Raw genomic sequence first — 226,436 nt, 5'->3', positions numbered from 1 at the left:
GGTCATCGAGGCGCGGGTCATTCGGGCGATATAACCCATGCCATACAACGCAATGGTCAGTACCGGCAGGAAAAAGTTCTCGAAGGTCGGATTGTCCATCGCCTGCGTTGCAGTGCCTTTGAACCATTTCAGACCAACGGTGGATGAGGTGAAGATGGCAATGAAGATCACGCCCGACACATATTCTGGCGTCGCCGTCGTTATGATTGAGAATGTAGACAGAGACCGATCCAGCGCTGAGCCTTCGCGCATCCCGGCCAGTACGCCCACCAACAGGGCTGAGGGGACCATCAGGATCAAAACCCACATCATCAAGTAGCCGGTATTGCCCAATCGCTTGGCGACAATGGTACCGACCTCATCCTTGAAAACAGTGGAATAGCCCCAGTCCCCCTGAAGGATGCCGCAAAACCGGGGCGTGGTTTCCTCGGTCAATCCGGGTCGGGTGCAGGTGCCCACGAATGTGCCGTCATCCAGAGTTTTGGAAAACCCCGGTGCCACGCCCAGCCATTGGCCATATTTGACCAACGTAGGTTGCAGGTAGCCACGATTACCCAGCCAGGCCTCGACCTGTTCGTCGGACATCCGTTGGTTGCCCTGGGTTTTGGCCAGCTTTTCCAAGTTTGGGTATAGGTTGGTCAGAAAGAAGACCACGAACGTCAGGCACAATGCTGTCAACAGCATGACGCCAAACCGTCGGAGGATGAATAGTCCCATGATGGCCCCTGTTTTTCGGGTGTTCCGCAGATCTTTGGACCATTTTCTGGCCTCGGACTTCCGACTTGACGCCGGGTTGTCTGCGGCTGGAAAGGGGCGCCTGGATCAGGCGCCCCCGTTGATTGTCTGACAGGTTTTAGGCCGACCAGCCCCACTTGTAGTGGTGATGTTCGAAAGCGATATGCATATCGGTTCCGACCAGACCATCTTTCATATGGCGATACAGCGCGCGCCAGTAGGGTTGGATGGTCACGCCTTCTTCCTGAATCAGCGCCTCGCCTTTGGCGACCACTTCGCGCCGTTTGTCGGCGTCGGCAATGGCCAGGGCTTCGGTCAGGATGGCGTCGAATTCGGAGTTGGCCCAACCGAACTCGTTCCAAGCTTCACCGGATTTATACGCCAATGCCCAGATCTGTACGCCCAGAGGGCGGTGGTTCCAGTTGGTTGAACTGTAGGGGTATTTCGTCCAGTCGTTCCAGAAGGTGTTCCCCGGCAGAACCGTGCGTTTTACATTGATGCCCGCGTCCCGCAGCTGCGCGGCAACAGCGTCGGTTGTGTTACGGCGCCAGTCGTCGTCAATCGACAGCAGTTCGTGCTCGAAATCAGCCATGCCAGCGTCTTCCATGAGCTTTTTCGCCCCAGCCGGATCGACCGTTTGCTTGGGCAGTTCTGCATAGTCCGGATGGATAGGCCCGACATGGTGGTTTTCAGCCAGCGTGCCACGGCCGCCATAGCCCAATTCAAGCAGAACGCTGTTGTCCACCGCCATTTGCAGAGCTTTGCGCACGCGCTTGTCGGCATAAACCTGTTTGCCGTCAACTTCGGCCAGCTGATTGGGACGGATCACGAGGGTTCCCATGGTGATCACTTCGGATTTCTCATAGCCGAGGCCGTCCATCACATCGATGAATTCACCCACGGATTCGTGCAGCATATCGACTTCGTCCGATTCCAGAGCTGCCAGCCAGGCCGACGGATCGGTACCGTAGTCGATGTATTCGATACGATCCAATGTCGCGGGACCAAACACTTCTTCACCCCACCAGGTGTGGTCAGGTGCGCGCACCAATGTGCATTTGACCCCGACTTCCAGCTCTTCAAGGATGTAGGGACCGGTTCCGACGTTGTTGAGTAGGTCGTTTTCATTGAACGAACTATGCACGATGGCCGACGGATAGTCGGACATGCCGGCAATCAATGAAATATCCGAGCTTGGCAGGTTCAGTTTCACCGTCGTCGGATCAACAACTTCGATCGAGCCTTCGATAGCCTGGCCGGTGTCCGCGTCGATCAGTGTCGCAAAGCGACCTGCCATCGAATTGGTTTCCGAGCTTTTGTCACACCAACGCGCAATATTGCGTGCCACGTCATCTGCAGTGAAATCATCGCCGTTGGTCCACTTCACACCCGGGCGCAGTTTCAGTGTGTAGACAGTGGCGTCATCATTGATTTCCCAACCTTCCAGCAACATTCCGCGGAATGTACCGTCCGAGTTGTATTCGACCAGGTATTCCATTGTGCCGCGGGTTTGGTTGCCCATTTCCGACCAGTCATACGTGCGTGGGTCTTTCAGGGCACGAACGCTCATCTGGACGCGCAGGGTGCCGCCTTCTTGTCTGGTATCTTCGCCCTCGGCGCGGACAGGGGCTGCCAAGCCAATCATGCCGTAAGCACCTACAGCAGTAACACCCAGACCCGTGGCGCGGGTCAGAAACTCGCGCCGGCTTAATTTGCCGTCCCGATATTCCTGAGCATGCATCTCTGCCGCCCAGTGAATCGGTGCTCCGGTAAAGGTTTGCTTATTCATCGATGTCTCTCCCTGTGACATGTTCTTTTTATTGAAGAAGGTTGGAACCGTTCAGACCATATTGAGGCGAACAGCAGGTTCTCGGAATACTCGTTGGATTTTCATCATCCCCATGGGGCTATTCCGCCCTAGAATTCAAATGAGGTCAATGTTCGAAATCGACGTAGATAGCACAAAAACGACATGGCTGGGAGTGTTTGCTGTTGTCTCGGGCCCGCAGCGTCTTATTTCAAGCGATGTATACTGTCGTGAACCGAAACAATTGGCGTTTTTGGGAATCGGTGGAAAGGATTCTCGGAGATGAAGTTGGAACTACGGCTTGTATCGTTTTGAGAAATCTATCTGATTCCAATTCTTCATCCGTGCGCGAAACCAGGTGCGCTGGCGTTTGGCGAATCGGCGGGTGGCAATCGTTGCACGCTCTTTGGCGGCGTCCAGCGTAAGATGACCGTCAAGATAGGCCAGCAATTCAGGAACGCCGATGGCTTTGAAGGCGGGCAACGTCGGATCATAGAGGTCTCGCATCGCTTCGACCTCTTGCAGCGCGCCAGAGTCCAGCATCAGATCGAACCGCCGGGTGATGCGATCAAGAAGCCATTGTTTATCCACGTCAAAAACGATCGGAACCGTGTCAGTCAAATTCAGAACGGGCGGCGGTGTCTCAGCCTGCCAGTCGCTCAGGCTTCGTCCGGTAGCCCGCTGCACCTCCCAAGCTCGCTGAACACGGGCGCGGTTCTGCGTGTCGATCCGTTCCTGTGTCCGCGTATCGACACCAGCAATTAATGCGGTCAGGTCCAGTTGGTCTGCCTCGGCGCGGATTTCCAGCGGCGTGGCGGGGATGTCGGCCATCCCTTCGGTTAACGCCGAGAAATACAAGCCGGTGCCGCCCACGATGATCGGGCGCTGTCCCCCGGTCAGCAGTGGCGTTACCTCGCGCAGCCAATGACCCGTCGAATACTCCTGATCATACGCGATGTGGCCGTAAAGCAGATGCGGCGCGCGGGCCTCTTCTTCGATCGAAGGGCGGGCCGAAATTACACGCCAGCAGTCATAGACTTGGCTCGCATCCGCATTGACGATCACGCCGCCGAACGTCTCGGCAATCTGCAGGGCCAGGGCCGATTTGCCCGAGGCGGTCGGCCCCGCAATCAACACCGGTTTGTCGTCGGGGATGGGGGGCAGGCGGTCCCAAATCTGCGATCTGTCGTTATTGTCCATTCGGGCTGCCTCAATCGTCACCAATCGCATTGAACCTGCGGAGGTTTTGCTTCATTTTGCGCCGGAAAATAAACCCGTGCCAGCCCGGAGCGCAACATGAGCCTTTCCCCGACCCTCGAATCCACCGAGACCGCCAAAACCAAGTACAATCGCGTGATGCTGAAAATCTCGGGCGAGGCGTTGATGGGCGATCAGGGGTTTGGCTTGCATCCCCCCACCGTTCAGCGCATCGCGCAAGAGGTCAAGTCGGTGCATGATCTGGGGGTCGAGATTTGCATGGTCATCGGCGGTGGCAATATTTTCCGCGGCCTCAGCGGTTCAGCACAGGGGATGGAGCGCACAACAGCCGATTATATGGGCATGCTGGCCACGGTGATGAACGCGCTGGGGATGCAGTCGGCACTTGAGGAAATCGGTGTGTTCACTCGTGTCATCTCGGCCATTCGCATGGATGAGGTGTGCGAGCCCTATATCCGCCGTCGCGCCGTGCGCCACCTTGAGAAAAAGCGGGTTTGCATTTTTGCTGCGGGAACTGGCAACCCTTATTTTACCACCGACACCGCCGCGACTCTGCGTGCCAATGAAATGGCGTGTGAGGCGATTTTCATGGGCAAAAATGGTGTGGATGGGGTTTATGACAAAGACCCCAAAGAACACGCGGACGCAGTGCGCTATGACACGGTTACTTATGATGACGTGCTGGCCAAGCGGTTACGCGTCATGGATGCCTCGGCCATTGCACTGGCACGCGACAACAACCTGCCGCTGATCGTATTTGGCTTGGATGAGCCGGGCGGGTTCCGTGGAATTCTGGCGGGTGAGGGGACCTATACCAAGGTTCAGGGCTAAATCCTTCGACAGCTTTTTGTGTGCAGGCCGGGGCGATTGCCCGGCCTGTTTTCATTTACAGCGGCCGATTTTCGTCATGGCGGTCATATGAAGCAAGCCTGTCACTTTTACGCATTTTGTCGCTTTTAAGTAATAGGTGGTCTTCTCAGTTACGCCCTTGCCGATCCGGATATTGGATGTCCTGCGCATCGATAAGGGGAAGGAAAGATAATGTCCGACAATACGGAAACCGACTATGAAGTCGGTCAGGACAACGTTCAGATCATGGGTCTGGACGTCCACAATCCGGTCTTTGCCGTTTCGGGGCTAACCATCATTGCATTCGTGTTCTTCTCGCTGGTGTTCCGCGAGCAGGCGAGCGAGTTCTTTGGGTGGCTTCGACCGGCTTTGACCAGCAATTTCGACTGGGTGTTCATGATTGCGGCGAACATCTTTGTCGTGTTTTCACTACTGCTGATCGTCACGCCGTATGGTTCGATCCGTCTGGGCGGGGATGATGCCAAGCCGGATTACAGCTATGCCGGATGGTTCTCGATGCTGTTTGCCGCGGGTATGGGCATCGGTCTGGTGTTCTGGGGCGTGGCCGAGCCAATCTCGCATTACGGGTCGTCGCTGGGCGGGGTTGCCGCTGGCGAGGATGGTCTTCGCACCGACTGGGCACCGTTAGGTGCCGGTCTAGAGGACCCCGAAGCCTCGAAGAAGTTGGCGATGGCAGCCACCATTTTTCACTGGGGTATGCACCCTTGGGCCGTGTATGCGGTAGTGGCACTGGCGCTGGCGTTCTTCAGCTTTAACCGCGGTCTGCCGCTGACCATGCGGTCGGTGTTCTACCCGCTGTTTGGTGAGGCGACATGGGGTCCGTTGGGTCACATCATTGACGTTCTAGCCGTGTTCGCCACGATCTTCGGTTTGGCGACATCGCTGGGCTTGGGTGCAACGCAAGCGCTGGCTGGTCTGAATTATCTGTTCGATGTTCCGATCACGGACGGGATGAAAGTTCTGCTGATCGGTCTGATCACGGCATTCGCATTGATCTCAGTGGTTGCTGGCCTCGATAAGGGCGTAAAGCGGTTGTCCGAGGCCAACATGATCCTGGCCGCGGCCTTGTTGCTGCTGGTGCTGATCCTTGGGCCTACCGTGGCGATTCTGACCGGCTTCTTCGACAGCCTGATTGAATACGTCGTCGCATTGCCTGCACTGTCGAACTGGGTCGGTCGCGAAGACACCAACTTTATGCAGGGCTGGACCACCTTCTACTGGGCGTGGTGGATCTCCTGGTCACCATTCGTCGGCATGTTCATCGCCCGAATCTCGCGCGGCCGAACCGTGCGCGAATTCGTGACTTGCGTGATCCTGATTCCAACCGTCGTTGGCGCCTTGTGGATGAGCGTTTTTGGCGGTGCCGCGTTGGATCAGGTTATGTCCGGTTCGGGGCAGGCCCTGTCGGATGCTGCGCTAGAACTCAAGATGTTCTCCATGTTTGAACAATTCCCGATGACAGGTTTGCTGTCCTTCGTTGGCATCGTTCTGGTGGTTGTATTCTTCGTCACCAGCTCGGATTCCGGCTCGTTGGTGATTGATACGATCACGGCAGGTGGCAAAACCGATGCGCCGACGGCGCAGCGTGTGTTCTGGTGCATTCTGGAGGGCGCAATCGCGATCGTTCTATTGCTGGGTGGCGGCCTGGGTGCGCTGCAGGCTGCTGCGATTGCAACAGGCTTCCCGTTTGCGATCGTTCTGGTGCTGATGTGCGTGTCGATCTTCATCGGTCTTGCGAACGAAAAGCGACGCCGCTGAATCCAATTCAGCCCTTCGAAAGCCCCGGACAAGCGTCGGGGCTTTTTTGTTTCATGCCGGGTTGACCGAGCTCAGGGCCGCTGGCTATGTATCCGCGTCTTTTGATTGCCAGATCTGGTCCCGAAAGACTGCCCGTGCTTCTGTTTGTTTGACTGGGGCTGTGGCTGGGCTGGAAGACCTGCCGTGATTTCCGAGTTGTCCGAAATCATGCGCGGGCACGTCATCGGAACAAGCAGCATGAGCAAGGAGCGACGTGCCATGGGCACTCTTGATATCGATTTCGTTAGGGCGCAGTTCCCGGCTTTTTCCGAGCCCTGCCTGCAAGGTCAGGCGTTCTTTGAAAATGCAGGCGGGTCATACACTTGTAAGCCGGTGCTGGACCGGCTGACGCGCTACTATACTCAACGCAAAGTGCAGCCCTACGGCCCCTATGACGCCAGCCGTCTGGCAGGCGAAGAGATGGATGAAGCCCGCGCACGCATGGCTGCGATTCTGGGCGTGAACACAGATGAGCTGAGCTTTGGCCCCTCGACCACTCAGAACACCTATGTTTTGGCGCAGGCATTTCGCCAATGGATGCAGCCGGGCGATGCCATCGTTGTCACCAATCAGGATCACGAGGCCAACTCGGGACCGTGGCGGCGTCTGGTCGAGGACGGGTTTGAAATCCGCGAATGGCAGATCGACCCGGAAACCGGTTCGCTCAACCCGCAGGATCTTGAGAACTTGCTGGACGAGAAGGTGCGTCTGGTCTGTTTCCCGCATTGTTCCAACGTGATCGGAGAGATCAACCCGGTCACCGAAATCACCGCCATTGCCCATGCGGCGGGAGCGTTTGTCTGTGTAGATGGCGTTTCATACGCGCCACATGGGTTCCCAAATGTCGGCGATCTGGGGCCGGATATCTATCTGTTCTCGGCCTATAAAACCTACGGTCCTCATCAGGGTTGCATGGTGATCAGGCGTGCGCTTGGTGAGCTGCTGCCAAACCAGGCGCACTATTTTAATGCAGACGCGCTGTACAAGCGTTTCAACCCGGCGGGCCCGGATCACGCTCAGATCGCGGCCAGTGCAGGTATGGCGGATTACGTTGATCTGTTGTGCGACCACCATAATGGCCCCAAGGGTAACGCAACCGAACGTGGAGCCTTTGTGCATGACCTGATGCGCGGGCAGGAGGTTGCGCTGCTGCAGCCCGTATTGGACGCGGTCAAGGATCGAAATGCCGTACGCTTGATCGGTACCTCAGATGCTACACGTCGCGCTCCGACCGTAGCGTTATCGCTGAGCCGGAATGCCGAAGCCGTGGCCACCGATCTGGTTGAACACGGGATCATGGCAGGAGGCGGCGATTTTTACGCCGTGCGCCCGTTGCAGGCGATGGGTGTGGATTTGGATCAGGGCGTGCTGCGGGTCAGCTTTACGCACTATACCTCGCAACAGGAAATTGATCAGTTATTGGGCGCACTTGACGCCGTTTTGTGATCCGGTTTCTGCTCGGCTTCGTAATGCGAAGAAAACAGCCGGGCGGTCATGGAAAACAAACAATCACCGATCATCATGTGGTTCCGACGGGATTTACGCCTGTCGGACCATCCCGCGCTAAGTGCTGCGGCCCAAACGGGTCGTCCTATTCTGCCGGTTTTCATTCTGGATGATTTGGCTCAAGCGCTCGGTGCCGCGCCGAAATGGCGGCTTGGGCTGGGGCTTGAGGCCTTCGCGCAATCTCTGTCGCACATTGGCAGCCGATTAATCCTGCGGCGCGGGGACGCGCTGACTGTTTTGCAGAACCTTATCGCAGAAACCGGAGCCAGCGGCGTCTATTGGACGCGAGCGTATGATCCTGATGCTATCGACCGTGACACACGCATTAAGTCTGCTTTGGCAGAGCAGGGGGTAGAGGCCAAATCCTTTGCGGGTCACTTACTGTTTGAGCCCTGGACCGTAGCAACCAAAACAGGCCAGCCGTTTCGTGTGTTCACACCGATGTGGCGATCCGTTCAAGGCCGAGAAGTTGCCACGCCTGAAGACGTGTCGTCGATCAAAGCACCCTTGAATTGGCCGACTTCGGAAAACCTGACCGGTTGGAACCTGGGTGCGGCAATGAACCGGGGCGCAGCCGTGGTCGCACCTTTTGTCCGCCCCGGTGAGAATGCCGCCTTTGAGGCTTTGCACGAGTTTCTGGACCGAATCCAAGACTATTCGCAGGATCGGGACTGTTTGGATTTGGAGGGCACCTCGGATCTGTCCGAATACCTATCGCTTGGCGAAATCGGCCCCCGCAGTGTCTGGCATGCGGTTCAGCGGGCCGCGATGAACGGTACGCAAGGGACAGACGCCTATTTGCGCCAATTGGTTTGGCGTGAGTTTGCGTACCACTTGATGTATCACACACCGCGTTTGCTCAGCGGGAACTGGAAACCGGAATGGGATACGTTTCCGTGGAACACGGACGCCGATCATCCCTCAGTTGTTGCTTGGCGACAGGCCCGCACCGGTATTCCTGTTGTCGATGCGGGGTTGCGTCAAATGTATGTGACCGGTCGTATGCACAACCGGGCGCGCATGATCGTCGCAAGCTACTTGACCAAGCATCTGATGACGCACTGGAAAATCGGAATGAACTGGTTTGCCGACTGCCTGATAGACTGGGACCCGGCGGCGAATGCTATGGGTTGGCAGTGGGTTGCAGGCTCGGGTCCGGATGCATCACCGTTTTTTCGGATATTTAACCCGCTGACACAGCAGGAAAAATTTGATCCTGATGATATCTATCTAAAGCACTGGATCGCCGAAGGGCAGGCCAAGCCTTCGGCTACGGCGTTGGCTTATTTCCGGGCGGTACCGCATTCGTGGGCGCTTGATCCGGCGGAAAATTACCCTTCACCAATGGTTGATCTGGCCACTGGCCGAGCACGGGCCTTGGCGGCTTATGAAGGCCGAAAAACCGGGTAAGGAACTGAAAACTTGCCAGAAACACAAACTCGGCCTAGCTTTTAACTGCGGCCGCACAGGGGAGAGCGGATGATCCTGACGACAACTGAAGGGCAAAAAGACCTGCCCAGGTACTTTGCTCAAGTGTTCAAAATGTTGAACCGGATGGGTTCGGGGCGAATGGATATCGCTTTGCCCGATGGGCGCGTGTTCCGATCCGAAGGTGCCAAGCCGGGGCCAGTGGCGCGCGTGGACATTCACGATCCCGACGTATTTGCGCGTTTGATCCGAGAGGGTGAGCTGGGTTTTTCGGATTCTTACCTAGAGGGTGGGTGGAGCACGCCCGATCTGCGATCGTTCATGGATCTGGTGCATTTAGGGACCGAGACGGTGTATGACGATTTCACCGGAAGGTTCCTGGTGCAAGCCTATGAACGCCTTCGATTTTGGTTGCACAACAACAACCGTCGACAGGCCAAGAAAAACATCTCGTACCATTACGATTTGGGGAACGATTTCTACAGGCTGTGGCTGGATGAAACGATGACCTATTCCAGCGCGCTGTTCGAAACAGGGCAGGAAAGCCTGGAAAAAGCGCAGACTGCGAAATATGCCAGCCTAGTCGATGAAATGGGTGCCAAACCCGGTGACCACATCCTTGAGATCGGTTGCGGATGGGGCGGTTTCGCTCAATATGCCGCAAAAGAGCGTGGCCTTCGGGTCACAGGTTTGACGATCAGCCAGGAACAGTTAAACTTTGCCCGACAAAGAATTGAAAAAGCAGGACTTTCTGACCTTGTTGAGTTCAAATTGCAAGATTATCGCGACGAGCGTGGCCAGTATGACGGCATCGCCTCGATTGAGATGTTCGAAGCCGTCGGACAGAAATATTGGCCGGTTTACTTTGAGACTGTGCGTGATCGGCTAAAACCCGGTGCGCACGCGACCCTTCAAATCATAACCGTCGCTGATCACCGGTGGGACATTTACAAGAACGGCGTTGATTTTATTCAGAAATATATCTTTCCCGGCGGAATGCTTCCCGCGCCGACGATCCTGAAACAGCAGGTGGCAGAGGCAGGATTGAACGTCGTGAAATCGCGGGAATTCGGTAAAAGTTATGACCTGACATTGCGTCGTTGGTACGAGACGTTCAACGACAAATGGGACGAAATTTCCGAAATGGGCTTTGACGAGCGTTTCCGGCGCATGTGGAACTATTATTTAACCGCGTGTGGCGCGGCCTTTGACACTGGCAACTGCGATGTGACACAGATCACTATAGCAAAACCCAGTTAACAAAGGGAAATTCCGAATGCCCACTGCGCCGCGACTTGTTGCTTCACTATGCCTATTGGCAGTGGCCTTTATCGTGTCGAGCATGATTATCAGCAACGGCGAAGAGGGCAAGGACTATGGCTGGTTCACCTATGTCAACATGATTATTGCGGTGGCCTGTGGTTGGAAGGTGATGGGAAAGCGCGTTGGTCGCGGCTGGACCGCCGCGGTCAATAATGGCATCGCTGGGGTTGTATCCTTGGTATTCTGGGCCCTCTTTGTTCAGGGCTGCTACGAGATGTTCCGACTGGCCATGCGTCATCGCTATGACGGCCCGTTTGAGGCGCTCACGGCCATTTTCCAGATTGGTGTGGAGTACGGCAAACTGCTCATCGTTCCGGAAATTCTGTGGACTTTGGCTATCGGAGCTCTTATCGCAGGGCTTGCAACCGAAGAAGCCGGCCGTCGCTGGCGATAACTCACCAGAATTTAGACGAGCTTTACTCTAGTGTCCGATTTGTTTTTTTACGGCACGCTCAGGCATTTGCCGCTGCTGGAATGTGTGCTTGGCCACCCGCTGTCACAAATAAAAATATCTCAGGCCAGTTTGCCGGACCATGCTGTTTATGGCGTGGCAGGGCAGGCTTTCCCGATGATTGTTCCAGAAAAGGGCAGTCAGGCCAAGGGGTTGTTGGTTCGGGGTTTCAGCCCCGAAGACCTGAAACGATTGGCTTTTTACGAAGGTGGGTTCGACTATGACCTCAGCCCGCACGGTGTGGACGTTGCTGACGGCTCACGCGCCGAGGCTAGTGTGTTCTTTCCCGAACCCGAATTGTGGACACCAGACAAGCCGTGGTCGTTGCAGGCCTGGGTTGATGAATGGTCCGAAGTGACCTTGCTGGCTGCACAAGAAGAGCTGGCCTATTACGGCAAGGTCGACGCAACCACGATCGCTCGTAACTTTGCGCCGATCCGCACCCGGGCTTGGGCTAAGCTGGCTGCGCGAAAACGCCAGACGGGCGATCCGCGTGACGTCGCAAAAGATGTGATCGTGCAAAGCCATCGGCGGGCCTATGTCAGTTATTTCGGTGTGGAAGAATTGGATGTGCAGCACCGCCAGCATGACGGAACGATGGGTCCTGTGCTGCACCGGAGCGGATTGATGCAGGGGGCCGCCGTCGTTGTTCTGCCTTATGACCCGGTGCGCGACACTGTTCTTTTGGTTGAACAATTCCGCGCGCCGGTTTTTCTGATCGACGATCCCGAACCGTGGATGTGGGAGCCGGTAGCAGGCATGATCGACCCCGGTGAAACGCCGGATCAGGCCGCCCACCGCGAAGTGCAGGAAGAGGCGCACGTGTCGTTGAACGCCTTGGAATATGCGGGCGGTGCCTACTCCTCGAGCGGGTCATCGACCGAGTATGTCTACCTTTATGTTGGGTTGGCTGATTTGACCCGGACCATCGACAATGGTGGCGTTGCTACAGAAGGTGAGGATATTCGTACACAAATCCTGCCATATGACGCGTTCCTTAAAAAGGTCGACAACAACGAATTCAAGGATTTGCCCCTGTTGATGATGGCAAATTGGCTGGCCCGGCATCGCGATCGTTTGCGCGGTTAACTATCGCCGCTTGTGGTTGTCGCACGGCATCTGTAAATCTTCATTGATACGTAATGAAATGAGGGCGCCATGCGCATTGCACGAGACCTTGCCGACGCAGTCGGGAAAACACCTCTGATCCGGTTGAAGCGCATCAGTGAAGAGACCGGTTGCGAGATTCTCGGGAAGGCCGAGTTCATGAACCCGGGGCAATCGGTCAAGGATCGCGCAGCGCTCTACATCATCAAGGACGCAATTGCGCGAGGTGAGCTGAAGCCCGGCGGAACCATTGTCGAAGGCACGGCCGGTAACACCGGTATTGGCCTTGCATTGGTGGGCGCGTCGATGGGGTTCAAAACGGTGATCGTGATCCCGGAAACCCAATCCGAGGAAAAGAAAGACATGCTGCGTCTGGCGGGCGCGCAACTGGTTCAGGTTCCGGCCGCCCCTTACCGCAACCCCAACAACTTTGTGCATTATTCGCGTCGTCTGGCCGAGGAACTGGCGCAGACTGAACCCAATGGCGCCATCTGGGCCAACCAGTTCGACAACGTTGCCAACCGTCAGGCCCATGTGGAAACCACCGGCCCCGAAATTTGGGAGCAGACGGGCGGCAAAGTCGATGGCTTTGTCAGTGCAGTAGGCTCGGGTGGTACGCTGGCCGGCGTGGCCGACGCGTTGCAGCCCAAGGGCGTCAAGATCGCTCTGGTCGATCCGATGGGGGCAGGACTGTATTCGTACTACACCACTGGTGAGATCGCTATGGAGGGCAGCTCGATCGCCGAAGGTATCGGTCAAGTGCGCATTACCAAGAACCTTGAAGGGTTCAAGCCAGACTTCTCGTACCAGATGACCGATAACGAGGCGCTGCCATACATCTTTGATCTGCTGCGCGAGGAGGGTCTGGTTATGGGCGGGTCGACCGCGATCAACATGGCGGGCGCGGTGCGTCTGGCCAAGGATCTGGGGCCGGGCCACACCATTGTGACGATCCTGTGCGACTTTGGCACGCGCTATCAGTCCAAACTGTTCAATCCCGAATTCCTGCGTGAAAAGGAACTGCCGGTGCCAGATTGGATGACCGAAGCCCCACGCAGCATTCCTGGCGTATTCGAGGACGTATGATGCTGCGGCAGGTTCGCCTGTTTCTTGCGTTTCTTCTGGTTTGTTTTGCCATGCTGGGCAGCCCCGTTGCCGCCCAGTTGACTGATCGGCAAAGCGAATATTACCAGAACTGGCTTGAGACGGCGGATCGCGCCGAGAAGGATATCGAATCCGATCGCACGTCAAACGCGGCATTGGAAAACCTGCGGGCTGAAATCCACAACTATCGTGAGGATTTCAACAAGGCACGTGGCGCCAATACCGACCGTATCCAGACGCTGGACGCGCAGATCAAGGCGTTGGGGCCAGCCCCCGAAGGGGATGCGACCGAACCCGAAGAGATTGCCAAGCTTCGCGAGCATCTGGAAAACCAACTGACCAGCCTGCAGGTGCCGCAAATCATCTCGGAAGAAGCGTTCAGCCGCGCCAACGGCCTGATCAGCGAGATAGACAGCCTGTTGCGCGAGCGGCAGACAAAAGAGCTTTTAGAACGCGGTGTATCGCCACTTAACCCTGTCTATTGGGGCCCAGCCTGGGTCGATATTGTCGAGGCCGTGCGAGGCCTGATCAATGAATCTGCGCTGAACCTGAAAACCAACATCGTTCAAAAACACCTGAAAGAGCGCGGGCTGGGCATTTTCTTCCTGACCGTCGCGGCTGGGATTTTACTGTACTACGGACGTTACTGGTCCGAGGCTGCCGGTGAATATCTGCGGCAGTTGGGCGGCCGGGGCAGCGGCGTGTGGTCGTTTCTGGTTTCACTGCTGCGGATTCTGCTGCCATGGCTGGGTGTCTGGTTGCTGGTTCAGGCGATCATCATGACTGGCCTGCCGGGATTGCGCGGAACGCTATTAATCCAGAATGTTCCTTATTGGGCCGCGATTATATTTTATTACGACTGGATCGGACGTCAGGTTCACATCTCGCAGGCGGCACAGAACTTTAACCGCTTGTCCCGCAAAAGTGTCACGCAGTTGCGGGTATACTTGGATATTCTGGCGATCTTCCTGATCGTGTACGAATTCGGGCTGCTGTTTGATCAGATCGAAAACATTTCGGACGCGACCCGGGCCGTTATCAGCTTTCCTGTGGTAGTGGGAACCGCGCTGGTTCTTCTGCGTATCCGCCGGATTCAGACCTCAAAACCGGAAGCCGAAGATGGGCAATCTGGTGAAACGCCGCGAAGTGCCGGGCTGACCCAGCTGATGGACTTTCTGCGCAAGGCGATTTTTTTGCTGGGGATCGCGAGCCCGATTTTGGCGGCTATTGGATATACCAACGCAGCCGAGGGGATCGTTTTCCCGGCGGTGAAAACGCTGGTTCTGTTTGCGGCTTTGACGATCTTTCATCGCTTTATCACCTCGGTTTACGGCTGGCTCAGCGGGCAAGGTGAGTCGGCGCGGGACTCACTGTTTTCGGTGTTGGCCGGGTTTATAATCGCCATTCTGACCTTGCCGGTTCTGGCGCTGTATTGGGGCGCACGACAGACTGACTTGCTTGAAGTCTGGTCGCGTTTGCTGCTTGGTTTTGACATTGGCGGCGTTACGATTTCGCCCCGCAACTTCTTTACCTTCCTAATCGTGTTTGTCATCGGCTATGGCTTGACCCGGCTGTTGCAAAGCGGGCTGCGCAATTCGCTGCTGCCCAAGACCAGTATTGATCCGGGCGGTCAGAACGCGATTGCCGCGGGCACCGGCTATGTGGGGATATTCCTGGCCGCGCTGGTGGCCATCATGTTGGCGGGGTTTGATCTGTCTTCGCTGGCCATTGTCGCCGGCGCGCTGTCGGTTGGGATCGGCTTTGGACTACAGACCATCGTGTCGAATTTTGTGTCGGGGATCATCCTGCTGGTCGAGCGTCCAATCTCCAAGGGGGACTGGATCGATGTGAATGGGATGATGGGTTATGTGCGCGATATCTCGGTGCGGTCTACGCGGATTGAGACTTTTGATCGTACCGATGTGATCGTTCCCAACTCGGACCTGATCAGCGGGGTGGTGACGAACTACACGCGGGGCAACACGATCGGGCGCGTTATCGTGCCGGTGGGCGTGGCCTACGGCACGGATACCCGCGTGGTCGAGAAGATTTTAGGTGAGATTGCCAATTCCCATCCGATGGTTCTGGCGCATCCAGCGCCCAGCGTGGTGTTTCAGGGCTTTGGTGCGGATTCGCTGGATTTTGAAATTCGCGCCATCTTGCGCGACGTGAACTGGGTGCTTTCGGTGAAATCGGATATGAACCACGAAATCAACCGCCGGTTTGTCGAAGAAGGTATTGAAATCCCCTTCGCGCAGCGCGATGTCTGGCTGCGCAATCCTGAGACGCTGCGAGGGCAGGGGCCTGCGCAAGAAACCGAACCTGCAACGGAAAAAACACCTACCGAACCCCTGTCTTCCAAGCCTGCGGACATGACAGAGGCCGATCTGGCAGACGGTGATGGGGATGAGCTGTAACGGGGTCTGTGGCGGAACTGCGGAAGGTTGAATTTTCGCTTTAATCGCCCCTTGCAAATCCCTCGGCGATGGTCCAAATATCGCGCGCACGGAGAGGTGGCCGAGTGGTCGAAGGCGCACGCCTGGAAAGTGTGTAGGCGGGAAACCGTCTCCAGGGTTCGAATCCCTGTCTCTCCGCCATCCTTACCTGATTTCCGCATTTGAACTTTGACCTATTAATTGCGGGGAAGTTACTTCTCCTTACGGATCAGGATGTCGGCCAGACAAGAGCATGCGTCTTTTGTACATCGAATTTGATCGCGAGGCAGGTCAAGCGCGTCGCCGAGAGTCCCTATTCTGCCCCCAACGCCGCAAACGCCCCGGAAGATTTCGCCATTCCCCCGGACCCGAAGGGATTCAAGCCCTACGTTGCATTTATATCCACGCCAGCGGTTCATATCCCTAAGAAGGAAGTCATTGGGGCGGAGTATCTCAGTGTGGCCCGACCGCGTGGTTGCGCGCATCACTGATCGAGGTTCTTCACCAACCGGGGCCCTGTCCGAGGGCAAACCCACCGCGAGAACCTGCAACTGGTCGTCGGTGTAGTCGTACAGCTGCACTCCGAAATCTTTCCGCAACGGTTTCAAGGAAATCGAAGCGGTGGGCAGCGCCGCGCGTAATTCCCGCGCATCTTCAAGCGTCTGATCAAAACGATCTGGATGCATCGTCACGTTGATATGAACGGTGATACGGTCAGTCATCGTACCCGCCACTTGGATAAAATGGCTCAGCTCTGCAAATTCGGCATGATAGGTCAGGATAACGCTGTTCAGGCGGCTGTTGATCATCTCCCAAAACCGAAGTGTGCGCGACGCATTGCTGATCAGGCTGACCTTGAACCCTATATCGGACGCATGACCTAGCAGATCAATGATGCGAGGATGCATTGTGGGTTCGCCGCCTGTAAACTGCAGCCAGACAATCTTGCCTAATTCATCCACATAGTGTCGATTTAATTGACGGTACAGATTCAGAACGTCACCGGTTTTCTGCCACTCAAGCGAACCGTCGTGCAAAGCCTTTGGGCAATAACTGCACGCATAGCTGCACGAATTCCCGAGCGTCCAGTCCACCACGACCATGTTGCCACACGCAGGATCGGGGTGGTCAATCAGAGTAAATAGGTCCGGATGGTTCTGGATATCTTCCATTAAAATCCAAGCGTTTAGCTAAGTTCCTCCGACAGTGCGACCAGAGTGGTCCTGTGGCCCCCACCAATTTTCCACAGCCTATCTTGAAATAGGAATTGGAACAAAATTTTTTGGAACACTAGGCATCAATGGCGCTTTGGTGGACGGTTTCGGATACCTGAGAACCCATTTCACAAGGCCAATTGCCTATGTGACAGGGCGATTGCGGGTTCGGTCGACTTGTTTTCGAGTGGCCATCTTTTTATAGTTTGAACATAATCTTTTAGAATTTTCGGCGCTAAGGCGTAATCGGTTTGTCGAATTTACAATAAATTAGGGCCTGTTTCGGCGGCCAGTCGGGGGAATTTATGACAAAGGCTAACGGCCCAAGAACTCGACCTAAAGTTGCCAAGAAAACTGCCAATCAAACGGCGGATATTTATGATTTTGTGCAATCCCCCGAGTGGCAGAAGGTGCTTGAAAAAGCGCGGGTAGAACGAGAAAAAAACCTTTCGGCGCCTGCGCAGCAAAACAAAGAGGGTCAACAACCCAAACCGGTTCGCCGTAGGACCAACCAATCAACCACAAATGAGCGTGCCCAAAGCAAGCAAAAGCCATGGTCCGCTCAGGTCGAGGAAGCAAGACACAAAAGAAATGAAGTGCTTGCCCGTCGTGCAGCCGAGTCGAAAAAAGCAGACCCCAGTAGTCCTGAGGCTCGTCAGGGAGATCTGCAAGGCGGAGACAAAGCAACCTCTACACGGACACCCAGACAGAAAGACAAGCCGACCAATCGTGAACAGACTGATCGTGCAGCTGCTAAACCAGACCAAGCAACAGCCAAGAGCGTTCTGGAAGAAAAGGACGCAGGGAGGCCGGGCCCGTCTGATGACGCTCTGGTCAGCGAAGACGCGTCCTTAAGCGCGCTGACGAGGGCAGAGTTAAGTTTAATACTGTCTTCCGAGGAAGTTGATCATCGCCTGTCCAAAAAGCTCCTGCAACAGCTGAAAGATCACCAACGGACGCGGCGCAGGATCAGGTGGAGCTTGGTGGCCCTTGGATGCACCATCGGTGTGCTTGCTTCGTCTTCGATATTTCTGACTTTGTTCGGATTGGGTGTATCGAACCCGATTGAAAGCGCGGCTATTGGGTCTACTGATGGTGCAGCGGCAGACGATTTTGGTCAAACGGGACCATTGCAACCTGATGTACCAAGCGGAGCAGGGGGCGAAACTGTCATTTCCGCCGATTTGTTCGACGCGTCATCATTGCCGTTGTCATCTGGCGCAGAATTGGAAGAGACGCAGGATTTGAGCAATCTTGCCTCATCAGCGCCCCTTCAGTCCGAGTTGGCGGAAACGGCCGAGATCGTTGAGCCCGGCACTCCAAGTCTGGCCCCTAGCGTTCTGTCGTATGTTCCGACGCTTGAACCACCGTTACTACCGGTAGGCGGCGCTGGCTATTTGCCGAGACGAGAGGCTAATCCTAGTTTCCTGCCTTATGAGTTCGAACCAGAGTTTTTTACTACGTCGATCGCTTTGCTGGACGAAGTTTCGGCAGGCTTTGATCCAGTGGCGATTTCGATTGACCCGATCCCGCCCTCGCGGCGTACGACTACTGTTTCTTCTAGCACCGAGGTTGTTGAGCCCAGCGCCTCAAGCGTGCCGCCTAGCGTTTTGTCATTTGTTGCGGCGCTTGAACCACCGCTGTTGCCGGTGGGCGGGGCTGGTGTCCTACCAAAACAAGAGGCAAACCCGAGTTTTCTGCCTTATGAACTTGAACCAGAACTTTTCGCCACGCGGATTGCCTTGGTGGATGAGATTTCCACAGAAATTGATCCGTTGACGATTTCGATCGAGCAGATCATTCCCCCGCAGCGCGCGCCCAGCGTTTCTTCACAGCTTGTGTCGTTGCAATCTCCGGTGGCTTTGGAAGCCGCAGAAGATCACCAGTTGCCGTCAATTCGGATCCTGGAACCTCAGCCAGATCGTCCTTTGGCGGGTAATCCTGCTGAGCGTCCTTTGAAAGTCGTTTCATCTGATCCTTCGATCTTGCTGGAAGACGTGGCGCTTAGCCCGCCAATCCCACAGGCGCTTACTTTGAAACAGACACCAAACCCGCAGGATTCGGCCACACCCGCGGCATTGCCTACCGAGGATATTGCGGCCCTACCGAGCGAAGACGCCAAGCCATCGAATCCGAGTGCAAGTGGTGGCGGCGCGTCATTCAGGCTCTACGCGCCAAACAAGATTCCCAATGATGCTGTGGACTCATTTGTTGCTGAATTAACAACGACGGGGCATGAACTTAGCGGAACGGCGCGCGTTGGTTACAAAGTATCCCAATCCAATGTGCGGTTTTATCACAGACAGGATGCGGCCAAAGCTGCCGCCCTTGCTAAGGACGCAGGCGCCTTGTTGCGCGATTTCACGGGATCGAAATCCAAAACACCCACCGGGGTGATCGAATTGTATTTGGCCGGCGAAGGTCTTGGCCAAGCTCCGGTCAAACGGGTGGCCAAGAAAAGCCGCCGGACCACAACCCAAAGTAGCCCGGTTAACCGCCTTAAAAGTCAGGTTCTGAAAAAACTCAGGACAACGACAAACTAATGGCGCTATTATAGGGTAAGTGCGAAGGACTAAGTTGAATTGTGAAAAGTTAAAAAGTATCGACGGGTTTTTGTAAAATGACTGAAAGCAGACTTATTGGCATAGTAACCGCGCTACTATTTCTGACGACGGCGCAGGATGCGCGCGCTGAGATCACGCTTGAGCATCTCCTTGCCATCGATCAACTCTTGTCGGCCAATGACACCCAGGCGCTACGCTCGTATCTGGAAAGAAATCCCGGATTGCTGACCGGAACCGATGAACTGTCGGTCGAATTGCGCAGCTTTTACGAGGCCGCGTCCACGGGTACTTTGAACTTTGGCTATACCGCCGGACCGACAGCCGGTACCGCGGCTGCTGCGACCGACAACGAGCTGGCGCATTAAAGCTTATGTCGGCGCTTGAGGCCATCAATTGCTCAGTGCGTCCAAAGATCGCCTACATCATTGAACCGCGGTTTTCCGGTGGAACGTCAGCAGCGGTTGCGGCCGAACTGCGGGTGGCTGTGGACTTTGGAACGCTAGAGGTGCACGCGATAACTTCGCGAACTTTTGGTGAAAATCAATCTGTTGCGCCGGCACTGCGGCAGGTGTTGGACGAATTGCATATCCCGCTTATTTGGGACGCACCGCGTATTAGTGCGGATTACGTGATCCTGCATAATCCATCGTTTCTAAAGTTCAACGAGGCACTGAACACCAAAATTTTTGCCCGTGATCTGATCGTTGTGACGCATGAAAATTTCTTGCGTCCGGGCGGCGAGGAAGGGTTCGACGTTTCCGGCTGCCTGAACCAGATTGAGGCGTCATCTTTTGTGCTGAGGCGAACCCTGGCTCCGATTTCACCCCATAATCGCAAGACCGTGAACGATTGGTTGGACAGCTCGCGCGTGGCAAGGCAGTGGAGGGTTCGGGACACCGACTGGTTCAACATCTGCCATACGGATGTAAGTCCTCCGTGCGAAAAGCCACAGGACCGTCGGGGCAGGCATTCACGACCGGGGTTTGAAAAGTTCCCATCGCTTTCCGACCTCGACATGTGCTTTCCCGAGCATTCTCAAAGCAATGTCATTCTGGGTGCTGATGCCATGCTGAACGCGGGTGTTCTTCGGGCCCATTGGACCTTGCTGCCTTTTGACGCCATTAGTGTGGACGAGTTTTTTGGAATGATCGATTTCTACGTCTATTTTACAGCGCCGACCTGGCAAGAAAGCTTTGGTCGCGTCGTGACCGAAGCGCTGGCCGCTGGCAAAGTGGTTCTTACCAATCCGGAAACCGGGGCAAATTTCGGCGATGGTGTCCTTACGTGTCATCCGGGCGACGTGGACCGGGTCATATCTGATCTGGTCGCTGACCCGCAGCGATATCATGAACAGGTCTCACGGTCGCAAAAGGTGCTCGAGCGTTATTCGGCAGAGAGTTTCAGGGCAATGTTGTCAAATGTCCTGACTGCAGACAGCGGGGTTATGAAATGATTTTCATCGAGGCCGGCACGCGCTCGCTGCGGACCTTTGATGCGCAATTGATCTTTGCCGATCAACTGACCGCACGCGGTTTTAACGTGTGTATCGATGCCGAATACTTGCCGAAAGACGCAGGTCGCGGCCGGGTTTACGATGCTGCCAAGTTTCTGGTCGATCCGGGCGAGCATGAGGTCGAAAGGGTATTTGTGCTTGGCGCCGAGGAGATTGATGATCTTCTTCTTGCGTCCCTGCGGCAAAGGCAACTGCCGGCGGATGTTCCAGTGGTTGCCACGGGCCGTTTCGAAACGCAGCAAAGTTATATCGGTGCAAAGGCGCGTCTGGCATATGCCCTTGGGCGTGAAGCCACGGTGTTGGACCTTTCGGACTTCCAGCCGCGCTCGATGTTACCTTCGGTGGCCTGTCCCTTGGTCGCAGACATTCGGCCAACGGCTCGTTTGGCGGTCGAAAAGCCAAATGTTGCCGTGGTCTTGGGGTCCATGGAACTTGACGCGCCCGAGACGCTCTCTTGCTTGGCCCGGATGAGCAATCGCAGTGACTATACTCTGCAACTTATCGTCAACGGGGCGCAGAACAAGGTGATCAATGAGTCGCCCTTTCATGATCTGCCGACTATTTTGTATACCGATCTTTCCGCCCGTATTTTGGCAAAAACGACAGATGTCCTGGTGATGTTTGGTCATGGTGTCGCCGGGGTTCGCATGGCCGCACTTGCAGTCGAGCTGATCGCCACTGGTGGGGTCGCGATAGATTGCACGGATGATGAGGCCATTGTGTCCTCTGGCGCCCCGGCTTTGATCGGGCCCAAAACGCCGCTTGCGCTGGACGGGTACCTCACAGGGAAGATACTTGAAAACCTTGCCGGGGTGGCTGAACAGGCGACAAAATCCCAGTGGCTGCATTCGGTGGACATTTCCCGTTTGGAAAAGGCAGCAGACCTAAAGCCCCAAAAATGGGAACCTATTCGAACGGCACAGCGAACAGTGTTTTTTCCAACCAACGGGGTTGGATTGGGGCACGCTCAGCGATGCGCTATCATTGCCAAAGAATTGCCGGATGACGTGGCACCGATTTTTGCGGCCTTTCCCAGCTGCGTTCCACTTGTGCGCCGCGAAGGCATGGACAGTATCCCTCTGGTTCAGCGGACTGAAGTATCAGCCAACTTTAATGGCAACGATATCCTGACTTACCGCCGACTTGGCGCAGCTCTGCAGGAAAATGACAGGTTGGTGTTTGACGGCGGCTATGTCTTTGATTCCGTCTACCGAACGATCCTTGAGCGCAACTTGTCGGCGGTTTGGATACGGCGTGGGTTGTGGCCTGATGGGCGGTCCAGGCCAAGAATGCTCCAGCGTGAGGCCGTATTCGACAAGGTCATAGTGCCATCCGAAGCCTTTGAAGAGCTAAACGACACCTACAGTTACGGCGATCACGTTCGCAACGTTGGCCCGATCTTTCGCCGTGTGGTCCAGTCGGGTGATGAACGCCAAGGACTTAGGGGTCGGCTGGCTGAACGGTTCGGGCGTGAGTTTGATCATCTGGTTGTCAGCATGTTAGGCGGCGGCGTGGCGTCGGACCGGTCGGCGCAACTTCAGGCAATTTCCGGGATGCTTGAGGACCGGTCAGACTGTTTGCATCTTGTCGTAACCTGGCCGGGCAGCAAGGTTCAGCCGGCCACCTTCGGTTGGTCAAATACTCACGTTGTTCAGACCTTTGAGGCCACAACCCTTTGCCTGGCCGCGGATTTGGTCATTTCGGCGGCGGGATACAATTCTGTTCTCGAGATCCTGTACAACAAGATTCCGGCAATCCTGATCCCCCAATCAGCACCGTATCTGGACAATCAGGAACGACGCGCCCAGGCGTTGGCTGACCGCGATCTGTGCGCGATCATCACCGAGAAAGAGTTCATGAAACTCGAGCGAACGGTTTCAGACTGCCTGGATCAAGGTGATCTGGAGGTCTATCGGACCGCGTTGAATAAAATTGAATTGCCAGAACCGGGGGCGGCGAAAGCGGCCGAAATCATTGCAGAGGCCAAGTGCAGAAAATGACAGATATTTCATGGTACGATATCCTAAGCAGAACAACGCCTAAACGACCTGTTCAATTGGATGATCTGATCTCTGGCGATCAAGAACCCAAGCCGCACGGGAATGTTGTATTTCCTGAAATGGGCCTGATCCCTTCCGTTGCGCTTTGGGAGCGGGATGAGGGCGGGCCAACGCATATCGGTGTTCGGATCGTGAGCCCCATGAAATCAGTATACAATGTGGCAAGGTTTCTTGCCGCAGCCGCGTTGGAGCGCGAGGTGTATCCGGTCATTCTAAGCCGCATAGATTACAGCGGATTTGAGCAGTTCGGCTTCCGCGTTGAGCGCGTACCGGATGAACCGATGGCTGCGCAGTTCGCTGAAGAAGAGATCCGAAAATTCTGGGATCTGGCGATCATTATCGACGGCGACGATATCGGGCTTTGGGCCGGGCAAAAGGCTCAGTCCCAGAGCCCGGCGGATAACAGCAAATGACCGTACAGCGTTATGAGCCGGGGCAGGGCGGTCGCCGGTGTTACACCGACCGTGTCAGCCCACCGTCTACTCGGATGTTCTGGCCGGTGATATATGCTCCACCGTCCGACGCTAGAAAAGCTACGGTTGCTGCGATTTCGTCATAGGCCTTGCCATATCGTTCCATCGGGATGCGGGCCTTCCAGTCCGGGTTTTCCGGCAGGCTGTCAATGAAGCCCGGCAGCACGTTGTTCATGCGCACATTTTCAGTCGCATGTTTGTCCGCGAACAATTTGGTGTAGGCTGCCAGACCCGCCCGCATCACACCAGACGTTGGAAACACCGGGTCGGGTTCGAACGCCGCGAAGGTCGAGATGTTGATGATTGCTCCGGACTTTTGGTCGATCATGATCGGGGTGATGATCCGCGCGGCCCTTACCGCGTTGAGGAAATAGACCTCAAGCCCTTCGTGCCAGTCGTCATCACTGATCTCAAGAACCGGGGCGCGGGGGCCGTGACCAGCTGAATTCACCAACACATCAACGCGACCCCAGCGGTCCATGGTCATGTCCACCAACCTTTGCATGTCTGCGCTGGACCTGTTGGTGCCGGTCAAGCCGATGCCGCCCAATTCAGTCGCCAAAGCTTCGCCTTTACCCGATGATGACAGGATGGCGACGTTGAACCCATCAGCTTCCAAACGACGGGCGCTTTCCGCGCCCATGCCGCTGCCGCCGCCCATAATGATCGCGACTTTGTTGTCCGTCATGTTGCACCTCATTGTGTCTACTTAGGATGAAAAATGGCGTCAGCGATGACGTTTGACCAATCAGTAATTCTGCCTTAACCTTGTAGAAAATCTATCGGGTTGAATCCCTAACCATGCGTAATTTACCCCCCTTGAACGCATTAAAGGCGTTTGAAGCATCAGGGCGCCATCTGAACTTCAGCCGGGCCGCTGATGAGTTGGGCGTCACGCAAGGCGCTGTGGCCCAACAGGTGCGGGCGCTTGAGGAAGTATTGCAAATCAAGCTGTTCCACAGGCAGGCCAGAGGGCTGTCCCTGACTGATGAGGGCCGGGCCTATCTTGCACCGCTCCGTCGCGCTTTTGACTTGATGGCCGAGGCAACCGCAAACTTGTCACCGCAAGACGTTGTTGCCACGATCAGTTCAACCCCTTCTTTTGCTACACGGTGGCTGGTGCCGAGATTGGGGTATTTCGCACAGGATCATCCCGATATCCGGCTACGTCTGGATGCGTCGAACACGCTGGCGAATTTCCAGACGGACGGGGTCGATATTGCGATCCGGCAGGGTAAGCCACCGTTTGGTCCGGGATTGGTCTCCGTGCCTTTGTTTTCTGCAGAGTTGATCGCTGTCTGCCATCCTGATCTCGCGTCAGGGCATAGCCCCATTCAGTCGCCTGCAGACCTGATCAACCATGTTCTGCTCGAAGACACCCATGGCCAGTGGCCCCTGTTTCTGGAGGCCGCTTTGGGAGAGGTGCCTGTATCCGGGCTAAAGACCATGGCGTTCAGCCAGACTTCGCTGGCCATCGATGCTGCAATCGCCGGGCAGGGCATCGCGCTGGCCAACCGGGAATTTGTCGCTGGGGACCTTGAGGCCGGGCGCTTGTGCCAACCCGTTTCTTTTGCAACCCCGGTGCAAGAAGGGTACCACGTCGTCACCCAACGCACGCCCAGACAGGCAAAGGTCGCCGAGGCGGTTCGGAACTGGTTGATCAAACAGGTTCAGGAAGCGTCATCGCTAGTTCAGGCTGAAACAAAGGTGAATTGTCACGGAAATCAGAACGCCCTATGAAGGGCACTGATTTTAGCACTAAGTGCCCTTGCGGCGCACGTTTCTCATGATTGGGACCTGACAGACATGATTGACCTAAGCGGCCACACCCCGCTGCGCGAAAGCCGCAACTACAAGATTTTCCAACACCCTGAAATTGAATGCGCGTTGTTGAAAGTTCGGGTGGATGAACCTATTCGACATCATGCGATTCCGCGATATGCGGCCTGGCGCTATGGCAATCTGCGGCAGTGGAATCGAGAAGCGAACGAATATCTGGCCGCGTTGAATCGCGGCTGCCCGGAAATCGAACGCCTCGCGCGGTTCATGGGGTATGCGCCGACGTCGCAAGGCCCGGCATTGGTTGTTGAAAAACTGACTGGTTCAGATGGTGGGCTTGCGCCGACCCTGCAATCCGAAAAGCGTGCGGTTGCGTCGGACAGGGAGGCGCGCCAACGGCTGCATGATGAGTTCATGGAACTGATGGACGATCTCAAAAAAGGGCAGATCATTGTCGGTGACATGGGGTTTGAAAACATCGTCCGCGCGCAGGAACGCGGCGGAAAGCTGGTCATCATCGACGGGCTAGGTGAACGGGTGATGTTCCCGCTTGTTTTGTTCAGCAAGTTGGCGTTTCACAAGTCGATTGAACGTCGCCGGGAACGTATGTCCAAAGCGTTCAATCTCGGGACGAGTTAACTCAGCCTGCGTCGGTCACAGGCATCGTGGTCTCAACCTCTTTACGGATTTCCTGAATGAGAGCTATTGCAGCCGGGTTTCGGCGCTTTAGATGCGTGCGCGCGACAAAGGCGATACGGGGCGGAACAGGGAAAAGCTTGTCGATGATTTCCATGTCCGAAGTGATGTGCATTCCGTTCAACAATGCGACACCCAAACCCGACCGCACCGCCGATTGGATGCCCGCCGCACTCGGGCACTCCAGAACGTTATCGAACTGGTGCAGCTTTTGTCCCATGCCCCATTGTTTATAAAAACACTGGCTATCGAAGGATAGAAAAGGCACAGGCGAGGATAAATCCGGGTGAAATTCCGGCGACTTGACCCAGTGCAGCGTGTCTTCAAACAGGATCAAATCGTCAGGCAGAATGTCCTTACGAAAGATCTGCATCACCGCCACATCCAGCTCTCCGGCTTTCAACCAGGACTGCACGTTTAGGCTTTGACTGGTGCGGGTGCGGACACGAATGTCAGGGTACAACCGCGTGAAACGACCCACAATTCTGGCGATGTCGCTTGTGGCGGTGTCCTCGGTCATGCCCAGGCGGATGGTTCCGGTCAGAGGTTTCTTGCCCAAAGATGATAACGCTTCGTCATGCAAATCAGTGATCCGGCGTGCATAGTCGCACAGCCGTTGACCGGCTTCGGTAAACAAGGGGCCACCGGCGCGGCGGGCCAGCAAGTTACAATCCAACGCCTGCTCTAGCCGACGAATTTTGTGGCTGACCGCAGATTGAGACAACGCCAGATGTTCCGCCGCGCGGGTCACGCCACCATGTGCAGCAATGGCCAGCAAGGCGCGTAGGGCGTCAATTTCTAGGCGTTCGTTCATGTGCTGCCATATGACAAAATAAGATCACAGAATGACAATCATTCATTTGAGTCACATGATAACCTTGGTCTAGTCACAGGAAAAGACAAAACATCAAAGGCCCAAAATGACATTTTTTATCACTGAGCCCGCTCTGATAAACCGCATGACAGGACAGGGGTGAAGCATGGAAAAACTCGAAACCTCGCGTCGCAGTCTGACTACGGTGTTTGAAATCACCGGGTCCGTGTTGGCGATGGCCTATGCCTTGCTGATCGCCTCGAATATCGGGGCGGAGCTGATGGGTTTTACGCTTCTGCTATTGTCGTCGGGTCTGTTTGCAGCCTGGGCTGTGATCGATCGTCGCTGGACATTTCTGTTGCTACAGGGGTTTTACGCAACATCAGCCATCATCGGGTTGATCCGCTGGGCTTGAAACTTCGCTTAGGGCAGCGGTGGATTTCCTGCTAGGACAGGTCCATGCGGACTGAAAACAGAATCGAGATCGGCTTTTTGCTGTTTGATGGCTTTCCCATGGCTTGCCTGACCTCGGTGATCGAGCCACTGCGGGCGGCCAATGAAATCGCGGGGCAAGAAGCGTTCCTCTGGTCGCTGATTTCCGAGAATGGCCAAAAGGTCCAATCCAGCGCAGGTGTCGGATTCGAAGCCGAGCGATCTCTGGCAGCCTGCAAGGACATTGACATTATTTTCCTTCTCAGCAGTCCGACTTCGGTCTTCGACAACCCGAGTTTTGGAAACGGTGCCCTGCGCAGTCTAGGCCGCCACGGGACGGTTCTGGGCGGGATCAGCGCGGGTGTTTTTCCGTTGGTTCGGTCGGGTGTCATGCAGGGTCATCCGGTGTCGGTTCATTGGTGTTATGAGGCCGCGTTCGAAGCGGAATTCCCTGACATGGATGCCCGCAGTGAAGTGATCGTCAGAGATGCCAGTCGAACAACCGTTTCGGGCGCGGCGGCAGGGTTTGATCTGGCATTGCACCTTATTCAGGATAGGCTGGGTGGGGACGTCGCACATGAAGTCGCCTGTTGGTTCCAGCACCCGATGATGCGCGGCGCCGGTGTGCAACAGCAGGTGCCCAGAGCAACTGCGCCCGACACGGGCGATAACCTGCCGCCTCTGGTTTCCCGCTGTGTTGCGTTGTTCGCTGCGCATATGAGCGAGCCGATTTCCGTGGCAGAAGTGGCGCAGCAGATGGGGGTGACGCCCCGACAGATCGAACGGGCTTTCAAACAGGCAACCAGTCAAAGCCCCAGCCACTATTACCGCGCCATGCGTATGAAGGCTGCGCGGCAGATGGTGGTTTATACCAAAGACCCGATCCCCCAGATCGCCTCAGCCGTCGGGTACGGTTCGGTCGCGCCTCTGGTGACGCATTATCGGGCGGCCTTCGGGCTAAGCCCCAGCGAAGATCGCCGCAGAATCAACCGTTTTCGCGTTGAAGATAACGCGCCGCTCCCGTCGGTCTGATCCATGGATCAAAGTGCTGAGCGCATCGCCGTCAAAAGAGCATGATGCAGTGAACCGGCCGAGGATCGCGGACCGTAGAAACTGAAGCTCTCGGGTGTTCGGCACAGAACAAAACAACCGATATGATGGATCGAACAGCGTGCGGCGCTGCCTGGGTCAAGCTTGCGCAGATCAAGCTGGCACAGGAGTTCCAGAACCGCAGGAATGTGATCTCCGTTCAGGTCGAACCGGGTCCAGCCGTCCGTTTGCTCGGTGACCGAGGCGGCATCTCCCATGGCGGTTTTGACCTGTTCGGCAAGCGCTTCGTGGGTGTCAAAGGGGGCCTCAATCATCCATTGATCGGGGCCGGCCCAGAACGCGCTGATCGTTGTACCGGCCCAGCGACCAATATCAGGGGTGGGGGCATCGATCAACTTGGCCAGAGAAGTGGCGGCTTTGTCTTCCTGCCCCATCCGGGCCGCGACCGAAGCCAGCGCCACGCCGGGCACTTCGGTACATGCGACACCTCCGACGGTGTCCACGTGTGGGTCAGTCCCGCCCAGGGCGGTTATCGCAACAAGATCATGCACGTAGACGCTCTCCTTCAGGGTCGACGAAATGGGCCGAGACAAGTTCCACCTCGACAGTCAGGTCAGTCAGCGGCGAGACCAGACGCATTGTCTCGCCCAGCCGCTCGGCCCCGTTTTTCACAAGACCCAGACCGATATTGCTGTTGAGGATCGGCGAGTAGACAGCCGAGGTGACATACCCTTGATCATGGGCAGCATCGACCGGGCCATCGGCGTTCATCAGATGCCCGCCTGCGGTGACTTTATCCTCGGGTTGTACCGGCTTGATCCCGACAAGTCGCAGGACATCCGGTTCGACCAGAGCTTCGCGTTCGGACAGGACCGAGCCGATGCTGTCTTTCTTCTTTGACACCATTTTGCCCAAGCCAAGGTTCAGTGCGGTGGTGGTGCCGTTGAGTTCACTTCCTGCGGCATGGCCTTTTTCGACCCGCATCACGCCCAACGCTTCGGTGCCATAGGGGGTTACGTCGAATTCTTCACCCTCGGCCATCAGCCGCCGCATCAGCGCGTCGCCATAACGTGAGGGCACCGCGATTTCGTAGGCCAGCTCGCCTGAGAACGAGATTCGGAACAACCGCGCCCGTAGCCCACCGCAGACGGTGACGTTGCCACAGGCCATGAACGGGAAGGCGTCGTTTGAAAGATCGAACTCTGGGTCCACGATCTTTTGCAGCAGTTTGCGCGAATTGGGGCCGGCCACGGCGTACTGTGCCCAGGCTTCGGTGGTTGAAATCAACTGCACATCCATGTCCGGATACAGGCACTGGCGCGCAAATTCCATGTGGCGGTAGACACTTACAGCGTTCGCCGTGGTTGTGGTAACGACGAAGTGATCCTCGGCCATCCGCGCGGCGGTGCCGTCATCCATGACCATTCCGTCTTCGCGCAGCATCAGTCCGTACCGGGTTTTTCCTACGGCCAGCTTTGCGAAGCCATTGGCGTAGATGCGGTTCAGAAACTCGGCCGCATCGGTGCCCTGCACGTCGATCTTGCCCAGTGTCGTACAATCGCACACCCCGACCGAGGCGCGGGTTTGGCGTACCTCACGATCCACGGACTGCCGCCAATGGGTTTCACCGGGCAGGGGGAACCACTGCGCACGCAGCCAGTTGCCAACCTCGACAAACACGGCGCCGCGTTCCTTGGCCCAATAATGCGAGGGCGTCAGGCGGGTCGGGTGAAATTCCTGCCCCTTCATCCGGCCCGCGAAAGTGCCAATCGGCACGGGCGTGTAAGGCGGGCGGAATATGGTGGTTCCGACCTCGGGGATCGACTTGCCGGCCACCTCGGACATGATCGCAAGGCCGGTGATGTTCGAGGTCTTGCCCTGATCCGTTGCCATGCCCAGCGTGGTATAGCGTTTCAGGTGCTCGACTGATCGGAACCCTTCCTGATAGCTGAGCTTGACGTCCTTAACGGTTACGTCGTTCTGCTGATCCACCCAGGCGCGCTTGCATCCTTGCACATACCAGAATGGCGTTTGCGAGACAGGAGCATCCTCAGCTTCGGGCAAGTCGGGCAGGACACCTGTCATTTCCAGCGCGTTGGCCGCGCCTTCCGCACCGGATTGCAGGGCGCCATGTGTCGACATCACCCCGTTTGCAGCACCAGCAACCGACAGGCCGACGGGCAGGTTTTCTCCGGGCACAAAGGCGGCCAAAGCGTCATCCCAGATCGGGCGTCCGCGCTGGTGACATGTCATATGCACGTTCGGGTTCCAGCCGCCGGACACGCCCAGCGCCCCGCTTTCCAGAGTACGGGTTGAGCCGTCAGCCAAGGCGACCTCGACAAAGGTCAGCCCGTGGCGGCCTTTGGTATCAATAACTTGTGCGCCTTTCAGGACCTCATAATCATAGCAGGTAGGTGCGTCCTCGCGCACATCCGCGACGGCAGTGATTGTGACGCCCTTGGCATGCAGATCGGCTGCGGTGCGATGGCCGTCATCATTGTTGGTAAAGATCGCCACACGTTGCGACGCGGTGGCAGCGAACCGGTTGGCATAGGTTCGCAATGCGCTGGCCATCATGATGCCGGGCCGGTCGTTGTTTTCGAACGCGATGGGGCGCTCCGTGGCTCCGGCACAAAGCAGTGCTTTTTGAGTGTAAATACGCCATAGAATCTGACGGGGTTTGCCCACTGGTAGGGTGGCTAAATGATCCCCAGTCCGTTCCACTGCGCCATAGACGCCATGGTCAAACGCGCCGATGACTGTGGTGCGCGGCATAAGCCTGACGTTGGGCAAAGACGATAGCTCTGCAACCGCTTGAGCCGCCCAGTCCGGGGCGCTGTGGTCACCCAGCGCATAGGTCTCGCTGTTTAGACGTCCACCAAGGGTGAAATCCTCATCCGCCAGAATAACGTCTGCCCCGGCACGTCCTGCGGTCAGGGCAGCCATCAGGCCAGAGGGTCCAGCGCCGATGATCAGCAGATCGCAGTGACGGAACCCTTTGTCATATTCATCCGGGTCAGCCTCTTGCGACAGCGATCCCAAACCGGCGGCGCGGCGGATCATCGGTTCGTAGAGCTTTTCCCAGAACGCGGCAGGCCACATGAAGGTCTTGTAGTAAAACCCTGCCGACAGGAAGTTCGAGAACATATCGTTCACGGCCAGCGCGTCGAATTTCAGGCTGGGCCAGCGGTTCTGCGACTTCGCCTCAAGCCCGTCGAACATTTCAATTGTTGTGGCGCGGGTGTTGGGTTCCTTGCGGGCACCGGTGCGCAGTTCGACCATGCCGTTGGGTTCTTCGGACCCGGCGGTCAGCAGCCCGCGAGGGCGGTGGTATTTGAACGACCGCCCGATCAGCCGCACGTCATTGGCCAGCAAGGCCGAGGCCAGAGTATCGCCGGGATGCGCCGTATAGCTGCGCCCGTCAAATTTGAAGGACAAAGAGGTGTTGCGGTCGATCTGGCCGCCATTCAGCCGGTTTGTCTGCGTCATTTGGATCGCCCCCGTGCGCGGGCCACGTCACGGGCCAGTTCCACCTTTGAAATCTCATGCGTCAGCGTGTTGCGCGTTACGACCAGCCAGGATCGGTCTCCGGCCTCGTGATACCACAGTTCCTGATGCTCACCGGCCGGGTTGTCGCGGACATAGCCGTATTCATAGAACGCCTCAGCTGCGTTTTCAGACTGCCAGTCCGGGCGATCGATCAGTGAGGCATCACCCAGATATGTGAACTCCGAGGCATCGCGCGGACCCAAAAGGGGATGGTTGATAATCATTGTACAGTCCCCTCAGTGCAGATTGGGCTGGTTGCCCACGCCTTTTTCGTCGATCATCCGGCCCGTCTGGAACCGGTCGAGGCGGTAGGCGGTGGCTACCGGGTGCGGCTCGTCCTTCGCCAACAGATGCGCAAAGCAATGACCCGAGGCTGGGGTTGCCTTGAACCCGCCGTAACACCAACCGCCGTTGAAATAGAGCCCCTCGACCGGCGTACGGTCGATGATGGGCGAGCCATCCATCGACATGTCCATCACACCGCCCCACATCCGCAACAGACGGGCGCGGCCGATCATTGGCATCAAGGCCACGCCGCCTTCACAAACATCCTCGACCACGGGCAAGTTGCCGCGTTGGGCGTAGGTGTTATAGCCGTCGATATCACCGCCAAAGACCAGCCCTCCCTTATCGGATTGGCTGACATAGAAATGGCCCGCGCCAAAGGTGATGACACTGGGCAGAACCGGTTTCAGACCCTCGGAAACAAACGCCTGCAAAACGTGGCTCTCGATGGGCAATCGCATTCCGGCCATTCCCATCACGCGGCCGGAACTGCCCGCAACCGCGCAGCCTACTTTGTTCGCGCCGATGAAGCCCTTAGTCGTTTCAACGCCCAGGCATTTGCCATTCTCAATCCGCAGGCCTGTGACCTCGCAATTCTGGATGATGTCGACGCCGTGCAGGTCAGCCGATCGCGCAAACCCCCAGGCCACCGCGTCATGACGGGCAGTACCCGCGCGGCGCTGAACTAAGCCGCCCTTGATCGGAAAGCGGGCATCGTCGAAATTTAGATAGGGATGCTCTTTGCGGACCTGATCCGCATCTAGCAACTCGGCATCCGCGCCATTTAGGATCATCGCGTTGCCGCGCCTTGTATAGGCGTCTCGCTGACCGTCGGTGTGGAACAGATTGATGATCCCGCGCTGGCTCATCATGGCGTTGTAGTTCAGGTCTTGTTCAAGCCCTTCCCACAGCTTCATTGAGAACTCGTAGAACGGTTCATTCCCGTCCAGCATATAGTTCGAGCGCACAATCGTCGTGTTCCGCCCCACATTGCCGCCGCCGATCCAACCTTTTTCGACCACTGCCACATTGCGCTGACCATAGACCTTGGACAGGTAGTGCGCTGTTGCCAGCCCATGACCACCACCGCCGATGACGATGATGTCGTAATGCGCCTTGGGGTCGGGCTCACGCCAGACCGGTTTCCACCCTTTGTGGCCGGTGAGCGCCTCTTTGATGACTCGGAAGCCGGAATATCGCATGAATCGGACCTTTTTCGCCAGAATTCACTAAAATACGGCCTGTGGATATCCTCAGATGCGACATCCACTTGTTTGAATCAGACGTTAAATGCGACTTACCTCAGGCAGTGCGCCGGAAAACCATTCCAGAAATGCGTCTACCTCGGGCGAGCGGCGTTGGGCCGCCAGAAAATACCCTTCGGTTGCGGAGGCCGAGGCTTCGGTGGCACGTATGACCCGACCGGTGCGCAATGCGTGTTCCGCGACCAAAGCGTTGACCAAAGCCACCCCGTTTCCAGTGGTGGCGAGTTGTAGAGCGAGACCGTAAGAATCCACGTAGAAGGTGGGGCTTGGGATTTTGTACCCAGTTGCCTCGGACCAGGACGACCAATTGCCGGATGTGCCGACCGCCTCGATCAACGGCAGGTCCGGTAGGTCGCCGTCCAACTGGGGTGATTTAACGGCGATCAGGTCATTGGGCAACAGTTCGGTTGCGTCCCGACCCACCTGTTTCGCAGACCCGAACCGAATTTCGATATCCGCGCGAGAGGCCGAGTATTCATCCGGCCAGATCGTGCTGACAAAACGCACGGATGTGTCCGGGTTTCGCGACCGGAATTGCGGCAACGCAGGGGATATCACCCATTCCAGCACGCTGACCGACGCCGCAACGGTAAGGTGACGCGCGCGTTCCTCGGCCAGATACGGTGACGCCGCCGAGTGCAGCATCTCCAGCGCGGCTTCGACCTGTGGCAGCAGCTTGCGGCCCTCGTCGGTCAACGACAGGCCACGCGCGTGGCGGTGAAACAACACCACACCCAACCGCGTTTCCAGCGATCTGATCTGTTGGCTGACGGCGGATTGCGTCAGGCCGATCTCATCAGCGGCTGCGGTGGAACTGAGCCGTCGTGCGGCGGCTTCGAACGATCTGAACCACGTGAGCGGGGGCAGGGTTTTGGGCATTTGTAACCTACATATTAGAGTCACTAATACCTAAGACCAAAGTTCTTTCGTTTGTCAAAGCAGCCCCTGGCCGAGGATAGTTTGCCAATCAATCACAGGGGGCGTTTGTGCAGCCAAATATTCGAAAAATCGTGACCTACGACGAAGAGGTTCTGGTTGAAGGGTTTCGCAAGGCAGACCGCCCATGGCGGATGTTCGCGGTGGCGGCTGTGGTCACCAACCCGTGGGCCGGACGTTATGTCGAGGACCTGAGGCCTGAGATTCTGCGCTTTGCCCCTGTTTTAGGTGAGGAACTGACCGGACGAATGATTGCGTTGGCTGGCAGCGGCGATGCAATCGAAGCCTATGGTAAGGCCGCTGTTGTCGGGCTGGACGGAGAGGTCGAGCATGCCTCGGGCCTGATCCACACGCTGCATTTCGGTAATCATTTCCGGCAGGCGGTTGGGGCGAAATCCTACCTGTCTTTCACCAATACCCGAGGGCCAGCCAACGCACCGATCATGGTGCCGCTGATGGACAAGAACGATGCCGGTCGCCGGTCGCATTATCTGACGCTGCAATTCGCCATTCCCGACGCACCGCGCGCTGATGAGGTTGTAATTGTGCTGGGCGGGGCGACGACGGGGCGTCCGCACCACCGGATCGGGGATCGTTATCAGGACTTGAAGGATTTGGGTCATGACGTGGACAACCCGGCCTCGGTCTAAGTTCGATGATCTGGCCGCGATTGACGTGGGCGAGGGGCCTCTGGTCGTGCTGTTGCACGGCGTCGGTCTGCGGGCCGAAGCATGGGGCGGGCAGATCGAGCCTTTGGTTTCTGCTGGGTATCGCGTGGTTTGCCCGGACATGCTGGGTCACGGGGAAACGCCATTTACCGCGTCAAGTGGACTGAATAGCTTCGCCGCGCCGATTGCCGCGTTGTTGAACGAGCCTGCGGTGCTGATCGGGCATTCGATGGGTGCGCTGATTGCGACGCAAATAGCGGCCTCGGACAATCGAAATGTCAAGGGGGTTGCGGCCCTGAACGCCATCTACAAGCGCTCTGACGCGGCGCGACAAGCGGTTTTGTCGCGGGCTCATGCGCTTGATGCGCAGCAGCCGAACGACGCCTCGGTCACTCTGCGCCGGTGGTTTGCAGAGAGTGCATTAACGGAACGCGACGCCTGCGCGCGATGGCTGCAAGAGGTCGATCCACGCGCCTATAAGGCGGCCTATACGGTCTTTGCCGAAAGCGACGGCCCGACCGAAGCGCAGCTGGCAGCGGTTACATGTCCGGCCATGTTTGTGACCGGCGCGGATGAGCCGAACTCGACCCCCGTTATGTCGCTACAGATGGCCAGCCTTGCACCAAAGGGGCGGGCAGAGATCATCCCCGGTGCAGCACACATGATGCCGATGACCCATGCGGCGCAGATCAACGCCACGCTGTTGCCCTTTGTTCAGGAGTGCCTGACATGACTGCGTTGGACCCACGCGCCCTGCGCGATGCCTTTGGCAGTTTCATGACCGGCGTGACAGTGGTGACCACCCGCGATGAAAATGGCGTGCCGGTTGGGTTCACGGCAAACTCGTTTTCCTCGGTGTCTCTAGACCCGCCGTTGCTGCTGGTGTGCCCAGGCAAGTTCCTGTCCAGCTATGAAGTGTTCACCGATTGCCGTCATTTCGCCGTCAACATTCTGGCTGAAGGTCAGCAAGAGGTTTCGAACACTTTTGCAGGGTATAAAGGCGACCGGTTCGCGAAAGTTCCCCATCGTAACGGCGAGCATGACTTGCCGCTGATTGACGGAGCGGTGGCGCAGTTTTGTTGCGAAACCCATCAGGCCATTCCGGCAGGCGATCATACCATCCTGATGGGCCGTGTGCTTGAATTCTCACACGTTGCGGGCGACGGATTGGGCTATGTGGGCGGATCGTATTTCAGCCTGGGTCTTGAGGCCGAGATGGACGCCAAAGTCCCAACGGTTTGCGGTGCGATTATTACAGCTGGCGACCAAGTGCTTCTGGAACGCCATGGCGCTGCGTTTCGCCCGGTTCAAGTCTCGGGTGCCGAGACTGGTGGTCAACGGAACAGACTGGCGCAGGGGTTGTCGGAACGCGGTATCCATGCGCGGGTCGAACAGGTCTATTCGTCGTTCAATGACGCCGAGACCAAGCTGCAATATACGTTTTTCCTGGGGTCAGCAGATCAGCCCTGCGCTTCTGCGAATGCCCAGTGGGTACCGGTTGCGAACCTGCCCAACCTGACCTTCGCCACCCAAGGCATTCACCACATGATGACCCGCTTTGCACGCGAGGTTCAGACCGGGGATTTCGCCTTGTATCTGGGCGACGCCGAACGCGGCGACATTCACAGTTTTCGCTAAAGGAGCCGATTGATGGAGTTTTCGCTGTTTGCCCATATGGAACGCCTGACGCCGGATCAGCCGCATGACGTTCTGTATGACGAGTTCGTTAGTCTGGTGAAAATGGCCGATGAGGGCGGCATGCGCGCGGTTTGGACGGGCGAGCATCATGGCATGGAATTCACCATTGCGCCGAATCCGTTCCTGTCTCTGGTCGATCTGGCGCATCATACAAAGAATGTGCGCCTTGGCACGGGTACGGTGGTCGCGCCATTTTGGCATCCGATCAAGCTGGCCGGTGAGGCCGCAGCGGCAGATCAGATCACCAAGGGCCGGATCGAATTGGGCATTGCACGCGGGGCCTATTCCTTTGAATACGAGCGTCTGATGCCCGAGATGGACGCTTGGGAAGCCGGCCAAAGGATGCGAGAGTCTACGCCACTATTGCCGCAAATTTGGCGAGGGGACTGCGCGCATGATGGTGAGTTCTATACCTTCCCGGCCACGACTTCGGCCCCGAAACCGTTGCAGGATGGTGGCCCGCCTATATGGATCGCCGCTCGAGACCCGAACAGCCACGAGTTCGGCGTCCATAACGGATTTAACATTCAGGTCACGCCGCTGTGGCAGGGCATGGAGGAGATCGAAACGCTGATGGGCCGCTTCAACGATGCCTGCGACACCTATGCGGGGCCGCGTCCAAAGATCATGTTGCTGCATCACACCTATGTTGGAAAGGATGATGACGACGTGGCGCAGGGCATTCAGGATTTGCGGCGCTACTATAACTATTTCGGTGCGTGGTTCCTGAATAAACGACCAATCCAGCAGGGCTTGATCGAACCGATCACGCAGGCCGAAATGGACGCCAACCCGATGTATACCACCGAAAAGCTGGGCCGCGATCTGACCGTAGGAACCACGCAGCAGGTGATTGACCGGATCAAACGGTACGAGGATCTGGGATATGATGAGTTTTCGTTCTGGGTCGACAGCGGCATGACCAACGAACGTAAACGCGCCTCTCTGGCGCGGTTCATAGACGACGTTATGCCAGCTTTTCAGTGAGGACCACCATGGGAAATCTTCCGCATTTTCAATTGTTCATTGATGGCAAATGGTCCGAAGGGTCAAACGCACAGGTCATGACATCAGAAAACCCAGCGACGGGGCAGGGATGGGCCACGTTCGCTTGTGCCTCGGCCGCGGATGTCGATCGCGCAGTTGCGGCTGCCAAACGCGTTTTGGACGATCCGGCGTGGCGGGATATGACGCAGACTGCGCGAGGCAAGCTGTTGTACCGGCTGGCCGATCTGGTGGCCGAACATGCGACTAAGTTGGGTGAACTGGAGACGACCGATAGCGGCAAGCTGCTGGCGGAAACTTCGGCACAAACGGGTTATGTAGCGGACTACTACCGTTATTTCGCGGGTCTGGCGGATAAGGTCGAAGGAACGGTTCTGCCTATTGACAAGCCCGACATGCACGTCTTTACGACCCGCGAACCTATCGGAGTTGTTGCTGCCATCGTGCCATGGAACGCGCAGATGTTCCTGACGGCGACCAAATTGGGTCCGGCACTGGCGGCGGGGTGCTCGGTCGTTTTGAAGGCTTCAGAAATCGCGCCTGCGCCAATGCTGGAGTTTGCGCGGTTGATTGAACAGGCCGGGTTTCCACCCGGCGTCGTCTCGGTCATCACAGGTGACGCTGAAAACTGCGCCATTCCGCTGACCCGCCACCCGGATATTGACCGTATTGCCTTTACGGGTGGGCCAGAGACTGCGCGGCATGTGGTGCGCAACTCGGCCGAGAACTTTGCTGTCACCTCGTTGGAACTGGGGGGCAAATCCCCAATTCTGGTGTTTGAAGATGCCGATCTGGATGGCGCGGCCAATGGTCTGATCGCCGGGAACTTTGGCGCCTCGGGGCAGAGTTGCGTAGCAGGAACACGAGGTTTGGTGCATCGATCCATTCTGGAACCGCTGATCGAACGGATTGAGCAAAAGGCCAGCGGCATCCGGTTGGGCGACCCACTGCAGGCGGAAACGCATGTGGGGCCGCTCTGCACTGCAACACAGGTGCGACGAATCGAGGAAACGCTGGCCAAAGCGCGCGGGCAGGGCGCGACGGTCCGCTTTGGGGGCGAGATCGCGGATCGACCGGGGAATTACATGAAGCCAACACTGGTTCAGTGCGCCTCGGCTGATACAGAAACGCTGAAGGTCGAAATGTTCGGGCCAGTGATGTCTCTGTTGCCGTTTGATACCGAGGATGAAGCGATCGCGCTTGCGAACAGCACACCTTATGGGCTGGGGTCAGGCGTGTTCACGCAGAATCTCGCGCGGGCGCATCGGGTGTCGAAACGGATCAGAGCAGGGATTTGCTGGGTGAATACGTATCGTGCGATCTCACCGATTGCGCCCTTTGGCGGGTTCAACCAATCAGGCTATGGGCGCGAGGCCGGGGTTGAGGCAATATTGGATTACACCAGAACCAAAACAACCTGGATCAACACCGCGCAAGAGCCGATGGCGAACCCGTTCATTATGCGCTAAGCCTGTGCAAAAGCACGGGGAGAGCGTTGATGAAACTGGTAAACTCGAACTTCGCGGCACCAACGGATGCAGATGACCGCAAGGCCATCCAACCGGTCATTTGCTACCCGCCCGAGACGTTGACGCAACCGGACCTGACCGGGTTGGCCAAACTGCGGCAGGGCGCCAGCAAGACCGCCGAGGCCATCGCAGCGCCACGTGATGCGGCCTGTATCGACGTACCGGCAGGCGCGTTTGTTCGGGTGTTGTCGGTCGATGGGCCGCAGGTCGGCGACCTGAACATGTGGAACAAGCACGACCTGTCCGAGCGGTTCTATTCCGGCAAAACCCGCGCTTTGCACGGCACCCATCTGTCGACCGGGGATCGCATGTGGTCGAGCTTTCCCAACATGCGCCCTATGGCGACTGTCGTCGATGATACGCTGGATTGGTACGGGTTCGACGCGTTCGGCGGATCGGTCCATGACGTAATCGGCACGCGCTGCGATCCCTATACGGGGCGGTTGTTGTCCGGCGACGATTACCATTATTGCTGCCATTCCAACCTGACCCGTGCGCTGGCCAGCCATTGCAACCTGCCGCTGCACGAGGCCGAGATGCTGGTGCATGACGTCCTGAACGTGTTCATGTGTACCGGGTTCACCCGAGACACCGGGCAGTATTTCATGAAGGCAAGCCCGGTGCGCCCCGGCGACTATCTTGAGTTCTACGCCGAGATCGATTTGATCGTCGGTCTTTCGGCCTGTCCCGGAGGGGATTGTTCGTCGGAGCATTCCTCGGACGCTGCCGCCTGCTATCCGCTGGTGATGGAGGTCTATGATCCGGGCGAGGATGCGCGCGCCGCGCATGTGCAACCCGCGCGCTCGGCCTATAACCGCACACACGGAGCTGGTTAAGCGATCAGGCGGCGGCCCAGGCGGTTCAGCATTCGGCAGCACAGATCAAGCTGCTCGATCTCGACATACTCGTCCGCTTTGTGCGCTTGGGTGATCGAGCCCGGCCCGCAGACAATGGCATGTACGCCCAGTTGTTGGAACAGGCCGGCCTCGGTGGCGAAGGCGACGACGCCAGTGGCATTGGCGCCGGTCAGTTCGGCCACCAATTCGCGCGCGGCGTTTTCGTCCATGGGTTCAAGCCCTTCGACCTCGGCCACGGCTTCTTGCGTGATGCTCGCGTCGGGGTGGACGGCCTGCATTTCGGGCAACAAGCTGTGCTTGACGTAATCTGATAGGGTGCTTCTGACCAGTTCGGCGTCGCTGGATTGAACGGGGCGCATTTCCCACGCGACCTCGGCTTTGCTGGCGATGACATTATGGGCAACACCGCCCGAGATGCGCCCGACATTGACCGTGGTCCAGGGCGGTTCAAACGGGCTGCCCTTTGGCGCGCGCGATTTCAAGATATGACGCAGCTCCAGTAGTTTGCCGATATAGCGCGCCGCGTATTCAGCCGCATTGACGCCGTCATCAGGGGCCGAACTATGCCCTTCAAGCCCAACGAAACTGGTGGTGTATTCGAAGCAGCCCTTGTGCCCTTCGATCACGCGCATCTCGGTTGGTTCGCCGATGATGGCGATGTCCGGTACGATGCCGCGTTCGGATAGGTCACTGACAAGGTTCTGCGCGCCCAGACAGCCGGTTTCTTCGTCATAGGTAAAGGCGAAATGCAGCGGTTGGGTCAGTTTGCTTACGTCCAAGGTCTCGGCAAAGGCCAATGCGGCGGCGATAAACCCTTTCATGTCACAGGTGCCGCGACCGTAGAGTTTGCCGTCCCTTTCGGTCATCTCAAACGGGTTCGTTGTCCAGTCCTGATCGGCCACCGGAACCACATCCGTATGGCCTGACAGCAAAATGCCACCCGCCATTTCCGGCCCGAGCGTGGCAAAGACATTGGCCTTTTTGCCCGTTGCATCCCGCGTTTCGATACAGCGCGCGCCCAAAGCCTCAAGGCGGTCGGTCAGATAGCGGATGATCTCAAGGTTGCTGTCAGCGGATACCGTTTCAAAGGCGATCAGATCGGCAAGGATTTCCGTGGTTCTTAGCAGGGTCATGGCTTTACGAACAGTTTTCGGGGCCGGTTGCAAAAGCATTCCGCGGCTCCGGTTTCGGTGATCAGGATCGACTCTGTGATCTCAAGCCCCCAGTCGTCCATCCAAAGACCGGGCATGAAGTGGAAGGTCATGCCGGGTTCCAGAACGGTCTCATCCTCGGGGCGCAAAGAGATTGTGCGCTCGCCCCAATCCGGCGGATAGCTGAGGCCAACCGGATAGCCGCATCGCGCACCGCGTTCGATCCCGGCGCGCTCCAGCGGGGCGGCCAGGGCCAACGCGATGTCACGTGCCTGATTGCCCGCGCGGGCGGCGTCCAGCCCAGCCTCAAGCCCCTCGACCAGCGCCGCCTCGGCTCGCAACAGAAAATCGGGCGGTTGACCCAGAAAAACTGACCGGCAGAAAGGCGTGTGGTAGCGGCGGTAACAGCCAGAGAGTTCAAAGAACGTGCACTCGCCGGATTTGAAGGGCGCACCATCCCATGTCAGATGCGGTGCGGCAGCATCCTTGCCCGAAGGCAGCAAGGGCACGATGGCAGCGTAATCCCCCCAGTCTTCGCCCACACCCGAGATTGCATCGTGATAAATCTGCGCGACCAGTTCGTTCTTGCGCAATCCGGGTTCAATCCGGTCAATCACGCCGTCGGTGACATGTTCCGAGATGCGCGCGGCCTTGCGCATCAGGGTGATTTCCTCGTCTGATTTCACCGCGCGTTGCCAGTTCACCAACCCATTCGCGTCGACCAGTTCGGCCTGCGGCAGTTCGGCCATCAAGGTCAGATGCGCCTTGGCCGAATAATAGTAGTTGTCCAATTCGACACCGATCCGACCCGCTGCCAGTCCACAGTCCTGGATCAAAGCCGCAAGGTCCTGCATCGGGTGGCGGGCGGTCGATTGCACATAGTGATCCGCGTACCCGCGAATCCGATCGTCTTTCATCCAGACCGTGCGCCGGGCACCGTTGGCGTCCTGATTGCGGCCCCACCAAATCGGATCACGGTCATGCAGAACCAATACGCCCTGATGCACGTAGAATGACCAACCCTCATATCCCGTCAGCCATGTCATATTAGACGGGTCTTCAATGAACAGCGCATCCAGACCAGCTGCTGCCATGGCAGCACGCGTCTTTGCCAGCCGACGATCATACTCAGATGGGCTGAATGCCGGATTGGCATGGGCCATGGGACGCTCCTGTGGTGACCGAGTTTTGTTGACAGAACTTGACGAATCCGATCACGTCAATGGGCAACTCAGGAAAGACGCTCAATTGAAAATCACATCCAACCCTCATCGCGGCGGCCTGAAACTGATCGAGGCCGCGCCGTACCCTTCGACCAATGTCGCGCGCGCGTCAGAATTGATCGCACGCTGCCTGTCGGACAAAGAAACGCCTCTGACCGAAGTGAAGGGGTTGGCCGATGTCGCACACCTGTGGGCAAAGGATGAACGTGGTCGGATGGATCTGGGGTCGTTCAAAGCCTTGGGTGCGGCCTATGTCATCGCGCGCCATGCGGCGGATATCGCGGAAAACCCGGACGCCTCGACACTGGCGGGTCGGACCTATGTCACCGCCAGCGCAGGCAATCACGGCCTAAGCGTCGCGTCCGGTGCGAGCCGTTTCGGGGCCAATTCTGTCGTCTATATCGCAGACACCGTACCCGAAAGTTTTGCCGAACGCCTGCGCGCTCAGGGTGCTGATGTTGTGCGCGAGGGCGTGGACTATGCCGCCAGCATGGAGGCTGCAAGTAAAGCAGCGCGGGATAACGGATGGATATTGCTGTCGGACAGTTCGTGGGAGGGGTATTACGAACTGCCGCATACTCTGATGGAGGGGTACCTGCAGATGGCCGCCGAAGCTGTGCGCCAATGCCCGCAAGTGCCGACCCATATCATGTTGCAGGCCGGTGTTGGTGGTTTGGCCGGAGCGGCCGCAGCCTATATGAGGACGGCTTGGGGGCAAGAACCTCAGATCATCGTTGTCGAACCCGATGCAGCTCCGGCCTTGCAAGCCAGTATTGAGGCTGGCGCCTGCGTGTTCGCCGATGGTCCGGACAGCGTCATGGGGCGTCTCGATTGCAAGGAACCGTCTCTGATTGCCTTGAACGGATTGGCCAGGGATGCCGACAGTTTCCTGACCCTAACCGATGAGCAGGTGACTGAACATCTTCCCGCAATGGCCGATGCTGGCATCGCTACAACGGCTTCGGGCGGGGCGGGGGTTGCCGCCGTGATGAATGCAGATGCGCGGGCGGGTCTGGGCATCGAGCCAAATGCTCGTGTTCTGTGCATTATTTCAGAGATTGCCGAATGAGGGGCTTTGAAGCGTCCGAATTCCAGTCGCGGACCGAGCGTGCGCAACATCGGATGGCGCAAGTGGGGCTGTCGGCGCTGTTGCTGACCACAGAACCCGAGGTTCGCTATTTTACAGGATACCTGACCCGATTTTGGGAAAGCCCGACACGCCCGTGGTACCTGATCGTGCCCGCAACTGGCAAACCGATCGCTGTCATCCCCTCGATCGGGTCGGCATTGATGGCGACAACCTGGATCGAAGACATTCGCACCTGGAGTGCACCGGACGTGACCGACGATGGTGTTAGCCTGCTGGCCGACGCTTTGTTCGAAATCTGCCCTGCAGATGCGGTAATCGGTCTGCCGGATGGTCACGAAACCCATGTTCGCATGCCTTTGGCCGATCTTAACAGGTTGCAGGAAAGGTTGTGTTCCCGTCGTCTGGGCAGCGACGGAGGTATTCTCCGTGCGCTGCGGATGGTGAAATCCGAGGCAGAGATCGCCAAGATCGAAACCGCCTGCGCAATCGGGGGCAGGGCCTTTCAACGCGTGCCTGAGATCGCCGCTGAAGATGTTGCTTTGGACGAGGTGTTCCGCCGTTTTCAGATGCTGTGCCTTGAGGAAGGCGCGGATTGGGTGCCGTATCTGGCTGGCGGGGCCGAGCAGGGCGGGTATGCCGATGTGATTTCTCCAGCCCGTCCAACCGCATTGGTGCCGGGGGATGTTTTAATGCTGGACACGGGCTTGGTGTGGGACGGGTATTTTTGCGATTACGACCGCAATTGGTCGGTCGGGCAGGCGTCGGCGCAGGTGCGCGACGCTTATGCCACGTTGATCGAAGCATCAGATGCGGGGTTTGAAGCGGCACGCCCAGGCGCAACTGCAGCTGATCTGTTCCACGCAATGAACGCGATCTTGTCCCGAAACAGCGAAGACACCGGTGCAGGGAGGTTGGGACATGGCCTTGGCATGTCGTTGACGGAATGGCCTTCTCTGATCCCATCGGATCACACGGTATTGGAACCCGGGATGGTCCTGACATTAGAGCCAGGCATCGCCGTGGGCGATAAAATACTGGTCCACGAAGAAAATATCGTCATCACGCAAGGCGCACCGCGCTTTATCAGCCCAAGAGTCGGCCCGGAGTTGCCCCAGATATGAGCTATCTTCCCTATACGTTGGATGCGGATGATCCAGCTGCCTCACCAATGGGCCTGATCGTTTTGCAAACGGATGAGACCATTGAGCCAGAGTTCAATGCCTATTTCGCCGATCGAACCTATCCGATCTATGTCTCGCGTATTCCAAGTGGGACAGAGGTTACGACTGATACCTTGGCGCAAATGGAAAAGGCTTTGCCCGCAGCGGCGGATTTGCTGCCGAAAATTCGCCCCTACAAGGTGGTTGGATATGGATGCACATCCGCCAGTTCCGTCATCGGATCCGAACAGGTCGAGCGTATGGTGCAAGAGACCTGCAATACTGCTGTGGTCACCAACCCTTTGCGTGCCGCATCGGCCTGCGCGGCGCATTTGGGAGTCTCAAAATTCGCGCTGCTGTCGCCATATATACAAGATGTGAACGAACCATTACGTCGGGCATTCGCCGAAAATGGGGTTTCAATGGATGTTTTCGGCTCGTTCGGAGAGGCTGAAGAATCGAAAGTTGTGCGCATTTCGCGGCGCTCTGTGGTTGATGCAGCGCTCAAGCTTGGTGCTGATTCTTCGGTTGAAGCTATTTTTCTAAGCTGCACAAATCTAAGAACTTTTGATGCGATCCGTGAGATTCAGGAGCGGCTAGGAAAGCCGGTTTTGTCCAGCAATCAAAGCCTTGCGTGGCACATGCGGGAACTGAATTCGCATCATTGAAGGGGTGACCGTATCCAAAATTGTAGTGCTTCAAATATATTTTTGGTTGCGCGGCGCGCCCTGCATGTCCTTAAATGACCCCAATGGTCTTTGAGATCCGGATAAACCGGGCAACCAACAGACCGCACAGGGAGCCAAGTCGGTATATGTCCAATGACGCTGCGTTCGTCGAGTTTCAACGTGTCCAAAAGTCTTATGATGGTGAAATACTCGTTGTAAAAGATCTAAACCTCTCGTTACCAAAAGGTGAGTTTCTGACAATGTTGGGCCCGTCAGGGTCTGGCAAGACAACCTGCCTGATGATGTTGGCAGGGTTTGAAACCGCCACACATGGCGAGATCATGTTGGACGGGAAACCGATCAACAATATTCCCCCGCATAAACGTGGCATCGGGATGGTGTTCCAGAACTATGCCCTGTTTCCGCACATGACCGTGGCCGAAAACCTGTCCTTTCCTTTGGAAGTGCGGAAAATGGGCAAGGATCAGCGCGAGGAAAAGGTCAAGCGCGCGCTGGATATGGTTCAGATGGGGGCCTTTGGCAGCCGCCGTCCGGCGCAGCTTTCGGGTGGTCAGCAACAGCGTATCGCCTTGGCGCGGGCGCTGGTCTTCGAACCCGAACTGGTGCTGATGGACGAACCGCTGGGTGCGCTGGACAAACAGCTGCGTGAACATATGCAGTTTGAAATCACCCGACTGGCGCATGAGCTTGGGATCACCACGGTCTATGTGACACACGACCAGACCGAAGCGTTGACGATGTCGGACCGTGTCGCAGTGTTCGACGATGGGCGCATTCAGCAATTGGCCCCACCGGATCTTCTGTACGAAGAACCCGAAAATAGCTTCGTTGCGCAGTTTATTGGCGAAAACAATACGTTGGAAGGCGTTGTTAAATCTATCGACGGCGATTCGTGCGTGGTGGCTTTGGACGATGGGTCTGAGATTGACGCCAAACCGGTAAACGTCCACAACCCGGGAGATCGGACCAAGGTTTCCATCCGCCCCGAACGGGTCGAGTTCAACAAAGATCGTCTGCACGCCGATGCGCATACGCTGAAGGCAACGGTCAAAGAATTCATCTATATGGGTGACGTGTTCCGCTTCCGCCTGTCTGTTGCGGGGAACGACGATTTCATCATCAAAACCCGAAACGCGCCGGATGCGGTAAAACTGCAGCCAGGCCAAGAGGTTGAAATCGGCTGGCTGGCCCATGATTGCCGGGCGCTTGACGCCTGAGCAGGGAAATACCCGCGCGCTCTGCCCGGACGCGCGGGATATCAGATGATCAGGCACCCCGTGACCTGATCTGAAAAGCTAAAATTAACGGGAATAACAGGGAGTTAACAATGAAAGTTACCAAAACCACTCTATTGGCGAGTGCGGTTGCCGCAATTGCTGGTGGCGCTATGGCCGAAGAGATGACAATCGTCTCGTGGGGCGGCGCGTATTCCAAATCGCAGTTGAAAGCGTATCACGAGCCCTATTCGGAAAAGACTGGTGTCACCATTCTGAATGATGACAGCTCGCCCGAAGGTGTTGCCAAGCTGCGCGCTATGAACGAAGCGGGCAACGTCACGTGGGACGTTGTCGATCTTGAAGCCGCTGACAATATTCGAGCCTGCGACGAAGGCCTGATTATTGAAATCGACCCCGACGTGCATCTGGCCCCTGCGCCTGATGGGACACCTGCGTCTGAGGACTTTGGCGATCAGCTTGTCTCGCCTTGCTACATCCCGACGATCGTTTACTCGACAACCTTCGGTTATCGCACCGATATGGTGCCTGAAGGTGTAGATGCTCCGACCGGAGCATGTGACGTATTCGACCTTGAGAAGTATCCAGGCAAACGCGCACTTAACAAACGCCCGATCGCCAATATGGAATGGGCCCTGCTTTGTGATGGCGTAGCGTACGAAGACGTATACGACACGCTTGAAACTGAAGAGGGTGTTGAACGTGCGTTGGCCAAGCTGGACACGATAAAGGATCAGACGATCTGGTGGTCGGCCGCCGCCGAGCCGGTTCAGCTTTTGGCTGATGGCGAGATCTTTATGGGGTCCACCTATAATGGCCGTCTGTTCTCGATGATTGTCGAGCAGAATCAGCCTGTTGGCATGGCTTGGGACTGGCAGATGTTTGATCTGGACGGCTGGGCGATCCCGGCTGGTCTGAGCCCTGAGCGTGAGGCACGAGCCTTGGATTACATCCGGTTCTCGTCTGATACACAGCGTCTGGCGGATCAGGCAAAATACATCTCGTATGGTCCGGCACGTAAGTCCTCGGCGCCTCTGGTCGATAAGCATGCCGATCTGGGTATCGACATGGCACCGCACATGCCGACTGATCCGCGTAACGCGAAAAACACCTTTGTGAACAACTACGAATGGTGGGCTGACTACCGCGATGATCTGGACGCACGTTTCCAGGCCTGGCTGTCGCAGTAACCTTTCAAGTTCAAAAAACCAGTCAGGGGGCGGCACGCTGCCCCTTGACCCATAAAACCAAGGGGCACTGATGACTGACGCAAGCCAAAACGCAGGACCGATGCTGGCCGCGGACGGAACGCCGCTCAAGCAATCTCTGGCACGTTCATTAAGACGGCAAAAGCTGCGCGCTCTGTTATTGATTGCGCCCCTTCTTCTGTTCGTTCTGTTCTCGTTCATAATTCCGATTGCGTCGATGCTGTTCCGTTCGGTGGAAAACGGTATCGTGGAAAAAACGCTGCCTCTGACGGTCGTGGCGTTGGAAAATTGGGATGAAAAAAGCGGCGAACTGCCGGACGAGGCCGTCTATGACGCCTTTGTCAATGATATGATCGTTGCGGTTGCTGAAAAGAAACACACCCGGTTGGGATCACGGTTGAACTATGAAGAACCGGGCATCTCGTCCCTGTTCCGTAAATCCGGTCGAAAAATCCGGAAATGGGACCCTGAAGCGGATGCGCCGTTCAAAGAAAAGCTTATTGACGCGGACAAAGGATGGGGGGACGTCGAAAACTGGCGTGTGATCAAGACCCATTCCCGAAACGTGACCCCCGGTTATTTTCTTGCCGCCGTCGATTTAAGGCTGACGCCCGACGGAGTTTCTGCGCAGCCGGAAGACAAGCAGATACTTGTAAAGTTGTTTGGCCGTACGCTGTTCATGTCCCTGATCATTACTGGGTCCTGTATCCTGCTGGCCTATCCGGTTTCCTACCTGTTGGCGAATTTGCCGATGCGTGTTTCAAACATGCTAATGATCCTGGTGCTGTTGCCCTTCTGGACATCGCTTCTGGTGCGAACTTCGGCTTGGAAAGTGATGCTGCAACAACAAGGTGTCATTAACGAAACTCTGGTTTGGCTTGGGTTGGTCGCAGATGATGCGCGACTTGTGATCATCAACAACCAGATCGGCACGATCGTCGCGATGACGCATATCCTGCTGCCGTTCATGATCCTGCCGATGTATTCGGTGATGCAGACGATCCCGCCGTCTTATACCCGTGCGGCCAAGTCGATGGGGGCCACCAACTGGACTACTTTCTGGCGGATTTACTTCCCACAATCAATTCCGGGAATTGGGGCCGGTTCGATCCTCGTGTTCATTCTGGCCATTGGCTACTACATCACGCCCGAGATCGTGGGTGGCACCAAGGGTGTCTTCATCTCGAACCGGATTGCGTATCACATCTCGTCCTCGCTGAACTGGGGACTGGCTGCGGCGTTGGGGACGATCCTGCTGGCGGTCGTCATGCTTCTGTACTGGTGCTACGACAAGATCGTGGGCATCGATAACGTGAAATTGGGATAAAATATCATGGCAGCACTTACACCAATATCCCGCAAGCCGTTGTCGATGGTTCTGCCCACAGTCGCCGCCGCCGGAGGTTTCCTCGGCATGTTCGTCGGGGCCGGGCAGGGCAGTGCCCTGCTGGGCATCCTGATAGGTGCCGCGCTGATGGCGGCGCTGGCCTGGGTCTATATCACGGTTCTGGACAATGAACGTGTCGCACGCTGGATCACCATTCTTGGGATGGGGGTGATCGGTTTTCTGTTCGCCGGATTTACGGGGTTGATCGTCGGCTTGTTGGCCGGTTGGTTCTTTGCCTTCTTCATCTTCTGGCTGTACGAGGGGCGCTATCGGCAAAGGCTGCTGCCCTATTTGACGGGCCAGCAGGTGTTTGGACATTACCTGTTTCGGGTTATCTGCGGCGCGATCTTCGTGTTCCTGATCACGCCCATCCTTGTGGTTTTGCCGCTATCGTTCAACGCGCAGGACTTCTTTACCTTCACGCCTGAGATGCTGCGTTTGGACCCCGAAGGCTACTCGCTGAAGCATTACCGTGATTTCTTCACCAACAATGAATGGCAGCGCAGCTTCAAAAACTCGCTGATTATCGCGCCAATCGCGACCATCATTTCGGTTTCACTGGGGACGCTTGCTGCCATTGGTCTCAGCCAGTCGCACGTGCCCGGTCGTCGGGCGATCATGGGTATCCTGATCTCGCCCATGATTGTGCCGCTGATCATTTCGGCCACGGGTATGTTCTTTTTCTACAGCGACATCGGTCGTTTCATGGAGGGAACATTGGGCATGGACAAGAACTTTGTCGGATACATCAAAGTTGTTCTGGCTCATGCGGTTCTGGGTATTCCGTTCGTTATCATTACGGTGACGGCGACGTTGGTCGGGTTTGACCGATCCCTGACTCGGGCCGCGGCGAATATGGGGGCAGGGCCAGTACGGACCTTCTTCAAAATCCAGATGCCGCTGATCTTGCCGGGCGTAATCTCGGGTGGCTTGTTCGCCTTTATCACGTCGTTTGATGAGGTTGTTGTGGTTCTGTTCGTCGGTTCGGCCAGTCAGAAAACGTTGCCCTGGCAGATGTTCACTGGCCTGCGCGAGCAGATCAGCCCGACCATTCTGGCGGTTGCGACCATTCTTGTTGTGATCTCGATTGCGCTGCTGACCACGGTCGAACTGCTGCGGCGCCGGTCTGAACGCTTGCGAGGTCTCAGCCCGGCTTGACGCGACTCGAAAGCTGATTTAGCGATTTCACCATGCACCTCGGTCACGATGGCGTCGTGACGCGACGCGGGGTGCATGGCTCTCGGTTCCCGAGGCCGCTTGTCCTGAACGCCGGGACTTGTGGCCGGGCTTTGCCTGTCCGGCATTGAGGAGAGAGATGATGAAAGACCTGAACAATCGCCCCGAGTTCTTCACCAGCCACAATGGTGACAAGGCGCCGCTCCCGTTTAGCAAGGCAGAATATGACCGACGTCTGGCCAGCCTGCGTGCGACGATGGCGGCACGTGATATCCCGGCGGTGCTGCTGACGTCGATGCACAACATCGCCTACTACTCGGGCTTTTTGTATTGCGCGTTTGGACGCCCGTATGGCTGCGTTGTCACCCAAGAAAGCTGCACCACGGTTTCGGCGAATATTGACGCTGGCCAGCCTTGGAGGCGCTCGGTCGAAGAGAATGTGATCTATACCGATTGGCAACGGAACAACTATTGGCGTGCGGTGGCCAGCCTGATTGGGCCTGCGGGACGGATCGGCATCGAGGGCGATCACATGACACTGGCAATGCGCGATACGGCGTTGGACATGTTGGGCGGGCCGGAACTGGTGGATATCGCACCGGATACGATGGCTGCGCGCATGGTGAAATCCGCGGAAGAAATTGATCTGATCAAAGGTGGTGCGCGTACGGCTGATGTCGGTGGCGCGGCCATCCACGCCGCGATCCGCGAAGGCGCGACCGAGATTGAGATCGCCATGGCCGGTCGCGACGCGATGGAGGCTGAGATTGCGCGCGCCTATCCAGATGCAGAATATCGCGACACGTGGGTTTGGTTCCAGTCCGGTCTGAATACCGATGGGGCGCATAACCCGGTCACAAAACGGGCGCTGCAAAAGGGCGATATCCTGTCGCTGAACACGTTCCCGATGATCTCGGGCTATTACACTGCGCTGGAACGCACCTTGTTTCTGGGTGAACCCGACGCCGAAAGCCTGCGCATCTGGAAGGCGAATGTCGCTGCGCATGAGTTGGGCCTGAGCCTGATCAAACCCGGCGCGACCTGCTCTGGAATCTGTGAAGAGATCAACCGGTTCTTCGCTGACGAAGGTTTGCTGCAATACCGCTCGTTCGGCTATGGTCATTCCTTCGGCATTCTCAGCCACTATTACGGTCGCGAGGCTGGGCTTGAGCTGCGCGAAGACATCGACACTGTGCTGGAGCCCGGTATGGTCGTATCCATTGAACCGATGCTGTGGATCCCCGAAGGCCAGAAAGGCGCAGGCGGGTATCGCGAGCATGACATCCTTGCGGTCGAGGATTCTGGTGCCGAAAACATCACCGGCTTCCCCTATGGCCCCGAACATAACACGATCAGCACCTGATCGGATCGGCAGGAAGGGCGATCTGCCTTTCCTGCCTCACGTTGACGGCAAGGGTCAGCGTGGTCATGCCCTGGTGGGGTTGATTGTCCGGCTCAGCGGTGTGTATCTGACGACAGTGTTTGAAAGGATGCGCCGTGGGACATTACGAACTGCCATCGGGAGTTGCTGCCTATTTTATTAACCTGGATCGGGTGCCCGAGCGAGCCGAGTTCATGGAAGGTCAGTTCGCCGACACAGGATTGCGTGGCGCACAGCGGTTCAGCGCAGTGGACGGTCAGCAACCCGGCGCACTGGATGACAATTGCTACGTTCCCGGCACCGGTACCCGATGGGGGCTTACACAAAGCGAAATCGCCTGCTTTGAAAGCCACCGCGCCGTTTGGCGGGTTGCTGTGGATCAGAACCTGAGCAAGGTTGCGATTTTTGAGGATGACGTTGAAATGTCGGCTCAGGCCGGGGCCGTCATCGCGGCTTTGCTGGCGGATGATGCGGGTTTTGATCTGATCAAGCTGGATTATTCGCCACGTTCCATGCGGTTCGGGCCGCTTGAGTCGATTGCAGACGTTCCAGTTCGCCCAATGTTGGAAATGGCGCCCAGTTCTGCTGCCTACATTCTGACGCAAGCGGCTTGTCGCAAACTGCTGTCCTGGTCTGAGGAGTATTCGGACCATCTGGACGACTTTATCTCGCTCCCACGTCCCGACTGGCGCATGTGTCAGTGTTTTCCGGCGGTGGGGGTGCAGATGATGTGGTCCAAGCAGCAGGAACAGACTGCCGAACCCGTCAAGGTTAGCGAGCGGTCGCAGGATCAGAAAACCAACAGCGGGTTGGACAAGGGGCCATTGGGGTTCCGTTTACGCCGCGAGCTGCAAGCCGCGCGGCGCAAACTGTATTGGCGCGCAGGCGGGCAGGACAGGTTGTTGGCACAGGGTGGGTTTGCGGGCTTTATTCCCTGCGCCGAAGACCTGAACGTCTAACTAGTTACATAGGCCGCCCAAAGGGCGTTCGTGACCATTGATCTGGTAACCCTCGCATAAGCGTTAACAAAACTGTCAGTTTGATATAAGCTTTCAGTGTTTTTGTGGTTGAAGCTTGGGTGTGCGGTGTGAGTCAGACAATCTATGAAAGATACGGCGGATTCAAAACGATCAGTCGGATCGTTATGACGTTCTATGAAATGGCATTGGACTCCGATCAGATCGGTGGTCATTTCGAAGACATCGACATGCCGCGCCTGATCGATCACCAGACCAAGTTCGTGTCTTCTCTGGTTGGTGGTCCTGCTTCCTTTAGCGATGACAGGATTGAGGCGGTTCATCGACACCTGAATATCTCTCATGCGGATTTTGATGAGATGGCCGAACTATTTGCCGAGGCCCTTTCTATGCACGGTATGGAAGACGGTCACATCAAGATCGCCTTGAACGCCATTGAATCCAAACGCGCAATTATTGTAACCCGTGACGCCGCATGAGTATTTCAGCGATAAACGAACAGTTGCTGCGGGCGATCGGAGTTGGCGTGGCTGTTGTGCGTGCCTCAGACCTGAGTTTTGTGTTTCACAATGGGCCGTTTGCCGAATGGTTTGGGGTTCCGACCGAAGGACAGACGCTGCTGGATTTGCTCCCATCTTTGGATCAGCGTGAATTGGAGGACGTCAAGCAATCGGGGCTTCGATACACCGTTGAATTGCAGATCAAGCCGAAACGCAGAACGCTGATTTTTGCAACGGCTGTATCGCTGGCGAATGGCTTGTCTGAACAGGTTTTGGTTGTGGAATGCCAGAACATTACCCGCATACGCGAGCTGGAAAGCATGATCGATAGCTACTCGACAATGGTCGAACGCAACACGCGCGAATTGGAGCGTGAGAAAGAGCGTGTCGAGCGGTTGCTGCTGAACCTTATGCCGCGGGCGGTGTACGAAGAGTTCAAGACCTTCGGTGTCGTCACGCCGCAGCTATATGATCAGGTGTCGGTGGTGATGCTGGATTTCGTGGGCTTTACCGATTTCGCCGCCAAGACCGATCCAACCGTCACGTTAAGCGAGTTGAACGACATCTTCACTGCGTTCGACCGTATCGTCGAACAATTCGGATGCGAGCGGATCAAGACCATCGGTGACGCCTATCTGGCGGTGTCTGGTATGCCTGACGCGACACCGGATCATGCCACGGCCGTGGCACATTGCGCCGTTCGCTTCCTGCGGTATCTGGAGCGGCGAAACGAAAGTCACCCCCATAAATGGCAGGCCCGGATTGGCCTTGGCATGGGGGCTGCGGTGGGCTCTGTCGTTGGGATACAGAAATACGTCTATGACGTGTTCGGTCCGGCTGTGAACATTGCTTCGCGCCTGCAAGTCTTTGCAAACCCAATGCATATCGTCGCCCCGGAAGAGATGAAATTTGCCTTGATTGATGAGTTCCAGGTCGCGGATATCGGGCGCGTGGATATCAAAGGCATGGGGGAAATGGAGTTGATTAACGTCACCTCTGGCCTCAGCGCACCACAGCCGCTGAGCAGGTTCTGATTGTCAGTCGTCCTGCGGCACCAACCCCAAACCCCGCAAATAGATGCCGATGCCGGATTCCAGCAAGTCTTCGGGTGAAAAGGGGGAACTGGCGCCAGTGTTGCGGGCGTAAAGTTCAACAACGCCGTGGCTCATGGCCCAGATATGGGCGCTGAACATGGATGCGGGCGGGCGCTTTTCCGGTGGAATGTGTTGCGACAGATCAGCCGCCGCTTTCTCCAGTACTGCTTTGGCACGGTTTGCGGCCAAGGATAGTTCAGGCGTTCGATTGATCGAAATCCCGCTTTCGAACATCGCGATGTAGTGGCCAGGATGTTTGCGGGCAAATGCCAGATAGGCACGGCCTGTCGCCTCGAACGCGGCGAGCGCTGAGGGCTGGCCCTTGTCATAGGCGTATTGCATCAGATCCGAGAACATCTCGAACCCTTGCCGGGCGGCTTCGGCGATCAGGTCTTCGCGCCCGTGGAAATGCCGGTAAACCGCAGCGGGGGTGACGCCGGCGGTTTTCGCCGCTTCAGACAGGGTAAAGCCGGTCGGACCTTTTTCTTCGATCAGAGACAGGGCAGCCTCGATCAAAGCCTGTTTCAGGTTCCCGTGGTGATACCCGCGTTTTGTCATTCCTGCTTCAGGTGCCCTTTTTCAAGTTATAGAATTCATGACATAATTCGCGAAAAGACATTCGTCCACCACCTGTCACGCATCCCAAATCTCTGGCCCGCCACAGATATCGGGGTCATTCGCGCCTATGGCGTCTTCGTCTTTTTCGTCATAGTCCAGCGCGTGCAGAACCGTACGAATGGCCGCCAGCCGCGCGCGTTTCTTGTCGTCGGATCGCACGATGGTCCAGGGGCAGTGTTCCGTGTGGCTGCGCGTCAGGGTTTCTTCGATCGACTGGCTGTATTCATCCCATTTGTTCAGACCCGCGATATCAATCGGGCTGAGTTTCCATTGCTTCAGTGGGTCAGTTTCACGCGCCAGAAAACGGTTGAGCTGTTCTGCTCGTCCGACATTGAGCCAGAATTTAAACAGTTTGATCCCGTCATTCACCAAACCGGTTTCCAACGGCAGGACCTGTCGGAAAAACCGTTCACGTTCTTCTGCTGTGCAAAAGCCAAAGACGTTTTCAACAACACCGCGGTTATACCAGCTGCGGTCAAAGAACACGATCTCACCAGCGGCAGGCAAATGTGCGATATATCGTTGAAAATACCACTGACTGCGCTCAGTGTCCGACGGTTTGCTTAGCGCAACATTGCGTGCGCCGCGTGGGTTCAGGTTTTCGCGGAACCGCTTGATCGTGCCCCCTTTGCCAGCGGCGTCCCGACCTTCGAAAATAAGCAAAATGCGATGGTCAGTTTCCTTGAGCCAGGACTGCATCTTGACCAGCTCAATCTGCAGCTTTTCCATCTGTTTTTCGTATTCCTTACGCTTCATTCGTTCGTCGTAAGGGTAGGTGGGGTTCAGGATGTCGCCTTTTTCGGACTTTTCGATGGCCGAACGCACCTCTTTCGGGGCGTCATTCTTAAAGTACTTTTCGATGGAGCCTTTTTCGGAACGGGCCATGTGTTACCTCGCCATAAAATCCATATCCTACTATGGATTAGCGGAGGGCCTAACGCAAACCCGCTCGTTGCGCTGCACGGTCGATGGCAGCAGCAACTTCGGGTGCAGCAACGACCTGTGGCATGTGCCCGATTCCAGGCAGTTCAATCAGTTCCGCGCCGGGGATTTGTTTGATCAGTCGATGAGAATGCCAGCCCAGCCCAACGGTATCATCGGCTGTGCCATGGACGATCTCGGTCGGCACGTCGATCTCGCCGTATCGCGGTTGTAGGGCGCGGACTTCTTCCAGCAAATTGGCGCGCTGCTTGGCATTTGCATGCATCGAAGCCCGACGCATGGTCAGCCCGGGGCCGAAATGGTCGGCATATCCTTCGGGTGTGGTTTGCGGTTCGAACACCTTGTCCAAAGCTTTTTCAACGTACCATTCGGGCACAAAGGCAGTGATCAGGGGCAGGGCGGTGACATTGCCGGTGGGCGTTGCCGCCAGTGTGTTGAACCCGTCCAGAGGTGTCTCCCACGGGATGGCGGCAGCTGCGATCAGGACCAGCCCCGAGATATTGCCTGGCCGCGTAACAGCCCAAGCAAGTGAGACGGATCCGCCATAGCTTTGCCCTGCGACGATGGGCTTTTCCGCACCTAGTTGCGCGGCAGCCTTTTGCAGGATTTCCGCTTGCTCCTCAATGGTCTCACCGTCTGGATTGAAGCTGGCGCTATACCCCAGACCCGGTCGGTCAAACACAATCACACGGTAGTTTTCCGCCAGGATAGGAGCCAGGGCAAAGGTCATGTCGCGCGTGTTGCCGCTGGACCCATGGATCAGCACAACATCCGGGCCTTCACCCATCACCACCGCATGCACTGGGATGCCATTGACTTCGACGATTTGACCTTCGGGGGGAAAGGCGGCTTCGGCACGGGCTTCATTCCGACCAGCGCGCCAGAGTGCGAGGGCCCACAGCAAGACCAGCAAAGTCAAAGCTATGAGGCCGACGCGCATCACCGGATCAGGCCCTCAGATCGGTCTGATCGACACCGATCCGATTGATATCATAGGGCGTTGTCCCATAAATCTCGCTGATCCAGTTGCCATAGAGCAAATGCGCATGGCTGCGCCATCTGTTCTGTGGTGTCTGGCTTGGATCGTCGTCCGGATAGTAATTCATGGGCACGTTGATCGGCGTGCCGTTGGCAACATCGCGGTCGTATTCTTGTTTCAACGTATCGCTGTCATATTCGAAATGGTTGAAGATATAGATGGCACGATGGTTCCGATCTTCGACCAGACAGGGACCGACATCGTCGCTGCCCAGCAGAGTTACCAAACCGTTAGCGGCGTCAATCTCATTTTGTTTCATTTCCGTCCAGCGGCTGACCGGAATCACGCAATCATCCGAGAATCCGCGCAGGAACGGCGAGGCCGGATTAAGGTTCGCATGCCGGAAACAACCAAACGCCTTAGCGTCCAACATATGTTTCTTGACGCCATGGAAGTGATTGATCATCGCCATTCCACCCCAGCACACACCAAAGGTAGAATGCACATTTGTCTGCGTCCATTCGAACACTTCGCGCATTTCGTCCCAATAGGTGACGTTGTCGAATTCCAAATGCTCAATCGGGGCACCGGTGATGATCAGCCCGTCAAATTTCTCGTCCTTCACCTCCTGAAAAGGGCGATAGAATTCGGCCATATGCTCGGCCGCGGTGTTCTTGGTGCGGTGTTCCGTCATCCGGATCAGCGACAAATCGATCTGCAACGGAGTCGCCCCGATCAGGCGGGCAAACTGATTTTCAGTCTGAATCTTCTTGGGCATCAGATTCAGTAACCCGATCCGCAGGGGGCGAATGTCTTGACGCATTGCCTGATCCTCGGCCATGACCGATACGCCCTCTTGGGTGAGAACTTCAAATGCGGGCAGGTCAGAGGGGATCTTGATCGGCATCAGGTACAAGCCTTTGGAGTTACAGTGTAGAGGCGGTAATTAAGCCCGGTTTGCGCGGGTCTCAAGGGTGCGTTCGATCAACTCATCGAAATCAGAGGCATCACGGACCTTGTGCATGTCATCAGCGGTGACTGTTACACCCCAATTGTCCGCCATCGCCTGATAGCGGGGTTGCCGATGCGCCAGCGCCTGCGCGTAAGTCCAGCGGATGAACGCGTCGGGGTCTACATCCTCGGATCGGCAGTTATACTGGGTCAGATAGTCTTCCCAAACACGGACCAGAAATTCGGGCTGATAAGACATCGGTTTGGGCGCTTTATCAAAGCGGCTGATCAGCTCTGCCGTGTGATCTTCATCCCCTTGAATCCAAATCATCAAGGTTTGGCGAGACAGTTCGGACAACACGTGATCTGTAGAATTTTCCGGGTCTACCCATTCGCAGATCGACCCGCCGGTGTCGCAGATAAAATGCGGGTATTCGTACAGACGTTGTGCCCGGTCGATGAAATACTCGGTATCCAGAAGCGCGTGAATCTCCGCCTGCCGGAATTGTTCCTGCCTGCGTTTGTATTCGGGCAGTTCCAAACCACCTAGCGCCGGATTTCCGGGCTTACCCAAATAGGCGGCGACAGGCGTCAGGTTCTCGAACGAGATATTCGAGCCGATAAAGATCGAATCCGACAACAGCAGTTCGCGCAGAAAGGGGACTTTCATCGCCTCGGCTTTGGCATTGTCGGCGATGTATTCACCCATGTACCGGGTACCGATGCGGTAATCGATCGAATAGTGGAACCAATCGCCCGAGTCGCGCAGCACGTTCGACACATAGGTTTTGCCCAGGCCCGACATGCCAAAGAACAGCACCTTTTTTCGCGCCGCGTTGCGCCAATCTTTTGCCGAGCTGTAGATCATTGTCCGCCGTCCTTTTTTCCGACCTTGCTAAAACGGGCAGCGGGTGGCGTCAATCGTGTGTACCCGAACGGATTTGGATCAACGGCCTGATGGCGGCTGCACCGTCTAGTATCTAAGCCCCACCTTTATGGCGAGAGATCAGATCAGGTGCTCATCGTTTAAAAAACAATGCCCCTGTGGTGACGCCAAAAACCGTCGTCACTGACTTTAGAGCCCAGGTCAGTACGGTCTAGATATTAAATCGCCCCCGGCCCGCAGGGAAAACGGAGCCGCTTCGTCCAACAGACCCATAACAAAAAAGCCATACAAAGGCGCGGACGGCGCAAAAAAGTTAAACGCTGGATTGGGGTAACCAGCCAACGCATCAGCATAGCCCAGAACACGCCAAGCAAAAAAGTTCGCCCAATTCGTTGGGGAAAGGTGTATTAGTACGGCCTTGCCCGTTTTTATTTTCCAAGATTCTACCGAGTTGGAAACCGCGCAAAGAAAAACCCTGCCGCACAGGCAGGGTTTTCCAGAGATTTGCAGGTTGTACTAAACCCTCAGAAAGTGGTGTCTTCCAGCGTTGTCAGAGCGTTGTGACGCGGGGCCATCGCCGCACGCGCTACGCTGTTGAGCGGAGTGGAGGAAGTGCGACCGCCAAGAGGGAAGGTCAGACCAAAGCGAAGGGTGTCGATATCGCCGCTTGCACCGCCGACATCGATATCCGTTCTGGCCAACTCCAGAGACACTTGGCCTGGGATCTCGCTGATCTCAAGCAGGTTATAATCCACGCCGATGCCAAGCGTTGTGTAGTCCAAATCAAGATCGCTAAACGACTGATGCACGAGACCTGCATAAGTCCCCCAACCGCTGTTGAACCGATAGTAACCGCCAAGGCCAACACTATATAGGTCAAGGTTTACGCCACCACCTGACACGTCGCTGCGAACATAGTGACCGCCGAATACGGCACTATCCGACACTTGATAGCGGAATCGTGCGCCGAAATCGGTCCAATCCGTGCCGTTTGGCAGGCTTGGGGAGGTTTCCGATTCGCCGATCCAGGCTTCGAACCCGGCATTTTCAACGACATACCCGCCCGAAATACCGTACGAAGTCACATCGCTGGAAAGGTTGAGCCCCAGACCAGAATCGAAATCGGCATAGTCGAGATAGCCACCAAGAACGCCGCCGTTGTCAAATTGGTAGTTCAATGTCGTGCCCAGATCCCACAGGGAAACATCCCCGGAAACATTGTCGGGATCGGCCTTGTAATACTTGGCGTCAAAGCCCCAGTGCAGACCGTTGTCGAAGCTCAAAGTACCGGTGAAATCGCCGGTGAAGGTGCCGAAATCGCCACCGCCGTTGGAAATGGAAGATTGTCCATAGCCCAAGGTGGCAGCACCGTTAAATTCCTGTGCGCCTGCAATAGCCGGGGTCAGTGAAATCATTGCTAATATTGAAATTTTGCCTGGATTCAACAATGTAGTGTCCTCTTTTTTTGTTGTGCCGGTCCCCTAGTTGATCCGGCCAGGGACCGACAGAGAGAAAACTAATGTGAGATTGTGATACCGACGAATTCACGGAAACTGTGGCTTTAACGCAATGAGGTTTCTGGAATTCATATTTTGGATAGCCCGCAAAGAAAAACCCCGCCGGAAGGGCGGGGTCCAACGTTTCACTCTGTTGCGGATCAGCCCAGCGAGTAGGTGATTTGGAAGCCGACGCTCCAAGCGCTGTTGCCGCTGAATTCTCCCCCGGTGGTGGTAGTGGCGTCTCCAATGTCTGTATACCGGACACCACCGGAAATCTGAGCGCGTTCGAGAGAGTAGGTTCCACCGAGCCCAAGGCTCCAGAACCCATCTGTCGGGCCCAAATTTGTGACTTCGGAACCAGTGGATGTTTCATATCCAGCAGTTACCGCACCCGAAAACTCTTCCGAGAACTGATAGCCGAGCCCCAGCGTATACGTGAACGTATCATCTTCGTAGTCGACGAGGTTATCCCCGACAATGTTGACATAGTTGGGCGGCGCAAAAACAGTTTGCGGCCAGTCCACCCATCGAATTGAACCAAACAGCAATGTTTTGGGGGCTACACCGGTTTGGAAATCCAGATTGATGGATTGAGGTGATTCAATCTCAGACTCGGTTTCCGCTGTGACCAGTACCGCACTAGGCGGGAATACAGGCGGCACGAAGTTGAATGACTCTGTCTGGGAAAAATCGTGTGTGATTTTTGAGTTGTAAGTCAGAGCCACACGTGCGGCAATTTCTGGCTTTTCCCACGCAACGCCGACGACATACCCAAATGCGATGTCAGAATCTGTGTCGACTTCGTACCCCGCAGCGGCGGGTACTGCCACGTTGGCTTTCAAACGTTGCGCGCGCAGACCTCCGATAGCGCTGAAGCCACCGTCGAATTTATACCGAACAAGCGCAGTAATTGCGTCCACATCCGCTTTGGCGCGCAGAACATCCGTGCGCCCACCAAACGGCGTTGTCGGGTTAATCGACAACGGGTAGTTTGACGGATACTCGATATCCGCGCCGAACGGCTCATCATAGACCAGTGCGAAATCCAGCCTGTCTGTAAAAGCATGTTTATAGGCTAAATGCGGTGTGAAGAATGACTCGGCAACATTGCCGGAATCCACGCCATTTTGAGTGCCGCTTACGCTTGGATCAGTATAGCCGAGACGGAATTGTACAACTGATCCCTCTTCGAACAGGATATTGACACCCTGTCCGCTACGATCCAGACCGCCGGCGTAAGCTCCTGTTGTCCCAACGCACACCGCGCACGCCTGTAGAAGCGCTTTTTTCATTCTGTCCTCCCAAAAGGTGTCCTGTTATTCAGACCGGACTATCGAGTGGTGAAGGCCGATCTGTCTTGTGGTGCTCGATACTTTCTTGAGGGTTATATTACCGTCAACTAGTGACGGTGCGTTATTCAGGGTGAGTGTGTCGGGAAACTGTTGCCAAACTGTTACGATTTTCGGCGTGCACGTTCAAAAAGATGCCCGAAAAGATCACGACGGCCCCTAGCAGCGTCCAGTGATCCAGCGGCTCGTGGTACAGAATCATTCCGATCACGGCAATTGTGGGCAGGCGGACAAAATCGAACGGTACAACCACAGTCGCAGGCGCAATAGCCAGAGCGTTGGTGATGCAATAATGCGCCAGTAGTCCTGCCAACCCAATCAATACCAGGAAGGGGATCGTGTTCGCGGTTGGCAGAGCGATCTGCCCATCGATCCCTGCGGCCATCAATCCCAGGACAGCCTGCATGACGGTCAGCCAGAACATGATGCATCCAATGCTGGCAAAACGGGTCAGGGTTTTGGTGGAAATCGTTGTAAATGCGAAGAATACCGCAGACATGGCAGCAGCCAAAATACCAGCGCTCAGAGGCACGGCACCAGGGCGGGTAATAAGCAGGACACCGGCAAAACCAATCAAGGCAGACAGCGCGCGTACAGGTGTTAGCCGTTCCTTCAGCAGCAGCGGAGACAGCAGGATCACCCAGATGGGTTGCGTGAACTCAAGCGCAAAAACCTGTGCCAGAGGAATGACGGTTACCGCGTAGAACCACAAATTCTGACCAATAAAATGCGTCAGGTTTCGGACGCCGTGCAGCCCCAGTCTGTATGTCGAGACCTGATCCCATTTGCGCGACAGTGTCAGAATCACCGCTACAACGAGGATGCCGACGAGGCTGCGGTAAAACATGATTTCGAATGTATCGTGGGCCACGCTCAATTCGCGGCCGGCAACCGCCATCGATGAGAAAGAGGCAATTGCCCCCGTCATCCAAAGCGCGGCTTTGCCGATCTGCGGTCTGCTGCTGTCCATTTACCTGCCTGCGGGAATCGCGAAATTCTAATTTAAAACCTATGGGTTTCTTGCAGGACTTAAACAAAAAAGCCGGGTCAAAGCCCGGCTTTTTGTCATTCCCACTCAATCGTTCCCGGAGGTTTCGAGGTGATGTCATATGTGCATCGGTTGATGCCCTTGACCTCGTTGATGATCCGCGTGGCGGTCTCACCGAGGAATTCGTGGCTGAACGGATAGTAGTCGGCGGTCATGCCATCGACCGAGGTTACAGCCCGCAGCGCACATGCATAATCATATGTGCGTCCGTCACCCATCACACCGACGGTGCGTACCGGAAGGATGGCAACAAAAGCCTGCCAGATATCATCATACAGACCGTGTTTGCGAATCTGGTCGATATAGATGGCGTCGGCCTCGCGCAGGATTTCCAGTTTTTCACGGGTGATCTCGCCTGGGCAGCGAATCGCCAGACCCGGCCCGGGGAAGGGGTGGCGCCCGATGAAGCTCTGCGGCAAGCCAAGTTCGCGGCCCAGTGCGCGAACCTCGTCTTTGAACAGCTCTCGCAGGGGTTCGACCAGTTTCAGGCCCATCTTTTCAGGCAGGCCTCCGACATTGTGGTGCGATTTGATTGTGACCGAGGGGCCGCCCGAGAACGAAACCGATTCGATCACGTCGGGATAGAGCGTGCCCTGGGCCAGGAATTCGGCCCCTTCGATCGTATCAGCGTGTTTCTGGAACACGTCGATGAACAGCTTTCCGATGATCTTGCGTTTGGTTTCCGGGTCGGATTGGCCGTCCAGCTCTCCCAAAAACAGGTCGCTTTCATCTGCGTGTATCAGCTGAATGTTGTAGTTGTCGCGGAACATACCGACGACTTCTTCGGCCTCGTTCTTGCGCAACAGGCCGTGATCGACAAACACGCAAGTCAGCTGATCACCAATCGCTTCATGGATCAGGATCGCCGCGACCGAGCTGTCGACGCCGCCGGACAGGCCGCAGATGACTTTTTTGTCGCCGACTTGCTCGCGAATCTTTTCGATCATCTGTTCGCGATAGGCACCCATGGTCCAATCGCCGTTGAAGCCAGCCAGCTTTACGAAGTTTTCGTACAGTTTCGCGCCTTTGGGCGTGTGGTGCACCTCGGGGTGGAACTGAACCGCATAGAAGTGACGGTTGGTATCAGCCGTGATCGCATAGGGCGCGTTGGGTGAGGTGCCGAAGACCTCGAACCCGGGGGCGATGTCGCTGACGTGGTCTCCGTGGCTCATCCAGACTTGTTCGTCGCCATCCGCGAACCAGCCGTTCAGAATATCCAGTTGGCTTTTCGGAGTGACAAAGGCGCGACCGAACTCGGCAGTGCCGTGGCCGCTTTCGACCTTGCCGCCAAGCTGATGCATCATGACTTGCTGTCCATAGCAGATGCCAAGGATCGGCACGCCATAGTCAAAAATCTCTTGCGGGGCGCGGGGGGACCCCTCGCGCGTCACGCTGTCCGGCCCACCGGAAAAGATCACGGCCTTGGGCGCCATTTCGCGTACAAAGTCCATCGTGACGTTTTGATAGGGGTGGATTTCACAATAGACATTCAACTCGCGCAGGCGGCGTGCGATCAGCTGCGTCACCTGGCTGCCGAAGTCGATGATCAGAAGGCGGTCATGGGATGTCTGGCTCATGACTGGCTCTTAGGTCGCGCGGCGGTTATGTGCAAGCGTTATGAAGGCGATTTCAGTCAGATGCGGAAGGAGATGGGATCAATGGCCGTCATTCGTTTCACGGATGCAACGCAGGATGACGTCGAGGCGGTCACAGACTGCATCAGGGCGGCTTATGCCAAAGCGCGCAGTTCTATTGATGATCTGCCTGATGTGACGAGTGGTTTGGCGCAAGATATTGCGGAACGTCGCGTGGTCCTGGCCCGCAGTGATGATGGGTTGGCTGGTGTGATTGTGTTTGCGCAACAGGGTGCTGTGATGAAGGTTATCAATCTGGCCGTGTCACCGTCGGCCCAAGGGCAAGGTGTCGCTGGAAAACTGCTGTCACGCGCCGAAGCCGAAGCGCGCGAGGCTGGCTGCACCCATATGGAATTGCGCACCCATCGTCTGATGCAAGATACGAGGGCGATTTACGCACATCTCGGCTGGATCGAAACTGAAGTGGCCGGGTATTCGGTTGCGATGCGTAAAAACCTTTGAGGTTTGTCAGCCCGTCAATTTAGATTTCTCACAACCATCTTGCGAAATGCGACGTACCCAAATTCTGTCGCGTAAAGGAGTTTTCGCTCAGCTAGCGGTTAGACGGATTTTGCGATATCGGTTCCATGCTTCTATCATTAGCGTCAGGAATTAGGGGTTCAAACGACATCGAATAGGCGATCATGTCGCTTTTACCCCTATAGCGCCGTAATCCACGTCTGGTGTGATCTGCGGTTCCGGTAACACGATTTGCAACGTGAACATGACTAACGGGATTATCTCATGGCAGAGGCAAACACCCGACGCAGAGCCAGAGGCGGTGGTGGTGCCGCCCGCAGGGCCGAGCGCACCGCAGTTCGAATCGAAACTGCAAAATATATCGAACGGAATATTCCGAATTTCGAGGTCCTCAACGCAGAAGCGTTGGAGATCATTGAAACCAATGCGGAAACCATTCTGGCTGAGGTCGGCGTTAACTTCGTCGACAATCCGGGCGCGCTGCAGCGCTGGAAAGATGCCGGAGCGGATGTCGATGGTGAACGTGTTCGCATCCCGCGCGGTCTGGCGCGCGAGCTGATCAAAACTGCCCCCAGCGAGTTCACACAACACGCGCGCAACCCCGAAAAATCGGTTGTCATCGGGGGGCGCAATCTGGTGCTGGCGCCGGTCTACGGCCCTCCATTCGTGCGCGACGCGCAAGGTGGCCGTCGCTATGCGACCATGGACGATTTCAACAAGTTCGTGAAACTGGCCTACATGTCCAAGTGGTTGCACCACTCGGGCGGGACTGTGTGCGAACCGACCGACGTGCCGGTGAACAAGCGTCACCTGGACATGCTGATGGCGCACATGACCCTGTCGGACAAGCCATTCATGGGCTCGGTCACCGACCCCAGCCGGGCGCAGGATTCGGTAGAGATGTGCGAGATCCTGTTCGGAAAAGAGTTCGTGCAGGAAAACACAGTGATGACCTCGCTGACCAACATCAACTCGCCGATGACCTTCGACGACGTGATGATGGGGTCGCTTGAAGTTTACGCGGCTAACAATCAGGCCTGCATTATCTCTCCCTTTATCGTGGGTGGCGCGATGGCACCGGTTTCGGTGGCAGGGACGCTGACGCAGGTTCTGGCCGAAGTTCTGGCCGGTGTCGCGTATAGCCAGATCATCCGTCCGGGTGCCCCGGCGATCTTTGGGGCCTTCGTGTCGTCGATTGATATGAACTCGGGCGCGCCGACCTTTGGTACGCCTGAGGCGTCGATGGTCACCTATGGTGCGGGTCAGCTGGCGCGTCGCCTAAACCTGCCGTTCCGCTCGGCCGGGTCGTTCTGTGGCTCGAAACTGCCCGACGCGCAGGCTGCTTACGAAACAGCAAACTCGCTAAACATGGGCCTGATGTCAGGCGTGAACTTCATGCTGCATTCCTGCGGTTGGCTTGAAGGCGGTCTGGTTGCGGATTTCGAGAAGTTCGTCATGGATGCGGATCAACTTGGCGTGCTGCACGGCTTGGCCAAAGGCGTGGCTTACGACGAGAACGCGCAGGCGATGGATGCGATCCGCGAGGTTGGTCCGGGCGGCCACTATCTGGGTTGTGCGCATACGCAGGCGAACTTCAAGGACGCGTTCTGGAAGTCGGAAATGCTGGACTACAAACCGTTCGAAACCTGGGAAGATGAAGGCGGGCGTGACACGCGTCAACTGGCCTCTGCCCGAGTCGAGCATCTGCTGGCCAACTACCAGCAACCGCAACTCGACCCGGCAATCAATGCTGCTCTGAACGAGTACGTTGACAAGAAAAAAGCATCCATGCCGGATGCCTTTACCTGATCACTGATATTGCGCGGCGCGGCTGGCCTGAAACAGCTGCGCCTCGCCCAACAACGCGATCAGCAGGTCCAAATGACGGACCAGCGAATAGGCTGCGTCCTCTTCTACGCGCTGCGCGTTAACCTCTCGCTCCATTTCCATCAGACGCATCAGTGCCGCGCCCGTGCCAGGCAGTGATCCATAGCCAAGGATGCGCTGCAGGTGCCGATCCCGGTCATAGTCCTGCGCCCCGTGTTTCGCGGCTCGTGCCAACAGGCGAGGGCGGCGGAGGGTGGTAATCATGGTCATCAGGTCCTGCATTCCGGGGTTCCCTTGTGTGAGTGAACGTCCCTGAATGTGTGACACAACCTAAGCGGGTGTTGCCTTGATTGGGTTCGCGCCGAACTCTGACTTCATGAGTGTTTATGTTTTTGAATCAAATCTGGTCCTTGTCGCTGCGGGTTAACGAACGAGTAACGAAAGCAACTCTAGTTAGAATTGGTTAACAAATTCATCGGGGGCGATTGAAAACAGATTGTTGTGTCGACGAGGGCAAGTAACTATGGAAAACAACATGGCATTCACCATTCCGGCTTGGGTACCTGAGGGGGCACAACGATACCTTGCCCACACAGAGACCGGACAGTCGATCCGCGATATTGCGCGATCCGCAGGGTGCCATGCTTCGACCATACTCAGACAAATCAGGCGCATCGAAATGCGACGGGACGATCCCTTGGTGGATGCCGCGCTGCAATCTCTGGCGGAAACGCATTTCTCAGATTCAGCCGATGGCACGGGCCCGATCCAATTCGGGGCCTTGGCTGTGACCGAAGAGGAAACCGCCGCCGCCAAGGACGAAGAATTTAACCGCGAGGCACTGCGAATATTGCGCCGTTTGTGTGAAACGGGGTCAGTGCTTGCGGTGGCTGAGGAAATGGACAAGGCCGTGGTGGTCCGCGACACCGGAGACAGCGGCGCCACACGAACAGCCGTTGTGGATTGCAAGATTGCGCAGGCGCTGGCACTGAAAGACTGGATTTCCTGCAACAATCCCGGACGGATTTCGCGGTATCGGATTTCTTCGTCGGGCCGCTCGGCACTGAGCCGCCTTATTGCCGAGGCCGAGAACAAAGCGCGTGAGCGTAGTGAATTTGGAATGGCAGATGCACAAGCGCCGTTCCAAGCGCAAATGGCGCCCTGTCATAGCGCGACTGCAAAACCCGACCGGCCTCGGCGGATTCGCTATAGTGCAGCGGAAAGCCCCCTGATCGCATTGGCACGTCGGCGAGATCGGGACGGAAAGCCTTTTCTTGATGAAACACTTGTGGCGGCGGGCGAACGCCTGCGTGAGGATTTCGAACTGGCGCAGATTGGCCCTCAGATCGCACAGAATTGGGACCATTTTCTGACTACAGGGGGGCGCGGTGGTTTCAACAGTGAAGCCCATGCTGGGCACGGGGCGTCGGACGCACGGGATCGGGTTGAACATGCTTTGTCGGATCTGGGTCCGGGTCTCAGCGATGTTGCTTTGCGCTGCTGTTGCTACCTCGAAGGGCTAGAGCTTGCGGAAAAGCGGATGGGCTGGTCGGCGCGCTCGGGCAAGATCGTGTTGCGGATCGCGTTGCAGCGGCTCAAGCGACATTATGAGGGGCAGTCCGAGCGCAATCGCATGATCGGTTAACGGTGCGATATGTTTTGGTTGCACTTGGGTGGATGGGTGATAATCAAAGGTTATGAATTTTACCCTTAGACAGCTGAAATACTTCAGTGCAGTCGCAGAACAGCGCAATTTCGGTCGGGCCGCCCAGGTGTGCCACGTGTCTCAGCCCGCCTTGTCCGTGCAGATCAAGGCGTTAGAGGACAGTTTGGGCGGTCCGCTTTTCGAACGTCAGGCGCGTGACATTCTGCTGACCCCGCTAGGGCGCGACGTGCTGGATCATGCGCGTCAGGTTCTTGGAGCGGCGGACAGGTTAGATCAGTTTGCCAAGGATCGCTCTGGGGGGCACAGGTCGTTGGCGATCGGGATCATCCCAACGATCGCGCCGTATTTACTGCCGGGTGTGCTGGCTGGGTTGCGATCGTCCGATGTGTCGTTGCGCGTGCAGGTGCGCGAAGCCAGAACTGAGCGTTTGCTGACTATGCTGCGCGCCGGGGAAATCGACGCCGGCGTCATGGCTTTGCCCGCCGGTGGGAGTGAGTTGTTCGAACTGCCTCTGTTTCAGGATCGCTTCCTGTTGGCTGGCAGCTCAGCGCGCTTGAAGGGCATGGTCCCCAACCCCGAAGCATTACGGCCGCTGGACCTGCAGACCGCGCAACTGATGTTGCTTGATGACGGTCACTGTCTGACCGATCAGGCGCTTGAGGTCTGCGGTCGGGATCGAAGCAGCGGCCTGATCAATATGGGTGCGTCATCGCTTGCGACGTTGTCACGATTGGTGGCTGAGGGGTTTGGTCTGACTCTCATGCCCGAACTGGCCGCGCGCGCGGAATCTGACGCCGTTCCCGGATTGAAACTGCTGCGCTTTGGCACGCCGCAACCGGCGCGGACGGTTGGTCTGGTCCGGCGTGCATCGACTGTGGGCGAGGATTGGTTCGACGGTCTGGCTCAGGTCATCCGCCAAGTCGGAGAGGACATCGTCACCGCAACACGCGCCTGAAATGAAAAGACCCGCCATGGGCGGGCCTTTGCTTTGATTTAGCGCGAAGCTTAGACCAGTGTGGGCTCTTTGGCTTCGTTCAGGTGCTTTTTAAGGTTGTCCGGGGACGACACGCCATAGGGGTCTTCGGGGCAGTTATCCATCAGGCCGGGCTCTTCGAACCATGCCTCAACCACACCGTCATTGATGATGGCGGCATAGCGCCACGAGCGCATGCCGAAACCCAGATTGTCCTTGTCGACCAGCATGCCCATCTTGCGAGTGAACTCTCCAGATCCGTCTGGAATGACCTTGACGTTTTCCAGACCTTGGTCCTGTGCCCATTTGTTCATGACAAAGCTGTCATTCACTGACATGCAATAGATGTCGTCGATGCCTTTTTCCTTGAATTCGGCATAGCCGTTTTCAAAACCGGGCAGTTGGTAGGTCGAACAGGTGGGGGTGAATGCACCGGGCAACGAGAACAGGATCACCCGTTTACCGGCAAAGTAATCTGCAGTGGTCTTGTCTTCCCAACGGAACGGGTTGGGGCCTTCGACAGCCTCGTCACGGACGCGGGTGTGAAAGGTTACGTCAGGCAGTTTAGTACCGGATTTCATGCTCAATTTCCTGTGATTCATCTGTGAACTGCCGAGGATTTAAAACAGTTCTAAATTGGCTTCAACGTGATTGTTGCTGCGAACGCGAATTCTTGTGAAGTCCTCAAAGCGTGCTGTTTTCAATGAAACTTTGTCGGGATTTGCTGGGTGCTCTTCTGCAATTGCATAGTGCGCTGTTATGGCAGCTATGCACGGGTGGCGTAGCTAACCGCTGCAGTTTATATTATGTCGAAGCAAAATGACCCAAAGTCAGGAAAGCAAACCGTGCGTGATCTGAAGATCCCCGAACAACGTCATCCCGAAAAGGCGCATCGTCAGGACAATGCGCAACCGAAAAAGCCGAAGTGGATTCGCGTAAAGGCACCCGGTGGTAAGGGCTATGCCGAAACTCACAAAATCATGCGCGAGAACAATCTGGTTACGGTCTGCGAAGAGGCCGGGTGTCCGAATGTGGGCGAATGCTGGAGCCAGGGCCACGCTACCATGATGATCATGGGTGAGATCTGTACCCGCGGCTGTACATTCTGCAACATTGCCACCGGCCGCCCAGATGATCTGGACGCGTTTGAGCCCGGACGCGTGGCACACGCCGTGCAGAAATTGGGGCTGAACCATGTCGTTATTACATCCGTAGACCGCGATGACCTGACCGACGGTGGGGCGGAACATTTCGCGCAGACCATTCGCGCCGTACGGCACCGTTCGCCCAAGACAACGATCGAAATTCTGACGCCTGATTTTCTGAAATGTGACCCCTCGGTTCTGGAAGTTGTGGTCGAAGCCAAGCCGGACGTGTTCAACCACAACCTTGAAACCGTACCGGGGCTGTATCCCGAAGTACGCCCCGGTGCGCGCTATTTCCATTCGCTGCGCCTGTTGCAGCGGGTCAAGGAACTGGACCCGTCGATTTTCACCAAATCGGGCATCATGGTTGGTCTGGGCGAAGACGAACAGCAGGTCCGGCAAGTCATGGATGACATGCGCGCCGCTGACATCGATTTCCTGACCATCGGCCAATACCTGCAGCCCACGCCGAAACACCATGGCGTCGACCGCTTTGTCACGCCGGAAGAGTTCGCATCTTATGAGAAAGCAGCCTTTGGCAAGGGCTTCCTGATGGTGTCGGCAACGCCTCTGACCCGGTCGTCCTACCACGCGGGCGACGATTTTGCCCGCCTGCGCGATGCACGCCAGAAGAAGCTGGAGCAAGGGTGACACCTGACACACGCGCGCAGCTTACCCGCCTGCGTCACGAACTGCACCAATCCCCGGAACTTTCGGGCCAGGAAGAGCTGACGGCCGCTCGGATCGCGGACGAATTGCGTGCCCGTGGCGCAGATCAGGTTTTGACGGGAATCGGTGGGCACGGCGTAGCGGGTGTGTTCGACAGCGGGCAGGCCGGGCCGACAGTTGCCATTCGATGCGAGCTTGATGGTTTGCCCATTCAAGAACTGTCCGGCGCAGCCTATGCCTCGCGCACTCCAGGCAAAGGACATCTGTGTGGGCATGACGGGCATATGGTGATGGTTCTGGGTGTCGCAGACCATCTGAACCAGTATCGTCCTCAGCTAGGCCGGGTGGTTTTGGTCTTCCAACCCGCTGAAGAAACCGGGCAGGGGGCCATTGCCTACCGGGCCGACCCCAAGTTTTCCGAGATCGCGCCGGATTATGTGTTTTCCCTGCACAATCTGCCAGGGCTGACGTTGGGGGACGTACAGCTGTGTGAGGGTCCGGCAAACTGTGCGTCGCGCGGGATGAAGGTTGTTTTGAAGGGTAAGACCTCGCACGCGGCGGCGCCGCAGGATGGGATCTCACCCGTCAGTGCACTGGCAGCGTTGATGCCGCAAATGGCACGGCTGGGAAGTGGTGGTTCGCTGGACGCCGATTTCGCGCTGACGACCGTGACGCATGTCAATCTTGGTGAACCGACCTTTGGCGTGGCGCCGGGCCGGGCCGAGCTGTGGGTGACATTGCGCACCGTCGCTGATCCGCGGATGCAAAGCCTGATCGAAGAGGCCGAGGCGCTCGTTGCGCAAGCGGCGTTGGATCAAGGGCTTAGATACGAGATCACCTATGAAGACGTCTTCGAAGCCTGCGTGAACGCGTCTGACGCCGTCGATATCCTAAGCCGATCTTGCTCTGAAGCGGATGTACCTTGTGAAGTGACGGCTTACCCGCAGAAGTTCTCTGAAGATTTTGGGCAGTTCGGCAAAGACGCCAAAGCTGCTATGTTCTGGCTGGGCTCAGGAGTGGGCCACCCACAACTGCACAACCCAGACTACGATTTCCCGGATGCGCTGATCCCGGTTGGTACCGGGATTTTCGTAGCCGCCATACAACAGGTACTGGGCCCGATCAATCCTCTGTGAAGCGAACCTTGCCGATGAACGGCAGGTTACGATTGCGCTGCGCGTAGTCGATTCCATAACCCACAACAAATTCATCCGGAATCTCGAACCCGATCCAGTCGGATCGGAAATCGACCTCGCGCCGGCTGGGTTTGTCTAGCAGAGCGATAGATCTCAGTCGCGCGGGTTTACGGCTTTGCAGCAAATGGGTGACGTGGTTCAGCGTGTGACCTGTATCGACGATATCCTCGACGACCAGAACGTCGCGCCCTTCGATAGCGCCACGCAAGTCCTTAAGAATGCGAACTTCTCGACTACTTTCCATTGAATCGCCATAGGATGACGCTTCAAGGAAATCCACCTCGATCGGCAGGTCCAGCTCGCGCACTAGGTCGGCAATAAAGACGAAACTGCCGCGCAACAGGCCGACCACGACCAGCTTGTCGGTGTCTTTGTATTCAGTGCTGATTTCGCGACACAACTCCTCGATCCGGGCGGCGATGGCCTTCGCCGAGATCATCTCATCTATCACATATGCACGGTCGCTCATCGCTGCCCCCTTGATCTTTGGCGCGCAACATACGAAATCACGCGCCATTGTCACCTGTTAATACTGGACGCCATGCCTACTCATTCGGAAACCCGCCACCTGCCGTATACGGCGCAGCAGATGTACGACCTGATCGCGGACGTGGCGAAGTATCCCGAATTTCTACCCTGGTGTGCCGCGGCCCGTATTCGCCGGACCTATGCCGCGGGTGAGGCGCAGGTGATGGAGGCGGACCTGATCATCTCGTTCAAAGTTTTCCGTGAAAGGTTTGGCAGCCGGGTGACGCTGTTTCCTGATCAGATGAAGATCGACACGGAATATCTGGACGGCCCGTTCAAATACATGAAATCCGATTGGCAGTTCGCAGACGCGCCTCAGGGGGGCTGCAACGTGTCCTTCCATGTGGATTTTGAATTCAAGAACGCCATCCTGCAAGGTATCATCGGTGTTGTGTTCAACGAGGCCATGCACCGGATCGTGCAGGCGTTCGAAACCCGTGCTGCGGATTTGTACGGCTAGGTCTTTACCCGCATACGGCGCACGCTAGACTGCGCCCATGAGCGATTTTTCCACATCACTTGCAGGGTTTGCTGCCGGACCCGTCGAGACGACAATGCAAACGCGAGTCGTCACGTCTTTGTCTGTATTAGACTGGATTGCTGTAGGTCGGGCCGGGGTTTATGAGCGTGTCTCTAAAACGGTGCGTGACCTTGTGTTAGGCGAAGAGGGCGCCGCGCAGGCGCATCTTTTTGGCGGTAGGGCGGCGCCGTTGCGTGGGGCGGCATTGGTCAATGGCACCGTGTCGCATGCATTGGATTACGATGACACGCACTTTGCCCATATCGGTCACCCTTCTGTTGCGATTCTGCCCGCCGCGCTGGCGCTGAGTGAATGGGATGACCGCATCCTGGTGGATTTCCTCGAAGCCGGGCTGGTGGGGATGGAGGTTTCGATCCGCGTCGGGCTGTGGCTTGGACGGGATCACTATCAGGCGGGGTTTCACCAAACCGCTACGGCAGGCGCGTTCGGTGCGGCCGTTGCGGCAGGGCGTATCCTTGGCTTCGACACGGATCAGATGCAAAAAACGCTTGGGTTGACGGCCACCCGCGCGGCTGGCCTCAAGATGCAATTCGGAACAATGGGCAAACCCTATAATGCAGGGCTTGCGGCCTCGGCCGGGGTCGAGGCAGCGTTGCTGATCGCTAAAGGCTTCACGCCGAACATGAACGCTTTGGAAGGTCAGTATGGGTTTGGTGCGACCCATAGCGGCCAGGCGGATGCGCAAACCGCCTTAGATGGGTTGGGCGATGAATGGCTGTTCGAAACAGTCAGCCATAAGTTCCACGCCTGTTGCCACGGCCTACACGCCGCGCTTGAGGCCGCGCGTGATCTGGATATTGCAGAACCCGAAGTGGCCGAGATCAAGATCAAGACCCATCCGCGTTGGATGAGTGTCTGCAACCAATTGTCTCCGACCACCGGGCTGGGGGCCAAGTTTTCCTATCGTACTGTGATCGCCATGCAGGCGCTTGGCTATGATACGGCCTTGCCGAGTAGCTATTCGGATAAGGTCTGTACCGACCCGCGACTGATTTCCCTGCGCGACCGAATCTCGGTTGAAGCTGACGAGTCGCTGACGGAAACGCAGGCGCATCTGACCCTGCTGCGCCGCGACGGGGCACGGCTTGAAGCGACGCATGATCTGATGGCACCGATGACCCTGTCTGATCGCGAAGACCGCGTGCGCGGCAAGGCAGGCAAGCTGATCGGTGGCGAAGAGGCGGACGCGATCTGGTCGATGCTGCGCACCGGCGGTCGCGCCCGCGATTTGGCACGGATGCTGGCGGGTTAAACCACGCGCCAGTGCAAAGCGAAGCCCGGTTCAAACACCGTCACGGGGCCGTCCTCGGTCTCGATTTTGTTCGGGTATTCCACGGGGGGGCCCTTGGTCAGGGTAATGGTGCCTTCGTTCACCGGTAGGCGGTAGAACGCAGGCCCGTTGAGCGAGACGAAGCCTTCCAGCTTGTCCAGCGCACCTTGGGATTCGAACATCTCGGCCACCAGCGACATTGTGTTTGTCGCGGTGAAACAGCCGGCACAACCGCAGGCCATTTCCTTGTTGGCATCCGTATGCGGCGCGCTGTCGGTGCCCAGGAAATACCGCGCATCGCCCGAGGTCGCAGCGGCCAGCAGCGCCAGTCGGTGTTCCTCTCGCTTGGCGACAGGCAAGCAGTAGTAGTGCGGTTTGATCCCACCGACCAGAATGTGGTTGCGGTTGATGATCAGGTGGTGTGCCGTGATGGTCGCGCCCAGATCAGCGTCGTTCGATTTCACATAATCCACACCGTCTTTGGTCGTGATGTGTTCCATCACCACGCGCAGTCCGGGTGTCGCCTTGCGGATCGGATCCAGAATACGGTCGATGAACACGGCCTCACGGTCGAAGATGTCGACCTCGGGGTCGGTGACCTCGCCATGGACGCACAAGGGCAGTCCGATCTCGGCCATCTTTTCCAACACCGAGCGGACATTGTCGAAATCCTGCACGCCCGAGGCTGAGTTGGTCGTGGCGCCCGCCGGATACAGTTTGACCGCTTTGACCAACCCGCTGGCATGCGCGGCGGCGACGTCGTCGGCATCGGTGTCTTCGGTCAGATACAGCGTCATCAGCGGCTCAAAGCTCATGCCATCGGGCAGGGCAGCCAGGATACGGTCGCGATAAGCGGCGGCCTGATCGCCGCGCACTACCGGCGGCACCAAGTTCGGCATGATGATGGCACGGGCAAAATGTCGCGCGGTTTCGGGCAAGACGGCCTGCAGCATAGCGCCGTCGCGCAAGTGCAGATGCCAGTCGTCGGGGCGGCGGATCGTGATGCTATCGGTCATGGCGCACCGGCTAGCACAGAGCCCGCCGCCGGAAAAGACCTTGTCAACGACTCAGATCACCGTATGTCTGGAAAGACTATGGCCTTGACGCTTGAACACAGCCATGACCAGTTGAGGCGAAGGAGAAGATTGACATGACACAGCCGGATTCCATCGACGCCGTTCAGAAAATGCTGGGCGCGCAGGGCTATGTCTGCGGGCGGGCCTTGGCTACGGTTGTGTTTCTGTCGCTAAAATTGGGCCGGCCGTTGTTTCTGGAAGGTGAGGCCGGGGTCGGAAAAACCGAAATCGCAAAGGCAATGGCCGCTGGGCTGAACCGACGCCTGATCCGGTTGCAGTGTTACGAGGGGTTGGATGCGTCCTCGGCCGTATATGAATGGAATTTCCCGGCACAGATGGTGGCGATCCGCACGGCCGAGGCGGCGGGCGGGGCAGATCGCGGGACCTTGCAGTCTGAGTTGTTCTCGGATGAGTACCTTGTCGAGCGCCCATTGCTGCAGGCCATGCGCCCGGACGAAAATGGTGCGCCGGTCCTGCTGATTGATGAGCTGGACCGAACCGACGAACCCTTTGAGGCCTTTTTGCTTGAAGCGCTCAGCGATTTTCAGGTCACCATTCCCGAACTGGGTACTGTCAAAGCGCCCGAGCCACCGATCGTGATCGTGACCTCAAACCGCACGCGCGAAGTGCATGACGCGCTGAAACGGCGTTGCTTATATCACTGGGTCGACTATCCCGATTTCGACCGTGAGATCGAAATCCTTCACACCAGAGCCCCCGAAGCGGCCGAGGCGCTCAGCCGTGAGGTCGTTGCTTTTGTCCAACGTCTGCGCACCGAGGATCTGTTCAAGAAACCCGGCGTGGCCGAGACGGTAGACTGGGCCAAATGCTTGCTGGCGCTGGACGTGATCAACCTAAGCCCCGAAGTGATCGGCGACACGCTGGGCGCGATCCTGAAATACCAAGACGACATTCAAAAGCTGCAGGGGTCCGAGGCTAAGCGGATTTTGGATCAGGCGAAAGCTGATCTGGAATTGGCCTGATGGCCGAACAACTGCCGCTTGATATCCCCGACGATCCAAAGCTGGCGCAAAACATCACTCATTTTGCGCGAGCCTTACGCAAGGCCGGTTTGCCCATCGGGACAGGTCGGGTGGTTGATGCCATACGTGCCGTTCAGGCAGCAGGATTTACAGAGAAACAGGATTTCTACTGGACCTTGCACGCTTGTTTCGTGAACCGCCCCGAACATCGCACGGTGTTTGCGCAGGTCTTTCGCCTGTATTGGCGCGACCCGCGGTATCTTGAACATATGATGTCCTTGATGTTGCCCGCGATCCGTGGCGTGCAAGAGGAACGCAAGGCCGACGCCGCCGAAAAGCGTGCGGCTGAGGCGTTGTTGGACGGGTTTGAACGTGACCCGCCAGACGTTGATGAGGATGAGGGCGAAACTGAGTTGGAGATCGACGCCTCAAAAACCGCGTCGACCGAGGAACGGCTGCGCAGCCTGGATTTCGAACAGATGAGTACTGCCGAGATCGCGCAGGCCAAACGCATGCTGGCGCGATTGGCTTTGCCCGTAAAGCCGATCGAATCTCGCCGAGGGCAAGCCAGCCATCTGGGGCACCGGATTGACCGTGCGCGGACCTTACGAGCGGCCATGCGTCAAGGCGGAGAACTGCGTGATATCGCCCGCCTGAAGCCCAAGCCGCGTTGGCCCAACCTTGTGGTGCTGTGTGATATTTCGGGATCGATGAGCCAATACAGCCGGCTTATCTTGCACTTCCTGCACTCTGTTTCGAACACCCAGGGGGCGGGATGGGCCAAGGTGCATGCCTTTACCTTTGGCACACGCTTGACCAACATCACCCGTCATTTGCAACAACGCGATGTGGATGCAGCACTTGCTGCGGCTGGTGCCGAAGCGCAAGACTGGGAGGGCGGAACCCGGATCGGAGAATGCCTGCACGCGTTCAACCGCGATTGGTCGCGCAGGGTTATGGGGCAGGGGGCGGTGGTTTTGCTGATCTCGGACGGGCTGGATCGCGGCGACCCCGACGCGTTGGGTCGAGAGGTGGAACGGCTACATCTGTCGTCTCGCCGCCTGATCTGGCTTAATCCGCTGTTGCGTTGGGATGGGTTCATGCCCAAGGCGCAGGGCGTGGTGGCCATGCTGCCGCATGTGGACAGTTTCCGCGCCGGTCATTCAATTGCGTCACTGGAAGACCTAGCCGCCGCATTCTCAAAGCCTGATGATATGGGTGAGAAAGCGCGGCTGATGACCGCGCTTTCCGGCTGACCCTTAGCCCAGCTGTTCTTCGTTGCACTTACGCGCCATTTCCATGGCCTTGTAGGTGCCGGTCAAATCAACGGTGAAGGCGAATTCCTTTTCCGGGAACACGATCATGACCTTTTGTTTTGCGATATCCTCAGCGAATTGGGGATCATCTGACAGAACATAGCCGCCAGAATAGCCCTTGGTAATGTTACCCTTCATGCCGGTGGCTTCGCCGACATAAACGTTGTCGCCCAGCAGAATCGCCACGGCTTCTTTTTCGCCACGCTTGATGTCGGTCTTGGCTTTGGTGAATACGCCCACATAGCCTACGCCACGATCTTCGGTCAGCCCCATCTGCACCACGTTTTCAGCGCTATCTACGGCCTCGATCAGGCAGGATTTCTTTTCCTGGTCGATGAAGACCTTCCACCCTTCAACTTCGCCATAACGCAGGAATGTGTCCGCGCTTACGGCGGTTGAAGCCAACAGGGCGATTGCTGTTCCGAGTGTAAAAATGCGTTTCAAGTCTCTGTCTCCCTTGCGAAAATAAAATATGCGCATACTAGAATGCACTAGTCGCGCGTGTAAGCTAGAATCAGGCTCCGTGACAATCAATCCCTTGCGGTTATGGCGGGTATCCGGGCTAAATTGCGCCGAAGGTTCCGAACTTTGAACTCACGCACAGAGTTGATGACCGGGTTTCCTTTTCATATGGCGAAACCTGCCTATGTTGGGTCAGAACGCTGGCGGAGAGTGTTAATGGACAGATTCGACAACAGCCCGGAAACGGCCTTGCGCTGGTTCAGTGAAGGGCAGCCCACAGCCCTGGCCACAGTGGTGGAGACCTGGGGCAGTGCCCCGCGCCGTGTTGGTGCGCAACTGGTCATAGGTGCGGATGGACGGATCGAAGGCTCGGTCTCGGGCGGTTGTGTCGAAGGCGCCGTTGTGGTCGAGGCGCTGGAGGCGATCGACGAAGGCGAAGCGCGCCTGTTGGAATTCGGCGTCAGCGACGAGGACGCCTTTGCCGTGGGTCTGGCCTGTGGTGGTACTATCCGGGTTCTGGTCGAGCCGGTGGGCAGCGTGCTGCCCGAACCTATGCTGCGTGAGCTGGTTAAGGCGCGTGCCGGGCGTGACCCCGTGGCATACGAAGTGAACATCGAAACCGGTCATCGAGCCCTGCGCCGCAACGCTTATGCAGACCGGTTGCGTATGGACCGTTCGGGGTTTGAGGAAGATGGCCAAACATTCGTCGCGGTCCATAATCCCCCGCTGCGGCTTATCATTGTTGGCGCAGTACATATCGCGCAGGCGTTAGTGCCGATGGCGCGGATCGCCGGGTATGACCCGGCTATCATCGATCCTCGCGACGCCTTTGCCTCGGACGCACGATTTCCGGGTGAGAAGATTTTGACCGATTGGCCGGATGAGGCGGTGGCCAAACTGGGCTTGGACGCGCGCACGGCGGTGGTGCTGTTGACCCATGACCCAAAGCTGGACGATCCAGCCTTGGAATCAGCTTTGCAGGCGGGCGTGTTCTATATCGGTGCCCTGGGATCGACCCGAACTCATGCCAAGCGGGTGGCACGGATGAAAGAGGCCGGCTTTACCGACGCACAGATCGCCCGCATTCATGGCCCCATCGGGTTGGATATCGGGGCTGCGGGGCCTTCGGAAATCGCCGTGGCCATTTTGGCGCAAATGACAGCCGTGCTGCGAGGCAAAGCGTGAAGTTCGGCCCCGTTCCCGTCGATCAAGCTGCCGGAGCCATCCTTGCGCATTCCGTTCAGATCCAGAACGCCAAGCTGCGCAAAGGGATCGTTCTGACGCCCGAGCATCAGGAACAACTGGCCGCCGCTGGGTATGAGGCCGTCACGGTCGCCCGGCTGGAGCCCGGAGATTGTCATGAGGACAAGGCCGCTGGGATGCTGGCCGATGCCCTGGCGCCCGATCCGAAAGCTGCCGCGCTAAGGGTGACCCAACCGTTCACCGGGCGCGTGAATCTGTTAGCGGACGGGCCGGGTGTTGTGGTTTTAAAAGTCGAAGCGCTTGAGGCGTTCAATCAGGTCAACCCAATGATCACAGTTGCCACCGTGCCGCAACATCAGCAGATGGGCGCCGGAGGTATGGTCGCGACGATCAAAGTCATATCCTATGCCGTTCCAAAAGCGGATGTTCTTGAAGCCTCACAAGTGGCAAAGGGTGCCATCCGCCTTGCCACACCAGTTTACAAAAAAGCCGGGCTGGTGGTGACCGACATTCCCGGCGGGCCTTCGAATGAAAAAGGCATTGCCGCAATCCGGGGCCGGGTCGAGGCACTGGGGATGGAGATGACCGATGTCCGCATCGTCCCGCACCAGACGGATGCGATTGCGCAAGCTGTCTCTGAGATACAAGGCCAGGTAGCGATGATCCTAACCGGGTCGGCCACCTCGGATGTGGCTGATGTCGCCCCTCAGGCGGTGCGGGCTGCAGGTGGGCAAGTGGATCGGTTCGGCATGCCGGTCGATCCGGGCAATCTGCTATTTCTTGGCTCGCTAGGATCGCGACCGGTGATCGGGTTGCCGGGATGCGCGCGGTCACCAGCGTTGAACGGGGCCGATTGGGTGCTGTCCCGTGTCGCCTGCGGGATCAACACGACCGGAACAGACATTGCCGCAATGGGCGTGGGTGGGTTGCTTAAAGAGATTCCGACGCGGCCGCAACCGCGGGCATCGCGGCGATAATTTGCCTTTCTGAGTCAACGTAATACTTATGAAGGCTAACCAAATGACCTCCTGGGCAAATCGCTAAATATTTTTGTTCTCAAACAAAAATTCCCGTGTTTAACTCGGGCCAGGGAGTTTCATTTTGGGAGGAGCGAATGACACAGGTCTCAATGACCGTGAACGGAAAATCCGTGAGCGGTGATGTCGAGGGCCGGACATTACTGTCCAGTTTTCTGCGCGATCATCTGTCACTGACCGGAACGCATGTAGGATGCGACACTGCACAATGCGGCGCGTGTGTGGTCCATGTGAATGGCGAGGCGGTCAAATCCTGCAACATGCTGGCGCTAGAAGCTGACGGCGCAGATGTCGGCACGATTGAAGGGCAGGCCAACGACGATGGTTCGCTCAACACCATCCAACAGGCCTTTCAGGATCATCACGGGTTGCAATGCGGTTTCTGTACGCCGGGCATGGTGATGAGTACGGCGGCGTTGCTTAAAGACAATCCGCGCCCGACCGAAGCTGAAATCCGTAAGTATCTGGAAGGCAACCTGTGCCGCTGCACCGGATACCACAACATCGTTAAGGCGATTATGGCCGCGTCAGGCCAGGACGTCAGCAGCATCGCTGCCGAATGATGCCGCTGCGGGCGTAAACGAGACGCCCGTGGGATGACAAAGGGTGCATAAGCATCCGTTATTGGGAGGAGAACAAGCAATGCCCAAAGACAGTGGCATCGGAGCCAGTTCCAAGCGCCGCGAAGACGTGCGCTTTCTGACCGGAGACGGCAATTATACCGACGATATTAACGTGGCCGGCCAGGCCTATGTACATTTTCTGCGTTCCGACATCGCGCATGGACGGATTAAAAGCGTCGACACCTCGGCCGCCGAGGGTATGCCCGGCGTGGTCAAGGTATTCACCGGTAAAGATTTCGAAGGTGTGGGGGGGATGCCCTGCGGCTGGGAAGTCACCGACAAGCATGGCGCGCCTATGCAAGAGCCGCCGCACCCCATTCTGGCGCAAGGCAAGGTACGCCATGTGGGCGACCCGATTGCGGCGGTTGTCGCTGACAGTCTTGAACAGGCACGTGATGCCGCCGAGGCGATTGACGTCGACATCGAGGAATTGCCTGCCGTCATGGATATGAAAGCCGCCGCGCAGGATGGCGCGACGCTGGTTCATGACGATCTGAAGAACAACATCTGCTATGACTGGCAGTTGGGTGAGGCAGATGATGCCAAGGTAAACGAGGTTTTCGCCAATGCGGCGCATGTGACCACGTTGGATCTTGTGAACAACCGTCTGGTGGCGAACCCGATGGAGCCGCGCGTGGCCGTAGCCGAATACAAGCGCAGCACGGATGAATACACGCTGTACACAACGTCACAAAACCCGCATGTGATCCGATTGCTGATGTGTGCATTTGTTCTGGGCTTGCCCGAACATAAGGTGCGCGTTGTGGCCCCGGATGTCGGCGGCGGCTTTGGTACCAAAATTTTCCACTATGCCGAAGAGGCGTTCTGCACCTTCGCCGCCAAGGCCTGCAACCGTGCGGTCAAATGGTCGTCCAGCCGGTCCGAGGCTTTTATGTCGGACGCCCATGGCCGCGATCACGTCAGCACCATCGAGCTGGCGCTTGATGCAGATAACAACTTTGTCGGTCTGCGCACCAACACCTTTGCCAATCTGGGCGCTTATCTGTCGACGTTCTCAAGCTCGGTTCCAACATGGCTGCACGGCACGCTGATGGCGGGCAATTACAAGACGCCGGTTATTCAGGTGAACGTGAAGGCGATGTTCACCAATACGGTGCCGGTGGATGCGTACCGAGGAGCAGGGCGGCCCGAGGCGACATTCCAACTGGAGCGTGTCGTGGACAAGGCCGCGCGCGAGTTGGGCGTCGATCCGATTGCCCTGCGCCGTCAGAACTTTGTCACCCAGTTCCCTTATGACACGCCGGTGGCGCTGACCTATGACACCGGGGACTATAACGGGACGATGGACAAGCTTGAATCCGCAGCTGATCTGGCAGGGTTTGCTGCGCGACGAGCAGAAAGTGAGGCGAAGGGCAAGCTGCGAGGTTTGGGCATCAACTGCTATATTGAAGCCTGCGGTATCGCGCCTTCGAACATCGTTGGCATGCTTGGCGCTCGTGCGGGTCTTTATGATGCGGCGACGGTGCGGGTGAACGCCACCGGCTCGATCAGCGTAATGGTAGGAGCGCACAGCCATGGGCAAGGGCATGAAACCGCCTTTCCGCAGGTTGTGGCTGACATGATCGGCATTGACGAGTCGATGGTTGAGATCGTGCATGGCGATACCTCCAAGATTCCATTCGGCATGGGCACTTATGGTTCTCGTTCGTTGGCGGTTTGCGGCTCGGCCATGGTCAAGGCGACCGAGAAGGTGATCGATAAAGCCAAGCGGATCGCGGCGCACCTGCTTGAGGCGTCCGAGGCCGATATCGAGCTGAAGGACGGTCAGTTTAGTGTCGCAGGAACTGATAAATCGGTTGCTTGGGGAGATGTGACCCTCACGGCTTATGTTCCGCACAATTACCCGTTGGAGGTCGAACCGGGATTGGAGGAAACCGCGTTCTATGATCCGGCCAACTTTACCTTCCCCGCAGGGGCCTATGCCTGTGAGGTTGAGGTAGACCCGGAAACTGGACAGGTCAGCATCGAAAAGTTCACTGCCGCGGACGATTTCGGCAACATCGTCAACCCGATGATTGTGGATGGCCAGGTGCACGGTGGTATCGGTCAGGGCATTGGCCAAGCGCTGTTAGAGAACTGCGCATATGACGAGAACGGCCAGCTGCTGAGCGCCTCCTACATGGATTACGCCATGCCGCGTGCCGATGATGTTCCGTTCTATGCGGTCGACCACTCCAGCCAAACGCCCTGCACGCACAACCCGCTGGGTGTCAAAGGCTGTGGTGAGGCTGGCGCGATCGGTTCGCCGCCCGCAGTGGTGAACGCGGTGCTGGATGCGCTGAACTCGGGTGGCAAGGCGGTGGATCACATCGACATGCCAATGAGCCCATCGCGCGTTTGGGCGGCGATGAACAGCTGAGTGGTTTGGGGTGCGAGGGGCCACCCCTCGCGCTCTCCGAAATAATTACAGCCAGATGAAGGGCGGTTCCGCGCCTTTCGGAAAGGAAGACGAAATGTACAATTTCGAGTTTGAGAAACCCTCGACCATTGCGGATGCGGTTGCTGCTCTGGCGGTTGAGGATGCCCAAGCCCTAGGAGGCGGGCAAACACTGATTCCGACGCTAAAACAACGGCTGGCGGCACCTTCCGCTCTGGTCTCGCTGAGCGGGATAGCCGAGATGAAGGGTGTATGTGTTGACGACGACGGCTCGGTGTCGATTGGGGGAGCGACAACACATGCAACCGTCGCGGCAGAGGCGGCGGGCAGCTATCCTGCACTGGCGGCGTTGGCTGGTCAGATTGGTGACCCCGCGGTGCGCAATCGCGGCACCATTGGCGGTTCGGTTGCCAATAACGATCCAGCAGCTTGCTATCCGGCGGGCGTTTTGGGGTCGGGCGCGACAATTATCACCAATACGCGCCAGATTGCGGCGGATGATTTCTTTGAAGGGATGTTCTCGACCGCACTGGATGAAGGTGAGATCATCACCACAGTCCGGTTCCCGGTGCCACAGGCGGCGAGCTACCAGAAGTTCCTGCAGCCTGCGTCGCGGTTTGCACTGGTAGGTGTCTACCTTGCACGTTTTGCGGATGGGGTGCGCGTTGCTGTGACCGGCGCCAGTGAAGACGGTGTCTTCCGTTGGTCCGAAGCGGAGGAAGCTTTGAACAAAGAGTTCAGGGCCGATGCTCTGATGGATCTACGTATCAATCCGGCAAACATGATCGGTGATCTGCATGGTAGCAAAGAATACCGCGCGCATCTTGTTGGTGTCATGACAAAACGGGCCGTCGAAGCCTGTATGTGAATGGTAGAAAACCCTTGAAGCCCCGGCCGCAAGTCGGGGCTTTTTACGTACGGCGTAGTCTTGGAGGTTTTGAGGGCTGCCAATACGCGCCGGTGTCTTCGCGGGCTTTTTGATAGGCTTCCAGCCGTCGGTGGGCCGCGTCACCTCCGACGTCAAACAGGTGACCCAGCAGGCATTCCAGAACGGCCATTGCGCCTGTGAAACAGGAAAACGGGTGCAAGGCGCGGGTGCTGACGGTGAAGGCAACATCAGGCTCGACACCTGGTGCAATCACGTCGCTGTCCGAGATTAGGATCAGGCGCAGCCCCTGTTGCTTTGCAATTCGCATCGATTGGATTGTATCTGCCGAGTAGGGATGAACAGTGATGGCGATCAGGCAATCCTGTTGGTCCGCATCCAATAGGTCGTCAGTTGCGGATCCCACATGGCGCGGCACCAGTTGAATGCCCGGATGCGCCATGCGTCCTGTATAGGAAAAATAATATGCCAGCGCATAGCTGGCACGCGTGGCCGTCACGAAACACCGGCGAGACCTGGTCATGTACTGGATGGCCTCGCGCACTTTATCGGGTTTCATGAGGCGCAGCGACCGTGTGACGACGTTCTGTTCGTTCTGTGCCAGTTTGGCTTGGTAGGAGCCAAAGGTATCCTCGGACTGCAGGGCGCTCAACCAATCTTGTCCCAAATCGCTTTCCCTGTCGGTGACCAGAGCATCGCGGAATGGGGTGCGGAAGGCCTCGAAACCATCGAAACCCATGCGTTGCGCCAATCGAACCAGAACATTCGAGCTGACGCCGATCCGGGTGGCTGTGGTACGAATCGGATCAAGACCGAAGTCTCCGGGGTAGTCGATGATGTATTTGGCAGCAGCTTGCAGGGCAGCTGGCATCTGTTCAATCTCTTGACGCAGATGGTCGATAATCTGGGTTGGTGTGCTGTTCATAGCTGTAAAAAAACAAATGTTATGCAATTAGCAAGTAAAAAACAATTTTTGGCAGATTAGATAGGGCAAGTATTAGCCGAGGAATGTGCATGTCGGACTCGCAATCAAAAATCCAAATTGTTGGTCGGCCCTATGTTCTTGTCGCCCCAAATGGCGCGCGGCGTGGGGCGTCGGATCACCCGGAATTGCCGGTATCCACTGATCAGATTATCCAGACCGCACGCGCCTGTTTTGCGGCGGGCGCGAACGGATTGCATCTGCATATCAGGGATGCGGAGGGGCAGCATTCTCTGGACGCTGGTCAATACCGGGAAACGATGGCCGCGCTGCGTCAGAGTGTACCCGGGCTGGACCTGCAAATCACGACCGAGGCCGCAGGCGTGTTCGATGTGGTCGCCCAGTTTGCGTGTCTGGAGCAGGTGTGCCCGGATTGGGCGTCGATTTCCATACGGGAGATTGCGCGCTCGCCTGAATTGGCCGATCGGGTTTACGGCCTGTGTGCCGCGCAGGGGACGCGGGTGCAGCATATTCTGTACGATGCTGACGATGCCGATTTGCTGGCGCAATGGCAAAAGGCCGGAATTGTGCGTGAAAATCAGGCGGAGTGTATTTTTGTTCTGGGGCGCTATACGGCCGGCCAGCAATCTACCCCGCAGGACCTGGACAGATTTCCCAAAGGGTCGTCGCTATGGATGGTGTGTGCCTTTGGCGCGCATGAACATGCCTGTCTGGCATACGCTGCTGGGCAGGGCGGGGACGTTCGCGTCGGGTTTGAAAACAGCCTGACGGATGAGAGCGGGACCCTGTGGCAAGACAATGCCGCGTCGGTGTCGGCGCTTGTTGACAAGCTGGAAAGGGCAGTCAAATGAGTCACGTATTTCCACGCCATACAAAATCAGAGCTGCCGATCGCGGCTGGTGGGGACGGGTGTTACCTGATTGATGCGCAGGGCCGCCGCTATCTGGATTGTGGTGATGCTGCGGTGTCGTGTCTGGGGCATTCCAACCCATCCGTCATCGGGGCAGTGCAGGAACAGGTCGAGCAGATCGCCTTTGCGCATACCGGGTTCATGACCTCGGAACCGGCCGAAACGTTGGCGGATTTGCTGGTCGAGCATGCTCCGGGTGACTTGGACCGGGTGTATTTCGTGTCGGGTGGATCCGAGGCGACCGAGGCTGCGATCAAGCTGGCGCGGCAGTACTATTTGGAAATTGGCCAGCCTGAGCGGCGACATGTAATTGCCAGGCGGCAGAGCTATCACGGGAACACTCTGGGGGCTTTGTCAGCCGGAGGCAACGCGTGGCGGCGGGCGCAGTTCGCACCGATGCTGATCGAGATGACTCATATCGCGCCCTGCTATGAATACGCGGAGAAACCCGACGGCGAGAGCAGCTTTGACTACGGTCAGCGCGTGGCCAATGAGCTTGAAGCCGAGATCCTGCGGCTGGGTCCTGATACCGTGATGGCGTTCATGGCCGAGCCGGTTGTTGGCGCAACCTTGGGCGCGGTGCCAGCGGTTGAAGGGTATTTCAAACGCATCCGCGAAATCTGCGACCAGTATGGTGTGTTGTTGATCCTGGATGAGGTGATGTGCGGCATGGGTCGGACCGGGCATCTGTTTGCCTGTGATCACGATGGGGTTGCCCCGGATATTCTATGCATCGCCAAAGGGTTGGGCGCTGGATACCAACCCATCGGTGCGATGATGTGTACCGCACAGATTTTTGATGCGATCCGCAATGGGTCTGGTTTTTTTCAGCACGGCCACACCTATATCGGCCATCCGGTCGCGACAGCGGCAGCCCTGGCAGTTGTCCGCGAAATGACACAACGCGATCTGCCTGCTCGGGTGGCGGTCATGGGTCAAAGGGTCCAATCCAAACTTGAGGCTGCTTTGGGCCAGCATCCGAATGTCGGAGATATTCGGGGTCGGGGAATGTTCCGGGGCATTGAACTGGTGGCGGATCGTGACACCAAGGCACCGCTTGACCCCGCGCTTGGGGTGGCTGGCAAGATCAAAAAGGCCGCGCTGGCCGAAGGCCTGATCTGCTATCCCATGTCTGGCACACGCGATGGGCAACTGGGGGATCACATCCTGTTGGCACCGCCCTTCATCATCGAAGACGCGCAGATTGATGAGATGGTCAGCAAGCTGAGCAAGGCTATTGCGTCCGTGATCTAGCGGTATGGGACAGCGCGCTTGAAATGAAAAAAGCCCCCTTATGAAAAGGGGGCTTTGATCATTCATTCTGTCAGAACTTTATTTCTGCGGCAGAGGCCCGATCATCATGATCATCTGACGGCCCTCCATTTTGGGCATGTTTTCGATCTTGCCCAGATCCTTGACGTCTTCGGCCACGCGTTCCAACAACTCACGGCCCAGGTTCTGGTGCGCCATCTCACGACCACGGAAACGCAGGGTGACTTTGACCTTGTCGCCGTTTTCAAGAAACTTGAACACGTTGCGCATTTTCACATCATAATCATGCGTGTCGGTGTTGGGTCGGAATTTGACCTCTTTCACCTCGATGATTTTTTGCTTTTTGCGTGCTTCGCTTTCGCGTTTCTGCTGTTCGTACTTGAACTTGCCGAAATCCATGATCTTGCAGACAGGCGGGTTCGCATTGGGCGAGATTTCAACCAAATCAAGTCCGACATCGGCGGCCATTTGCATTGCTTTGGCGGGATGAACCACCCCGACGTTTTCACCTTCGGCGCCAATCAGGCGAATTTCGGGGGCACGGATCTTATCATTGACGCGCGGGCCGGTGTCTCGCTGCGGCGGCGCGTTGTGAGGTCTGCGAGCTATTGGTTCATTCCTTTGATGATTGCAGAATTTCGAGCCCGAAATTTAGACTGCTGCGCGGCCCGTTTCAAGCGCCATCCGCGCGGAAATGGCTGAAATTCACAGGTTTGCAGCGGGTTTATGCGCGAGCCACGGTAATTCCAGCGGCCCGCGACAGAAGATCAGCCCACAAAGGCCTTTTCGATCACGAATTCCTTGGGTTCGGAATTGGCGCCTTCGCGCAGGCCGAACTCTTCCAGGATCGCCTTGATGTCCAGGTTGAAGGCCAGCGAACCGCAGACCATGGCACGGTCGGTGTCAGGGTTGATGCCGCCTTCGATGCCCAGATCGGAAAACACGGTCCCGTCCTTCAGCAGGTTGGTGATGCGGCCCATCTTGGGGCTCTCTTCGCGGGTCGTGGTGGGGTAATAGCGAATCTTGTCGGCAAAGCCTTCACCCATCAATTCGGCCAGCATCTCGTCCTGACGGATGCTGTCAATCAGTTGACGGCCGTATTCCAGTTCCGCCACTTCGCGGCAGGTGTGTGTAATGATGACCTCGTCATAATCCTCATAGGTCTGCGGCTCGCGCAGCAACGAGGCGAAGGGCGCAAAGCCGGTGCCAGTGGCGAAGAACCACAGGCGTTTGCCAGGCAGCAGGGCGTCATGGACCAGCGTGCCAACGGGTTTGGGCCGCAGGATGATCTGGTCACCCGGTTTGATGTGCTGCAGTTTCGAAGTCAGCGGGCCGTCCTGCACCTTGATCGAGTAGAACTCCAACTCTTCGTCCCAAGATGGCGAGGCGATGGAATATGCGCGCAACAGCGGCTTGCCGTTGTCGCCCAACAGGCCGATCATAACGAACTCACCCGAGCGGAACCGCAGCGAGGCAGGGCGCGACACCTTGAACGAGAACAGGCTGTCGGTCCAGTGTTTGACGTCGGTTACGGTCTGGGCGTCCGGCAGAACGGGGGCCTTCACGGCGGTTGCTTCGGTCACGGGCTTCATCTCTGTCATGGTTTCACTGTCGGTCAGCGTGACCGGCATCTCCGTTTAAACGTTGTTTCAAGGCAGGAAAAGGGGACAGTTTGCCCCCTTTAGTCACAAGCTGGCGATTGCGATCTCAGCCGCGCAGGCGGTCCTGATAGTGGTGATCTTTCCAGTTAGCGCGGGCCAGCCACTGATCTTCCGTCTGGCGGTTGGCAAGCGCGTGATCAATCTCGACCTCGTCAAAGCCACTGCGGCGGGCCATCGCATATTGGTCGGCCAGCACATGGCCCTTGGCACGCAAGCGCCCGGTGTAGCCCTTCAGGCGCAGGACGCGAGCAATGGTGAAGCCGCGACCATCGGCCGAGGATGGAAAATCCACACGCACCATTTTGGCGTTGCCTAGGCGGTCAAACAACTCATCCGGGTCCGTATCCGAGGCCACGTCAAGTGCGACCACGTCATTGGCCGCATCTTCCAGTGTGACAAAGCCATCGGTCCAGTCATCGGGGGCGAACCCCGTATCCGTTACGATTACGTTCATGTTTTCTCTCCTGCGCGCACCATCTTACCATCGACAAAATGGATGCCGCATTCTTCCTTGTTCTGATCGCGCCAACGTCCGGCGCGGGGATCTTCGCCCTCTTTGACCGGCGAGGTGCAGGGCGCACAACCGATCGAAGGGTATCCTTTGGCCACCAGCGGATGCCGGGGCAGGTTGTTCTCTTCCATATAGGCGCGCACATCTTCGGGCGCCCAATGGGCCAGCGGGTTGACCTTGATCCGACCGGTTCCGTCCTCGACCTCAAAGAAATCCAGGGCGGACCGCGAGCCGGACTGGAACCGTTTGCGCCCGGTAATCCAGCCGTCGAATCCCGCCAGTGCCTTTTGCAGCGGGAAGGTCTTGCGCAGGTTGCAGCACGCATCCATGTCGTTCAGCCGCAAAGCACCGTATGGGTCGTCACGCTCAAGGTCTTCGTCCTCGGCCCGAATGATGCGGACATTCGACAGGCCCAAACGCTCGCTCACCTCCTGCTGGTATTCCAGCGTTTCGGTAAACAGCATTTGCGTATCCACAAACAAAACCGGTGTGGCCTTGTTCACCACAGCCGCCATATGCAGCAGCACAACCGATTCAGCCCCAAAGCTTGAGACCAGAGCAAGCTCGTCGATCTCTTCAATCGCGCCGTGCATCACATCATGAGCGCTGTGATGGCGGAACTGGGCGTTCAGTGCTTCGACCTGTTCGGTCAGTTCAGCACGATCTTTACCCAGTTCCGTCTGGATTAGGTCAAGCGGCATTGGCCTGCGCCTCGGGGTAGAGGGCAGCCTTGAATGGTGCCATGCCTACCCGGCGATAGGTTTGCAGGAATTCTTCCTCTGCGCTTTCGCGTTGCTCAAGATACGTGTCAACGATGCGTTCCACGGCAGGCACGATTTCGTCATAGGCAAAGCCGGGACCCGTGCGATCGCCGATGGCCGCGTTCTCGGTGCCGTCACCACCCAGAGTGATCTGGTAGTTTTCGACGCCTGCACGGTCTAGACCCAGAATACCGATATGACCAACGTGGTGGTGACCACAGGCGTTGATGCAGCCCGAGATCTTGATCTTCAGGTGGCCGATATCATGCTCAAGCTTGAGGTCATCAAAGCGAGTCGCGATTTCCTGGGCAACAGGGATTGAGCGCGCTGTCGCCAGGGCGCAGTAGTCCATGCCAGGGCAGGCGATGATGTCGCTGATCAGGCCGATGTTGGCGGTCGCCAGCTCGTACTCTTTCAGCTTCGCGTGGATCGCGGGCAGGTCCGACTTGTGGACGTGCGGCAGGATCACGTTCTGCTCATGGCTGATGCGCAGTTCGTCATAGGCGAACTCTTCGGCCAGATCGGCCATTACGCGCATTTGCTCGGCAGTTGCATCGCCCGGCGTCTGGCCGTGCTTTTTGATCGAGATCGTGACGATCGCATGGTCTGCGTTCTTGTGTGGCGCGATGTTGGTGTCGACCCACGACCGAAAAACCGGATCATTGGTGTAGGCACTCTCGAACGAGGCAACCGAACCTTCACGGAAGGCCGGAGGCGCAAAGTGGCCTTTGATTTCTTCCAGCAGGTTCATATCCGCGCCTTTGAACTGCGGGCGAACCTTCAGGAAGCGTTCGTTCACCTTGGCGCGGATGGCGTCGATACCATGCTCATGCACGGTGATTTTGATGCGCGCCTTGTACTTGTTGTCGCGGCGACCGATCTGGTTCCACACAGAAACGGTGGCTTCGAGATACGCCAACAGGTCGTCAAAGGCGACGAATTCGGATAGTTCCTTGCCAATCATCGGCGTGCGGCCCAGACCACCACCCACGATAACGCGAGCACCCAGAACGCCGTCACGCTCGATCAGTTGCAGGCCAATGTCATGCGCCTTGATCACGGCGCGGTCCTCTTCCGAGCCGGTGATGGCAATCTTGAACTTACGCGGCATGAACTGGAATTCCGGGTGGTCGGTGGACCACTGGCGCAGAAGTTCGGCATAGGGGCGTGGATCGGCGACCTCATCAGCCGCGGCGCCGGCAAAATGGTCGGCTGTCACGTTGCGGATGGTGTTGCCCGAGGTCTGGATGGCATGCATGCCAACCTCGGCCAGCGCGTCCAGCATATCCGGAACGTCGTTCAGTTTCGGCCAGTTGTACTGAATGTTCTGGCGGGTGGTGAAATGGCCATAGCCCTTGTCCCATTTCTCGGCCAGCAGAGCCAGCTGGCGCATTTGCGCACTGGACAGCGTGCCGTAAGGGATCGCGACGCGCAGCATATAGGCGTGCAACTGCAGATACAGGCCGTTCATCAGGCGCAAGGGCTTGAATTCATCTTCGGTCAGCGAACCGTCAATGCGGCGCTCGACCTGGGCGCGGAACTGTGCGTTACGCTCTGCCAGAAAATCGTGGTCAAATTCGGAGTAGCGATACATGTCTAGCTGTCCTTAGTTGCAGCCCCGATACCAAGGGGCCTTGAAGGGGAGAGATTAGGCCAGAGGTCAGGCCCGGGGCTGCGTTGCTGTTTCCTGCTTGCCGTGGGCATAGTTTGACGGGCCGGTACGGCGGAAATCCTCGCGGAAATGGGTGGGTTCGGGGCCGGTTGCGCCAGCGACGGCATCCGCCAGATAGGCACCGACAATCTTGTTGGCCTGGCGTTGGGCATCCAGCAAGCGAACCTGCGCATGTGCTTCGTCAGTGATCAGTTCCGCTTCGCGCAGATCACGCGACCAGCGGTCGTCCTCGGTCAGGTAAATGACGTCACCTTCCAACAGATCGTTGGCGGTCACTACTTTGGGGGTAAAAGCGCGGGCCATCAGGCGTGCTCCTTCTTGAATTCGGTCAGGGCCTGGGCCGCTTGGCGCGGGGCGAGGCCATAAAAGGTCAGGGCGGGGCCGTCCATTTCAGCGGCGGCCAGGTCATTGGGCAGTTGGTCCAGATTGGTGGCCAGAATGCGTTGATCGGGGCGCGAGGCATTTTCGACCAGCGTCACCGGCGTGTCCCGGTCGGCACCGTGCATGATCAGGCGGCCCTGAATGAAGCGGGCGGATTTCTTACCCATATAGATCGCCGCAACGGAACCAGCACGTGCCAGCGCCGTCCAGTCGTGATCGGCAAATCCTTTCATGTCATGGCCGGTCAGGATGCGCACGGACGAGTTGCGGCCACGGCGAGTCAGGCTTTGACCAATCCCGGCGACGGCTGCCGACGCAGCAGTGATGCCAGGCACGATTTGCCAGGTGATGCCTGCGGCCTGAACCGCTTCGATCTCTTCATCCAGGCGCCCGAAAACGGTCGGATCGCCAGACTTCAACCGTACCACGCGCTGACCTTTCAGAGCGTAATCCACAAGCAGGGCATCAATGTCTTCCTGCTTCCATGACGAACCAAACCCGGCCTTGCCGACATCGACCAGAACAGCGGTCTTTCCAGCCAGTTCCAGAACCTCGGCGCTGATCAGGCGGTCATGCAGTACGACGTCAGCGCGCGCGAAGGCTTTCAGCGCCTTGAGCGTCAGCAATTCCGGATCGCCCGGACCTGCGCCGACAAAGTCGACGTGCCCTGTGCCATCATATGAATGCGTAAACTGCATGTTCTGTTCCGCTTGGTTTGACTTGACCTGCAATATAGGAAATATTCCCGGTAATGCGCCATATGGGCGACCAAATAAGGACAAATGTTCTTCTGGCATCGCCAATTGGGACGCTGGTTTCGAAACAAAGGGAAAATTGGAATGTCGGTGCGGATAGATGACACGGATCGGAAAATTTTGGCCGAGCTACAGCGCGATGCCAGCCAATCGCTGGATGAAATAGCTGCCCGTGTCGGTAGCTCCAAGACCCCCGTCTGGAATCGAATCCGCAAGCTGAAAGGGGCCGGAGTCATCGGTCAGCAGACCGTTTTGCTGGACGCCGAAGCGCTGGGGTTTGAGGCCACATTCTTCGTTCTGATCCGAACCTCTGAACATGAGGCAGAATGGCAGCGCAAGTTCCTCAAGGCCCTGCGTGACCGGCCCGAAGTGCAAGAGGCACACCGACTGGCCGGTGACATTGATTATATCTTGAAGGTGCGGGTCAAAAACGCGCGGGCCTATGACGTCTTCTATCAGACCCTAATTTCCGAGGTGCGCGTGCATAACGTGACCGCCTTGCTGTCGATGGAAGAGATCAAATCCACCACAATGCTGCCGCTGAATGCGCTGATCGAAAGCTAAAGCCGCTTAGAGCTGAACCATCAACCGGGTCAGCCCGTGGAAGTGATAGGTATTCGAATAACCCGGTTCGTCGACCAAGCGCAACTCTGGGCATCGGTCGAACAACGCTTGTAACGCAATTCGCATCTCTAACCGGGCCAGCGGGGCACCGACGCAGAAATGCAAACCGCCACCGAAACTGGTATTGGTGACAATCGGGCGCGAGGGGTCAAAGCGCCCCGGATCGCTCCAGATCAAAGGGTCACGGTTTGCGGCACCCAGTAGCAGGGCAACCTCTTCTCCACGTTTGAAGTCGTGGCCGAAAACCTCAACATCTTCATACGCATAGCGCGTGAACATATGAAGGGGCGGATCGTAACGCAGGATTTCCTCGACCAACCTGTCCGGATCACAAGTTCGGGGATCAAATCCTAGTTGCAGAACCGTTTTCACACCGTTGCCCAATGAATGAACCGTCGCCTCATGCCCCGCATTCAGCAGCAATATGCAGGTGGCGACCAGTTCATCGTGCGAAAGCTGTTCACCCTCTTCCTCGGCCGCGATCAAGCGGGTGATCAGATCGTCCTGGGGATCGGTCCGGCGCTGTTCGATATAGTCAGTGAGGAAAAGTGTAAAATCACGCGCGGCGTCTGTGGCTTTGTCCTCGGTCTGGCGTGTCCGGCTGGCCTGATACATTGCCACCATGGCATGCGACCATCGTAACAGATCCGGCGACATTTCTTCGGGTACACCCAGAAGACGGCAGATGGTGATCACGGGAACCTGCGTGCAAAACGCGTCCAGCAGGTTGAAAGGCGTGCCGGGGAATTGGTCGATCAAGCTGTGGCTGAGGTCTTGGATGGAAGGTTCCAACGCGACAATCGCACGCGACGTAAAGGCGCGCATGACCAGCGCGCGCAGCCGCGTGTGGCGGGGTGGTTCAGCCTCAAGCAGGGAATGCGCCTCGGTCATCAACCAGGGCGCCAAGTGGTCGGGCCCAGGGCGTTGCAGTTCGGTGGGAACCTCCCGACCAAAGCGGCGATCTTTCAGGAAGGCCTGTACAGCCCGGTGCGAAACTGCTGCGACCTTCTGGTAATCCTCCCAATATACAAGGTCCCCATGCGCACGAACGGCGTCATAGAACTGATAGGGGTTTTGAACAAAATCCGGTTCGACCGGGGATTGGAACACCGTCTTCATGCTCGGCAGACTTGCCATGTGGTCCGTCGAATGCAAGACCCTAAGTCATGCAAAGGGTTTGGTTGATCTTGGGTTTTCTGTGTGTCGTCGGGCTGTTGTCCGCCGGGGTTTGGTCTTATGGGTATCGGCAGGCGCTGTCGCAGCTGAGTGAAAAGGCCGAAGCGGATCTCGAATTGGCTGCAGATCGGCTCAGTACTCAGTTGCAGGTGTATCAGGAGCTGGCCGTTCTAATGTCAGGGCACCCTGAATTGCGCAACCTGAACAATCCTGTGGATTTGGCTGTTGCCCGTGCCTTGTTGCTGGAGGTTGCTGACAAAACTGCGGCTGTCGATGTTTTGTATGCTGATGCTTCGGGGCGCGTATTGGCGGCAGCGCATGACGTTGTAGGCGGCAATGTTTCGGGTCAACCTGCGTTCGAACGTGCGATGCAAGGCGCATTGGGCAGTTCCCACGGCGTCCTGCCCAAGATGGGAAGCCGGATTTTCACCTACGCTGCGCCGGACTTTGCACCGAATGGTAAGGTCTTAGGCGCTTTGATCGTCATCGCCGATGTCGAGGGTATCGAGCAGACCTGGCGCGGTAGCACCGAAGCCGTATACTTTGTTGATCGCACCGGCTTGGTGTTCATTTCCAACCGATCTGAATTGTTGTTTTGGCAACGCACAGAGGGGCAATTGGGATTGATCCCTCCGAGCGGTGAAAGGGTTGTGTTTTCCGAAACCCGCCTTGGTTCGTTCGAGTTATGGCAGCTAGGGTGGGGGCCATACTTGCCGCAGCGCGCCTTACATCTCAGTCGGGATTTGCCGGTGATCGGTATGACGGGCGAAGTGGTCATGGATGTGGCCCCCGCACGGCGTCTGGCCGGTTTGCAGGCGGCTACAGTTGCGGCGATCTGCCTGGCCTTTGGCGCCCTGCTTTTTCTGGCGACCGAGCGCAGGCGTACCCTGGCCGAGGCCAATTCGGAACTTGAGATTCGCGTCGCCGAGCGCACCCATGCTCTGACGGCGGTCAACACTGCTTTGCGCCGCGAGGTTCACGAGCGGCAAGAGGCTGAGGCCGCGTTGAAACACGCGCAGGAAGAGCTTATTCAGGCCGGCAAACTGAGCGCCCTGGGTCAGATGTCGGCGGGCATCAGTCATGAATTGAATCAGCCTCTGATGGCAATCCGGCAATTTGCTGACAATGGGGCTGCGTTCCTGTCGCGAGGCCGCGCAGAAAAGGCTGGCGAAAACCTGACACGCATTTCTGATATGGCCGCCCGGATGGCGCGGATCATCAAAAACCTGCGCGCTTTTGCCCGCAATGAAAGTGAGCCAATGGGCAAGGTCGATCTGGTGCAGGTGATTGACACGGCTGTGGAGCTGACCGAAGCGCGCCTGCGTGCCGAGAGCGTCACGATGGAATGGCATGCCCCAGAAACACCGGTATATGCGTGGGGCGGGGAAGTGCGGCTGGTTCAGGTCTTTGTAAACCTGATCAACAACGCCGCAGACGCGATGAGCCAGCAGGATGATCGGCTTATTCGAATTGCAATCAACAACGGAAAGAAGCTGTCTGTTACTGTGCGAGATATCGGGCCCGGCATTGAAAACACGGAAAAACTGTTCGAGCCGTTCTACTCGACAAAGGCTGTTGGTTCGTCCGAAGGGATGGGTCTTGGCCTTTCGATCTCGTATGGTCTGGTACAGAGTTTTGGCGGTAACATTCGGGGGTCCAACGCCGGAACAGGTGCGATGTTTACGGTCGAGCTTGAATATTACCGGGAAGATAAAGTGGCATGACGCGCAAGGTTCTATTGGTCGATGATGACGCCGCCGTTCGCGAGGCATTGGCGCAGACGCTGGAATTAGCAGAATACCATCCGGTCACGGCGGGGTCGTTTGTGGCGGCCAAGGACCACATTCGTGATGATTTTCCGGGTGTGATCGTGTCGGATATCCGCATGCCGGGGCGGGACGGGTTTCACCTTTTGAACTACGCGAATGAAGTCGACCCGGAACTGCCGGTTGTTCTTTTGACAGGCGAAGGGGATATTCCCATGGCAGTGCGGGCCATGGGACAGGGCGCTTTCGATTTTCTGGAAAAACCCTGTGCGGCTGCGGACCTGCTTGAGGTATTGAATAAGGCTTTTGCTGCTCGCGCTCTGGTTTTGGAACGGCGAGCCTTGAAGAACGAACTGATGCGCGGAGATCCGGCCGCGCGGTTGCTGTTCGGTCTATCCGCACAGGCCGAAGCGTTGAGAGAGCGTGTTCGGACCGTCGCCCCCACCGGGGCCGAAGTTTTGGTTACCGGGCCCGCAGGCAGCGGGATTTCGAAAGTGGCCGAGGTCGTTCATCTGATGTCGCCGCAGGTTCATGGCTCGTTCGTGAAACAGCCGTCATCGGGTTTGACGCCTGAGGCGCTGATCCAGGTCTGCGAAGATGCCGCGGGGGGATCACTGTTTTTGGATGAGATTTCAGCTATGCCAGAGGCCACTCAGTATGCCGCGCTGGAGTTGGTCGAGCAGGGCGTGGGTGCGCGTATTTTGGCGGGCACAACGGCTGATTTGGCCGCACTGTCTGCTGAGGGGCGGTTTCATGCGGACCTGTTCTATCGCTTGGATGTGATGCGCGTGCGCATTCCGTCTTTGGCGGAACGGCCTGAGGATATACCGGTGATCTTTCGCCACTATGTGGCTCAGGCCGCCGAACAGTCGGGCATTGCGGAACCCGAGATAACATCGGATCACCTCGCCACGCTCATGGTCAGAGAATGGCCTGGGAACGCGCGATCCTTGATGTCTGCGGCGATGCGATTTGTTCTGGGGATGCCCGAAGAGGTTTCACAAGCCGTCGACTTGGGGCTGAGCGAACAGATGGCGCGGGTTGAGAGGTCATTGCTGATTGCAGCGCTGGGGCGGCACAACGGCAAGGCATCAGAGGCGGCAAAGGCGCTGAAGCTGCCGCGCAAAACCTTCTATGACAAACTGGCCAGATATCAGATTCGCCCAGAGGATTACCGCAGGTAGTCGCAGGTTCTCCCGCCCCCTTTGACCGCATTATCATGCGGTTAAAGGCGTTGGGCAGTGCAGCCCGCTGGTGCGGGCTGCGGTTGGATCAAGCCAAGAGAGACCTGATTCTTTCGAAGTGATTCGAGAGAAGTGCGAGAATCCGCACAACGATCGTCAAGCGTGTGCGGATTTTCACACAGCGGGTCATGTTGCGTAATAGGTTAATTGAAAGTTCACCATTTAACAGACTAATTTAAAAGGGAAAAAATTCGAATGTGGCGCATTGTAACAAATCGTTGAGCCGTACCTGCTGATTCAGTTCACTTCCCGGCATCCGGCGCTGATCAAGCGCCAATTGGAGTATCTAGGAAGTCCGGGAGGAAAAGGCTGATGAAATTTCTGACAACCGCTGCAACGGCGATTGCACTGTCCGCAATTGCCACGACTGGCATGGCGGCTTGCGACGATGGTGAAATCGTTGTGAAGTTTGCGCATGTGACGAACACTGATAAGCACCCCAAAGGCATCGCGGCATCGCTGCTGGAACAGCGCGTGAATGATGAGATGAACGGCGTGATGTGCGTTGAGGTCTATCCGAACTCAACACTTTATAACGACGACAAAGTGCTTGAGGCGATGCTGCAGGGCGACGTGCAATTGGCTGCTCCGTCGCTGTCGAAATTCGAGAAGTTCACTAAGCAGTTTCGCCTGTTTGACCTGCCGTTCATGTTCAAGAACATCGACGCTGTCGATGCATTCCAGGCCTCGGCGGAAGGTCAGGCAATGAAAGACAGCATGCAGCGCCGTGGCCTGCAAGGTCTGGCGTTCTGGCACAATGGCATGAAGCAGATGTCGGCCAACAAACCGCTGGTTGATCCGTCGGATGCGGATGGCCTGAAGTTCCGCGTGCAGTCCTCGGACGTGCTGGTTGCACAGATGGAGGCCATCGGCGGCAGCCCGCAGAAAATGGCTTTCTCGGAAGTGTACGGCGCGCTGCAACAGGGCGTTGTGGACGGGCAGGAAAACACCTGGTCGAACATCTATGGCAAGAAGTTCTTTGAGGTACAGGACGGCATCACCGAGACCAACCACGGCATTATCGACTATCTGGTCGTAACCTCGGTGGATTGGCTGGACAGCCTTGATCCAGAAGTGCGTGAACAGTTTCTGACCATTCTGGCAGAGGTTACCGAGACCCGGAACAAAGAAGCCTTTTCTGTGAACGAAGCGGCCAAAGCCTCGATCACCGACGCGGGTGGAATCATTCGTGATCTGAACCCCGAACAGCGTCAGGCCTGGGTCGATGCAATGAAACCGGTTTGGGACAAGTTCGCCGACGACGTGGGTCAGGACAAGATCGACGCTGCTCAGGCAATCAACGCCGGGTTCTGATCCTGGTTGAGGCCGCGCGTCAGGGGGCTGGGGAGTTGCTGACGCGCAGGCCGGGCGGGCCGACATAACAGGCCCGCCCGCTATTACTCTCATCACAAAAAATTTGCGGGGACTAAAGAGATGTCTGGTGCGAAATCCGGCCAAGGCGGGCTGGTCGACCATATCGAAGAAACCCTGATCGCGTTGTTGCTGGGCCTGATGACGGCCGTGACCTTTGCCAATGTGATCGCGCGGTTCGTGTTCAATTCCAACATTCTGTGGGCGCTTGAGCTGACGGTGTTCACCTTTGGCTGGCTGGTGCTGCTGGGGGCGTCATATGCGGTGAAAAAGCACGCGCATCTTGGTGTGGATGCCATCCTGAATATGCTGGCCCCGGCGCCACGTCGCGTTCTGGCGTTAGTTGCAGTGGGGTGCTGTCTGGTGTTTTCGCTGCTGATGCTCAAAGGCGCGTATGACTATTGGGCTGTATTCGCTGATCTGCCGCCCACGTCGGGCCGTTGGTTCCCGACAGGTTTCAATTTCGACGCCCGTAGTCAGAGTTTCTACGAGGTCGACGATATCCCCATGGTCGCGCCGCTGCGATTCCTGGAAGCGATGATCAACTACGACGAGGCCTACGAGAAACTGCCTAAAGTCGTCCCGTATTTCATCCTACCGTTGTCGATGCTGCTGCTGGTGATCCGCTTTACGCAGGCCGCCATTCAGATCTGGCGGGGCGAGGCCGACCGCATTGTCGCCAGCCATGAGGTTGAGGACGAGATCGAAGAAGTGCGCGCTCAGCAAGGAGAGCATGACTGATGGACGTTGTATTCCTTTTCTCGATGGTCATCGGCCTGCTGCTGATCGGGGTTCCGATTGCGGTGGCTCTGGGCCTCAGCTCAACCCTGTTCCTGCTGATGTATTCCGACAGTTCGCTGGCTTCGGTGGCTGGCACGTTGTTCGAAGCGTTTGAGGGGCATTTCACACTGCTGGCGATCCCGTTCTTTATCCTCGCGTCATCATTCATGACGACGGGCGGTGTAGCGCGGCGGATCATCCGGTTTTCGATTGCCTGTGTGGGCCATTTGCCGGGCGGTCTTGCAATCGCGGGCGTGTTTGCCTGTATGTTGTTCGCGGCGCTGTCCGGATCGTCTCCAGCGACTGTTGTGGCCATCGGCTCGATTGTGATCGCAGGGATGCGCCAAGTGGGTTATTCCAAGGAATTTGCCGCCGGTGTGATCTGTAACGCGGGTACGCTGGGCATTCTGATCCCACCGTCAATCGTGATGGTCGTGTATGCCGCGGCCGTTGAAGTCTCGGTTGGGCGTATGTTCCTTGCCGGTGTTATTCCGGGCCTGATGGCCGGTCTGATGCTGATGATCACCATCTATGTCATGGCTAAGGTCAAGAACCTGCCGAAAGGTGAATGGAAAGGGTGGGGCGAGGTCTTTACCTCGGCACGCGAAGCCGGTTGGGGGCTGTTCCTGATCGTCATCATCCTTGGCGGGATCTATGGCGGTATCTTTACCCCAACCGAAGCTGCGGCTGTGGCTGCCGTCTATGCGTTCCTGATTGCTAGCTTTGTCTACAAGGATATGGGGCCACTTAGCACGGAAGAGGGTCAGGCGAACCTGTCGCTGATCAAGAAACCCTATGCACTGATCACGGCCTTCTTCCACCCTGACACCAAACACACCTTGTTTGAGGCCGGTAAGCTGACCGTCACGCTGCTGTTCGTCATTGCCAACGCGCTGATCCTGAAGCATGTGCTGACAGACGAACAGGTGCCACAGCACATCGCCAGCGCCATGCTCTCGGCTGGTCTGGGGCCGGTAACCTTCTTGATCGTGGTTAACGTGATCCTACTGATTGGCGGTCAGTTCATGGAGCCTTCGGGCCTACTGGTCATCGTTGCACCACTGGTCTTTCCGATTGCGATTGAGCTGGGCATCGACCCGATCCATCTGGGCATCATCATGGTGGTGAACATGGAGATCGGGATGATCACGCCCCCAGTCGGTTTGAACCTGTTCGTGACATCCGGCGTGGCGGGCATGCCGATGATGGGTGTGGTGAAGGCGGCGCTGCCGTTCCTGGCCGTCCTGTTCGTCTTCCTGATCATGGTGACGTATATCCCGTGGATATCGACCTTCCTGCCCAATACCTTCATGGGGCCGGAAATCATAACGAACTAGCGAAGAGAACCCTTCGTTCAGGCCGGGCAGCGCAATCTGCCCGGCCTTTTTCTTTGCCAGCCACTTGAAGTTGTGGCCAACCTTCCCACATCGGTGGCAGAGGACGACCTCCCCATTAGGGTGATCATTCGGGACGACCCGAAGAGTTTCGAGGTGTCCTTATGTCCTGGATTTATCTGTTGTTCGCTGGCCTGCTTGAAATCGTGTGGGCCGTCGCCATGAAGCAATCCGCGGGTTTCACGCGGCTTTGGCCGACCGCCATCATGGGGGTGTCCATGGTTGGCTCGTTCGGTTTGCTGGCCATGGCGATGCGTACACTGCCCTTGGGCACGGCCTATGTTATCTGGACCGGCATTGGCGCAGTAGGGGCGTTTCTTGTCGGAATCATGCTGTTGGGCGAAACAGTAAATGCCGCGCGTATCATCGCGGCGGTTCTGATCGTGACAGGTCTGGTGACAATGAAACTGGCCTGAGCTGCCGCTCAGGTCTTTTGCAGCGCATCAATAATGCCCGAGAAGTCCTGCGCCTTCAGGCTGGCGCCACCGACAAGCGCGCCGTCCACATTCGACACGGCAAAGATATCGGCGGCATTGTTGGGCTTGACCGAACCCCCATACAACAGGCGCACGGACCGCCCGACTCCTTCGCCGAAGCGCCGCTCCAGACGGTTGCGGATAAAGTCGTGAACCTCTCCGATTTCTTCCAGCGTAGGCACCTTACCTGTGCCGATGGCCCAGATCGGCTCATAAGCGACGATCAGGTTTTCACCGGTCGACTGATCCGGGATCGAACCCGACAATTGGCCGCCGATGATATCCAGCGTATTGGCGGCCTCACGCTGTTCCAGACTTTCGCCGACGCAAATGATCGCCTTCAACCCGGCATCCATGGCTGCGCGGGCCTTGGCGCGGACGGTTTCGTTCTGTTCACCGTGATCTTCGCGACGTTCGGAATGGCCCAGAATGACGGCATTGGCTCCGGCATCGACTAGCATATCCGCGCTGATATCACCCGTGTGCGCGCCCGAGGGCGCAGCGTGACAGTCCTGTCCTCCCGTGGCGACACCGGTCTCGCGTACAGTTTCGGCGGCACGGTGCAGCATTGTTGCAGGCGGGCAGATCAGAATGTCGATCGTCGGCGAAGGAAAGGCGCGGGCCAGAGCGTCCAACTCGCTCAGCGCTGCTGTGGTTCCGTTCATCTTCCAATTCCCAGCTGCCAGCTTGCGCCGCATATCCCGATCTCCTTGAAATTCGTAAATTCTGGAACCGGATAGCATTGCCAGCTCGGGCTGACAATTGCGGTTCCAGCGCAGCCATCAAAACGGCAGCTTCCACCGCAGTCGAAGGTAGGGGGTCGTTAACTTCGGGGGACTTAAGATTGAGAAGACAGCTTTTCGTCGAACTTAATCGATTCGCCACACCCACAAGCGTCAACGACATTTGGATTGCGGAACTTGAACCCGGATTCCAGCAGCGAGACCTCATAGTCGATCTCGGTTCCGAACAAGAACATCTGCGCCATCGGTGCAATCATGATCCGTGCGCCATCCTGTTCTACGACTTCGTCGTTCGTTTCTGGCTGATCGACATAGTCCATCGTGTATTCCATGCCAGCGCAGCCACCTTTTTTGATGCCGATGCGCAGGCCCGCATGGCCGCCAGTATCCATCAGGCGGGCAATCTGCTCTGCCGCCTTAGGCGTCATGGTCACGGCCTGTTTGCCGGGAATGCCGAACATTGTGATCTCCGTTGTCGCGCGTAGCCTTCAATTTAGTACCGACAGGACAATGGCTCAAGGCATAGCAGCCATTCTTACCTAACAATTCGGAGCGTTGGTGATTGTTCTTGCGTTTTGAAACATGCTGACCTTAGCTGAGCACGGGTAATTTCAGGCAGTTAGATATAGGGTGAAGCAAAATGACCAAGATTAATTTTACCTGCAAAAGCATTGCATTGGCGTCGGTTGTTGCCATGTCTCCGTTACTTGCAAGCGTGGCTTTAGCTGAGGCAAAGCTGGAAAGACACCCCGTTAATTGTGCAACTGCCGAAGGTGACCTGCGCGCAATTGCGGCCGAAAAAAAGCATGCGCAGGATCAGCAAGTGGAAAGTGTGGTATCAATTCTGCCCGCTGGGGCGCTTTTGGGTCTAATAACAGGAACCGAAAACAAGAGATTGTCCATGTTGTCAGGCGATTATGTAGAAGCCTTGGATGAACGAGCGGCGGAAATTAAATCCAAATGTGGCGTGCAATAAGTTGTGCTTTGCCATGAAAAAGACCGCTCTCGGGCAAGAGCGGTCTAGTGTTCTGGTCGTTAAGCCGGGTCTTTAACGGGGGGGCAAGCACAGGCCCGGCCAGCGCTTGGTGGGGTGCAAGCATGGACACGTGGAAACTATCACCAGGTTTTGGTAACGGTTTTTCAACGCGGTGATGACAGAAATATAAAGCTTTTATGTCAGGGGGATATTTGCCCGGCTTACATAAAGCCAAGCTCAAGTCGCGCTTCGTCGGACATCATTTCCATGCCCCAGGGGGGTTCCCATGTTAGCTCGACGTCAACCTCTTTGATGCCCGCGACGGGCTCTACCGCTTCGACGATCCAACCAGGCATTTCACCGGCAACCGGGCAGCCGGGTGCGGTTAGCGTCATGATGATTTTCACCGCGTTTTCTTGAGTGATGTCAATCGTGTAGATCAGACCAAGGTCGTAGATATTCACTGGAATTTCAGGGTCAAAGACCGAGCGGCATGCTTCTACCACGTTGTCATATAGGGGGTGTTCAACGCTCGAAGGTGCAATCAGTGGGGTGCCTTCTAGGTGTTCACTCGGATGAGTCATTTGTGCCTCGGGTCTGTTACCTGAGCAATTATATAGGGAAAGCCAACGGCAGCGTCCAGAGGCGCAATGACGCCCCCTGAGGGGCGCCAGAAACTTTTAATCGTTAATGTCGTGCCGGAAGGTTTTCACCTGACCATGGGGCAGGGAATACACCCGGCGCAACACCAACCAGGCGATCAGCGACAGTGCCGCAAAGATCAACAGAAGGATTGGCAGAGACGGTGTGAGACCGGGGATAACCAGCAACACCCCTGTAACAGCGGCCCCGATCGCAAAGCCCAGAAAGATAAAGCCGGGCAGTACGATCTCAAGGATACCCAAGGCCAGCGCTCCGGCCAGCCATAGCCACCAGGTCAGCCAGAAGGGATCAGCCATTATTTTCCTCCTTTAAGCATCTTGAAGGCGTCGCCAAAGGCCTCCAGCGCATTGGCGGGCACAACGATCGTTTGCGAACCGGTGCCGTTGCCCAGGGCGTTCAGAGCCTCGACCTGTTTCAGGGCAACCTGATACTGCGCGGCTTCGATGCCGTTATCCTGAATGGCCTTGGCGACCACGCCGGTTGCATAAGCTTCAGCCTCGGCCTGAATGCGGCGCGCCTTGGCGGTTTGCTCGGCGGCATACAGTTCGGCATCTGCCTGCAGCTCGACCGAGCGCTTTTGACCTTCGGCCTCGGTTACCTGCGCACGGCGGGCGCGTTCCGCGTTCAGCTGCTGCAGCATCGCGTCGCGGGTGGCCTGATCCAAATTCACGTCCAGAATCTCGGCCCGGGTCACTTCGATACCCCAGTCGTCCACGGCGGTTTCGACGCTTTCCTGAATGCGTTCGATCAGTTGTGCGCGGTTCGATTGGACCTCATCCAAGTCCATTTTACCGATTTCCGCCCGTACGATACCGGCCACAGTTGTCGCAATCGCACCGTCTACATCACGGATACGATACACCGTCTTTTCCGGTTCGAGAATGCGATAAAACACCGAGGTGTCGATCTGCACAAGAACATTGTCTTTGGTAATCGCATCTTGGGTCGCGTTGGGCAGCTGGCGTTCCAAAATAGATATCTTGTGACGTGCAACATCCAGAAAAGGAACGATAAAATTGATGCCGGGGCCAAGCACCGAATGCAGGCGGCCAAACCGTTCGACCACGTATTTTTCCGATTGAGGGACGATTTTAATGCCCTTGAAAATGACAACGACGATCAGCACCGCCGCCAGCACGTAAATGATATTGGACGTCAGCAAGCCAATAATCTGGTCTTCGATCATATCTGTCCTCTTTTATTGTGTACTATGGTATACATGTGGGGATTGAGTCGCCCGATTTCAACTCTGGTATGGGGTGAACAGTCGCAGATGCAAATCTTTGAAGCTGCGGATGCGGGGTGGAAATTCAGGAATGTGACCGCTTTGCATCCCGTCTTGTTTGCGGTATCGGGCGCTATGAAACTGATCATTGATACAGACCCCGGCATCGACGATGCCATGGCCATCGCTTATGCCGCCGCCGCGCCCGAGATTGACCTGATCGGTCTGACGACGGTTTTCGGTAACACACACATTCACCAATCCAGCCGCAATGCGCGGTTTTTGCTGGATAAACTGGGGTTGGAAGTACCAGTGGCCGAAGGTGCGGCCTTTGCAGTGGGACAAAGTAGTCATGACCCCTCGGATCATGTGCATGGGCCTGAAGGTTTTGGCGATGTGACCGAGATTCCAGAGATTGGGGCCAATCATACGCTGACAGCAGCTGAGTTTTTGGTCGATATGGCGCGTGAGCATAAGGACGAGTTAGTCGTTTGCGCAGTTGGTCCACTGACGAATGTCGCCGCTGCTATGCGTTTGGATCCGCAGTTTGCGACAAATATCAAACGGTTGGTGATCATGGGGGGCGCGGTTTACTGCCCCGGGAACGTCACTCAATTCGCCGAAGCCAACATCTATCACGACGCCCAGGCTGCAGATAAGGTATTCGCCGCACCACCACAGACCGTATTGGTGGGTTTGGATGTGACGTTGAAAACCCTTTATGAAACCGCGGATTTCGAGGCGTTGGCGGGCCGATCACCGAATATGGGAGGGTTCCTGCGCGATATCTCTCGGTTCTATTTGAAGTTCTACAAAGAGGTTGGCGGGCTAGAGGGATGTGGGTTACACGACTCGACGGCTGTGATTGCCTGCACCCATGAACCAATGTTCGATATGGTCGAAACAGGGTTGCGCGTGGCGACCGAGGGGGCTGAAGTTGGCGCGACTCGTCCCGATCCTTCGCGACCTCCGGTTCGTGTGTGTCGGGATGTAGATGGGGCAGGGGTGGTGAATCTGTTCACAGACCGCGTCGCCTCGCTTCCCTGACGGGTTGCATTGGACCGACAGATCGGGCAAATGCTGCCCGGTTCAGAGACCCCGAGGCACCCCCCATGACCGAGCGTTTTTCATTTGACCTGAAAGCCACCGATGGCAAGGCCAGAACCGGTGTGATTAACACGCCGCGGGGTGAAGTGCGCACGCCGGCCTTTATGCCAGTGGGCACCGCAGCGACGGTCAAGGCGATGATGCCGGAAAGTGTGCGGGCGACCGGGGCGGATATTCTGCTGGGCAACACCTATCACCTGATGCTGCGTCCCACGGCGGAACGTATCGACCGGTTGGGTGGGTTGCACAAATTCATGAACTGGGACCGACCCATTCTGACGGACTCGGGTGGGTTTCAGGTCATGTCACTGGCCGGTCTGCGCAAGCTGACCGAAAAGGGCGTGACGTTCAAATCCCATGTCGATGGATCCAAACACGAGCTGACGCCGGAACGGTCGATGGAGATTCAGCGCTTGCTGGGGTCTGACATTGTCATGTGTTTCGACGAATGCCCCGCCTTGCCTGCCGACCGCAACCGCATCGCCGAGTCGATGCGCCTGTCGATGCGTTGGGCCGAACGCTCACGCGAAGCCTTCGGGGATCGCCCTGGTCACGCGTTGTTCGGCATTATGCAAGGCGGTTTGGAACAGGACTTGCGCGAAGAAAGCGCTGAGGCCCTGAAAGCCATCGGTTTCGAAGGTTACGCAGTCGGTGGTCTGGCTGTGGGTGAGGGGCAGGAAGCGATGTTCGATTGCCTCGACTATGCGCCTGACTTCTTGCCCACCGATAAACCGCGTTATCTGATGGGGGTCGGCAAGCCGGACGACATCGTCGGCGCAGTTGCGCGTGGCATCGACATGATGGACTGCGTCTTGCCTTCACGTTCGGGGCGCACTGGCCAGGTGTTCACTCGCTATGGCGTTGTGAACATTAAGAACGCCCGTCACGCCGATGATCCGCGACCACTGGATGAGGCATGCTCTTGCCCGGCCTGTTCGAACTATTCGCGGGCCTACCTTCATCACGTGTTCCGGTCTAAGGAGATGATCTCGGGCATGCTGTTGACCTGGCACAACCTGCATTACTTTCAGGAAATCATGCAGGGCATGCGAGATGCCATTGCAGCCGGAACATTCGAGGCATGGCAGGCAGAGTTTCACGCACAGAGCGCGCAAGGCGATATCGAACCGCTGTAGCGCTGAACCCTTGATGACAGAACGTTGATTTTTTGGTAATCTACAGACTGATTAACCAAGAAATTTTCTGTTTTTCGTTGGGGGTTACGATGCCTCGCCTATTTGGATTCTTACTTGTTCTATCTGCGATTGTGACGTCGGCTTATGCCGACGTCTGGACTTTTGAAACTCCGTCGGAAAACATCCAATGCTCGGTCGGGCAAGAGCTGAACGCCGCAGATATCTACTGCACCATCATCGAGCGCCGGGGTGATCCAGCCATGCCGCGCCCGTCTAATTGCCAATCCGATTGGGGGCATGATTTCTTCATGGCAAATACCGGGCCGGTCGAAATGCTGTGCCGTCCTCTCAACCGTCATCGCGACGGATTTGATCGGGCCGAATATGGTGTGACTGGTAAATTCGGTGGATTTGTTTGCCATTCCTCGAAGACGGGTTTGGAGTGCAAAAATGAGGACGGGCACGGGTTTTTTCTGTCTCGTGCAGTTCAAAGGGTGTTCTAACGCACGCATTCTAAACCTTGTTGGCATGTTTTGTTAAATTCCGTGGATATGTTCGTTGGACGCCTTGCAGTCCGCTAAACCTCGGGCCATTCTGAATCGCGATACATGGCGGTAAGGTTGAAAAAGGGCGATGAGGCCCCACCTTTAACGTCCAAGACAGGAGATGGCCGAGCGTTGCCTGAACAGGGACCGGAGCCATCTTGCCAACGATAAGGATTGAGCATGCAAGAGCCCCTTAATTCCTCATACCCCGTACTTCCGCTGCGCGATATTGTGGTGTTCCCGCACATGATCGTACCGCTGTTCGTGGGTCGGGAAAAATCCGTCCGCGCACTGGAAGAGGTGATGCAGGACGACAAACAGATTTTGCTGTCTAGCCAGATTGATCCGGGTGATGATGACCCGGCAGAAGACGGAATTTACCGCTCGGGTGTTCTGGCCAATGTTTTGCAGTTGCTGAAGCTGCCCGATGGTACCGTAAAGGTGCTGGTCGAAGGTCAAGCACGCGTGCAGATCACCGAGTTCCTTGAAAATGAAGAGTTTTTCGAGGCTCGTGCCGAATATTTGACCGAAATTCCGGGCGATGTCACCACGACCGAGGCGCTTCTGCGCACCGTTGCGGATGAGTTCGAGCGCTACTCAAAAGTGCGCAAAAACATCCCCGAAGAAGCCTTGACCGCCGTTGGTGAAACCGCCGAACCTGCCAAGCTGGCCGACCTTGTGTCAGGTCATCTGGGTATCGAGGTCGAGCAAAAGCAGGAACTGCTGGAAACCCTCAGCGTTAGCGAGCGGCTTGAGAAGGTCTATGGTCTGATGCAGGGCGAAATGTCGGTTCTGCAGGTCGAGAAAAAGATCAAGACGCGCGTCAAATCCCAGATGGAGAAGACGCAGCGCGAGTATTATCTGAATGAACAGATGAAGGCCATTCAGAAGGAGCTTGGCGACGGCGAGGACGGCAGTAATGAAGTCGCTGAGCTGGAAGCCAAGATCAACGAGACCAAGCTGTCGCAAGAGGCGCGTGAAAAGGCTGAAGGCGAGCTGAAAAAGCTGCGCAACATGAGCCCAATGTCGGCTGAGGCCACCGTTGTTCGTAACTATCTGGACTGGATTCTGTCACTGCCGTGGGGCACCAAATCCCGCGTCAAAAAGGATTTGGGCCGGGCGCAGGACATTCTGGATGCCGATCACTATGGCCTGGAAAAGGTCAAGGAACGGATCGTCGAATATCTGGCAGTTCAACAGCGTTCGAAAAAGCTGAAGGGCCCGATCCTGTGCCTTGTCGGTCCTCCGGGTGTTGGGAAGACCAGCTTGGGTAAATCGGTTGCACGGGCAACGGGGCGCGAGTTCATTCGCATCTCGCTGGGTGGCGTGCGCGACGAATCCGAGATTCGCGGCCACCGTCGGACCTATATCGGCTCGATGCCCGGCAAGATCATCCAGGCGCTGAAAAAGGCAAAAACTACGAACCCGCTCATCCTGCTCGACGAGATCGACAAGATGGGTCAGGACTTCCGTGGCGATCCGGCCTCGGCCATGCTTGAGGTGTTGGATCCTGAGCAAAACAGCACGTTCATGGACCATTACCTTGAGGTCGAATATGACCTGTCCAATGTGATGTTCCTGACCACGTCGAACAGTTACAACATGCCAGGGCCTCTGCTGGACCGGATGGAGATTATCCCGCTGGCCGGTTACACCGAAGAAGAAAAGAGCGAGATCGCCAAGCAGCACCTGATCAGCAAACAAGTGAAAAACCATGGTCTGAAAGCCAAGGAGTTTGAACTGACGGATGAGGCGCTGCAAAAGATGATCCGCACTTACACTCGCGAAGCGGGCGTGCGGAACCTTGAGCGTGAGATCGCCAAGGTGGCGCGGAAATCGCTGACCAAGATCATCAAGAATGAGGCGGAAGAAGTCATTGTTACGCCTGACAATCTGGATGAATTCCTGGGCGTGCCGAAATTCCGTTATGGTCTGGCCGAACAGGATGATCAGGTCGGTGTGGTCACCGGTCTGGCGTGGACATCCGTAGGTGGCGACCTGCTGCATATCGAGGCGCTGAAACTGCCGGGTAAGGGTCGGATGAAGACCACCGGTAAGCTGGGCGATGTGATGAAGGAATCCATTGATGCGGCCTCGTCTTATGTGCGGTCAATCTCGCCTCAGATTGGGGTGAAGCCGCCGAAATTCGACACGTTGGATATTCACGTCCACGTGCCGGATGGTGCCACGCCCAAGGATGGCCCAAGCGCCGGTTTGGCGATGGTGACTTCGATCGTGTCTGTGCTGACCGGTATTCCGGTGCGCAAGGATATCGCGATGACGGGTGAGGTTTCACTGCGTGGTAACGCGATGCCGATTGGTGGTTTGAAAGAAAAGCTGCTGGCGGCTCTGCGCGGTGGTATCAAGACCGTTCTGATCCCGGAAGAAAACGAAAAGGATCTGGCGGAAATTCCGGACAACGTGAAAGAAGGGTTGGAAATCATCCCGGTTACACATGTCTCGGAAGTTCTGAAACACGCGCTGATCCGCGAGCCTGAGCCTGTCGAATGGGATGAAGCCGCAGAAGAGGCCGCCGCAGCAGCAGCCAAGGCGGCCGAAGGTGCCAGCCCATCGGCAACAGCGCATTGAGCAAATCAAAGGCGGGGGAGACCCCGCCTTTTTTACAAACCAATGATGGGTTTTTTCGGGTCCAGAATCTCTTCTTCGTCGATGTATTCCTGGAACTTTTCCTGGGGCAGGGCAGAACGTACTGCCAACCCAAAGATCACAGCAGAAAACAACACGCACAGCGCAATATCCCACCCAAACGGGATTTGCTTCAGCGCGCCATCCCCGAACTGTCCGAGATATGAGATCAGGCCGACACCCACCAGATAAGGGAGCAGCCATAGCGCTTCGGTCACGTCCATCTCATCCAACCTGTTGCGGAACCGTACCAGCAGCAGGGCCATCCCGATGGCAAGGGCGACACCCAGACGCCAGACCGTGTCCCAACCGCTCCAATAAACCACAAGGGTTGCGATGGCGAAGGCCGAGACCGCAACCAGTTTCACGGCGGGGATGCGGATGGATCTGGGGCGATCCGGCATCAGATGGCGCAGGCACACGACGGCGATAGGGCCGACCGCAAAAGACAGCACGATGGCGGCGCCGTTCAAGGCGATGACAGTGGTAAAGGGAACCGTCAGCAGGAACAGGGTACCGATCAGGAAATTCAGTGCCAGTGCCCAAAGGGGCACTCCGAACGACGACAGCATCATCAGGCGTGACGGTAAAAATCCGTTTTTTGCCAAAGCCATAGCGATCCGCGCATTTGATCCGGTTGAGACAAGGCCATTGCCGAACGGACCGATGACCGACCCGATGTTCAGTACGCTCAGGAACCAGACAAACCCGACCGATATGATGACGCCGTCCAACGGGCCCTGACCGCCGAAACTCAAGCTGGCCCAACCGTTGCTCAGCATTTTCGAGTCGAGTGCACCGATAAAGGCGATTTGCAAGCCCACATAGATCAACGCGCAAAGCACGATGGACAGAATCAGTGCGGCAGGGATGGCGAATTTGGGGTTTCGAACCTCACCGGCCATATCAACCACATGACGAAAGCCGATGAAGGAGAAGATAACGCCTCCGGTCGAGACAGCAGCCATGATGCCTTGCAGCCCATAGGGTGCGAATCCATCTGGTTGAGTGAAGTTCTGAGTGTCGAACCGATTGCCGATCAACAAGGCGGCCAATACGATTGGAATTGCGATCTTGGCCCATGTCAGCGTCGCGTTCACCTGAGTGAAGAACTTGACGCCTAACGCGTTAACCGCGACGAACAGCAGCATGAAGAACAGCGCCACGGTGATTCCCGCGCCAGACAGGTCACCTGTGTCTGCTGTGTGGAGCCAAGGGGCGTAGGGGGCCAGGTACTTCAGCATCGCCTCGACCTCGATCGGGGCGGTGGTGTTATAGCCGATCCAGGCGGTCCAACCCATCGTCATCGAGACGATATTGCCATGTGAAAACTGCGGCACCCGCGCGATGCCCCCTGGGATCGGCAGCATGGCCGATATTTCGGCGAAGGTGATTGCCAGAATGAACATGGCCGCGGCGCCAATGATCCATGAAAAGATGGCAGCAGGCCCTGCATGTTGCACCGCCAGCAGCGGACCAAATAGCCACCCAGAGCCAATGATTCCACCAACCGAGATGAAGGTTAGCCCAACGAGGCCGATGTCCCGCTTCAATCTGGCCACGATCCTACTCCATCCCAAGGCGCCACAAAATTATGCGGCCGTCCAAAACAGGATACGCAGCCCAGGAGAAATCTGGCAAGTATCCGTCAAGACAAGGAAATTTGGATGGTGCCTACCAATGAGAGGAATGGTGGGTGATAAGAGATTTGAACTCCTGACATCTTCGATGTGAACGAAGCGCTCTACCACTGAGCTAATCACCCATAAGCGCGCCTAATACAGAGTGTTCCGCAGGCTTGCAAGGGTACCCAAAGGGTAAAATTTCTATGCTGCGGACACAAAAAAACAGGCAGCATAAACCTGCTGCCTGTTGATTTCGCATACAGCCTTACAGGATGAAGTCGTTCGCTGTCAGGTCGTGTAGACCAGATAGCTTGATGACCATCTCAGGATCACTGTCATTGTCTGTGTCAACGTAAACCAGGGTCTGGTCGAATGCCGTGCCAGCGTTGTCCTGCTTGACGAAATAGATCTCACCTTCGTCGGACGATCCGATTGGGGTCGTGCCGTTGAAGACGAAAGCGTCATCGCCAACAAGAACCGTGCTGGCGTCGATACCGCTCAGATCGATCTTGTCTTCGCCTTGGGTGAAATCCGTGATCTTGTCGGCCAGAGACCCTTTGGTACCGCTGTCGGTGATATCATTAAAAACAAACGTATCCGTTCCGATACCGCCGGTCATCGTATCCACGCCGGCGCCGCCGATGATCGTGTCGATCCCTTTGCCACCGAAGATCGCATCATTGCCTAGACCACCGTCAATGATATCAGAGCCGTTGCCACCACGCAGTGTATCCCAACCATTGCCACCGGAAATCGTATCTTTGCCAACGCCACCCTGAAGCAGATCCGCGCCTTTCTGGCCGTCAAGCGTGTCGTTTCCATCGTTACCAATAAAGGTGTTTGCCAGATCATCGCCAGTAAGCTGATCGTCCTGCGCAGTTCCTACGGCGTTTTCGACCAAGGTGATCGTATCCATGCCGTATCCGGTATCCTGAGCGGTCGTAACCGACAGATCCACGGTCGCAGCAGATGAGCCGTTGAACGAGAGGGTATCAATCCCAAGGCCACCTGTGATGGTGTCGTTGCCATCGCTGTCTTTGATGATGAAATTGTCCAAACCGTTGCCGCCGGTCAGGGTGTCGTTGCCTTGACCACCGATCAAGAAATCGTTTCCTTGGCCGCCTTTAATGGTGTCGTTGCCATTTCCGCCTGCAATCAGGTCATTGCCACCATTACCGACCATGAGGTTTGCAACGTCGTTGCCATAAAGGAAGTCTCCGGCGTGGCCACCAGCAGCGTTTTCAATGACAACACCATTGGCGATCGTGAAGCCACCGCTGACCCCGGCCGCGTGCGACGGCGTTCCCCCAGCATCGTGGCCTTCCAGATCAGCTGCCTTCAGGCTGATCCTCACGCTTTTCCAAAGGCCACTGGCTGAAATTGTATCAGTTCCACCCGTATCCCAGATCGCTTCCCAATAGGTGCCGGGAGCATTGGACCCTTTCAAAGAATAGACGTTGTTGCCCGTATTGTTTGACGTGGTTCCATAAATCGCTTGAAGAGCGGCGATGTCCAGTGCCATGGGCGAGGCTACGCCGCCGTAGTTGAACGAAGGCAGTGGCACAACCTGCGGGTAGCCAGAATTATAGGACATGATCGTGTAGACGGCTTGGTTCTGACCATCGGTTCCATAGTCATCGAACGCCTGTGTCACACCATCGAAGACGGTTGATTGTCCACCATTGTCATGCGGATGTGCAAGGCCGAGGCCATGCATGATCTCATGCACAATGGTTGCAAATCCTTCGCCGCCCTTTGCCAGCGCGGATTGGCTGAACAGAGGAGTATCGTATGCGAACCAGCCAAACAGGGTGTTGATACCAAACCCTTGCAGAATGGGATCGCTTCCGGGCACTTGGTGTGCGCCGAGGCCGCCATCAAGGGATTGGGTTGTAACTAGACCCCACGAGATGTTTTCGTAATAAGGCGTCCCCTGAGGCGATAGGAAATTGACCTCGACAAAATCAATCGGGATGTATTGTTCGATCACGGCCAGGGCTTGGCGGAACGCCTGTTTTTCATGGGGGAGAAAATCTACGAAGCCCTGAACCGACGAGTCCCCGAATGAATAGGTAATCGTGCCAGCCGGTCCTCCGTTATTTGTGCCAAGGTTCCAAGAGGTCCCCCAAATCAATCCGTCAACATATTCATGACCGGTTGGGCTGGCGCCCGGGTAATTCTGATTTGCAACTGACATTCCGCTATTTCCATCATTAACAACGCAACCGATAGGTCATCACAAATCATGACTTTTGATTGCGTTAAGCTTCCTTCCGATCTCGTAAGCCGAGATTTTGTTATCCGCTGGGATACTTCACTTCGAGACTTGCCTGCGCAAGTTTGCCGACACGTATTTTTGATTTTGTGGGGGCAGTGTCGCCTCTTGCACACGCAATGTGGCTGAATAATGGCGGGGGTTTCAAGCCGCCCAAAAGGTCGTTTTGCTAGATACAGATATATCGAGGATTATGTTCGGGTTTTTCAGAAAGCATACAACTTATGAGTGTGTTTCGATGGAATCGTTTGAAAGAAAAATCCTTGGATATTTCGGCATTTACAAATTTAAGAATCATTTTAGTTAAAGTGTGTTTGGGGTCTTGCGGTAGCTTCGGAAAGGTCTGGTTCCGAAGAAGGTGCGTCGCCAAGCCCGGAAACAATTTCTGCCTTCTTTAAAAAAACTTCAAAACCCCGCTTGACGATGCCGGGGCGTGGCCATAATACACCCCAACGTTCAGCAACGAACGGGCAGCGGGCGGTTGTAGCTCAGTTGGTTAGAGTACCGGCCTGTCACGCCGGGGGTCGCGGGTTCGAGCCCCGTCAACCGCGCCATCGCTGCCAGCCTTTGATCCGGGTTAATGGATCGCACATAGACCCTAAATGCGCGGTTGTAGCTCAGTTGGTTAGAGTACCGGCCTGTCACGCCGGGGGTCGCGGGTTCGAGCCCCGTCAACCGCGCCATTTTCCTGAAATACCGAATATTCAATCAACCCCTTCCGGGGCACGCATCGGATCGGGGTCATACTGTCAGGAGATGTCGGTAATAATCCGATTGTTCACACTTTGTTCTAACTTTTCTATTGGAGACTCGGAGCCGCTCGCCTATTTCTAGGACACTTGTGTGTTGGGGGCCAAAATGGCTGAGCTGAAAAATATCGAGGTGCGCGGTGCGCGCGAGCATAACCTCAAGGGCATTGACGTGGATATCCCGCGCGATCAGCTGGTGGTGATCACCGGGTTGTCGGGTTCTGGCAAGTCGTCTTTGGCGTTTGATACGATTTATGCCGAAGGTCAGCGTCGCTATGTCGAAAGCCTGTCGGCTTATGCGCGTCAGTTCCTGGATATGATGGAAAAGCCGGATGTAGACCATATCAGCGGCCTGTCCCCGGCGATTTCGATTGAACAGAAAACCACGTCGAAAAATCCGCGTTCGACCGTTGGGACGGTGACCGAGATTTACGACTATATGCGTCTGTTATTTGCGCGCGCAGGGACACCCTATAGTCCGGCTACTGGGCAGCCCATCGAAGCACAGCAGGTGCAGGACATGGTCGACCGCATCATGACGATGGAGGAGGGCACGCGCGGCTATCTGCTGGCCCCCATCGTGCGGGACCGCAAGGGGGAATACAAAAAGGAATTCCTCGAACTGCGCAAACAGGGATTTCAGCGCGTCAAGGTGGATGGCGAGTTCTACGAATTGGACGAACCGCCCACGCTGGACAAGAAATTCCGCCACGACATTGACGTTGTGGTCGACCGCCTGGTCGTGCGCGAAGGGATGGAGACTCGACTGGCCGACAGTTTGCGCACCGCTTTAGATTTGGCCGATGGGATCGCGGTTCTGGAAACCGCCCCGCGCGAAGGTGATCCAGAACGCATTACATTCAGTGAAAATTTTGCCTGCCCGGTCAGCGGCTTCACAATCCCCGAGATTGAACCGCGCCTGTTCTCATTCAATGCGCCTTTTGGTGCCTGCCCGGACTGTGACGGCCTGGGGGTCGAACTGTTTTTTGACGAACGTCTTGTGGTGCCGGATCAGACGCTGAAACTCTATGATGGTGCCTTGGCCCCGTGGCGCAAAGGAAAGTCGCCCTATTTCCTGCAAACCATCGAAGCCATCGCGCGGCATTTCGAATTCGACAAGAATACACCTTGGAAAGACCTGCCGCCAAAGGTCCAACAGGTGTTTTTGCGCGGGTCTGGCGATGAGGAGATCCAGTTCCGTTATGACGAAGGCGGTCGGGTGTATCAGGTCACTCGCAGTTTCGAGGGCGTGATTCCCAATATGGAGCGCCGTTATCGCGAGACCGACAGCGCCTGGATTCGGGAAGAGTTCGAACGCTACCAGAACAACCGCCCCTGTGGGTCCTGCGAAGGGTATCGCCTGCGCCCCGAGGCTTTGGCCGTCAAGATCGCAGGTCTGCATGTGGGACAGGTTGTTCAGATGTCGATCAAAGAGGCTCTGGCCTGGGTCGAGGATGCTCCGAACCACCTGAGCGTTCAGAAGAACGAAATCGCGCGGGCGATTCTGAAAGAGATTCGCGAGCGGTTGGGTTTCCTGAATAACGTGGGTTTGGAATACCTTACGCTGTCCCGTTCAAGTGGCACCCTGTCCGGGGGTGAAAGCCAACGTATTCGTCTGGCCAGCCAGATCGGCTCGGGTCTGACCGGGGTTCTGTATGTGCTGGATGAGCCTTCGATTGGTCTGCACCAACGGGACAATGACCGTCTGCTGGGAACGCTCAAGAACCTGCGCGATCAGGGGAATACCGTGATTGTCGTCGAACATGATGAAGAAGCCATCCGTGAGGCGGATTATGTCTTCGATATCGGCCCCGGCGCCGGTGTACATGGCGGGCAAGTAGTCAGCGAGGGCACGCCCGACCAGATCGCGGCTGACGCGGCCTCGATGACCGGTCAGTATCTGGCGGGTACCCGCGAAATCCCGGTGCCGTCGAAACGGCGTAAGGGGAACAAGAAGAAGGTTTCAGTCGTCAAAGCGACCGGGAACAACCTCAAGACCGTCACCGCCGATTTCCCGCTGGGAAAATTCGTCTGTGTGACCGGTGTATCGGGGGGCGGTAAGTCGACCCTGACGATTGAAACGCTGTTCAAGACGGCCTCGATGCGTTTGAACGGTGCGCGACAGACCCCGGCGCCGTGTGAGACGATCAAAGGGTTGGAACATCTGGACAAGGTCATCGATATTGACCAACGTCCGATCGGGCGAACTCCACGTTCGAATCCAGCAACTTACACCGGGGCCTTCACCCCGATCCGCGACTGGTTCGCCGGTCTGCCGGAGGCCAAGGCGCGCGGCTACAAGCCCGGTCGGTTCAGCTTTAACGTCAAGGGTGGCCGGTGCGAAGCCTGTCAGGGTGACGGCGTCATTAAGATCGAGATGCACTTTCTGCCCGATGTTTACGTCACCTGCGAAACCTGCAAGGGCGCGCGCTACAACCGCGAAACGCTTGAGATCAAGTTCAAGGGTAAGTCCATCGCCGATGTTCTTGATATGACAGTGGAAGATGCGCAGGAGTTCTTTAAGGCCGTGCCCTCGATCCGCGACAAGATGGATGCGCTGGCACGGGTCGGGCTTGGCTATATCAAGGTCGGTCAGCAGGCGACTACGCTGTCTGGTGGTGAGGCGCAGCGGGTGAAGCTGTCAAAGGAGTTGTCCAAGCGTTCAACCGGGCGGACTTTGTATATCCTGGACGAGCCAACCACCGGTCTTCATTTCGAAGACGTCCGTAAGCTGTTGGAAGTGCTGCATGAACTGGTCGATCAGGGCAATACGGTTGTGGTGATCGAACACAACCTGGACGTTGTGAAAACCGCCGACCACATCATTGATATCGGCCCCGAAGGTGGCGATGGTGGTGGTGAGATCGTCGCGACCGGCACGCCCGAGGATGTGGCTGCAGTGGAACGCAGCCATACGGGGCGGTATCTGAAGCAGATGCTTGAGGGCGCGCGTGTTGCTGCGGAATAGGGGGCTGATCCTCAGTTAAGGATGTCAGCCACCGCACCGATAAGGTTCAGCACTTTTCGTGTATCAGGATCGACTCGATAGACATAGTCACCTGCGCGGATGTAGCTGCCACGGTTCAGCCCATAGCGATACGGGTCGTTGATCCAGCGATAGTCGCGGTTGATGTAGTCGCCCGTGCGATAGAGGTTCTTAACCTGACCCGGCGGCACACACGGAACGGCTTTCTTGGCCAGTCCAGGAGGGCAATGCCCGGCTTTCCCCTTGCCGTTCCCGGCGTCGGCAAGCCCAGCGCTGAGCGCGAGCGCGAGTATTGACGTGGAAATAGTTAAGACTCGCGACATCTAACTTCCCTCTGCAAACATGCCGTAGTTAAGGACAAATGGCCGTTGGTTCCTGTATGGTCAACCCCGTGGGCAAGAAGCCGCCCACGCAGCGCGCCTAACTACGACCGCGCTTTTCGAACCGCGGCAGCATGGCAGAGAAGTCCATGCCCAATCCGCCCTCAGACTCAACGAACTGTTCATAAAGCGCGGTTGCGGCCTGACCCATCGGCGTATCGGCATCCGAGCTTTCGGCGGCTTGTTGGCTTAGACGCAGGTCTTTCAGCATCAATTCAGCGGCGAAACCGGGTTGGTAATTGTTGTCTGCTGGGCTTTCCGGCCCCACGCCGGGCGCGGGACAATAGGCGTTCATGGTCCAGCTATAGCCCGAGGATGTGCTGACCACATCAAACATCTTTTGCCTGTCCAGGCCCAGTTTATCTGCCAGGGCAAAAGCTTCGCACGTGGCAATCATGGTGACACCGAGGATCATGTTATTGCAGATCTTGGCAGCCTGACCGGCGCCGGATTCACCGCAATGAACGGCTTTTTGACCCATGATATCGAACAGTGGCGCGGCTTTCGCAAATGCGGCATCGCTGCCACCTGCCATGAAAGTCAAAGTGCCAGCCGCTGCGCCGCCGATACCACCCGAAACAGGGGCATCTACCGCCAGAATTCCAGCCTGTTTTGCCTGATCCGCGACGGCGCGGGCGCTGTCGACATCGACGGTTGAACAATCGATCCACACAGACCCGGATTGCATTGCAGGGATGATCTCATCTCCGACAGCGCGCAAGATTTTTCCGTTTGGCAGCATGGTGATGACGATATCGGCGTTTGCGGCAGCTTCGGCACCCGAACCGGTCATGGCAACACCAGAGACGCTGACCTCGGCCATGTCAAAACCAGTCACCTCATGCCCGGCTTTTGCCAGATTGGCGGCCATTGGATTGCCCATGTTGCCCAGACCGATAAACCCGATTTTCATCTCTCAAACCTCCTCAAATGTCAGCATGTCTTTGCCCAGTGGCTGCAGCATTTTCGACACCGCCACCGCTGGTACGGATTGGTCGGCAAACCGCCATTGTGGATTACGGTCCTTGTCGATGATCTGGGCGCGAATTCCTTCCAGAAAGTCGCCATGCTCCATCGCGCGGAACGTATAGCGGTATTCCAGTTCCAACGCCTTGCGCAGCGTCAGGCTGGGCCCCCGTAGGCGATGCAACGCTTCGATCGTACAAGCCATCGACAGCGGCGAATTGCGGCCCATCAGCGTCAGCGCGTCCGCAGCCATTGCGTCGTTGGAATGGGTCAATGCGTTTAGGACATCGCCCAGGCTTTCCCCGGCGAATAGGGCTTCGATAACGGAGTGCTGTTGTTCCAACGTGCTTTCGGGCGGCGGCGTGGAATGTTTTGCAATCAGTTCGGCATCACCCGAAGCCTCGAGCATCTCGATTAAGGCTGACCAATCCGATATCGGGATGAAGTGGTCGGCAAAACCGGCAAAGACGGCGTCTCCGGGGCCCATGCGATGACCGGTTGTGCCTAGGTATTCGCCTAGACGACCGGGGGCCAGCGCCAGCATCAATGTGCTGCCCACATCCGGCAAAAGCCCAATCGAACATTCCGGCAGAGCAATCTTCGAGCTTTCCCCAACGATCCGGTGGCTGCCATGGCATCCAATGCCCACGCCACCGCCCATGGTGAAACCCTGAAGAAAGCTGATGACCGGTTTGGGGTATTCGAAGATCAGCGCATTCAGCCGGTATTCATCGCGCCAGAAGGTACGTCCAAAATCGAAATCCCCCTTGCTGCCTGACGCGTAAAGGTCGGCGATATCGCCGCCCGCACAAAAGGCCTTGTCGCCTTCGGCGTCCATGACGACCAGATCCACGGCATCATCTTCGCGCCAGTTGCGCAGGGCCGTGTCGATGGCCATGCACATATCATAGGTCATCGCGTTCAGGGCCTTTGGTCGGGTCAGGGTGATGCGCCCGGCGCGACCAGTGATGCGGATGTCGATGTCTGGCATGAGTTCCTCAGTGTTCGGCAAGCATTTGACGAGCGACGATGACCCGCATGATTTCATTGGTGCCTTCCAGAATCTGGTGAACGCGCAGATCACGCACCAGTTTTTCGATGCCATAATCGGCCAGATAACCATAGCCACCGTGCAATTGCAGGCATTGGTCGACAACTTTCGATCCAGTCTCGGTCACAAATTTCTTGGCCATGGCGCAAAACTTGGTGGCATCGGGCGTGCCCTGATCCAACTTCCAGGCGGCCTGCCGCAGGAAGGTACGTGCGGCTTGCAGTTCGATCTCCATATCCGCCAGCCGGAATTGTAGCGCCTGAAACTGGTCGATCGATTGGCCGAATGCCTTGCGTTCAGACATGTATTGCAAGGTCATGTTGAGCCCGGACTGGGCAGCCCCCAGGGAACAAGAGGCGATATTGAGCCGCCCGCCATCCAGACCTTTCATCGCATATTTAAACCCATCCCCTTCGGTGCCCACCAGATTTCCGGCCGGGATGTGGCAGTCATCGAATTGCACCTGCGCTGTCGGCTGGCTTTTCCAACCCATCTTTTGTTCCAGCGCGCCAAAGCTGAGGCCCGGCGTGCCGTCCTCGACATAAACCGTTGAAATGCCCTTTGGCCCATCCTGGCCGGTGCGCACCATGCAGACATAGGCATCAGAGTAACCACCACCCGAGATAAAGGCCTTGGTGCCGTTCAGCGTATAGCCCTCATTCGTGCGATCCGCGCGGGTTTTCAGTGCAGCTGCGTCCGAGCCTGATCCGGGTTCCGTCAGGCAATAGCTGAGGATGGTATTGAGGCTTAGCACATCCGGCATGATGCGGGATTTCAGATCGTCGCTTCCGAAACTGTCCAACATTTTGGCGCACATGTTGTGGATCGACAGAAAGGCCGCGACGGAAGGGCAAGCCATTGACAGCGCTTCGAACACCAATGTCGCGTCCAGACGGGTAAGGCCGGACCCGCCGCCGTCTTCCGAGACATAAAGCCCGCCGAACCCCAACTCGCCGATTTGCGGCCAAAGGTCTTTGGGTATGGTTCCGTCAGCCTCCCACTGGCGTGCGTTCGGGGCGATCTTGTCCTGCCCGAAATCATACGCCATGTCGAAGATTGCGGTTTGCTCTTCTGTCAGTGCGAAATCCAAGGCTTGCCTCCCACGCTGCCGAATGAATTGAACGACTGTTTATTTCCGAATTCTTACAGAAATTTTGCACGGCCAGCAATCGGCAGCGGCATTAAAGATCGTGATGAAATTCTTCGATCAGGTGCTGCACGACGGCTTTGCCGGGATCATCGCCGCGTGCTGCAGCTTCGGCATGGACGCGGCGCTGTCGGGTGGCCGACGTGCCGGTCTGTGCGATTTGCTGCAGGCGCGCCAGCTCGGTCATGGTGCCTAGTGCCTCGGCGTCTTCAGCCAGCATTCCCATCAGTTCACCCATCAACTCGGGCATGGGTTTTATTGAACGGTCGCCAAAGTCGATCAGACCTTCGCCCACGCCGTAGCGCTGCGCGCGCCAACGGTTTTCGCTGATCAGGAACTGATCGTAATGCCGCCAGCGCAGATTGCGGTCCTTCAGGCGGCACAGCATGCGGGTCAACGCCTGGACCAGGGCCGCCAACGATAGTGTGTGCTCTAACCGTGGCTGCACATCCATGATGCGCGTTTCCAGCGTGGGAAATCGGTGTGACGGGCGCAGATCCCACCAGATTTTTGTCGTGTCTTCGATCACGCCAAGTTCGACCAGAATACCGGTAGTGCGTTCATAATCCGACCAGCTGGCCAAAACCGGCGGCAAACCCGTGCGCGGCAGGTTGTCAAAAACGGTCAGGCGATAAGATGACAGGCCAGTGTCCTCTCCATTCCAGTAGGGGGACGACGTCGACAGGGCCAACAGATGCGGCAGGAAGTAGGACAGCTGAGGCATCAGGTCAGCGCGCATGGCAGGGTCTTCGACACCTACATGAACGTGCATCCCGCAGATCAACATGCGCCGGGCCACGCCACCAAGGGCATGTTGCAGCGCGTCATAGCGATCCTTGCGGGTGTGGTGCTGTTTCTTCCAGTCGGCAAACGGGTGGCAGGACACGGCAATTGGCGCGAGGTTGTATTCTGCAGCCCGGCCCGCAACGCATGAACGCAGGCGTTTCAAGTCTTCTCGGGCTGACTTGACTGTTGAATGTGGCCGGGTGCCGACTTCGATCTGGCATTGCAGGAATTCGGGGCTGACCTGTCCTTCGAAATCCGCTTGGCAAGCCTCCATCAGGGCGGTGGGCGCTTGCGCAAGTTGCAGGCTGTCGCGATCAACCAGCAAATACTCTTCTTCTATGCCCAGCGTGAATTCCTGCTGCATGGCGACCCTCGTACTACTAATCCGACCAGTGAATACGGAAATTTCTGTTTTGCCAAGCGTTTGGGGTGGCTCATCTTGCACAAGCCCGGCCCGCACGGGTATGGAACACGCGAACCGCAAATTGGAGCCGTCCGTGAAACCCAGAAAATTCCCACAGATCAATGCAGCCCTTGATGAGTTGGGGGTGAAGCTCGTCGATAAGGTCACGGAACTGGACGAGCGTGCGCGGCTTGAGGCGTTTGAAAGGGCAGGCGGATTGACCCGCCCGGCCTATGCCTTGTCGCCGGGGATGGAGGGATTTGATATCACCGAGCTGGTTGCAGAATATGGTCAGCACGCTGCCGCACTGGAGGCGTTGAAAGACCCTGCGCGCAATCAAACCGGCTATCGCCAGGGCAATGGATATTACGACAGCCCGGATGCTGACGCCTTGTACCTGATGGTCCGGCGGTTCGCACCCAAACGCGTGATTGAGGTCGGCTGCGGCAATTCAACCCGCGTCACCCGGCAGGCCGTCATCGACGGCGGTTTTGATACGCAGATCATTGCGATTGATCCGTATCCACGGGCGGATATCGCGCATGTCGTCGATCACTTTGAACAGAAGCGGCTGGAAGAGGTCGATCCGGCGCTGTTCGATCAGCTTGAAGCAGGTGACGTTCTGTTCATCGATTCCAGCCACGTCGTACGGATGAGCAACGACGTGGCACATCTGTTCTGCCGCATCATTCCCGCGCTAAAGCCGGGTGTGGTGATTCACGTACATGATGTTTTTCTGCCCTTCGAGTACCCCAAGCGGTTCTTCTATGATTGCCCCGGATGGGGAGAGCAGTACATCCTGCATGCTTTGTTGCAATCTGGCGCGTATTCATTGCTTTGGCCGGGGTACTTCCTGCAACAGGATCGTCCTGATGCGGTTGAAGCATTGCCGTTTCTCAAAGACGGGCGCGCGCAGAGTATCTGGGTTCAAATCAAAGAAAAGTGATCCGGGCTGGCTGAACCTCCGTAACCCTTTTCATAACAAGCTGGAGAGGAGATAACAGCCATGTTTCGCCGCACATTCATGGGCGCCGCCGCCGCACTTGCACTTGCACTGCCCGTCAAGGCACAAGCTGCCGACATCGTGGACACCGCCGTTTCGGCCGGATCGTTCAACACTCTGGTCGCCGCTGTGCAGGCCGCAGGTCTGGTTGACACGTTAAAAGGTGATGGACCGTTCACCGTTTTTGCACCCACAGACGAAGCTTTTGCCGCGTTGCCTGAAGGCACGGTTGAAACGCTGCTATTGCCGGAAAATAAGGATCAACTGGTCGAGATTTTGACCTATCACGTGGTCCCGGCCAAGGTGATGTCAGGTGATATTGCCGGCAAACGCGCCAAGGTTCGCACGGTACAGGGCGACCAGCTGAGCGTGAACGCCAAAAAAGGCGTCAAGGTCAATGATGCCAAGGTTGTTCAGGCCGACATTGAAGCCAGCAATGGCGTGATCCATGTAATCGATGCGGTGATCCTGCCGGAATAACGACCCCCGCTAAGTAGAAAGCCCCGGTCCTGGTGGTCGGGGCTTTTTTTGTCAAACCAGTCTGACCTGAGTTCCAACCTGGACCAGAGGGTACAGTTCCTCAACGTGCTGGTTGTAAAGGCCGATACACCCTGACGAGCTTTGGCGGCCAATCTTGCGCGTGTCATGGGTGCCATGCACCAGATAAGCGGGCCAGCCCAGATACATGGCGCGAGTTCCCAACGGGTTGCCGGGATCGCCACCTTCCATGCGTACGGGCAGGGACGGATCACGTTCACGCATAGACGCGGTTGGAGTCCAGCTTGGATTTTCAGTCTTGCGCTTGACCTCGGTATAGCCGCGCTTGGTAAGCTCTTCGCTCATCGGAACTGAGCTGGGGTACAGCTTATACGTTCCGTCCGGTCCCCAGTAATGCACTGCTCGGCTAGTGATATCGGCCAGCAGGCAGCCGACACCCAGCTCATCGAAGTGGTCTTGCCAGTTCTGCTGTGAGAACGATGACACATTGCGGCGTACTGGCAATTGCGTGCTGATGGCCTCTTCATCAACCGGGAAGGCATCAGAGCTTTGAGCGCGCACCAAGGCGGGCGTCGCCAAAAGAGAAGCTGCGCCCAACAGGGCAGAGCGGCGGGTCATGTACGGATTTGACAAAGCGGCCTCCGGTATTCGTACTGCTCGAAACTAGGAAATTGGCAACAAACTATTGTCGCTGTAGTTGCTTTTCCAGTGCCAGAGCTGTGAATTTATCGTGAAGCCGGGATTTTCTTATCCACTGTGGCAATACTTCGCCAAAAAATACCGGCCCGTTGGGGGCCGGTATTGGTGATAGGCGGTTTTACGGATGCAGATCAGTCCATCGCTTTGAAGTTGAACTCGCCACCTTCTTTGATGCCCGACGGCCATCGCGAGGTCACGGTTTTGGTGCGGGTGTAGAACTTGAAGCTGTCTGGGCCGTGCTGGTTCAGGTCACCAAACATGGACTTTTTCCAACCACCAAAGGTGTGATAGGCCAGCGGAACCGGGATCGGAACGTTGACGCCGACCATGCCGATGTTGACACGGCTCGCAAAGTCACGCGCGGTATCGCCATCGCGGGTGTAGATCGCGGTACCATTGCCATATTCATGGTCCATCGCCAATTTCAGCGCTTCTTCATACGAACCTGCGCGAACGGTAGACAGAACTGGGCCAAAGATTTCTTGGGTGTATATGTCCATGTCGGGTGTGACATGGTCGAAGAGGTGCGGGCCAACAAAGAAGCCGTCTTCATATCCCTGCAAGCTGAAATCGCGGTTGTCGACGACCAGCTTTGCACCTTGTTCAACACCCGAGTTAATCAGGCCAAGAATACGCTCTTTGGCGGCACCGGTTACAACCGGTCCCATATCAACATCGTCCCCGGCGGTGTAGGGGCCAACCTTCAGTTTCTCGACACGCGGGATCAGTTTCTCGATCAACGCGTCGGCGGTCTCTTCGCCTACGGGTACAGCAACCGAAATTGCCATGCAGCGTTCGCCAGCTGCTCCGAAACCAGCTCCGACCAGCGCGTCGGCGGCTTGATCCAGATCGGCATCCGGCATGATGATCATATGGTTCTTCGCACCGCCAAAGCATTGTGCACGCTTCCCGTTTGCGGTTGCGCGGGAATAGATATATTGCGCGATCGGTGTTGAACCGACAAAGCTGACGCCTTGAATGATTTCGCTGTCAAGCAGAGTGTCGACCGCTTCCTTATCGCCGTTCACGACCTGGAATACGCCCTTGGGAAGGCCAGCTTCGACGAACAGTTCTGCCAGCATCAGCGGCACGGAAGGATCGCGCTCGGACGGTTTCAGTACCACCGCGTTGCCGCAGGCCAAAGCCGGGCCGACATGCCACAGAGGCATCATGGCCGGGAAGTTGAACGGCATGATCGAGGCGACAACACCCAAAGGCTGGCGCATCGAATACATGTCAATGCCGGGACCTGCGCTGTCGGTAAACTCACCCTTCAGCATCTGCGGTGCGCCGATGCAGTATTCGATAACTTCCAGACCGCGCTGAAGGTCACCCTTGGCATCGGGGATGGTTTTGCCGTGCTCGCGGCTCAGCGCTTCGGCCAGTTTGTCCATGTCGCGGTTCATCAAGCCAACCATTGCCATCATCACGCGGGCACGTTTCTGGGGGTTCGTTGCTCCCCATTTAGGCTGAGCAGCAGCGGCATCGGCAATCGCAGCTTCGGTTTCGGCAACACTGGCCATCGGGCAATGGGCCTGAACCTCGCCGGTGGCGGGGTTGAACACGTCGGCGAAACGGCCAGATGTACCTTCTACATTCTCGCCGTTGATATAGTGGGTCAGGTTCTGCATGACAAATTCCTTCCGGGTAGACCTGCCGGCAAAATAGACTTGCAAAAATTTGGTGAACAGAGGCAATGTTTCAAAATTGCTTTGCAAAAATGCAAAAGGGAAAATATGAATCCGAACTGGGATGATATGCGGGTTTTCCTGGCCGTCGCGCGCGAGGAAAGCCTGTCATCGGCGGGCCGTATCCTCAAGATTGATCCTGCAACTGTAGGGCGGCGCATTGCGCGGCTTGAGACAACATTGGATGCGCTGTTGTTTACGAAGTCGCAACAGGGATACATCCTGACCGCCGCAGGTGAACGCCTGTTGGACCACGGTTTGCAGGCCGAAGAGGCGATGCGCGCGGCGGCTGGTGTGGTCACTGGGTCAACCAAATCCCTCAGTGGGCAGATACGGATTGGTGCGCCCGATGGCAGCGCCAATTACCTGTTGCCTCAGGTTTGTGCGAAAATCAGTGATGCCAACCCTGATCTGGACATCCAAATCCTGGCGCTGCCAAGGATCATAAACCTATCCCGACGCGAGGCCGACATGGCCGTAACTGTCAGCGCGCCCACAGCAGGAAGGTTGCTGGTCAAGAAGATCAGCGATTATAAGCTGCATATGGTGGCCACGCAGGATTATCTGGATCGCCATGCGCCTATTGGTTCAGTCAACGATCTTAAGGGGCACCGCCTGATTGGTTACATCCCGGATATGATCTTTGACCGAGAGCTGGACTATCTCAACGATATCGGCGTTGACCGTGTCGCACTTGCATCGAATTCGGTCTCGGTTCAATTGCGACAGGTTTCGTTGGGTACCGGTGTTTGTGTTGCCCATGACTTTACTTTGCCGTTCCATCCAAACCTGCGGAAAATCTTGACGGATCAAGTGGGTTTGACGCGAAGCTTCTATCTTGTCCGGCATCAGGGCGATCAGCGCAACGAACGGTTAAACCGCTTTGCGGAGGCTTTAACGCAAGGCATCCGTGACGAAGTTGCGCGGCTTGAAGCCGATGCCAACGCTTGACAGGTCGACACAATCGCGCAACGCTTTGGATAAATTCATTATTCCGGAGGTGCTTTCATGCTCGTTCAGGGCATTCTAAAATCCAAGGCGACAGACAGCGTCGTGACGGTCGAGCCTTCGATGACTGTGTCGGAGGCTGCGAAAATCCTTGCGGAAAAGCGCATTGGTACCGTCATCGTTTCCGAAGATGGTGGTCAGACGGCAGCCGGCATTCTGTCTGAACGCGATATCGTTCGTGAATTGGCTGCCAGTGGCAGCGGATGTTTGACGCAGCCGGTCAGCTCTTACATGACAAAGGATCTGATCACCACCACACGACAGGCCACGGTACAAGATATCATGGCCCGCATGACCGAAGGCCGCTTTCGCCACATGCCCGTGGTCGAAGAAGGTAAGCTGATAGGCATTGTGACCCTGGGCGATGTGGTCAAGGCGCAATTGGCCGAGCTGGCGATGGAAAAGGATGCCCTTCAAGGTATGATTATGGGTCACTGACGGGGCTGGTTGCGATAGCAACCTCTTGCGCCGACAGCAAAGTTATGTTTGCTGACGCAGAATTTCCAGAACGCAGGAGAGCGTGATGCGGGTTGGTCTATACCCCGGAACCTTTGACCCGATAACTCTGGGCCATATTGACATTATCCGGCGCGCCTCGGCTTTGGTCGACAAGCTGGTGATCGGAGTAGCGATCAACCGCGATAAGGGACCGTTGTTTTCTCTGGAAGAGCGCGTGGCCATGATCGAGGCGGAATGTGCGCTGTTGTCTGAACAAACCGGAACCGAAATTGTCGCTCATCCGTTCGAAAACCTTCTGATCGATTGCGCCCGCGATGTGGGTGCACAAATCATTGTTCGCGGGCTGCGGGCCGTGGCGGATTTCGAGTATGAATTCCAGATGGTCGGAATGAACCGTGCTTTGGACGATTCAATCGAAACCGTCTTTCTAATGGCCGAAGCACGGCATCAGGCTATCGCATCGAAACTGGTTAAGGAAATCGCGCGCCTGAACGGGGACGTGTCGAAATTCGTGACGCCCCGCGTTCATACTGCATTGCGCGAAAGGTTAGGCTAACGCGCCCATCGCGGCGGCTGTGTCCAGCATCCGGTTCGAAAAGCCCCACTCATTGTCATACCAGGCCAGAACGCGCACCAATGTGCCGTCGGTGACTTTGGTCTCGGCCAATGACACGGTCGAGCTATGAGAATCGTGGTTGAAATCCATCGACACCAATGGGCGGCTTTCGGCGGCCAGAACGCCCGGTATTTTGGCGGCGGCTTCGACGAACAGCGCGTTGACCTCTTCTTCGCTGGTGGGGCGCGATACTTCGGCCACCAGATCGACAACAGACACGTTGGGCGTCGGAACACGGATGGCCTGACCGGTCAGCTTGCCTGCCAATTGCGGCAGGACAAGACCGACAGCCGCTGCGGCACCCGTGGTGGTCGGGATCATCGACAAAGCCGCAGCGCGCGACAGATAGGGGTCTTTACCCGCGGCATCGTGAACTGGCTGGCTGGCGGTATACGCATGGACCGTGGTCATGTTGCCATGGACGATGCCAAGCCCGGCATCCAGCGCGGCGGCAACTGGCGACAAGCAGTTGGTGGTACATGAAGCATTCGAAACAACGGTATCCCCTGCTGTCAGCTCATGCTCATTCACACCATAGACGATTGTTTTGACGGCACCTTCGCCCCGCGCAGGTGCAGAGATCAGGACTTTCTTGGCACCGTTTTTCAGGTGACGTTCAGCCGCTTCGCGGGTGCGGAAAACGCCTGTGCATTCCAGAACTACGTCGATATCGGACCAATCCAGCGCTTCGGGGTCGCGCTCGCTGGACAGACGAATGGGGCCTGCGCCAACGTCCAGGCCTTCGTCGGTCAATGTCACCTTGTTGGAATAACGGCCATGTACGCTGTCGAACTCGAACAGATGCGCGTTCATCTCGGGTTTGGCCAAATCGTTGATGGTAACAATTTCTACATCTGTGCGTCCCGATTCCATCACTGCACGCAGAACTCCGCGTCCGATCCGACCAAATCCGTTGATTGCCAGCTTGAGTGTCATGTTCCGCTCCGTCCGAATTTCGACTTTAGTAAAGTTAGCGCTAACAAAGCCAGATGAGCGGAAAAGTCAAGCAAAACCTCTGTCAGCGCCAGAAAGCCAGCCAATCCAGAAAGGCGTAAAGCTTTTTCCCGAGGAAAACTAAATGTTCGGGTCCAAAGATGGCGTAGTCCAGAATCAACCCTCCAAGGATCAAGAGGCCAAGCCAGATAGCGATTTGGTTGGTCATAGCGGCCCCGAACGAAAATGCCCGCCCAGATAACCTGAGCGGGCAAAAATGTTCAAGATTTCAAACCGGTCTTAGTTAAGCCGACCCATGGCAACGGCGACATCGGCCATGCGAACCGAGAAGCCCCATTCGTTGTCGTACCAGGCCAGAACCCGGACAAGGCGACCGTCTACAACGCGGGTTTGTTCCGGCGCAAAGATCGAGCTTTCTTCGGTGTGGTTGAAATCGGTCGAAACCAGCGGCGCGGGTTCATAACCCAGAACGCGCTGCATCGGGCCAAGCGCGGCTTCGCGAACGATTTCATTGACCTCTTCGACAGTCACTTCGCGCGATGAGCGGAAAGTCAGGTCCACCGCCGACACGTTCGGGGTAGGTACGCGGATGGCGGAACCGTCCAGACGGCCTTTCAGGTTCGGCAGAACCTCACCCAGTGCTTTCGCAGCTCCGGTCGATGTCGGGATCATCGACATGGCAGCGGCACGGGCGCGATACAGATCGCTGTGACGGCGATCCAGGGTCGGCTGGTCGCCAGTATAGGCGTGGATCGTGGTCATGATGCCGTTTTCGATGCCGACACCTTCGTCCAGAACCTTGGCAAGCGGAGCAAGGCAGTTCGTGGTGCAAGACCCATTCGAGACCATGTTGTCGTTGGCGGTCAGCGTGTTGTGGTTCACACCAAACACGATAGTTTTGTCGACGTTCTTGCCCGGTGCGGACAACAGAACCTTGCCGGCGCCACGCTCGAGGTGCGTTTTCGCCTTGGTGCCGTCATTGAATTTGCCGGTGCATTCCAGAACGACGTCGCAGCCTTCCCAATCCAGCTCGTTCATGTCGTAGGTCGAGAACATCTCCATCGGGCCGCGGCCCAGATCCATGGTGTTGCCATTGATGGCGATGTCGCGCGGAAACCGTCCATGAACGCTGTCGTATTTCAGCAGATGAGCCGAAGTTTCCAGCGGCCCGGTCGCGTTGACCTTGATGACTTCGATATCGTTCCGGCCTGACGCAGCGATATGCGACAGGGTGCAGCGGCCGATGCGGCCAAAACCATTGATGCCGACCTTTATGGTCATGTGACGTCTCCAAATGCGCTTGCCTTGCAGGCCATATAGCCGCGATTGGTGAATCTCAAAAGAGCAAAAGCGGCATATTTTTAATGTGTTAGCGCAAACTTCGTACGATTGCGCTAACGCTTGCACTGGCTGTAAGATTGGGTAGGTTCCTGAGGCGGCAGGTGACAGGAAAGGTAGCGCGATGAGCGGTCTTTTGGCTCTTTTGGATGACGTGGCGGGGATCGCCAAGGTTGCAGCGGCGTCGGTGGACGACGTGGTGGCGGCGGCGGGAAAGGCCGGGGCCAAGACGGCAGGGGTGATTATTGACGATGCAGCCGTCACTCCGAAATACGTTCAGGGTTTTGCGCCTGCGCGCGAGTTGCCAATCATCTGGCGGATTGCGCGTGGATCGGTATTCAACAAGATCGTGCTGTTGCTGCCTGTGGCCCTTTTGCTGGCCAATTTTGCGCCCTGGCTTATTACGCCGCTGCTTATGATCGGTGGGTCTTACTTATGCTTCGAGGGGGCTGAAAAGATATTTCATGTTCTGTTTCCACATGGCAGCCATGCCATTGATGAAGACATGAACGTGCGCGACCCTGGTCATCTAGAGGAGCAGAAAGTCAAAGGTGCGATCAAAACGGATTTCATCCTGTCCGCCGAAATCATGACCATCGCACTGGCCGCGATCGAGGCGCCGAATCTGTGGATGCAGGCGGCGACTCTGGCGGTTGTGGGCATCGGGGTGACGGTGGCCGTCTATGGCTCGGTCGCGTTGATCGTGAAGATGGATGATGTCGGATTGTTTCTGGCAAACAATGCCCCGACACCTGTCGGGCGCGGGCTGGGGCGTGGATTGGTCAAGGCAATGCCCGGTGTGATGAAGACCCTGTCTATTGTTGGAACCGCGGCGATGCTGTGGGTCGGCGGATCGATCATCATTCATGGGATGGAAGTTCTGGGCTTCGGCTGGCTGGGCCATCACATCCACGACTGGGCATATGCGATTGGGCATTCCGTGTCAGACGGCTGGGTAGGGGCTGTCGAATGGATTTCCAAAGCAGCAATGGATGGTGTGTTTGGTCTGGCGTGGGGCTTTGTTCTGATCCCTGTAGCCACCAAGGTGATCGGGCCATTGCTATCAAAGAAGGCCGCAACACATTGAAATAAAATAAAAAGGGCGGTTGATGCCGCCCTTTGCCTTATGCTTCGTGTGCTGGATTACAGTCCCAGCAATTTCTTGACCTTAGCAACGGTCGCCTCGGCAGTGATGCCAAAATGCTTGTACAGCTCATTCGCTGGAGCGGACGCGCCGAAGCTGGACATACCGATGAAGCCGGCCTTGGCTTCGCGGCCACGCTCACCCAATAGCCAGCGATCCCAGCCACCGGCGCGAACGGCGGCTTCGATACCGACGCGGACCGGACCACCGGGTAGAACGCGCTTGCGATAGGCTTCGTCCTGCTGTGCGAACAACTCCATACAGGGCATGGACACGACGCGAGTACCAATGCCTTCAGCCTCAAGCATCGCTTTGGCTTCCATAGCCAAAGAAACCTCGGAACCCGTTGCGATCAGGATGGCCTGACGTTTGCCTTCGGCATCAGCCAGCACATATGCACCTTGCGCGGTCAGGTTCTTGGCTTTGTGTTCCGTGCGTACGGTCGGAACGCCCTGACGGGTCAGCGACAGAACGGAGGGGCTGTCCTTGAACGTCAGTGCTAGTTCCCACGCTTCGGCGGTTTCCACAGAATCTGCGGGGCGGAACACATAGGTGTTCGGGGTCGCGCGCGAGATTGCCAGATGCTCGACCGGCTGGTGGGTCGGGCCGTCTTCGCCCAGACCGATTGAGTCGTGGGTCATTACAAAGACGCTGGGAACTTTCATAAGCGCCGCCAGGCGCATGGACGGGCGGGCATAGTCGGTGAATGCCATGAACGTGCCGCCATAAGGGCGAATGCCGCCGTGCAGGGCCATACCGTTCATTGCTGCAGCCATACCGTGTTCGCGGATTCCGTAATGGATGTAACGACCTTTACGATTTTCCGGCAGGAAGACACCCATATCAGCTGATTTGGTGTTGTTCGACCCGGTCAGGTCAGCCGAACCGCCCACGGTTTCGGTCATGATCGGGTTCACGACATTCAGAACCTTTTCGGACGACGCCCGAGTTGCCAGTTTCGGCTGATCTTCCGAGATCTGCTTTTTGAACGCGCGGATCGCACCGGCCAGTTTTTTGGGCGCTTCAAACGCATAGGCGCGGTTGAATTCGGCTTGCTTGCGTTCGGACAACTGCGCGAAACGTTCTTCCCAAGCCGTACGCTCGGCGACGCCGCGGGAACCGATGGCCTCCCATGCGGATTTCACTTCGGCGGGTACATGGAACGCGTCATGCGGCCAGCCATAGCCTTCTTTCGCAGCCTTCAGTTGGTCCTGATCGGTCAGCGCACCGTGACCTTTCGAGGTATCCTGAGCTGCGTGACCCAAAGCGATGTGGCTTTCGCAGGCAATCATGGTCGGTTTATTCGACTTCTTCGCCTGTACGATGGCTGTGTCGATGGCTTGCGGATCATGCCCGTCAATCTCGATCACGTGCCAGCCCGAGGCTGCGAAACGGCGCACCTGATCGGTGCGATCAGCCATATCGACGGTGCCGTCGATTGTGATGTTGTTGTTGTCCCAGAAGACGATCAGCTTGCTCAGCTCATGACGACCGGCCAAGGTGATTGCCTCTTGGCTGACGCCTTCCATCAGGCAGCCGTCGCCGGCGATCACATAGGTATAGTGATCCACAACCTTCTTGCCGTAATGCGCGCGCTGGATTTCTTCGGCCATGGCAAAGCCCACAGCGTTCGAGATGCCTTGGCCCAGCGGGCCGGTCGTGGTTTCGATGCCATCAACCAGGAAGTTCTCCGGGTGACCGGCTGTCTTTGCACCCAACTGGCGGAAGTTCTTGATTTCCTCAAGGGTCACGTCGCCGTGGCCGGTCAAATACAGCAGCGAATAGATCAGCATCGAACCGTGTCCCGCCGACAGGATAAACCGGTCGCGGTCAGGCCAATTCGGGGCCGAGGCGTCGAATTTCAGGTGCTTTTCGAACAGCACGGTCGCAACGTCGGCCATGCCCATCGGCATACCGGAATGGCCGGAATTGGCGGCGGCGACGGCGTCAAGGGTCAGGGTGCGGATGGCCGCAGCTTTGTCCCAGTGTTCGGGGTTTGCATTGCGCAGCGCAGTCAGGTCCACGGGCGTTGTTCCTTTGGATTACAGGCAGATGTGGCGCTCAATACCATCCAGCCTCCAAAGTGCAAGTAGAACCGGGATTTCTGATGAGGTAGTGGTTCAAGAAAGCTGCCCAAGTTGTTGAAAGCAAACAGTGGGTATTTTCCGCCTCGTTAGGTTAGACTAGGGCAAGACGTGGATGATATTGATTCGGACTATCCGCGATACAAGGAACCTTGGTTAAGAGGTGGCAGGGGCATGAGCCAGATCGAAGAATTACATCGCCGTATTGTTGCTGCAATGGATCGGATAGGGACCGGCGTCGATACGCTGCGGGATACGTCTCCGGTCAGCGGTGGTGCAGATGACGCTCTGCGGACGGCATTGGATGATGAACGTGTCGCCAATGCGCAGTTGGAAGAACGTCTGAAATCGCTGAAAGAGCGCCACGAACTAGAAGTCGACGCCATGCGTTCGGACATGGAACGGCTGCGGACCACGCCCGTTGAAAGCCCGGAAAACGGGGCATTGCGCGAGCAATTGGCAGAGGCGCAGGCAAAACTGGCCTCGGTTGAGGCCGCCCGCGCCGAGTTGGCCGCGGCTAAGGCCGCGCTGGAAAATCAGGATGAGGTTGAGGCGCTAAAGGCCGAAAATGCACAGCTCAAGGCCGCCGCGGCTGCGACACGGGGTGTCGAAGCCGAAAACGCGCGCCTGCGGTCTGAACTGGCGGACAGCGAACGCGTCGCCGAGTTGAGCGCCGAGCTGGATATGTTGCGCGCTGAGCGATCCAGTCACGGGGCGGCGATGTCCCGTCTGGATGACGATCTGCAACGCATGCGCAAGGCGAATGAACAGTTGCGGCAATCGGTGGATGAACTGCGCGCCGCCGCCGAAGACGGCGTACCGGATGCTGATCTGCTTAACCGCGCAACAGTGGCCGAACTTGAGGCGACGCGAGCCGCACAAGCAACCGACGCTGCCGAAGCGCACGCCGTTCTGGCGCGGTTAGAGCCGTTGCTGTCGAAGGCGAAACTGGCAGAAGGAGAGGTTGAATAATGCCCGAATTGACTATTCAAATCGGTGGCCGCGGCTTTGATGTCTCGTGCCAGGAGGGGGAAGAGGCGTTCCTGCATTCGGCTGCCAAACTGCTGGATGACGAGGCGCAAGTTTTGTCCGATCAGATCGGGCGCATGCCAGAATCACGGATGCTGCTGATGGCCGGGCTGATGCTGGCCGACAAGGCCGCCGGAACCGATGACAAGATCAAGGTGCTCGAGGCAAAGCTGGCCGAGGTTGAGACCGAGCTTCGAACCCTCAGAAACATGCCACAGCCCGAGCCTGAGCGTATCGAGGTGGCCGTGGTACCTCCGTCAGTGACGGACACGCTGGCGGAAATAGCCGCGCGGGCCGAAGCCTTGGCATCCGTGATCGAGGAGAAGTCAGCGGGATGAACTCTGTAAAGACGGTCGCCTTCGCCGTGGCATTTGCTTTGCCCGGTGGCTTGGCTTGGGCTGAGATCGACATTCTGCCAGTGACATTCACATGCCAGAACGGCGTGCCATTGGAAGTGGCCTATTTCAACGCGCCGGACGGGTCGAGTGCAGCAGCAATGATGGTAGACAACCAATTGGTCACTCTGCGTCAGGTCCAAAGCGGTTCCGGCATACGCTATGAATCCAGCGGAGGGACAGGGACGTACATCCTGCGCTCAAAAGGATGGGACGCAACGGTGAGCTTTCTGGCGACAGGATCGGATGCCGCCAGTGAGCAGGTCATTCTGGATAATTGCGTCAGCCGCTGATCAAGCGTTTGCTTCGCGGATCTTGTCGGCTGCTTCTTTGTTGTAGCCGACACCGTTGTCGTCAAACAGCGTGTCCAACTCGCCAGAAAGGGTCATCTCGGTGATGATATCGCAGCCACCAACGAACTCGCCTTTGACGTACAGCTGAGGCACGGTCGGCCAGTCGGAATAATCCTTGATGCCCTGACGCACGTCTTCATCGGCCAGAACGTTCACGTCAGTGAAATCCACACCCATGTAGTTCAGTACACCGGCCACACGGGACGAAAACCCGCACTGCGGCATCTCTTTGGTGCCTTTCATATACAGCACCACGTCGTTGGCTTTGACGGTTTCGTCGATCTGGGTCTTAACGTCGGTCATCTTGCTTGTCCTCTTCACCCGAAGTCCGGGCAGTCGTTTCATTTTGCGCGGGGTCCGGCCCCCATCCTTCTTCCTCTAGCCGCCGATGTTCGGCCTGTGCCAGAGACAGCGGGTCCAGCCCGTATCTTTCTATGCCGCCAACCTTGCTGATTTTGTCCGGGTCCGGACGCATATCAGCGAGCTTACGTTTCCGATTGCGCTTCACATAGGCTTCGATCAGCGCGGCGGCAACTATCAATGCTGCGAGTACACCTATCCAGAATAGCCAACCGTTCATTTTTTCGGGGACATTGCTTTAGTATATTGCTGAGGATCTCGAGGTATCGGCATTGCACTAACGCCACCGCCTTTACCCGTGTCTGTTGTAGACGCAACTAAGCTTGCGTTCTGGCTGGGTGTTGCGCCGCGTTTCTGTTTGTATCGGGATTTGCCGAAAGTTGATTTCAGAATCAACACGAAACCGGCACATGCCAGTAAACCGCAAATCGTGTAAATCCAGAACGTGATCGTCATTCAGGCACTTTCGTCGTCAGCGCCAACGCGTGTAATTCTCCGTCCGGGCCGTCCATTTTGCCTTTCAACGCAGCATAGACCGCGCGTTGTTGCTGCACCCGGTTTTTCCCGCGAAAGCTTTCGTCCACGACCATGGCGGACATATGCACGCCGTCATGCCCGCCGACCTGAATTTCCGCATCCGGAAAGGCTTCGCGCAGCAAGTGTTCGATTTCGTGGGTGCTCATCGGCATGTAGGTAACTCCTGAAGGTCTTTCCCAAGATGTAGAGCGCCGGGGCGGGGCGTGCAAGGGTGTGATGGTTGGCTTGAAACGACAAAACCTGCGCCGGTGTGGGCACAGGTTTTGCGAATAAGTTCCAAGCTATGATTAGGCCACAGCGGCGGCAAAGCTGTCGCGGAATGTGTCGGTCAACTCGGCCAGAGGGGCCTCGGAATTGCCGACCTTGACGGCGTCACCAGTAAAGCGACCGACCGAGACCAGTGGAACACCGGCCTGACCTGCTGCGATCATCAACGCCTCGGCCTGGTCAAAGTTGCAGGCAACCAGATATCGGGCCTGATCTTCGCCAAACAAAAACTCGGTCGAGGCTTCGTCGAGGTGAACGCCAACGCCTGCGGCTTCGGCCAGTTCGAAAGCCGCCAAGGCCAGACCACCATCACCCAGATCGGTGCAGGCTTTGATCATCTCGCGATTGGCGCGGATAAACTCACCATTGCGCTTTTCGGCGTCGAGATCGACATGCGGCGCGTCGCCGTCTTCGCGGTTGAACACTTCGGCCAGAAGGGCCGACTGACCCAGATGCCCATTTGTTTCGCCGATGACCAGCGCGACGTGGCCTTCGCGGACCTCGTTACCGATGATTTCGTCGGTGTGGTCCAACAGGCCAACCGCGCCAATGGTCGGGGTAGGCAGGATCGCTTGACCGTCGGTCTCATTATACAGCGACACGTTGCCCGACACGATGGGCATGTCCAGCGCGGCGACCGCAGCGCCGATACCCTGAATTGCGCCAACAAACTGGCCCATGATCTCGGGCTTTTCGGGGTTTCCGAAATTCAGGTTGTCGGTGGTGGCCAGTGGTTTTGCCCCAACGGCAGTCAGGTTGCGGTACGCTTCGGCGACGGCCTGCTTGCCACCCTCAACCGGGTTGGCGCGCACATAGCGGGGGGTGACATCGCTGGTGAAGGCCAATGCCTTGTCTGTGCCATGCACGCGAACCATGCCCGCACCCAGACCCGGCGTGCGCGCGGTGTCGGCCATGACCATGGTGTCGTATTGTTCGTACACCCATTGCTTGCCCGCATAGTTCGGCGAAGCGAGGAGGGCGCGCAGGCCGTCGATCGGGTCGATCTGCGGGACCTCGGCCAGTTCTTCGGCTTCGGGCGTAAGCTCCCACGGGCGGTCGTATTCCGGTGCGGTGGAAGACAGCTTCGACAGCACAAGATCGGCTTTAACCTCGCCGTTATGGACAATCAGGAAGCGATCTTCGGCGATGGTCTCGCCGACAATGGCAAAATCCAGATCCCATTTCTCGAACACGGCGCGGGCTTCGGCCTCAAGCTCAGGCTTCAGGACCATCAGCATGCGTTCCTGAGACTCAGACAGCATCATCTCGTACGCTGTCATATCCTCTTCGCGCTGAGGGACGTTCTCCAGATCGAGGCGCACGCCCAGACCACCTTTGTCGCCCATTTCAACGGCGGAACAGGTCAGACCAGCCGCACCCATGTCCTGAATCGAAATCACGGCACCGGTTCGCATCAATTCCAGCGTCGCCTCCATCAGGCGCTTTTCGGTGAAGGGGTCACCGACCTGAACGGTGGGACGTTTTTCCTCGATCGTGTCGTCGAACTCGGCCGAGGCCATGGTTGCACCACCAACCCCGTCGCGACCGGTTTTGGCACCCAGATAGACGACGGGCATGCCAACACCCGAGGCTGCCGAATAGAAAATCTTGTCACTGTCGGCCAGACCTGCGGCAAAGGCGTTCACAAGGCAGTTGCCGTTATAGGCGGGATGGAATCGAACTTCGCCGCCGACGCAGGGTACTCCGAAGCAGTTGCCATAGCCGCCGATGCCTTCGACAACGCCATTGACCAGCTGGCGGGTCTTGTGGTGGCCGGGCTCGCCAAAGGACAGTGCGTTCATTGACGCAATGGGACGCGCACCCATTGTAAAGACATCGCGCAAGATACCACCAACCCCGGTCGCCGCGCCCTGATAGGGTTCGATGTAAGATGGGTGGTTGTGGCTTTCCATCTTGAAAACAACCGCTTGCCCATCGCCAATATCAACGACACCGGCGTTCTCACCCGGACCGCAGATCACCTGCGGACCCGAAGTGGGCAGGGTGCGCAGCCACTTCTTCGAGGACTTGTACGAGCAATGCTCATTCCACATGGCGGAAAAGATGCCCAGCTCGGTGAAGGTCGGCTCGCGGCCGATGATCTCAAGGATCATGTCGTATTCGTCGGGCTTCAATCCGTGGGCGGCAATCAGATCCGGTGTGATGGCGGGCTCTTGCATCGTCTGTCCTGTTCTCAAGGTGGCCGAGATTGCGCGCCTTTTAGGGCAAGGGCGCGTCGGTGGAAAGGGTTAAGACCGGGGTCAGAGGGTTTCCTGTGCCAATCCGATGAAAAAAGGCCGCCTCGAGGGCGGCCTTTGTATTGTTCATAGTGTCAGGTTGCTATTTTGGCGCGCCGTGTTCTGAACTCGGTTTCTGAGCCTGCTGTTCCGCTTGCTGGTTGGCGGCCTCACCTGCGGCTGCGCCTATGGCGGCCTTTTGTTCTTCACTCAGATTGTCCGCGTCATCCAGACCGGGGATCGCAACGCGCACCTCGCGGCGGGCAAAGTCGATGCCGTTTTCCTTGAACGCGGCCTTCACACGGTTGAAGATTTCCTTGCGCAGGGTGAACTGCTTACCCGGCTTGGCCATGAACTTACCGCGGATGATCATGCCGACATCATCAAAGTCGAACACGCCTTGCGACTTAAAGGGCTGCAGGAAGCCGTCCTTGTGGGTTTCGTCCTCCATCATCTCGGCACCGATCTTCTTAAAGATCTTCTTGACCTTGTTGGGGTCGGTGTCGAAGGGCACGGTGAATTTCAGCTTCATGATGACCCAGTCGCGGCTGTAGTTGGTCAGCTTTTGAATCTCACCGTAGGGAATAGTGTGAACCGGCCCGCGGTGGTGGCGCAGTTGCATTGAACGGATCGAGATTTTTTCGACCGTCCCGGTGGTGCCACCGACATCTACGTATTCTCCAACGCGGAAGGCGTCATCGACCAGGAAGAAGATACCGCCCACGATATCGGCCACCAGCTTTTGTGCGCCAAATCCAATGGCCAGACCCAGAACACCAGCACCGGCCAGCAGGGGGGTGATGTTGATCCCCAACGCCCCAAGCGCCAGCAGCACAAAGATGACCGCGATAGCGACCTGAGCGGTCACACGCAGCAGGGGCAGAACGGTGGCCAATCGTGACCCACCCGAGCCACCTCCTTCGCCAGCCTCTTCATCCGGGCTTTGATCGGCTGCTTGTTCTTTGGCCAGACGGCGATTGACCCAAAGCGACACAAGCTCGTTGAGGATGTAGCCAACGGCAATAATAATAAAGAACTGGATAACCTTGCTGCCGGATTCATCGCCGCCGCCTGCGATTTCCCGAAGATCAAGGTCCCAGGCGTTGGCGATCATCAAGATGACCAGAATGCCAGCCAAGACCCGTCCGATGCGGATATAGCTGCGCTTGGTCGATTTATACGCCTTTTCGGCCACGGGGCCTTCGCCCTGCATCGGCGGCTGCAGATGGCGCACCAAACCACGTATCAGCGTGTCCAGAGCGGGTGCAATCAGCAGCCAGAACATGGTGGTGAAATGTGCACCCTGCAGCAACAAGGCGCGCAACATCGGGTCGCGCTGAGCAGCCAGGAACTCGACAAGTAGCCAGATCACCGCAGATACGCCGATGGCGAAATATGGGTAATAATGAGCGACTTCCTCGTCGAACTTGGTGTGGTCCGGGTCTGTCCCCAGCATCATCTGGGACAGGCCTTCACGGGCTTTCCAGGCAATCACTCCGATATAGATGTGGATTGCACCGTTCAGCCAGAACCCGATCCGGGTTTCACGCCCGGTGATGCCGTTCAATTCGTTGAAATGGATAATGAACAACGTCAACCCGATCAGGATCAACAGCCCGATCAGATTACGGTGCAGGTATTTTGCCCAGTGGTCGTCAATGTTGACCAGCCGATATTGGGGTTGGTTCGGGGCCAGTATGAACCGCGAGGCAGCCGCGCCAAGGCGTGGAACCCAGATCAGGTAAAGGACGAAAGGTGCGGCGTAGGTCAGTTGTTCAGGCGTCAACAATCCGCGTCCCAAGGCGCGGATCACGACATAAAAAACAACTAGCCCAGCAATCTCGCGGCAAAAGCGGCGAAACAGGAAGCTTACCGCACCCCAAAGGTCACTTTCCTCGGTCGCACTTGCTTGACTGTGCCATCTGTTGGTGAGCAGGTAGAAAAGCTTTTCCGCAATGTAGCCTGCAATCAAAACGCTCAGAATCAAACCCATCAGCGTAAGAGCGCCGCTTGATCCGAATGTGCTTATAAAGTTCTCGGCCGCATGGGCCTGAGCGCTGAATATATTCGGCACCGTGACCACGACCTGCGTCCAGGACGTCACCATTGCCGCCCAAATTGCGCCGATTTCCTTGATGGGATCTTCGCGATCCTCTGCTTCGGCAGCCTTTTGTTCAGCGACCGCGTCCAAACGCTCAAGCAAAATAGCGCGGACCTGATCGTCAGACATACGCGCGACCAGATCGTCCACCTGTTCAGGCGTCAGATCATCGGGAATGCTGATAGTGGTTGAGGAACCGGTCGATCCGCTATCCTGCGCAAGAACCGGCCCTGAAAGGCAAATGACGGAAAGTATCGCCAACAAAAGGCGAAGGGGCTGAAACATCGAATCTGTCCTCGAACACAAGTCTTCGTGAATTTTTCGTGATCATAGGTCTAAGTGCCCGAGTTTCCCAGATGTTTTGCCAGCCGAACACAGCGCGCGTTGCCGAATGGCCAAAAAAAAGGCCGAGCACTAAGCTCGGCCGTAGTCCAACAGGGAGGTATGAAGATGATGAGCGTTTCAGCATCACCGCCTTCGAGAGTTCATTTAGGGATCACTTTGTGAACGATCAAGAGATTTCAGAATGATTGCTGATCAACCCCGCTATGCCAGTGGTGCATAGCTAGAGTTTTCCCATCTGCTTCAATTGTTTGCGCTGCGTTATGATCTCATCCTGAACAAAGTCACGGAAGGCCGCGACGCGCTTGGAATGGCGCAGTTCCTCGGGATAGGCGAGGTATACGGGAACATCCGCACTTTCGATATCCGACAGGATCGGCGCGACATTGGGAAGCCCTTGGGTAACGTAGTCCGGCAGGACGCCAATACCCAAGTTATGCAGCACACCCTGAAGCACACCAAAATAATTGTTCACGGTCAGCAGGGATCCTGGATTGTACGTCATCAGATGGCGCACCATCGCAGCTCCCGCACCAACTTGCGGTGCTGAAGGTGTCTGACAGATCAGCCGGTGATTTTTGATTTCGTCCAAAGATTTCAGCATACCGCCATGGGTATCGATGTATTCCTGCGTCGCATACAGCTGCATCTGCACGGTCATCAGGCGTTTGCGGACCAGATCGGCCTGGCTGGGCTCTTTCATGCGGATGGCGACATCAGCCTCGCGCATGGGCAGGTCTAGCACGCGCTCTTCCAGCATCAGGTCGATATTGAGATCGGGGAACTGGTCGTACAGTTTCGGCAGGCGCGGTGCCAGCCAAAGCGTGCCAAAGCCGTACGTAGTTGTGACGCGCAGAACGCCAAACACTTCTTCTTCGCTGTCGCGAATGCGCGCAGCAGCAGCGTCCAGACGTTTTGTCATGGCCGAGGTTGCGTCAAACAACAACTCGCCCTGTTCTGTCAGGATCAACCCGCGCGCGTGGCGGTGGAACAGCGTCGAATCAAGCGACTCTTCCAACGCTCTGATCTGTCGGCTGACGGCCGATTGCGACAAGTTTAGCTTGTCACCCGCATGAGTCAGGCTGCCTGCATCCGCAACTGCGTGAAATATTCTAAGCTTGTCCCAATCCATCGCCGCAACTTTCGTTATCTTTCGAACTGCCTATATGAAATAGGTAGCAACTTCTACATTCAAACGGTGAAATCCTTAGGTTTCAGGGGATAAACCCTATGCAGGTCAGAATTTATGACCTAAAATGTAGAAATATATAGCACACTGATCTGACGTGGGGAGGCGTTTGATGAGTCAGCCGCAAATATCGCTAAATGATCGTTACGATCTGGATAAGAATCCAATTCTTTTGAACGGCACGCAGGCGCTGGTTCGCCTGATGCTGATGCAAAAGTCCCGGGATACGCAGGCAGGACTGAATACAGCTGGATTGGTGACCGGGTACCGCGGCTCACCGCTGGGCGCGGTGGACCTACAGATGACGCGGGCACAGAAACAGCTGACTGAAAGCGACATCACATTCCAGTACGGTTTGAACGAGGACCTAGCCGCCACAGCGCTTTGGGGCAGCCAGCAGGCTGGACTGCGCGGGGATGGGCGGTTCGATGGTGTTTTCGGTCTCTGGTACGGCAAGGGGCCGGGTGTAGACCGGTCCGGTGACGTGATGCGCCACGCAAATATGGCGGGTACGGCCAAACATGGCGGCGTGCTGGTGGCGATGGGTGATGACCATACTGGCGAAAGCTCGACCGTTCTGCATCAGTCGGAATGGTCTTTGGTTGATATGTACATGCCAATTGTCAGCCCTGCGGGTGTGCAAGAGATTTTAGACTATGGCGTTTACGGTTTCGCGCTCAGCCGGTTTTCGGGGCTTTGGGTTGGCCTGAAGACGATGAAGGACACGATTGAGGTCACGTCGGTCGTTGATGGCAGTGCTGACCGGATGAAGCTTGTCGTGCCCGAGTTCGACATGCCCGAGGGCGGATTGAACATACGTTTGGGCGACACGCCGCACCTGCAAGAAGGGCGGATCATCGACCACAAACGTTTCGCGGCCGAGATGTTCTCGCACGCCAACAAGATGGACAAGCGTGTGTGGGGCAAACCCGGCGCCAAGATCGGGTTTGTCGCGGCCGGCAAGAACTGGCTGGATCTGTCCCATGCCATGTCATTGCTGAACATCGACGCGGATGAGGCTGAACGGTTGGGGATCACAACCTACAAAATCGGCCAGACTTTCCCATTGGATATGACTGGATTTCACGACTGGGCTGAGGGACTGGACCTGATTGTTATCGTTGAAGAAAAGCGAAAATTGATCGAGGTTCAGGTCAAAGAAGCCATCTTTGACGACCGTCGCGGACGCCGGGTTTATGGCTGGTACAAGGGTGGGGCCGGGACTCTGCATCGCGAGGAACTGTTTCCGACCCGTGGTGCGCTTGATCCGAATATGATCGCCGAGAAGCTGGGTGAGATTCTGATCGAAGAGGGCCACGACACAGAAGGCGTCCGCGCCGGTTTGGCCAAACTGTCCGAGGCCCGCCGAGCCGACAACGCCGAAGAAATCGCGACTCGTCTGCCGTATTTCTGTTCGGGCTGTCCGCATAACAGTTCTACCAGGTTGCCCGACGGCAGTCGCGCCTACGCGGGTATTGGCTGTCATTATATGGTGCAATGGATGGACCGCGAGACCACCGGGTTCACGCAGATGGGGGGTGAGGGCGCAAACTGGATCGGCGAAGCGCCATTTTCGACCACCAAGCACGTGTTCCAGAACCTTGGTGACGGGACGTATAACCATTCCGGTGTGCAGGCGATCCGGGCGGCGTTGGCTGCGGGCACCAACATCACTTTCAAAATCCTGTTCAACGATGCGGTTGCCATGACCGGCGGCCAGGAAAACGAGGGCGGACTGTCGGCGGAACGGATTGTTGCAGAGGTCAAGGCTATGGGCGTGCAGAACGTGGCCGTAGTCTATGATGAAAAGGAAGATGTGAATTTCAAGGCGATGCCTGCTGGTGTGGAAACCTTTGAGCGCGCGGATTTGATGCGGGTACAAGAACAGTTCCGCGAGACCGAGGGTGTTTCGGTCATCGTCTACATCCAAACCTGCGCAGCCGAAAAACGGCGTCGGCGCAAACGAGGTGAGTTTCCTGACCCCGATAAGCGCGTATTCATCAATACCGACATTTGCGAGGGATGCGGCGATTGCGGCGTGCAATCGAACTGCGTCTCGATTGTGCCGAAAGAGACGGAGTTCGGTCGTAAACGGGCTATTGATCAATCAAGCTGCAACAAGGATTTCTCTTGCCTCAAAGGGTTTTGCCCGTCGTTCGTAACCTTGGAAGGCGCAAAAATCCGCAAGGAAGCAACCACCGATATCGATCTACCGGATCTACCTGAACCAGTGCTGCCTGAAATCAAAGGGACACATAACGTGGTGATCACTGGTGTTGGCGGCACAGGTGTGGTGACACTGGGTGCGATCCTGGCACAGGCGGCACAGATCGACGGTAAAGGCGCCGGAATGATGGAGATGGCAGGCCTTGCTCAAAAAGGTGGTGCCGTTCATATCCATTGTCGCTTGGCAAACCGGCCCGAGGATATCAGCGCCATTCGTGTTGCCACAGGTGAGGCACATGCACTGATCGGGGGCGATCTGGTTGTCTCTGCCGGGGCCAAGACGCTGGGTCTGACGCGCGCGGGTCAAACCGGGGCCGTGATCAACAATCATGAGACGGTGACCGGAGATTTCACCCGCGATACCGATTTCCGTATTCCGGGTGACCGGCTCGAACTGGCCTTGCAGGCGCGGTTGAAGGATGACGTCTCACTGTTTGACGCAACCGATCTGGCGCGCGCGGTAATGGGCGACTCGATCTATTCCAACATGATGGTTTTTGGTGCGGCCTGGCAGAAGGGCTTGTTGCCTATCAGCCATGATGCCGTAATTCAGGCCATCGAACTGAATGGAACTGCCGTCGAGCGCAACAAGCGTGCTTTTGACATTGGGCGTTGGGCGGTTCTGCACTCGCAAGAGGTCGCAGGCATTTTAGAGCCTAACGTGTCAGATATGCCAAGATCTTTGGAGCAAAAGATCGACTATCGTGCGCAGCACCTGACAGCGTATCAAAGCGGTCGGTTGGCCAAACGGTATCGCAAAATGGTGGACATGTTTGATGATGAAGCAATCCGCGAAGCCGTGGCAAAAGGCTATCATAAGTTGTTGTCATACAAGGATGAATACGAGGTTGCCCGGTTGATGTTGGGCAGCCACGAAAAAGCTGTGGCCGAGTTTGACGGGGATTTCAGAATGACCTTTCATCTGGCCCCGCCCATCCTTGGCGGAACTGGTGCTGACGGACGTCCGCGCAAACGTTCCTTCGGTGAGTGGATTTTAAAGCCGATGAAACTGCTCACGCGGTTGAAGTCACTGCGGGGAACACCTCTGGATATTTTTGGTTACAGTGCAGAACGGCGGATGGAACGCGCGTTGATCAAGCAATATGAAAATGATCTCAATGAGATAAAACCTCTTGTTACACCTCAGACTCGCGATGCAGTGATTGCGCTGGCGCAATTGCCGCTGGACATTCGCGGGTTCGGTCCGGTCTTGCAGGCCAACGAGGCCAAGGCGGCCAAACGGCGCGAGGAATTACTGGCCACCATACGGAACGGAGGGCCAGAGCTGCGCGCTGCCGCCGAATAAACCGTAACGGGATTGTCACGAAACCTAGGCAAAATTGCCGCTTATACTTATCTTGCAGGCCGCAAACTCTCGGAGAGTCGTATGCCCTCGCGCCGCCATATCGCTCGTGACATATCCTATGCCTATTCCGCCGCAACCAAAGGGGGGCGGATGGTGATCAAGTTGATGGAGAACACCACTGGGCGTTTGCGCCTGATCAAGCGCGCAGACGGGTATGAGAAAGAGGTCGCCAAAGGGCGCGACTTTTGGTCGGTCATGGTGGGTCGCTATGGTCTGTCGCTGGATATTGTCGACGGTTCGTTGACGAATATTCCGACGACCGGGCCTCTGATTCTGATTGCCAATCATCCGTACGGTATTCTGGACGGGTTGATGATGGGCCACATCCTGTCTCAGACACGTGGCGATTTCCGAATTTTGGCCAATCACGTGTTTCGCAAAGCCGAGGATCTGAACAAGATCGTCCTGCCGATTTCGTTTGATGAAACCAAAGAGGCGATGAGACAGAACCTTGAGACGCGCAAAGCGGCGTTGAAATATTTGGACGAGGGCGGAGCCATCGGGATATTTCCGGGTGGTACGGTCAGCACCGGGCTCAAACCCTTTTCACACCCGATGGATCCGGGCTGGCGTGGGTTCACGGCAAGAATGGTGGCCAAATCGAACGCCACTGTAGTGCCGGTCTTCTTTGACGGTCACACGTCGCGCTTGTTTCAGATCGCCAGTCATTTGCACAATACTTTACGCATGGGACTGCTGATCAAAGAGTTCAAAAAACGCGTGGATACACCTGTCAAAGTGGTGATCGGAGAGCCCATCGGCCGCGACGTTCTGGACCCATTGGCCACGGATACGCGCAAGATGATGGATTTCTTGCGCAAAGCCACGTATGAGCTGTCCCCGACGCCGTTGAAATCTTATGATTACGGCTATGAATTCGAGGAACGGCATCGCGCCTAAAGAGGCTAATGGCAGTAGGCATTTTTGATTCTGGTTTGGGCGGTTTAACCGTTCTTGACGCCGCGCAGAAACGTCTGCCGGACGTGGATTTTCTGTACTTTGCGGACAGCGCGCATGCGCCCTATGGCGTGCGGGACGCCGAGAATATCTATGATCTGACACGGCACGCTGTTTACAACTTGTGGGACCGTGGCTGCGATCTGGTGATTCTGGCCTGTAACACCGCCAGCGCTGCCGCGCTGCGTCGGATGCAGGAAGAGGGTGTGCCTGCCGGCAAGCGTGTCCTGGGAGTCTTTGTGCCTTTGATCGAGGCATTGACTGAGCGGCAGTGGGGCGACAACAGCCCTCCGCGTGAGGTTGCCGTAAAGCACGTTGCCTTGTTTGCCACGCCCGCAACGGTGTCTAGCCGAGCCTTCCAGCGAGAGCTGGCGTTCCGAGCCATCGGCGTAGACGTCGAGGCGCAAGCGTGCGGCGGCGTGGTTGATGCCATTGAAGACGGCGACATGATCTTGGCCGAGGCACTGGTACGCAGCCATGTAGATGCGCTGAAACGGAAAATGCCAGAACCGCAAGCAGCCATTCTGGGTTGCACGCATTATCCGTTAATGGCGGAAACCTTTCAGGCCGCCTTGGGCCCGGATGTTCAGGTTTATAGTCAGGGCGCCTTGGTTGCTGAAAGCCTTGGGGATTACCTTCAACGTCACCCCAACATGCAGGGTGAAGGCAAGGGCGGCTTCTTGACGACTGGAAAGCCAGATTTTGTCAGCGACCGGGCGACGCAGTTCCTCCGACGACAAATTTCGTTCGAGGCCGCCTGACTTAGGTCAAGGACGCTGCCGCACACTCTCCTTTATTCGAAGACCGTCACATCGGCGGTCGTGATTTGTGACATACTGGAACAAGAGGTCTGACATGACCCATAAAATCGCAATTTTGGGCGCATCCGGCTATACCGGCGCCGAACTGGTGCGGCTGATCGCCGAGCACCCGAATATGGAAATCACTGCCCTGGCCGCCGAGCGGAAGGCCGGCATGTCAATGGCACAGGTCTTTCCGCATCTGCGCCACATGGATTTGCCAGACCTGTGCAAGATCTCTGAGATCGACTTTTCGCAGATCGACCTGTGTTTCTGCGCCTTGCCACACAAAACCAGCCAAGAGGTCATTCGTGACCTGCCGAAAAACCTCAAAATCGTTGATCTGTCCGCGGATTTCCGTCTGCGTGACCCGGATGAATACGAAAAATGGTACGGAAACCCGCACACCGCGCTGCAACAGCAGGACGAGGCCGTCTATGGCCTGACCGAGTTCTACCGGGATGACATCCGTAATGCGCGGTTGGTCGCGGGAACCGGGTGTAATGCAGCGACGGGTCAGTATGTGCTGCGTCCGTTGATTTCTGCAGGTGTTATCGATTTGGATGATATCGTGCTGGATCTGAAATGCGCCGTTTCCGGCGCAGGCCGGTCGCTGAAGGAAAATCTGCTGCATGCGGAACTCAGCGAAGGCTACAATGCGTATGCCGTTGGCGGTACGCACCGGCATCTGGGTGAGTTCGATCAGGAATTCTCGGCACTGGCGGGGCGTACGTTGCATGTGCAGTTCACGCCGCACCTGATCCCGGCTAACCGGGGAATTCTTGCGACGACTTACGTCAAAGGGGACTCGGCAAGTGTTTATGAGACACTTGCCAAAGCCTATGAAGATGAACCCTTTATTCAGATGTTGCCGTTCGGCGAAACACCTTCGACCCACCATGTGCGCGGTTCGAATTTCTGCCATATCGGTGTTGTCGGCGATCGGATCGAACGCCGCGCCATCGTGATCGGCGCATTGGATAACCTGACAAAAGGTAGCAGCGGCCAAGCCTTGCAGAACGCCAACCTGATGTTAGGTGAAGATGAAACCCGGGGGCTGATGATGGCCCCGCTATTCCCGTGAGGACGGTATGAAAACGCTCAAGAAACGTCGTCGAGTACAAGTCATTCTTCTGGCCGTCGTGGCTTTGGTCTTGGCGACGGGGTTGATTGGGTTTGCGATGCGCGATGGCATTAACTTTTTCCGCTCTCCCAGTCAGGTGATTGCTGAACCCCCGAAACCGACAGAAGTGTTTCGTATCGGCGGTCTGGTCGAGGAAGGCTCGATCATTCGCGGGCAGGGCGAGACGGTGCGTTTCGTCGTGACCGATGGCGGTGAAAGTGTGCCGGTGGCGTTTACCGGGGTTCTGCCGGATCTGTTTGCGGAAAACCAGGGCATGGTAGGGACGGGTTCTTACGTGAACGGTGTATTCGAAGCCACAGAAATTCTTGCAAAACACGACGAAACGTACATGCCGAAAGAGGTGGTCGACGCCCTGAAAGAACAGGGTGTTTACAAAGAGGCTGGTGAAAGTTGATTTACCTTAGCTGACAAGCAAGAACTGATGGGCGTTGCGCATGCAGCGCCCTTTTTCATTGCGCCAAATTAACCGGTTAGCCTCAGCGTTTGGTCAACGGCAGGCGGAGGGTGCGATGCAGACGGTGCGACAGATTGCAACTGAGATCGTGGCGCGAGAAGGTGGCTTTGTGGACGATTCGGACGATCCCGGTGGCGCGACGAAATACGGGGTGACCATTCACACGATGCGGCGTCTTGGGCTTGATCTTTCAGGTGACGGGATAATCAACCGCACCGATGTTCGGATGCTCAGCAAATCTCAGGCCATTGATATTTTCGTGCAGCATTATTTTGAACAACCGCGGTTGGACCTCTTGCCGCACGAATTGCGGGCTTCGGTTTTTGACATGTATGTCAACGCTGGCAGTCACGCGGTCAAAATCCTGCAACGTCTGTTGCGCGATATGGGGTTCGAAATCGTGGTTGATGGGGCAATTGGTCCCAAAACCGCGCGGGCCTGCCGGGATGCGGCTGACCCCGATCCGGATGCACTCAGGGATGCGTACGGTGTGGCGCGGCGGAACTACTATTTCCGTCTGGCAGATCATCGGCCTGCGTCACGCAAGTATGCCCGTACTCGGGCGGGCCGCAAGGGCGGTTGGATTCGCCGGGCCGAGGAATTTGTTTCGCCGATTTACCACCTGAGTGACGCGGAATTTCAAGCGAGGGTTTCAGGATGGGTTTGATCACGGACGTGTTGACGTTTTTGTTTGGCGGTAGCCGAAATGTCGTGCGGGAAACTGCTGAAATATTCAGGGAAAATGCTGAAAACGGGGCAGAGCGTGGTCTGGCTTTGCGACAGCAGGCGATGGTTCAGTTCGGAGATGAATTTGAGGGCCCTAATAAGGGCGCGTTTGACCGGTTCATGGATGGGCTCAACCGTCTGCCGCGACCGGCTATGGCACTTGGTACTTTGGGTTTGTTTGTCGCGGCGATGGTCGATCCGCTGTGGTTTGCGGCCCGAATGCAGGGGATTGCCCTGGTACCGGAACCCCTGTGGTGGTTGCTGGGGGTGATTGTGTCCTTCTATTTCGGCGCGCGTCATCAGGCCAAGGTGCAAGACCTGCAGCGAGAGATCACCGCAATGATGCAGCGCACGCCTCAGGTTTTAGAAAACCTGCAAGCCCTGAAGGTAATGCACGGCGACGCTGTCGGCGCAGCAAATCCCGGAACGGACGCCGCGTTGGCGGAAAAGGCAGGCCGTCCTGATGCAAATCCGGCGCTTGAGGATTGGCGACGCAATCGCGTGGCCTAAACCGCGACACTATGCTCGCCCCAAAGGGGCGAAAGTGATTGGTGCTTGCCCCGGAACAGGAATATACCCGGGCCATGATTACCGAACTTGGCCACTTTGCCCTGATCCTCGCTTTTCTGGTTGCCATCGTGCAATCGGTGGTTCCACTGATAGGCGCAGCGAAACGCTGGCCTAGCTGGATGAATTTCGCTGAACCGGCGGCAATCATTCAATTTACGATGGTTGCCTTTTCGTTCGGTGCGCTGGTCTGGGCCTTTGTGACGTCCGATTTCTCGCTGAGGATCGTGGTTGAAAACAGTCACTCGGCCAAACCAATGTTGTACAAGATCAGCGGAACATGGGGTAACCACGAAGGCTCTATGCTGTTGTGGGTTCTTATCGTGTCCTTGTTTGGCGCGATGGCCGCGTTTTTTGGGGGCGGTTTGCCGCCGACTTTGAAGGCGCGTGTATTGGCGGTGCAAGGGGCAATTGGGGTGGCGTTTTTCGCGTTTATCCTATTCACCTCGAACCCGTTTGACCGGCTGATCGTGGCCCCCTTTGACGGGCGCGATCTAAACCCGTTGCTGCAAGACCCCGGTTTGGCCTTTCATCCGCCGTTTCTGTATCTGGGCTATGTGGGGCTGAGCATGGCGTTCAGCTTTGCCGTCGCCGCCCTGATCGAAGGTCGCGTAGACGCCGCGTGGGGCCGGTGGGTACGCCCATGGACGCTGGCGGCTTGGGTTTTTCTGACCATCGGTATCGCGTTGGGGTCCTGGTGGGCCTATTACGAGCTCGGCTGGGGCGGGTTCTGGTTCTGGGATCCGGTCGAAAATGCGTCGTTCATGCCATGGCTGCTGGCCGCTGCGCTGTTGCATTCGGCCATCGTCGTGGAAAAACGCGAGTCGTTGAAAAGCTGGACGATCCTGCTGGCAATCATTGCTTTTGGCTTTTCGCTGATTGGTACCTTCATTGTGCGTTCGGGTCTTCTGACTTCGGTCCATGCGTTTGCCAATGACCCCGAGCGTGGCGTGTTCATCCTGATCATCCTCGTGATCTTCATCGGCGGCGCGCTGACCCTGTTTGCCGCGCGGGCGCAGGCGATGGAGGCCAAGGGCGTTTTTGGCATGGTCAGCCGTGAAAGCGCGCTGGTGTTGAACAATATCCTGCTGGCCGTCAGCTGTTTCGTCGTATTCGTCGGAACAATGTGGCCGATGGTGGCTGAGATGGCCTTTGACCGCAAACTCTCGGTCGGCGCGCCGTTCTTCAATTCGGCATTTACGCCCTTCATGGTGGCGCTAGGGATTGCATTGCCAGTGGGTGCGATGTTGCCGTGGAAGCGCGGCAAGATTGGCAAAACTGCCTATTCGCTGCGCTATGCCTTTGTTCTGGCCGTTGCGCTGGCATTGCTGGTCTGGGCAATGCAAACAGAGCGCAGTGCGCTGGGTCCGGTTGGGCTGTTCCTGGGCGCGTGGATCACCTTTGGCGCGGCGGTTGATTTGTGGAGCCGTACGGGCCGCAAAGGCAATCTGAAACGTCTGTTTCGTTTGCCCGGTGCGGATTGGGGCAAGGCCGTTGCTCATACAGGGATGGGCGTGACCATGTTCGCCATCGCCGGGTTGACCGCGTGGGAGGTCGAAGACATTCGTGTTGCACAACCAGGTCAGCCGTTCGAGGTGGGGCAGTTTACTCTGACTTTGGAAGACGTCCGGCTTGTGGAAGGGCCAAACTATTTCTCGACCACTGCTGACGTTCGGGTCGAAAAGCATGGACGGCCTATGGGAACATTGCATCCTGAAAAGCGCGATTACCCAGTGGCACGGATGCCCACGACCGAAGCTGCGATTGATTATCGGTTCCTGGGGGATCTTTACGTGGTAATCGGCGATCAGCAAGCGGATGGTGGCTGGGTCATGCGGACCTATATCAAGCCGCTGGCCAACTGGATCTGGGGTGGGTGTATCCTGATGGCTCTGGGCGGGCTGCTCAGCCTGTCGGACCGCCGGTTCCGTGTGGCGGCAGGTGCGCGCAAGGCGCCATCGGGCGGAGTACCTGCGGAATGAAACGTCTGGTCCTGATCCTGTCCCTCATCGCGTCGCCCCTGTTTGCCGTACAGCCGGACGAAGTGCTGGACGATCCAGCGCTGGAACAGCGGGCGCGCGACCTTAGCACCGGCCTTCGCTGTCTGGTTTGCCGCAACGAGAGCATCGACGAAAGCAACGCCGAACTGGCCCGTGACTTGCGCCTGTTGTTGCGTGAGCGACTGGTGGCCGGGGACACGGATGACGAGGCAATCGCTTTCATTGTCGATCGCTACGGCGAATATGTCTTGCTGAAGCCAACCACTTCGGGATCGAATCTGATGCTGTGGCTTGCGGGCCCGATCATGTTGTTGATCGCAGCCCTCATGGGCTGGAGTTTCCTGCGCAAACGGTCCCGGGTTCAGGTCACGGGTGAAAGGGACACGCTCAGCGAGGCTGAAAAAGAGCGTTTGCGCCAGATTCTTGAAGACTGACCCCGCGTTCATCTTTTCCTTCCCCTCCATTTCGGTCAGGGTTCCGAAAAGTTTGGAATTGGGGGAAGGTTCATGGAATACGAAACAATCCTTTTGGACATCACGGATGATTTGGCTGTTGTCACCCTGAACCGGCCCGACAAGATGAACGCGATGACCGCGCAGATGCGGGCCGAAGTCACTCATGCAATGAAACATGCGGCGCGTCATGCAAGGGCGATCGTTCTGACCGGAGCGGGAAGCGCCTTTTGTTCAGGACAGGATCTGGGTGATGCGTCCAGCACCGGCAAGGTCGATTTAGAACGCACGCTGCGCGATGAATATGAACCGATGCTGGAAACGATCTATGATTGCCCGGTGCCCACCATTGCGGCTGTGAACGGACCGGCAGCCGGGGCAGGGGCAAACCTTGCGCTGTGCGCTGATGTGGTGATCGCCACTGAAAGCGCATACTTCCTGCAGGCGTTCGCCCGGATCGGGTTGTTGCCGGATGCGGGCGGTACGTGGTTCATGCCGCGTCAGATGGGGTTCGCCAAAGCGATGGGGGCCGCCTTATTCGCGGACAAGATCAGCGCACGGCAGGCTGATGAATGGGGTCTGATCTGGGAAGCCGTGTCCGACGACACATTCGATGCCCATTGGCGCAAACGTGCAGCCTATCTGGCGAATGGTCCCACAGCCGGTTTTGGCGCGATCAAACAGGCCATCCGCGGGACGTATGAGAAAACGCTGCCACAGCAATTGGCCGCCGAAGCACATTTACAAGGGGAATGCGGGCGCAGCCGTGATTTTGCCGAAGGTGTCGTCGCCTTCATGGAAAAACGCCCCCCGAAATTCGAGGGGCGCTGAACCGTTCAGGCGCGGCGGCGACGGCGCGTGCGCCGCTCGGGTGCGTTGGCTTCGTCGCCGGTACCATCCGAGGCCGAGGAAAACGGCCCCAGGGCATCGGTGATCTGATCCAGTGTCGGGCGCGAACCGCGCGGTTTTGTGTCCAACGCTTCGCGCATCTTGCGCAGGTGATCGGGCATGGTGCCGCAGCAACCGCCAATGATTGTGGCTCCGGCATCGCGCGCCATGGCGGCGTATTCACCCATCAACTCGGGCGTCCCGTCATAGTGGATGTGGCCATCCACGTATTTCGGAATACCGGCATTGCCCTTCGAGATCACGGGCCGCTCGGTGCCTTGCGCGGCAAAGCCCAGAACGGTGCGCAGGATATCAGACGCGCCGGTGCCGCAGTTGGCGCCAAACGCAATCGGCGGGTTGGGCAGGGTTTCGACCAGTTGAGCCAGATCGGACGAAGTAACACCCATCATGGTTCGCCCAGCGGTGTCAAAGCTCATGGTGCCGCACCAGGGCATATCGGCCAAGGCGAACGCCTCAGCGGCGGCGCGGAATTCTTCAGGGGCGCTTATGGTTTCCAGCCACACAACATCGGCGCCACCAGCCTTGAGCGCATCGGCCTGTTCATGGAACATTTCGACGGCGTCGGCATGGGTCAGGCTGCCAACGGGCACCAGAATCTCGCCGGTTGGGCCGACCGAACCGGCCACAACGATCGGGCGTCCGGCTTTGTCAGCAACCTCACGTCCCAACTCGGCACCGATCCGGTTCAACTCGGCCACGCGGTTTTGCGCATCATGCAGCTTTAGCCGGGCCGACGTGCCCCCGAAAGTGTTGGTCAGGAAAAGATCACTGCCCGCATCCACCGAGCTTTGATACAGCGCGCGGATCTTACCCGGCGCGTCCACGTTCCACAATTCGGGCGCATCACCCGATTGCAAACCCATGTTGAACAGGTTGGTCCCAGTTGCACCGTCTGCCAAAATGGCATCTTTGGTCTTGAGAAGTTCGGTCAATGCATTTGTCATTGGGGTTATCCGGAAAAAGGCGCAATTGGCCTGATAATAACAGAGGCGCCCCGTGTCTCATGACCGGGACGCCAAAGCAAACTCATAAATCTCATGAAGATCATGAGGTGGGGCAAAAGCCCTTAGTCAGTCTCGCTAAGAATCTGCGACTTGGCTTCGGGCAGAAGCTCGGCCATCTTGGCGCGAATTTCATCGTCAGACGACAAAGTACCCAGATCGCCGGAAACCTTGCGCACGACGTCTTCGTGACCGGCTTCTTCAAAATCGGATTTCACGACGGCTTTGGCGTATTCTTCCGCTTCATCACCGGTTTTGCCCAGCTTTTCCGCGGCCCATAGGCCAAGCAGTTTGTTGCAGCGGGCCTGTGCCTTGAACTGCATCTCTTCATCATGCGCAAACTTGGCTTCAAATGCGTATTCGCGTTCGTCAAACGTCGTCATAGGTTGGGGACCTCTTCGAGTAACATATCGTTGATGTTGATATGACCATACAGAACGCCGCGTGCAAGGGATTTGCGATGTATCAAAGTCTTTCTTGTGTGCGAACTTGCGGGAAAGGGGGGCTTGCACTATGAGGACGCCAACGTGAGGGGACTCATTCCCTCTTACCAGACTGGAAGGGTCGCTTATGGCGCGTCGCAAGAAAATCTACGAAGGTAAAGCTAAGATTCTGTATGAAGGCCCAGAGCCGGGCACCATCGTGCAATATTTCAAGGATGATGCCACCGCGTTCAACGCCGAAAAAAAGGACGTGATCGACGGCAAGGGCGTGCTGAACAACCGCCTGAGCGAGTTCTTCATGAACGGCCTGACCCAGATCGGCGTGCCGACCCACTTTATTCGCCGCCTGAACATGCGCGAACAGTTAGTGCGCAGCTGCGAGATCGTGCCGCTGGAAGTGATCGTGCGCAACTATGCCGCTGGTACGATGTCGAAACGTCTTGGAATTGCCGAGGGCACGCAGTTGCCGCGCCCGATCGTGGAATACTGCTATAAGGATGATGCGCTGGGTGATCCTCTGGTAACCGAGGAACACATTGCCGCCTTTGGCTGGGCCAGCCAGCAGGACATGGAAGATATCCTGAGCCTTGCACTGCGCGTGAATGATTTCCTGAGCGGCGTGATGCTGGCCGTGGGCATCCGTCTGGTCGATTTCAAGATTGAGATTGGCCGCGTTTATGACGGCGACTATCAGCGTCTGATTATCGCGGACGAGATCAGCCCGGACAGCTGCCGCCTATGGGATATCGAAACCGGACAGAAATTGGACAAGGACGTGTTCCGCCGCGATCTGGGTAATCTGACTGATGCCTATTCAGAGGTCGCACGACGTCTGGGCGTTCTGCCTAAAAGCAACGTGACCAAGCCCACGCTGATAAACTAAGCCGGTTTTCGGATGTAAATTCTGTCAAAAGCGCCGTTTCTAAGACGGCGCTTTTTTCTTTTGCTCTGGTGGTTTGACAGACGGTCCGCACCTTCGCATTGTCGGGGCAGGTGCAATCAAGGATAGTCACGAAATGGCCGAATTGTTCGATCAGGCGGTTTTTCTGAAATTCCTCGCGGCGTTACTGGCGATCTTCAATCCGCTTTACGGTATCCCGATCTTTCTGAGTATGACCGAAGGCTACTCGGGTCCCGAACGCAAGCGCGTGGCACTGGTCGTAACCGGAACAGTGGTTGTCGTGGCCTTGATCGCGGTATTGGTTGGCGAAGAGATTCTGGCGGTCTTCGGCATCGACATCCCGTCCTTCCGCATTGCCGGCGGGTTGATCATTCTGGGGGTCGGCATGTCGATGCTGAACGCGTCTGACCCGCCAAAAGGTGATCAAAGGGCGGTTGCAGAGGGCGAAAAGAAGAAAAGCAACATTGCCGTCGTGCCGTTGGCAATACCGTTGACCATCGGACCCGGCACGATTGCCACGACCATCGTGTTTGCTCATACGCTGTCGGATGGGGCCGAGATTGTGACATTAGGCTCAGCCGTATTGATCGCCTGCGCCATCGTCGGGCTGGGGTTGCTGTTCGCCGACCCGATCTCGCGGTTTTTTGGGCCAACCATGATCAACGTGATCACCCGCGTTATGGCAATCATTCTTGTGGCCGTGGCCGTCGAAATGGTGCTGACCGGTACGTTTAACGCCATTGATGCGCATTACCCCGGATTAACCGGCAGTGGCTGAGCGTCACACCTGCGGCAAACTGTGTGCGGACAAGGGTTGTCGAACGCGGTTTGTCGCGTTATCCCCCGCGCAACGGAACGGGCCCGGAACCATGGCCCTTAGCTGGAGTTGCAGGAATGAAAGCACGGGTGCATGTGATGCTCAAGAATGGGGTCCTTGACCCGCAGGGTGAAGCAGTGCGGCACGCATTGGGCGCTATGGGCTTCGATCAGGTCGAAGGCGTGCGTCAAGGCAAGGTGATCGACCTTGAGCTGGCTGCAGGTGCGACCGAGGCCGACATCACCGAGATGTGCGAAAAGCTGTTGGCCAACACGGTCATCGAACGCTACGAAATCGAACTGGTCTGACCCTTTACCCTGGAGGCCCCGCCATGCGCGCTGCTGTTATCGTATTCCCTGGGTCCAATTGTGACCGGGACCTTGCCGTCGCTTTTGAACAGGTGGGGTTTCAGGTCGACATGGTCTGGCACAAGGATGCCGCGCTGCCCGAGGGCATCGACATCGTGGGCGTTCCCGGCGGGTTTTCCTATGGTGACTACCTGCGTTGCGGCGCGATTGCCGCGCAATCGCCGATCTGCAAGGCGGTTGTCGAACATACCAACCGCGGTGGCTATGCCGTGGGTGTCTGTAATGGCTTCCAGATTCTGACAGAAACCGGCGTTCTACCGGGTGCATTGCTGCGCAATGCGGGTCTGAAATACATCTGCAAAACTGTCGGTCTGAAGGTGGAAACCAGCGACAGCGCCTTTACCCAAGGTTACAACGCCGGTGACGTGATCGGTATTCCGATTGCACACCACGACGGCAATTATTTCGCGGATGACACCACTCTGGCTGCGTTGCGGGATCAGGATCGGATCGCGTTCACCTATACCGAGAATCCAAACGGCTCGGTTGGCGATATTGCTGGTATCCTGTCGGAAAACCGCCGGGTGTTGGGGATGATGCCGCACCCCGAGCGGGCGGCGGATGAAGGTCACGGCGGCACTGATGGAACGGCATTGTTCCGCGCATTGTCGGGGGTCCTCGCACCTGCGTGACTTGAGGTTGCGATCAAGCCCGCGTAATTTCCCGGGATGAGTTCTGATGTTCGCTCTGGCTGGTCCATTCTGACAAAACCTTTTCGCGGCGCGCCCCTTGGGTGGCGCCTGCGATTGGCTGTCATTACCCTGCTGGTGGTCGCTGTAGCGACGATCTGGATCACAAACCGGCTACTGACGGACAGATTTACTGAGTCCACCCGCAACCGCGCCGAGCTGCGTCTAGCCCTGTATTCCGGCAACCTGCTAAGCGAACTACGCAGAAATGCGATTGTGCCGCAGCTGCTTTCGCGGGATCCCACGCTGATCTCGGCGCTTCAATCCAGCGATTATTCTCTGTCGACCCAGCGCCTGATCTCATTTGTGGAAGAAATTGGAGCAGCCTCGCTGATGCTGTTGGATGGGGATGGGCGTTCGGTCGCTTCCACCGATCGCAACCGTTTGGGTGAGGCACACAGGAGTTTGCCTTATTTCATTGATGCTGTACGCTCGAACGCCACGATCTTTACGGTAATCCCGAAGGAATCCGGCGGCTATAGCTTTGTCTATTCGCGTCGTATGGAAGCCAACGCCGAAATCCTTGGCGTCATCGTGGTTGAGGTCGATTTGCACAAATTCGAACTGGCCTGGGCAGGGATTTCGGACGCGGTGATGGTGGCAGATAGTACCGGCACGATCATCTTGTCGACCGAACCACAGTGGCGCGGCGTGCAAGAAGGCGAGGCGATGCTGCGTCAGCCGCCCGAAGGGGCCATCCAGCGCGCAATCCGGGCAACGACCGATTGGACCGCCTTGCCGCCTGATGCCTACCTGCAGGGTGAGGCCGTGATGCGCATGGAGACGCGCATTCCATTCCGCGGTTGGCAAATGACGTCATTCACCACCTATGCGTCGATCCGGGAAAAGGTGAACAGCGTTCTGGCGCTTGAGATTATGGGATTCGCGATTCTGCTGGCGCTGGCCTTTTACGCGCTGAGCCGCCGGGCGACGCTGCGGATGGCGTTGTTCCAGCGCGAGTCGGCAGAGCTTCGCGCATTGAACATGCGGCTACAGCGGGAAATTGCTGAACGTGAACGGGTTGAAAAGACACTAGAAGTTGCCGAGCAGACGCTGGCGCAAAGTTCGAAACTTGCGGCCTTGGGTGAGATGTCGGCCGCTGTCAGCCACGAGCTGAATCAACCGCTGGCTGCAATGAAGACCTATCTGGCTGGCGCGCGTCTGTTGCTGCGCAGAAACCGCCCCGAAGAGGCGCTGGCCAGCTTTGGTCGCATCGACGGCTTGATCGAACGGATGGGGGCGATCACCCGACAGCTTAAATCCTATGCGCGCAAGGGCGCGGATGCGTTTTCACCAGTAAATCTTGGCGAAGCGCTGGCTTCCAGCCTGTCAATGATGGAACCGCAGCTGCGGCAGCGACACGTTAAAATAACGCAGATCCTGCCCGAAGAACCCGTTATAGTGATGGGGGACCGGATGCGGATCGAACAAGTGATGGTGAACCTCTTGCGCAATGCGCTGGACGCTACCAAATCGGTATCAGAGCCGGATGTTGAAATCATCCTGGCAGCTGGTGACATGGCGGTGCTGACCGTCCGCGACAATGGTCACGGGATCGAGAATATCGAGAATCTGTTCGAGCCCTTCTACACCACCAAGCAGCCCGGCGATGGGGTCGGGTTGGGGCTTGCCATCTCGTCGGGTATCGTGAACGACCATGGGGGACGGTTGACTGCGCGCAACGGCCAGCACGGCGGCGCGGTGTTTGAGATGCAATTGCCGATACTAGGAAGCGACGGCCTGGAGGCCGCTGAATAACAAAGGAATGACTATGGCACAGGCCATGAAGATCGCCATTGTGGATGACGAACAGGACATGCGCCAGTCGATCAGCCAATGGCTGGCACTGTCGGGATATGACACTGAAACGTTCTCGAGCGCCGAGGACGCGCTGAAGGTACTGGGACCGGATTATCCGGGCATTGTCATCTCGGACATCAAGATGCCGGGAATGGATGGCATTCAATTGCTGAAAAAGCTGATGGGGGCTGATAGCACCTTACCGGTCATCATGATCACCGGTCACGGCGATGTTCCGATGGCGGTTGAGGCGATGCGCGTGGGCGCGTTCGACTTTCTTGAAAAGCCTTTCAACCCGGACCGCATGTCAGAACTGGCAAAACGCGCCAGCAATGCACGCCGTCTGACATTGGACAACCGGGCCTTGCGGCGCGAGCTGTCCGGCGGCACTCAGATCATGAACAAGCTGATCGGGGCCAGCCCGGTGATGGAGCGCTTGCGAGAGGATATCCTGGATTTGGGGCAGGCGGACGGCCATGTTCTGATCGACGGTGAGACCGGCACGGGTAAAACCCTGGTTGCGCATGCTCTGCATGCTGTTGGCAGCCGGGCGGGCAAGAAATTCGTTCTGGTTTCGTGCGCAGCGCTGGAAGAAGAGGCGCTGTCGAAACGTCTGTTCGGTCCGATGATGCCCGAAGACGCGCAACTGCCCGCGATTGAAGAGGCGCGCGGTGGGACGTTGGTGCTGGAAGATGTCGAAGCCCTCAGTGACACGCTGCAGGCCCGACTGCTGAGCGTCATGAACGATCAGGGTACGCCGGCCGAGACCAGGATCGTTGCAATTTCGAACCTGCAAGAGGCAGGTAAAACCAGTGAAGATGTCTTGCGTCCGGACCTGTTTTATCGCTTGGCCGCGCTTCGGATTACCATGCCGCCCTTGCGCCAGCGCGGAGAAGATATCCTGACGCTGTTTACGCGCTTGAGTGAGCAATTTGCTGAAGAATATGGCTGTGACGCACCGCAGGTCAGCGCGCAGGAGGCCGCGCAGTTGCTGCAGGCCCCGTGGCCAGGCAATGTGCGCCAGCTGATCAACATCGCCGAACGCGCCGTGCTGCAATCTCGCCGGGGTTCCGGGACGATTGCCTCGTTGCTGATGTCGGATCACGAAGAAATGCAGCCGGTTATGACGACTGAGGGCAAGCCGCTGAAGGAATATGTCGAGGCGTTCGAACGGATGCTGATCGACAACACGATGCGCCGTCACAAGGGCTCGATTGCGTCCGTGATGGAAGAGCTATGCCTGCCGCGACGGACGTTGAACGAGAAAATGGCCAAATACAGCCTGCAGCGTTCGGATTACCTGTAAACACCAGAGAGGGGGTCAGCCCCCTCTCTTGGCCCTTTGGGCCAATTCACTCCCCCAAGTATTTTTGGCCAGATGAAGCGATCCTGGCCGGTGTTCGGAGTGAACCGTGCAGTTTGCCCATTGTCTTTTCCACAGGACTGCCTTTATGGTGGCGGGACGGGCCGGGCCTATTTACGCCCTTAAGCCCCAAGCTTTGAGTTTCGCTGCTCTGCCGCGGATGGTGATGATCCCCACGAGGCAAAGCAGACCGATTATGCCCTTAACCGGGCAGTTGAACGCCTGAGCCCGCCTGAGCGGGCGAAAGGAAAAAATGGGCAGGACGCGGCATTCCGCGCCTGTCGGAGAAGAACCGCGATGACGCGCGCGCAACGATCGAGAGTACGGGCAGGGGGCCACAGCGCCAGACCCTGCCGCGCGCCGTCCAATATCGCCCTGACAAGACACCACCCCAAAAGCGCCTGTCCTCCCGGACGGGCCAGGACAACGCGTTTGGCGCGGTGCACCAAGGACAAATGGCTAAGAAAATGCTTATCGATGCCACCCACGCGGAGGAAACCCGCGTTGTGGTGGTCGACGGAAACAAGGTCGAGGAGTTCGATTTTGAGTCCGAAAACAAACGTCAGCTTGCTGGCAATATCTATCTAGCAAAAGTTACGCGAGTAGAACCGTCCCTTCAGGCGGCCTTTGTGGATTACGGCGGGAACCGGCATGGGTTCCTCGCGTTCTCGGAAATCCACCCGGATTACTATCAGATTCCGGTCGCCGACCGCGAAGCGCTGATGGAAGAAGAGCGCGCCTACGCCGAGGCTATGAAGGCGCGGGACGAGGCGGAAGAAGCCAAGCCTAAAAAGCGCCGGTCCCGGTCGCGGACCAAGGCGGCGGATGTGAAATCTGACGACGCAGTCGAATCCATCGAGGTTTCGTCTGAGCCAACAGGCATGGAAACGATTGATCTGGATGAGGGCGAAGAAGGGGCTGATCTGTCTGTTCCAGAAGGCACCTCTCCGATGGATCATGTTGCTGAGACGCCGGTTGAGGAACCCAGCGATGACGCAGAAGCCTCGGATGAAGTTGAGGCACCTGCCGCTGAGACAGAAGAGCCTGCGACCGCGGAGGAGCCTGCTGCCGAGGCTGAGGAAGCCGCCACGGAAGAGGTATCTGCGGAGCCTGTAAAAGAAACTGCAGACGTTGAGGCAAAAGATGCCTCTCCTGAAGGGGAGGCTGAAGCCGAAAGCGCTGCAGACGACAACGCAGACGACGCGCCTGCTGCGGAAGCCACCAAAACCGACGCCGAAGACGAAGACGAGGCCGAAGAAAAACCTCGTTCAGACGCATCGGCTAAGGATGATAGCATTGAGTCAGTTGCTGATGAGGACGACAGCGAGGACATCCGTCCGCCGCGCAAGCCGCGTCCGCGTCGCTATAAGATTCAAGAAGTGATCAAGGTACGCCAGGTTCTGCTGGTACAAGTCGTCAAGGAAGAGCGTGGCAACAAGGGCGCCGCGTTGACCACATACCTGTCGCTGGCGGGTCGCTATTGCGTTCTGATGCCCAACACCGCGCGTGGCGGTGGCATCAGCCGCAAGATCACCAATGCCCCGGATCGTAAGAAACTAAAGGAAATCGCGGCTGAAATTGACGTGCCGACTGGTGCGGGCCTGATCATTCGGACTGCGGGGGCCAAGCGCACCAAGTCCGAAATCAAACGCGACTATGAGTATCTGCAGCGCATGTGGGAGCAGATCCGCGAGCTGACGCTGAAGTCCATCGCGCCCGCCAAGATTTATGAAGAGGGCGACCTGATCAAACGGTCGATCCGCGATCTCTATAATCGTGAGATTGATGAGGTTCTGGTCGAGGGTGAAGGCGGTTACCGCATCGCCAAGGACTTCATGAAAATGATCATGCCGTCCCACGCGAAGAACGTGAAACGGTATGAAGACGCACTGCCGCTGTTCGCACGCTATCAGGTCGAAAGCTATCTGACCGGCATGTTCAACCCGACGGTGCAGCTGAAGTCCGGCGGGTATATCGTGATCGGCGTGACCGAAGCGTTGGTGGCGATCGACGTGAACTCGGGCCGGGCAACCAAGGAAGGCTCGATCGAGGAAACCGCGCTTAAGACCAATCTTGAGGCCGCTGAAGAAGTGGCGCGGCAACTTCGGTTGCGCGATCTTGCTGGTCTGATTGTCATCGACTTTATCGACATGGACGAGCGTAAGAACAACTCGGCCGTTGAAAAGCGTTTGAAAGACAAGCTCAAGACAGACCGCGCGCGTATTCAGGTGGGTCGGATATCCGGCTTTGGCCTGATGGAGATGAGCCGACAGCGTCTGCGCCCTGGCATGCTGGAGGCGACAACACAGCCGTGCCCGTCCTGTCATGGCACCGGATTGATCCGGTCGGATGATAACATGGCACTGACCATCCTGCGTCAGATCGAAGAGGAGGGCACTCGCCGCCGCTCGCGCGAGGTTCTGGTGCGCTGCCCGGTCAGTATCTCTAACTTCCTGATGAACCAAAAGCGGGAACATATTGCGCAGATCGAAGCACGTTATGGCTTGTCAGTTCGCATCGAAGGCGACGTGCATCTGGTCAGTCCCGATTTCTCGATGGAGAAGTTTAAGACCGCCAGCCGTATCGTGCCCGAGGCGACAGCACCGGTTGTATCCGTGGACGCAACGCTGATGGATCTAGTGGATGCGGACGAGGACGAAGCCGCCGAAGAAGAAACGGCGGTTCAGGCCGAAGAAGAGGCTAAGCCCAAGCGCAAACGTCGTCGCCGTCGTCGTAAGAAAAGCAACGGCTCGGGGGATACGCCTGAAACTGGTGCAGAGGACGGTGAGACCGCAGCCGAAGCTACGGATGAAGCATCGGCTGAGGCTCAACCCGAAGAACCTGCTGCAGAAGAAAAGGCTGAAAAACCGAAGCGCCGCCGTGCGCCGCGCCGTCGTAAGAAGGACGCGGAAACGGTTGAAGCAACTGACGAAACACCCGCTGATAAAGCTGAGGAAGCAGTCGCTAAGCAGGCCGAGGAAACCGCTGCAGAAGAACCTGCGCCGGAACAAGCCGTTGAACAACCCGAAGCTGCTGAGGTGGTGACCGAACCGATTTCAGCGGAAGCCGATGCGCCGACAGTGGATGAGGTAACCGAGACAGAAGTGATTACCGAAGTTGCTGTCGAAGCTGAAGAAGCTGTGGAAGAGGTTGCCGAGACTGTCCAGACCGCTGAAGTCGAAGTAGCGCTGGAAGAGCCGGTTGCAGAAACGCCTGAGCCTGTTCTGGAAGTTGTGGCCGAAGAGCCTGAGCAACCCAGCGAACCGCCCAAGCCGAAACGGCGCGGGTGGTGGTCCTTAGGGCAATAAAATAGAAAGGCGGGCTTTGAGCCCGCCTTTTTCTTGAACCAGACGTGTTTCCACCTCAGCCTGATTTTTGTATCAGGTAGATCTGATGTCCGTCCGCATCCTCTTGTGACACCAGCTGGTGCCCACTTTCGGTGCAGAAATGCGGAAAATCGATGATGGCGGCAGGATCATCGGCCAACACGCGCAAAATTGCCCCCGAGGGCATAGATTTAAGGCGTTTTCTGGCTTTCAGGACGGGCAAAGGGCACAAAAGACCCAGCGCATCCAATGTTTCAGTGGGGCTAGACATAATGTGCAGATATTTCCAAGTTGACGCAGTGTCCAGCGTCCAAGCACGGGGATGTGACCGAATGGCCCCGTGACGTGGCGGGGTTGATACCATATGTGCTGATTTATGTTCGGAATTGATATCATAGACGCGGGCCTGCTGCCCGCCATGTTCATCGCGATGCTGGGCGGGCTGATCAGCTTCTTGTCGCCTTGCGTTCTGCCCATAGTGCCACCTTATCTGGCGTATATGAGTGGTGTGACCATCAACGAGATGCAGGATGAGGCGCGTGCGCGGCGTAAGGCGACGATGTCGGCGCTGTTCTTTGTGCTGGGTCTGTCCACGGTGTTCTTGCTATTGGGGTTCACAGCATCGGCCTTTGGGGTATTCGTGCTGCAGAACCAGGTGCTTTTCGCCAAACTCTCCGGTGCAGTGGTGATTGTCTTTGGTCTGCATTTCCTGAATGTTTTCCGCATTCCTTTCCTTGATCGTGAGGCGCGGATCGAAACCGGAGATTCCGGCGGCTCGGTCTTTGGTGCCTATATCCTGGGTCTGGCCTTTGCGTTCGGCTGGACTCCGTGCATCGGACCACAACTGGGTGCGATCCTGTCGCTGGCGGCGTCCGAGTCCTCGGTGGCGCGGGGTACGTTGTTGCTGGGTGTTTATGCGGCAGGTCTGGGTATTCCGTTCCTACTGGCCGCGATGTTCCTGAACCGGTCGATGTCAGTGATGAACCGGATCAAGCCTTACATGGGAACGATTGAAAAGGTCATGGGGGGTCTGCTGCTGTTCGTCGGCATCATGCTGATCACTGGCCTATTCACCGAGTTCAGCTGGTGGCTGCTGGAAACCTTCCCCGCACTCGCCAATTTCGGATGATCTGACTTACCTTGGCGGCAAGGCTGCGTTAACCTGCGCCGCAGAAGGTAAGGCCATGAGCAGTCACACAAATCAGTCTCAGGTAAGACGGCGTCGGGTTTTCTACATACCAGGCTACGATCCGATTCACCCTCGGCGATACCGAGAGCTGTACCGAAAAGAAGGTCGGGCGCAGGCGGAAATCTCAGGCTACAAGATCTCACTGGCGCCCAAATCAGGTGACGGTCCGTACGGCTGGCATGTCCGCTCGCGCCAGGATGGCGTCGACGTCGAGGCAGAAATCGAGGTCTTGGTCTGGTCGGACATCGTGCGCGACAGTATGTCGAATTCGATCCCCGCGGCCTACTTGCAGCTTGTGCGCACGGCCTGGATTTACATTGGGTCAGGGGCAATGTGGTGCCTTATGCGCTTGCGCAAAGGGCCAGTGATTGCAGCGTTGTATCCTGTCGGCATGCTGATTGCGCAATTGGCCCTGTCGCTAGGCGTGCTGTGGATATTTGCGGCGTTGCTATGGCCTGTTGCTGGGTGGGTGGCCATGGTGCCGGCAATAGCGACCGCTTATGCTTTGCTGCTCTGGTTTCGCAAGATCGATAATCGCTTGTTTGCGTATTACCTGATGCACGACTATGCCTATTCGGCTGCGTTGAATGGCACCACCCCAGCCGAGTTACGGTCACGTCTGGCCGAATTTACCAAACATATTCAACGCGCACTTGAGACGGATGTGGATGAGGTTCTGGTCGTTGGCCATTCATCGGGGGCGCATCTGGGTGTGATGGTACTGGCTGATCTGATCCGTTCGCAAAACCTTCCCAGTGACGGCCCGATCCTGTCCTTTCTAAGCCTTGGGCAGGTGGTGCCTATGGTCTCATTCCTGCCGGACGCCAGGGATTTGCGCACCGATCTGCAATTTCTGTCGACCCGAAGTGAACTCACCTGGGTTGACGTGTCCGCCCCGGGGGATGGGTGTGCCTTTGCTCTATGTGACCCAGTGGGCGTCAGTGGCGTTGCCCCCGATCAAAAACGTTGGCCGCTGGTGCTGTCCGCGGCCTTTACACAAACTCTGTCGCCAGAACGCTGGCACGAGCTGCGCTGGCGGTTTTTCCGGCTGCATTTTCAGTATCTCTGCGCGTTTGATCGCCCCGGCGATTATGACTATTTCCGCGTTACCGCAGGGCCGCTTTCATTGGCGCAAAGGTTTCAAGGCCGTGATCCGTCAAAATCGCGTATCGACCAGCCGGTTTCGAAATACAGGTCGGTTCTTCCGTGAAGCCGCCCAAACCAACATCCCGCCCGGATAAGGTCTCTCTGTGGCGCTATCTGAAACTGTTCCGCAAGGACCTGTTATCGGCCCAACCACAGCGCCTGTACCGGGCCTGGATGGCCGAGTTCCAAACGCCGTTCTTTCGGTCCTACATGATCAACCAGCCCGAGCTTGTAGAAACCGTCCTTAAGCAGCGCCCCGACGATTTCCCGAAATCTGGTCGCATAAGCGAGGGGTTGCGCCCGTTATTGGGTGACTCGGTCTTTCTGACCAATGGTGAGACCTGGAAACGGCAGCGCCGCATCATCGACCCGGCCTTTGAAGGCGGGCGGTTGAAAGACACGTTCCCAGCCATGCTGGAAGCCGCGCAAGCCTGTGTCACGCGGTTGAAAGCGCAAGCGGGGCAGGTGATTGAATGCGAGGAGGTTACCAGCCACGCCGCGGCGGACGTGATTTTCCGAACGCTGTTCTCAGTTCCGATTGAACATGAAGTAGCCGCGCAGGTGTTCGAAAAGTTCCGAGCCTATCAGCGGCAACAGCCTTTGTTGAACCTGGCGGCCTTTATTCCGGTACCGAAGTGGGTGCCCCGGTTGCATGCGCGCAATACACGCAGAAACGCGCAGGATATCCGGGCTTTGATTTCGCGTCTAATAGCAGAGCGTGCCGATCTGATCGCCACGGGTCAGGCGCCGGACGACTTGGCAACCAAGATCATGACCACACCTGATCCGAAAACCGGTCATTGTTTCGACATGCAGGAGATGGTGGATCAGGTCGCCATCTTTTTCCTGGCTGGGCATGAAACCAGTGCATCAGCTCTGGCCTGGACGCTGTATTTGATGGCGCTTTACCCCAAATGGCAGGAAAAACTAAGCGCTGAGGCGGATATTCTGAATGATCCCAGCTTTAGCGCAGTGTCCAGAGTGAAGCTCAGCCGCGATGTATTTCGCGAGGCGCTGCGCCTGTACCCTCCGGTACCGATGATGGTGCGCGAGGCGACGTGCCCCGAACAATTCCGGGGGCGGGACATTCCCAAAGGCGCGCAGATCGTCATCAGCCCCTGGCACCTGCATCGGCAAGAGCGTTTGTGGGATCGACCCGATGATTTCGATCCTACTCGATGGTCTACCGAAAATGGGAAAACCTGCCAGCGCCACGCATATATCCCGTTTTCCGCCGGTCCCCGCGTGTGTACCGGGGCCGGGTTCGCCATGGTCGAAGGGCCATTGCTGTTGTCGATGTTGTTGCGAAATTTCCGGTTCGAACTGGTTGAAGATCGCACACCAGTGCCAGTGGCGCATCTGACGGTGCGGTCCAAAGATGGCATCTGGCTGCGCGTGGTTGAGCGCTAACACGCTACCATCGCCCGCCGCCTTGCTGTATGCGAGTGCAAAATGCGGAATCATTGTTAAACGGGAAAGTCTTATGTCCAAAGCAGAACAGCGCGAGCAGATGTCCAACGGCGCGGGTTTCATTGCGGCCCTGGATCAAAGCGGCGGGTCGACGCCCAAGGCGCTGGCTCTTTATGGGGTTGAGGCCTCGGACTATAGCTCGGACGAGGAAATGTTCGGTGAAATCCAGAAGATGCGCGCCCGCATTATTCTGGCTGACGACTTTACCAAGGACAAAGTGATCGGCGCGATCCTGTTCGAACGCACGCTGGGCGAGGAAATCGATGGCCGCAAAGTCGCCGATTACCTGTGGTCGCAGAAAGGTATCGTGCCGTTCCTGAAGATCGACAAGGGTCTGGAAGATCAGGCCAACGGTGTACAGATGATGAAACCGATTCCTGGCCTGGCGGAAACACTGGCCAAGGTGGATGGCGTGTTCGGCACCAAGGAACGCTCGGTGATCCATGAAGCCAACGCCGAAGGAATTGCCGCCGTAGTTGCCCAGCAATTTGACGTCGCGCGCGTGGTTGTTGCCGCAGGCATGGTTCCGATTGTCGAGCCCGAAGTGAACATCAATTCCGCCACCAAGGCCGAGGCCGAGGATATTCTGAAGGCCGAAATCCTGAAGAACCTCGATCAACTGGACGAGGGGCAGGACATCATGCTGAAACTGACCATCCCCACCAATGCCAACCTGTTCGACGAACTGGCCGACCACCCTCGTGTTGTCCGCGTAGTGGCCTTGTCTGGTGGTTATTCAACCGAGCAAGCCTGTGATCTGCTGAACCAGAACGGCAAGATGATTGCGTCGTTTTCGCGCGCGTTGACCGAAGGGCTGTCCAAACAGCAATCAGATGCTGAGTTCAATACGGCTCTGGGCGGCAATATTGACAAGATCTTCCGCGCCTCGGTCTAAGAGGCGCTATTCCGGCTTGATGAATTCGCGGCGCATCTGCGCCGCTTTTTCACGCATGGTACAGCCGATTGCGTGGTCGTTGACCAACCCCATGGCCTGCATGAAAGCAAATACCGTGGTTGGACCAACAAACTTCCAACCGCGTTTTTTCAAATCCTTCGACATTGCAATGGACTCGGCCGAGGTTGACGCATTTTGCGGCGCAGGCGGGTTGTCGGCCTCGTATCGCCACACATAAGCGGCCAGAGAACCCTCGGCCACGATAAGGTCCTGCGCGCAGCGGGCATTGTTGATCACGGCCTCGATCTTGCCGCGATGACGTATGATGCCTTCGTTCTGTAAGAGACGCTCGATGTCTGCATTAGTAAATGCAGCTACAGCGTTAAAATCGAATTGATTAAACGCTTTGCGAAAATTCTCGCGCTTGTTCAGTATTGTTCGCCAACTAAGTCCGGACTGAAAGCTTTCAAGGCACAGCTTTTCGAACAATCGCTGATCGTCCGCGACCGGATAGCCCCATTCTTGATCGTGATACTCAAAGAACTCAGGGGCGGCTTGGCACCAAGCGCAGCGCGGTTGTCCATCGGGTCCGGTTACAGTCTTGCTCATATGTTGTACCCCTTTTGTTCCGGATCAGGGTACATGCAAAGGAAACAAGCTGACAAGCATCAATCGCGGGTGCGATACCAATTCAGAACATAAACTCGAATGGCTGAAGCTAGACCGATATCGGGGTCACGTTCGACGTCAATCTCAGCCGCCAACGCATTTATTGCCATTTCTTTTTCTTTCGAAATGTCGCGAAAGGCTTGCCAGAACTCATCCTCAAGGGACACCGAAGTACGATGACCTTTTAAAGTCAGTGAGCGTTTGACCGGGCGACTGCTCATTCATCCAACTCGTGATTGTCCATGTCGCGGCGCTGTTTGTCCTGTTCGAACTTGGCCTCGACCTTTTCGACCTTGCTGCGCCCGAATTTGACAGCGTTCTGGTCGGCGCGGGCCTTTTTCTCGGCCCGAGCCTTTGCTTTTCTGTACCGGTTCAGATTGACCGGCTTACCCATCAGTCTTTCGGGCCGATCATATGTTCGGGGCGGACAACGGCGTCAAAGGTCTCTTCATCCACAAAGCCCAGCGCGATGGCCTCTTCCTTGAGGGTGGTGCCGTTTTTGTGTGCGGTTTTGGCAACCTTTGTGGCGTTGTCATAGCCAATCGTCGGGGCTAGAGCGGTCACCAGCATCAGCGATTCCTTCATCAGCTTGTCGATGCGCGGCTCGTTAGCCTTGATGCCCAGCAGCATCCGCTCGGTAAAGCTGTCGGTTGCGTCGCCCAGCAGTTGAATCGATTGCAGCAGGTTGTAGGACATCATCGGGTTATAGACGTTCAGCTGGAAGTGACCTTGCGAACCGGCAAACTTCATCGCTGCGTCATTGCCCATGACATGCGCGGCCACTTGGGTCAGCGCCTCGGCCTGTGTTGGGTTCACCTTACCCGGCATGATTGACGAGCCAGGTTCGTTTTCCGGCAAGATCAACTCACCCAGACCAGAACGTGGGCCGGAACCCAGCAGACGGATGTCGTTGGCGATTTTGTAGCAAGAGCCCGCGATGGTCGCCAAAGCGCCCGACAGGAACACCATGGCGTCATGGGCGGCCAGTGCCTCGAACTTGTTCGGTGCGGTGATGAAGGGCAGGCCGGTGATGTCTGCCATGTTCTTGGCCACGGCCTCATCCCAGCCGTTATGGGTGTTCAGGCCAGTACCAACAGCCGTACCACCTTGCGCCAGTTCATAAATTCCAGGCATCGACGCTTGGACACGGGCGATACCCTGACGGATCTGGTGCGCATAACCGCCAAATTCCTGTTCCAGCGTCAGTGGCGTCGCGTCCTGAGTATGGGTCCGGCCGATTTTGATGATGCCTGCAAACTCTTTTGCTTTGGCTTCCAGCGCCGAAGCGAATTTTTCAAGACCCGGCAACAGCACATCGCGCACGCTCATCGCGGTGGCGATATGCATGGCTGTGGGGAAGGTGTCGTTCGACGATTGGCCCATGTTGCAGTGGTCGTTGGGGTGAACAGGCTCTTTCGAACCAATAACGCCGCCGAGGATTTCGATCGCGCGGTTGGCGATCACCTCGTTCGAGTTCATGTTCGACTGCGTACCCGAACCGGTCTGCCAGACGACCAGAGGAAAATTGTCGTCAAACTTGCCTTCGATCACTTCGCCAGCGGCCTGAATGATGGCATCCGCGATCTTTGCATCCAGCTTACCTATGGCTTTGTTTTCCATCGCACAGGCTTTTTTGATCACGCCCAGCGCGCGCACGATGGCAACGGGTTGCTTTTCCCAACCGATCGGGAAGTTCATGATCGATCGCTGCGTTTGGGCACCCCAATACTTGTCAGAAGGAACCTCCAACGGGCCAAAGCTGTCGGATTCGGTGCGGGTCTGAGACATCTGTCACTCCGTAGTGTATACGTTCGTATGCCATTTACCCGCAACATAGTTGCAGAGCAATCGGCCAGTTGCGCGCACCATAAACTTAAGGGTGCCAGAGGTATAGGTGGAAGGGACGGTGAAATTTCTTGTGAAACGCATTGTGCGTGCATACGTGTCCGCTACAATAATAGGATCACCAAATTGGAGGCTCCGGTGGGCAAATTGGTTCAGACTTATTTCTTGAAATATATAGTCTTTTCGCTGGGCTTCCTGTTTTTGATCGCATTATCTGGCGTTCCTGTCCAAGCGGCGGATATTTCGCCTTTTGTCGGCGACTATGTTGGATCTGCAAGTGTTGTCGATGATGACGGTACCGAAACGCCACGCGACATGAGCGTGTCGATTCACGAGATGAAGAACGGTTTTAACATCAGTTGGACGACAACGACCTACAAGGCGGATGGCCGCATCAAGGAACAGAAATTCTCGATTGATTTCAAACAGTCCGACCGGGCAGATGTTTTTTCGGCTGCGATGAAACGCAATGTGTTCGGACACGAAGTACCGCTTGACCCGATGCAGGGCGAACCCTTTGTCTGGGGCCGGATCCAAGGTGATACTCTAACCGTATTTTCCCTGTTTATCGGCGAAACCGGCGACTACGAATTGCAGCAATACGACCGTACATTGGCTGAGGGCGGTCTGGATCTGTCGTTTTCGCGGTTCCGCAATGGGGAAAAGTCCCGTTCGGTCGAGACTTTTCTTAAAAAACAATAGTCTATTGAGCAATTATTTGCGGAAACTGTCCAGCGAGACGACCTCGGCGTCTTGTTGATCTGCCCCTTCCTCAACCTCGATTGATTCTTCGACGATGGGGTCGGCTTCTTCCTCATCATCGGGGCTTTCAAACCGCAAGCCGAATTCGACGGATGGGTCGACGAAGGTTTTGATCGCCGCATAAGGGATGTATAGCGGTTCCGGTGCGTCTCCAAAGTTCAGCGTGATGGCAAAGCCTTCGTCGCCGACCTCTAGATTTTCGAACCAGTGCTGCATGACAATTGTCATTTCTTCGGGGTACCGCTCGCGCAGCCAATCCGCCAGTTCCACGCCATCCTGACGCGTATCGAAGGTGATAAAGAAATGATGCGCCCCAGGCAGGCCATTATCGGCAACGCTGTTCAGAACGGATTTGATGAGCCCGCGCATCGCGGTGTGCATCAAGTTTCCATAATCGATGTCTTGCGACATGTGTCATCCTCAAAAGTGGTTACTCTCAGCATAGGGGATTTCGACGGAAACGAAAGACCGGGTATGCGAGGATTGTTCAAAGGAAGTGAATTCCCGTTCCAATCATGGCCATGATGGCCAGAGTTGTTGCCATCCCAAATTTAAACTTAAAAATCAATAGCCCAGCCAATAGTGTCAGGATCAGAGCGGCAGGATCCAGGCTGGCTGGATCGGGCCTGGGGATGGTCACCGGACCCCATGACTGTTGGGGAATAGTCTGAAACAGAACGTTCAGGCTGAACCATACTGACAGGTTAAGAATCACACCTACCACAGCGGCAGTAATCCCATGCAGCGCGGCGGACAACCTTGGACGGGTCGCCAATTGGTCCAGATAGGGGGCGGCCAAAAAAATCCACAGAAAACACGGTACAAATGTGGCCCAAAGGGCAACCACTCCAGCCGCAATCGCAAACGGCGCCCCGCCGTTGATTTGACCGGTCAACATGGCGACAAACTGTGTCACCAGAATCAACGGCCCCGGAGTCGTTTCGGCCAGACCCAGCGCGTCGATCATCTGATCTGTGCTGACCCATTGATATTTTTCAACCACGGTCTGGGTCATATAGGCCAGAACGGCATAGGCCCCGCCAAACGTGACAACGGCAAGGCGAGCAAAAAACCAGCCCAGATCGCTCAACAGTTTTTGTCCCGCCAAGGTCAATGCCAACAGTGGCCCCAGCCACAGAACCAGCCAAATTGCGGCGGTGCCGAGCATTCCTTTGACCTTTGGGGCAGGGGGTGCATCTGCGGTGGTGACCTCGCCGTTAAACGTGACATAGCCCCAGATAGCTGCCGCCAGAATGATCAGCGGAAAGGGAAGGTTCAGCGCGAAAATCGCAAGAAAACCCAACCCAGCGATCGCACGGTGTTGCGTATCGGTCAGCGCTTTGCGCGACAGGCTCCTAAGGGCCTGAAGAACGATGACAATCACAGTCGCTTTCACACCCAAAAAACCAGCCTGCACCACTGGCAGGTCGCCAAACGCAGCATAAAGCCCCACGAGAATGGCGATGACAAACGCACCCGGTAGTACGAAAAGGGCACCTGCGATCAACCCGCCGGTCACACCACGCAGACGCCAACCGGCATAAGTGGCCAGTTGCATGGCCTCGGGGCCGGGCAGAAGCATGCACAGGGACAAGGCGCGCAGATAAGCCTGTTCGTCCAGCCACGGGCGTCTCTCGACCAGTTCCTGGTGCATCAGTGAGATTTGCGCGGCAGGCCCTCCGAACGACAGCAACCCGATGCGGCCAAACACCCGGACAAGGTCTGAAAGGGATGGCGTCATGATTTGCGATCCGTTGGCCAGTCGTGCCCCTCGTCAAACCCGTCCCGCGCCCAGCGGTACAGTGCGTCATACAAGTGCAGCCCTGCCTCGAGGTTTTGGTGATCGTCGCGGTACTGGCGTGACAAGCCGACAGAGATTGCCAATAGCCCGGCGGCTTCGGGGGCGAGATCATGGCGATTGGTGTCGGCGGCCCGAACGACCGTGGCTAATCGGTCAAGCGCCGGCATGCGCAGCTGAAATTCGTCCAGCATGGTGTCAAATGTGCAGCGATCCTGTCTGTGGGACCAAAACGTATCCTCTATATCGAACGGCGTTGCGTCAAAGGCCTCGGCGGTGGCTTGCACCTCGGACGGTGCCACGAATAGAAACTGCGCGTCCGGGTCGACAAAGCGGCGGATCAGCCAGGGGCATGCGATCCGATCGATTTTGGGCCGGTGACGCGTGACCCAGACGGATCGACCTCCCTCGTGCCATGGTACGGCCGAGGCTGGAACCCGCGGCGCGTCGGGCATTTCCCGCCAGCCAAACATACCACCTTCCAGGTATTCCGCCACACAACCTTTGCTGCGCAGCCAAGAGACAACCCCTTGGCTAAGCTTTTTGCCCTTTTGGCAAATGATGACAGCCGCACGGTCGCCAATCTTTTCGGCGATCCCGTCGATATCTTTGGCGGAATGACGCAATGAGCCGGGGATTAGATAGGGGTCAGCTGTGAAATCCTCATCGAGACATATGTCGACCAAAACCGGAGCCTGTGGCGTTCCGATTAGGCGCATCAGCTGTTTAGGTGTAATTGAATTGGGCGCAGGCATAGCATGTCTCCTGTTTTGGGCGGATACATGCGAAACTTGGGCTGGCGCCTCACGGGGCGTTCGCAATCTTACCCCATGATCTTTGCTTACGGCTAAGCGCCAAAGGGGTCAAGATTGCCTGAACCGTGTTACGCCCAATCTAGCCTTTGACCTGTCATGCAGACAGGCAAAGTGTCTTGCGGAAACTGCCCGAGTTGTTCGAACAAAGAGATGAAGTCGAATTGGTTATAAGCCTCGACCATGCGACCGTCCTTGACCCGCGCGAACACACTGCCCGTGGCCTTTAGTGGAGCGCCATTGTCGGCCCGCGTCGTGCTGACATGCAAAATGGCAGAAACCCAGTCCCCATCTTCGACGATCTTTGGAATTTCAACCTTGATGTCCCCAAGAACGTGACGAAATGCCATGACCAGATCGCGGAAATCATCCGCGCCGACTTGCATTTCGGGGATCAACCCTTCGGCCATCGTATCAGCGCTAAAGTACTGATCTATCGCATCAAGGTTCCCGTTTTCCCAAACCTCGGAATACCATCCTTTGACGACATCTGTATGGGACATCCCGACTCTCCTTTTTCTGTCGGGGTCAGCATGAGACCAAAGGGTGAATAAACTCTGAACGTGAACAAGATCAGAGATAAACCGCAGACATTAGGGAGAAAATGCAGGTTTCTGTTGCCAGGTACCTGCGAACCCCGCCTTACGCGGCTAGGCGCAAGGACTTAAGTTTCGGTCTTGTTACTGCTTACGCAGCAACTGCAACCGGAGCACGATTGTCGTTTGCAATTGTACTATTTTCGCCGGTAACGGTGGCAGACAGCCGAGACAAAGCTAACCCCTTTAGACGTTCGTCGATCCTATTTCGGCCCCAAAATCCTCAAACGAAGGATGGTTGGTGGAGCCGCCGGGTACCGCCCCCGGGTCCGATCCGCTTATTACGAGCGCGTTTATGTCCATAGTCCCGAAAGACATATCCTATATAGGTGAGCGCGCGCGTGGATGCAAACCAGGAATTCCAATCTACGCTTGCTTTAAAAACAGATGCTTACGCAGCCCTGTTGATGTTCGCCAAGATCAACCACAGCGCCAGGGCCAATTCGATTCCTCCGAATGTCATGGCTTTGATGAGTGGCGGATTGTCAAAAATGACCGAGACAAACCTCCCAAGCGCCGCGCCCGCATAAACAACGCCCAACATGGCATAGGCCATGGGATTGTTCAGCCACAGCACCACCGCGCCGGTTACGACAAATAGCCCACCGACTGATGCACGCATCTCGCTAAGACCCATGTTGCTGTCGGTTGGTGTCAAATCCAATGAGGCCGCAGTGAACGCGGGCGCCAGAAAACCGAAGAGGCCAAAACCTATGGTCAAGAGGGCGGCAATTACGTTCAGAGCTGTTGTCATCTGTCCCTCATCAAGCAGGTTTACGATGTTGCTGGGCGACATCCTGGGCCAGCTTACGGGTGTATTCTTCTAGCTCAACTAGTTTTGCATCTACCTTTGCCGCATCCCTTTCTTCCAGCGCATCGGCAATCTGATTGTGCAAGGAGATGATTTGTTCACGCGATCGGGCGGTGAAGGTGATCATGTTCATCAAGGGCTGCATGGCCTCGACAGCGCCGGCCAACTGGTAAGAGAGCACCGGGTTGTCGGCACCATCTACCAAGGCCCGATGGAATGTGACGTCTGAAGCGCAAAAGGCCTCATCCGAAAGCCCAGGCTGTGCCTGACGGAAAATCTCGGCCCGCATGGTGGCCAGTTGATCCGAAGTACGGCGTTGCGCAGACAAGGGCGCGCAGGCGCGTTCCAACGAAAATCGGGCCTCGCAGGCAGTATCAAAGCTGACCGCATTCATCGACAACAACAGTGTTGAGGTCGTGATTTGCTGCGAATACGCGTCCTCAAAGCTGATCCGATTAACAAAAGCCCCCCCGCTGGCGCCCCGCTGCGTTCGGATCAAGGATTGCGCGGCTAGACGTTTCAATGCCTCGCGCACCGTGGGGCGTGAGACCTGAAACTGATCGGACAGTTCTGCCTCGGACGGCAAACGCTCATCCACGATCAATTCACCCGAGATGATGGCATCACGGATGGCCTGCGCGATTTGCGCAGACAAATCGGCGGGTTTTCGTGGGTCGATTTTCATATTCCGGGGACCGTTGGTAAGATTTTATTTGTCTGACATTTAAAAGTCTGACATTTGAATTGCAAGGACTGAGTCGGGAGGGACGCATGAGTCGCGCAGTTCTACGCAGCGGTTTGTGGCTTGGGTTTTACAGCCTGATTCTGTGGGCCTGGTGGATGATGTTCACCATGAGCCGCGGAATGGATCTGGATTGGATCGGGCGCCCCGGCCCAATGGGGCAAGCGATGGCCGCCATGGATCCGCGCATGGATATGTACATGCCGATGTCCGAATTTAGCCCGCTGTTCTGGATGTGGGCCATCATGATGGCCGCAATGATGTTGCCGACCCTTGTGCCGACCTTGCGCAGCTATGATGACCTGATCCACAGCGCAAATGGCACACGAGCTGGTTGGCTGGGCGTTCTGGCGGGGTATTTCATCGTCTGGGTCGGGTTCGCGGCGCTGATCACGGGGGTTCAGCTGGTTTTACTGTTCGGTGGCGTTGTCGACATGCTGGGCATCGCCAAATCCAGCTTTGTGGCCGGTGGTTTGATGATCGCAGTTGGCGCTTTTCAGTTCACCCGCGCGAAAGAGGTCTGCCACGGAGTTTGCCACGCGCCCGTGACCTATTTTCTAGTTCATTGGAAAACCGGTTTCACAGGCGGGTTGCGCATGGGCCTGGGGCTGGGTGCTTTTTGCGTCGGATGTTGTTGGGGCTTTATGGCGCTGGGTTTCGTTGGAGGCGTCATGAGCTTGCTTTGGATGGGGTTGGCGACTCTGTTCATGGTTTTGGAAAAATTGCCTCAGATCGGTCACGCAGTGACGCGACCAATGGGGTTTGCTCTAGTTGCAGGGGGAATTCTCCTGTTGATCTATCCCTTTATTTTCGGAGGATAAGTATATGGCTAAGAACAGAAAACCTGAAGCCGACAGGTTGCCTATCAGCCAACGTATCGACAGTCGTATGCCAAATCCCAAGCGGCGTGAGATGAGTCCGACTGATTGGGTCATCAAGGGAGAGTTGATCCTCAACTGCTCGTGCGATGTGTTTTGCCCTTGCGTTGTATCACTGGGGGCGCATCCTCCGACCGAAGGGCATTGCCACGCGTGGATGGGGGTCATCATCGATGAAGGCCATTACGAGGGCGAGGACCTGTCGGGTTTGAACGTTGGTCTACTGGTCGATATTCCCGGTCGCATGGGCGAGGGCCAGTGGAAAGTCGCGGCCTATGTCGATGAACGCGCTAGCGGCAAGGCCTATAACGGTCTGCTGCAAATCTTCAGCGGGCAGGCGGGCGGTACAACTGGTCTGTTCACCATGCTGGTCAGCGAGATCATCGGGGCCGAGCGGGCCCCTGTCCAGATCGAACGCGATGGCAACAAGCGCCGTATCGTAATCGGTCGCAAGATTCAGGGCGAGATTGAGATGTTGGCGGGTAAAGACCCCGAGCATCCGGTGATGGTTTCGAACTCGAAATACTGGATGGGACCGGATATCATCGTAGCGCGTGGAACCAAATCCAAGGTGCGTGATTACGGCCGCGTCTGGGATTTCGGCGGTAAATCGGCCGAGATTTGCCCGATTGACTGGCATGGACCAAAATAATGATCACCGGGGCCTATGCACAGGAAATGGCGCGGTATAATCAATGGCAGAACAGCCAGTTGTCCGCTTTTCTTCAAGACCTGACGCCCGAGGAGTTAGCGAAAGATCGCGGCGCTTTTTTTGGCTCGATCATGGGGACTGCTAACCATCTTTTGTGGGGTAACTGGATTTGGATTTCGCGTTTTGATCAGGGCGATGGTCCAGGTGGCGGCATCCCGGAAAGTGTGTCTTTGTGCGCTGATCTGGTCGAGTGGTTGCCGCTGTGCAAAACAGTCGACGCCCGCATCTCCAATTGGGCTGGATCGCTTGAAGAGGACCTTCTGACTGGTGAATTCACGTGGCTCTCGGCGGCAAAAAAAGATGACTTTACATTGCCTTACGCGCAATGCGTCATACATATGTTCAACCATCGGACCCATCATCGCGGGCAATTGCACCAAATGCTGACCGAGACCGGATCAGCCGCTCCTGTTAGCGATTTGGTGTTTATGCCAAAGGAGGTTTGAATGCCGCAAATTTCCTTATCCCGCCGGTTGCGGCGCACGCCCTTCTCAGACGGTGTCGAGGCTGCGGGAGTTAAAGCATACACGGTCTATAACCGCATGTTATTGCCCACAGTTTTCGAAAGCGTCGAGGCAGATTACAGGCATTTGAAATCCCACGTTCAGGTCTGGGATGTTTCCTGTGAACGGCAGGTTGAGCTGCGCGGCCCGGATGCGGGCAAATTGATGCAAATGCTGACGCCGCGTGATCTTCGGGGGATGCTGCCGGGGCAGTGCTTTTACGTGCCCATCGTCGATGAAACCGGTGGGATGCTGAACGATCCTGTGGCGGTGAAGTTGTCCGATGATCGTTGGTGGATTTCCATTGCTGACAGTGACCTGCTTTTTTGGGTCAAAGGGGTCGCCAACGGTTATCGGCTGGATGTTCTGGTGGATGAACCCGACGTGTCGCCCTTGGCGGTTCAAGGGCCCAAGGCGGATGACCTGATGGTGCGCGTATTCGGGGATCGCGTGCGGGATATCCGGTTTTTCAAATTCGATATGTTCGAATTCGAAGGGCGTGACCTGGCCGTGGCTCGGTCGGGTTATTCGAAACAGGGTGGGTTCGAGATCTATCTCGAAGGCACTGAGATAGGCATGCCATTGTGGAACGCCCTTTTTGCGGCGGGTGAGGACCTACAGGTGCGGGCGGGCTGTCCCAACCTGATCGAGCGGATCGAAGGTGGTTTGCTGTCTTATGGCAATGACATGACCGACGACAACACGCCGCACGAATGTGGTTTGGGCAAGTTCTGTAATACTCACACCGCGATTGGGTGTATCGGTCGGGATGCATTGTTGCGTGTGGCTAAGGAAGGCCCGGTACAGCAGATTCGTCCAATTGCGATTGAGGGCGACGCAGTACCGCCCTGCGACCGACCGTGGTCTGTGTTCGCAGGTGGAAGGCGTGTGGGGCAGGTGACCTCAGCCGCGTGGTCCCCGGATTTCGGGACGAATGTCTCAATTGGCATGCTGCGATTAAGCCACTGGGAAGCAGGAACGGTTGTCGAGGTTGAAACACCAGACGGCATGCGCCGCGCCACAGTGCAGGAGCGTTTCTGGATCTAAGGGAGGGTTTGGGCGTCGCCCTCGTCGCTACACGGCGCACCCGAACTCATTCAGCCAGGCGTAGAATGGCCTGGCGCTAGGAAAACGAAAGGAAATCGGATGTTCAATGCATTGGTGATGGAAAAGGATGAAGAGAGCGGCTTGGCCAGCCCCTCGGTCAAGCAGTTGTCTCTGGATGATTTGCCAAATGGTGACGTGACCGTGGCGGTCGAGTATTCGACGGTGAATTACAAGGATGGTTTGTGTACGTCGCCGAAGGGTGGCGGGCTGGTGCGCAACTACCCACATGTACCGGGTATTGACTATGCCGGGACCGTCGAAGCGTCATCAGATGACCGCTATAAGCCCGGTGACAAGGTAGTTTTAACCGGCTGGCGCGTGGGTGAGGCGCATTGGGGCGGGTATTCGCAAAAAGCCAATGCGCTGGCCGATTGGTTGGTGCCCTTGCCCGATGGCTTGGATGCGCGCCAGGCAATGGCTGTAGGCACGGCCGGATTTACTGCGATGCTGGCTGTGATGGCGCTTGAGGATCACGGAATGACACCCGATCACGGGCCGGTTTTGGTAACCGGGGCCGCAGGTGGGGTCGGATCTGTGGCCACGGCCATTCTGTCCAATCTTGGCTACGAAGTGGCGGCTGTTACCGGTCGGCCCGAGGCGGGGGATTACTTGAAATCTCTGGGGGCCAGCACAATCGTCCCGCGGGAAGAGCTGAACGAAACCACCAAGCGGCCTCTGGAAAGCGAAAGCTGGGCTGGCTGCGTTGATGCGGTCGGAGGAGAGATGCTGGCGCGCGTCCTGGGGCAGATGAAATACGGCGCCTCGGTCGCGGCTGTGGGGTTGGCGGGTGGTGCTGCTTTGCCTGCGACGGTCATTCCATTCCTTCTGCGCGGCGTAAATCTGCTGGGCATCGACAGCGTGATGCAGCCTTATGAAAATCGCGTCCGGGCGTGGCAACGTATCGCCACCGATCTGCCGATGGATAAGCTTGAGGCAATGGTTCAGCCAGCAACCCTTAACGATCTGCCGCAACTGGGCGCCGATATTCTGAAAGGTCAGGTCAAAGGCCGCGTCGTCGTTGACGTAAACGCCTGATCGGAAAAGCTTCCTTCAGACCCGCCGACTAGGATGTCGGCTGGTCTGTTTGGTATTTAATCAACCGAAAAAATGCTGAAGACACCTCTGGTCAATGGAGCATTTCCACAGCATCATTGCTATACATCCCAATTGCGATGGCTTAGAAGCCATGCAAACAGCACCTGAATACGGGGAGTGAGCAGCATGTCTGACGATTTCGAACTGGATACCGATGATCTGAAACGGCGCATGGAAGGCGCCATGGCCAACCTCAGAACCGAATTCGCCTCGCTTCGGACCGGGCGGGCGTCGGCCTCGATGCTTGAGCCGGTGATGGTGGATGCCTATGGCTCAATGACTCCGATCAATCAGGTTGGGACGGTGAATGTACCCGAACCGCGCATGGTGACCGTCAACGTCTGGGACAAGGGTCTGGTGGGCAAGGTTGAAAAGGCGATCCGCGAAAGCGGGCTGGGGATCAATCCGCAGCTGAACGGTACGATCATCATGCTGCCGATCCCGGAACTGAACGAAGAACGCCGCCGCGAATTGGGCAAAGTTGCCGGGCAATATGCTGAACACGCCCGTGTCTCGATCCGGAATGTGCGCCGCGACGGGATGGATCAAGTCAAAAAAGCCAAAGCGGACGGTATGTCCGAGGATGATCAGAAATTCTGGGAATCCGAGGTTCAGGACCTGACCGATGAGATGATCAAATCTGTAGACGCCGCGCTTGAGACCAAGCAGGCCGAGATCATGCAGGTCTGAGACAGGGAATGCTCAACACCCCTCATACTTCGCCCGCGCTTGGGCCGCGCCATGTCGCTATTATCATGGACGGAAATGGTCGCTGGGCGCAGGCGCGTGGCCGGCCAAGGCTGTTTGGACACCACGCCGGGGCGCGGCGCGTGCGCGAGGTGGTTGAGGCTTGCCCGGAACTTGGAATCAAATACCTTACGGTTTTTGCCTTTTCGACCGAGAACTGGAAACGCACGCAGGCCGAGGTTGCCGGGCTGATGAGCCTATTTCGGCGCTACATCATCAAAGAAACCCGGACTCTGAAGGAAAATGGTATCCGGGTTCGGTTCATTGGGGATCGCGTTCGATTGGACGCCAAGCTGATTGCCTTGATGGACGCGCTGGAAGAAGAAACCAAGAACAACGATTTGGTACACCTGACGGTCGCCCTGAATTACGGCGGTCGGGATGAGGTTGCGCGGGCCACCAAACGTCTTGCGCTGGACGTTGCCGAAGGACGGTTGCGCCCCGAAGATGTTGATGAAGAAACTCTGCCCAAGTATCTGGACACGCATGTTCTTCCTGATCCCGATCTGGTTATCCGGACCAGTGGTGAGGCGCGGATATCCAACTTTCTGCTGTGGCAATCGGCCTATTCCGAATATGAATTCATCGACACGCTCTGGCCGGATTTCACAGCGGCCGAGCTGGAACGGCTGTGTCGCAACTTTGGCTCTCGCGAGCGCCGGTTTGGGGCAGTGCGGGTATGAGCGACGGCCGATGGTCTGACCTAAGCGCCCGGATTCTGTCCGCAGCCGTTTTAATTGCCATCGGTTCGGTCGAGGTTTGGCTGGGCGGCCTTTGGTTCGAAGCATTCATCGCAATTGCCTGCGGTTTGATGACCTGGGAGCTGGTGCGGATGATCGACCCGGACAAGGTCGGCGTGCGCGTTCAGCTTGGCATTCTGACCGGAGTGGCCGTCTTGATCAGCTACCACGTGCCGCCGCTTTTTAAGCTTCCGGTTCTGGTGGCTCCGGCTTTGGTTGGGGCGGGGCAGGTCGGTCGTTCGAAAACGATTTATGCGCTATTTGCCGTCTGGATTGCGGCATCTGGTCTGGGCTTCATCTCTATCCGCGAGACGATGGGCTTTGGCTGGATGGTTTGGCTGATTTCGGTGGTCGTGGCGACGGATGTCGCCGGGTATTTTGTTGGCAAAACCTTTGGGGGCCCTAAGTTCTGGCCCAGGGTCAGCCCCAAGAAAACATGGTCGGGCACTGCCGGAGGCTGGGCCGCAGCAGCCATCGTGGGGGCTGTTTTTGCGATCTATGCCGGATTTGGGTTCATGTTTGTTGTGATTTCGGTTTTGGCCTCGATGGCCAGTCAAGCCGGAGATATCGTCGAAAGTGCGACCAAACGGAAATTTGGGGTCAAGGACAGTTCGAACCTGATCCCGGGACATGGCGGATTTCTCGACCGGTTTGACGGGATGATGGGGGCGGCCTTGTTCGTTCTGATCGCGGGTTTGATTTACTCCCCCGGGGGCATGTAATGCGCAGAGTTTCCATTTTCGGCGCGACCGGATCGGTCGGACAGAACACAATCGACCTGATTGACCGGAATCCGTCGGCCTATGACGTGGTGGCATTGACCGGCGGTGCAAATATCGAAAAGCTGGCCGACGATGCACGCCGACTGCAGGCTGATTTGGCCGTGACCGCGCATGAGGATCAGCTCGAGGACCTGCGTGCTGCACTATCCGGCAGCGGTGTCGAGGCTGCGGCCGGACAGGCTGCGCTGACCGAAGCGGCAGCGAGGCCAGCGGATTGGGTCATGTCGGCCATCGTCGGTGCGGCCGGATTACCACCGGGTCTTGAGGCATTGAAACAAGGTGCGACCCTAGCCCTGGCAAACAAGGAAACGCTCGTTTGTGCCGGACCGTTGGTGTTGGAAACGGCGCGAAAACACAATGCCCGACTTTTGCCGGTGGACAGCGAACACTCTGCCGTGTTCCAGGCGCTGGTGGGCGAGGATATGGATGCAGTTGAACGGATCATTATCACCGCCAGCGGTGGCGCGTTCCGCGATTGGCCGTTGAGCGATCTGGTCAATGCCACGGTCGAGCAAGCCTCGAGCCATCCGAACTGGGATATGGGTCAGCGGATCACCATAGACAGCGCTTCGATGTTCAATAAAGCGCTCGAAGTGATTGAAACGCGGGAATTCTTTGGTGTTTCCCCTGATCAGATCGAAGTGTTGGTGCATCCCGAATCCATCGTGCATTCGCTGGTTGGGTTCAATGACGGCGCGGTCATGGCTCATATGGGCGCACCGGATATGCGCCATGCAATTGGCTATGCGCTGCACTGGCCGGATCGGCGCAAGCTACCGGTCGAACGTCTGAACCTGGCGAAACTGGGTCAGTTGCGCTTTCAGGACCCGGACGAGACCCGCTATCCAGCGCTGCGCCTCGCCCGTAACGTGATGCAGCGCGGCGGTCTGTCAGGTGCGGTGTTCAACGCCGCGAAAGAGCGGGCGCTGGACCTGTTCATCGCACGCCGGGTCAGTTTTCCAGAGATGGCCCAGATCGTTGAAAGTGTATTGGACAGATTTGAGACGTCAGACGGCCTTCTTGATGCCTCTTTAACCCTTGATAACGTACTGCAAACGGACCATCTGGCACGTAAGTGGGCAGAAGAAGCCGTGATGCAGAAAGCAGGATAGAAACTTGGACGTAATCTCTCTGATCCCTCAATTCGGCAACTTGCTTTATACCATCGTTGCCTTTGTGATCGCCCTGTCCGTCATCGTCGCGGTACATGAATACGGCCATTATATCGTCGGGCGTTGGTCCGGCATCCATGCCGAGGTGTTCTCGGTCGGGTTTGGCCCTGTATTGTGGAGCCGTATCGACAAACGCGGAACACGTTGGCAGATCGCAGCCTTGCCTTTCGGCGGGTATGTAAAATTCCTTGGGGATGCCAACGCCGCATCCGGCAAGGACGAAGGCGCGATGCAGGAAATCACCGAGCAAACCCCCGAAGAGCTGCGCCGCACCATGCACGGCGCGCCGTTGTGGGCGCGGGCAGCTACCGTTGCCGCAGGGCCGGTGTTCAACTTTGCTATGTCCATTGTGGTGTTTGGCCTGATTTTTATGTCTCAGGGCGTTACGCGCGACCCTTTTACAGTCGGCGAATTGCGCTCGTTGCCTGGTTCGGTGCAGGAATTGCAGGACGGGGATGAAATCGTCGCAATTGCGGGTCTTCCCGTTCCTGATTTTGATCAGCAGGGGGCCTGGTCTGATTTTACGGATGCACTGCCTGTTGAAACGGAGTTGGATTACACGGTGATCCGCGATGGGCAGACACTGGATGTATCCGGCCCCTGGTTGTTCCCGGCGCTGATCCAACAGGTCGTTCCACGCAGTGCAGCCATGGATATCGATCTAAAGTCGGGCGACGTTATCACGGCCGTCAACGGCGATCCTATCTTTGCCTTTGAGCAGCTCAAAGAACATGTAGAAGGATCGGACGGCAAGGTTCTATTGCTGAACGTTTGGCGCGACGGGGCCGAGCTTGAATTTGCCTTGGCCCCGCGTCGCACGGATGAGCCGCAGCCGGAAGGTGGCTTTGTGACCCATTGGCGTATCGGGATTGTGGGTGGAATGGCTTTGGAACCAGCGACGGAACCCGCGGGCCTTCTGGCATCTCTTTCCGGCGGTGTGCAGCAGACCATTCGCATCGTTGACGGCTCTTTGTCGGGCGTCTGGCATATGGTGACGGGGGCGATCAGCACCTGCAACATTTCCGGTCCCATCGGCATTGCGGAAACTTCTGGCGCTATGGCCAGTCAGGGTGCTCAGAATTTCATTTTCTTTATTGCCGTTCTGTCGACCGCAGTAGGCTTACTGAACCTGTTTCCCATTCCGGCATTGGATGGGGGCCATCTGGTATTCTATGCGTATGAGGCTATTGCAGGCAAACCACCCAGCGACGGTGTACTGCGCGTGCTTATGGGGGTTGGCGTATCGTTGATCCTTGGACTTATGGTCTTTTCGGTTACGAACGATCTGTTCTGCTGATTGTGGCATCGATCACAAGAAAACGCCCCAATTCCGCCTCAATTCCAGCTTAGGTTAATAGCCGGTAATTAAACCGTGTCAGAGGTAGTTATGACAAAGGCCCTGCGTAAATCCGCCAAAAGCTTTGGGTGCTTGTTCGTGTTGAACTGGGATACATTGCTGTTCTTCGGTGTGACTGCCGTGGCAATGGGCGGTTGGGCCTATTTGATCACTATGTGATTCTTAAGACCTGTTATTGAAACTACACAAGGCGGCCGACGGGCCGCTTTCTGTTTTGGTCTTTTGACAAGGCTAAATATTCTCGCTAATCAGCTTTAAAGTCCAAAAATATTGGGTAGTGAAAAATATGACTGATAGGCGAGGCGCGGGCACATCCTGCGGTGGGCAGAAGCCGAAAAACAAGATTTTGTGGCGGTCACTAACGTTAATATTCCTTCTTACATTGGTAGGTTTTGTACCGTTTCCGCAGGCCGCGTGGGCGCAAAATTTCGTCTTTAATTCGTTCGATGTCGAAGGCAACCGACGTATCGAAACCTCCACCATTATTGAACGTACAGGAATCGAGCCGGGCCAGTCGGTCACAGCGGGCGAATTGAACGATGCCTATCAGCGTTTGCTTGACAGTGGTGTTTTTGAGACAGTCGAATTGACGCCGCGTGGCAGCACGCTGGTGATCGAAGTTGCAGAATATCCGACAATCAATCAGATCAGCGTTGAAGGTAACAGCCGCGTAAAAGATGACGTGCTGCTTGAAGCGATCTCATCAGAGCCACGCCGCGTCTTTACACCGCAAGTCGCGGAGGCTGACGCCGACCTGATCGCCGAGATCTACTCGTCTCAGGGACGGGTGTCTGCAACGGTCATTCCCCGCATCATTCGCCGCAGTGACAACCGTGTCGATCTGGTATTCGAGGTCGCAGAAGGGACCACGATCGAAGTCGAGCGTGTGAGTTTTGTCGGCAACCGAGCTTATTCTGACCGGCGCCTGCGCAGGGTTCTGGAATCGAAACAGGCGAATATCCTGCGGACGTTTGTCAGCAGCGATACTTTCATTGCTGACCGGATCGAATTCGACAAACAGGTCATTCGGGATTTCTACTTGTCGCGTGGTTATGTCGATTTCCGCGTGAACAGCGCAAATGTGGAATTCACTCGCGAGCGCGACGCTTTCTTCTTGGTGATGAACATCACCGAAGGTCAAAAATTCTCATTTGGGCAGATCAGCACTGTCAGCGAAATTCCGGGTGTGGATCCTGCTCCGTATCAGGATGCACTGAAAATTCGACCGGGAGTGACTTACACTCCGATGCTGATCGAAAACTCGATTGCGCGGATGGAACGTCTCGGCATCAAGCAGGGCGTCGATTTCCTGCGTGTGGAGCCGCGCGTGACGCGCAACGCACGTGACCTGACTCTGGATGTGCAGTTTGTTCTGACCAAAGGCCCAAGGATTTTTGTCGAGCGGATCGATATCGAAGGCAACACAACCACGCTTGACCGCGTGATCCGTCGTCAATTCGATACGGTGGAAGGCGACCCCTTTAACCCGCGTGAGATCCGTCAGGCCGCCGAACGTATCCGGGCCTTGGGTTTCTTTGCTGCGGCCGATGTCGAACCGCGCGAAGGGTCTTCGCCCAGCCAGGTGATTGTGGATGTGGATGTAGAGGAACAGCCGACGGGTTCGCTAAGCCTGGGTGGTAGCTACTCGGTTTCTGATGGTTTCGGGGTTGCGATTGGCCTTCAGGAATCTAACTTCCTGGGACGCGGGCAAACAATTGGCGTCAATTTGTCGACTGCCCAGGATGCCGAACAGTACACGTTGAACTTCTCGGAACCTTACCTGCTAGGGCGCAAACTTCGGTTTGACTTGGGATTGGGCCTGTCGACGACCAATTCAAGCTTTGCCAGCTATGACACCGAGACACTCTTCTTCCGGCCTCAGTTGAGCTATGCGATTGGCGAGTTGTCATCCCTGCGTCTGCGCTATGGTTGGCAAAACAGCGAAATGACCCAGCAAGGTGACGAAACTAACGGTGCAGTCATTTCGTCGGAAATCGATCAGGGTGAGCGTACCACCAGTTCTCTGGGTCTCTCGTACGTTTATGACAGCCGGATCGGAGGTCTGAACCCGAATGCAGGCGTCCTGTTTGAGGCCGGTATCGATGCTGCAGGACTGGGCGGCGACAACGAATACTTCAAGACGACGGCCCGTGGTGTCGCCCAGACACGTGTCTGGAACGAAGAAGTTGTTCTGCGTGCGTCGATGGAAGTCGGTGCGCTGCACTGGAGAGGTGATGATTTCAGCCGCACTATCGACCGCTTTGTTTTGGGACCCAGCATCTTCCGCGGGTTCGAGCCCGCGGGTCTTGGTCCGCGCGACTTGTCCAACGGACAGGATGACGCGATCGGGGGCAATTACTATTGGGTTGCGCGTTTGGAGTCGGATTTCCCGCTGGGTCTGCCCGAAGAATTCGGCCTGCGTGGCGGCGTGTTCTACGACTTTGGTAACTTGTACAATCTTAACGACGTCAATACGACCGGTGCCAATATCGTCGGCGAAGACGGCTCGATCCGCCACGTAATAGGTGTGTCGGTTCTGTGGGAAACGCCGTTTGGTCCGCTGCGCTTCAACTTCTCGAAAGCGTTGAAAAAGGAAGACTTTGACAAAGAGCAGAACTTCGACCTGACGGTTCAGGCTCGGTTCTGATCCTGAATGTTGAAAACTGTGTTCATGAAACTGCAGGGCCCTTTATGGGCCCTGTGTGTATTTCTGACCCTTGTCTTTTCGGAGCCAGTAGCGGCCCAACAATTGGGGGTTCCGCAAAGCAGCGTGGTGACGTTGTCCAGCGAGCGTTTGTTTGCTGAATCTGCCTTTGGTCAACGTGTCCTGCGAGAGATCGAGGCCGAAGGCGTTCTTTTAGGGGAAGAAAACGAACGGATCGTGGCCGAGCTGAGCCGAGAGGAAAAGGTTCTGACGGAACAGCGTGCGACCATGACAGCCGAAGAATTTCGCCCCCTGGCCGATGCCTTTGACGAAAAGGTTCAGTCGCATCGGGAGGGGCAGCGCGCAAAACTGGACGTGTTGGCACGACGTAGTGAAGAGGCTCGGCAGATGTTTCTGGAACTTGCACGGCCGGTTTTGATTGACTTGCTACGCGAATCCGGCGCTTCCATCATTATTGAACGATCCAGCGTTTTCCTCAGTTCGGATCGAACCGATATTACCGATGCCGCCATTGCGCGGATCAATGCGGCGATCGGCGACGGCAGCGCCGTTGAAAATGGGGCCAGTGAATAGGTTTGCTTGCCCTTAGGGCGCGGTATTGCTAACCACGCCGCAAACAGAAATCCAGAATGGGACTACAACACCATGAGCACGGAAACCAAAAGCGCCGACATCCAGTTGATCCAACGGATCTTGCCGCATCGCTATCCGTTTCTGCTGGTCGACAAGGTGGTTGATATCTCGGGTTATCAATCGGCCGTTGGCATCAAGAATGTCACAATGAACGAACCACATTTTCAGGGCCATTTTCCCGGAACGCCGATCATGCCCGGCGTGACCATTGTTGAAGCGATGGCGCAAACTGCAGGTGTGATGCTGGGCGTCGGTATGGACGTGATCGACAGCGAATTGCTGATTTATTTCATGAACATCGACAAGTGCAAATTCCGCCGCAAAGTGATCCCTGGCGATGTGCTTGAAATGCACGTGGAAACCGTGCGGGGTAAGAAGGGTGGCAAGATCTTCAAATTCAGCGGCCGGGCGACGGTTGATGGCGAAGTCGCAGCCGAAGCCGAATTTTCGGCCTATGTCGACTGGGACATGGAAAAGACAACATGAGCGGCATTCACCCAAGCGCAATCATCGAAGACGGTGCGCAGATCGGTGAAGACTGCATCATCGGGCCGTTCTGTTTTGTCGGCAGTCAGGTTAAGCTGGGCGACCGGGTCGAATTGAAGTCCCATGTTGTCGTGACCGGCGAAACCCAGATCGGTGATGAGACCGTGATCTTCAATTTCTCGGTGATCGGAGAAATTCCGCAGGACCTGAAGTTCGGGGGTGAGGATACGCGGCTTGAGATCGGCAAGCGTAACCGCATTCGTGAACATGTGACGGTGAATACCGGAACCGAGGGCGGCGGCGGTGTGACCCGGATCGGCGACGATTGTCTTTTGATGGCAGGTGTGCACGTGGCGCATGACGTTCAGATCGGAGATCGTGTGATCATGGTGAACCATTCCGGCGCGGCAGGTCACTGTGTCATTGAGGATGATGTGATCGTGGGCGGAATTTCCGGCCTGCATCAATGGGTGCGCGTGGGCCGTGGCGCGATCATCGGCGCACTGACTATGGTGCCCAATGACGTGATCCCATATGGCCTGGTTCAGGCGCCTCGGGGTGAGTTGGACGGACTGAACCTGGTTGGCTTGAAACGGCGCGGTGTCTCGCGCGAGGATATCTCGGCCCTGCGTGCTGCATTCCGCGAATTGTCGACTGGCGATGGCACGTTTATGGAACGCGCGCACCGTGTAGGTGTGGACAACGAAAGCGAATATGTGCAGCGGATCGTGGATTTCGTGACCGGGCAATCCGATCGCTCGTTCCTGACGCCGAGGAAATAGGTCGATGCTGGCATTGATTGCTGGAACAGGCGCATTGCCGGGCGAAGTGGTTGACCAACTTTCCGATCGCCCTCTGATTTGTGCGATGGAAGGGTTCACACCGGACACTTTGACTGCGGATATCGTCTTTCCATTGGAACAGTTGGGAAGCTTCCTTGCGGATTTGAAAGCGCGCGGCGTGACCCAGATCTGCATGGCTGGCGCGGTGCGCCGTCCCGCTATCGATCCATCGCGGATTGATGCGGCCACGATGCCTCTTGTTCCAGTACTGCAACAGGCGATGATATCCGGGGATGACGGGGCATTGCGCGCCGTGATCGGCATATTCGAAAACTCTGGACTGACCGTTCGTGCCGCTCACGAAATTGCCCCGGCGTTACTGCCGGAACTAGGGTGCCTTACCGAAACGCAGCCATCCGAGGCTGAACGGTCCGATGCAGACAGGGCAGCGGGTATTCTGCGGGCCATGGGAGCTGCGGATATCGGTCAGGCTTGTGCGGTGTCCAAAGGGCAGGCGCTTGCGGTCGAAAGCATCTACGGCACAGATTGGATGCTTCAATCCTTGACCCAACGACCGGATGCGGGGGGTGGCGTTTTGTTCAAAGCGCCGAAACCCGATCAGGACCGACGTGCTGACTTGCCGACCATTGGCCCTGGGACCGTTTCTGGTGCGGTGGCAGCTGGGCTGGCGGGTATTGTCATCGAAAAAGGTGGCGTGATCGTGTTGCAACAGGATCGTGTGATCGACGAATGCAACCGTCTGGGCCTGTTCCTGTATGTGCGCGAGCGGGCGATCTGATGCGAGTCTTCCTGGTCGCCGGTGAACCTTCGGGCGACCGTTTGGGCGGCGCCTTGATGGAAGGGTTGCGCAGCCTTGTACCCGATATCCAGTTCGATGGCGTTGGCGGACCGCTGATGCAGGCGCAGGGTTTGGACAGCCGCTTTCCGATGGCCGAACTGTCGGTGATGGGGCTGGTTGAGGTTTTGCCCAAGTTCTTTCACCTGAAACGCCGGATTGCCGAAACAGCTCAGGCCATTCTGGATACGCAGCCCGATGTATTGATTACCATCGACAGCCCGGATTTTTCACTGCGCGTCGCCAAGCAGGTAAAAGCGCAGAGTAATATCAGAACGGTGCATTACGTCGCCCCCAGTGTCTGGGCATGGCGCCCCGGGCGCGCGGGCAAGATGGCCAAGGTGATCGACCAAGTTCTGGCGTTGCTACCATTTGAACCGCCCTATATGGAACGTGCGGGGATGGAGTGTGATTTCGTTGGTCATCCGGTGGCCAACGAACCGATAGCTTCGGATCAGGATATCCAGGATTTTCGCGCGACCTACGATCTGGGCGACGCACCGATCATACTGGCGCTTCCTGGTTCGCGTGGAGGCGAGATTGAGCGTCTGGCTCCGATCTTTGGTGAGGCGCTGCGCCTTTATCTGAATGAACGGCCGTGCGCACGTATTGTGGTGCCCGCGGTTGCGCATATGGTGGATACCGTCATCGAGCATATGCAAAGCTGGCCCGGAAACCCTGTTGTCGTCGATCCGCGCGAGATGCCTTCGGATCAGGCACAAGCACAAAAGCGGGTCGCGTTTGCGGCGGCAGAGTTGTCGCTCGCCGCTTCGGGGACGGTTTCGTTGGAACTGGCCGCGCAATCGACGCCTATGGTGATAGCCTATAATCTGAACTGGCTAACCACTCTGATTGCCAAGCGGATGGTCAAGCTGGATACTGTAACGCTCGTCAATCTGGTGTCCGAGACCCGAACGGTCCCCGAGTGTTTGCTAGATGATTGCCAGCCTGAACAGATAGCAGAGGCGTTGAAACAGGTCGCGACTGCCCCCGATGCGCAGCGCGATGCCATGACCCTCACGATGGAACGTCTGGGGCGCGGAGGTGAGGCCCCCGGTTTGAGGGCTGCCCGAGCCGTTCTTGATCGGATGACTCCGTAATGCTGGATTTCGTGCTGTTCGGACTGTCTGCCTTTATGGCTCAGATTCTGACCAATCTGGACAATCTGGCGGCGCTGCTGGCGCTATCGCTGGTGTCGGGGGCCAAACGCGCGGTCTTTGGCTTTCTGCTTGCGCAGGGGGTCGTGATCAGCGCAGCGCTTTTGCTGGCGTTGGGGGTTGAGGATGTCGTGCCGCACTGGGCCGGGTATCTGGGTCTGATACCTCTGAGTTTGGGCATCTTAGCCTTGATCCGACAAAGGCGGGGAACCGAGACTGAAACGCACGCAAATCTGGATACCGGGGCGTCGGTGATCATGGTCACGCTGCTGTTCATCAGCCTGTCGATGGATACGTTTGCCGTCCTTGCGCCTTTGCTGGCCGACTCGGCCCCCACGTTTAGAACGGCTGGTGTCATCGGGGCCGTGCTGGCAGCACTTGGTCTGGCTACTGTTGCGCTGTTAGGGGCAAAAGCGCCGTTCATGAGCGGCACGCTGGCCCGGCGGTTGGAACGGTTGGTTCCCTATGTGATGATTTGCGCCGGGCTCTATATCCTTAGCAACTCGTGGACGGACGCGATTTAGTACCCGCGCCAGATCCAGCCGCCGCCAAAGATACGGCTGCCTTCCGACGCGTAGAACACACAGGCCTGACCGGGTGAGACACCTTCTTCGGGCGTCAACAGCTCAACCTCTGCCGTGGAATCGGACAAAGGTCTTATGATCGCCTCGCGCGGGGGGCGGGTCGAGCGGACCTTGACCAGAACATGCCATTCATCTCGTGAGGTGAAGGGTTCATCCCCAAGCCAGTTGATTTCACGCACAGGAATGGTTCGGGTGGCCAGCATTTCTTTGGGGCCAACAACGACTTGTTTCGCATCCACGTCCAGTTTTACGACATATAATGGCTCGCTAAGGCCACCGATGCCCAGACCGCGGCGTTGTCCGATGGTATAGTGGATCACGCCGTTATGCTGCGCCAGAACACGACCGTCCGCATGCACGATCTCACCGGGTTCTGCCGCACCGGGGCGCAGTTTTTCGATGACGCTGGCATAATTGCCGTTGGGCACGAAGCAGATGTCCTGACTGTCCGGCTTGTCCGCCACGGCCAGCCCGTATTGCGCGGCCATCTCGCGGGTGGCGTCCTTCGAGGGCAGGTGGCCCAGAGGGAAACGCAGGAAATCCAACTGCTCGGGCGTGGTCGAGAACAGGAAATAGGACTGATCGCGGTTCGCGTCCTCGGCGCTATGCAACTCTGGCCCATTGGGACCCATTTTGCGCTGGATATAGTGACCGGTGGCCATGCAGTCGGCCTCAAGATCCTTGGCGGTCTCCAGCAAATCCTTGAATTTGACCCGTTCGTTGCAGCGGATGCAGGGCACCGGAGTAGCACCTGCCAGATAGCTGTCAGCAAACTCGTCGATCACCGCGTCTTTGAAGATGTTCTCGTAATCCAGAACATAGTGCGGAAATCCGCGTTCCTCGGCCACACGGCGTGCGTCATGGATATCGATCCCCGCACAGCAAGCACCTTTCTTGGCCAGCGCTGCACCATGATCGTAAAGCTGTAGCGTTACACCAACCACGTCATAGCCCTGGTCGGCCAGGTGGGCCGCCACGACAGAGCTGTCTACGCCACCGGACATGGCAACAACCACCCGCGTTTCCGAGGGCGGTTTGGCAAAGCCAAGCGAATTGAGTTGGGTCTCGGCAGCGAGGGCCATGATGATTCCAGTGCGGGTTAAGAAAGACCGGCAGAATATAGGAAAATTCTACACACTCTCAAGGGGCGGTTTCACTCAGCATTAAGTAGGGTGGTGTCAGCTTTGTCGCAGCACGAAGAGGGTCATAAAATGTTTTTGCACAAAGTTGAGGGTCCAAGATCCATAACCCTACCGGATGGAACGGTTTTATCGCGCGCCGATCTGCCGCCAAGGGATACGACACGCTGGGTCGCATCGCGCAAGGCAATCGTCGTGCGGGGGGTGGTTTATGGGCTGATCACACTGTCAGACGCTAAAAAGCGATACGGCCTTAGTGATGAGGAATTTAACGCCTGGGTTGCCGCTGTTGCTGAACACGGAACGGACGCTTTGAAAGTGACTGCGTTAAAAAAATATCGACAACCTAAGGGTGAAAGGGAATAAATGATTCAACGGTAACGTCAGATTAACCATTTTTGAGCAGGCTCAATTTGAATTGGTAAATTGACCCGAATTGGAGCAGTAAATGCGTATACTTCTTGTCGAGGATGATCCGACTACGTCCAAAAGCATTGAATTGATGCTGACACACGCAAACCTCAACGTCTATGCAACGGATTTGGGTGAGGAAGGTATCGATCTTGCAAAGCTTTATGACTACGATCTGATCCTGCTGGACTTGAATTTGCCGGACATGAATGGGCATGAAGTCCTGCGGCAACTGCGCATCGCTCGGGTGGAAACACCGATCCTGATCCTGTCAGGCGCAGACGACACGGAAAGCAAAATAAAAGGATTTGGGTTCGGTGCCGACGATTATATGACCAAGCCCTTCCATCGAGAGGAGTTGGTGGCCCGAATCCATGCCATCATCCGCCGCTCAAAAGGGCATTCGCAATCCATCATCCAGACCGGTCGCGTTGCGGTTAACCTCGATGCCAAAACGGTCGAAGTGGAAGGCAAAGCTGTTCATCTGACCGGTAAGGAATATCAGATGCTTGAGCTGCTGAGCCTACGTAAGGGCACCACGTTGACTAAAGAGATGTTCCTGAACCACCTCTATGGCGGCATGGACGAGCCCGAGCTGAAAATCATCGACGTTTTCATCTGCAAGCTGCGTAAAAAACTCAGCAACGCCACCAGTGGTGAAAATTACATCGAGACAGTTTGGGGCAGGGGCTATGTCCTGCGTGATCCGCAAAGCAACAGTGTTGACGAAACGCGGATGGCGGTTGGGGCCTGATTTGAACATGGTCGCCCGTGGTCCGGGGCGACCGCTTTCACTCACTGAACAGCACGTCTGGACCTGACCATGACCTCGCCCTATCACTGAAGTCCAAGACTAAGTGACAGGGCGAGGCCATGAGCAAATTGATTCCGGTATCTGACCTGACCGAACAGGCCGCGCGCGCTGAGTTGGCGCAATTGGCCGAACAGTTGGCGCGGGCAAACACGCTGTATTACGGCGAAGACGCCCCCGAGATTTCGGACGCCGAATATGATGCGCTCAAGCGTCGAAATGCTGAAATCGAAACGCGGTTTCCGCAACTAAAGCGCGCCGACAGCCCCTCGGATCAAGTCGGCGCTCGCCCGTCTGACGGTTTTTCGAAAGTTACCCATGCTGTTCGCATGATGTCGCTGGGCAATGCGTTCGACGACGAAGACGTGCAGGATTTTGACCGCTCAATCCGAAAGTACCTCGGGTTGGAAGCATCTAAACCTTTGTCTTACACGGCTGAACCTAAAATTGACGGTCTGTCGCTTTCCTTGCGGTATGAGAAGGGCAAATTGGTTCAGGCGGCCACCCGCGGAGACGGCGAAGTTGGTGAAAATGTCACGGCAAATGCCCGGACGATTTCAGATATTCCCCAAGCCTTGGAAAATGCGCCGGACATTTTGGAAGTTCGGGGCGAGGTCTACATGTCTCATGAAGACTTTGAAAAGCTAAATGCGCGGCAGGAAGAGGCAGGAGAAAAGCCTTTCGCCAATCCACGAAACGCGGCTGCGGGTTCCTTACGGCAATTGGATTCGTCCGTCACGCGATCCCGTCCATTGCGGTTCTTTGCCTATGCCTGGGGTGAGCTGTCCGAACCGTTGGCAGAAACCCAAATGAAGGCAATTGACCGGTTGCGCGGTCTTGGTTTCGCCACCAATTCCCTGACCCAGCTGTGTGAAACGACGGATCAGATGCTGGCGCATTACCGCGAAATCGAGGCCCAACGATCCACCTTGGGTTATGATATCGACGGCGTCGTCTACAAAGTGAACGATCTGTCCTTGCAGGGGCGTCTGGGGTTCCGCTCCACAACCCCCCGCTGGGCGATTGCGCACAAGTTTCCTGCAGAACTGGCCTGGACCCGACTTGAAGCGATCGACATTCAGGTTGGCCGCACTGGGGCGCTCAGCCCGGTTGCCAGGTTGCACCCGGTCACAGTGGGTGGTGTGGTCGTGTCGAATGCCACCTTGCACAACGAAGATTATATTGCGGGTCGTGACGCCAAAGGTGGTACTATCCGCGACGGCAAGGATATTCGGGTCGGTGATTGGGTGCAGGTATACCGCGCCGGTGATGTGATCCCGAAACTGGCCGATGTCGATATCTCGAAACGACCCGAAGGGGCAGAGCCGTTTCAGTTCCCCAAGACCTGCCCCCAATGCAACAGCGACGCGGTCCGCGAAGAGGGCGACGCAGTGCGCCGCTGTACCGGGGGTGTAATTTGTCCGGCACAGGCGGTTGAAAAGCTGAAGCACTTCGTTTCTCGCAAGGCCTTCGACATCGAAGGTTTGGGCGCCAAGCAGATCGAGATGTTTTACGATGACCCGGATCTGCCAGTCAGAACGCCGGTCGATATTTTCACCCTGCAGACACGCGACGCGGCAAACCTGAACAAACTGGCCAATCGCAAAGGCTGGGGGGCGCAAAGTGCGGGTAACCTGTGGGAGGCCATCGACGAGAAACGAAAAATTCCCTTTGGTCGGCTACTGTTTGCACTGGGCATCCGCCATTTGGGTGAGGCCGCGTCGAACCTGATCGCGACACACTATGGAAACTGGGGTGACTTTGAACGCGCCATTACCTCTGCGGCGGGGTTCGAAGGCCCCGAATGGGACGACTTGTTGGGCGTGGATGGCGTCGGCGAGGTTATGGCCCGCGCTCTCATATCAGCCTTCGCGCAAAAGGCCGAGCGCGCCAGCATTGATGCGCTGGTCGCCCAGCTGGACATACAGGAGGCGAAACGCCCCGACACAGCCGGCAGTCCGGTCGCAGGCAAAACGGTCGTCTTCACGGGCACGCTGGAAAAGATGACTCGCGCTGAGGCCAAGGCCCGCGCCGAGGCATTAGGGGCTAAAGTCTCGGGTTCGGTCAGCAAGAAAACAGACATTCTGGTTGCCGGCCCCGGTGCTGGCTCCAAGGCAAAGAAAGCCGCCGAACTGGGTATTGAAACATTGGATGAGGATGGTTGGTTGCAGCTGATCGGAACCGCATGAGCGGGCGCCCAGAAAGCCTGTTTCCTCTGTTCGCGGGGTTGGAAACATTGGATGGGGTTGGGCCGAAGACAGCTCAGGTCTTGACCCAAGCGGGGACGGAGTCGCCGCGCGATGTGCTGTTCAGCCTGCCATATGCCGTCATTGACCGCCGTCGGCGCGATACGATTCAGGGTGTTGACCTGCCGACCACTCTGACAGTTGAAGTGACTGTTGGTACGCACCGGCCCGCCCGCAATAAGGGCGGCGCTTACCGGGTGCATGTTGAGGATAGCCAGGCAGATTTCCAGTTGGTGTTCTTTCACGCGCGCGGTGACTACCTGAAGCGTATTTTGCCGGAAGGTTCACGGCGGGTGATTTCGGGCAAGCTCGAACTGTTCGATGGCATGGCGCAGATGGTCCACCCGGATCATATGGTGCCTGTGGAAGAGGCGCAGGAAATTCCGGATTTTGAACCGGTGTATCATCTGACACAGGGGATCACACAGAAAACGGCCTATAAGGCTGCCCGCAGCGCGTTGGCGCGGGCCCCGGAATTGGCTGAATGGATCGATCCCACCCTGGTGGCTAAGCAAGGGTGGTCAGCCTGGGCCACTGCAATTGCAGCTGCGCATAACCCGCAGGGGGCAGATGATGTGGCTGCTCATGCTCCGGCACGGGAACGTCTGGCCTATGATGAGTTGTTTGCGCATCAATTGACGTTGGCCTTGGCCCGTCAGCGAGAGCGGAAAGCGCGGGGTCTGGTCAGTGTCGGAACGGGGGCTTTGCAGGCCAAGGTTCTTGCCAGCCTGCCATATCAACCTACCAAAGCGCAGCTGCGGGCCATTGACGACATCGCTGGCGATATGGCCTCGGACGCGCGTATGAACCGGTTATTGCAGGGCGACGTGGGTGCGGGCAAGACCCTGGTGGCCTTTATGGCCTTGCTCATCGCGGTCGAGGCCAAAGGCCAGGGCGTCATGATGGCGCCTACCGAAATTCTGGCCCGGCAACATCTGGAGGGATTGCGCCCGTTGGCCGAAGAGGCTGGGGTCGTGCTGGAAATCCTCACTGGCCGGGACAAGGGCGCGGAACGACGTGCAAAGCTGGCAGCGCTGAAGAATGGCGATATTCAAATCCTGGTCGGAACTCACGCGGTATTTCAAAGCGATGTTGAATTCAGGGCGCTCCGGCTTGCGATTGTCGATGAACAGCACCGGTTCGGTGTTCGGCAACGAATGGAGTTGTCGGAAAAAGGGCAGGGCGCGGATGTGCTGGTGATGACCGCCACTCCGATCCCTCGCAGTCTGGCCTTGGCGCAATATGGCGATATGGATGTTTCGGTGCTGGACGAAAAACCGCCGGGACGAAAACCTATCAAAACGGCCATCATCAGCACAGATCGTATGGACGATGTCGTTTCGCACCTACGTCGCGCGATTGATGAAGGGCGCCAGTGCTACTGGGTGTGCCCGTTGGTCGACGAATCCGAAGTTTTAGACCTGACGGCGGCCGAAGAGCGTTTCAAACGCTTGCGCGCCATTCTGGGCGAAGGAGTGGTCGGGTTGGTGCATGGCCAGATGCCATCGGTCGATAAAGATGCTGCCATGAAGGCCTTTCAGGACGGGCAAACCAAGGTACTGGTCGCCACAACCGTGATCGAGGTTGGGGTCAACGTGCCAAATGCCTCAATCATGGTCATAGAGCGCGCTGAGATTTTTGGGCTTGCGCAACTGCACCAGTTGCGCGGTCGCGTTGGGCGGGGCGAGGCGGATTCAACCTGTTTGTTGATGTATCAGCCTCCGCTCAGTGAAGGAGGACGCAAACGATTAGAAGTACTGCGCGAAACCGAAGACGGGTTTCGTATTTCGGAAACTGATCTGCAGATGCGTGGTGCGGGTGATTTGATCGGGACAGCGCAATCCGGGTTGCCGAAGTTCCGGATTGCGGACCTGGAACGTCAGGCTGGGTTGATGGCAACAGCGCAGACTGATGCCCGTGCGTTACTGTCTGCTGATCCCCGTTTGAAATCGGACCGGGGGCAGGCGGCACGTGTTCTGCTGTGGCTTATGAAACAGGATAAGGCAATCCGTTTGATTTCAGTAGGTTAGAAATTTTGTTCCACTAAGTTCACAAATGTTCTCAAAAAGTTCTTTACCGACTCATCAAAATATGAGAACAAAAGGTCAACAAAGGATTAAATCTCGACCGGAGGTGAGACCATGCTGACCCAGATCAAGACCGCCCTGAGCCGTTCGCAATCGACGATTTTGCAGGATGCTGTGGGGGCCGTGTCTTTGGTGGTCATGCTAATGGTTGCCCTGCACCTGCCCGGAGCGTTCTAAGCCTTTCTGCCTGCGATCTCGTGCCGATCATACCGCGCTGTCATCCCCATTTCAGTCAAGGGTGACCTGCCTGTCCCAATTCCCTTGAGGGGCCTGCCTCGGCCCCGTGCGGCTATGCGGACCCCACGCGAGACACGCACAACCTGCCGCCGCCCTTTCCGCCCGGAAGGTGCGGCGGTTTTTTCTTATAACTGCCCGGTTTTCATGATCTCAAGAAGCGCGGACAGAACGGAATTCACTGCGACCGAAGCCAAGATCATTCCCATGACCCGGCTGATAATCGCCGCACCCGAAGAACGGATTACACGGATTATCGGGTCCGCCAGCAGCATCAGAACAAACGAAATCAGAATAACGGACAGCATGACCAGCGCCGTAATACCCTGATCCGCGGCGCTGTAACGGTTATTGTCGGTCAGAATGACAATTGCCAGCATAGCACCGGGTGACGCCAGGGATGGCACTGCCAACGGGAAAATCGCCGGATTAGGTTTGTTGGCGGAAATCTCCATTTCCTCTTCAGCTTCATGCTGTTCGACGACTTGTTTGCTTTCGCCAAAGATCATTGTCAGCGCGAAAAGGAACAGGATGATACCACCAGCGACCTGAAACGAATTCAGTCCGATATCCAGCGCCTCGATCAGCAATTGGCCGAAAATCAGAAAGAACAGAAGGACACCAGCGCTGACCAGAGCGGCGAGCAGGGCGGTTTTGCGACGGGCCGCTGCAGTCAGGCCCGCTGTGACGGCTATGAAGACAGGGATTGTGCCAATCGGGTCAATTACGACCCAGAGTGTAACAAAGTGTTCAAGCAATTTTTCCATCCAATCCCCCCGACATCATGCGGGATGATTAAACCGGATTGCCCGCAAAAATTCCAATGTTATGCGCAATTTGCCTGTTCAGCTTGCCGCATCGCTTCGGCGGTGGCCTCCAGGGCCAGCAGTATCGATGCGTGGCGGTTCTTGTAGTCCCGCGCAGGGATCAGAACTTCGAGCCCATCAAATGGTGCATCAGGTACGGGTCCGTCTTTCTTCAACATGGCGGCCAATTGATCGCGTGCAGTTTCCACCTGCGCCCGAGTCGCCCCAATGATGGCACTGCCCACGACTGAGGCCGAAGCCTGGCCCAAGGCACAGGCTTTGACGTCCTGCCCGAACTCCGAGATCTTGCCGTCCTGTATCTTCACATCCACGGTCACCGTCGACCCGCACAGGGGTGAGCGTTTTTTCACCGTAGCATCAGGATTCTCAAGCCTGTCCAGATGCGGAATATCCGCAGCCAGCGCCAGAATGCGGCCGGAATAGAGCTTTATCAGGTCGTTCTCGCCGGACATGACTTTCCCTCGTTGTCTGTTCCCCATACATAGTGAGCATCTACCGGGATGCAAAAGGTTTTTCTCATGTCTGCCACCGTCGCGTTTGATCCGTCCTCGCTGAAGTTTAATGAGGCCGGGCTGATCCCTGCCATCGCTCAGGATGCAAGCTCGGGCGAAGTGTTGATGATGGCCTGGATGAATATTCAAGCCATTGAGAAGACGTTGGAAACCGGGCGCGTCACATATTGGTCGCGGTCGCGTCAGTCGTTTTGGATCAAGGGCGAAACCTCGGGCCATGTGCAGGAATTGGTGGATTTCCGCTTTGATTGCGACCGCGATTGTTTGCTGGTTCTAGTGCGTCAAACCGGTGCTGCGTGCCATACAAATCGCCGGACCTGTTTCTATACCGCGGTACGAGACGGCGACGAGGTCGAGCTGATGTCACCCATGGAGTAACCGGTTCACAGTCCAACCATCGCCCGGATATCTGCTGGCGACGCCCCCTCGGCCCGGTATTTCGAGATCGCCCGCGCGTCGTCACGCTTGGCCAGACGTTTTCCTACATCGTCGCGGATCAACCGGTGATGAAGGTACTGTGGTGTCGGTAGATCCAGCAAGGCTTGCAGCACAACATGAATACGAGTCGCTTCGAACAGGTCCTGTCCGCGTACAACGTGGGTAATACCCTGTGCGGCGTCGTCCAAGACCACTGACAAGTGATAAGACGTTCCCATATCGCGGCGCGACAGGATGACGTCGCCGATTGTGTCTGTCAGTTCGCCTAAAGAAAACGGGATGGTGCCCGTCTCTCCATTTGGTCCCGCGCCGGATTCGTGAAATGCGCCGACTTTTGCACCGGGTTGGGTTGAACCCGTAAGCACGCGGCCTGCAGCGGCCATATCCAATCTCAAAGGAATGTCCGTGGGACGTTGTGTGTCTCGACGTTTGCCACGGCACGTCCCAGGGTAAATGATCCCATCAGGCCCTTGCAGCGGTGCACCTTCTTGTGGGGCACTGGCCGCAGCGGCGATATCTTTGCGGTTGCAGGTGCAGGGATAAAGCAGGCCCCGCGACCACAATTCATCCAATGCTCTGTCATATACTGCCAACCGGTCGGACTGACGCATGATGGGTTCAGGCCACCACAGCTCAAGCCACCGCAGGTCATCATAAATTTGTTCTTCCCAGTGGGGGCGCGATCGAGATTGGTCGATATCCTCGATCCGCAACAGGAATTGACCGTCTTCAGACCCGGCCAGATCATGGGCGAGCATCGCTGAATACGCATGTCCCAGATGCAGCGGACCTGTGGGAGACGGCGCAAATCGGGTTTTAAAAATCACGCTTTTTCAACGATATACACGTCCGACTTAAGGTCCATTCCTGGTAGGTGAGGACCGTATTCCCGAAACAGCAACCGAGCTGCTCCCATATCAAGCCAATCATTCAAGCGTGAAGTGTAAGAGACGTCCTCAAGCGCATGATCATTAAAGGAAAAGCCAAGCAGGCCACCTTCGGGAAGCGCGCGCATCAGCATATCGAAAACCTCGGGCGGTGCTGCGCCAACCCCAATGACACCGATTGCGGTGATCGCCTTGTAGGCTCCTTGATCCAACGGATCGGGATTGGTGATCTCAAAGGTTGAAAGACTTCTATAGACCCCCTTGGCCAGAGCGCCTTCTAGCATCTTCGGAGTTGGATCAACGCCGTCAATCACTTCGAAACCCGCCGCACGCAAAGCTACACCGGACAATCCGGTGCCACAGCCATAATCCAGGATCGGTGTTTGCGGCTCGGGCAGCTTTGACCATAACGCCTCGGCCACCCGCCCGGGGGTAGCATAGCCATGCGCGCCAACCTCGGCATCATAGGAGGACGCCCATTTTTGATAGTGCGCATGCGTCTCTTGCGGGGTGTCCAGATTATAGACGTCTTTGAGGTACTTATCGCTCATACACAGATACTACGCTGCATGAACCAACAGCGTCCAGTCAACACTGCTCCAGCCAGTTGGTCCACTCGGCCTTGGCGCGATCCGTATAAGCCTTGTAGCGGTCCTTGCGACCGCGCCGACCGCCTTTTAGCCCTTCGACAGGTCGGAATAGGCCGAAATTGACGTTCATGGGCTGAAAAGTCTTGGCCTCGGCCCCGCCGGTGATGTGGTGGATTAGGGCGCCCATGGCGCTGTCCTGCGGAACCTCGGGCAGGGTCCGGCCCAGAATCTCGGCCGCGGCCAGACGACCGGCCAACAGGCCCATCGCCGCGCTTTCGACATAACCCTCGACCCCGGTGATCTGCCCCGCAAAACGGATATTTGGTTTCGATTTCAACCGCATCTGCGCATCCAAAAGCGTCGGAGAGTTGATAAACGTATTGCGGTGAATACCGCCCAACCGCGCAAAGCTGGCGTTTTCCAGACCGGGGATCATGCGGAACACTTCGGTCTGCGCGCCATATTTCATCTTGGTTTGAAAGCCGACGATATTGAACAGCGTGCCAAGGGCATTGTCGCGGCGCAGTTGCACCACCGCATGCGGTTTGACGTCAGGCTGATGAGGATTAGTCAGGCCGACCGGCTTCATCGGGCCGTGGCGCAGCGTTTCGCGACCACGCTCTGACATCACCTCGATCGGCAGGCAGCCGTCGAAATACCCCGCCGTTTCGCCTTCGTGAAACTCAGTTTTGTCAGCGGCCAGCAGAGCGTCGATAAATGCCTCATACTGATCGCGGTCCATTGGGCAGTTCAGATAGGCGGTGCGTTCTTCCTCGGTCTCGCCTTTGTCATAGCGCGATTGCATCCAGGCTTTGCTCATATCGATGCTGTCGGCATAGACAATCGGGGCAATGGCGTCGAAAAATGCAAGGGACTCTGCACCCGTTTCGGTTCGGATGGAGTCACCCAATGTTGCCGATGTCAAAGGACCAGTGGCAAAGATCCAGTGGCCGTCATCGGGCAGGGCGGTGACTTCTTCCCCTGTAACCTCGATACGCGGATGGGCCTGCAGTTTGGCGGTAACCGCCTCGGCAAAAGGATCGCGGTCTACAGCAAGCGCACCACCCGCGGGCAGCCGGTGCGCGTCCGCCGTTGTCATGATCAGGCCATTCGCGGCGCGCATTTCCCAATGCAGCAAGCCAACGGCGTTCTGTTCATCATCGTCTGAGCGGAAAGAGTTCGAACACACCATCTCGGCCAGATTGCCAGTTTGGTGCGCAAAGGTGCCTACTTTGGGTCGCATTTCGTGGATCACCACATCTACGCCCATTTCCGCCGCCTGCCAGGCGGCCTCGGACCCGGCCATGCCGCCGCCCACGATATGCAGTTTTTGTGTCATGCGCTGCCACATAGGACAGTGAACCGTGCAACGCAACACAGGCCGCTTAGTTTAAGAATTTAAGGGAATTTTGGGGTCGCCGCTGCGGGAATGTCGACGCCGGTGAGAGAAACCAGCTTGGAGGGACCTTCCGCCCACGGCGACCCAAAAAGTGTATCTAGAGCCATAGCCCTGTCCCAGCATTGCCACAGTGTCGCCCTTTTGGGAAGTGCAAAATTGCGAACAATCGTAAAAATTGTTGACAATAATCGCTTTATTGGTGCCAGTTCGGCGGCCTTTTTTCGATAAATGCGGATATGCCTTCTTCGGTATCGCGATGCAGCATATTCTGCGCCATTACGTCTCCGGTATAGTCATAGGCCTGCTCCAGAGGCATTTCCAGCTGCTTGTAGAAGGCCTGTTTGCCGATTTTCACAGCCGAACCCAATTTGGCCGCAAGCTGATCGGCAAGCGACACGGTTTCATGCTCCAACAGCATTTCGGGCACGACGCGATTGATCAGACCCAGCTCGGCTGCGGTTTCGGCCGAGATAAAGTCGCCAGTCGTCAGCATCTCGAACGCGCGCTTGCGCGAAATGTTCCGGCTGAGGGCAACCATCGGTGTCGAGCAGAACAAACCGATATTCACACCGTTCACGCCAAACCGCGTACCTTCAGCCGCGACGGCCAGATCGCAGGTGGCGACCAACTGGCATCCCGCAGCGGTGGCGATACCGTGGACCTGTGCGATGACCGGTTGGGGCAGGGACCGGATTGACAGCATCATCTCGGTGCATCTAGCGAACAAGCCCTGGAAATAAGCTTTGCCGCCGTCTTCGGCCTGACGTCCGGCTGTCATCTGTTTCAGATCATGACCCGCACAGAACGCTTTGCCTTCACCGCGCAGGATAACCGCCCGAATCGCGCTGTCATCGCGCAGGCTGTCGAACTCGGATTGCAGGGCAGCCAGCATTTCGTCGCTCAGGGCGTTCAGACGATCGGGCGCGTTCATTGTCAGTGTGGCGACTGCGCCTGTGTCGTTACGTTCCAAAATTGCCATCTTGCCCTCCGTAGCGATGTTGGGCCAACTCTAGGTCGGCAAGTCGAGGAGGGGAAGCATGTCATTGGCCATGAGCCGGGAAGACCTGATGGAATATCTGCGGCAAATCTTCCCACAGGTACATCGGGATTTCGTCGTGGAAAAGCTGGATGAGGACTCGATCGAGATGCGTTTGGTTGTCGAAGATCGCCATCTGCGCCCTGGCGGTACAGTTTCAGGGCCATCCATGTTCGGGCTGGCGGATGTTAGTGTCTATGCGATGATCCTGGCGCGCAAGGGACGCCAATCTTTGGCCGTTACCACGAACAGCTCCTTGGATTTTCTAAGAAAACCCGAGGGCGGCAAAGATATTATTGCCCGATGTCGACTGCTAAAGCTGGGCCGCAGTCTGGCTGTTGGGGATGTGCTGATGTTTTCAGAAGGGTCGGACAAACCCGTCGCGCGCGCCACGATGACCTATTCATTACCTCCCGAAGGATCGGCCGCGGCGGCCTTCGGATAAAAAAGGCCGGGCGAAGCCCGGCCAGGAAGAGGTCCCATCAAGGGACTGGGGAAAACTCAACCCTGCCAGAATGGGCGGGTGAATTCCTGACGAGCCTGATATCTTGTCAGACCGACATCCTTAAGAAGCCTGTCATCCAGCTTGGACAGATTGAGCCGGCTACGGCGTTGACGTTCCCATTTCGTGACCGTCGCCGCAAACCGCACGGCCAGCGCGGCGATCAGCGGCAGCCGGGGGCTGTCGTTCAGCAGCAAGAGGGCGGGGTTGTGCATCGAGCGTGTCATCAGGGTATCCTTTCAAATTGTATTGACACAAAGTTAAAGTGTTCGGTATATGTGCTTGATACATTCAGGATTGTGCCAAAATCAAAGGAAGAATTGTAATGGATACAATTTGGCCGGAATCGCTGCCAAAATCCAAGGGGCCGAAATATACTCTGGTCGCTGATACAATCAGAAAAGCGATTGATAACAAGTTGCTGGAGGTCGGGACAAAGCTGCCCCCAGTGCGTGAATTGGCGTATCGGTTACAAATCACGCCGGGCACAGTTGCGCGGGCTTATACGATTTTGACGGATGAGGGATTGTTACACGCCGAGGTCGGGCGTGGTACATTTGTCGCCCCGCCCAAATCGCCAATCCTGGATGATGTCTGGGCCCGTCAGCTGCATTTGCAAGACAACAAGTACAACGCCAATGTCAGCCTGTTCAGCCCACGATTGGCGGATGTTGGGCAGGTCTCGCTAATCCGGGAGTGCCTGCAAAAAGTGGCCCAGGCTGATCCGGGTCTATTTTTGAACTACCCGACCCGCGACGCCTATCAACCCATGCGGCAGGCGGTGGTGGAGTGGCTGTCTGACCTACCTTTGGGTGCATTGTCGCATGACGATATTGTGCTGACGCATGGGGGGCAAAATGGGCTGTGCCTTGTGTTTCAAACAATCCTGCGGGGGCCAAAACCGGTCGTTCTGGTCGAAGACCTTTCCTATGCCGGGTTCCGCCGGGCCGGGGAATTGATGCGCGCTGATGTGGTTGGCGTGAAAATGGATAAGTGGGGCGTCGATCCGTCCGCGATGGAACATGTCCTGCGCCAGACACCAGCACAAGCCATCTGCGTTTCACCAGAGGTACAGAATCCGACCGGCGCGCATACACCGCTTGAACGTCGGAAAGAAATTGTCGATGTGGCCCGGCGCTTTGACCTTCAGATCATCGAGGATGATTGTTATCGCATGGGCGACGCTCGTGAACCCAGCTTTCGTGCTTTGGCACCGGAACGGGGGTGGCATGTATCTTCAATCTCGAAAACTCTGACACCTGCGCTGCGTGTTGGGTTTGCCATTGCCCCGCGTGAGCGGAGCGTCGACCTGCGGCGTTCGGCGGAATACGGGTACTTTGGTTTGGCGCAGCCGTTGGCGGAATTGACCAGGTTGCTGCTGTCTGATCCTCGTACGCTGCAGATTGCAAGGGACGTGCGGGTTCGAATGGGTGAATATGTTCGCGTTGCGGTCAACGCCTTGGGCGGGTTCGATTTGAACTGGGCACCGGATGTGCCTTTTGTGTGGCTGAACTTGCCTTCGGGTTGGCGCGCCGCAGCCTTCAGCCGTGCGGCTGAACGAGAGGGGATACAGCTTCGGTCTGCCGATGAGTTCGCTCTGCGGGACGGACGGGCCCCAAATGCGGTTCGTATAGCCATGAACGGGCATGTGTCCCTGGAGCGGTTTGAGGATGCGATGCACAGGTTGCGGCGTCTGCTGGACAATCCGCCGGAACAGATCAGTGTTTAATCGTTCAATTCAGTGGGGTCGGATCACCAAAGAAACCCGCCAAATCGGATATTTTACCCCCGGCATCCAAACGAACAAAATCGTGACCAGACACAACGATACTGCCTTCTGGACTAACCATGTGCCAAGTGAAATGGACAACATCGTGATGGTTGGACGGTTCGCTTGTCAGTTCAACACGTCCACCAGAACTCTGTAGAACTTCGCCAATGTGATCGCACAGGTTCACGCGGCCATTCACTTCGGCAGTCGGGTCGACATAGCGGCCGTTTTCAGCAAAGCACTTTGTCAAAAGCACAAGGCGCTTATCCGGGTCCGTCTCTTGCCAGGATGCGCCGTAGTCAGCGATGGTTTGTTGCCACTCCATAGTATTCACGCTCCTTGAGTCGACTTGCTTATTCAGTATAGCGAGCGAGGCGGGGCAGGGGTAAAGGGGCTTAATCGTGGGGTAAAATAATACCTATTTTATAATGCATTGATATTACTATATTTAAAAGAGATTAGTGTTGTTGACCTGCGCCGCAGGGGCCTCTAAATACGCTCCATCGAATTCGGGCCGCTCTGATTTGGGGCGGTCTTTCACATCAAACAGGACTATCCTGCCATGAAAACCTTTTCTGCAACACCTGCAGACATCGACAAGAAATGGATCCTGATCGACGCCGAGGGCGTTGTTCTGGGCCGTCTTGCCTCGATCGTCGCCATGCGCCTGCGTGGCAAGCACAAAGCGTCGTTCACCCCGAATATGGACATGGGCGACAACGTCATCGTGATCAACGCTGACAAAATCCAGATGACCGGTAAGAAGCGCGAAGAAAACTTCTACTGGCACACTGGCCACCCGGGCGGCATCAAGTCGCGCACCAAGCAGCAGATCCTCGAGGGTGCACACCCCGAGCGCGTCGTGACCCAAGCGGTCAAGCGTATGCTGCCGGGCAACCGCCTGTCGCGTCAGGTTATGACCAACCTGCGCGTTTACGCCGGTGCCGAGCATCCCCACGAGGCGCAAGCGCCCGAAGTTCTGGACGTTAAGTCCATGAACAAGAAAAACACCCGGAGCTAATGACCGATGGCTGATCAGATCAATACTCTCGAAGAGCTGAGCGCCGTCGCAGGCGTTGAAACCGTGGCCGAAGAAGTCATCGTGCGTGAACCCGTGCGTGACGAGCTGGGCCGCTCCTACGCCACCGGTAAGCGTAAAGACGCTGTTGCCCGCGTTTGGATCAAGCCGGGTTCCGGCAAGGTCACCGTAAACGGCAAGGATCAGGACAAGTACTTTGCTCGTCCCGTTCTGCAGCTGATCCTGCGCCAGCCGTTCCAGGTTGCTGGTGTAGAAGGTGAGTTCGACGTTGTCGCAACCGTCAAAGGCGGTGGCCTGACCGGTCTGGCCGGTGCGGTCAAGCACGGCATCTCGAAAGCGCTGCAACTGTACGATCCGTCGCTGCGTGGCGCACTGAAAGCCGCTGGCTTCCTGACCCGCGATAGCCGCGTTGTGGAACGTAAGAAATACGGTAAGCGCAAAGCGCGTCGTTCGTTCCAGTTCTCCAAGCGTTAATCGCTGCAATATACAAATTTCAAACGGTCGCAAGAAATTGCGACCGTTTTCTTTTGGGCAATCAATATTTGACCGATACCCAGTGAGTAGTTTCTTTGGCCAAAGAGAGGTTTGTTGACTAACGCTCTGACTTCGAGAGCAAAGCGTTCTCGGCAACGGTCGTAAATTTCTCTCTGATCTGATTGATCTTGCGCCGGTTCAAAGACCGAAACCAGCGGCGAACGGGGATCATCTGCTTGCTACCAAAACTGTCTATCCACACCCAGCGGCCAGACCCGTCAGAAAACGTTTGATAGACAATATTGCCGGTATTCTTGTTGCTGATAAGGACCTGTTCTTCGATCAACATATCGAAGTGTTTGTGCAGAGAATTTAAGTGTTCTCGTGTAATGCGTCCGCTTTTGGCCAATTCCTTCAGGCTGGGCGACAACTGCCCGTCGGGTTCGGAAATTCGTTCATAGACGAGGGCAAGGCCGATATCGGTTTGCACAACACCCCGGACCTCGCAAACAGGAATAGCCTCATCCCTGTGCTGGTAACGCACCATAAGGTCAAAGGATTCGTGAAACTCGCGCAGGAAACCTTTGAATACAGTAGATCGCCGAAACGTTCGATCGAACCAAGTATCCCCTAATAGACCATCCTGACCATCCATTGTGTCAGGCTGCGGTATTTTTAGAAGCGCGTCTGACGTACCCGGGTGCATGTAGACAAACTGCCGATTACCCTGAGCAATCACCTCAGAGTTTTTGAGCCTTACCAGATTGTCGATTCGAGTCGTGGCCATGCTGTAAAATTATAACAGTTTCGTGATGGTGCAAGCTGTGGCAGTGCCTCTGAAATTCCACCTAAAAGGTACAAGCGACCGCCCAAATCATATTGGCTCAAATAAGTTGTATACCTTATTGGTAATAAATAGTTTTTTAGAGATAAATTGATTGTTCCCGAAGTTGGCAAACGAACTTTAGCACACCGATCAACGGCACCGTTCTGGCCAATCACGCCCACTGTCACAGCAAGAACGACACGCAAAACGAACCGAGGAGATTCCCTTAACCAGAGCGTCGTTTCGCTAAGGAGTGATGATTACCTTTCCGTCTCTCTTTGTCAGAGCGTTCGCCAAGCTTGACACCACATCTTTTAAGGTGAGCCGTTTTGAAATGTCGGTTTTCCATCGTCCGTCAGCGAAACGGGCCTGAACTTCCGCCACAACCCGCGCCTGATCAGCGGGTGGCGTGGATGTAATCCAATTGGTCAACCAGAACCCTTCAATCTGTTTTCCCATAAAGATGAGCTGACCAGCCTGTGTTAAAGTCGGTAGGTCGGGGCTGAGCTTTCCGTAGCAGATCCAGCGGGCATGGTTGGGCATAGAACAGAAAATCTGCTCGGACAGTTGGTCGGCCACCGCATCTAGAAAAACACGGGGTTTCAAACCCTTGCTAAGGTTAGCGAATTTTATAACAACATCTGGATCGGTGGTCACTAACACGTCCGATGCGCCAAGTTCCATTAGGGTGCCCACGGTTTCTGCCCGGCGGACCAAGGCAATCGGTTTCAAGCCGAGATCGCGTCCGAGGCCACACATCAGTTTGCCCAACTGACTGGTCGCTGCCGAAACGACAAACGCCTCTCCAGTTGTGCGCGCGATGTCGACCATTGCCATTGCTGTAAGAGGATTCACGATCTGAGCTGCACCATCCTCGTCGGAAATCTCGGGGCGCAGCGAAATGCACATTATCGCCGGGGCCAGTACGTATTCTGCCCACGCGCCGGAACCCGCAGTGACAAAGGAAACCCGCTGACCGCGCAATGCTTCGGCACCAGAACCGGTTGCGACGACATCTCCACACCCTTCGAATCCAGCCGGGGCACCTTTGACGCGCGGCTGCCCATATTCACCTTTGATGAAGTGGATGTCGGACGGATTGACCGAGGCCGCACGTAGTTTGATCAGAACTTGTCCGGGACCGGGCTCGGGTACGGGCAGTTCCACCTCGGCCAACCAATCCCCGGCGCTGTCGATATAAGGGCCAGTGGCTTCACCGGAATATCCGTCTTGTGTCAGAACGGTTGCGAACATGGTCGCGGGCAAGGTAGTCATGGACGTTCCTTCCGAATGAGCGGCGCAGCATTAAAGAATTTGAGTTGCGTTCTGCTGGATCGCAACCAATCAAATGCAATGTGGAAGACCAATCGACACGCAAGATGACGTGATTAGAATAATGATTACGCCAAAAGAGGACGGGCTGCCCCGAATGGCAGCCCGCCGAGTTTCACTGTCCTGACAGCAGATTGCTGAGTTCTTGGATCTTTGTCGCGATCGTTTCAGGCGATGCTTTGATATCGTCCAGAATTTGGATGGCTTGTGTTTTTAGGTTCTGCGCCAGATCGCTTTCCTGAACCGAGGCGACCAACGTGTCATAGTCAAAATTATCAAGGGTCAGTGTGCCGTCTTCAATCCATGAATTAAGCAGATCCTGGCCCTGAGTTGCCAAGGCGGCAACTTGATCACCGGCCTGATCAGCCAGATCCGTGGCTGTTTGCCCTGCTTGTTCAGCAGCGTCTGAGGCCTGTTCCGAGATGGAGGACGCGGCCTCACTGGCTTGCTCGGTCACAGAGCTTGCCGCTTCGCTAACAGCCTCAGAAGCGTCCTCTGCCGCCGATTGCAATTGTTCGGCGGGTGTGGGGTCTGGTTGGGTAGTGTAAAAATAAATTCCTGCGCCAGCGGCAATGATGACCACGGCCAATATGATAGTACGCGACATGTGTCTCTCCTTTGGAAAATGTGTCGCCGAGATGGGTCAAAATTACCCGAGTTCAAAGGGGAAATCCCGGAAATTCTTTTCAAATCCGTGGATTGAGCCATGCTATGCCTATCCGCGAAGAGCGAGCGGCAATAACACGCCGCCATACTTTTAGATGCGCGGTTTCACGGCTCAGCATACGGATTCGTCCGTTTTAAAGGATGATTGGAAGCTCGAGCGTGATGCTTGCTCCTTTTTCGACTTGGTTGATCGACACCGATCCCCCATGCCGTTGAGCCACGGCTGAAACGATTGACAAACCCAACCCGCTGCCTTCGGAATAGTCCAGCTGCGAAAACCGGCTGAAGACCGCTTCGCTTTGATCGGGCGAAAGGCCCGCTCCGTCATCGGCTACGGTTACACTGACCGCGCCTTCGTCACGCTGCAGCACAACAGAAATTCGGCTCAACTTGGTGCCGCCGTGCTTTACAGCGTTGTCCAAAAGGTTCTTCAGGGCCTCAGTTAAAAACACCCGATCACCGGACACCATGATCGCCGCCTCGGGCATCGTAACGTCAAACTCGATACCCTTCGTCAGGATGTGAACACCCATCTCGGCACATGCTTCTTCCACAACCAAGCGGAAATCAATCTCATCCATTTGATCCTGGTGCGTCGGTTGCCTGAGCCTTTCAAGTGACAACAGTTGTTCGGCCACCGTTGCCGAGTTCTTTGCGGCTGACACAAGCTCGTGGATGCGTTTTTCTCGGTCTTCATCCGTTTTCGCATCCCGAAGCGCCTCGGCCATCGACTGGACTGCGGCCGCCGGATTCCGCAACTGATGAGCTGCTTCGGATATGAAAACCTGATGGGCGTTGATGCTGTGTTCGACCTGCCCAAAGAGCCGGTTCAAGGTCTTTACAACACCTTGCACTTCGTCCGGGACAGGACGCTTAATCTCACTTAAGTCATCTGGCGAACGAAGGTCGATTGCGTCCTGCAAATCCAGCAATGGTCTCAGGCCACGCGCCACGCCGAACCATACCACAACAGCCAAGGTGGCCAGCAGGATGCCCATGACAATTCCGGCGCGAATGGACAGTTCATTGGCAAATGCGTTGCGATCCGCCATCCGTTGCCAAACCGTGACCGTCGCATCACCAACAAGATTTTCCAAGGTCACACGTTCTGTCATCTTTAAAACGCGCACCGGTTCATCGCGGTAGATCGCTTCGAAAAACTGTGGCTTGTACACCTCTTGCACCGACGAGTTCGCGGATGCCGGAGGGTAGGCATAACCCGTCACGTAAATGCCGCCGGGGCCAGTCACATGATAGAAGATCTCACCGCCCGATGCGTCGCGGATCAGACTGCGTGTGGTGGGCGACAACGCATCACCGCCCGAAATCGCCACATCACGCGAAATTGCCAGGCCAGCTGAGAGTAGACTGTCGTCAAAAAGCTCCTGAGCGGTCTTCTGGGCAACCATAAAACGCCAAAACCCAAGCAGCACTGCAAGCAGCACCAAAGGTGTCAGGATAAGAATGAACAGCCTTAGCCTGAGCGAGCCGTGGTTAATCACTTCTGCACCTCAAGCAGATACCCCAGACCGCGGGCTGTCTTAATCTTTATACCTAGGTTTTGAAGGCGCTTTCGCAGTCGCGACACATGAGGTTCAACAGCCGAAACCTCGACATCCGCCCCTACACCATAGACGTAATCAGTTAGTTGGCTTTTGGGAACGATCCTGCCCCGACGCTCCAACAGGCATTCCAGCACCGCTATTTCCCGTCGCGGAATATCCATCACCTCACCCTTAACGCTGACCTGACGAGCAGTGCGGTCGAACTCTAGGCTGCCGATGCTTTCCCGCGCTCCGTAATCAAGCTGTTTGCGGCGTGAAAGCGCCCGGATGCGTGCCTCCAACTCGTCCATTTCGAAGGGTTTGACCAGATAATCATCGGCCCCCATGTCCAAGCCAGACACCCGGTCGCTTGTCTCAGTGCGTGCAGTCAGCAGAATTACGGGCGCACTGTCTCCACGGTTGCGCAGCGATTTCAGAATTTCCAGCCCGGACCGGCCCGGTAAGTTGATGTCCAGAACGATCAAGTCCGCGCTTTCCTGTTCAAGATACAGGTTCGCTGCGTCGCCGTCGGTCAGTACATCTGCTGCATGTCCTCGGTCTCGCAGACGATAGGCAATTGCGTTGGCAAGGGGTTCATTATCCTCGACGATGACGATCCGCATCGGGTCTCCTGCAAGTTTCGCGCAAGGTTGGCACTCCATGATTGCCAGATGGGAGGGGGAATCAACCCCACAGTTCATTTACGATCATGGTGGCGCGACAGTCGCTGGCATGGTTGTCTGGTCAACAGGGAGGAACCAATGGCCATTTCCAAATTCACCCGTCGCGCCGTCGTGGGGCTGATTGCCGCCGCCGGTCTCACGGCACCCGCCGCAGCCGAGGTCGACTTCTCAGGCAAGACTATCGAATGGGTCATCCCGTTTTCGGAAACGGGCGGTTCGGCCAAATGGGCCAATTTCTTTGCACCACTTCTGTCCGAGGCTCTGCCAGGACAGCCAACCGTGGTTGTTAAGTTCATGCCCGGCGCAGGTTCGACCAAAGGTGCCAACTGGTTCCAGGAACAGGCGCACGATGATGGAACTTTGCTGTTCGGCACCTCGGGTTCGACACAGTTCCCGTATCTGCTGAGCGATCCGCGCGTCCGCTATGAATACAATGATTGGATTCCGGTGATGGCGTCCGGCACCGGCGGTGTCGCTTATCTGAACGCCGAGGACGGCGCCAAGTTTGATGGTTCCGCAAATGCACTGAAAGATACCAACTTCATTTACGGTTCGCAGGGCGCGACCCGGCTGGACCTCGTGCCGCTTTTGGCATGGCAAATGTTGGGTATGAATGTTGAGCCGGTATTTGGCATCAAGGGTCGTGGCGACGGCCGACTGATGTTTGAGCGCGGTGAAGCCAACATCGACTACCAGACGTCGTCCGGCTATCTGGGCGGTTCGGCACCGCTGGTCGAGGCCGGTCAGGCCGTGCCAATGATGACGTGGGGCGCACTGGACGCTGACGGTAACATCGTCCGCGACCCGACCTTCCCGGACATTCCGACCTTTAAAGAGGTTTGCGAGGCCACTGATGGTTGTGAAACCAGCGGCGAGGCCTGGGACGCATGGAAAGCCTTCTTCGTTGCTGGTTTCCCGGTGCAGAAACTGGCCTTTCTGCCGGGCGACACACCGCAGGAAGTGGTCGATGCTTATACCGCCGCATTTCAGGCTGTGACTGAGCGCGGGGATTTTGCTGATATCTCCTCCAAGCGCGTTGGGAAATACCCGGTTTTCGTCGGTGACGGTTCTAAGTCGGCGCTGCAGACGGCAACCAATGTCGACGACAATGCCAAGGAATACGTCCTGAATTGGCTGAAAGAGGCCTATGGCGTCGAGCTGAACTAAGCCGATAAGCCGCAGCGCGCGCCTGTAACGAAGGGCGCGCGCTTTTCCATACACAAGACAATTTATGAAAGGCGGCCGCTATGGAGGTTTTCGCCACCGCTCTTCCTGCGCTTGGAGAGGCGTGGGGTCTGATCCTGCAACCCATCGTTCTGGGATACCTAATATTGGGTGTTGTCATGGGGCTGGCCGTAGGGGTTTTCCCTGGCCTCGGTGGCATAGCCGGTCTTTCCCTGTTGCTGCCATTCATGTTCGGCATGGACCCGATCCTGGGGCTGGCGCTGATGATCGGAATGGTCGCTGTTGTGCCCACTTCGGACACGTTTGCATCTGTTTTGATGGGTATTCCCGGCAGCTCTGCTTCGCAGGCCACGGTGCTGGACGGGTTCCCCATGGCGAAAAAGGGCGAGGCTGCGCGGGCCTTGTCAGCAGCCTTTTCGTCTTCGTTGTTTGGCGGGCTCGTTGGCGCGACCTTCCTGACCATGTTCATTCTGATCGCGCGACCAATCGTGCTGGCCTTTGGCCTGCCCGAGATGCTGATGATCACCATTCTCGGCCTGTCGATGGTCGCTATTTTGGCGGGGCGCATTCCACTGAAAGGTATCGCTGCTGCGGGTTTGGGCCTGATGGTCGGCACCATCGGTGAGGCCGATGCGGGCGGGTCGCTGCGGATGGCGACTTACGACATTCCTTATCTGACAGACGGTCTGAAACTGGTCATCGTGGGCTTGGGTATTTTTGCCGTCCCCGAAATTGTCTCTTTGCTGCGACAGGATCGATCTATCGCCAAGGGGGCCTCGTTGGGGGCTGGATGGCTGGATGGTGTAAAGGATTGGGCTGCGAATATCTGGCTGTCGGTCCGGTGTTCGATCATCGGTGTGGTTGTCGGTGTCATCCCCGGCCTCGGAGGTTCGGTCGTCGACTGGATCGCCTATGGCCACTCGGTGCAAACCACCAAGGACAAGAGCAACTTTGGCAAGGGCGAAGTGCGCGGGGTCATTGGCCCGGAAAGCTCGAACAACGCGAAAGAGGGTGGTGGGCTTGTTCCTACTCTGCTGTTTGGTATTCCCGGTTCGGGATCGATGGCGATTTTCATCGGTGCAGTTGCATTGTTGGGGTCTGGCGACATTGAGGTTGGCCCGAGCATGCTCAAGGACAATCTCAACATTACCTATTCCATCGTCTGGCTGTTGGCGTTGGCCAACGTCGTTGGAACCATTCTGTGTATCGCCGCTTCGGGCGGTATCGCCAAACTGACAACCATCCGCTTCACCTATCTGGCGCCGTTCCTGTTCATGCTGATCAGCTTTGCGGCCTTTCAGTCTGGTCAGAATTTCGAAGATCTTCTGGCCCTGTTTGTCATCGGTCTTATTGGCATCTTCCTGCGCCGTTTCGACTGGTCGCGCCCGGCTTTCCTGATCGGTTTTGTCCTGTCAAACCCGGTTGAGAAGTTCACCAATCAGGCGTTCCAGATCGCCTCTTTCCGGTTCCGCAAAAGCTTTGGTGAGGGGATGGAGTACGTGTTCAGCCCAATCGTCATCGTGCTGATCGTGGTTACGGTTGTTTCGATCATTCTAGGTATTCGACAAGCCAAGATGATCATGGCCGAGGGTGATGTTCAAGCAGGCACCAAACGTGCGCCGATGATCTTCCTGCTGGTGATCATGGCATATCTGATCGTCGCTTTGGTGAACGCCAATATGATCCCCGACTACAACATGACCGACAAGATCATCCCGCTGGTGATCGGCAGCGTGTCTTTGTTCTGTTGCGTTGTATTGCTGATCCAGATGATGCGGCGGCCCGAGGGTGATCCAATCTTTGCAGACAAAGAGATCGCCGGCGAGGACGCGAGCGCGCCTCACGGCCTCTGGTCTACTTTGGCATGGTTCGCCAGTCTGATCGCGGCCACGTGGGTTGTGGGTTTCATCCTCGCCTTGCTTGGGTTCCTGATCGCCTTCTTTCGCATTCGTTCCGGGGCGGACTGGCGGTTAACTCTGATCCTGACCGCCTGCGGCATTGGCTTCATGTGCTTCATGGCAGGTGCTCTGAACCGTGATTTCCCGCCGGGTCTACTGCAAGACATGGTCAGCTTGCCATGGCCACTGAAGTAAGCGGTCCAATGATGCCCGACCTGATGAACAGCAGGCCGGACAGGGCTGAATTCACAAAAAGTCTCACACGGTTTGTAAAGGAAGGTTCGCTATGACCCAGACAGCAATCCCGTATATTTTCATGCGTGGCGGCACTTCGCGGGGGCCTTATTTCCGCCGCTCTGATCTGCCCGAAGATCGGGACAGGTTGGCTGACGTTCTGGTCGCGGCCCTTGGGGCAGGGCAATCAATCAACATCGACGGGATTGGTGGTGGCACAGCGGTGACCACAAAGGTTGCAATGCTGTCTGTCAGCGACGATGACTGGGCCGACATCGACTATTTCTTCGCGCAGGTTTCGGTTGAAGAGAAGTTGGTCGATTTCAAACCCACCTGCGGCAACATCCTGTCCGGCGTCGCTCCGGCTGCAATCGAAATGGGTTTGTTCCAGCCACAAGGTGATGTGACGGAGGTTCGCATTCGCGCAGTCAACACAGGTGCCCGTGTTGTAGCCAAAGTGCAGACGCCGGGGGGTGAGCTGGTCTATGAAGGCGATGCAGAAATCGCCGGAGTACCCGGGCAATCAGCGCCGATACAACTTAGTTTCATGGGGGTTGTAGGATCAGCCACTGGTGCATTTTTGCCCACCGGAAACCTGCGCGATGCAGTGCAGGGGATTGAGGTGACCTGTATGGATGTTGCCATGCCAATGGCCATCGCGCGGGCCTCAGATTTCGGCCTGACAGGGTATGAAAGCGCTGATGAGTTGGATGCCAACCGCGGTTTCTTTGACCGGATGGAGGCGGTTCGGATCGAAGCCGGAAAATTGATGGGCATGGGGGACGTGTCAAAATCAGTGACACCCAAATTCGGCCTTGTCGCGCCCGCCAAGAAAGGTGGAACCCTAGCAATTCGGTATTTCATGCCGTGGAAGACTCATCCGACCATGGCCGTTACCGGCGCACAATGTATGGCGTCTTGCGCTTTGACACCCGGAACAGTCGCCGACAGTTTGTTGGATCGACCCGAGGCAAGCCCGGCTGATGTTGTGCTGGAACATGCATCAGGCAACATCGACGTGTTAGTGGACTTTTCAAATGGCCAGGAGTTCAAAGTCAACTCAGCAGGTCTGGTGCGGACCGCACGGAAGTTGGCGGATGGATATGTCTATGTTCCGGAATCTGTATGGAACGGGAATTGAAATAGGGATCATAGGTTGGTATACTTCGGTATACAATTTAGGGATGCCGCGATGGATGACTATTCTGAATGCCTTGATATTGCGCGTCAGGAACTCAGGTTGGCGCAGGCGGCCCTAAGACGGGACATGTCGGAATACCCAACACCGATCGCCGGATGCGATGAGCAGTTCAACCATTTACTTGATCAAAGCGAACGCGTTCGAAGTGCGCTTGCCGCACTCGACGCGCAGCATTTTGTGCCGACACCAAGAAAGCTGACAGCAGGGCAGGGTATAGAAAGCCGATGAAGGTTCACATTCTGGATGATTGGTTTGATACGCTGCAGGGTCTGCCCTGTTTTGGGAAGCTTTCCAAACATGACGTGAAGGTCTGGACCGATCATGTCGAAGACACCGACGAACTGGCCGCGCGCTTGCATCAGGCTCAGGCGCTGGTGCTGTTTCGCGAACGCACCAAAATCAGTCGCGCCTTGATTGAAAAACTGCCCAACCTGAAACTTATCAGCCAGCGCAGCGTGTACCCCCATGTCGATGTGCAGGCATGCTCGGACCACGGCGTACTGCTGTGTTCGAACATGCATGGCGGGACGCCCTCATATGCCGCTGCCGAACTCACCTGGGCGCTGATCATGGCTGGGATGCGCGATTTACCTGCACAGATAGCCTCGGCCAAAGCGGGGCATTGGCAAGCCGGAGTAGGCAAAACACTGAGGGGGCGGCAGCTGGGCCTTTATGGCTATGGCCGTATTGCCCGCGCCGTCGCTGGTTATGCCGAGGCGTTCGGTATGAACGTCGTCTGGTGGTCTTCGGACGAAGGACGGGCACGGGCACAAGCAGATGGAGTACAGGTCGCGCCCGACCGCGACGCGTTCTTTGCCAACAGTGACGTCGTCTCGATCCATGTGCGCCTGAAACCAGACACGCATGGGATAGTCACGGCGTCAGATTTCGCGCAGATGAAATCAGACGCGCTGTTTGTGAATACATCCCGTGCAGGGCTAATTGTTCCCGGTGCGTTGCTTGACGCGTTAAACGCGGGTCGTCCTGGTAAGGCCGCAATTGATGTCTTTGATACAGAGCCCCTTACAGATCCGAATGATCCGTTGCTGTCGCATCCCAACCTGATCGCAACCCCGCATATCGGTTTCGTCACCGAAGATGAGTTCGACCTGCAATTTGCCGACATCTTCGATCAGGTTAACGCCTATGCCGAGAATGCTCCGATTCACATGATCAATCCCGAGATTTGGACCAACGCAAGATAAGATTGGCCGCGATGGGCGCGCCGATGATGACCAGAACGATCCGCGTCAGGTGGTGGGTGATCACAAAGCCAAGATCTGCCCCCGAAACGATGGCTAGAACCGTCATTTCAGCCTGTCCGCCGGGTGCGAAAGCAAGAAATGCCTCAACCGGCTGACCGAAGCCCAGTGTAGTGACGACAGCAGTAAAGGCGGCCGCAAGTATGGCTAGCACGACGACATAGGCAAAGCCCGCTGCAACAACCCTGCGCAATTCACCCCATGTGACGCCAATAAATTTTACACCGATCCCGCAGCCGATAAAGAACTGCGCCGCAAGGATGGCCTCGCGCGGCGGGCGGGTATGAATGAAGTCCCCCAGAGACAGCGCCGCAGTCAGTATCATTGGTCCCAGTATGGACGCGCCGAACAGGCCGATCCGTTCGCCGCCTTTCCAGCCGATAAAGGCCGCCAGAACCATAAGCGCCAGTTCACGCAAGGGCAGGTCGCGGGCGGGCTCTCCGATAGGGTTGGTGAGTTGTGCGTCGTAAAACACGGTTAAAAACAAAGGGGCCAGCGTCACGATGATCAGCACACGCGTGCCATGGATCAGGGATAGGGTACGCGGGTTTGCCCCGGCTTCGGAACCGAAGATGATCATGTCCTGCAATCCACCGGGCATAGCCGCGTAGAAAGCGGTTGTGGTGTCAAAGCCCCAGACTTTTCGAAAGAATGGCACCCCAACCAGCGCGATCAAAAGGATGAAGAACGGGATCAGCGCGATCGATGCTGCCATCTTTGGCAATTCAACAAACAGGGCCGGTGTAATAGACGCCCCAACCGCCACACCCAATATTGTGCGAGCCGCGACTGAGACCTGACCGAAACCCGCCATCGGGGCATGAGCCAAGGCAGCAATCAGACAAGCGCTCATTGGGCCGAATAGAAAGGGCAACGGCAAGCTCAATGCCCAGAATACTCCCGTTCCCAATACTGCAAGGCCGAGTGTTACGGCCCGTCTTAACAACAGAGAAGATGTCTTTAACTGGTCGGACAAGGGAAGAATTCCGGCGTTGTTGACTCACAATGTATCCATTTGTATACATCAGGACACACAATGACAAGAGAGCCCGCAATGACAATTCAGGACGACCCTTTCCAGCCCGGTCCGCAAGGAAATTCCGCGTATAAGCGTTTGCTGGAAGAAATTCGCGAAGGCACGCTTTTGCCCGGCGAACGCCTGCGCGAGGTCGAGTTGTCCGAACGGTTAGGCGTCAGCCGTACCCCCGTGCGTGAGGCGATACGGCAGCTTGAGGCCGACGGCCTTGTTACCCATGTTCCCCGGCAGGGCGCGACCGTTCGAAGTCTGGATTACGCCGAAATCATGGAGCTTTATGAAATGCGCGCGGTGTTGGAAGGTACCGCAGCCCGGCTGGCAGCTCGCGCGGCGTCAGAAGTCGAGCTGGATGAGCTGGACGTGCTGACAGACCGGCTGGCCGAAGCGGGCACCGGTACAGATACGGCACGGATTAACAGAGTTTTTCACGCCACTTTGCTTGACGCGGCCAAGAACCGGTTTTTGACGAAATCCATGCTGTCGCTTCAAAAGGCGCTGTTGATCCTTGGGCCATCGCAACTGCTGGATGGTGACAGGGCTGAGGCGGCAGTGGCCGAACATCGGCGCATCATGGTCGCATTGAAAGCCCGTGATGGTGCTGCGGCCGAGATGGAAATGCGAGCGCATATTCAGGCCGCGCAACGGATGCGGATACGTGCGTTGCAGGAACGCGACCGCACAATCGACGAAAGCCAGTAGGTAGTCAGGACATGGTCCCCAAAAGTAAAGCTTACGATATCGCTGTGATTGGCGGCGGCAATGCTGCCCTCTGTGCCGCGATGACCGCTGCCGAGGCAGGCGCCCGAGTTCTGATCCTTGAAACGGCGCCAAAACCGTATCGCGGAGGAAACTCTCGCCACACGCGTAATTTCCGCTGCATGCACAGATCTCCTCTTGGTCCACTTATCGAAGAATACAGCGAAGACGAATATCTCTCGGATTTGATGAAAGTCACCGGCGGAAAGACCGATGAGCATCTGGCCCGGCTGGCAATCCGTTCTTCAGAAGAGTGCCTAACGTGGATGCAGGAACATGGGGTTCGCTTTCAGCCATCATTGTCAGGAACGCTGTCTTTGGCACGGACCAACGCATTCTTCATGGGGGGTGGCAAGTCGTTGGTGAATGCCTATTACCGCACGGCGGCTAGTCTGGGCGTTGATGTGCTTTATGAGGCTGCGGTTACGCATCTGGAACTGAGCGGTGACCAAATCGAGTGGGTCGATTACACCTTTGAAGGCCAGTCGCATCGCATCACACCCAAAGCAGTGATTGTCGCCTCGGGCGGGTTTCAGGCCGATACCGATTGGCTTACGCGTGCCTGGGGTGAGCCAGCAAAGAACTTTTTGATCCGGGGAACGCCCTACAACCGGGGTGTAGTGTTGGCAGACCTTCTGGATCAAGGCGTCGAGAGCGTTGGAGATCCGACTCAATGTCACGCCGTTGCCATCGACGGACGCGCGCCGAAATTCGATGGCGGGATTGTCACTCGTCTTGATTGCGTGCCGTTTTCCATCGTTGTGAACAAAGATGCCGAACGGTTTTATGACGAGGGTGAGGACGTCTGGCCAAAGCGCTATGCGATCTGGGGACGACTTGTAGCAGCCCAACCGGATCAGGTGGGCTATGTGATTATCGATGCCAAATCGCTGAATTTGTTTATGCCGTCAGTGTTCCCGCCGTATAAGGCGGATACGTTGGAAGAATTGGCCGGGATGATGGGCCTGCCAGCCGAAAAATTGACCGGGACTGTGGGCGAATTCAATGCAGCTTGTGGTGACACAACGGGCTTTCATCCAACTGAATTGGACGGGGTTGCAACCTCTGGTCTGACACCGGCCAAGACCAACTGGGCCCGCCCGATCACCGAGCCACCGTTCTATGGCTATTCGCTGCGCACCGGCGTGACCTTCACCTATCTGGGTTTCAAGGTCGACGATACCGCTCAGTGTTCGACTGATGACGGTAAGATCAAAAACCTTTGGGCCGCCGGAGAAACCATGGCCGGGTCGATCCTTGGACAAGGTTACTTGGCGGGCTTTGGCATGACCATAGGAACCGTTTTTGGACGCATCGCAGGACGTGAGGCCGCCGCTTATGCAAACTGAACTGATACAAGAGGCCCGTCGTCAGGCCGAAATTTGCAACGCCTGCCGGTATTGCGAAGGCTATTGCTCGGTTTTTCCATCCTTGCATGCAGAACGCGCGTTTTCCGATGGGGACATCACGCAACTGGCTAACCTGTGCCACAACTGCCGGGGTTGCTATTACGCTTGCCAATATACAGCTCCGCATGAGTTCGACCTGAACCTGCCGAAAGCTTTGGCCGAGGTGCGGCGGGACAGCTGGGAAAGCTTCGCTTGGCCGCAACCTCTGGCGCGTCGGTTCCACGCCCATGGTGGCGCCATAGCCGTGGCGCTTGTGATCGGATTTGCCCTGCTGTTCTGGGCCATTCGCGCCATTGGATCGAACGGAGGCGAGGGCTTCTATGCCGTCCTGTCGCATAATGCGATGGTCGCGATCTTTGCGCCTGCCTTCCTGCTGCCGCTCTTTAGTATGGCTTTAAGCCTAAGGCGCTATTGGGTCGAAGTCGGCGGCAAGCCTGTTCAAATTGCGGACGTGACAGCTGCTTTCAAACGCGCTGGTAAGATGCAGGATCTTGCTGCTGGGCACGCAGAGGGCTGCAATTTTGAGGACGAAGATCGCTTCAGCCAAGCGCGGCGACACATTCACCAAGCCATAATGTATGGCTTCCTGTTGTGCTTTGCGTCAACTTCGGTCGCAACGGTGATGCACTATGGCTTTAGCATGCATGCGCCCTATGGGCTCTGGTCCTTG

Annotated in this window: 220 protein-coding genes, 4 tRNA genes and 1 other RNA gene (2 of these 225 running past the window's edge); 135 read left to right on the top strand and 90 right to left on the bottom strand. The window is 56.7% G+C overall.

What is annotated here, in order from left to right; genetic code table 11:
- The 3 genes from ACR0AJ_RS01730 to miaA all read right to left on the bottom strand — a co-directional run.
- Positions 1 to 717: the 5' portion of an ABC transporter permease gene (locus ACR0AJ_RS01730; protein WP_170348473.1), read on the bottom strand. 330 nt of this gene lie to the left of the window's left edge; the window shows 717 of its 1,047 coding nt (coding positions 1-717); the start codon lies at positions 715 to 717; its stop codon lies beyond the left edge, outside the window.
- A 136-nt stretch (positions 718 to 853) separates the two neighbouring features.
- Complete coding sequence (locus ACR0AJ_RS01725; RefSeq protein ID WP_480739926.1) at positions 854 to 2,524, bottom strand: ABC transporter substrate-binding protein; 1,671 nt, start codon at positions 2,522 to 2,524, stop codon at positions 854 to 856.
- Between the two features lie 312 nt (positions 2,525 to 2,836).
- A complete protein-coding gene (gene miaA / locus ACR0AJ_RS01720) occupies positions 2,837 to 3,742 on the bottom strand; it encodes a tRNA (adenosine(37)-N6)-dimethylallyltransferase MiaA (RefSeq protein WP_170348475.1) in 906 nt (301 codons plus the stop codon).
- A 96-nt stretch (positions 3,743 to 3,838) separates the two neighbouring features.
- Between miaA and pyrH the strand changes: the two genes are divergently transcribed.
- From pyrH to ACR0AJ_RS01670, 10 genes are all read left to right on the top strand, one after another.
- The gene (pyrH, locus tag ACR0AJ_RS01715) at positions 3,839 to 4,591 is read left to right on the top strand and encodes a UMP kinase (protein ID WP_170348476.1); all 753 of its coding nucleotides are present in this window, start codon (positions 3,839 to 3,841) and stop codon (positions 4,589 to 4,591) included.
- 210 nt (positions 4,592 to 4,801) lie between these two features.
- Positions 4,802 to 6,388 carry a BCCT family transporter gene (locus tag ACR0AJ_RS01710; protein ID WP_170348477.1) on the top strand — a complete coding sequence of 529 codons (1,587 nt, stop codon included), beginning with the start codon at positions 4,802 to 4,804 and terminating at the stop codon, positions 6,386 to 6,388.
- 258 nt (positions 6,389 to 6,646) lie between these two features.
- A complete protein-coding gene (locus ACR0AJ_RS01705) occupies positions 6,647 to 7,873 on the top strand; it encodes an aminotransferase class V-fold PLP-dependent enzyme (RefSeq protein WP_480740299.1) in 1,227 nt (408 codons plus the stop codon).
- Between the two features lie 48 nt (positions 7,874 to 7,921).
- Positions 7,922 to 9,343: a cryptochrome/photolyase family protein gene (locus tag ACR0AJ_RS01700; RefSeq protein ID WP_480739924.1), complete on the top strand. Its 1,422-nt coding sequence runs from the start codon at positions 7,922 to 7,924 to the stop codon at positions 9,341 to 9,343.
- Between the two features lie 69 nt (positions 9,344 to 9,412).
- Positions 9,413 to 10,621 (top strand): class I SAM-dependent methyltransferase, encoded by a 1,209-nt coding sequence (locus tag ACR0AJ_RS01695; protein WP_480646450.1) that lies wholly within the window; start codon positions 9,413 to 9,415, stop codon positions 10,619 to 10,621.
- Between the two features lie 16 nt (positions 10,622 to 10,637).
- On the top strand, positions 10,638 to 11,078 hold the full coding sequence (locus tag ACR0AJ_RS01690) for a TrgA family protein (protein ID WP_170348481.1): 441 nt from the start codon (positions 10,638 to 10,640) through the stop codon (positions 11,076 to 11,078).
- 30 nt (positions 11,079 to 11,108) lie between these two features.
- Complete coding sequence (locus ACR0AJ_RS01685; protein WP_480739922.1) at positions 11,109 to 12,224, top strand: NUDIX domain-containing protein; 1,116 nt, start codon at positions 11,109 to 11,111, stop codon at positions 12,222 to 12,224.
- A gap of 69 nt (positions 12,225 to 12,293) precedes the next feature.
- A complete protein-coding gene (locus ACR0AJ_RS01680; protein ID WP_170348483.1) occupies positions 12,294 to 13,328 on the top strand; it encodes a cysteine synthase A in 1,035 nt (344 codons plus the stop codon).
- Entirely contained in the window at positions 13,328 to 15,763 is a 2,436-nt protein-coding gene (locus ACR0AJ_RS01675) for a DUF3772 domain-containing protein (RefSeq protein WP_480739920.1), read from the top strand. The genes ACR0AJ_RS01680 and ACR0AJ_RS01675 overlap by 1 nt, the downstream gene beginning before the upstream one ends.
- Before the next feature lie 90 nt (positions 15,764 to 15,853).
- Positions 15,854 to 15,943 (top strand) — tRNA-Ser (locus ACR0AJ_RS01670).
- A 50-nt stretch (positions 15,944 to 15,993) separates the two neighbouring features.
- Here ACR0AJ_RS01670 and ACR0AJ_RS01665 read toward each other — a convergent pair.
- The gene (locus ACR0AJ_RS01665) at positions 15,994 to 16,953 is read right to left on the bottom strand and encodes a radical SAM protein (protein WP_480739918.1); all 960 of its coding nucleotides are present in this window, start codon (positions 16,951 to 16,953) and stop codon (positions 15,994 to 15,996) included.
- Positions 16,954 to 17,978: 1,025 nt separating this feature from the next.
- Between ACR0AJ_RS01665 and ACR0AJ_RS01660 the strand changes: the two genes are divergently transcribed.
- From ACR0AJ_RS01660 to ACR0AJ_RS01640, 5 genes are all read left to right on the top strand, one after another.
- Positions 17,979 to 19,538, top strand: a complete 1,560-nt coding sequence (locus ACR0AJ_RS01660) for a hypothetical protein (RefSeq protein ID WP_480739917.1) — start codon at positions 17,979 to 17,981, stop codon at positions 19,536 to 19,538.
- Positions 19,539 to 19,615: 77 nt separating this feature from the next.
- Positions 19,616 to 19,924 (top strand): hypothetical protein, encoded by a 309-nt coding sequence (locus tag ACR0AJ_RS01655; RefSeq protein ID WP_170348487.1) that lies wholly within the window; start codon positions 19,616 to 19,618, stop codon positions 19,922 to 19,924.
- A 5-nt stretch (positions 19,925 to 19,929) separates the two neighbouring features.
- A complete protein-coding gene (locus ACR0AJ_RS01650) occupies positions 19,930 to 21,012 on the top strand; it encodes a glycosyltransferase family protein (protein WP_170548511.1) in 1,083 nt (360 codons plus the stop codon).
- Complete coding sequence (locus tag ACR0AJ_RS01645) at positions 21,009 to 23,072, top strand: glycosyltransferase (RefSeq protein WP_480739915.1); 2,064 nt, start codon at positions 21,009 to 21,011, stop codon at positions 23,070 to 23,072. The genes ACR0AJ_RS01650 and ACR0AJ_RS01645 overlap by 4 nt, the downstream gene beginning before the upstream one ends.
- Positions 23,069 to 23,545, top strand: a complete 477-nt coding sequence (locus ACR0AJ_RS01640) for a hypothetical protein (RefSeq protein WP_170348490.1) — start codon at positions 23,069 to 23,071, stop codon at positions 23,543 to 23,545. The genes ACR0AJ_RS01645 and ACR0AJ_RS01640 overlap by 4 nt, the downstream gene beginning before the upstream one ends.
- Before the next feature lie 40 nt (positions 23,546 to 23,585).
- Here ACR0AJ_RS01640 and ACR0AJ_RS01635 read toward each other — a convergent pair whose 3' ends face one another.
- Positions 23,586 to 24,293, bottom strand: coding sequence for an SDR family oxidoreductase (locus tag ACR0AJ_RS01635; RefSeq protein WP_170548516.1), 708 nt, complete (start codon positions 24,291 to 24,293; stop codon positions 23,586 to 23,588).
- A gap of 113 nt (positions 24,294 to 24,406) precedes the next feature.
- On the opposite strand from ACR0AJ_RS01635, the gene gcvA reads away from it, so the two are divergent.
- Both gcvA and ACR0AJ_RS01625 read left to right on the top strand, forming a co-directional pair.
- Positions 24,407 to 25,345 (top strand): transcriptional regulator GcvA, encoded by a 939-nt coding sequence (gene gcvA, locus ACR0AJ_RS01630; protein ID WP_480739913.1) that lies wholly within the window; start codon positions 24,407 to 24,409, stop codon positions 25,343 to 25,345.
- A 66-nt stretch (positions 25,346 to 25,411) separates the two neighbouring features.
- A complete protein-coding gene (locus ACR0AJ_RS01625) occupies positions 25,412 to 26,023 on the top strand; it encodes a YrbL family protein (protein WP_170358149.1) in 612 nt (203 codons plus the stop codon).
- A gap of 1 nt (position 26,024) precedes the next feature.
- Here ACR0AJ_RS01625 and ACR0AJ_RS01620 read toward each other — a convergent pair whose 3' ends face one another.
- Complete coding sequence (locus tag ACR0AJ_RS01620) at positions 26,025 to 26,894, bottom strand: LysR family transcriptional regulator (protein WP_174818758.1); 870 nt, start codon at positions 26,892 to 26,894, stop codon at positions 26,025 to 26,027.
- Positions 26,895 to 27,060: 166 nt separating this feature from the next.
- Between ACR0AJ_RS01620 and ACR0AJ_RS01615 the strand changes: the two genes are divergently transcribed.
- Together ACR0AJ_RS01615 and ACR0AJ_RS01610 are read left to right on the top strand one after the other, a co-directional pair.
- On the top strand, positions 27,061 to 27,309 hold the full coding sequence (locus tag ACR0AJ_RS01615; RefSeq protein WP_170375025.1) for a hypothetical protein: 249 nt from the start codon (positions 27,061 to 27,063) through the stop codon (positions 27,307 to 27,309).
- Between the two features lie 44 nt (positions 27,310 to 27,353).
- Positions 27,354 to 28,358 carry a GlxA family transcriptional regulator gene (locus tag ACR0AJ_RS01610; RefSeq protein WP_480739911.1) on the top strand — a complete coding sequence of 335 codons (1,005 nt, stop codon included), beginning with the start codon at positions 27,354 to 27,356 and terminating at the stop codon, positions 28,356 to 28,358.
- Positions 28,359 to 28,366: 8 nt separating this feature from the next.
- Here ACR0AJ_RS01610 and ACR0AJ_RS01605 read toward each other — a convergent pair whose 3' ends face one another.
- The 5 genes from ACR0AJ_RS01605 to ACR0AJ_RS01585 form a co-directional block, all read right to left on the bottom strand.
- The gene (locus ACR0AJ_RS01605) at positions 28,367 to 28,927 is read right to left on the bottom strand and encodes a sarcosine oxidase subunit gamma (RefSeq protein WP_480739909.1); all 561 of its coding nucleotides are present in this window, start codon (positions 28,925 to 28,927) and stop codon (positions 28,367 to 28,369) included.
- Positions 28,920 to 31,865: a sarcosine oxidase subunit alpha family protein gene (locus ACR0AJ_RS01600; protein ID WP_480739908.1), complete on the bottom strand. Its 2,946-nt coding sequence runs from the start codon at positions 31,863 to 31,865 to the stop codon at positions 28,920 to 28,922. The genes ACR0AJ_RS01605 and ACR0AJ_RS01600 overlap by 8 nt, the downstream gene beginning before the upstream one ends.
- Complete coding sequence (locus ACR0AJ_RS01595) at positions 31,862 to 32,149, bottom strand: sarcosine oxidase subunit delta (protein ID WP_170393802.1); 288 nt, start codon at positions 32,147 to 32,149, stop codon at positions 31,862 to 31,864. Before ACR0AJ_RS01595 ends, ACR0AJ_RS01600 begins: the two co-directional genes overlap by 4 nt.
- A 12-nt stretch (positions 32,150 to 32,161) precedes the next feature.
- Positions 32,162 to 33,412, bottom strand: a complete 1,251-nt coding sequence (locus ACR0AJ_RS01590; RefSeq protein ID WP_480662050.1) for a sarcosine oxidase subunit beta family protein — start codon at positions 33,410 to 33,412, stop codon at positions 32,162 to 32,164.
- 84 nt (positions 33,413 to 33,496) lie between these two features.
- Positions 33,497 to 34,354, bottom strand: coding sequence for a LysR family transcriptional regulator (locus ACR0AJ_RS01585; RefSeq protein WP_480662048.1), 858 nt, complete (start codon positions 34,352 to 34,354; stop codon positions 33,497 to 33,499).
- 107 nt (positions 34,355 to 34,461) lie between these two features.
- Between ACR0AJ_RS01585 and ACR0AJ_RS01580 the strand changes: the two genes are divergently transcribed.
- From ACR0AJ_RS01580 to ACR0AJ_RS01555, 6 genes are read left to right on the top strand one after another with little or no spacing between them, the layout of a single operon-like run.
- The gene (locus ACR0AJ_RS01580; RefSeq protein WP_170505080.1) at positions 34,462 to 35,061 is read left to right on the top strand and encodes an amino acid synthesis family protein; all 600 of its coding nucleotides are present in this window, start codon (positions 34,462 to 34,464) and stop codon (positions 35,059 to 35,061) included.
- Positions 35,033 to 35,812 (top strand): alpha/beta fold hydrolase, encoded by a 780-nt coding sequence (locus ACR0AJ_RS01575; protein ID WP_480739906.1) that lies wholly within the window; start codon positions 35,033 to 35,035, stop codon positions 35,810 to 35,812. Before ACR0AJ_RS01580 ends, ACR0AJ_RS01575 begins: the two co-directional genes overlap by 29 nt.
- Positions 35,809 to 36,717: a flavin reductase family protein gene (locus ACR0AJ_RS01570; RefSeq protein ID WP_480739905.1), complete on the top strand. Its 909-nt coding sequence runs from the start codon at positions 35,809 to 35,811 to the stop codon at positions 36,715 to 36,717. The genes ACR0AJ_RS01575 and ACR0AJ_RS01570 overlap by 4 nt, the downstream gene beginning before the upstream one ends.
- A 12-nt stretch (positions 36,718 to 36,729) precedes the next feature.
- Entirely contained in the window at positions 36,730 to 37,764 is a 1,035-nt protein-coding gene (locus ACR0AJ_RS01565) for an LLM class flavin-dependent oxidoreductase (RefSeq protein ID WP_170348504.1), read from the top strand.
- An 8-nt stretch (positions 37,765 to 37,772) separates the two neighbouring features.
- The gene (locus ACR0AJ_RS01560) at positions 37,773 to 39,251 is read left to right on the top strand and encodes an aldehyde dehydrogenase (protein ID WP_170548544.1); all 1,479 of its coding nucleotides are present in this window, start codon (positions 37,773 to 37,775) and stop codon (positions 39,249 to 39,251) included.
- A gap of 29 nt (positions 39,252 to 39,280) precedes the next feature.
- Entirely contained in the window at positions 39,281 to 40,147 is an 867-nt protein-coding gene (locus ACR0AJ_RS01555; protein ID WP_480739903.1) for an urea carboxylase-associated family protein, read from the top strand.
- Here ACR0AJ_RS01555 and argE read toward each other — a convergent pair.
- The gene (argE, locus tag ACR0AJ_RS01550) at positions 40,144 to 41,340 is read right to left on the bottom strand and encodes an acetylornithine deacetylase (protein WP_480739902.1); all 1,197 of its coding nucleotides are present in this window, start codon (positions 41,338 to 41,340) and stop codon (positions 40,144 to 40,146) included. The genes ACR0AJ_RS01555 and argE overlap by 4 nt on opposite strands.
- Positions 41,298 to 42,482, bottom strand: a complete 1,185-nt coding sequence (locus tag ACR0AJ_RS01545) for a M24 family metallopeptidase (protein WP_170348507.1) — start codon at positions 42,480 to 42,482, stop codon at positions 41,298 to 41,300. The genes argE and ACR0AJ_RS01545 overlap by 43 nt, the downstream gene beginning before the upstream one ends.
- A gap of 85 nt (positions 42,483 to 42,567) precedes the next feature.
- Here ACR0AJ_RS01545 and ACR0AJ_RS01540 point away from each other — a divergent pair, with 85 nt between their 5' ends.
- The 11 genes from ACR0AJ_RS01540 to ACR0AJ_RS01490 all read left to right on the top strand — a co-directional run bounded on the left by ACR0AJ_RS01540 (position 42,568) and on the right by ACR0AJ_RS01490 (position 54,379).
- Complete coding sequence (locus ACR0AJ_RS01540) at positions 42,568 to 43,611, top strand: pyridoxal-phosphate dependent enzyme (RefSeq protein WP_480740297.1); 1,044 nt, start codon at positions 42,568 to 42,570, stop codon at positions 43,609 to 43,611.
- Positions 43,608 to 44,753: a M24 family metallopeptidase gene (locus ACR0AJ_RS01535; protein ID WP_480739900.1), complete on the top strand. Its 1,146-nt coding sequence runs from the start codon at positions 43,608 to 43,610 to the stop codon at positions 44,751 to 44,753. The genes ACR0AJ_RS01540 and ACR0AJ_RS01535 overlap by 4 nt, the downstream gene beginning before the upstream one ends.
- Entirely contained in the window at positions 44,750 to 45,460 is a 711-nt protein-coding gene (locus tag ACR0AJ_RS01530; RefSeq protein ID WP_170513693.1) for a maleate cis-trans isomerase family protein, read from the top strand. The genes ACR0AJ_RS01535 and ACR0AJ_RS01530 overlap by 4 nt, the downstream gene beginning before the upstream one ends.
- Before the next feature lie 146 nt (positions 45,461 to 45,606).
- Positions 45,607 to 46,698, top strand: a complete 1,092-nt coding sequence (locus ACR0AJ_RS01525) for an ABC transporter ATP-binding protein (RefSeq protein WP_170348510.1) — start codon at positions 45,607 to 45,609, stop codon at positions 46,696 to 46,698.
- 110 nt (positions 46,699 to 46,808) lie between these two features.
- Positions 46,809 to 47,906: an ABC transporter substrate-binding protein gene (locus ACR0AJ_RS01520; RefSeq protein ID WP_170393819.1), complete on the top strand. Its 1,098-nt coding sequence runs from the start codon at positions 46,809 to 46,811 to the stop codon at positions 47,904 to 47,906.
- A gap of 70 nt (positions 47,907 to 47,976) precedes the next feature.
- A complete protein-coding gene (locus tag ACR0AJ_RS01515) occupies positions 47,977 to 49,251 on the top strand; it encodes an ABC transporter permease (RefSeq protein ID WP_170348512.1) in 1,275 nt (424 codons plus the stop codon).
- Between the two features lie 6 nt (positions 49,252 to 49,257).
- Complete coding sequence (locus ACR0AJ_RS01510) at positions 49,258 to 50,469, top strand: ABC transporter permease (protein WP_170358184.1); 1,212 nt, start codon at positions 49,258 to 49,260, stop codon at positions 50,467 to 50,469.
- 160 nt (positions 50,470 to 50,629) lie between these two features.
- Entirely contained in the window at positions 50,630 to 51,850 is a 1,221-nt protein-coding gene (locus ACR0AJ_RS01505; protein WP_480739898.1) for an aminopeptidase P family protein, read from the top strand.
- Positions 51,851 to 51,984: 134 nt separating this feature from the next.
- Positions 51,985 to 52,827: a glycosyltransferase family 25 protein gene (locus ACR0AJ_RS01500; protein WP_480646491.1), complete on the top strand. Its 843-nt coding sequence runs from the start codon at positions 51,985 to 51,987 to the stop codon at positions 52,825 to 52,827.
- A 128-nt stretch (positions 52,828 to 52,955) separates the two neighbouring features.
- Complete coding sequence (locus ACR0AJ_RS01495) at positions 52,956 to 53,324, top strand: group I truncated hemoglobin (protein WP_170348516.1); 369 nt, start codon at positions 52,956 to 52,958, stop codon at positions 53,322 to 53,324.
- The gene (locus ACR0AJ_RS01490; RefSeq protein WP_170348517.1) at positions 53,321 to 54,379 is read left to right on the top strand and encodes an adenylate/guanylate cyclase domain-containing protein; all 1,059 of its coding nucleotides are present in this window, start codon (positions 53,321 to 53,323) and stop codon (positions 54,377 to 54,379) included. Before ACR0AJ_RS01495 ends, ACR0AJ_RS01490 begins: the two co-directional genes overlap by 4 nt.
- A gap of 3 nt (positions 54,380 to 54,382) precedes the next feature.
- On the opposite strand, the gene ACR0AJ_RS01485 is transcribed toward ACR0AJ_RS01490, so the two are convergent.
- The 9 genes from ACR0AJ_RS01485 to guaA form a co-directional block, all read right to left on the bottom strand.
- Entirely contained in the window at positions 54,383 to 54,997 is a 615-nt protein-coding gene (locus ACR0AJ_RS01485) for a TetR/AcrR family transcriptional regulator (protein WP_170348518.1), read from the bottom strand.
- Positions 54,998 to 55,072: 75 nt separating this feature from the next.
- Positions 55,073 to 55,942, bottom strand: coding sequence for a polyphosphate kinase 2 (gene ppk2, locus ACR0AJ_RS01480; protein WP_170348519.1), 870 nt, complete (start codon positions 55,940 to 55,942; stop codon positions 55,073 to 55,075).
- A 49-nt stretch (positions 55,943 to 55,991) separates the two neighbouring features.
- Positions 55,992 to 56,939 carry an alpha/beta fold hydrolase gene (locus ACR0AJ_RS01475; RefSeq protein WP_170358194.1) on the bottom strand — a complete coding sequence of 316 codons (948 nt, stop codon included), beginning with the start codon at positions 56,937 to 56,939 and terminating at the stop codon, positions 55,992 to 55,994.
- Between the two features lie 7 nt (positions 56,940 to 56,946).
- Positions 56,947 to 57,885, bottom strand: a complete 939-nt coding sequence (gene metA / locus ACR0AJ_RS01470; RefSeq protein WP_170375071.1) for a homoserine O-acetyltransferase MetA — start codon at positions 57,883 to 57,885, stop codon at positions 56,947 to 56,949.
- Positions 57,886 to 57,924: 39 nt separating this feature from the next.
- Positions 57,925 to 58,797, bottom strand: a complete 873-nt coding sequence (locus tag ACR0AJ_RS01465; protein WP_480646500.1) for an ATPase — start codon at positions 58,795 to 58,797, stop codon at positions 57,925 to 57,927.
- Positions 58,798 to 59,339: 542 nt separating this feature from the next.
- Positions 59,340 to 60,230: a hypothetical protein gene (locus ACR0AJ_RS01460; protein ID WP_480646502.1), complete on the bottom strand. Its 891-nt coding sequence runs from the start codon at positions 60,228 to 60,230 to the stop codon at positions 59,340 to 59,342.
- A 242-nt stretch (positions 60,231 to 60,472) separates the two neighbouring features.
- A complete protein-coding gene (locus ACR0AJ_RS01455; protein WP_170348524.1) occupies positions 60,473 to 61,606 on the bottom strand; it encodes an OmpP1/FadL family transporter in 1,134 nt (377 codons plus the stop codon).
- A gap of 121 nt (positions 61,607 to 61,727) precedes the next feature.
- Complete coding sequence (locus ACR0AJ_RS01450) at positions 61,728 to 62,633, bottom strand: DMT family transporter (protein WP_170348525.1); 906 nt, start codon at positions 62,631 to 62,633, stop codon at positions 61,728 to 61,730.
- A gap of 95 nt (positions 62,634 to 62,728) precedes the next feature.
- Positions 62,729 to 64,288, bottom strand: coding sequence for a glutamine-hydrolyzing GMP synthase (gene guaA, locus ACR0AJ_RS01445; RefSeq protein WP_480646504.1), 1,560 nt, complete (start codon positions 64,286 to 64,288; stop codon positions 62,729 to 62,731).
- A gap of 81 nt (positions 64,289 to 64,369) precedes the next feature.
- Between guaA and ACR0AJ_RS01440 the strand changes: the two genes are divergently transcribed.
- Together ACR0AJ_RS01440 and ACR0AJ_RS01435 are read left to right on the top strand one after the other, a co-directional pair.
- A complete protein-coding gene (locus ACR0AJ_RS01440; RefSeq protein ID WP_480739894.1) occupies positions 64,370 to 64,807 on the top strand; it encodes a GNAT family N-acetyltransferase in 438 nt (145 codons plus the stop codon).
- A gap of 282 nt (positions 64,808 to 65,089) precedes the next feature.
- Entirely contained in the window at positions 65,090 to 66,634 is a 1,545-nt protein-coding gene (locus ACR0AJ_RS01435) for a trimethylamine methyltransferase family protein (RefSeq protein WP_480646508.1), read from the top strand.
- Here ACR0AJ_RS01435 and ACR0AJ_RS01430 read toward each other — a convergent pair whose 3' ends face one another.
- A complete protein-coding gene (locus ACR0AJ_RS01430; protein WP_170375086.1) occupies positions 66,635 to 66,934 on the bottom strand; it encodes a DUF6477 family protein in 300 nt (99 codons plus the stop codon).
- A gap of 241 nt (positions 66,935 to 67,175) precedes the next feature.
- On the opposite strand from ACR0AJ_RS01430, the gene ACR0AJ_RS01425 reads away from it, so the two are divergent.
- Both ACR0AJ_RS01425 and ACR0AJ_RS01420 read left to right on the top strand, forming a co-directional pair.
- On the top strand, positions 67,176 to 68,297 hold the full coding sequence (locus tag ACR0AJ_RS01425; RefSeq protein ID WP_480739893.1) for a DUF6456 domain-containing protein: 1,122 nt from the start codon (positions 67,176 to 67,178) through the stop codon (positions 68,295 to 68,297).
- Between the two features lie 52 nt (positions 68,298 to 68,349).
- A complete protein-coding gene (locus ACR0AJ_RS01420; protein ID WP_170358212.1) occupies positions 68,350 to 69,273 on the top strand; it encodes a hydrogen peroxide-inducible genes activator in 924 nt (307 codons plus the stop codon).
- Positions 69,274 to 69,323: 50 nt separating this feature from the next.
- On the opposite strand, the gene ACR0AJ_RS01415 is transcribed toward ACR0AJ_RS01420, so the two are convergent.
- A complete protein-coding gene (locus ACR0AJ_RS01415; protein ID WP_480739890.1) occupies positions 69,324 to 69,872 on the bottom strand; it encodes a redoxin family protein in 549 nt (182 codons plus the stop codon).
- Positions 69,873 to 70,136: 264 nt separating this feature from the next.
- On the opposite strand from ACR0AJ_RS01415, the gene lipA reads away from it, so the two are divergent.
- Positions 70,137 to 71,087 carry a lipoyl synthase gene (lipA, locus tag ACR0AJ_RS01410; RefSeq protein WP_170358214.1) on the top strand — a complete coding sequence of 317 codons (951 nt, stop codon included), beginning with the start codon at positions 70,137 to 70,139 and terminating at the stop codon, positions 71,085 to 71,087.
- On the top strand, positions 71,084 to 72,241 hold the full coding sequence (locus tag ACR0AJ_RS01405) for an amidohydrolase (RefSeq protein ID WP_480739888.1): 1,158 nt from the start codon (positions 71,084 to 71,086) through the stop codon (positions 72,239 to 72,241). Before lipA ends, ACR0AJ_RS01405 begins: the two co-directional genes overlap by 4 nt.
- Here ACR0AJ_RS01405 and hpt read toward each other — a convergent pair.
- On the bottom strand, positions 72,228 to 72,770 hold the full coding sequence (gene hpt, locus ACR0AJ_RS01400) for a hypoxanthine phosphoribosyltransferase (protein WP_170348535.1): 543 nt from the start codon (positions 72,768 to 72,770) through the stop codon (positions 72,228 to 72,230). The two genes, ACR0AJ_RS01405 and hpt, sit on opposite strands and share 14 nt — an antisense overlap.
- Before the next feature lie 72 nt (positions 72,771 to 72,842).
- Between hpt and ACR0AJ_RS01395 the strand changes: the two genes are divergently transcribed.
- Complete coding sequence (locus ACR0AJ_RS01395) at positions 72,843 to 73,289, top strand: type II toxin-antitoxin system RatA family toxin (RefSeq protein WP_170348536.1); 447 nt, start codon at positions 72,843 to 72,845, stop codon at positions 73,287 to 73,289.
- A 37-nt stretch (positions 73,290 to 73,326) separates the two neighbouring features.
- The gene (locus ACR0AJ_RS01390; protein WP_480739886.1) at positions 73,327 to 74,622 is read left to right on the top strand and encodes an MmgE/PrpD family protein; all 1,296 of its coding nucleotides are present in this window, start codon (positions 73,327 to 73,329) and stop codon (positions 74,620 to 74,622) included.
- On the opposite strand, the gene pyrC is transcribed toward ACR0AJ_RS01390, so the two are convergent.
- A complete protein-coding gene (pyrC, locus tag ACR0AJ_RS01385; RefSeq protein WP_480739884.1) occupies positions 74,619 to 75,656 on the bottom strand; it encodes a dihydroorotase in 1,038 nt (345 codons plus the stop codon). The genes ACR0AJ_RS01390 and pyrC overlap by 4 nt on opposite strands.
- Before the next feature lie 134 nt (positions 75,657 to 75,790).
- Between pyrC and ACR0AJ_RS01380 the strand changes: the two genes are divergently transcribed.
- Both ACR0AJ_RS01380 and ACR0AJ_RS01375 read left to right on the top strand, forming a co-directional pair.
- Positions 75,791 to 76,699, top strand: a complete 909-nt coding sequence (locus ACR0AJ_RS01380; RefSeq protein WP_480646522.1) for an AAA family ATPase — start codon at positions 75,791 to 75,793, stop codon at positions 76,697 to 76,699.
- A complete protein-coding gene (locus ACR0AJ_RS01375) occupies positions 76,699 to 77,955 on the top strand; it encodes a vWA domain-containing protein (protein WP_480739882.1) in 1,257 nt (418 codons plus the stop codon). Before ACR0AJ_RS01380 ends, ACR0AJ_RS01375 begins: the two co-directional genes overlap by 1 nt.
- Positions 77,956 to 77,958: 3 nt before the next feature.
- On the opposite strand, the gene ACR0AJ_RS01370 is transcribed toward ACR0AJ_RS01375, so the two are convergent.
- Positions 77,959 to 78,459 (bottom strand): hypothetical protein, encoded by a 501-nt coding sequence (locus ACR0AJ_RS01370; RefSeq protein WP_170375108.1) that lies wholly within the window; start codon positions 78,457 to 78,459, stop codon positions 77,959 to 77,961.
- Positions 78,460 to 78,693: 234 nt separating this feature from the next.
- Between ACR0AJ_RS01370 and ACR0AJ_RS01365 the strand changes: the two genes are divergently transcribed.
- The 5 genes from ACR0AJ_RS01365 to ACR0AJ_RS01345 all read left to right on the top strand — a co-directional run bounded on the left by ACR0AJ_RS01365 (position 78,694) and on the right by ACR0AJ_RS01345 (position 84,606).
- Positions 78,694 to 79,662, top strand: a complete 969-nt coding sequence (locus ACR0AJ_RS01365) for an XdhC family protein (RefSeq protein ID WP_170348542.1) — start codon at positions 78,694 to 78,696, stop codon at positions 79,660 to 79,662.
- A complete protein-coding gene (locus tag ACR0AJ_RS01360; protein ID WP_170348543.1) occupies positions 79,659 to 80,657 on the top strand; it encodes a molybdopterin-binding protein in 999 nt (332 codons plus the stop codon). The genes ACR0AJ_RS01365 and ACR0AJ_RS01360 overlap by 4 nt, the downstream gene beginning before the upstream one ends.
- A 137-nt stretch (positions 80,658 to 80,794) precedes the next feature.
- Positions 80,795 to 81,280, top strand: a complete 486-nt coding sequence (locus ACR0AJ_RS01355; protein ID WP_170358232.1) for a (2Fe-2S)-binding protein — start codon at positions 80,795 to 80,797, stop codon at positions 81,278 to 81,280.
- Positions 81,281 to 81,359: 79 nt separating this feature from the next.
- Positions 81,360 to 83,720 carry a xanthine dehydrogenase family protein molybdopterin-binding subunit gene (locus ACR0AJ_RS01350; RefSeq protein WP_170577528.1) on the top strand — a complete coding sequence of 787 codons (2,361 nt, stop codon included), beginning with the start codon at positions 81,360 to 81,362 and terminating at the stop codon, positions 83,718 to 83,720.
- 94 nt (positions 83,721 to 83,814) lie between these two features.
- The gene (locus ACR0AJ_RS01345; RefSeq protein ID WP_170348546.1) at positions 83,815 to 84,606 is read left to right on the top strand and encodes an FAD binding domain-containing protein; all 792 of its coding nucleotides are present in this window, start codon (positions 83,815 to 83,817) and stop codon (positions 84,604 to 84,606) included.
- A gap of 43 nt (positions 84,607 to 84,649) precedes the next feature.
- Here the strand turns inward: ACR0AJ_RS01345 and ACR0AJ_RS01340 are convergent, their stop codons facing one another.
- Positions 84,650 to 85,495, bottom strand: coding sequence for a MurR/RpiR family transcriptional regulator (locus ACR0AJ_RS01340; RefSeq protein ID WP_368040128.1), 846 nt, complete (start codon positions 85,493 to 85,495; stop codon positions 84,650 to 84,652).
- 143 nt (positions 85,496 to 85,638) lie between these two features.
- Here ACR0AJ_RS01340 and ACR0AJ_RS01335 point away from each other — a divergent pair, with 143 nt between their 5' ends.
- Entirely contained in the window at positions 85,639 to 86,418 is a 780-nt protein-coding gene (locus ACR0AJ_RS01335; protein ID WP_480739880.1) for a beta-keto acid cleavage family enzyme, read from the top strand.
- Entirely contained in the window at positions 86,415 to 87,731 is a 1,317-nt protein-coding gene (locus tag ACR0AJ_RS01330; RefSeq protein ID WP_170348549.1) for an aspartate aminotransferase family protein, read from the top strand. Before ACR0AJ_RS01335 ends, ACR0AJ_RS01330 begins: the two co-directional genes overlap by 4 nt.
- Positions 87,732 to 87,809: 78 nt before the next feature.
- On the opposite strand, the gene infC is transcribed toward ACR0AJ_RS01330, so the two are convergent.
- The 7 genes from infC to cobA form a co-directional block, all read right to left on the bottom strand.
- Positions 87,810 to 88,271, bottom strand: a complete 462-nt coding sequence (gene infC, locus ACR0AJ_RS01325; protein WP_238528775.1) for a translation initiation factor IF-3 — start codon at positions 88,269 to 88,271, stop codon at positions 87,810 to 87,812.
- 245 nt (positions 88,272 to 88,516) lie between these two features.
- Positions 88,517 to 89,350, bottom strand: coding sequence for a ferredoxin--NADP reductase (locus tag ACR0AJ_RS01320; RefSeq protein ID WP_170349391.1), 834 nt, complete (start codon positions 89,348 to 89,350; stop codon positions 88,517 to 88,519).
- A 106-nt stretch (positions 89,351 to 89,456) separates the two neighbouring features.
- Positions 89,457 to 89,864, bottom strand: a complete 408-nt coding sequence (locus ACR0AJ_RS01315) for a DUF934 domain-containing protein (RefSeq protein ID WP_170348550.1) — start codon at positions 89,862 to 89,864, stop codon at positions 89,457 to 89,459.
- Positions 89,861 to 90,622 carry a phosphoadenylyl-sulfate reductase gene (locus ACR0AJ_RS01310; RefSeq protein ID WP_170348551.1) on the bottom strand — a complete coding sequence of 254 codons (762 nt, stop codon included), beginning with the start codon at positions 90,620 to 90,622 and terminating at the stop codon, positions 89,861 to 89,863. The genes ACR0AJ_RS01315 and ACR0AJ_RS01310 overlap by 4 nt, the downstream gene beginning before the upstream one ends.
- Positions 90,612 to 92,276, bottom strand: coding sequence for a nitrite/sulfite reductase (locus ACR0AJ_RS01305; protein WP_170348552.1), 1,665 nt, complete (start codon positions 92,274 to 92,276; stop codon positions 90,612 to 90,614). The genes ACR0AJ_RS01310 and ACR0AJ_RS01305 overlap by 11 nt, the downstream gene beginning before the upstream one ends.
- Positions 92,277 to 92,342: 66 nt before the next feature.
- Positions 92,343 to 92,657 (bottom strand): DUF2849 domain-containing protein, encoded by a 315-nt coding sequence (locus tag ACR0AJ_RS01300; RefSeq protein WP_170348553.1) that lies wholly within the window; start codon positions 92,655 to 92,657, stop codon positions 92,343 to 92,345.
- Entirely contained in the window at positions 92,657 to 93,433 is a 777-nt protein-coding gene (gene cobA / locus ACR0AJ_RS01295) for a uroporphyrinogen-III C-methyltransferase (protein ID WP_170548636.1), read from the bottom strand. Before cobA ends, ACR0AJ_RS01300 begins: the two co-directional genes overlap by 1 nt.
- A gap of 141 nt (positions 93,434 to 93,574) precedes the next feature.
- Here cobA and ACR0AJ_RS01290 point away from each other — a divergent pair, with 141 nt between their 5' ends.
- Positions 93,575 to 94,054, top strand: a complete 480-nt coding sequence (locus ACR0AJ_RS01290; RefSeq protein WP_170348555.1) for an Lrp/AsnC family transcriptional regulator — start codon at positions 93,575 to 93,577, stop codon at positions 94,052 to 94,054.
- 6 nt (positions 94,055 to 94,060) lie between these two features.
- On the opposite strand, the gene ACR0AJ_RS01285 is transcribed toward ACR0AJ_RS01290, so the two are convergent.
- Positions 94,061 to 95,233, bottom strand: a complete 1,173-nt coding sequence (locus ACR0AJ_RS01285) for a cytochrome P450 (RefSeq protein WP_480740295.1) — start codon at positions 95,231 to 95,233, stop codon at positions 94,061 to 94,063.
- A 47-nt stretch (positions 95,234 to 95,280) separates the two neighbouring features.
- Here ACR0AJ_RS01285 and ACR0AJ_RS01280 point away from each other — a divergent pair, with 47 nt between their 5' ends.
- From ACR0AJ_RS01280 to ACR0AJ_RS01255, 6 genes are all read left to right on the top strand, one after another.
- Positions 95,281 to 97,014, top strand: coding sequence for a sensor histidine kinase (locus tag ACR0AJ_RS01280; protein WP_480646537.1), 1,734 nt, complete (start codon positions 95,281 to 95,283; stop codon positions 97,012 to 97,014).
- Positions 97,011 to 98,240: a sigma-54-dependent transcriptional regulator gene (locus tag ACR0AJ_RS01275; protein ID WP_480646539.1), complete on the top strand. Its 1,230-nt coding sequence runs from the start codon at positions 97,011 to 97,013 to the stop codon at positions 98,238 to 98,240. Before ACR0AJ_RS01280 ends, ACR0AJ_RS01275 begins: the two co-directional genes overlap by 4 nt.
- Positions 98,241 to 98,612: 372 nt before the next feature.
- Complete coding sequence (locus ACR0AJ_RS01270; RefSeq protein WP_302476798.1) at positions 98,613 to 99,614, top strand: DctP family TRAP transporter solute-binding subunit; 1,002 nt, start codon at positions 98,613 to 98,615, stop codon at positions 99,612 to 99,614.
- 120 nt (positions 99,615 to 99,734) lie between these two features.
- Entirely contained in the window at positions 99,735 to 100,412 is a 678-nt protein-coding gene (locus tag ACR0AJ_RS01265) for a TRAP transporter small permease (RefSeq protein ID WP_170348558.1), read from the top strand.
- Positions 100,412 to 101,788, top strand: a complete 1,377-nt coding sequence (locus tag ACR0AJ_RS01260) for a TRAP transporter large permease (protein ID WP_170348559.1) — start codon at positions 100,412 to 100,414, stop codon at positions 101,786 to 101,788. Before ACR0AJ_RS01265 ends, ACR0AJ_RS01260 begins: the two co-directional genes overlap by 1 nt.
- 161 nt (positions 101,789 to 101,949) lie before the next feature.
- Positions 101,950 to 102,261 (top strand): DMT family transporter, encoded by a 312-nt coding sequence (locus ACR0AJ_RS01255; RefSeq protein ID WP_170358254.1) that lies wholly within the window; start codon positions 101,950 to 101,952, stop codon positions 102,259 to 102,261.
- Positions 102,262 to 102,269: 8 nt separating this feature from the next.
- On the opposite strand, the gene tpiA is transcribed toward ACR0AJ_RS01255, so the two are convergent.
- Both tpiA and ACR0AJ_RS01245 read right to left on the bottom strand, forming a co-directional pair.
- Positions 102,270 to 103,019: a triose-phosphate isomerase gene (tpiA, locus tag ACR0AJ_RS01250; RefSeq protein ID WP_170358256.1), complete on the bottom strand. Its 750-nt coding sequence runs from the start codon at positions 103,017 to 103,019 to the stop codon at positions 102,270 to 102,272.
- A gap of 140 nt (positions 103,020 to 103,159) precedes the next feature.
- Complete coding sequence (locus ACR0AJ_RS01245) at positions 103,160 to 103,525, bottom strand: HesB/IscA family protein (protein WP_170358258.1); 366 nt, start codon at positions 103,523 to 103,525, stop codon at positions 103,160 to 103,162.
- Positions 103,526 to 103,704: 179 nt separating this feature from the next.
- On the opposite strand from ACR0AJ_RS01245, the gene ACR0AJ_RS01240 reads away from it, so the two are divergent.
- Positions 103,705 to 104,040 carry a hypothetical protein gene (locus tag ACR0AJ_RS01240; RefSeq protein WP_480687694.1) on the top strand — a complete coding sequence of 112 codons (336 nt, stop codon included), beginning with the start codon at positions 103,705 to 103,707 and terminating at the stop codon, positions 104,038 to 104,040.
- A gap of 221 nt (positions 104,041 to 104,261) precedes the next feature.
- Here ACR0AJ_RS01240 and ACR0AJ_RS01235 read toward each other — a convergent pair whose 3' ends face one another.
- From ACR0AJ_RS01235 to ACR0AJ_RS01225, 3 genes are all read right to left on the bottom strand, one after another.
- Complete coding sequence (locus tag ACR0AJ_RS01235; RefSeq protein ID WP_170348564.1) at positions 104,262 to 104,624, bottom strand: SUF system Fe-S cluster assembly protein; 363 nt, start codon at positions 104,622 to 104,624, stop codon at positions 104,262 to 104,264.
- Positions 104,625 to 104,720: 96 nt separating this feature from the next.
- The gene (locus ACR0AJ_RS01230; RefSeq protein WP_170348565.1) at positions 104,721 to 104,999 is read right to left on the bottom strand and encodes an NfeD family protein; all 279 of its coding nucleotides are present in this window, start codon (positions 104,997 to 104,999) and stop codon (positions 104,721 to 104,723) included.
- Positions 104,999 to 105,889 (bottom strand): SPFH domain-containing protein, encoded by an 891-nt coding sequence (locus ACR0AJ_RS01225; protein ID WP_170348566.1) that lies wholly within the window; start codon positions 105,887 to 105,889, stop codon positions 104,999 to 105,001. The genes ACR0AJ_RS01230 and ACR0AJ_RS01225 overlap by 1 nt, the downstream gene beginning before the upstream one ends.
- Positions 105,890 to 106,063: 174 nt before the next feature.
- Here ACR0AJ_RS01225 and ACR0AJ_RS01220 point away from each other — a divergent pair, with 174 nt between their 5' ends.
- The 4 genes from ACR0AJ_RS01220 (at position 106,064) to lon (ending at position 111,305) form a co-directional block, all read left to right on the top strand.
- Positions 106,064 to 106,975, top strand: coding sequence for a nucleoside hydrolase (locus tag ACR0AJ_RS01220; RefSeq protein WP_170349397.1), 912 nt, complete (start codon positions 106,064 to 106,066; stop codon positions 106,973 to 106,975).
- 65 nt (positions 106,976 to 107,040) lie between these two features.
- Complete coding sequence (gene tgt / locus ACR0AJ_RS01215) at positions 107,041 to 108,171, top strand: tRNA guanosine(34) transglycosylase Tgt (protein WP_480646546.1); 1,131 nt, start codon at positions 107,041 to 107,043, stop codon at positions 108,169 to 108,171.
- 89 nt (positions 108,172 to 108,260) lie between these two features.
- Positions 108,261 to 108,674, top strand: coding sequence for a DUF6636 domain-containing protein (locus ACR0AJ_RS01210; protein WP_170348568.1), 414 nt, complete (start codon positions 108,261 to 108,263; stop codon positions 108,672 to 108,674).
- Between the two features lie 222 nt (positions 108,675 to 108,896).
- On the top strand, positions 108,897 to 111,305 hold the full coding sequence (gene lon, locus ACR0AJ_RS01205; protein WP_170348569.1) for an endopeptidase La: 2,409 nt from the start codon (positions 108,897 to 108,899) through the stop codon (positions 111,303 to 111,305).
- A 32-nt stretch (positions 111,306 to 111,337) separates the two neighbouring features.
- On the opposite strand, the gene ACR0AJ_RS01200 is transcribed toward lon, so the two are convergent.
- The 3 genes from ACR0AJ_RS01200 to ACR0AJ_RS01190 form a co-directional block, all read right to left on the bottom strand.
- Positions 111,338 to 112,924 (bottom strand): APC family permease, encoded by a 1,587-nt coding sequence (locus tag ACR0AJ_RS01200; protein WP_480662012.1) that lies wholly within the window; start codon positions 112,922 to 112,924, stop codon positions 111,338 to 111,340.
- Between the two features lie 128 nt (positions 112,925 to 113,052).
- Positions 113,053 to 113,127, bottom strand: a tRNA-Val gene (locus ACR0AJ_RS01195).
- Positions 113,128 to 113,252: 125 nt separating this feature from the next.
- Positions 113,253 to 115,184 carry a M10 family metallopeptidase gene (locus tag ACR0AJ_RS01190; RefSeq protein WP_170348571.1) on the bottom strand — a complete coding sequence of 644 codons (1,932 nt, stop codon included), beginning with the start codon at positions 115,182 to 115,184 and terminating at the stop codon, positions 113,253 to 113,255.
- A 555-nt stretch (positions 115,185 to 115,739) separates the two neighbouring features.
- Here ACR0AJ_RS01190 and ACR0AJ_RS01185 point away from each other — a divergent pair.
- The 3 genes from ACR0AJ_RS01185 (at position 115,740) to uvrA (ending at position 118,979) form a co-directional block, all read left to right on the top strand.
- Positions 115,740 to 115,816: transfer RNA gene (locus ACR0AJ_RS01185), tRNA-Asp, on the top strand.
- A 52-nt stretch (positions 115,817 to 115,868) separates the two neighbouring features.
- A tRNA-Asp gene (locus ACR0AJ_RS01180) sits at positions 115,869 to 115,945 on the top strand.
- A 175-nt stretch (positions 115,946 to 116,120) separates the two neighbouring features.
- Entirely contained in the window at positions 116,121 to 118,979 is a 2,859-nt protein-coding gene (uvrA, locus tag ACR0AJ_RS01175; RefSeq protein ID WP_480646550.1) for an excinuclease ABC subunit UvrA, read from the top strand.
- Between the two features lie 11 nt (positions 118,980 to 118,990).
- Here the strand turns inward: uvrA and ACR0AJ_RS01170 are convergent, their stop codons facing one another.
- The 5 genes from ACR0AJ_RS01170 to ACR0AJ_RS01150 form a co-directional block, all read right to left on the bottom strand.
- Positions 118,991 to 119,320, bottom strand: coding sequence for a hypothetical protein (locus ACR0AJ_RS01170; protein ID WP_170375148.1), 330 nt, complete (start codon positions 119,318 to 119,320; stop codon positions 118,991 to 118,993).
- A gap of 97 nt (positions 119,321 to 119,417) precedes the next feature.
- Positions 119,418 to 120,290, bottom strand: coding sequence for a 3-hydroxyisobutyrate dehydrogenase (gene mmsB, locus ACR0AJ_RS01165; protein WP_170348574.1), 873 nt, complete (start codon positions 120,288 to 120,290; stop codon positions 119,418 to 119,420).
- Positions 120,291 to 120,293: 3 nt separating this feature from the next.
- Positions 120,294 to 121,334 (bottom strand): enoyl-CoA hydratase/isomerase family protein, encoded by a 1,041-nt coding sequence (locus ACR0AJ_RS01160; RefSeq protein ID WP_170348575.1) that lies wholly within the window; start codon positions 121,332 to 121,334, stop codon positions 120,294 to 120,296.
- Positions 121,335 to 121,341: 7 nt separating this feature from the next.
- Positions 121,342 to 122,484, bottom strand: a complete 1,143-nt coding sequence (locus ACR0AJ_RS01155; protein WP_170358277.1) for an acyl-CoA dehydrogenase family protein — start codon at positions 122,482 to 122,484, stop codon at positions 121,342 to 121,344.
- Positions 122,485 to 122,575: 91 nt separating this feature from the next.
- Positions 122,576 to 123,691 carry a carboxylate-amine ligase gene (locus tag ACR0AJ_RS01150; protein WP_170358280.1) on the bottom strand — a complete coding sequence of 372 codons (1,116 nt, stop codon included), beginning with the start codon at positions 123,689 to 123,691 and terminating at the stop codon, positions 122,576 to 122,578.
- A 133-nt stretch (positions 123,692 to 123,824) separates the two neighbouring features.
- Between ACR0AJ_RS01150 and ACR0AJ_RS01145 the strand changes: the two genes are divergently transcribed.
- Together ACR0AJ_RS01145 and ACR0AJ_RS01140 are read left to right on the top strand one after the other, a co-directional pair.
- Positions 123,825 to 124,676 (top strand): class I SAM-dependent methyltransferase, encoded by an 852-nt coding sequence (locus ACR0AJ_RS01145; RefSeq protein ID WP_170348578.1) that lies wholly within the window; start codon positions 123,825 to 123,827, stop codon positions 124,674 to 124,676.
- A 60-nt stretch (positions 124,677 to 124,736) separates the two neighbouring features.
- Complete coding sequence (locus tag ACR0AJ_RS01140) at positions 124,737 to 125,213, top strand: fasciclin domain-containing protein (protein ID WP_170348579.1); 477 nt, start codon at positions 124,737 to 124,739, stop codon at positions 125,211 to 125,213.
- Positions 125,214 to 125,264: 51 nt separating this feature from the next.
- Here the strand turns inward: ACR0AJ_RS01140 and ACR0AJ_RS01135 are convergent, their stop codons facing one another.
- Together ACR0AJ_RS01135 and ACR0AJ_RS01130 are read right to left on the bottom strand one after the other, a co-directional pair.
- Positions 125,265 to 125,849 (bottom strand): L,D-transpeptidase, encoded by a 585-nt coding sequence (locus tag ACR0AJ_RS01135; protein ID WP_170349399.1) that lies wholly within the window; start codon positions 125,847 to 125,849, stop codon positions 125,265 to 125,267.
- Between the two features lie 212 nt (positions 125,850 to 126,061).
- Complete coding sequence (locus tag ACR0AJ_RS01130; RefSeq protein ID WP_226688500.1) at positions 126,062 to 127,561, bottom strand: CoA-acylating methylmalonate-semialdehyde dehydrogenase; 1,500 nt, start codon at positions 127,559 to 127,561, stop codon at positions 126,062 to 126,064.
- 105 nt (positions 127,562 to 127,666) lie between these two features.
- Here ACR0AJ_RS01130 and ACR0AJ_RS01125 point away from each other — a divergent pair, with 105 nt between their 5' ends.
- From ACR0AJ_RS01125 to coaD, 3 genes are all read left to right on the top strand, one after another.
- Complete coding sequence (locus tag ACR0AJ_RS01125) at positions 127,667 to 128,569, top strand: LysR family transcriptional regulator (protein WP_170348581.1); 903 nt, start codon at positions 127,667 to 127,669, stop codon at positions 128,567 to 128,569.
- A 57-nt stretch (positions 128,570 to 128,626) separates the two neighbouring features.
- Complete coding sequence (locus ACR0AJ_RS01120; protein ID WP_170358288.1) at positions 128,627 to 129,064, top strand: CBS domain-containing protein; 438 nt, start codon at positions 128,627 to 128,629, stop codon at positions 129,062 to 129,064.
- Positions 129,065 to 129,149: 85 nt separating this feature from the next.
- A complete protein-coding gene (gene coaD, locus ACR0AJ_RS01115) occupies positions 129,150 to 129,641 on the top strand; it encodes a pantetheine-phosphate adenylyltransferase (RefSeq protein WP_170348583.1) in 492 nt (163 codons plus the stop codon).
- Here coaD and gap (ACR0AJ_RS01110) read toward each other — a convergent pair.
- The 3 genes from gap (ACR0AJ_RS01110) to gap (ACR0AJ_RS01100) all read right to left on the bottom strand — a co-directional run bounded on the left by gap (ACR0AJ_RS01110) (position 129,633) and on the right by gap (ACR0AJ_RS01100) (position 131,936).
- Entirely contained in the window at positions 129,633 to 130,637 is a 1,005-nt protein-coding gene (gene gap / locus ACR0AJ_RS01110) for a type I glyceraldehyde-3-phosphate dehydrogenase (RefSeq protein WP_170348584.1), read from the bottom strand. The genes coaD and gap (ACR0AJ_RS01110) overlap by 9 nt on opposite strands.
- Before the next feature lie 82 nt (positions 130,638 to 130,719).
- A complete protein-coding gene (locus ACR0AJ_RS01105) occupies positions 130,720 to 130,863 on the bottom strand; it encodes a hypothetical protein (protein WP_170348585.1) in 144 nt (47 codons plus the stop codon).
- Between the two features lie 71 nt (positions 130,864 to 130,934).
- A complete protein-coding gene (gap, locus tag ACR0AJ_RS01100) occupies positions 130,935 to 131,936 on the bottom strand; it encodes a type I glyceraldehyde-3-phosphate dehydrogenase (RefSeq protein ID WP_170348586.1) in 1,002 nt (333 codons plus the stop codon).
- Positions 131,937 to 132,117: 181 nt separating this feature from the next.
- Between gap (ACR0AJ_RS01100) and ACR0AJ_RS01095 the strand changes: the two genes are divergently transcribed.
- Entirely contained in the window at positions 132,118 to 133,080 is a 963-nt protein-coding gene (locus ACR0AJ_RS01095; RefSeq protein ID WP_480646553.1) for a DUF808 domain-containing protein, read from the top strand.
- Positions 133,081 to 133,136: 56 nt separating this feature from the next.
- Here ACR0AJ_RS01095 and tkt read toward each other — a convergent pair whose 3' ends face one another.
- Positions 133,137 to 135,161, bottom strand: a complete 2,025-nt coding sequence (gene tkt, locus ACR0AJ_RS01090; protein ID WP_480661996.1) for a transketolase — start codon at positions 135,159 to 135,161, stop codon at positions 133,137 to 133,139.
- 234 nt (positions 135,162 to 135,395) lie between these two features.
- On the opposite strand from tkt, the gene ACR0AJ_RS01085 reads away from it, so the two are divergent.
- From ACR0AJ_RS01085 to ACR0AJ_RS01075, 3 genes are read left to right on the top strand one after another with little or no spacing between them, the layout of a single operon-like run.
- Positions 135,396 to 136,193, top strand: a complete 798-nt coding sequence (locus ACR0AJ_RS01085) for a hypothetical protein (RefSeq protein WP_425080703.1) — start codon at positions 135,396 to 135,398, stop codon at positions 136,191 to 136,193.
- The gene (locus tag ACR0AJ_RS01080) at positions 136,193 to 136,588 is read left to right on the top strand and encodes a cell division protein ZapA (protein ID WP_170409699.1); all 396 of its coding nucleotides are present in this window, start codon (positions 136,193 to 136,195) and stop codon (positions 136,586 to 136,588) included. The genes ACR0AJ_RS01085 and ACR0AJ_RS01080 overlap by 1 nt, the downstream gene beginning before the upstream one ends.
- A complete protein-coding gene (locus ACR0AJ_RS01075) occupies positions 136,585 to 136,938 on the top strand; it encodes an MliC family protein (protein WP_170409702.1) in 354 nt (117 codons plus the stop codon). The genes ACR0AJ_RS01080 and ACR0AJ_RS01075 overlap by 4 nt, the downstream gene beginning before the upstream one ends.
- On the opposite strand, the gene grxD is transcribed toward ACR0AJ_RS01075, so the two are convergent.
- The 6 genes from grxD to ACR0AJ_RS01045 form a co-directional block, all read right to left on the bottom strand.
- A complete protein-coding gene (gene grxD / locus ACR0AJ_RS01070) occupies positions 136,939 to 137,301 on the bottom strand; it encodes a Grx4 family monothiol glutaredoxin (protein WP_170409703.1) in 363 nt (120 codons plus the stop codon).
- Positions 137,288 to 137,578 (bottom strand): hypothetical protein, encoded by a 291-nt coding sequence (locus ACR0AJ_RS01065; protein ID WP_170409705.1) that lies wholly within the window; start codon positions 137,576 to 137,578, stop codon positions 137,288 to 137,290. Before ACR0AJ_RS01065 ends, grxD begins: the two co-directional genes overlap by 14 nt.
- A gap of 232 nt (positions 137,579 to 137,810) precedes the next feature.
- A complete protein-coding gene (locus ACR0AJ_RS01060; RefSeq protein ID WP_170348594.1) occupies positions 137,811 to 138,047 on the bottom strand; it encodes a BolA/IbaG family iron-sulfur metabolism protein in 237 nt (78 codons plus the stop codon).
- A gap of 135 nt (positions 138,048 to 138,182) precedes the next feature.
- Positions 138,183 to 140,342 carry a phosphoribosylformylglycinamidine synthase subunit PurL gene (gene purL / locus ACR0AJ_RS01055; protein ID WP_170409707.1) on the bottom strand — a complete coding sequence of 720 codons (2,160 nt, stop codon included), beginning with the start codon at positions 140,340 to 140,342 and terminating at the stop codon, positions 138,183 to 138,185.
- A 160-nt stretch (positions 140,343 to 140,502) separates the two neighbouring features.
- Positions 140,503 to 142,785, bottom strand: coding sequence for a mechanosensitive ion channel family protein (locus ACR0AJ_RS01050; protein ID WP_425080700.1), 2,283 nt, complete (start codon positions 142,783 to 142,785; stop codon positions 140,503 to 140,505).
- Between the two features lie 280 nt (positions 142,786 to 143,065).
- The gene (locus ACR0AJ_RS01045; protein WP_170348597.1) at positions 143,066 to 143,974 is read right to left on the bottom strand and encodes a LysR family transcriptional regulator; all 909 of its coding nucleotides are present in this window, start codon (positions 143,972 to 143,974) and stop codon (positions 143,066 to 143,068) included.
- Positions 143,975 to 144,143: 169 nt separating this feature from the next.
- Between ACR0AJ_RS01045 and ACR0AJ_RS01040 the strand changes: the two genes are divergently transcribed.
- The 10 genes from ACR0AJ_RS01040 (at position 144,144) to ACR0AJ_RS00995 (ending at position 155,554) form a co-directional block, all read left to right on the top strand.
- Positions 144,144 to 147,563: an indolepyruvate ferredoxin oxidoreductase family protein gene (locus ACR0AJ_RS01040; protein ID WP_480739868.1), complete on the top strand. Its 3,420-nt coding sequence runs from the start codon at positions 144,144 to 144,146 to the stop codon at positions 147,561 to 147,563.
- Positions 147,564 to 147,644: 81 nt separating this feature from the next.
- Complete coding sequence (locus ACR0AJ_RS01035; protein WP_170393928.1) at positions 147,645 to 148,523, top strand: lysophospholipid acyltransferase family protein; 879 nt, start codon at positions 147,645 to 147,647, stop codon at positions 148,521 to 148,523.
- A gap of 8 nt (positions 148,524 to 148,531) precedes the next feature.
- Entirely contained in the window at positions 148,532 to 149,341 is an 810-nt protein-coding gene (locus ACR0AJ_RS01030; RefSeq protein ID WP_170393930.1) for a glutamate racemase, read from the top strand.
- Between the two features lie 94 nt (positions 149,342 to 149,435).
- Positions 149,436 to 150,464, top strand: a complete 1,029-nt coding sequence (gene argC / locus ACR0AJ_RS01025) for an N-acetyl-gamma-glutamyl-phosphate reductase (RefSeq protein WP_480739866.1) — start codon at positions 149,436 to 149,438, stop codon at positions 150,462 to 150,464.
- A gap of 7 nt (positions 150,465 to 150,471) precedes the next feature.
- Positions 150,472 to 150,918 (top strand): cytochrome c maturation protein CcmE, encoded by a 447-nt coding sequence (ccmE, locus tag ACR0AJ_RS01020; RefSeq protein WP_170348602.1) that lies wholly within the window; start codon positions 150,472 to 150,474, stop codon positions 150,916 to 150,918.
- A gap of 115 nt (positions 150,919 to 151,033) precedes the next feature.
- Positions 151,034 to 151,645 (top strand): holin-associated N-acetylmuramidase, encoded by a 612-nt coding sequence (locus ACR0AJ_RS01015; RefSeq protein ID WP_480661986.1) that lies wholly within the window; start codon positions 151,034 to 151,036, stop codon positions 151,643 to 151,645.
- On the top strand, positions 151,636 to 152,214 hold the full coding sequence (locus tag ACR0AJ_RS01010) for a holin family protein (protein WP_480739865.1): 579 nt from the start codon (positions 151,636 to 151,638) through the stop codon (positions 152,212 to 152,214). Before ACR0AJ_RS01015 ends, ACR0AJ_RS01010 begins: the two co-directional genes overlap by 10 nt.
- Before the next feature lie 74 nt (positions 152,215 to 152,288).
- Positions 152,289 to 154,253, top strand: coding sequence for a heme lyase CcmF/NrfE family subunit (locus tag ACR0AJ_RS01005; protein ID WP_480739863.1), 1,965 nt, complete (start codon positions 152,289 to 152,291; stop codon positions 154,251 to 154,253).
- The gene (locus ACR0AJ_RS01000; protein WP_480739861.1) at positions 154,250 to 154,705 is read left to right on the top strand and encodes a cytochrome c-type biogenesis protein; all 456 of its coding nucleotides are present in this window, start codon (positions 154,250 to 154,252) and stop codon (positions 154,703 to 154,705) included. Before ACR0AJ_RS01005 ends, ACR0AJ_RS01000 begins: the two co-directional genes overlap by 4 nt.
- Positions 154,706 to 154,777: 72 nt before the next feature.
- Entirely contained in the window at positions 154,778 to 155,554 is a 777-nt protein-coding gene (locus ACR0AJ_RS00995) for an enoyl-CoA hydratase-related protein (RefSeq protein ID WP_170348607.1), read from the top strand.
- Positions 155,555 to 155,559: 5 nt separating this feature from the next.
- Here ACR0AJ_RS00995 and bmt read toward each other — a convergent pair whose 3' ends face one another.
- Complete coding sequence (gene bmt / locus ACR0AJ_RS00990; RefSeq protein ID WP_170348608.1) at positions 155,560 to 156,576, bottom strand: betaine--homocysteine S-methyltransferase; 1,017 nt, start codon at positions 156,574 to 156,576, stop codon at positions 155,560 to 155,562.
- Between the two features lie 122 nt (positions 156,577 to 156,698).
- Complete coding sequence (locus tag ACR0AJ_RS00985) at positions 156,699 to 157,016, bottom strand: DUF1476 domain-containing protein (RefSeq protein ID WP_170393940.1); 318 nt, start codon at positions 157,014 to 157,016, stop codon at positions 156,699 to 156,701.
- A 187-nt stretch (positions 157,017 to 157,203) separates the two neighbouring features.
- On the opposite strand from ACR0AJ_RS00985, the gene purC reads away from it, so the two are divergent.
- The 7 genes from purC (at position 157,204) to ACR0AJ_RS00950 (ending at position 166,322) form a co-directional block, all read left to right on the top strand.
- Positions 157,204 to 157,959 carry a phosphoribosylaminoimidazolesuccinocarboxamide synthase gene (gene purC / locus ACR0AJ_RS00980; RefSeq protein WP_170358332.1) on the top strand — a complete coding sequence of 252 codons (756 nt, stop codon included), beginning with the start codon at positions 157,204 to 157,206 and terminating at the stop codon, positions 157,957 to 157,959.
- Positions 157,960 to 158,092: 133 nt separating this feature from the next.
- On the top strand, positions 158,093 to 158,755 hold the full coding sequence (locus ACR0AJ_RS00975; RefSeq protein ID WP_170348611.1) for a MarC family protein: 663 nt from the start codon (positions 158,093 to 158,095) through the stop codon (positions 158,753 to 158,755).
- 116 nt (positions 158,756 to 158,871) lie between these two features.
- Positions 158,872 to 159,102, top strand: a complete 231-nt coding sequence (gene purS, locus ACR0AJ_RS00970; RefSeq protein ID WP_170348612.1) for a phosphoribosylformylglycinamidine synthase subunit PurS — start codon at positions 158,872 to 158,874, stop codon at positions 159,100 to 159,102.
- Between the two features lie 23 nt (positions 159,103 to 159,125).
- A complete protein-coding gene (purQ, locus tag ACR0AJ_RS00965; protein ID WP_480646571.1) occupies positions 159,126 to 159,794 on the top strand; it encodes a phosphoribosylformylglycinamidine synthase subunit PurQ in 669 nt (222 codons plus the stop codon).
- 36 nt (positions 159,795 to 159,830) lie between these two features.
- On the top strand, positions 159,831 to 161,609 hold the full coding sequence (locus ACR0AJ_RS00960) for a sensor histidine kinase (protein ID WP_170348614.1): 1,779 nt from the start codon (positions 159,831 to 159,833) through the stop codon (positions 161,607 to 161,609).
- A gap of 13 nt (positions 161,610 to 161,622) precedes the next feature.
- Positions 161,623 to 162,957 (top strand): sigma-54-dependent transcriptional regulator, encoded by a 1,335-nt coding sequence (locus ACR0AJ_RS00955; RefSeq protein WP_170348615.1) that lies wholly within the window; start codon positions 161,623 to 161,625, stop codon positions 162,955 to 162,957.
- 512 nt (positions 162,958 to 163,469) lie between these two features.
- Positions 163,470 to 166,322: an Rne/Rng family ribonuclease gene (locus tag ACR0AJ_RS00950; protein WP_480739857.1), complete on the top strand. Its 2,853-nt coding sequence runs from the start codon at positions 163,470 to 163,472 to the stop codon at positions 166,320 to 166,322.
- 55 nt (positions 166,323 to 166,377) lie between these two features.
- Here ACR0AJ_RS00950 and ACR0AJ_RS00945 read toward each other — a convergent pair whose 3' ends face one another.
- The gene (locus ACR0AJ_RS00945; protein WP_480739856.1) at positions 166,378 to 166,611 is read right to left on the bottom strand and encodes a sulfurtransferase TusA family protein; all 234 of its coding nucleotides are present in this window, start codon (positions 166,609 to 166,611) and stop codon (positions 166,378 to 166,380) included.
- Between the two features lie 105 nt (positions 166,612 to 166,716).
- On the opposite strand from ACR0AJ_RS00945, the gene ACR0AJ_RS00940 reads away from it, so the two are divergent.
- The 4 genes from ACR0AJ_RS00940 (at position 166,717) to ACR0AJ_RS00925 (ending at position 171,040) form a co-directional block, all read left to right on the top strand.
- Positions 166,717 to 167,469, top strand: a complete 753-nt coding sequence (locus ACR0AJ_RS00940) for a cytochrome c biogenesis CcdA family protein (protein WP_170348618.1) — start codon at positions 166,717 to 166,719, stop codon at positions 167,467 to 167,469.
- 55 nt (positions 167,470 to 167,524) lie between these two features.
- Entirely contained in the window at positions 167,525 to 168,739 is a 1,215-nt protein-coding gene (locus ACR0AJ_RS00935) for a hypothetical protein (RefSeq protein ID WP_170348619.1), read from the top strand.
- Positions 168,736 to 170,085, top strand: coding sequence for a cytochrome P450 (locus tag ACR0AJ_RS00930; protein WP_480739853.1), 1,350 nt, complete (start codon positions 168,736 to 168,738; stop codon positions 170,083 to 170,085). Before ACR0AJ_RS00935 ends, ACR0AJ_RS00930 begins: the two co-directional genes overlap by 4 nt.
- A 73-nt stretch (positions 170,086 to 170,158) precedes the next feature.
- Entirely contained in the window at positions 170,159 to 171,040 is an 882-nt protein-coding gene (locus ACR0AJ_RS00925; protein WP_170348621.1) for a fructose bisphosphate aldolase, read from the top strand.
- Between the two features lie 6 nt (positions 171,041 to 171,046).
- On the opposite strand, the gene ACR0AJ_RS00920 is transcribed toward ACR0AJ_RS00925, so the two are convergent.
- The 4 genes from ACR0AJ_RS00920 to fumC are packed head-to-tail and all read right to left on the bottom strand — an operon-like array spanning position 171,047 to position 173,497.
- Entirely contained in the window at positions 171,047 to 171,649 is a 603-nt protein-coding gene (locus tag ACR0AJ_RS00920) for a DNA-3-methyladenine glycosylase I (protein ID WP_170348622.1), read from the bottom strand.
- A gap of 59 nt (positions 171,650 to 171,708) precedes the next feature.
- On the bottom strand, positions 171,709 to 171,930 hold the full coding sequence (locus ACR0AJ_RS00915) for a ribbon-helix-helix domain-containing protein (protein ID WP_480646579.1): 222 nt from the start codon (positions 171,928 to 171,930) through the stop codon (positions 171,709 to 171,711).
- On the bottom strand, positions 171,927 to 172,103 hold the full coding sequence (locus ACR0AJ_RS00910) for a DUF4169 family protein (RefSeq protein ID WP_170348624.1): 177 nt from the start codon (positions 172,101 to 172,103) through the stop codon (positions 171,927 to 171,929). The genes ACR0AJ_RS00915 and ACR0AJ_RS00910 overlap by 4 nt, the downstream gene beginning before the upstream one ends.
- Entirely contained in the window at positions 172,103 to 173,497 is a 1,395-nt protein-coding gene (fumC, locus tag ACR0AJ_RS00905) for a class II fumarate hydratase (RefSeq protein ID WP_170348625.1), read from the bottom strand. The genes ACR0AJ_RS00910 and fumC overlap by 1 nt, the downstream gene beginning before the upstream one ends.
- A gap of 231 nt (positions 173,498 to 173,728) precedes the next feature.
- Here fumC and ACR0AJ_RS00900 point away from each other — a divergent pair, with 231 nt between their 5' ends.
- Entirely contained in the window at positions 173,729 to 174,256 is a 528-nt protein-coding gene (locus ACR0AJ_RS00900; RefSeq protein WP_226688805.1) for a PH domain-containing protein, read from the top strand.
- A gap of 12 nt (positions 174,257 to 174,268) precedes the next feature.
- On the opposite strand, the gene ACR0AJ_RS00895 is transcribed toward ACR0AJ_RS00900, so the two are convergent.
- The 7 genes from ACR0AJ_RS00895 to ACR0AJ_RS00865 all read right to left on the bottom strand — a co-directional run bounded on the left by ACR0AJ_RS00895 (position 174,269) and on the right by ACR0AJ_RS00865 (position 179,018).
- On the bottom strand, positions 174,269 to 174,727 hold the full coding sequence (locus ACR0AJ_RS00895; protein WP_170348627.1) for an SspB family protein: 459 nt from the start codon (positions 174,725 to 174,727) through the stop codon (positions 174,269 to 174,271).
- 76 nt (positions 174,728 to 174,803) lie between these two features.
- A complete protein-coding gene (gene chrA, locus ACR0AJ_RS00890; protein ID WP_170348628.1) occupies positions 174,804 to 176,057 on the bottom strand; it encodes a chromate efflux transporter in 1,254 nt (417 codons plus the stop codon).
- Positions 176,054 to 176,869 carry a chromate resistance protein ChrB domain-containing protein gene (locus tag ACR0AJ_RS00885; protein WP_480646583.1) on the bottom strand — a complete coding sequence of 272 codons (816 nt, stop codon included), beginning with the start codon at positions 176,867 to 176,869 and terminating at the stop codon, positions 176,054 to 176,056. The genes chrA and ACR0AJ_RS00885 overlap by 4 nt, the downstream gene beginning before the upstream one ends.
- 128 nt (positions 176,870 to 176,997) lie before the next feature.
- Positions 176,998 to 177,429: an ester cyclase gene (locus tag ACR0AJ_RS00880; RefSeq protein WP_170348630.1), complete on the bottom strand. Its 432-nt coding sequence runs from the start codon at positions 177,427 to 177,429 to the stop codon at positions 176,998 to 177,000.
- Positions 177,430 to 177,529: 100 nt separating this feature from the next.
- Positions 177,530 to 177,877: a transfer-messenger RNA gene (gene ssrA, locus ACR0AJ_RS00875) on the bottom strand.
- Between the two features lie 36 nt (positions 177,878 to 177,913).
- Entirely contained in the window at positions 177,914 to 178,276 is a 363-nt protein-coding gene (locus ACR0AJ_RS00870; RefSeq protein WP_170348631.1) for a DUF4345 family protein, read from the bottom strand.
- A gap of 10 nt (positions 178,277 to 178,286) precedes the next feature.
- Entirely contained in the window at positions 178,287 to 179,018 is a 732-nt protein-coding gene (locus tag ACR0AJ_RS00865) for a FadR/GntR family transcriptional regulator (RefSeq protein WP_170348632.1), read from the bottom strand.
- Between the two features lie 86 nt (positions 179,019 to 179,104).
- On the opposite strand from ACR0AJ_RS00865, the gene ACR0AJ_RS00860 reads away from it, so the two are divergent.
- From ACR0AJ_RS00860 to ACR0AJ_RS00775, 18 genes are all read left to right on the top strand, one after another.
- On the top strand, positions 179,105 to 179,896 hold the full coding sequence (locus ACR0AJ_RS00860; RefSeq protein ID WP_480646585.1) for a DUF2182 domain-containing protein: 792 nt from the start codon (positions 179,105 to 179,107) through the stop codon (positions 179,894 to 179,896).
- 4 nt (positions 179,897 to 179,900) lie between these two features.
- A complete protein-coding gene (locus ACR0AJ_RS00855) occupies positions 179,901 to 180,605 on the top strand; it encodes a DUF1326 domain-containing protein (RefSeq protein ID WP_170348634.1) in 705 nt (234 codons plus the stop codon).
- Positions 180,605 to 181,111, top strand: coding sequence for a DinB family protein (locus ACR0AJ_RS00850; RefSeq protein ID WP_480739849.1), 507 nt, complete (start codon positions 180,605 to 180,607; stop codon positions 181,109 to 181,111). The genes ACR0AJ_RS00855 and ACR0AJ_RS00850 overlap by 1 nt, the downstream gene beginning before the upstream one ends.
- Positions 181,112 to 182,215: a dimethylsulfoniopropionate demethylase gene (locus ACR0AJ_RS00845; protein WP_480739847.1), complete on the top strand. Its 1,104-nt coding sequence runs from the start codon at positions 181,112 to 181,114 to the stop codon at positions 182,213 to 182,215. It abuts the gene before it with no gap.
- A 99-nt stretch (positions 182,216 to 182,314) separates the two neighbouring features.
- Entirely contained in the window at positions 182,315 to 183,310 is a 996-nt protein-coding gene (acuI, locus tag ACR0AJ_RS00840) for an acryloyl-CoA reductase (RefSeq protein ID WP_170348637.1), read from the top strand.
- Between the two features lie 186 nt (positions 183,311 to 183,496).
- Positions 183,497 to 184,060 carry a ribosome recycling factor gene (gene frr, locus ACR0AJ_RS00835; RefSeq protein ID WP_170348638.1) on the top strand — a complete coding sequence of 188 codons (564 nt, stop codon included), beginning with the start codon at positions 183,497 to 183,499 and terminating at the stop codon, positions 184,058 to 184,060.
- Positions 184,061 to 184,068: 8 nt separating this feature from the next.
- Positions 184,069 to 184,800 (top strand): isoprenyl transferase, encoded by a 732-nt coding sequence (locus ACR0AJ_RS00830; RefSeq protein WP_170358372.1) that lies wholly within the window; start codon positions 184,069 to 184,071, stop codon positions 184,798 to 184,800.
- Positions 184,797 to 185,579, top strand: a complete 783-nt coding sequence (locus tag ACR0AJ_RS00825) for a phosphatidate cytidylyltransferase (RefSeq protein WP_480739845.1) — start codon at positions 184,797 to 184,799, stop codon at positions 185,577 to 185,579. The genes ACR0AJ_RS00830 and ACR0AJ_RS00825 overlap by 4 nt, the downstream gene beginning before the upstream one ends.
- Positions 185,579 to 186,751, top strand: a complete 1,173-nt coding sequence (gene dxr / locus ACR0AJ_RS00820; protein ID WP_480739844.1) for a 1-deoxy-D-xylulose-5-phosphate reductoisomerase — start codon at positions 185,579 to 185,581, stop codon at positions 186,749 to 186,751. The genes ACR0AJ_RS00825 and dxr overlap by 1 nt, the downstream gene beginning before the upstream one ends.
- 4 nt (positions 186,752 to 186,755) lie before the next feature.
- Positions 186,756 to 188,108: an RIP metalloprotease RseP gene (rseP, locus tag ACR0AJ_RS00815; RefSeq protein WP_480739842.1), complete on the top strand. Its 1,353-nt coding sequence runs from the start codon at positions 186,756 to 186,758 to the stop codon at positions 188,106 to 188,108.
- Between the two features lie 90 nt (positions 188,109 to 188,198).
- Positions 188,199 to 188,327 (top strand): hypothetical protein, encoded by a 129-nt coding sequence (locus ACR0AJ_RS00810; RefSeq protein ID WP_264187062.1) that lies wholly within the window; start codon positions 188,199 to 188,201, stop codon positions 188,325 to 188,327.
- A gap of 127 nt (positions 188,328 to 188,454) precedes the next feature.
- Positions 188,455 to 190,815 carry an outer membrane protein assembly factor BamA gene (gene bamA / locus ACR0AJ_RS00805; protein ID WP_480739840.1) on the top strand — a complete coding sequence of 787 codons (2,361 nt, stop codon included), beginning with the start codon at positions 188,455 to 188,457 and terminating at the stop codon, positions 190,813 to 190,815.
- A gap of 24 nt (positions 190,816 to 190,839) precedes the next feature.
- On the top strand, positions 190,840 to 191,406 hold the full coding sequence (locus ACR0AJ_RS00800) for an OmpH/Skp family outer membrane protein (protein WP_170349401.1): 567 nt from the start codon (positions 190,840 to 190,842) through the stop codon (positions 191,404 to 191,406).
- Positions 191,407 to 191,478: 72 nt separating this feature from the next.
- Complete coding sequence (fabZ, locus tag ACR0AJ_RS00795) at positions 191,479 to 191,952, top strand: 3-hydroxyacyl-ACP dehydratase FabZ (protein WP_170358383.1); 474 nt, start codon at positions 191,479 to 191,481, stop codon at positions 191,950 to 191,952.
- The gene (gene lpxA / locus ACR0AJ_RS00790; RefSeq protein WP_480646590.1) at positions 191,949 to 192,734 is read left to right on the top strand and encodes an acyl-ACP--UDP-N-acetylglucosamine O-acyltransferase; all 786 of its coding nucleotides are present in this window, start codon (positions 191,949 to 191,951) and stop codon (positions 192,732 to 192,734) included. The genes fabZ and lpxA overlap by 4 nt, the downstream gene beginning before the upstream one ends.
- A gap of 4 nt (positions 192,735 to 192,738) precedes the next feature.
- Positions 192,739 to 193,533, top strand: a complete 795-nt coding sequence (locus tag ACR0AJ_RS00785) for an LpxI family protein (protein ID WP_480739838.1) — start codon at positions 192,739 to 192,741, stop codon at positions 193,531 to 193,533.
- The gene (gene lpxB, locus ACR0AJ_RS00780; RefSeq protein ID WP_480739837.1) at positions 193,533 to 194,690 is read left to right on the top strand and encodes a lipid-A-disaccharide synthase; all 1,158 of its coding nucleotides are present in this window, start codon (positions 193,533 to 193,535) and stop codon (positions 194,688 to 194,690) included. Before ACR0AJ_RS00785 ends, lpxB begins: the two co-directional genes overlap by 1 nt.
- Positions 194,690 to 195,271, top strand: coding sequence for a cadmium resistance transporter (locus ACR0AJ_RS00775; RefSeq protein WP_170358391.1), 582 nt, complete (start codon positions 194,690 to 194,692; stop codon positions 195,269 to 195,271). Before lpxB ends, ACR0AJ_RS00775 begins: the two co-directional genes overlap by 1 nt.
- Here the strand turns inward: ACR0AJ_RS00775 and mnmA are convergent.
- Positions 195,268 to 196,413 carry a tRNA 2-thiouridine(34) synthase MnmA gene (mnmA, locus tag ACR0AJ_RS00770; protein ID WP_480739836.1) on the bottom strand — a complete coding sequence of 382 codons (1,146 nt, stop codon included), beginning with the start codon at positions 196,411 to 196,413 and terminating at the stop codon, positions 195,268 to 195,270. The genes ACR0AJ_RS00775 and mnmA overlap by 4 nt on opposite strands.
- A gap of 129 nt (positions 196,414 to 196,542) precedes the next feature.
- Between mnmA and sciP the strand changes: the two genes are divergently transcribed.
- The 5 genes from sciP to ACR0AJ_RS00745 all read left to right on the top strand — a co-directional run bounded on the left by sciP (position 196,543) and on the right by ACR0AJ_RS00745 (position 202,202).
- Positions 196,543 to 196,836 (top strand): CtrA inhibitor SciP, encoded by a 294-nt coding sequence (gene sciP / locus ACR0AJ_RS00765; protein ID WP_170348650.1) that lies wholly within the window; start codon positions 196,543 to 196,545, stop codon positions 196,834 to 196,836.
- Between the two features lie 82 nt (positions 196,837 to 196,918).
- Positions 196,919 to 197,635 (top strand): response regulator transcription factor CtrA, encoded by a 717-nt coding sequence (ctrA, locus tag ACR0AJ_RS00760; protein ID WP_170348651.1) that lies wholly within the window; start codon positions 196,919 to 196,921, stop codon positions 197,633 to 197,635.
- 119 nt (positions 197,636 to 197,754) lie between these two features.
- Positions 197,755 to 199,881, top strand: a complete 2,127-nt coding sequence (gene ligA, locus ACR0AJ_RS00755; RefSeq protein WP_425080672.1) for an NAD-dependent DNA ligase LigA — start codon at positions 197,755 to 197,757, stop codon at positions 199,879 to 199,881.
- Positions 199,878 to 201,968, top strand: a complete 2,091-nt coding sequence (gene recG, locus ACR0AJ_RS00750; RefSeq protein ID WP_480739835.1) for an ATP-dependent DNA helicase RecG — start codon at positions 199,878 to 199,880, stop codon at positions 201,966 to 201,968. The genes ligA and recG overlap by 4 nt, the downstream gene beginning before the upstream one ends.
- A 111-nt stretch (positions 201,969 to 202,079) precedes the next feature.
- Positions 202,080 to 202,202: a hypothetical protein gene (locus ACR0AJ_RS00745; protein ID WP_264187059.1), complete on the top strand. Its 123-nt coding sequence runs from the start codon at positions 202,080 to 202,082 to the stop codon at positions 202,200 to 202,202.
- Between the two features lie 185 nt (positions 202,203 to 202,387).
- Here the strand turns inward: ACR0AJ_RS00745 and ACR0AJ_RS00740 are convergent, their stop codons facing one another.
- Both ACR0AJ_RS00740 and ACR0AJ_RS00735 read right to left on the bottom strand, forming a co-directional pair.
- Entirely contained in the window at positions 202,388 to 203,026 is a 639-nt protein-coding gene (locus ACR0AJ_RS00740) for a MarC family protein (RefSeq protein WP_170348654.1), read from the bottom strand.
- Positions 203,027 to 203,085: 59 nt separating this feature from the next.
- A complete protein-coding gene (locus tag ACR0AJ_RS00735; protein WP_170393997.1) occupies positions 203,086 to 203,538 on the bottom strand; it encodes an iron-sulfur cluster assembly scaffold protein in 453 nt (150 codons plus the stop codon).
- 48 nt (positions 203,539 to 203,586) lie between these two features.
- Between ACR0AJ_RS00735 and hisI the strand changes: the two genes are divergently transcribed.
- Positions 203,587 to 203,976: a phosphoribosyl-AMP cyclohydrolase gene (gene hisI, locus ACR0AJ_RS00730; RefSeq protein WP_170358401.1), complete on the top strand. Its 390-nt coding sequence runs from the start codon at positions 203,587 to 203,589 to the stop codon at positions 203,974 to 203,976.
- A 5-nt stretch (positions 203,977 to 203,981) separates the two neighbouring features.
- On the opposite strand, the gene gluQRS is transcribed toward hisI, so the two are convergent.
- The 4 genes from gluQRS to ACR0AJ_RS00710 form a co-directional block, all read right to left on the bottom strand.
- On the bottom strand, positions 203,982 to 204,863 hold the full coding sequence (gene gluQRS / locus ACR0AJ_RS00725; RefSeq protein WP_480739833.1) for a tRNA glutamyl-Q(34) synthetase GluQRS: 882 nt from the start codon (positions 204,861 to 204,863) through the stop codon (positions 203,982 to 203,984).
- Positions 204,860 to 205,474: a class I SAM-dependent DNA methyltransferase gene (locus ACR0AJ_RS00720; protein WP_170409786.1), complete on the bottom strand. Its 615-nt coding sequence runs from the start codon at positions 205,472 to 205,474 to the stop codon at positions 204,860 to 204,862. Before ACR0AJ_RS00720 ends, gluQRS begins: the two co-directional genes overlap by 4 nt.
- Before the next feature lie 37 nt (positions 205,475 to 205,511).
- Complete coding sequence (trmFO, locus tag ACR0AJ_RS00715) at positions 205,512 to 206,852, bottom strand: methylenetetrahydrofolate--tRNA-(uracil(54)-C(5))-methyltransferase (FADH(2)-oxidizing) TrmFO (protein WP_480643760.1); 1,341 nt, start codon at positions 206,850 to 206,852, stop codon at positions 205,512 to 205,514.
- A gap of 253 nt (positions 206,853 to 207,105) precedes the next feature.
- Positions 207,106 to 207,891, bottom strand: a complete 786-nt coding sequence (locus ACR0AJ_RS00710) for an enoyl-CoA hydratase (RefSeq protein ID WP_480739832.1) — start codon at positions 207,889 to 207,891, stop codon at positions 207,106 to 207,108.
- Between the two features lie 58 nt (positions 207,892 to 207,949).
- Between ACR0AJ_RS00710 and ACR0AJ_RS00705 the strand changes: the two genes are divergently transcribed.
- A complete protein-coding gene (locus tag ACR0AJ_RS00705; protein WP_170358407.1) occupies positions 207,950 to 208,393 on the top strand; it encodes a PaaI family thioesterase in 444 nt (147 codons plus the stop codon).
- Positions 208,394 to 208,449: 56 nt separating this feature from the next.
- Here ACR0AJ_RS00705 and ACR0AJ_RS00700 read toward each other — a convergent pair whose 3' ends face one another.
- Positions 208,450 to 208,677, bottom strand: coding sequence for a DUF1127 domain-containing protein (locus ACR0AJ_RS00700; protein WP_170348662.1), 228 nt, complete (start codon positions 208,675 to 208,677; stop codon positions 208,450 to 208,452).
- A gap of 98 nt (positions 208,678 to 208,775) precedes the next feature.
- On the opposite strand from ACR0AJ_RS00700, the gene ACR0AJ_RS00695 reads away from it, so the two are divergent.
- Entirely contained in the window at positions 208,776 to 210,179 is a 1,404-nt protein-coding gene (locus ACR0AJ_RS00695) for an aminotransferase-like domain-containing protein (protein WP_170394003.1), read from the top strand.
- Positions 210,180 to 210,183: 4 nt separating this feature from the next.
- Here the strand turns inward: ACR0AJ_RS00695 and ACR0AJ_RS00690 are convergent, their stop codons facing one another.
- A complete protein-coding gene (locus tag ACR0AJ_RS00690; RefSeq protein WP_480646609.1) occupies positions 210,184 to 210,546 on the bottom strand; it encodes a nuclear transport factor 2 family protein in 363 nt (120 codons plus the stop codon).
- Between the two features lie 237 nt (positions 210,547 to 210,783).
- On the opposite strand from ACR0AJ_RS00690, the gene rplM reads away from it, so the two are divergent.
- Together rplM and rpsI are read left to right on the top strand one after the other, a co-directional pair.
- Positions 210,784 to 211,242, top strand: coding sequence for a 50S ribosomal protein L13 (gene rplM / locus ACR0AJ_RS00685; protein WP_170348665.1), 459 nt, complete (start codon positions 210,784 to 210,786; stop codon positions 211,240 to 211,242).
- A 6-nt stretch (positions 211,243 to 211,248) separates the two neighbouring features.
- Positions 211,249 to 211,734, top strand: a complete 486-nt coding sequence (gene rpsI / locus ACR0AJ_RS00680) for a 30S ribosomal protein S9 (protein WP_480739830.1) — start codon at positions 211,249 to 211,251, stop codon at positions 211,732 to 211,734.
- Positions 211,735 to 211,852: 118 nt separating this feature from the next.
- Here the strand turns inward: rpsI and ACR0AJ_RS00675 are convergent, their stop codons facing one another.
- From ACR0AJ_RS00675 to ACR0AJ_RS00655, 5 genes are all read right to left on the bottom strand, one after another.
- Positions 211,853 to 212,521, bottom strand: coding sequence for a YrbL family protein (locus tag ACR0AJ_RS00675; RefSeq protein ID WP_302477180.1), 669 nt, complete (start codon positions 212,519 to 212,521; stop codon positions 211,853 to 211,855).
- A gap of 285 nt (positions 212,522 to 212,806) precedes the next feature.
- Entirely contained in the window at positions 212,807 to 213,835 is a 1,029-nt protein-coding gene (locus ACR0AJ_RS00670; RefSeq protein WP_480646613.1) for an alcohol dehydrogenase catalytic domain-containing protein, read from the bottom strand.
- A gap of 172 nt (positions 213,836 to 214,007) precedes the next feature.
- Entirely contained in the window at positions 214,008 to 214,499 is a 492-nt protein-coding gene (locus tag ACR0AJ_RS00665) for a hypothetical protein (RefSeq protein ID WP_170375278.1), read from the bottom strand.
- A gap of 193 nt (positions 214,500 to 214,692) precedes the next feature.
- Positions 214,693 to 216,060, bottom strand: a complete 1,368-nt coding sequence (locus ACR0AJ_RS00660) for a sensor histidine kinase (protein ID WP_480739828.1) — start codon at positions 216,058 to 216,060, stop codon at positions 214,693 to 214,695.
- On the bottom strand, positions 216,057 to 216,725 hold the full coding sequence (locus ACR0AJ_RS00655; protein ID WP_170409815.1) for a response regulator transcription factor: 669 nt from the start codon (positions 216,723 to 216,725) through the stop codon (positions 216,057 to 216,059). Before ACR0AJ_RS00655 ends, ACR0AJ_RS00660 begins: the two co-directional genes overlap by 4 nt.
- Before the next feature lie 138 nt (positions 216,726 to 216,863).
- On the opposite strand from ACR0AJ_RS00655, the gene ACR0AJ_RS00650 reads away from it, so the two are divergent.
- The 5 genes from ACR0AJ_RS00650 (at position 216,864) to ACR0AJ_RS00630 (ending at position 222,508) form a co-directional block, all read left to right on the top strand.
- A complete protein-coding gene (locus ACR0AJ_RS00650) occupies positions 216,864 to 217,952 on the top strand; it encodes a type 2 periplasmic-binding domain-containing protein (protein WP_170409817.1) in 1,089 nt (362 codons plus the stop codon).
- A gap of 80 nt (positions 217,953 to 218,032) precedes the next feature.
- Positions 218,033 to 220,063, top strand: coding sequence for a tripartite tricarboxylate transporter permease (locus tag ACR0AJ_RS00645; RefSeq protein WP_480739826.1), 2,031 nt, complete (start codon positions 218,033 to 218,035; stop codon positions 220,061 to 220,063).
- 91 nt (positions 220,064 to 220,154) lie between these two features.
- Positions 220,155 to 221,243: a 4-oxalomesaconate tautomerase gene (locus ACR0AJ_RS00640; protein ID WP_480739824.1), complete on the top strand. Its 1,089-nt coding sequence runs from the start codon at positions 220,155 to 220,157 to the stop codon at positions 221,241 to 221,243.
- A 51-nt stretch (positions 221,244 to 221,294) separates the two neighbouring features.
- A complete protein-coding gene (locus ACR0AJ_RS00635; protein ID WP_480646622.1) occupies positions 221,295 to 221,531 on the top strand; it encodes a hypothetical protein in 237 nt (78 codons plus the stop codon).
- Positions 221,528 to 222,508 (top strand): D-2-hydroxyacid dehydrogenase family protein, encoded by a 981-nt coding sequence (locus ACR0AJ_RS00630; RefSeq protein ID WP_480739822.1) that lies wholly within the window; start codon positions 221,528 to 221,530, stop codon positions 222,506 to 222,508. Before ACR0AJ_RS00635 ends, ACR0AJ_RS00630 begins: the two co-directional genes overlap by 4 nt.
- Here ACR0AJ_RS00630 and ACR0AJ_RS00625 read toward each other — a convergent pair.
- Complete coding sequence (locus tag ACR0AJ_RS00625) at positions 222,477 to 223,451, bottom strand: AbrB family transcriptional regulator (RefSeq protein WP_480739821.1); 975 nt, start codon at positions 223,449 to 223,451, stop codon at positions 222,477 to 222,479. The genes ACR0AJ_RS00630 and ACR0AJ_RS00625 overlap by 32 nt on opposite strands.
- 168 nt (positions 223,452 to 223,619) lie before the next feature.
- On the opposite strand from ACR0AJ_RS00625, the gene ACR0AJ_RS00620 reads away from it, so the two are divergent.
- The 3 genes in view from ACR0AJ_RS00620 to tcuB are tightly spaced (at most 11 nt apart) and all read left to right on the top strand, a layout consistent with a single transcriptional unit that may run on beyond the window.
- Positions 223,620 to 224,300, top strand: a complete 681-nt coding sequence (locus ACR0AJ_RS00620) for a GntR family transcriptional regulator (protein ID WP_480739820.1) — start codon at positions 223,620 to 223,622, stop codon at positions 224,298 to 224,300.
- 11 nt (positions 224,301 to 224,311) lie between these two features.
- Positions 224,312 to 225,706 (top strand): FAD-dependent tricarballylate dehydrogenase TcuA, encoded by a 1,395-nt coding sequence (tcuA, locus tag ACR0AJ_RS00615; protein ID WP_480739818.1) that lies wholly within the window; start codon positions 224,312 to 224,314, stop codon positions 225,704 to 225,706.
- Positions 225,696 to 226,436 carry the 5' portion of a tricarballylate utilization 4Fe-4S protein TcuB gene (gene tcuB / locus ACR0AJ_RS00610; protein WP_480739816.1) on the top strand. Its footprint extends 339 nt past the window's final position, so the window shows 741 of its 1,080 coding nt (coding positions 1-741); its start codon is at positions 225,696 to 225,698; its stop codon lies beyond the right edge, outside the window. Before tcuA ends, tcuB begins: the two co-directional genes overlap by 11 nt.

Source organism: Ruegeria sp. CJ9, from assembly GCF_056536625.1.
This window is presented reverse-complemented; position numbering and strand designations above follow the sequence as displayed.

Bases quoted from the DNA above. Each gene is read 5' to 3' on its own strand.
- argC (WP_480739866.1), top strand. From the start codon at position 149,436: ATGACCCATAAAATCGCAATTTTGGGCGCATCCGGCTATACCGGCGCC.
- ACR0AJ_RS01650 (WP_170548511.1), top strand. From the start codon at position 19,930: ATGTCGGCGCTTGAGGCCATCAATTGCTCAGTGCGTCCAAAGATCGCC.
- ACR0AJ_RS01725 (WP_480739926.1), bottom strand. From the start codon at position 2,524: ATGAATAAGCAAACCTTTACCGGAGCACCGATTCACTGGGCGGCAGAG.
- pyrC (WP_480739884.1), bottom strand. From the start codon at position 75,656: ATGACCGATAGCATCACGATCCGCCGCCCCGACGACTGGCATCTGCAC.
- ACR0AJ_RS01340 (WP_368040128.1), bottom strand. From the start codon at position 85,495: ATGCCAGCTGCCCTGCAAGCTGCTGCCAAATACATCATCGACTACCCC.
- ACR0AJ_RS01425 (WP_480739893.1), top strand. From the start codon at position 67,176: ATGGAAAACAACATGGCATTCACCATTCCGGCTTGGGTACCTGAGGGG.
- ACR0AJ_RS01530 (WP_170513693.1), top strand. From the start codon at position 44,750: ATGAGCTATCTTCCCTATACGTTGGATGCGGATGATCCAGCTGCCTCA.
- ACR0AJ_RS01705 (WP_480740299.1), top strand. From the start codon at position 6,647: ATGGGCACTCTTGATATCGATTTCGTTAGGGCGCAGTTCCCGGCTTTT.
- ACR0AJ_RS01565 (WP_170348504.1), top strand. From the start codon at position 36,730: ATGGAGTTTTCGCTGTTTGCCCATATGGAACGCCTGACGCCGGATCAG.
- ACR0AJ_RS01315 (WP_170348550.1), bottom strand. From the start codon at position 89,864: ATGAACGTAATCGTAACGGATACGGGGTTCGCCCCCGATGACTGGACC.
- ACR0AJ_RS01595 (WP_170393802.1), bottom strand. From the start codon at position 32,149: ATGATTATCAACCATCCCCTTTTGGGTCCGCGCGATGCCTCGGAGTTC.
- sciP (WP_170348650.1), top strand. From the start codon at position 196,543: ATGTTTTTGCACAAAGTTGAGGGTCCAAGATCCATAACCCTACCGGAT.
- ACR0AJ_RS01355 (WP_170358232.1), top strand. From the start codon at position 80,795: ATGACACAGGTCTCAATGACCGTGAACGGAAAATCCGTGAGCGGTGAT.
- ACR0AJ_RS00880 (WP_170348630.1), bottom strand. From the start codon at position 177,429: ATGTCCCATACAGATGTCGTCAAAGGATGGTATTCCGAGGTTTGGGAA.
- ACR0AJ_RS01190 (WP_170348571.1), bottom strand. From the start codon at position 115,184: ATGTCAGTTGCAAATCAGAATTACCCGGGCGCCAGCCCAACCGGTCAT.
- ACR0AJ_RS00915 (WP_480646579.1), bottom strand. From the start codon at position 171,930: ATGAGCAGTCGCCCGGTCAAACGCTCACTGACTTTAAAAGGTCATCGT.
- ACR0AJ_RS00785 (WP_480739838.1), top strand. From the start codon at position 192,739: ATGCTGGCATTGATTGCTGGAACAGGCGCATTGCCGGGCGAAGTGGTT.
- ACR0AJ_RS01170 (WP_170375148.1), bottom strand. From the start codon at position 119,320: ATGTCGCGAGTCTTAACTATTTCCACGTCAATACTCGCGCTCGCGCTC.
- ACR0AJ_RS01240 (WP_480687694.1), top strand. From the start codon at position 103,705: ATGACCAAGATTAATTTTACCTGCAAAAGCATTGCATTGGCGTCGGTT.
- ACR0AJ_RS01600 (WP_480739908.1), bottom strand. From the start codon at position 31,865: ATGACGCAGACAAACCGGCTGAATGGCGGCCAGATCGACCGCAACACC.
- ACR0AJ_RS01310 (WP_170348551.1), bottom strand. From the start codon at position 90,622: ATGCCGCTTGACCTAATCCAGACGGAACTGGGTAAAGATCGTGCTGAA.
- ACR0AJ_RS00855 (WP_170348634.1), top strand. From the start codon at position 179,901: ATGGCTAAGAACAGAAAACCTGAAGCCGACAGGTTGCCTATCAGCCAA.
- ACR0AJ_RS01575 (WP_480739906.1), top strand. From the start codon at position 35,033: ATGACGTGGACAACCCGGCCTCGGTCTAAGTTCGATGATCTGGCCGCG.
- ACR0AJ_RS01435 (WP_480646508.1), top strand. From the start codon at position 65,090: ATGGCAGAGGCAAACACCCGACGCAGAGCCAGAGGCGGTGGTGGTGCC.
- ACR0AJ_RS01505 (WP_480739898.1), top strand. From the start codon at position 50,630: ATGAAAGACCTGAACAATCGCCCCGAGTTCTTCACCAGCCACAATGGT.
- ACR0AJ_RS01515 (WP_170348512.1), top strand. From the start codon at position 47,977: ATGACTGACGCAAGCCAAAACGCAGGACCGATGCTGGCCGCGGACGGA.
- ACR0AJ_RS00695 (WP_170394003.1), top strand. From the start codon at position 208,776: ATGGATACAATTTGGCCGGAATCGCTGCCAAAATCCAAGGGGCCGAAA.
- ACR0AJ_RS00720 (WP_170409786.1), bottom strand. From the start codon at position 205,474: ATGAGCGATAAGTACCTCAAAGACGTCTATAATCTGGACACCCCGCAA.
- ACR0AJ_RS00655 (WP_170409815.1), bottom strand. From the start codon at position 216,725: ATGCGGATCGTCATCGTCGAGGATAATGAACCCCTTGCCAACGCAATT.
- ligA (WP_425080672.1), top strand. From the start codon at position 197,755: ATGAGCAAATTGATTCCGGTATCTGACCTGACCGAACAGGCCGCGCGC.
- ACR0AJ_RS01350 (WP_170577528.1), top strand. From the start codon at position 81,360: ATGCCCAAAGACAGTGGCATCGGAGCCAGTTCCAAGCGCCGCGAAGAC.
- ACR0AJ_RS01710 (WP_170348477.1), top strand. From the start codon at position 4,802: ATGTCCGACAATACGGAAACCGACTATGAAGTCGGTCAGGACAACGTT.
- ACR0AJ_RS01255 (WP_170358254.1), top strand. From the start codon at position 101,950: ATGTCCTGGATTTATCTGTTGTTCGCTGGCCTGCTTGAAATCGTGTGG.
- ACR0AJ_RS00895 (WP_170348627.1), bottom strand. From the start codon at position 174,727: ATGTCGCAAGACATCGATTATGGAAACTTGATGCACACCGCGATGCGC.
- ACR0AJ_RS01095 (WP_480646553.1), top strand. From the start codon at position 132,118: ATGAGCGGTCTTTTGGCTCTTTTGGATGACGTGGCGGGGATCGCCAAG.
- ACR0AJ_RS01330 (WP_170348549.1), top strand. From the start codon at position 86,415: ATGAGTCACGTATTTCCACGCCATACAAAATCAGAGCTGCCGATCGCG.
- ACR0AJ_RS01010 (WP_480739865.1), top strand. From the start codon at position 151,636: ATGGGTTTGATCACGGACGTGTTGACGTTTTTGTTTGGCGGTAGCCGA.
- ACR0AJ_RS00665 (WP_170375278.1), bottom strand. From the start codon at position 214,499: ATGTCGCGTACTATCATATTGGCCGTGGTCATCATTGCCGCTGGCGCA.
- ACR0AJ_RS01160 (WP_170348575.1), bottom strand. From the start codon at position 121,334: ATGCCAGACATCGACATCCGCATCACTGGTCGCGCCGGGCGCATCACC.
- gap (WP_170348586.1), bottom strand. From the start codon at position 131,936: ATGACCATAAAGGTCGGCATCAATGGTTTTGGCCGCATCGGCCGCTGC.
- chrA (WP_170348628.1), bottom strand. From the start codon at position 176,057: ATGACGCCATCCCTTTCAGACCTTGTCCGGGTGTTTGGCCGCATCGGG.
- recG (WP_480739835.1), top strand. From the start codon at position 199,878: ATGAGCGGGCGCCCAGAAAGCCTGTTTCCTCTGTTCGCGGGGTTGGAA.
- ACR0AJ_RS01065 (WP_170409705.1), bottom strand. From the start codon at position 137,578: ATGAACGGTTGGCTATTCTGGATAGGTGTACTCGCAGCATTGATAGTT.
- ACR0AJ_RS00830 (WP_170358372.1), top strand. From the start codon at position 184,069: ATGCTCAACACCCCTCATACTTCGCCCGCGCTTGGGCCGCGCCATGTC.
- ACR0AJ_RS01380 (WP_480646522.1), top strand. From the start codon at position 75,791: ATGACACAGCCGGATTCCATCGACGCCGTTCAGAAAATGCTGGGCGCG.
- ACR0AJ_RS00735 (WP_170393997.1), bottom strand. From the start codon at position 203,538: ATGTCCGGCGAGAACGACCTGATAAAGCTCTATTCCGGCCGCATTCTG.
- miaA (WP_170348475.1), bottom strand. From the start codon at position 3,742: ATGGACAATAACGACAGATCGCAGATTTGGGACCGCCTGCCCCCCATC.
- ACR0AJ_RS01075 (WP_170409702.1), top strand. From the start codon at position 136,585: ATGAACTCTGTAAAGACGGTCGCCTTCGCCGTGGCATTTGCTTTGCCC.
- ACR0AJ_RS00630 (WP_480739822.1), top strand. From the start codon at position 221,528: ATGAAGGTTCACATTCTGGATGATTGGTTTGATACGCTGCAGGGTCTG.
- ACR0AJ_RS00985 (WP_170393940.1), bottom strand. From the start codon at position 157,016: ATGACGACGTTTGACGAACGCGAATACGCATTTGAAGCCAAGTTTGCG.
- ACR0AJ_RS00800 (WP_170349401.1), top strand. From the start codon at position 190,840: ATGAAACTGCAGGGCCCTTTATGGGCCCTGTGTGTATTTCTGACCCTT.
- bamA (WP_480739840.1), top strand. From the start codon at position 188,455: ATGACTGATAGGCGAGGCGCGGGCACATCCTGCGGTGGGCAGAAGCCG.
- dxr (WP_480739844.1), top strand. From the start codon at position 185,579: ATGCGCAGAGTTTCCATTTTCGGCGCGACCGGATCGGTCGGACAGAAC.
- mmsB (WP_170348574.1), bottom strand. From the start codon at position 120,290: ATGAAAATCGGGTTTATCGGTCTGGGCAACATGGGCAATCCAATGGCC.
- tcuA (WP_480739818.1), top strand. From the start codon at position 224,312: ATGGTCCCCAAAAGTAAAGCTTACGATATCGCTGTGATTGGCGGCGGC.
- ACR0AJ_RS00620 (WP_480739820.1), top strand. From the start codon at position 223,620: ATGACAATTCAGGACGACCCTTTCCAGCCCGGTCCGCAAGGAAATTCC.
- ACR0AJ_RS01625 (WP_170358149.1), top strand. From the start codon at position 25,412: ATGATTGACCTAAGCGGCCACACCCCGCTGCGCGAAAGCCGCAACTAC.
- ACR0AJ_RS00925 (WP_170348621.1), top strand. From the start codon at position 170,159: ATGTCCAAAGCAGAACAGCGCGAGCAGATGTCCAACGGCGCGGGTTTC.
- ACR0AJ_RS01105 (WP_170348585.1), bottom strand. From the start codon at position 130,863: ATGACCAACCAAATCGCTATCTGGCTTGGCCTCTTGATCCTTGGAGGG.
- ACR0AJ_RS01585 (WP_480662048.1), bottom strand. From the start codon at position 34,354: ATGCCCAAAACCCTGCCCCCGCTCACGTGGTTCAGATCGTTCGAAGCC.
- ACR0AJ_RS01140 (WP_170348579.1), top strand. From the start codon at position 124,737: ATGTTTCGCCGCACATTCATGGGCGCCGCCGCCGCACTTGCACTTGCA.
- ACR0AJ_RS01490 (WP_170348517.1), top strand. From the start codon at position 53,321: ATGAGTATTTCAGCGATAAACGAACAGTTGCTGCGGGCGATCGGAGTT.
- ACR0AJ_RS01375 (WP_480739882.1), top strand. From the start codon at position 76,699: ATGGCCGAACAACTGCCGCTTGATATCCCCGACGATCCAAAGCTGGCG.
- ACR0AJ_RS01535 (WP_480739900.1), top strand. From the start codon at position 43,608: ATGAGGGGCTTTGAAGCGTCCGAATTCCAGTCGCGGACCGAGCGTGCG.
- lpxA (WP_480646590.1), top strand. From the start codon at position 191,949: ATGAGCGGCATTCACCCAAGCGCAATCATCGAAGACGGTGCGCAGATC.
- ACR0AJ_RS01135 (WP_170349399.1), bottom strand. From the start codon at position 125,849: ATGACCCGCCGCTCTGCCCTGTTGGGCGCAGCTTCTCTTTTGGCGACG.
- ACR0AJ_RS00740 (WP_170348654.1), bottom strand. From the start codon at position 203,026: ATGGAAAAATTGCTTGAACACTTTGTTACACTCTGGGTCGTAATTGAC.
- purQ (WP_480646571.1), top strand. From the start codon at position 159,126: ATGCGCGCTGCTGTTATCGTATTCCCTGGGTCCAATTGTGACCGGGAC.
- ACR0AJ_RS01290 (WP_170348555.1), top strand. From the start codon at position 93,575: ATGTCGGTGCGGATAGATGACACGGATCGGAAAATTTTGGCCGAGCTA.
- ACR0AJ_RS01130 (WP_226688500.1), bottom strand. From the start codon at position 127,561: ATGCAGAACCTGACCCACTATATCAACGGCGAGAATGTAGAAGGTACA.
- ACR0AJ_RS01235 (WP_170348564.1), bottom strand. From the start codon at position 104,624: ATGACTCATCCGAGTGAACACCTAGAAGGCACCCCACTGATTGCACCT.
- ACR0AJ_RS01645 (WP_480739915.1), top strand. From the start codon at position 21,009: ATGATTTTCATCGAGGCCGGCACGCGCTCGCTGCGGACCTTTGATGCG.
- ACR0AJ_RS00950 (WP_480739857.1), top strand. From the start codon at position 163,470: ATGGCTAAGAAAATGCTTATCGATGCCACCCACGCGGAGGAAACCCGC.
- ACR0AJ_RS01555 (WP_480739903.1), top strand. From the start codon at position 39,281: ATGAAACTGGTAAACTCGAACTTCGCGGCACCAACGGATGCAGATGAC.
- ACR0AJ_RS00945 (WP_480739856.1), bottom strand. From the start codon at position 166,611: ATGTCTAGCCCCACTGAAACATTGGATGCGCTGGGTCTTTTGTGCCCT.
- rpsI (WP_480739830.1), top strand. From the start codon at position 211,249: ATGGCTGATCAGATCAATACTCTCGAAGAGCTGAGCGCCGTCGCAGGC.
- ACR0AJ_RS00645 (WP_480739826.1), top strand. From the start codon at position 218,033: ATGGAGGTTTTCGCCACCGCTCTTCCTGCGCTTGGAGAGGCGTGGGGT.
- ACR0AJ_RS01455 (WP_170348524.1), bottom strand. From the start codon at position 61,606: ATGAAAAAAGCGCTTCTACAGGCGTGCGCGGTGTGCGTTGGGACAACA.
- ACR0AJ_RS01210 (WP_170348568.1), top strand. From the start codon at position 108,261: ATGCCTCGCCTATTTGGATTCTTACTTGTTCTATCTGCGATTGTGACG.
- ACR0AJ_RS01560 (WP_170548544.1), top strand. From the start codon at position 37,773: ATGGGAAATCTTCCGCATTTTCAATTGTTCATTGATGGCAAATGGTCC.
- coaD (WP_170348583.1), top strand. From the start codon at position 129,150: ATGCGGGTTGGTCTATACCCCGGAACCTTTGACCCGATAACTCTGGGC.
- purL (WP_170409707.1), bottom strand. From the start codon at position 140,342: ATGCAAGAGCCCGCCATCACACCGGATCTGATTGCCGCCCACGGATTG.
- ccmE (WP_170348602.1), top strand. From the start codon at position 150,472: ATGAAAACGCTCAAGAAACGTCGTCGAGTACAAGTCATTCTTCTGGCC.
- ACR0AJ_RS00920 (WP_170348622.1), bottom strand. From the start codon at position 171,649: ATGAGCAAGACTGTAACCGGACCCGATGGACAACCGCGCTGCGCTTGG.
- ACR0AJ_RS01120 (WP_170358288.1), top strand. From the start codon at position 128,627: ATGCTCGTTCAGGGCATTCTAAAATCCAAGGCGACAGACAGCGTCGTG.
- ACR0AJ_RS01270 (WP_302476798.1), top strand. From the start codon at position 98,613: ATGAAATTTCTGACAACCGCTGCAACGGCGATTGCACTGTCCGCAATT.
- ACR0AJ_RS01030 (WP_170393930.1), top strand. From the start codon at position 148,532: ATGGCAGTAGGCATTTTTGATTCTGGTTTGGGCGGTTTAACCGTTCTT.
- metA (WP_170375071.1), bottom strand. From the start codon at position 57,885: ATGCCGATCAAGATCCCCTCTGACCTGCCCGCATTTGAAGTTCTCACC.
- ACR0AJ_RS00845 (WP_480739847.1), top strand. From the start codon at position 181,112: ATGCCGCAAATTTCCTTATCCCGCCGGTTGCGGCGCACGCCCTTCTCA.
- ACR0AJ_RS01610 (WP_480739911.1), top strand. From the start codon at position 27,354: ATGCGGACTGAAAACAGAATCGAGATCGGCTTTTTGCTGTTTGATGGC.
- ACR0AJ_RS01525 (WP_170348510.1), top strand. From the start codon at position 45,607: ATGTCCAATGACGCTGCGTTCGTCGAGTTTCAACGTGTCCAAAAGTCT.
- fabZ (WP_170358383.1), top strand. From the start codon at position 191,479: ATGAGCACGGAAACCAAAAGCGCCGACATCCAGTTGATCCAACGGATC.
- ACR0AJ_RS01465 (WP_480646500.1), bottom strand. From the start codon at position 58,797: ATGATCTACAGCTCGGCAAAAGATTGGCGCAACGCGGCGCGAAAAAAG.
- ACR0AJ_RS01280 (WP_480646537.1), top strand. From the start codon at position 95,281: ATGCAAAGGGTTTGGTTGATCTTGGGTTTTCTGTGTGTCGTCGGGCTG.
- hisI (WP_170358401.1), top strand. From the start codon at position 203,587: ATGCAAAAGGTTTTTCTCATGTCTGCCACCGTCGCGTTTGATCCGTCC.
- ACR0AJ_RS01265 (WP_170348558.1), top strand. From the start codon at position 99,735: ATGTCTGGTGCGAAATCCGGCCAAGGCGGGCTGGTCGACCATATCGAA.
- ACR0AJ_RS00675 (WP_302477180.1), bottom strand. From the start codon at position 212,521: ATGGCCACGACTCGAATCGACAATCTGGTAAGGCTCAAAAACTCTGAG.
- ACR0AJ_RS00910 (WP_170348624.1), bottom strand. From the start codon at position 172,103: ATGGGTAAGCCGGTCAATCTGAACCGGTACAGAAAAGCAAAGGCTCGG.
- ACR0AJ_RS01520 (WP_170393819.1), top strand. From the start codon at position 46,809: ATGAAAGTTACCAAAACCACTCTATTGGCGAGTGCGGTTGCCGCAATT.
- ACR0AJ_RS01060 (WP_170348594.1), bottom strand. From the start codon at position 138,047: ATGCCGATGAGCACCCACGAAATCGAACACTTGCTGCGCGAAGCCTTT.
- ACR0AJ_RS01285 (WP_480740295.1), bottom strand. From the start codon at position 95,233: ATGAAGACGGTGTTCCAATCCCCGGTCGAACCGGATTTTGTTCAAAAC.
- ACR0AJ_RS01275 (WP_480646539.1), top strand. From the start codon at position 97,011: ATGACGCGCAAGGTTCTATTGGTCGATGATGACGCCGCCGTTCGCGAG.
- ACR0AJ_RS01080 (WP_170409699.1), top strand. From the start codon at position 136,193: ATGCCCGAATTGACTATTCAAATCGGTGGCCGCGGCTTTGATGTCTCG.
- gcvA (WP_480739913.1), top strand. From the start codon at position 24,407: ATGCGTAATTTACCCCCCTTGAACGCATTAAAGGCGTTTGAAGCATCA.
- ACR0AJ_RS00745 (WP_264187059.1), top strand. From the start codon at position 202,080: ATGCTGACCCAGATCAAGACCGCCCTGAGCCGTTCGCAATCGACGATT.
- ACR0AJ_RS00885 (WP_480646583.1), bottom strand. From the start codon at position 176,869: ATGCCTGCGCCCAATTCAATTACACCTAAACAGCTGATGCGCCTAATC.
- ctrA (WP_170348651.1), top strand. From the start codon at position 196,919: ATGCGTATACTTCTTGTCGAGGATGATCCGACTACGTCCAAAAGCATT.
- ACR0AJ_RS01040 (WP_480739868.1), top strand. From the start codon at position 144,144: ATGAGTCAGCCGCAAATATCGCTAAATGATCGTTACGATCTGGATAAG.
- trmFO (WP_480643760.1), bottom strand. From the start codon at position 206,852: ATGACACAAAAACTGCATATCGTGGGCGGCGGCATGGCCGGGTCCGAG.
- ACR0AJ_RS01230 (WP_170348565.1), bottom strand. From the start codon at position 104,999: ATGGCTGATCCCTTCTGGCTGACCTGGTGGCTATGGCTGGCCGGAGCG.
- bmt (WP_170348608.1), bottom strand. From the start codon at position 156,576: ATGACAAATGCATTGACCGAACTTCTCAAGACCAAAGATGCCATTTTG.
- ACR0AJ_RS01570 (WP_480739905.1), top strand. From the start codon at position 35,809: ATGACTGCGTTGGACCCACGCGCCCTGCGCGATGCCTTTGGCAGTTTC.
- ACR0AJ_RS01485 (WP_170348518.1), bottom strand. From the start codon at position 54,997: ATGACAAAACGCGGGTATCACCACGGGAACCTGAAACAGGCTTTGATC.
- ACR0AJ_RS01245 (WP_170358258.1), bottom strand. From the start codon at position 103,525: ATGTTCGGCATTCCCGGCAAACAGGCCGTGACCATGACGCCTAAGGCG.
- ACR0AJ_RS00995 (WP_170348607.1), top strand. From the start codon at position 154,778: ATGGAATACGAAACAATCCTTTTGGACATCACGGATGATTTGGCTGTT.
- ACR0AJ_RS01690 (WP_170348481.1), top strand. From the start codon at position 10,638: ATGCCCACTGCGCCGCGACTTGTTGCTTCACTATGCCTATTGGCAGTG.
- ACR0AJ_RS01615 (WP_170375025.1), top strand. From the start codon at position 27,061: ATGGAAAAACTCGAAACCTCGCGTCGCAGTCTGACTACGGTGTTTGAA.
- grxD (WP_170409703.1), bottom strand. From the start codon at position 137,301: ATGACCGACGTTAAGACCCAGATCGACGAAACCGTCAAAGCCAACGAC.
- ACR0AJ_RS00940 (WP_170348618.1), top strand. From the start codon at position 166,717: ATGTTCGGAATTGATATCATAGACGCGGGCCTGCTGCCCGCCATGTTC.
- ACR0AJ_RS01365 (WP_170348542.1), top strand. From the start codon at position 78,694: ATGGACAGATTCGACAACAGCCCGGAAACGGCCTTGCGCTGGTTCAGT.
- ACR0AJ_RS01220 (WP_170349397.1), top strand. From the start codon at position 106,064: ATGAAACTGATCATTGATACAGACCCCGGCATCGACGATGCCATGGCC.
- ACR0AJ_RS01345 (WP_170348546.1), top strand. From the start codon at position 83,815: ATGTACAATTTCGAGTTTGAGAAACCCTCGACCATTGCGGATGCGGTT.
- ACR0AJ_RS01510 (WP_170358184.1), top strand. From the start codon at position 49,258: ATGGCAGCACTTACACCAATATCCCGCAAGCCGTTGTCGATGGTTCTG.
- ACR0AJ_RS01420 (WP_170358212.1), top strand. From the start codon at position 68,350: ATGAATTTTACCCTTAGACAGCTGAAATACTTCAGTGCAGTCGCAGAA.
- ACR0AJ_RS01430 (WP_170375086.1), bottom strand. From the start codon at position 66,934: ATGCAGGACCTGATGACCATGATTACCACCCTCCGCCGCCCTCGCCTG.
- ACR0AJ_RS00635 (WP_480646622.1), top strand. From the start codon at position 221,295: ATGGATGACTATTCTGAATGCCTTGATATTGCGCGTCAGGAACTCAGG.
- ACR0AJ_RS01665 (WP_480739918.1), bottom strand. From the start codon at position 16,953: ATGGAAGATATCCAGAACCATCCGGACCTATTTACTCTGATTGACCAC.
- purC (WP_170358332.1), top strand. From the start codon at position 157,204: ATGGCGCGTCGCAAGAAAATCTACGAAGGTAAAGCTAAGATTCTGTAT.
- ACR0AJ_RS01150 (WP_170358280.1), bottom strand. From the start codon at position 123,691: ATGCAGCAGGAATTCACGCTGGGCATAGAAGAAGAGTATTTGCTGGTT.
- ACR0AJ_RS01045 (WP_170348597.1), bottom strand. From the start codon at position 143,974: ATGGATTGGGACAAGCTTAGAATATTTCACGCAGTTGCGGATGCAGGC.
- tgt (WP_480646546.1), top strand. From the start codon at position 107,041: ATGACCGAGCGTTTTTCATTTGACCTGAAAGCCACCGATGGCAAGGCC.
- ACR0AJ_RS01390 (WP_480739886.1), top strand. From the start codon at position 73,327: ATGAGCGATTTTTCCACATCACTTGCAGGGTTTGCTGCCGGACCCGTC.
- cobA (WP_170548636.1), bottom strand. From the start codon at position 93,433: ATGCAGTTTACGCATTCATATGATGGCACAGGGCACGTCGACTTTGTC.
- ACR0AJ_RS00865 (WP_170348632.1), bottom strand. From the start codon at position 179,018: ATGAAAATCGACCCACGAAAACCCGCCGATTTGTCTGCGCAAATCGCG.
- purS (WP_170348612.1), top strand. From the start codon at position 158,872: ATGAAAGCACGGGTGCATGTGATGCTCAAGAATGGGGTCCTTGACCCG.
- ACR0AJ_RS01590 (WP_480662050.1), bottom strand. From the start codon at position 33,412: ATGCGATATTCCGGCTTCCGAGTCATCAAAGAGGCGCTCACCGGCCAC.
- lon (WP_170348569.1), top strand. From the start codon at position 108,897: ATGCAAGAGCCCCTTAATTCCTCATACCCCGTACTTCCGCTGCGCGAT.
- ACR0AJ_RS01415 (WP_480739890.1), bottom strand. From the start codon at position 69,872: ATGAAATCCGGTACTAAACTGCCTGACGTAACCTTTCACACCCGCGTC.
- rplM (WP_170348665.1), top strand. From the start codon at position 210,784: ATGAAAACCTTTTCTGCAACACCTGCAGACATCGACAAGAAATGGATC.
- ACR0AJ_RS01620 (WP_174818758.1), bottom strand. From the start codon at position 26,894: ATGAACGAACGCCTAGAAATTGACGCCCTACGCGCCTTGCTGGCCATT.
- ACR0AJ_RS01640 (WP_170348490.1), top strand. From the start codon at position 23,069: ATGACAGATATTTCATGGTACGATATCCTAAGCAGAACAACGCCTAAA.
- ACR0AJ_RS01225 (WP_170348566.1), bottom strand. From the start codon at position 105,889: ATGATCGAAGACCAGATTATTGGCTTGCTGACGTCCAATATCATTTAC.
- ACR0AJ_RS00935 (WP_170348619.1), top strand. From the start codon at position 167,525: ATGAGCAGTCACACAAATCAGTCTCAGGTAAGACGGCGTCGGGTTTTC.
- ACR0AJ_RS00775 (WP_170358391.1), top strand. From the start codon at position 194,690: ATGCTGGATTTCGTGCTGTTCGGACTGTCTGCCTTTATGGCTCAGATT.
- ACR0AJ_RS01635 (WP_170548516.1), bottom strand. From the start codon at position 24,293: ATGACGGACAACAAAGTCGCGATCATTATGGGCGGCGGCAGCGGCATG.
- ACR0AJ_RS01300 (WP_170348553.1), bottom strand. From the start codon at position 92,657: ATGGCCCGCGCTTTTACCCCCAAAGTAGTGACCGCCAACGATCTGTTG.
- argE (WP_480739902.1), bottom strand. From the start codon at position 41,340: ATGCTTTTGCAACCGGCCCCGAAAACTGTTCGTAAAGCCATGACCCTG.
- ACR0AJ_RS00705 (WP_170358407.1), top strand. From the start codon at position 207,950: ATGTCATTGGCCATGAGCCGGGAAGACCTGATGGAATATCTGCGGCAA.
- ACR0AJ_RS00810 (WP_264187062.1), top strand. From the start codon at position 188,199: ATGACAAAGGCCCTGCGTAAATCCGCCAAAAGCTTTGGGTGCTTGTTC.
- ACR0AJ_RS01320 (WP_170349391.1), bottom strand. From the start codon at position 89,350: ATGACAGAGATGAAGCCCGTGACCGAAGCAACCGCCGTGAAGGCCCCC.
- ACR0AJ_RS00975 (WP_170348611.1), top strand. From the start codon at position 158,093: ATGGCCGAATTGTTCGATCAGGCGGTTTTTCTGAAATTCCTCGCGGCG.
- ACR0AJ_RS00960 (WP_170348614.1), top strand. From the start codon at position 159,831: ATGAGTTCTGATGTTCGCTCTGGCTGGTCCATTCTGACAAAACCTTTT.
- ACR0AJ_RS01305 (WP_170348552.1), bottom strand. From the start codon at position 92,276: ATGTATCGCTACTCCGAATTTGACCACGATTTTCTGGCAGAGCGTAAC.
- ACR0AJ_RS00850 (WP_480739849.1), top strand. From the start codon at position 180,605: ATGATCACCGGGGCCTATGCACAGGAAATGGCGCGGTATAATCAATGG.
- ACR0AJ_RS01260 (WP_170348559.1), top strand. From the start codon at position 100,412: ATGGACGTTGTATTCCTTTTCTCGATGGTCATCGGCCTGCTGCTGATC.
- ACR0AJ_RS00955 (WP_170348615.1), top strand. From the start codon at position 161,623: ATGGCACAGGCCATGAAGATCGCCATTGTGGATGACGAACAGGACATG.
- ACR0AJ_RS01675 (WP_480739920.1), top strand. From the start codon at position 13,328: ATGCTGCGGCAGGTTCGCCTGTTTCTTGCGTTTCTTCTGGTTTGTTTT.
- ACR0AJ_RS01700 (WP_480739924.1), top strand. From the start codon at position 7,922: ATGGAAAACAAACAATCACCGATCATCATGTGGTTCCGACGGGATTTA.
- ACR0AJ_RS01015 (WP_480661986.1), top strand. From the start codon at position 151,034: ATGCAGACGGTGCGACAGATTGCAACTGAGATCGTGGCGCGAGAAGGT.
- ACR0AJ_RS01005 (WP_480739863.1), top strand. From the start codon at position 152,289: ATGATTACCGAACTTGGCCACTTTGCCCTGATCCTCGCTTTTCTGGTT.
- ACR0AJ_RS00700 (WP_170348662.1), bottom strand. From the start codon at position 208,677: ATGACACGCTCGATGCACAACCCCGCCCTCTTGCTGCTGAACGACAGC.
- ACR0AJ_RS00650 (WP_170409817.1), top strand. From the start codon at position 216,864: ATGGCCATTTCCAAATTCACCCGTCGCGCCGTCGTGGGGCTGATTGCC.
- ACR0AJ_RS01050 (WP_425080700.1), bottom strand. From the start codon at position 142,785: ATGTTTCAGCCCCTTCGCCTTTTGTTGGCGATACTTTCCGTCATTTGC.
- pyrH (WP_170348476.1), top strand. From the start codon at position 3,839: ATGAGCCTTTCCCCGACCCTCGAATCCACCGAGACCGCCAAAACCAAG.
- ACR0AJ_RS01395 (WP_170348536.1), top strand. From the start codon at position 72,843: ATGCCTACTCATTCGGAAACCCGCCACCTGCCGTATACGGCGCAGCAG.
- mnmA (WP_480739836.1), bottom strand. From the start codon at position 196,413: ATGGCCCTCGCTGCCGAGACCCAACTCAATTCGCTTGGCTTTGCCAAA.
- ACR0AJ_RS01440 (WP_480739894.1), top strand. From the start codon at position 64,370: ATGGCCGTCATTCGTTTCACGGATGCAACGCAGGATGACGTCGAGGCG.
- ACR0AJ_RS01035 (WP_170393928.1), top strand. From the start codon at position 147,645: ATGCCCTCGCGCCGCCATATCGCTCGTGACATATCCTATGCCTATTCC.
- ACR0AJ_RS01680 (WP_170348483.1), top strand. From the start codon at position 12,294: ATGCGCATTGCACGAGACCTTGCCGACGCAGTCGGGAAAACACCTCTG.
- ACR0AJ_RS01125 (WP_170348581.1), top strand. From the start codon at position 127,667: ATGAATCCGAACTGGGATGATATGCGGGTTTTCCTGGCCGTCGCGCGC.
- ACR0AJ_RS00640 (WP_480739824.1), top strand. From the start codon at position 220,155: ATGACCCAGACAGCAATCCCGTATATTTTCATGCGTGGCGGCACTTCG.
- acuI (WP_170348637.1), top strand. From the start codon at position 182,315: ATGTTCAATGCATTGGTGATGGAAAAGGATGAAGAGAGCGGCTTGGCC.
- guaA (WP_480646504.1), bottom strand. From the start codon at position 64,288: ATGAGCCAGACATCCCATGACCGCCTTCTGATCATCGACTTCGGCAGC.
- ACR0AJ_RS00825 (WP_480739845.1), top strand. From the start codon at position 184,797: ATGAGCGACGGCCGATGGTCTGACCTAAGCGCCCGGATTCTGTCCGCA.
- ACR0AJ_RS01000 (WP_480739861.1), top strand. From the start codon at position 154,250: ATGAAACGTCTGGTCCTGATCCTGTCCCTCATCGCGTCGCCCCTGTTT.
- ACR0AJ_RS01085 (WP_425080703.1), top strand. From the start codon at position 135,396: ATGAGCCAGATCGAAGAATTACATCGCCGTATTGTTGCTGCAATGGAT.
- ACR0AJ_RS00860 (WP_480646585.1), top strand. From the start codon at position 179,105: ATGAGTCGCGCAGTTCTACGCAGCGGTTTGTGGCTTGGGTTTTACAGC.
- ACR0AJ_RS01695 (WP_480646450.1), top strand. From the start codon at position 9,413: ATGATCCTGACGACAACTGAAGGGCAAAAAGACCTGCCCAGGTACTTT.
- frr (WP_170348638.1), top strand. From the start codon at position 183,497: ATGTCTGACGATTTCGAACTGGATACCGATGATCTGAAACGGCGCATG.
- ACR0AJ_RS01335 (WP_480739880.1), top strand. From the start codon at position 85,639: ATGTCGGACTCGCAATCAAAAATCCAAATTGTTGGTCGGCCCTATGTT.
- ACR0AJ_RS01460 (WP_480646502.1), bottom strand. From the start codon at position 60,230: ATGATTTCACTGACCCCGGCTATTGCAGGCGCACAGGAATTTAACGGT.
- ACR0AJ_RS00710 (WP_480739832.1), bottom strand. From the start codon at position 207,891: ATGGCAATTTTGGAACGTAACGACACAGGCGCAGTCGCCACACTGACA.
- tpiA (WP_170358256.1), bottom strand. From the start codon at position 103,019: ATGCGGCGCAAGCTGGCAGCTGGGAATTGGAAGATGAACGGAACCACA.
- ACR0AJ_RS01545 (WP_170348507.1), bottom strand. From the start codon at position 42,482: ATGGCCCATGCCAATCCGGCATTCAGCCCATCTGAGTATGATCGTCGG.
- lpxB (WP_480739837.1), top strand. From the start codon at position 193,533: ATGCGAGTCTTCCTGGTCGCCGGTGAACCTTCGGGCGACCGTTTGGGC.
- ACR0AJ_RS01475 (WP_170358194.1), bottom strand. From the start codon at position 56,939: ATGCGCGTCGGCCTCATAGCTTTGACTTTGCTGGTCTTGCTGTGGGCC.
- ACR0AJ_RS01450 (WP_170348525.1), bottom strand. From the start codon at position 62,633: ATGGACAGCAGCAGACCGCAGATCGGCAAAGCCGCGCTTTGGATGACG.
- ACR0AJ_RS01655 (WP_170348487.1), top strand. From the start codon at position 19,616: ATGACTGAAAGCAGACTTATTGGCATAGTAACCGCGCTACTATTTCTG.
- fumC (WP_170348625.1), bottom strand. From the start codon at position 173,497: ATGTCTCAGACCCGCACCGAATCCGACAGCTTTGGCCCGTTGGAGGTT.
- uvrA (WP_480646550.1), top strand. From the start codon at position 116,121: ATGGCTGAGCTGAAAAATATCGAGGTGCGCGGTGCGCGCGAGCATAAC.
- hpt (WP_170348535.1), bottom strand. From the start codon at position 72,770: ATGAGCGACCGTGCATATGTGATAGATGAGATGATCTCGGCGAAGGCC.
- ACR0AJ_RS00870 (WP_170348631.1), bottom strand. From the start codon at position 178,276: ATGACAACAGCTCTGAACGTAATTGCCGCCCTCTTGACCATAGGTTTT.
- ACR0AJ_RS00690 (WP_480646609.1), bottom strand. From the start codon at position 210,546: ATGGAGTGGCAACAAACCATCGCTGACTACGGCGCATCCTGGCAAGAG.
- ACR0AJ_RS00670 (WP_480646613.1), bottom strand. From the start codon at position 213,835: ATGACTACCTTGCCCGCGACCATGTTCGCAACCGTTCTGACACAAGAC.
- ppk2 (WP_170348519.1), bottom strand. From the start codon at position 55,942: ATGGCCCGTTCCGAAAAAGGCTCCATCGAAAAGTACTTTAAGAATGAC.
- gap (WP_170348584.1), bottom strand. From the start codon at position 130,637: ATGACACTCAAGCTGGCAATCAACGGATTTGGTCGGATCGGACGCGGA.